Raw genomic sequence first — 230,686 nt, 5'->3', positions numbered from 1 at the left:
GGATGGAAGACAAAGGGTATTACGCCCAATATCTTTACGGAAGAAATTTCTTGACGCCATCCAAACGTTTTGAAGCTTTGGGGGAAGCCTTAGCTGTTTTATTTGATGTTGCCGATGCAAAACAAAGTAAAATGATTTTGTCCCAAAGTCCTATAACGGAATATGGGGTAACTTGTATTTATCCACAAATCCCCGGGATTCCTCCGTATCATAATGATGCTATTTGGCCTTTTGTTCAATCCTATTGGAATTTGGCTGCAGCCAAAGTTGGAAATGAAAAAGCTCTAAATCACGGTTTGGCTTCGGTATATAGAGCAACCGGTTTATTCTTGACCAACTATGAAAATATGGTCGCGGACAATGGTGATTTTAAAGGAACCGAAATCAATTCGCACCGCATGTTGTGGAGTATGGCCGGGAATCTTTCTATGGTGTATCGTGTTTTTATGGGAATGCATTTTGAAGAAGATCGATTGGTTTTCGCTCCGGTAATTCCAAAAAATTATGGAGGAACCAGAAGTTTGAAAAACTTTAAATACCGAAATGCCAATCTGGATATCACGGTTGAAGGATGTGGAAATACGATTGCCTCTGTTACCATTGATGGAAAAGAAGTCGAGAAAGCCATTATTCCGATGGCTTTTATTGGGAAACATACCGTGAACATCAAAATGAGCAATAATGATTTTTCAGGCGATGCTATTAATTTGGTAGAAAATAAATTCACTTTGGCGAATCCTATTGCAACTCTCAGCGGAGATAAAATAACGTGGCAAAATGATATAAAGGCAAAAGCATACAACATTTATAAAAACGGAAAACTGCTAGGAAAAACTACTGCTGCTACATATCAAATCTCAGATAATAATTATGCGGAATATGCGGTTAGTGCGGTTGATGCAGTAGGGCAGGAGTCTTTCCTGAGCGAACCTTTGGTATACAGTAAATCGCAACTGCTTGTTATTGAGGTAGAAGATTTTGTTGCCAAATCCGATTTGAATTATGTGAATTATTCCGGGAAAGGTTTTGTTGCCGTTTCAACGGATACTAACACCAGAATCAGTCTTCCAGTTGTAGTTGCAGAAAGTGGAGAATACTTCATGGATATAAAATATTCTAACGGAAGCGGTCCTTGGAACACCGATAACAAATGTGCCATTCGTTCTTTATATCTCAATAAAGACTATGTTGGTGTAATGGTTTTTCCCCAAAGAGGAACCAATGAATGGTCGGATTGGGGCATGTCAAATTCACATAAAATCAATTTGGTAAAAGGGAAAAACGAATTGGAATTGGTTTTGGAAGCTTGGAACAACAATATGAATGTGGATGTTAATCGTGCTATGATTGATTACATAAGATTGTATAAGGTGCAATAAAAATGAAAAAGGTGTTTTTTATAAAGCCTGTTTTTAAAAGAATAATAAAAGATAAAGGCTATCCGAAAGGGTAGCCTTTATGCTTGAAAATAATAATGAATAATGCCTTTGTTATTTTTGTAATAAATTAGGTTCTTAATGTAATTTTTTTTCGGGATACATTTTTTTATTATATTTAAAATCATTTTATCTTTGGAAATAGGACTCTATATTATTTTAAGATAAATAATGATAAATAGGTAAAAATTTATATAAATATGCAACAGGCTGAAAAGTTATCGAAATTGAATATTTTCTTGGAAGATATAAAAATTAAAGACAAGAATTTTCATTTAAGATTGGGAGCAAATTTTCCAATTATTAGTGATTTATATCAAAAATTATATGCCAATAGTCCTTATAAAGACGAGGCGTTTGATTTATTATTGAAATCTTTGGTCAAGAATTTTGAAGAACGTTCTGCTTTGCAAAAGAAACGCGATATGACACGTGTTTCTAATCCTAATTGGTATTCCAGTGAGAAAATTGTTGGGATGATGTTGTATGTTGATCTTTTTAATACTGATTTTAATGGGTTGAAAGAGAAAATACCTTACTTCAGAGATTTGGGAATTAACACAGTGCATCTAATGCCATTTTTGGATGTGCCGGAATTTGAAAATGATGGAGGTTATGCTGTGCGTAATTATCGTGAAGTGAATCCTAAATTTGGAACAATGAAGGATTTTGAAGCTTTGGTACATGAGTTTCAAAAAAACGACATGAATTTAATTATGGATTTTGTGCTCAATCATTGTGCAGATCAACATCAATGGGCTGTTGAGGCTCGTAAAGGGCATCCGAAGTACAAAGATTTTTTCTATTTTTTTCCAGACAGAAATTTACCGAATGCTTATGAACAAACAATGATTGAAATTTTTCCAGATACTTCTCCTGGGAATTTCACCTATTTGCCAGAGAGTGATCAATGGGTAATGACTTTATTTTATGGGTATCAATGGGATTTGAATTATAAGAATCCAATGGTTCTGGTGGAAATGATAGACACCATGTTGTTCTGGTCTAATAAAGGAATAGATATTTTTCGTTTAGATGCTGTAGCTTTCATGTGGAAGGTAATAGGAAAGTTTAATCAAAATCTGCCGGAAGTTCATTCTTTGTTGCAGCTCTTTAAATTATGTGGTCAGATTGTAGCTCCGGGTGTTGCCTATATTGCTGAAGCGATTGTGGCTCCTGAGGAAATTATAAAGTATTTTGGTGAAGGAGTAGCTCAAGGTGATGAGTGTGACATTGCGTATAATGCTAATTTTATGGCGTTGAGTTGGGAAGCTTTGGCTACACGAAATACTAATTTACTTAAAAAATCAATCAAAGCGGTTCCTAAAAAACCAAGAAATACAACCTGGATAAATTATGCCAGATGTCACGATGATATAGGACTGGGATTTGATGACAAATTAGTTGCTGAACTTGGATTAGACAGTTTGCAACATCGCTTGTATATTTTAAAACATTATTGTGATGGTTTTAATGGCAGTTTTGCATTGGGAGAGCGTTTTATGATTGAGCATGAAACTGGTAATGCTCGTATTTCAGGCTCTATGGCGGCATTATGTGGTTTTGAAAAAGCATTAAAAGAAAATAATCAAGAACAAATTCAACTAGCTATAAAACGAATCAATTTACAACATGCTGTTGTTTTGTCTTTAGGTGGTTTGCCAATGATTTATAGCGGGGATGAGGTTGCTATGTCAAATAATTACGGTTACTTAAATGATGAAAGTAAGAAGTATGATAACCGCTGGTTGCACCGTTCTAAAATGAATTGGAGTTTGGTCGAAAACATAGAAGATTCTGCATCGGCACAAGCTCAGGTTTACAAACAGTTAAAGCAATTAATTGAAATTCGGAAACAGACTCCAGCTTTTGCAGATAATAATGATTTAGAATTTATTGATTATGAAAATACGCATTTGTTAGTATATAAAAAAACGGATAACAAAGGGGAGGAGATATGTGTTATTGTGAATTTTTCTGAATTTGATACTATTTTTGAAAGAAGTTTGTTTGCTGATTTTAGTGGAGATAAAATGCATAATTTGCTAACGGGAACTGATATTGAGATTCATGAAAAAAACTTTATTAGCGCTTATGATGTATTGTGGCTTAGGAAATAACAAGGAGCAATCCTGAAAATTGAGAAAAATATAAGCATAAAAAAACTCCATTATTTCTAATGGAGTTTTTTGTGGAGTGTTAGGGACTGTAATCGAACACTTAATCCCAATTTTGACATTTTTTGAGAATTTGAAATAGGAGATTTAAGTGCTTATGTATAACCTCACTAACATTTATTACGCATTTTTATATTGTTAAATGTTAAGCAGGCGAGCTATTCTGGAATATTTTCAATTAAGCTCAACTTCATTTTTATCTTCAATATTACATATAATTGCAAGGAATTTATCTTTATAAGCCATTCCCCATCTATCCATTTCTAAAGTAATTGGCAACAAGCTCTTACCTTCTTCAGTAAGTGAATATTCGACTTTAGGGGGTAATACCGGAAATATCTTTTTTGAAATTATACCATATTGTTCCAATTCGTTCAGCTGGATGTTTAATGCGCGTCTTGATGCATTAGGTATTGCCTTTTGTAGCTCATTGGGACGTTTTAATCCTGAATGGATATAGTTAATAAGGCAGGGCTTCCATTTACCACCAATAATTTCCATCGTAACTTCCATGCCGCATTTATATTCCTTTATGATTTTGCGATCGTACATAATATGATTATTTTTAATAGGGCAAAAAAATGCCGTATGTTAATAATTATGCCGTAATTGTATTCTTGGCATGTATGGTTTAATTTTGTTAAAAATACAAAATAGTTCTTTATGAAGCTTTTAATATGAACAATTTAGTGGAAGGAAAATTATAACAACAACTAATATAAGGAAATTATGAATATAAGCACAATAGAGAAATTTATTGCAATAGAAGAAATCAAGAATTTGAGAATTAGGTATGCACATTACTTGGATAGTAATAATATAGAAAAGGTAATTTCACTATTTTCTGAAGATGCTATTTGCCAGACAGATCGAAATCCATGGCGAGGCCGTGCTGAGATCAAGGCAGGGTTAGAAAAAGCATTTGCGGACTATGATGAGCAGAATCATGGCAGCTATCCTTTCCTTCATGCCATAACCAATCAATGGGTTGAACTGACAAGTCCTGATACGGCTGAAGGGCGTTGCTATCTGATTGATTTGGTTAGTGAAAGGAATAATGGAGAAAGTCCATTATTGTTATTAGGTTTATATTCGGATGAATATAAATTTTTAGACGGTAAGTGGTATATAAATCGTTCAAGATTAGATATCATATGGCCAGAGCGCAACGTAGAAGGTGGCGAACCTGGCAAAAATTTGGCTCTCCCAAAATCCTGAAAATTGAGAAAAATATAAACATAAAAAAACTCCATTATTTCTAATGGAGTTTTTGTGGGCGATGAGGGGTTCGAACCCCCGACCCCCTCGGTGTAAACGAGGTGCTCTGAACCAGCTGAGCTAATCGCCCTAGTACAATTTAGTGATTTTTCATTCCCTTATTGCGAGTGCAAATATAAGCTTGTTTTTTGCTTATCCAAAATATTTTCGCACAAATTTTAATATTTTTTCGAGTGAATTTATATTTAATTGGTATTTAGTTTATTAGGTTTGATGGAATTTTCAAATAAACTCCGTTTATAGATTGCAAGACGGAGTTTATTTGAAAATTTATAATCTATTTGGATAATGAAGGTTCGTTATGGTAAATGAAATCACCGTGAATACCTGTAAAAGCTTTGTTCAATCCATCAAAAAATACTTTTCGATCATCTTCTTTTGGCCACGTTGTTTTTATTAACTCTGTTTGTTTATCACTGGATTTTTCTAAATCGGATAAGGAATCATAATAATAAGCTTCGAGAAAATCCCTGCTGTCAGATCCCCAAGCATGACGATTTGGGTAATATCCTTTGATGTAAGGGTTATTCATGGTTATTTTTTCATTAAATTCCTTCATGCCTTTTCCTTGACCATTCAGCGACATTTGAGATTTTCGGATATAGACAACCATAGGTTCTTTTGAAGTAGGTTTGAATTCTTTGGATCCTGCAATGGAAGAATAGATTTCATCAGAATGCATAGGGCCATAATACGTATTGTATTTATCAAAAAAGGCCTTTCTGATTTTTTCATCTGGCCAACCTTTTTTAATTAATTCATTAGAAACATCATTAGATTTTTCGATGTCTTCCCAAGTTTTAAAAACAGATACCAGTAAAACCTCAGAACTATTTTCTGTAAAATAATGATTAAGAATTTCGGAGCCAATTATTAAATCGTTCTTACTGGTGACTTTGTCAAAGTATTCTTGTTCGGTTTGTTTCCAGTCTTTCCTATCCGTATCTAAATTTCTGTGTAATGTAGTCACTGTAATAAATACAGGTTTTGGGTCCTCTTGAGCAAACATTCCGATGCTTAACATGAATGTTAAAATTAACAATCTCAATGCTAAATTGTCTTTCTTTTTCATAATAGTTTAAGAATTAAGTGATTAATGAATAAAAATAGTCACATAAATTTAACTAATTATGAGTCAATTAGTTGCGGAAATAAACAATTTATTTTTGAAGATAATTATTATCGAAAGCTAAATCCCTTTATTTAAAGGCAATTCAGCTACTACAAACGTACTGCCGCCAATAAAGATAAAATCATTTTTTGTGGCATTATTCTTAGATGATTCATAAGCGTCTGTTACAGAGGTGTATGTGCTTCCGTTAAGATGATGTGTTTTTGCTTTTTCTTGTAAAATAGCAGCTTCTAAACCACGGGGAATGTTTGGTTTGCAGAAATAATAAATGGCATTCTTTGGGAATAAAGGTAAAACTTCATCTAAATCTTTGTCATTTACCATCCCAAGTACAATATGTAGTTTTTCGAACGTTTCTTTTTTAATTTGGTTCATGACAATTTCTAATCCGTTCTTATTGTGGGCGGTGTCACAAATAACTTTAGGGGATTCACCTAGTTGTTGCCATCTTCCTTGAAGTCCTGTGTTTTTTACAACCAGAATTAAACCAGATTTGATATCATCCTGGAAGACTTTAAATTCTTTTTGGGCATTTAAAATAGCAATTGTTTGTATCGCGGTTTTTTTATTATGCAGCTGATAATTGCCAATTAAATCAGAAGGATAGGTTTCTAAAATCAATTCAGAAGCAAAATAGATTTTGGAGTTGCATTCTTTGGCTTTCGCCAAAAAAACGGGCTTGGTTTCAGTAGTATATTCTCCAATCACTACAGGAATGTTTGGTTTTATGATTCCCGCTTTTTCAAAAGCAACAGATTCAAGTGTGTTGCCAAGAAATTGGGTATGATCCAATCCAATATTCGTAATAACGGATACAAGCGGCGTAATGATATTAGTAGCGTCTAATCTTCCGCCCATTCCAACTTCTATAATGGCAATGTCCACTTTTTCTTTTGCAAAATAATCAAAAGCCAATCCGACGGTCATTTCGAAGAAGCTCATATCGTTTGCTTCAAAAAAAGCTTTGTGCTTATTTGTAAAATCCGTAACAAATGCTTCAGAAATTTCAATTCCATTAATTTTGATGCGCTCCCTGAAATCTTTTAAATGAGGAGAAGTATACAATCCCACTTTATAGCCCGCTTCCTGTAGTATGGAAGCCAGCATGTGCGAAGTAGAACCTTTTCCGTTGGTTCCTGCAACATGGATGCATTTTATTTTTTCTTGAGGATTGTCAAGATGATCTATTAGTAAATGCGTGTTGGTTAAATCTTTTTTATAGGCCGAAGCGCCCTGAAGTTGATACATCGGGAGTTGATTAAACATCCAATTTATAGTTTCCTGATAGTTCATTTTTTGAATAAAATAGTCGTTGTTTAAAATATTTTTCGATTTTTTTAGTTTAATAGTACATCGAAAAGTATCTTTATTGCAAAATTGAAATAATTTTTAGAATTAATGAGTAAAAATCAATAATAATATATGTTTAGTTTTATACAATTACAGGCCGACACTATTGCTAATGCTGCGTCAAACGTAGTAATCGAGAAAATTGCTCCAAATACTGAAATCTCTGTTTTGGAATTTATTTTAAAAGGAGGGTTCTTCTTAATCCCAATTTCAATCTTATTATTCTATACTTTTTATTTGATTATAGAACGTACTTTGTACATTAATAAAGCATCGAAAATGGATCACCGATTGATGTTAGATGTCAGAGATAATCTAAATTCCGGTAATCTGGAATTGGCTCGTTCTATCGCCGAAAGAAGCAACACGTCTTCCGGGAACATTATTAAAGAAGGAATTCTTGTTATTGGCAGACCTATTGCCGAGATTGAATCTAATATGGATCGCGCTGCAGACATTGAAATTGGAGAAATGGAGAAACATTTAGGTCAATTAGGTCTTATTGCAGGGATTGCTCCTACACTAGGATTTATTGGAACTATTTCTGGAGTAATTAAAATATTTTACAGTATTTCAGTTACTGAAAACATTAGTATTGGTAATATTTCTGGAGGTTTATACGAGAAAATGATCAGTAGTGGTTCTGGGTTATTAGTTGGTATTATTGCGTATAGCGCGTACCACTTATTAAACGGAAAAATTGATAATTTTGCTTTAAAAATTCAAAAACAGATACTGGAATTCGTAAATATTATTCAAAGATCGTAACATGTCTATAAAACGAAAAAGAAGATTTCATGCCGAAGTGGCTACTTCGTCATTAAGTGATATTATGTTTTTCTTGTTGTTGTTTTTTCTGATTATATCCACTTTGGCGAATCCTAATGTTATAAAAATGACATTGCCAAAAGCTAAGGCTAATGAGAAAACCAACAAGCAATATATCAGTTTGTCAGTTACAGAAGACAAGAAATTCTACATTGACAAACAGCCTGTAACATTTGAGGAACTAGAGGCGACTTTAATGTCTAAAATGAATAACGAAAAGGATCAAACCGTTGTGGTGAGAATCCCATTTAATTTGCAGGTTCAGGATTTAGTGGATGTTTTACAAATTGGGGTGAAAAATAATTTGAAGTTTGTGATCGCTACCAGTCCAAAGTAAGTGTCGTTGCGATTTTTTAAGAAGCAATCGCATAAATTGAGATCTTTCTTTGGATGATTGTAAATTATAAAAAAATGCCTCGACTTATCGAGGCATTTTTTATGTTTAAATTATTGGAATTGGGATTTAATTCAAATTGAAATTGTAAACAATCTTGCCGACTTGTTTTTCTGGAGCGTCGCTGCTGGCATCCCATTTAGTGTTCATCGCTGCGATTCTTGCTTGATCTAGTAAACATCGCGCTGTGTTAGTTGTTCCTTTTATGCCGGCAATTGCATTTATAGTTCTTCCATTTCTATCTACAGAAACTTCTACAACAACTTTTCCTTCTTCGTTACAGGTGTATTTTGGTGCTGGTTTCGAAACTGCTTTTCTGTTTCCCAGGGAGTAGCCGCTACCGCCGCCAGAACCACTTCCGTTTCCTCCACCGCTACCGGAGCCGTATCCACTGCCAGTTCCTATTCCGGTTCCTGTGCCATTTCCGCCACCTGTTCCTCCTCCGGAACCTCCAGTTCCATAATACCCATTAGAACTTAAACTTCCGTTTGATTTTCCTTTATTCCCGGCTGTTTTGTCATCGCCATCACCACCTTTATTGGAACCTTTTAGAATGCTAGATAACGCGTCATTAGTATTGTTGGAAACTTTAGGTTTTACAACCACTGGTTTCGGTTCCTCTTTTATAACAGTTATTGGTTTTTTAGTTTTTTCTTTTTGGGGAATGACAACGCTTTCTTCGGTGCTGTTTTCTTGCGATAAAATAGCTTCGTCAGGAGTTGTTTTTGTTGGTGTTTGTCGTGTGTGGTTTTTTATTTCCAGCACTTCACTTTTATAATTCGCACCAGAACCTAAATCACTGTCTCCAAAATTCACGGTAACACCTCCGCCACCTCCGCCGCCTGCAAGTTCAGCCAAGTTTGCAGGTGGCCAAAAGCGTATGAAAAATAAAATTAACAACATTGTCGCATACAAAAGAATGGATATGGCTAAAGATTTCTTTTGGTCTGATGAAATGGTGGAACTCATTTGTATTTTAAATTTAAAAAAGTGTATTACTAAAAAACGTTGAAAAGTACTAAAAATTGTCAAGAGTAAAAAGCTACTGAGGGAATATAAATAAGATTGCTTTTATTTAAAATTGAAAATAAGAAAAGGGATTAAATAGATTTTGAATAATCTACTTAATCCCAGTTTCAATATGTTTGATGAATGCTTTTTTTTAAGTAAGCTGTTTCAATGCAATTTCAAAAGCAGTTGCACTAATATTTGTTTTGCTTGGATTCAAATCGTGTGCTTTTTCAATTGCCTTTTTAATGGTTTCCGATGTGTCTTGAAAGATGGCTTCATCCGTCATTTGCACTTTCTTTTCCATGAAGTAAGCAAAAACGCGAGCCATTCCGCAATTAGAAATAAAGTCAGGAATTAAACTCACTTTATGATCTACATCTTCCATAATCGGACCGAAAAATATTTCTTTGTCGGCAAAAGGAACATTGGCACCACATGAAATTACTTCAAGACCATTAGCAATCAAGCTATCAATTTGAGATTGAGCCACTAATCTGGAAGCTGCGCAAGGAGTGAATATTTCAGCACCGATTGTCCAGATTTTTTTATTGATTTCTTCAAAAGGAATCATGTTTTGGGCAACCAGTTTGTTTCCGTCTTTAGCAAGGAATAATGCTTTTATTTCTTCAAAAGTAAAACCCTCTTCATTTATTAATCCGCCATCTCTATCAATAATACCGATAATTTTTGCGCCCATTTCGGCCAGATAAAATGCTGCAGCCGAACCTACATTTCCAAAACCTTGGACAATGGCTTTCTTGCCTTTTACATCTCCGCCATAAATAGTATAATAATTACGAACTGCTTCAGCAACGCCAAAACCGGTAATCATGTCTGCAATGGTATATTTTCGAGAAACGTCTGGTGAGAATTTTGGATTCTCAATTACTTTAACCACACCTTGACGCAATTGGCCAATTCTGTTGATTTTATCCGCTTCGGTAGGTTTGAAATGCCCGTTAAAAACACCTTCCTGCGGATGCCAAACACCACATTCTTCCGTCATGGGGATTACTTCATGAATTTCATCCACATTCAAATCTCCTCCGGTTCCGTAATAACTTTTCAATAAAGGAGAAACCGCTTTGTACCAACGTTGTAAAACGCCTTTTTTTCTTGGATCATTCGGGTCAAAATTAATTCCGGATTTAGCACCGCCAATAGCAGGTCCTGAAACCGAAAATTTCACTTCCATTGTTTTTGCCAAGGACAAAACTTCATTCATATCCAATCCTTTTCTCATACGAGTTCCACCGCCAGCAGCGCCACCACGAAGAGAATTAATCACAGTCCAACCTTCGGCTTCTGTTTCAGCATCTTTCCAATGGAAAACTATCTCAGGTTCTTTATTTTCGAATTTCTTTAATAAATCTTTCATTTATTGCGATATGTTTAATTTTGACAAATATAAAAAATAGAATAATGCGAATTATGTATTTTTAATATTATTTTGAGTAATAAACATTTCCAGAGCTATGATCCATTTTGGCTCCTGTAACACTGCTTAAAACATTGATTTCTCCGCGTAATTTTAATACGCCAAGCAGCGCAAAAATCAGCGCTTCTTTGAATTCCAGAATTTTAGCTGAAGGAATTATGATTTTCATTTCCGGTAAATAAGATTGAATGCGTTCGATAAGAAAATCATTGTATGCGCCACCGCCAGTTATGTAAAGACTTCCATTTTTATTTGGCAAAGCCAAGGCAATCTGTAACGCTACATGTTCGGTGAACGTGTGTAATTTGTCTTCAACTGTAATTCCGAAACTTTCGATTAAAGGCAAAACGGTTTCTTTTACAAATTCAAAACCCAGTGATTTAGGATGTTTTTTTTGGTAAAAATCCAAAGCATTTAACTCTTTCAGCAAATTAGTGTCGGTTTTCCCAGTTCTTGAAATGGTGCCTTTATCATCATAATCCAATCCCAATTGATTGGCGTAAAAATTTAAAACGGTGTTTACCGGTGAAATATCAAAGGCAATTCGTTGCTTGTTTTGTTCAAAAGATACATTGGAAAAACCACCTAAATTCATGCAATAATCGTATTCGGGAAATAATATTCGGTCGCCAATAGGAACCAAAGGAGCGCCTTGGCCACCAAGTTGGACATCTTGTACTCTAAAGTCGCAGACTACCGTTTGGTGAATCAAAGAAGCGATTTCGGGTAAATTGCCAATTTGAAGCGTGAACCCATTCTGTGGTTGATGTAAAATAGTATGTCCATGCGAACAAACGGCGTCCAGGTTTTCGATTTTATGTTTTTCGATAAAATCTGCAATAAGGGAAGCGAGAAGGTGGGTGTAATCCTGATTTAATTTTTCGAGTTGTTCTTTAGAATAATCTACTGCAGATTTTAGACTTTGTATCCAACTCAAACTATAGGCTATAGTTTCGTTTTCAAGTATTTCAAAAGTCCATTTATTATTCTTTATGCTAAAATAAATATGTGCTAAATCGACTCCGTCAAGCGAAGTTCCTGACATTACTCCGATAACGTTATAGTAATCTTCTTTCATTGGATAAATTTTCAAATCTAAATTGATAATTTCATAATAAAAAAGTATCTTTGGATGCTTTTTTTAAACAAAAAGTAATTTAAAAGAAGTAAATCAAAGTAATCATCAATTTTAAAACAAAAAATAAAACACGTAAAAAACTTTCTTGAGCTGTAAATTTAAGAATTGTAATTGAGTAATTTTACTTTTATTTGTAGAGTTGAAATTTTAATAAAATAAACAATATATAGTTATGGATTTTAATCTAACCGAAGAGCAGTTAATGATTCAGCAAGCAGCTAAAGATTTTGCTCAAAACGAATTATTGCCAGGTGTTATTGAAAGAGACGAATTCTCTAAATTTCCAACGGAGCAGGTGAAAAAAATGGCTGAGCTTGGTTTTTTAGGAATGATGGTTGACCCCAAATATGGCGGTTCCGGATTGGACAGCGTTTCTTATGTTTTGGCGATTACTGAAATTGCTAAAGTAGATGCATCTACAGCAGTTGTGATGTCTGTAAATAACTCTTTAGTTTGTGCAGGTTTAGAAAAGTATTGCAATGAAGAACAAAAAATGAAATACTTAGTTCCTCTTGCCAAAGGAGACGTAATTGGTGCTTTCTGTTTATCTGAGCCTGAAGCGGGTTCTGATGCGACTTCGCAAAAAACTACTGCAATCGATAAGGGAGATTATTACTTAATGAATGGAACTAAAAACTGGATTACTAATGGATCTTCAGCATCAACCTATATTGTGATTGCTCAAACGGATGTTGAAAAAGGACATAAAGGAATTAATGCATTTATAGTTGAAAAAGGCTGGGCAGGTTTTGATATTGGTCCAAAAGAGAAAAAAATGGGAATTCGTGGTTCAGATACGCATTCTTTGATGTTTAATGATGTTAAAGTGCCAAAAGAAAACCGAATCGGAGCAGATGGATTTGGGTTTAATTTTGCGATGAGCGTACTAAACGGCGGAAGGATAGGAATTGCTTCACAAGCTTTAGGAATTGCGACTGGAGCTTATGAGTTGGCCTTAAAATATTCACAGGAACGTAAAGCTTTTGGAAAAGAAATTTTCAAACATCAGGCAATTGCTTTTAAATTAGCCGATATGGCAACTCAAATTATGGCTGCCAGAATGTTGTGTTTCAAAGCGGCTTCTGAAAAAGATTTAGGAATGGATATTTCACAATCTGGAGCAATGGCTAAGTTATTTGCTTCACAAACGGCTATGGATACGACTATTGAAGCCGTTCAAATTCATGGTGGAAATGGCTATGTTGCCGAGTATCATGTGGAACGTATGATGCGTGATGCCAAAATTACTCAAATATATGAGGGAACTTCTGAAATTCAGCGTATTGTGATTTCAAGAACACTGATTTCATAAATAAAATTGTATTAAATTTTCAAGCCCTTTCAAGTTTTGATTTGAAAGGGTTTTGTTTTTTAAGTCATTTTTTTAATACATTTACTGAAAGAATTACTTTCATGTATGAAGATTTAAAATATTGGTATTTGCGCGATCACAAACTGTTTCGAACATTGAGTTTTGGACAAATCAAACAATTGTGCATTATTACCGGTTTTAAAAAAGCGAAAAAAGGCGAAATTATTTATTTTTCTTCTTCAGATGTGCCAAGGATTTTTCTGCTGAAAAAAGGGAATATTAAAATCGTAGCAGTTGATGAAGAAGGAAATGAGACAATAAAAGATATTATTCAAAAAGGGGATTTATTCGGGGAGCTGACTTTAGAAACCGATGATCAAACGAATGAATATGCAAAAGTGCTTTCTGATGATGTGGCTATTTGTAGCTTTCTAATGGCCGACTTTGAAGATCTATTGTTACGAAATCCAAGTTTGGCACTTTCTTATACCAAATTTGTGGGTTTGAAAATGAAACGCATCAAGAACAGTTATTCTAATTTGATTTCTAAAGATGCAAAAACCAGATTGTTTCAGTTTCTAAAAGATTGGGCTGAAAAAGAAGGTAAAAGAGTGGATAATAAAGTAGTAATTGAAAATTATCTGACACAAAATGACATTGCGCAGATTATTTGTACTTCAAGACAGACTGCGACTCAATTGCTCAATGAAATGGAAACTAACGGAACGCTGATTTATAACCGAAAAGAAATCGTTATTTCGGATATTTCAAAACTGTAGTTTCAATTATTTCGTACGTATTGTAAACTAGCTGACAATTGGCTTTTTTGATTCTAAATATCTTTGTTTAAGAAATAAACGAAGTCACATTTAAATTAAAATACAATGAAATCCAAAATTCACGAACACAAAAAAAATAGTTTTAAACTTGTAAGTAAAAAACAGATTCTATATCTATTCGTTATTTTTATTTCGTTGACAACAGTTGCACAAACCGAAAATAGTAGATTAACTCATTTCAATTTAGAACATAAAGTTGCCTTACAAGGGTACGATCCTGTAGCATATTTTAAACAAGGGAAAGCCGTAAAGGGAAAAAAAGAACTAACAGCAACTTACGAAGGCGTAACATATAATTTTTCAATGCCTGTAAATAGAGAGTATTTCTTGAAAAATCCTTCGCGATATGAACCGCAATTTGGAGGTTGGTGCGCTTATGCAATGGGGGATTCCGGCGAAAAAGTGGAGATTAACCCACAAACTTTTAAGATTGTTGACGAAAAATTATATTTGTTTTATAACGCTTATTTCAATAATACACTGAAAAGTTGGAATAAAGACCAAGTTAATTTAAAGTCAAAAGCAGAGAGTAATTGGAAAAAAACAATCAAATAAAACAGTAATCATGAAAACAACTATTTTATCTTGGATTTTACGTATTGCAGTTGCGGTAATTTTATCACAAACCTTATATTTTAAATTTACAGGTGCCGAGGAAAGTATTTATATTTTTACTGCTTTGGGAGTGGAACCTTATGGCAGAATTGGTACAGGGATTTTAGAATTGATTACTGTGATTCTAATTTTAATACCAAGAACTACGTTGCTTGGGGCATTATTGGGTTCCGGAATAATGGTAGGAGCCATTCTTTCACACCTGTTTGTTCTGGGAATTGAAGTCGAGGGTGATGGAGGGACGTTATTTGCGTTGGCAAACATAACCTTATTTAGTTGTCTTACTTTAATTTTTTTAAATAGAGATAAACTACCGAATTTGTTAAAATTGAAACTATAATATGCTGATACCTTCTATTACAAATAGTCTAAATGAATTGATTGATTTGCTCAATCAATTATCGAAAAAGGATTACTCAAATCCATGTGTTGAATTGAGTAATGCCAGTATAGGTGAACACACTAGGCATATTATCGAAATGTTTCAATGCCTCGAAAATCAATATGATTTAGGGATTGTGAATTATGATAAAAGAGAACGTAATGTATTAATTCAAACAGATATGAATTATGCGATTCATCATATTCTAGAAATTAAAAATAATCTTGAAAAAGAGAATAGAAATATCGATTTGCAACAAATGATTGACGGTGAAGAAATTCGAATTCAAAGTAATTATTATAGAGAATTGCTTTATAATTTAGAGCATTGTATCCATCATCAAGCGCTGATAAAAGTGGCTATTTTAAAATGTGAAAATATCACGGTCGATGAGAATTTTGGAGTCGCCCGTTCTACAATTGAATACAGGAATCAATGTGCACAGTAAGTTTTGTCCATGTCAATGATACAATTATCATTACCTCAAATCGAGATGAAAAAATAATTAGACCATCGGCAATACCGCCCAGAGATTATACCATAAACGGTAAGAATGTCATTTTTCCAAAAGACCCAAAAGCTGGTGGAACTTGGTTTGTTGTCGATGCAAATGGAACTGTTTTGGTTTTATTAAATGGCGCTGACGAAAAACACAAAGTAGTGTTTCCTTACAGAAAAAGTCGCGGTTTAATTGTACTAGATATTATTAGTAGCCTATCACCGAAGGATTTTTGGGATGAAATTGATTTGGAAAATATAGAACCTTTTACATTGGTTTTATTTCAAAATAAGGAGCTGTTTCAATTGCGATGGAATGGAAATCAGAAAGAAATAACTCGTTTAGATAGTCATAAAAATCACATTTGGTCGTCGTCAACGTTATATCCAGCAGCAATTCGGGAGAAGCGTACCGATTGGTTTTATACTTTTTTGGATGCAAATCCAGAAATATCAGAAACAGAGATGCTTCATTTTCATCGCTATACCGAAGAGAAAAATCAGGAAAACGGATTGGTTATCAATCGAAATGACGAAATGAAAACCTTGAGTATTACCCAATCTGTAATCGAAAAAAATAAAGTCGCTATATTGCATTGCGATTTGATTGCACAAAAAGAGTACAAGACCTCATTTATCACTATTTAAAATTTTCTCAATTGAAATTACTTTTTCATAAGATTACGCATTGGGAATATTGGCCTTTTCAGATTGTTTATATTCCAATTTATTTTCTTTGGGCATTTTATTCGCTTAAAGCAAAATCGATTTTTTTCTTTAACGCAGCTAATCCAACGATAAAAAATGGCGGATTTATGATGGAGTCCAAAAAAGCCATCTATGATTTAATTCCACAGCAGTATTATCCAAAAACGGAACTCATAATCGAAGGAATTTCACTGGAAGAAATTCTAAAAATAATCCAATTTTCAGGAATAAAATATCCATTGATTGCAAAACCTGATATTGGTTTGCGTGGTTCCGGAGTCAAAAAAATAGATACTGTTGCTGACTTAAAAAGATACGCTGAAAAGGCAAATTTTGATTATGTAGTGCAAGATTTAATTCCTTTTGAAAATGAAGTCGGTATTTTTTATGTACGTTATCCACACGAAAAAATGGGTAAAATAACAGGAATAGTTTCGAAGGAATTTCTAATAATCACTGGAGATGGAATTGCAACTGTTGAACAATTAATCAAAAAAAATCCGCGTTACGAATTGCAACTTAAAGTATTGCAACAAGAATACGGTAAGAAATTATTGGAGGTTTTGCCAAAAGGAGAAAAACTAAATTTAGTGCCTTATGGAAATCATGCACGCGGTGCGAAATTTATTGACGGAAGCCATTGGATTACCCCAAAATTAAGCGAAACCATTAATGAAATGTGTTTGCAAATTCCAGGTTTTTATTTCGGAAGATTGGATGTTATGTATACTACTTTGGAAGATTTGGAACAAGGAAAAAATTGCTCTATTGTTGAGTTGAATGGAGCGGCAAGTGAACCCACACATATTTATGATCCGAAACATTCGTTGCTATTTGCGTGGAAAGAACTTGCCCGCCATATTACGTATATGTATGAAATAAGTGTTGAAAATCATAAATCCGGAAATCCGTATTTGCCACACATGGAAGGGATGAAAGAATATCGTTTGCATTTAGAGCAAAGCAATAGAATAGTAAATTTCTAATAAAATGAAAGTTATAAAAAATATTCTCGTTGGTTTCTTGGTGAGTTTTATCGGCTCAGTTCCACTGGGGTATTTAAATTTTATTGGGTTCGAAATTTATTCTGAATTAGGAATTAAGAGTTTTATTTTTTATTTATTGGGCGTTATTTCGGTTGAGGTTTTTGTAATTTACTTCACGTTGATTTTTGCAAATCAATTAGTCAACAATAAAAAATTGATGAAAATCATCGATTTTTTTGCGGTCTTCTTTTTGCTGTTTCTGGGCTATTCTTTTTATGCTCATTCGAATCAAACACTAGAAAATCATAACGATTTAGAGAAATTTATAAAATATTCGCCTTTTCTAATTGGGGTGTTTTTGAATAGCATCAATTTTCTTCAAGTGCCATTCTGGACGGGATGGAATCTCTATTTGATTAATGGAAATTATATTGCTATCGAGAAAAGACTTAAATATTATTACGTTTTTGGGACTTTAGTAGGGACGTTTTTCGGAATGCTGGCTTTAGTAATTATTCTAAATTTATTTCCCCAAAATACGGCCAGTTTTTCAAGATATATAGTACCTGTAATTATTCCGTTATTTTTTGTAGTTTTAGCTCTGATTCAAATGTATAAAGTATACAAAAAGTATTATAAGAAATAAGATTTTGATCCTATCAATTAAAATAAGATTGCTCCTTTTAACCAAAGAATTATTAACTATGAAAAACACATTTTTACTTCTTACGTTCGTTCTATTCGGATGTGTACGAAATTCTCCTATCACGGCGCAAGCTACAAACGATACCCGATTAAAATTAGCAGAAACGGAATATAAAATAAAAGAAAGTGATGTTGCAGAAACATTGAAGTACTTGACTTCGGACGAATTGGAAGGCAGAGAAACCGGGACAAGAGGAATGGTAAAAGCGGCAGATTATTTGGAAAAATTTTTCAAAGAGAATAACGTTAAACCTTATTTTTCCAGTTATCGCGATACATTGTCTAATTTCAAAGAACCAGCTTTTAATATCGTAGGTTTTGTTGAAGGAAACGATCCAGTGCTAAAAAATGAATTCGTTATTATTAGCGGACATTATGACCATATTGGAATCGATAAAAAAAGGGTAAATGGAGATTTTATAAATAATGGAGCCAATGACGATGCTTCGGGAACAACTGCAGTTGCTGAAATGGCGAAATATTTCAGTAGTGTTAAAAACAATAGGAGAAGTATTCTTTTTGTCTTCTTTGCCGGTGAAGAAAAAGGATTGTTAGGGTCTAAACATTTGGCTAAAAAGCTGAAAGCGCAAAACTTTAATTTGTACGCGCAATTCAATATTGAGATGATTGGAGTGCCAATGAAAAGAGATTATCTAGCGTATATTACAGGTTTTGACAAATCGAATATGGCAGATAAAATCAATGAGTATACAGGAAAAAACACGATTGGTTTTTTACCAAAAGAAGCCGAATATCAATTGTTTTACAGATCAGATAATTATTCTTTTTACAATGTTTTCAAGGTTCCTTGCCAGTCTGTGAGTACTTTCGATTTTGAAAATTTCGAATTTTACCATCATGTTTCGGATGAATTCAAAGTCATGGATTTACCTCACATGACTTCGTTTATTCAGGAATTATTACCTGCCGTTACACAAATGGCCAATACACCAACACATGAAATTCACATGAATTAACGAATAGAAGCAGGCTGGTTCATATCATAAGCTAAAATAAAATAGTTATTATTGTTGAATTGAAAATCACCAATAATAGTCCAGTTCAGTTTTTCGGTATGCGCTTTTGTCGATGGAATATTAGTTTTATTGATAAAGGTCAATGCTAATGGATATCTTTTGACAATGTGTTTTCTCATGAATTCAAAAAGGGGAGTTATCAATCCTTTTCCTCTGTATTTTTTATCGATACAAATAGGTCCGTATTGAAAGCTATTGGTTGTAGTGACATCAAAATCTAAAAATTTAAGATCAGGTAATAACGTAATCATGTAATTGAATATAGGCCATTGATTGAAAAAATCCCAGCTTCCAGAAAAGATGTAAGCAATAGTTTTGTTGTTGTCTTTAGCAAGAAACAAGCCTTGTTGCTCTATGACTTCAGTTAATTGGGGAATTGTAAATGGTGTGGTAACAAAACCAAACTCTTTTTCCTCTTCGGATAAATTAGAGACAAGATATAATTCTTGTAATGCTAATACTCCATCAATATCACTCAATTTTGCTACTTCAAATTGTATATTTTCTATCATTTTATGCGAATTCAAATCGTATTTTGTTTCGGCAAAATTAAGCAAAATTATAGAAAACCTTAATTTTATATTCAAAACAATACCTACAGCTAAAATGATGTTTTTTTAGTGTTTTTGTTTATTTTTGCTACATGAAAAATATTATTATTACAGGAACGAGCAGAGGTATAGGATATGAGTTGGCATTGCAATTTGCCAAGGCTGGACATCAAGTTCTGGCTATTTCCAGAAAAATTCCTCAGGCTTTATTAGGGAATGAAAATATAACTTGTCTTTCGGTTGATTTGTCTAATGAGTCTGAATTGGAAAAAGTTCAAGATTTTCTTTCTAAATCTTGGAAACAAATTGATGCTGTCGTTCATAATGCAGGAAGTTTATTGTTGAAACCCTTTTCAGAAACGTCTCAAGAAGACTTTGAAAATATCTATAAAGTCAATGTTTTTGGGGTTGCTAACTTGACACGAATTTGTTTGCCTTATTTACAAAAAGGAAGCCATGTAGTGACGATAAGTTCTATGGGTGGAATTCAAGGAAGTTTGAAATTTGCCGGACTTGCAGCGTATAGTTCCAGTAAAGGTGCTGTTATTACACTGTCAGAGTTATTAGCAGAGGAATATAAAGAGCGAGGCATTGCTTTTAATGTTTTGGCTTTAGGTTCGGTTCAAACAGAAATGTTGGCAGAAGCTTTTCCAGGATATCAAGCGCCTATTTCTGCAAGCGAAATGGCAGATTATATTTTTAATTTTACGTTGACTGGAAATAAATATTTCAACGGAAAAGTGTTGCAAGTGTCTTCTACAAATCCGTAACAAAGAGTTATAAAAATTTAAGTAAGTGGTGAATTATGAGTGAGACATTAGCGCGATACATTCCGGAACATGCCGTAAAGCCAGTCTTTGAACTCATTGTGGACAATCAGGTGCATCTTAAGATTGTAAACGAAAGGCAGACGCGTCATGGGGATTATCGAAAAGGGTTGAATGGAAAGCATGAAATCACGGTAAATTCAAACCTGAATAAATACAAGTTTCTGATTACGCTGATTCATGAAATTTCGCATTTGGTTGCCTTTGAAAAATTTGGACGGAATATTAAACCTCATGGAAATGAGTGGAAGTATTCTTTTCAACGGTTGATGATTCCATACATTCGCCCTGAGATTTTTCCAAATCACTTGTTGCCGTTATTGGCTAGACATTTCAAAAACCCAACAGCCAGTAGCGATACTGATGCGACTTTGGCTTTGGCATTGAAACAATTTGACCAACAAAATGATAAAAATTATGTATTCGAAATTCCGTACGGCAGTGTTTTTCGAATCCAAAACGGGAAGATTTTTAAGAAAATAGCCATTAGAACTAAACGTTTTGAATGCTTAGAGATAAGTTCTGGCAAAACGTATTTATTCAATCCTAATGCAGAAGTAGAGCTGTTGAAAACTAGTTAATTTTTTTAAAAAAATTACTCTTTCAAATACGCTTCTCGTACTTTTTTGAATAAATTCGAAGAATAAACAAAGTCAACTACAGCTTGATTATCAGTCCTGAAAATTTCTTCTTTAGTTCCTTCCCAAGCTTTTACACCATCTTTTAGAAATAAAATTTTCTCCCCAATTTCCATCACTGAGTTCATATCATGAGTGTTTATGACTGTAGTGATATTGTATTCTTCCGTGATTTCTTTAATAAGATTATCTATTAATATAGCTGTGTTTGGGTCTAATCCAGAGTTAGGTTCATCACAAAATAAATATTTGGGATTGTTTACAATAGCGCGAGCAATGGCTACCCTTTTTTGCATTCCTCCTGAAATTTCCGATGGTAATTTTTTATGAGCGTCAGTAAGATTTACTCTTTTTAATACAAAATCTACGCGTTGTTGAATTTTTGATCTATTGTCTTTAGTAAACATTTTTAATGGGAAGCCTACATTTTCAGCGACGGTCATAGAATCAAATAAGGCGCTACCTTGAAATACCATTCCTATTTCAGTTCGTAGTTCACGTTTTTCATCAGCATTAAAATCGCAATATACTCTTCCGTCAAATGATATTGTTCCAGATTCTGGTTGATGAATTCCTAGAAGACTTTTTAGTAAAACAGTTTTACCTGATCCACTTTGTCCTATGATTAGATTTGTTTTTCCAGTTTCAAAAACAGTCGATACGCCTTTAAGAATTTTAATATCGCCAAATGATTTTTCTACGTTTTTTACTTCTATCATTACGTTAAGAGTAATTGTGTTAAAATATAATTCATCAAAATAATGGTCACTGATGTCCATACAAAAGATACTGTACTGGCTTTTCCTACCTCTAGTGCTCCACCTTTCATATAGTATCCGTGAAATGATGGAATCGTTGCTAAAAGCAAAGCAAATATGAAGGTTTTTATAAAAGCATAAGCAATATGAAAAGGAATAAATTCTCTTTGAATTCCATCAACAAAGTCAACGCTGCTTCCAAAACCACCATATACACTGGCTATATAACCACCTAAAATACCAAGAAACATAGCAATCCCAATAAGAAACGGATATAATAATAATGCCATTAGTTTAGGGAAAACTAAATAATTTAATGAATTTACTCCCATAACTTCAAGGGCATCGATTTGTTCCGTTACTCTCATGGTACCAATACTTGAGGTAATAAAAGAACCCATTTTTCCTGCCATTACAACAGAAATAAAAGTAGGTGCAAACTCTAAAATAATAGATTGTCGAGTCGCAAAACCAATAAGATATTTAGGAATCAAAGGGTTCGTTAAATTTAATGCAGTCTGTATAGCAACAACACCTCCTACGAAGAAAGAAATGAAAGCTACAATTCCAAGAGAGCCAATAATTAAATCATCAATTTCTTTGAAAATTAGATTCTTCATCACAGACCATTTCGTCTGTTTATTGAAAATTTCTTTCAGCATTAAGAAGTATCTTCCTATTTGAGATATATAGCGAATGAGCATCATAGTTTTGCGATTATGGGCTAAATTAAGGATTAGTTAGCAGTTTATACTTTGCTGTTTACAATTTTTTGATTGCTGAAGCTAAAAAAGCTTTTCTTTCATTTTCTTTAAACGATACTTTCTAATGAATTTTGCTTGTTCTGCCGTTACCAATAAAGGAGTTTTAGCCGCTTTGGCTTTCCAAAAACCTTTGATGTAATCCAAAAAAAGGAAAGGCTTTTTCTTCATCATTGCCAGTTTTGCTGAAGCAATCGAGGTGATTAAAAATCCGTAACCTAAAGTGTAAAATGCTTCGCCTTGCTTATAACGCGCTGTTTTGTTATAATTAGCACCTGTAGGTTTTAAATGTTTTACGATTAGTGAGGCATCGGTAACTACTTTCCATCCGTAAAATTTCGATAGTAGCTCATCAACAGTATCCCAACCCATAGCCGGTTTTAAATTCCCTATTTGTTGAAAACATGCTTTTCTGTATGCTTTGAATGCGCCACGAATATGGTCCTTATCTGTAAGGTTTTCCAGAATCCAGTCTCCATTTTTTTCGATATAGGCAAATCCGCCAGCCATTCCTATTGTTGCATCTTTTTCGAAAATGTTTAGAATAGTTTCAAAATAGTTGTTGGGTAGAATTAAGTCGGCATCCAGTTTTACGATTACGTCATACGCTTCGTCCAATGTTTCAAATCCTTTGTGAAAAGCCTGAATGACTTTACTTCCCGGAAGATGTATGGCGCTTGAAGTTTTGTTTACCAAAGTGATAAACGGATTTTCTTTGGCGAAAGCCGTTACAATTTCGGCAGTTTTATCAGTAGAATTGTCATTGACTACCACCACTTTTTTTGGCAAAACGGTTTGCGAAATCAAAGATTCCAAAGTTAAAGCAATGAATGCTTCCTCATTATGAGCCGGAATAACAATGTAATAATTCATTTTTCTTGAGGGACTAAGTTTCTAAGATGCTGAGATTTTAAGCTTAAAAATTGTAGCGTCTAGGCTCCCTTCCCTTCGGGGAGGGTTGGGGTGGGGATTTTTTCAGCGTAAACAATATAATATCTGTTGGTGAATTTTCTCAATAAGGGACGAAGACCAAATTTTTTTACTGGATTAGTCCATTTTTCTCTGTCGATTATTTTCCAACCTGTTTTTTCCAATAGCCAGTCCAGTTGCCAATCTTCAAATTCATGGTAATGTCTGTCCCACATATCGGTTTTGCTTCGATATGCCGGTGAAAACCACAAACGCATTGGGATAGATATAAAAAGCTTATCGGATTTTATTTCTTTTAAAATGGTAAACGGATTGAGTAAATGTTCAAAGATTTCAAAAGCAGTTACCACATCCTGTCTTTCATTTGAAAATACAGTTTGGTCGGTATCTAAGTCTTCTCCTGTTGTGTTTTTAACAGCAAATCCTTCTGATTTCATGATTTTAGAAAAAGGGTTTTCTACACCTAAATCTAATATGGTTTCATCCGTGGAGATGTGTTTTTTTAGAAATTCTAAAGTGTGTTTGAATCTTTTATTGGGAAACGTTTTTTCGTACATGTTTTTTTGATTTTGCCGCTAGGGCACGAAGCCACAAATATAGTAATAAATGTGTTTTTGGGCATTGTTTTTTAGCCCGGATGGGAATGAAAATCCCGGAGCTTCAAAATGTAGTTTTTCAAGGCGCAAAAAGCGACTAAAAGAAGCTTTCTTGCACCTTAGAAAAACAAGTTTTGTAGTGAGGAATTGTAATATACAGCCGGATTAGCTCTTGATTACCAAATTCCTTGATGCTTAATATCTGTAAACAAATGCGTTGATATTCATTCCCGCACCAACTGATGCAAAGATAAGAACATCGCCTTTTTGTATGGATTGGTTTTCTATTTCTCCACGAATTAACAGGTCGTAAAGCGTAGGTACAGTTGCTACACTGCTGTTTCCAAGTTCATGGATGCTCATAGGCATGATATCTTTTGGTACAGGTCTGTCGTGTAATTTGTAAAAACGTTGGATTATCGCTTCGTCCATTTTTTCATTGGCTTGATGGATAAGGATTTTTTTCACGTCATCAATGCCTATTCCGCTTTTGTCCAAACAACTTTTCATTGCAGCCGGAACTTGGCTTAATGCAAATTCGTATATTTTTCGACCATACATTTTTATGTAACGAATATCTGGATCTAAATCAGGATTGTATGATTTTCCAAAAAACAAATAATTGGCTTCATCATTCGCATAAGTAGCACTTTCATAAGCCAACATTCCTGTTTCATCATCAGAAGCTTCAATGATAGAGGCACCTGCACCATCCGAATAAATCATGGAATCCCTGTCATGTGCGTCGACTACTCTCGAAAGCGTTTCGGCTCCAATTACAAGGCATCGCTTTGCCATTCCTGATTTGATAAAAGCATTGGCCTGCATAACGCCCTCTATCCAGCCTGGACATCCAAAAAGGATATCATAAGCAACGCATTTTGGGTTCTTTATTTGTAGTTTGTGTTTAACACGTGTGGCTAAACTTGGAATCATATCGGATTGATTTGTTCCGGATTTTACATCACCAAAGTTGTGTGCAAAGATGATATAATCTATTGTTTCTGGATCAATTCCTGCATTTTCTATTGCTTTTTGAGAAGCAAAAAAAGCTAAATCAGATGAGGTGTACTGATCCTCGGCATAACGTCTGTGTTCGATTCCCGTTATTCCTTTAAATTTATTAATGACAACTTCGTTAGGGTAACCAAAGGCGGTTCCATCTTCGTTTAAAAAAACATGTTCGCTAAAGTCTGTATTGCTTACTTTTTTCTCAGGAATATAACTTCCTATTCCAGTTATTTTTATTTTCATCGGGTTATTTTTCCAAAAATTCAGGCTAATTTAATCATAAATAAATTAGTACACTCATAAAATTTACTATGCATGCATATAATTATGAAATAATAATTTATTGGCAAAAATATTGATTATTTTTTTACAAATTACAAAAATCGATGCGATATTTCTTTGCTAATTGTTGTGATTGGTAAAATGGATCTTTTGAGAATTTACATTGTACTATTTTCAAAATTTTGTATAAATTTTGAGGATAAAAAAAATGTCCCGATTTCTCGAGACATTTTATTGAATTAATTTAAAAATTAGCTTTCCATATACGCCTCAATTGGCGCACAAGAACAAACTAAATTTCTATCACCATAAGCATCGTCAGCACGACGAACAGTTGGCCAGAACTTATTTTCAGCAATATAGTCTAATGGGAAAGCTGCTTGTTCACGAGTGTACGGGAAGTCCCAAACATCAGTTGTAAGCATGGCTAACGTATGTGGAGAATTTTTCAAAACATTGTTTTTGTCTTCAATAGTTGAAGCTTCAATTTCTTTACGGATTGAAATCATCGCATCGCAAAAACGGTCTAACTCTTCTAAGTTTTCGCTTTCGGTTGGTTCAATCATTAAGGTACCTGCAACTGGGAAAGAAACAGTAGGAGCGTGGAAACCATAATCCATTAAACGTTTTGCAATATCAGTAACTTCAATTCCTTTTTGTTTGAAAGGACGACATTCTAAAATCATTTCGTGAGCTGCACGACCCATTTCTCCAGAATACAACGTATCATAATGACCGTTTAATTTCTCTTTAATGTAGTTCGCGTTTAAAATGGCATATTGAGTGGATTGTTTTAAACCTTCAGCACCCAACATTGAAATGTAACCGTAAGAAATCAAACAAACTAATGCAGAACCCCAAGGTGCAGCAGAAATAGCTGTAATAGCGTTTTCTCCACCTGTTGGAATTACAGGATTTGATGGTAAAAATGGTACTAATTGCGGAGCAACACATATTGGTCCAACACCTGGTCCGCCGCCACCGTGAGGAATGGCGAACGTTTTGTGTAAGTTCAAGTGACAAACGTCAGCTCCAATAGTTGCAGGATTTGTTAATCCAACTTGTGCATTCATATTGGCACCATCCATATAAACTTGTCCACCGTTATCGTGAATTAATTGTGTAATTTCTTTAATAGCACTTTCAAAAACACCGTGAGTTGACGGATACGTTACCATCAAACAAGAAAGGTTGGCTGCGTGAAGAATTGCTTTTTCACGTAAATCTTCTACGTCGATGTTTCCGTTTTCCAATGTTTTGGTAACAATAACTTTCATTCCTGCCATAGCTGCTGAAGCCGGATTTGTTCCGTGAGCTGATGATGGAATTAAAGCAATATTTCTATGGTGATCTCCTCTTGACTGATGGTATGCACGAATTACCATTAATCCTGCATACTCGCCTTGAGCACCTGAGTTAGGCTGTAAAGTTGTCCCTGCAAAACCAGTAATAACATTTAATTGTTGTTCTAGTTTAGCTAACATTTCTTGGTATCCTTGTGCTTGGTCCAATGGTGCAAATGGGTGAATATTATTCCATTGTGGCATGCTTAAAGGCAACATTTCAGAAGCTGCATTCAGTTTCATGGTACAAGAACCTAATGAAATCATAGAATGATTCAAAGCTAAATCTTTTCGTTCCAACATTTTGATATAACGCATCAAAGCAGTTTCTGAGTGGAATTTGTTGAAAACATCATGTTGTAAGAACGTTGATGTTCTGCTTACACTTGCTGGAAAATGATTGGTTTCTGATAAACTTTCAATTGTAGTTGCCTGAGCATCTTTTGCGGAAGCGAAAACAGCAATAATTTTATTTAAATCGGCAATACTTGTTGTTTCGTTCAAAGAAATTGAAACCGTATTTTCGTCAATGTAATAAAAGTTGATTTCGTTTTGTTCAGCAATAGTTTTCACTTTTTTAGCATCAGCCTTAACAACAATAGTGTCAAAGAAAGCAGTATTCGTTTGTTGTAAACCTAGTTTTTCTAATGCGTTTGCCAATGTAGCTGCCGAAGCATGTACTTTATTAGCGATATATTGCAAGCCTTTTGGTCCGTGATAAACGGCATACATTCCTGCCATAACGGATAATAAAACTTGCGCAGTACAAATATTAGAAGTTGCTTTGTCACGTTTAATGTGTTGTTCACGGGTTTGCAATGCCATACGCAAAGCACGATTACCATTCGTATCAACAGTTACACCGATGATTCTTCCCGGCATACTTCTTTTGTATTCGTCTTTTGTGGCAAAATAAGCAGCGTGTGGGCCACCATAACCTAATGGAATTCCGAAACGTTGTGTTGTTCCAAGGACAACTGCAGCTCCCATTTCTCCAGGAGGAGTTAATTTTGCCAAACTCAAAATGTCAGCAGCAACAGCTACTTTTATTTCGTTTGCGGCAGCTTTAGCTATAAAATCAGAATAGTCATGAACTTGTCCAAATTTTCCTGGATATTGAAGAATAGCTCCAAAATATTCCGTTGAAAAGTCGAAATCTTCATGGTTTCCAATTACTAATTCGACACCAACTGGTGTAGAACGCGTTTGTAAAACTGATAAAGTTTGAGGTAATATTTCTTCTGAAACAAAGAATTTACAAACATTATTTTTCTTTTGGTCACGAGAACGAACATCAAAAAGTAATGCCATTGCTTCAGCAGCAGCAGTTCCTTCGTCTAATAATGAAGCATTAGCGATTTCCATTCCGGTTAATTCGATAACCATAGTTTGGAAATTCAAAATTGCTTCTAAGCGACCTTGTGCAATCTCGGCTTGATAAGGTGTGTAAGCAGTATACCATCCTGGGTTTTCAAAAACGTTTCTTTGAATAACTGCAGGAATAATGGCTGCATTGTAACCCAAACCAATATAAGATTGAAAAACTTTATTTTTATTCCCTAATTTTTGAATGTGATTTGCAAATTCATATTCGGTCATTGCCGGATCTAAATCTAAATCAGCTTTTAGACGAATATCGCTAGGAATTGTCTCGAAAATCAATTGGTCTAGCGTCTCCGCTCCAATGGTTTTCAACATATGTTGTAGGTCGTTTTCTCTTGGACCAATGTGTCTTAAAGCAAAAGCATCTGTTTTCATATAAAAATGTAGGTGTTGTTTTTTTAGTGGTGCAAAATTAAGTATTATTAATAATCTAAAAGGTATTTTGGGTCTCCTTTTTTATCAATTTTTCAACTAAATGATGTATTTGTTCACAATTGATTAATTTTGTCTAATGAGGATTTTTAAACAACTATTCAATTTTTATATCAATAGCAGTATTCACGTGGGATTGTCGTGTTATGCCTTAGTGCGAATGACGCAACACATGTTCCAGATTTCTTCGGATGAACCAATAGCTAATTTTGTTTTTTTTGGAACAATTGTAGGATATAATTTCGTAAAATATGATGCTTTGGCCAGAGCCAAAAAATTAAAGATGCGCAAGGAGTTGAAAATCATCGCCGTATTTAGTTTTTTAGCGCTTCTTTTGGTTGGTTTTTATTTTTTTCAGTTGCAACGGATTACCCAAATCGTAGCAATCGCTTTTTTGAGTATCACATTATTGTACACGCTTCCGTTTTTTCCAAATAAAAAAAATGCCAGAAACTGGGCTGGCGTAAAAATCTACATTGTGGCGTTGTGTTGGGTAGGGGTGACTTTGGCTTTGCCTATTTTGAATGCCGATGTTTCGATAACACTTGATTTCTATTTGAAATGCATTCAGCGATTTATCCTGATTTTTGTGTTGGTACTTGTTTTTGAAATTATTGATTTGGCAAATGATGATCCGCATTTGCAAACCGTGCCACAACAAATAGGGGTGAAGCGAACTAAGATATTGGGATTATTACTGCTGCTTCCGTTTTATTTTCTGGAATTGCTAAAAAGTAATTTTGATACAAATCAATTAATTGTCAACTTGGTATTAGTGATTATGATTGCTTTATTTCTGCTTTTTGCCAATGAAAAACGCTCGAAATACTATACTTCTTTTTGGGTAGAAAGTGTGCCAATTCTTTGGTGGCTGATGGTTTTGTTGTTTTAGAAAAACATCAATTCGGTGAATATATTCACTAAAAATAGTATTAATTTGGTGAACGTATTCACCGAAAATAGTATTAATTTGGTGAATACGATATAATTGTACTATATTTGGTTAAAATTTACGGTTATGATTAGTAGAGATTTAACGCCAATAATAGAGAAGAATTTAGGAAAGGGAAAAATTATTGTATTAATAGGCCCGCGACAAGTTGGTAAAACTACATTGATTAACGCTTTATTAAAGGATATTCCTTTTTTATTTCTTGATGGTGATGATGCGGTTGTGGCTGATACTTTAGCAAAAGCAAATACCGAAACCTTAAAAAATATTATTGGAAATTATAAATACGTTTTTATTGATGAGGTACAGCGTATTCCTGCTATTGGTTTAAAACTAAAGATTATTGTTGATCAAATCAAAGAGGTGCAAGTGATTGTTAGTGGTTCTTCGGCTTTTGATATTAATCATGTCACACAAGAACCATTGACGGGACGCAAATTTGAATACCGTTTGTATCCCATTTCCTGGAATGAATTTGAAGGAAATGTAGGTTATATGAAAGCACAACAGCAATTGGAATTGCGATTGTTATACGGAATGTATCCAGATGTGATCAATAATTTTGGTAATGAATATGAAATTTTAAAAAACCTTGTTTCCAGCTACTTGTATAAAGATGTTTTGAGTTTAGCGGGTATCAGGAAATCGGAAGTTTTAGAAAAAATATTACAAGCTTTAGCTTTTCAGGTTGGGAGTGAGGTAAGTTATAATGAAATAGCACAATTAGTTGGTGTGGATAAAAACACGGTTAATAATTATATTGATTTGTTGGAGAAAGCTTTTGTGATTTTTAGATTGAATAGTTTTAGCAAAAACTTGAGAAATGAAATAAAGGCAAACAGAAAAATCTATTTCTACGACAATGGTGTTCGGAATATGTTAATTGGAAATTTCAATTCATTAGACTTTAGGCAGGATAAAGGGGCATTGTGGGAAAATTTTTTAGTTTCAGAACGATTTAAACAGTTGTCCTATTCTCAAAGTTTGTCAAGACCTTATTTTTGGAGAACTACGCAACAACAGGAAATAGATTATATTGAAACTAATGCTGATGCAGTCAGTGCTTTTGAATTCAAATGGTCTTCCGCTAAAAAAGCGAAGTTGCCTAAATCATTCCAAGAAGCGTATCAACCCAATTTTTTGGTGGTAAGCAAGGATAATTTTAGAGTATTTTTGAAATAAATTTAGAGAGTATCGTCTTTTTGGGTGGAAAGAGTACCAATTGTTTGATGGTTATTATTGCTCGTTTTCAGATAAATTTTTCAATATTTTATTTCTTTCGATAATAAAATTGATTAGATGATTTTTTAAAAATAAAAAGTCAAATAGTTCGCCAAGGAATCCATAGGGCATTTCGTAATATAATTTGTCCTTCATTGTGGTAACGCCATTTTTTTCATAAAAAAAATGTTCATGTCGGAATGATTTGAATTTCCCTTCTTCCATTTCATCTACAAAATATTCATACAGATTCATAGCTGTTATTCGGCTTTTATGAGTCAGATAAAAACCAAAATGTTTGCCGCGCCAAGTCACTGTTTCGTTGTAATTGATCAATCCTGTAGTTATTCCGTCGATAGCAGTTTCATTTGTAGGACTTGCTGATTGTTGGTGTACGTCAATATCTCTTGACACATCAAAAACAGTTTGTATGGGTGCTTTTATTTTTGTTCGAATTTTTATGGTAGTCATCAAAATCTATTTTTTTAGTTTGTCTTCTGTAGTGCTTTTTGAGCCAATGGCAAGAATAAGTTGATTTTAAATCCTTGATAAAAGGAAATTATTGCATTTTAATTTTGATTACTAAATGAAAGTGTATTAAAAAACCCGAAGAAATTAAACTTCGGGTTTTAAATAGTTATTGTTTAAACCAATCCCGCTCTTCTCAATAGTGCTTCTGGTTTTGGTTCTTGTCCTCTAAAGCGTTTGTACAAAATCATCGGATGTTCCGTTCCGCCTTTAGAAAGTACATTTTCCTTGAACTTGGTTGCCACTTCTTTGTTGAAAATACCTTTTTCCTGAAAATATTCGAAAGCATCAGCATCCAGCACTTCGGCCCATTTGTAGCTGTAATATCCAGAAGAATAACCACCTTGAAAAATATGGGAAAAAGAAGTGCTCATCGCATTTTCCTTTACATCAGGATAGAGTTGTGTGGCTGCAAATTGTTCGGTTTCGAAAACTTTAATGTCCTTGATATTGGATGGATCTTGTGCATGCCAGCCCATATCTAACAACCCAAAACTCAATTGGCGCATCGTTGCCATTCCTTCCTGAAAACTTGCGCTTTCTTTAATTTTATGAACTAATTCCATCGGAATCATTTCTCCAGTTTGATAATGGTATGCGAATAATGCCAATGCTTCCGGTTCATAACACCAGTTTTCCAAAATTTGGCTCGGTAATTCGACAAAATCCCAATACACAGAAGTTCCTGATAAACTTGGATAAGTCGTGTTGGCTAACATACCGTGCAACGCATGACCAAATTCATGAAACAAAGTCGTTACTTCGTTAAAAGTTAACAGTGATGGTTTCGTTTCAGTCGGTTTCGTGAAATTGCACACAATGGAAATGTGCGGTCTTTCGTTGATTCCTTTTTTTATGTATTGCGATTTAAAAGAGGTCATCCAGGCTCCGTTGCGTTTGCCTTTTCTTGGAAAGAAATCAGCATAAAAAACGGCAACTAACTGGTCTTCCTCATCTTTTACTTCGTATGTTTTTACTTCCTCATTGTATTTATCCACTTCGAAAATTTCTTCAAAAGTGATTCCATATAATTTTTGCGCTACTGCAAAAGCACCGTCTAAGACTTTTTCTAATTGAAAATACGGTTTTAAAATTTCATCATCCAGATTGAATAATTGCTGCTTCAATTTCTCCGAATAATAAGCACCATCCCATTTTTCCAGTTGTTCGATTCCGTCTAGTTCTTTTGCGAAAGCAGTCAATTGGGCAAATTCTTTCAAAGCAGCCGGTTTAGCTTTTTCTAATAAGTCATTCGAAAATGTTTTTACTTTCTCCGGACTTTCGGCCATTCTTTCTTCAAGTACAAAATGCGCATGAGTAGCGTAACCTAAAACTTGTGCTCTGTCAAAACGCAATTTGGCAATTTTAAGCACGATTTCCTGATTGTCAAATTCGTTATTTTGAAAACCTTTGGCACCAAAAGCGATGGCCATTTTCTTGCGTAATTCGCGATTGTCAGCATAAGTTACAAAAGGAACATAACTTGGGTAATCCAGCGTAAAAATCCATCCTTCTTTTTCTTGGCTTTTAGCCAAAGAACGAGCGGCTTCGATAGTTCCTTCCGGTAAACCAGCTAAATCGGATTCATTTGTAATGTGCAATTGATACGCTTGTGTTTCAGCTAAAACATTTTCGCCAAATTGCAAACTCAATTTCGACAGTTCTTTGTCGATTTCTCGCAATTGATTCTTTTTGTCTTCCGGCAAATTAGCTCCATTTCTGGAGAAGCTTTTGTATTTTTTGTCTAAAAGCGTAGTTTGTTCCGGATTTAGATTCAGTTTTTCTCTTTGCTCGTAAACCGTTTTTACTCGGGAGAATAAATCAGGGTTAAGACGAACATCATTTCCAAATTCAGACAATAAAGGGGAAATTTCTTGAGCAATTTTTTGAATTTCATCATTCGTTTCTGCTGAATTTAAGTTGAAAAAGATACTTGAAATTCGATCCAAAACATCGCCGCTGAATGCTAATGCTTCAATCGTGTTTTCGAAAGTTGGTTTTATAGGATTTCGTACAATGGCATCGATTTCGGCTTTTGCCAATTCGATTCCTTTTTGAAAAGCAGGAAGGAAATCTTCGTTTTTTATTTTCGAAAAAGGGGCAGTGTTATATTTTGTATTGAAATGGTGGGTTAAGATGCTCATTTGTATTTTTTTAATAAAAATAATTCGATGTTTAAAGATAACAAAGGTATGGATTTATTGAAAAAAATGAGGTTGCTAAAGGAATTGATTTATCCTAAAATGCTAGAATGGATTGTGTTATTTAAATGTTATTTATTTCGTTTGGCAGTAATAAAGCCTTAAATTGTAAAAAAAAGATTGGTTTTTGAAGAAACGAATCAAAAAAAGAAATATAATATGAATTATCAAATTATAATAAAAAGAGCCAATACCGTTGATCAAATCGAGGAATATTGGACCAATGAAGATTATGTTAAACTGCTTGAAAAATTCGATTATCCGGATGCTTCAGATGCTGATACAGCCAGTTTAAGAGAGTTGTTATTTATGGCAATTTCTGATTTTGAACCCAAAGATGCTGCCGTAATTGTATTGGAATACAAATTATCAGAAGATTTAAATGAGGGTCAGATTCAGCAAATTTCAAACGATATGTTTTTAGACAAAGTCTGTGAAGAATATCCTGAAATAAGTTTGCATTCGACTTTGTTTCATGTCAATCAATTGCTTTTTAAAGCATATAACGGTAAATTTCCTAATGCAAAAGCCACAATTCTTGAGTGCAGTATGACGGCATCAGAAGGAGCAAATGAATTGACAAAAGAAAATGTTTTAAAATTGTTAAACAACGGTTTGTCAGACAGTACTCTTATCAAACGATTGTTTGATCATGCGATGAATGAAAATGCCCCTTTTCCGGAAGCGGAAGATATTTTATGGGATTTAACAACTTCGGATAACGTAAATTATACTTTAACTACCTCAGAATACTGGTTGAACAAAGAAGATATCATTGCTTCTGAATTTGAAGGAGTCCTGGAAGAATCAGTGAGTGTTGAATAAATGATTCATGATTTGAAATAAAAAAAGCTCCGTATTGGAGCTTTTTTATTATTTATTAAGAGTTTCGGAGGCGATATTTACTGCTTCTTTCAATCCTGTCTTATATAATATTATCCTGTCAAGGACACTTTTGTTGTGACTTCCTATGATTTGAGCTGCAAGAATTCCAGCATTTTTTGCTCCATTTAGTGCAACAGTTGCTACTGGAACGCCACCCGGCATTTGAAGAATAGACAAAATACTATCCCAGCCATCGATAGAATTACTGGATTTCACAGGAACACCAATTACTGGAAGTGGTGACATCGAAGCGACCATTCCGGGTAAATGTGCAGCACCGCCAGCACCGGCAATAATTACCGTAATCCCACGATGATGTGCATTTTTACTAAAATCAAATAATTTTTCTGGTGTTCTGTGTGCAGAAACAATGTCAACTTCTGTTTCTATATCAAATGCTTTTAAGATGTCTATGGCTTCTTGCATAACTGGCATATCAGATATGCTTCCCATTATTACGGCTACTTTCATTATCGTTTTATTTGTTTATTTGCTTATCCGTTTAATCGATTAATCAAAATTTATAATTCTACTTTTAAATAATTTAGGCAATTACTCGAATCGTATTCTTCACGTTTTCAGCAATTATTCGGGCTTCGTTAATGTTTTCATTTACGATGGTAACATGCCCCATTTTTCTAAAGGGACGCGTTTGTTTTTTTCCGTAAATGTGTGGCGTAACACCATTCCAACCTAATATTTTTTCTATATTTTCATAAATTACATTGCCTGAAAAACCTTCTGCACCTACTAAATTTACCATAATTCCGGCCACTTTACTGTCCGTATTTCCTAAAGGTAAATTGAGAATAGCGCGTAAATGATTTTCGAATTGTGAAGTATAACTGGCTTCAATGGAATAATGACCTGAATTGTGCGGGCGAGGAGCAACTTCGTTAACTAGTATTTCATCATTTTCAGTTTGAAACATTTCAACGGCTAATAAACCAACGTGATTGAATTTTTCGGAAACATTCAACGCGATTGCTCTTGCTTTTTCCGCTACTTTATCATCTATCCGAGCAGGACAAATCACATATTCCACTTGGTTGGCTTCTGGATGAAATTCCATTTCAACCACAGGATAGGTTTTTATTTCGCCCGATGGATTGCGACAAACAATAACTGCCAATTCATTTTTGAATGGAATCATTTCTTCAGCAATGCATTCTACATTGGCTAAATTATCTAAATCTGAAATTTGTCGAATGACTTTAACGCCATTTCCGTCGTATCCAAATTCCGTACATTTCCATATAAATGGTAGTTTTAGTTTGGAATCAAGAATGTCAATAATTACACTTTTTAGATTGGGAAATCGCTTGTAATTTGCAGTTGGAATAGTATGTTGTAAGTAAAAATCTTTTTGAATTCCTTTGTTTTGAATAAGCTTCAATGTTTTAGGAGAAGGATATACTTTTAATCCTTCTTCCTCGAGTTTTACTAAAGCTTCAAGATTAACCAATTCGATTTCAAAAGTCAAAACATCAACCAGTTTTCCAAAGTTGTAAACGGTTTCAAAATCCATTAGATCCCCTTTGAAAAATTGGTCGCAGGATATTTTGCATGGCGCTTCATCACTTGGATCAAGTACATAAGTTTGTATGTCGAATTTTCGGGTATCAAACAACAGCATTTTGCCAAGTTGTCCGCCACCTAGAATTCCCAGTTTAAAATCAGAAGAAAAATAATTCATCGTTGTATAGAAATTTATCTGTAAAATTGATTTTACAAAGATACTTTTAAATGATTAATAATAAAAAGATACAAGTTGTAAAATAGTCAGATAGGTATTTCAATATTGAGGATGTTATCTTCTCACAATTACTTTTTTAGAAAAATTCCCGTTGGAGGTCTCGATTTTTAAATTATAAAACCCTGTGGATAGATTTTCAACATTAATTGAAAACTGACTTTCGTTTAAAAGGTTTTTATATTTTCCAATGAATTTCCCGTCTATAGAATAAATGGAAACCGAATAAATCTCATTATTATTTGGGGCATTAATAGTGATGAGTTCTGAGGTAGGATTTGGATAAACGAGAACTTCATAAGTATTTTTGAATTCATTTACGGAAAGTAATTTGTCAGTATAACAGGTAGAATTAACGACGTTTTGAGTTTTTATTAAATCGGCTATTTTATTATTTGAAAATCCAGTATTGGTCGTGTTATTATAAAAAGTCATATCCAATGTTTGGTTGCTCGTTCCAAACCAATCTTGAAGGATTGTACTAAAAACTCTCCTGTAATCATGCTGAACAGTTTTAATCTGATAATTATTAGTCGAAACTGCTTCTGATAAATTAATATTTGTCCCTGATATCCCTGGATTTATTGCATTTCCAAAAACAAACATTGGAGCAATTTCACCATGATCAGTTCCTAAACTTGCATTTTCCCCTGCTTTTCTTCCAAATTCTGAAAAAGTTACTGCCATAACATCATTTCCTATGTTTTGATTGTTCAAATCCGTGATGAAAGTATTAATTGCTTCTGATATTTGAGTTAAAAGAGTTGCATGATTGCCTAAATGTGTCGTGTTGTTTGCAGCCACTTGCATATCGTGAGTGTCAAATCCACCTACTTTAACTAAATAAACCTTGGTTTGAAGACCACCGGAAATAAACCGTGCTACTGTTTTCAACTGATTGGATAAACTCGTATTAGGATAAGTTAATGTATTAGTTCCTGAATTAAAGGAACTCGAAATACTTTGTGCATAAGAATTTGCGGAAGTATCATTGTTAATAATGTATTCAATTAAACTGCCGTATTCTGAATCTGGAATGCTTGATGGTGCTTGTCCGCCTAAACCATTCACAACAGAATAATATCCAGACAAATCTTGCCCACTAATGTTCAAAGACATGCCGTGTTCAATTTCTCCATGAAAACCTAATGAATTATCACTATTTCCAAGTTGAATTCCTAGAGGAAAGTTTGAATTTAAAAAATCAACATAATAATTCTCGATAAAGCGTCCTGCCCATCCGCTATACAAATTGTAATTTGACAATGTACCATCACCTCCGGTTAGCCACAAATCAGTTGATTTAAAATGAGATTTGTCTTGGGAAGGATAACCAACTCCTTGAATAATTCTCATAAACCCTTTGTCATAAAGGTCTTTAAATCCAATGAGGGAAGGATGTAATCCTACTTGATCTGTTAATGCCAAAGTTGAATCCAGATTAATAACGCCATTTGTCATTCCAACATTATTAAGCTTTATGTTCGGTCGTAATGCAGCATAAGTATCATATTGATTGATGGGTACAATAGTGTTTAATCCATCATTAGCTCCTGCTAATTGAATTAAAACTATTTTTTTTGAACTGGAATCAGGGCAATCTGTCATACCTGCTGATTTGAAAAGAGCAAAAACTTCTGTAGGCAACAATGAAAGTGCGCTAGCTGTTGAAGTCAATTTAATAAAATTTCTTCTTCTCATGATATTTGTTGTTTTGTTATTAATTATTGGAAATAATACTAAAACATGCGAGATTTGGGGTCTCTTAATATCTTGGTCGATAAATAAATTTTTGAAAATACCAAACACTTGAGATTTAAGTTCTCTTAAATATTTTGGTTGTTAAATAATTGTTTTGAAATGATACTAAAACATTTGAGATTCGGGAGCCCTTAATATTTTGGTAATTAATAACCTTAATCTAGAATTGACAACAGTATTATTATTGGTACTAATAAAACTATTCCATGCGTCAGTCCAGTAATAATTGGAAAGGCCTTGCAAGAGGAAAGAATTCATAAAATAGTTAATGCGATCAGTATCTGTTTCCTGAGCGAAAAGAGCATTGCATAATTCGGAAGTTAATATGAATGGATCCGATGGATTTGATACAATTTCAGTATTTCTTAATACATCTGATATATATATTTTAGTTACAATATTACCGTTTCCAAGAATTCTATTAACTCCGTCAAGTAAGGACTCTCCTATTCTATATTTAGCAATCAAGGTCGAAGAAGAAATCCAATTTTTATCATAATCAGGAGCTTGATAATAGGCTGCATGACCGGCTACACTTTCAGGGTTAAATAATCCCATATTTGAACTTGTTAAAAATGTATTGTAAGCAAAATTGGACCAAAAAGTACTGTAGAATTCTAATGGATTAGAAACTGGGTCTGGTATGGTGGCTTGTAAATACGTACATATTTCGGAGAGTTGTTGAATTGGGGATTTTATAATTCCTCCAATAGTTTCATCAGTTGCATTACTGTCATCTAAATCATAAAAATGTTGGCTTTCTAATAATTTTCTAATAATTGGAATAATTTCATAACCATTGTCATAGAGTTCTTGTGCTAAAGGAGTTATAATATCATTTTCAGCTTCGGTTGAAATAGTACTTTTTACAAAATAAGAATATATTTTTCTACAAATATTTTTGGCAGTGGCTGGTTGATTAAAAACCATTTCAATATAATTATCTAATTCGATATCCATCGAAAAATAATCACTTGCAGAAGTGATTATTTTACTGTTAAAAGCACTACTAAATGTTTTGGAACTAGTGTTGTGATCAGAAAATTGATTGTATCCTTTGGGAATTCCAGTTTCAGAATCAATTATGGAACGATCTGCTTTTCTTTTAAATCCCGTTAATATTCGCGCTGCTTGGACAATATCTGACTCCGTATAATTCGTATAATTACCAGCGGCAATTTGAACACCTTTACCTATGGTGAATAATTCTAGAAATTCACGTGCATAATTTTCATTTGGAGAGGATTTTATATTTGATGTATTATTTAAAAAATTGAGCATAGAGTTATTTAAAGTCATCTTTTTTGCTAATTTTTTATAATTTCCATAAGAATAAAATAAAAGCAATCGGATGTAGTCATAAAACTCTGTTGCAGATCCTGAACCTACTCTGTTAACAGTAAATCGAGTAGATAAAAAATGAGAAATTTTGAATTTTAGTGTAGGGTTGTTTATTGCATTATACCACCACCATCCACCAATAATTGCAAATTTTCTGCCTTGATCAAGAAATGAAGTAGGAGAATTTGTAGATTCAGTCCAGTAACCATCGGGTGCTGTTAATGGAAGAGGGTCATAAGGTAGATTAATGGTAAGTGGATTGTCTGCTAATAATAAATCCAAAGCTTCGCTTGGAGTTAATTTAGAATATTGGTCTATCAAGACCTTGGTGTAAACAAAAGTTGCTCTTCGCAATAAATGTTTAGCGTTTTTGACACCTAAAACTGCTGTATTTGGATTTAATGAAGCCATAATTTTACGATTTTCAATATCCTACACTTAAATTTAGGAATAAATAAATTTAATACAATATTTTTTCGATTAACAGATTCTAATAATCGTCTAACTGCTTGTTTTTGATTAAATTATATGAATTTTTTAAGATTTTTAATTTAAATTTTATAGTTGTGTTATTAGGATAATTAGGGCATTCAATCACTCGATTACAAATTAATGCCCATTTATCAATTGTCAAATTCGAATTCTGTATCTTTGCGCATTATTTTAAACACGAAAATAATGATACAACTTCACGATAAACAATTTGTTCCGTTTATTTCTGCGAAAGAAATTGACTTTGCAATAGCAAAAATGGTTGCGCAAATAGAAGATGATTTTGCTGATGAAATACCAGTATTTGTGGGTGTCTTGAATGGTTCTTTTATGGTAGTTTCGGATTTTATGAAACTGTATAAAAAACCATGTGAGGTATCTTTCATAAAAATGGCCTCTTACGAAGGAACTTCTTCCACAAACGAAGTAAAACAATTAATAGGACTGAATCAGGATTTGACTGGACGAACCGTTATCATAATAGAAGATATTGTAGATACCGGAAATACTTTAGTGGAACTGAAAGAATTATTCAAAAAACAAAATGTAAAACATTTTAAAATAGCAACACTTTTTTTCAAACCGGAAGCATACACAAAGGAAGTAAAAATAGATTACGTTGGAATTAGAATTCCAAATAAATTTATTGTAGGTTTTGGACTAGATTATGATGGTTTAGGAAGGAATTTACCAGAAGTATATAAATTAAAAGAATAACTACACAACAACATGACTAACATTGTTTTATTTGGAAAACCAGGAGCAGGTAAAGGAACTCAAGCTGAATTTTTAAAAGAAAAATACAAATTAACGCATATCTCCACGGGTGATGTATTTCGTTTTAATTTAAAAAACGATACCGAACTTGGGAAACAAGCAAGAGTATATATGGATGCTGGGGATTTAGTGCCAGATGAATTGACTACTAAAATGCTAATAGATGAGGTAAATAAACACCCGGATACTAATGGAATTTTGTTTGACGGTTACCCAAGAACAATTTCACAAGCCAAAGATTTAGATGTATTTCTTATTTCAATAGGTTCTCAAGTTGCTGCGACAATTGCACTAGAGGCCGATGATGAGATCTTGGTTGCAAGATTGCTTGAAAGAGGAAAAACAAGTGGTAGAATTGATGATCAAGACGAAGAAAAAATCAGAAATCGCTACCAGGAATACAATGAAAAAACAGCTCCTTTAATGAATTATTATCAGGAACAAGGAAAATTTCACGCAGTAAATGGAATAGGTTCCATTGCTGAAATTACCGAAAGAGTAAGCAACGTTATTGATAATTTATAGGAGCAATTCCAGCTGTACATTACAAGTCCTCGTTAAAAAAAATATTTTTCTAAGTCATAAAAGGAGCTTCCTTTGGTCGCTCTTTTTTGACAAGAAAAATTAGCTTTTTAACTCTGGGCTTTCCATTACCATCTGGGCTAAAAATCCGGATTGCAGATTTCAGAAAATAAAAATTCAGGAATCAGAATTTAAATAAAAAACGAATCAACTAAAAAATTGGAAATACTAATAATATTTTTTCTAATACTATTAAATGGGGTTTTCTCTATGTCAGAAATCGCACTGATTTCAGCACGAAAAAACAGATTAGAGACCGCTGCAAAAAAAGGAAATAAAAGCGCTAAAATAGCATTGGATTTAGCCAATTCTCCCAATAAGTTTTTGTCAACAGTACAAATAGGAATAACACTGATAGGGATTCTTACCGGTATTTATAGTGGTGATAAAATAACCAAAGATGTTGAAGCATTTATATTTGGATTTGAAATGATAAGACCTTATACACATTCTGTTGCAGTAGGTATAGTAGTAGTAGTATTGACTTTTTTCTCTTTGGTTCTAGGAGAATTATTACCTAAAAGAATAGGATTGAATCATCCGGAATCGATTGCTAAAGCGGTGGCATTACCCATGAAAGTGGTGTCAATTGTAACGGCTCCATTTATTTGGATGTTGACCACTTCAACCGATTTTTTATTAGATATTTTAAAAATAAAACCAACTGCCGACGGTAAAGTAACCGAAGAAGAAATAAAAGCGATTATCAAAGAAGGTACTGAAGGTGGAGAAGTACAGGAAATTGAACAAGATATTGTGGAGCGTGTTTTTCATATTGGAGATAGAAAAATAAACTCCTTGATGACGCACAGGAAGTCAGTAGTTTTTTTACCTTTGCATTCTGATAAAGAACAGGTTAAGGAATTCATGCTAAAAGAGTTGCATTCTATTTATCCTGTTTATGGTGAAAATTATGATGATATTGTTGGGGTCGTTAATTTAAAAAATATTTTTGCTCATTTTGAAAATGAAAACTTCAATTTAGCGGATATAATGACTGAAGCTCCTTTTATGATGGAGCAAACTACTGCTTATATAGCCTTAGAAAACTTCAAAAAAACAGGCATTCATTATGCATTTGTCTCTGATGAATACGGTGTTTTTCAAGGCGTAATTACTTTGAATGATATTCTGGAAGCCTTGGTAGGAGATGCTTCTGACTTTTATAAAGATGATTTTCAGCTGATTGAAAGAGAAGATGGAAGTTGGCTAGTTGACGGACATTATTCACTGCATGATTTCTTGACGTATTTTGAATTAGATGAGTTAATCAATGATTACGAAGTAACTACGGTGAGTGGATTAATAATGACGGAACTCTCTCATATACCTAAACAAGGGGAGAAATTAATTTGGCAAAAATTTGAGTTGGAAGTCATTGATATGGATGGCGTGAAGATTGATAAAGTGATGGTGAAAGCACTTAAATAATAATAATAATAATAATAGAAATAGAGGACAGGAGACAGATAGCTGATTGAATTTTTTTTCAATCCGAAATCCGAAATTTGAAATCTGAAATTAAAAAAAATGACTGAAGGGAATTTTGTAGATTACGTTAAAATATATGTTTCTTCCGGAAAAGGAGGAAAAGGATCTACGCATTTGCATAGAGAAAAATTTATTGAAAAAGGTGGTCCTGATGGTGGTGATGGTGGTCGTGGTGGTCATGTTTTTTTGGTTGGTAACAAAGGTCTATGGACATTGTTTCACCTTAAATTTGCCCGACATATCAAAGCCGGTAATGGTGGAGATGGTAGTGGTGACAGAAGTACAGGTGCTGATGGTGATGATAAATTCATTGAAGTTCCGCTGGGAACAGTTGTGAAAGATAAAGAAACAGGGGAAATATTATTTGAAATTACCGAAGACGGTGAAAAACAAATACTTTCCCGTGGTGGAAAAGGTGGTTTAGGGAACTGGCATTTTAGAAGTTCAACCAATCAAACGCCTAGATACTCACAGCCAGGTTTGCCAGGTGCAGAAATGGATGTTATTCTTGAACTAAAAGTATTAGCTGATGTAGGTTTAGTGGGTTTTCCTAATGCAGGAAAATCAACATTGTTGTCAGTATTGACTTCAGCTAAACCAAAAATTGCTGATTATCCGTTTACAACTCTAAAACCAAATCTTGGAATCGTAGCATACAGAGATTTTCAGTCTTTTGTAATTGCTGATATTCCAGGAATTATTGAAGGTGCAGCCGAAGGAAAAGGTCTTGGACATTACTTTTTAAGACATATTGAACGTAATTCAACGTTATTGTTCTTAGTTCCAGTGGATACACCAGATATCAAAGCCGAATATGATATTTTGGTAAACGAATTGACAAAGTACAATCCAGAAATGCTTGACAAAGAGCGTTTGTTGGTGATTTCAAAATGCGATATGCTCGATGATGAACTAAAAGCAGAATTGAAAACAGAATTAGACGTTGCTTTCAAAGACATTCCTTATATGTTTATCTCTTCTGTGGCGCAACAAGGTTTGACAGAGTTAAAAGACAAATTATGGAAAATGTTGAATGACTAACATTTTAAAATTTTTATAAAAAAAGGTGTTCTGAAAAGAACGCCTTTTTTGTTTTAGTTACTATTATATGTGTCAAATAAGAATTGCAAAGTGTCAGGAATACTATTGGCTTGTATAGTAGGAATAACTGTTTCGGTATTAAGCCAGTTTTCTATAATTAAATCAAATTTATTGCCTACTTCATAAGCAACGGGAACCCCCATTTTTTTTAATGCTGCGGCATTGCATTCTTGCTCATAATGATTTCGTATTGGAATGCTGAGTATTTTTTTTCTAAGGTATAATGCCTCAGCCGGCGTTTCAAATCCGCCGCCGGTAATGATACCGTGACAGGTAATTAAACTTTCATTGAATTGCTTTTGATTTACTGGATAATAAGTAATGTTGCCAATAGTGTGTTTGAATTTTACATCATTCAAAAACCAATGGAAGTGTTGTTCCGGTAGTTTGTTAAAAGCTCTTTCTAAACAATCTTGCTGAAAAGAAGGGAGATAAATGGTTATGTGTTTTAAGTCTTTTGGCTCGGCTTGCATAATTTCATCTTTAATAATAGGAGGAAGTATAAAAGAGTCGTATTTCTCAAAATGCAATCCAATATGCTTTGGAGAAGGCGCATAGTGTTTCAGGATCATTTCTCCTATAATGCTTTTCTTTTCCGGTCTTGGCGTAGATTCTGAAATAAAACTGGCTTGATGTCCAAATTGTACGGAGTGTACTTTTTGTAATTTACAGGCAAGAGAAGTAATCGAATCAAAATCATTAATTATGACATCATAATTTTTTAAAGGCAATGACTTTGCATCGTTGAACATTTGTATTGGTTTGATATTTTTTGCAATATCCCAATAATTTAAACCGCCGCATTTACTGTAATGCAGGCTGCAACCGTTGCTTTTGAATTTTATGGGCAAATTGACATCCAGACTGGCATTGTTTCCGCTCATAAAAAAATCTACAGTTCCAAACTTTTGTAAATAAGGATGTAATTGAATAGCTCTGCTGATATGTCCATTGCCAGTTGCTTGAATAGCATAAAATATTTTCATGTGAATTTATTTAGATTATATCAAATACAAATTTCTAATTCAAAAAATAACTGAATAACTTGTTTGTTAATGATTTGATTTTGAAAGTAATTGGGTGAAATAGCTAGGATAAAATTTTAGTAATAATATCGGTGGCAATTTTGTCTTCTTTGTTTTCATGGTCTAAATAGTCGGATTTTTTGTATTGATAAATACGCCACTTTTCTTTTTTGTATTCCAATGCGGTAAGGTTTTCTACCCAATCGCCACTGTTTAAATACATAACTTTCCCATGTTCGTTTTCAACTTCCTTCATTTGGGGTTTATGAATATGTCCACAAACGACATAACTGTATTTTTTTTGGATGGCGATTTCTGCTGCGGTAGTTTCAAAATTGGATACAAACGAAACTGCTTTCTTGACACTATCTTTAATCATTTTTGAATAACTTCTTTTCTCTTTTCCTAGAAGAACTAAAACCCAATTAATGAAACTGTTGATTAATATCAATAAATCATATCCTTTTCCACCAAGTTTGGCTAATATTTTAGCATAACCTTTCGTAGAGGAGTCGAATACATCTCCGTGGAAAATCCACGTTTTCTTTCCGTCTAAATCCAGAATTAATTTATCAGCCAATTCAAAATTTCCTAAAATAAAATCAGAATATTTTCTCAAAGCTTCATCATGATTTCCGGTAATGTAAATAACACGGGTTCCTTGATTTGACATTTTTATGATTTGTCTCAATACATTCATATGCGAGGCAGGAAAATAGCTTTTGCTAAAACTCCACATATCAATGATATCTCCATTTAAAACCAACATTTTTGGTTGAATAGATTTTAAGTATTGAAGTAATTCTTTGGCTTGACAGCCATATGTTCCTAAGTGTACATCACTTAATACCACTAAAGGAATTTTTCTCTTTCTTTTCATAATTTGTTTTGACGAAAGTAATTACTCTATGTTATGGTAATGTTTCTTATTTATTATGTTTCCTTTTTTAATTTTGGGTTCTTTTAGCCTAAAAAAAGCTGTTTAATACTTCAAAATTTCCTTATTTTTGAAAGATGAAAAAAATGGTATACTTCTTTTTATTACTTCCTTTAATGATTTGGTCCCAATCCAATTTTGATAAAGCAGAGAAATTTTTCAAAGAAGAAAAATTTGATCAGGCACAGTCCATTTTTGAATCCATTGTAAAGACTAATCCTTCTGATTTGAAAGCCATTGAATATTTAGGAGATATAGCCGGACGAAATAAATCTTGGGATACCGCGATTGGTTATTATAAAAAACTAAAACAATTAAAACCTTCGGAAGCTAATTATTATTTTAAATATGGAGGAGCGCTAGGAATGAAAGCCACGCAGGTCAATAAATTCAAAGCTCTTGGAATGATAGATGAAGTTAAAGAATCTTTTGAAAAAGCAATAGTTTTCAATCCTAAGCATATTGAGGCACGTTGGGCATTGGTAGAATTGTATATTCAGTTACCCGGAATCGTGGGCGGTAGTGAGTCTAAAGCTATAAAGTATTCAAATGAATTGTTACGATTGTCACCCGTTGATGGGTATTTATCTAAAGGACATATTGATGAATATTTTAAAAGATACAAAGTTGCTGAACAACAATATAAAAAAGCAATAGCTTTAGGTGGGTCAAAAGTTAGCTATCAAATGCTGGCTAATTTGTATAAAAACAAAATGAATAATCCTGAAAAGGCCAAATCAATTTTAGAAGAATATAAAAATAAAAAAGGATAAATAAGTAAGATTAATTTCTAACTCAACAACTATAAACTACAAACTTAATGCGTACACATTTTATAGCTATCGGTGGAAGTGCCATGCACAATCTCGCTTTAGCATTACACAACAAAGGGTATCAAGTTACAGGAAGTGACGATGCCATTTTTGAACCATCAAAATCAAGATTAGATAAAAAAGGAATTTTGCCTCCGGAATTAGGTTGGTTTCCTGAAAAAATTACCTCAGATATTGAAGCAGTAATTTTAGGAATGCATGCTAAAGCTGATAATCCTGAATTGTTGAAAGCACAGGATCTAGGTTTGAAAATATATTCTTATCCAGAGTTCTTATATGAACAATCCAAAAATAAAACACGCGTTGTAATTGGTGGTTCTCATGGAAAAACGACCATAACTTCAATGATTCTTCATGTGATGCATTATCATGATATAGCGGTTGATTATATGGTTGGCGCACAACTGGAAGGATTTGACACGATGGTACATCTTACGGAGGAAAATGATTTTATTGTTTTAGAAGGAGATGAATATTTGTCTTCGCCAATAGACAGAAGGCCAAAGTTTCATTTGTACCAACCAAATATTGCTTTGATTTCAGGAATTGCTTGGGATCATATTAATGTTTTTCCAACGTATGAAAATTATGTAGAGCAATTTGAAATTTTTATTGGTAAAATTACCAATGGTGGAATTTTAGTTTACAATGAAGATGATTCCGAAGTAAAACGTGTCGCCGAAGCCGCTACAAATCCAATCCGAAAATTAGCGTATCATACGCCAAAATATACCGTAAACGATGGTGTGACACTTCTGGAAACTCCCGAAGGTGCTATGCCGATAGAAGTTTTTGGAGCTCATAATCTTAATAATTTGGCAGGAGCCAAATGGATTTGCCAAAATATGGGAGTTGATGAAGCTGATTTTTACGAAGCAATTGCAAGTTTTAAAGGTGCTTCAAAACGATTAGAAAAAATCGCTGAAAGTAAAACTAAGGTTGCTTATAAAGATTTTGCCCATTCACCAAGCAAAGTGGCGGCAACTACAAAAGCTGTAAAAGAGCAATATCCAAATAGAGCTTTGGTGGCTTGTTTAGAGTTACATACCTATAGTAGTCTGAATGCTGAATTTTTAAAAGAATATGAAGGTGCATTAGAATATGCCGATAAAGCAGTTGTTTTCTATTCACCTGATGCAGTAAAAATTAAGCAGCTTGAAGAAGTGACTTATGAGCAAATAGCAAATGCATTCAACAGAAAAGATCTAATCATTTATACCAATCCAAAAGATTTCAAAGATTATTTGTTTAATTTAAATCTTGAGAATTCAGCTTTGTTATTGATGAGTTCCGGTAATTATGGAGGACTTAATTTTGATGAGGTTAAAGAGTTGATAAAATAAAGAATAAGATGAATGACAAAATAGTAATTGCTAAAACTACAAGTGAAAATCCAGACTTTGGAATTCTCATAACAGCATTAGATGCCAGTTTATGGGAACGATATCCAGAATTAAAGACAAATTATTGGGGAAATAATGTCATAGAATTAAATCCTAATGTTGTTGTTATTTATCTTGAAAATAAAGCTGTTGCCTGTGGTTGTTTCAAGAAATACGATGAAAATACAATTGAATTAAAGCGTATGTTTGTTTCTCCCGAAGCACGAGGGATGGGGTTCGCCCAAAAAATATTGCAAGAACTGGAACTTTGGGCACATGAGTTAGGGTTTTCTTTCTCTGTACTGGAAACGTTGTATAAACAAAAAGAAGCCATCGGTTTGTATCAAAAAGTAGGCTATACTATTGTTGATAATTATGAACCTTATGTAGGTTTAGAAAATAGTATTTGTATGAAAAAACAAATTTAAGAGAAATATGCCTATGCCTGAAAATTCTTTTTTTCCAATAACCAATTGGTCCGAAGACGACAAACCAAGAGAAAAGTTAATGCTGAAGGGCAAAAGTGCTTTGAGCGATTCGGAGCTGATTGCTATTTTGATTGGTTCAGGAAGCCGTAACGAATCAGCAGTTGATTTGAGTAAACGGATTTTAGGGAGTGTCAATAATAATTTGAATGCGTTAGGGAAATTATCGATTTCTCAATTGACAAATTTTAAAGGAATAGGCGAAGCCAAAGCAATTTCGATTATTGCCGCTTTAGAACTAGGAAGACGAAGAAGGGCAGAGGATGCAGTTGAATTAACAAAAATTACTTCCAGTAAAACAATTTTCGAAATCATGCAACCTATCATTGGTGAATTGCCACACGAGGAATTTTGGATTGTATATTTAAATAATTCAAACAAAGTTATCTCAAAATCACAATTAAGTAAAGGCGGAATAACTGGAACTTTGGTTGATGTTCGATTGGTTTTTAAAACAGCATTTGAAATTGGGGCAACGGGATTAATATTATGTCACAATCATCCTTCGGGAACATTGATTCCAAGCGATGCTGACAAACAAATTACACGGAAACTAAAACTAGCAGGAGATAGTTTAGAAATAAAAGTTTTAGATCATCTTATCGTGACGGAAACCAGTTATTTTAGCTTTGTCGATGAAGGAATATTTTAGAAGTTAAAAATGAAACATACCACTATAAAAGACGTATTCTTTGATTTAGATCATACGCTTTGGGATTTTGATAAAAATTCTGAATTAACGTTTGCGACTATTTTTAATAAAATTCATCCAACAATTGAAACCGCAGCATTCATTGAAAAATATGTTCCAATAAATCAAGCATGCTGGAAATTGTATCAATATGATAAAATTACGCATAGTGAATTGCGCTACAATCGATTAAAACATTCTTTTGATGCATTGAAATACACTATTTCTGATGAAGAGATTGAAATGATAGCTCAAGAATACATTCAACGATTACCTGAAAACAACCATCTTTTTGATGGAACTTTTGAGGTTTTGGATTATTTAAATCAAAAATATAAACTGCACATCATTACCAATGGTTTTGCTGAAGTGCAATTTAAAAAGTTAAACAATTCAAATATTGGAAGTTATTTTCAAACGATTACTAATTCTGAAATGGCAGGTGTAAAAAAGCCAAATCCTATTATTTTCGAATATGCCCTTGATTTGGCCAGAGCCCAAAAAGAAAGCAGTATTATGATAGGAGATAGCTTAGAAGCAGATGTTGAAGGTGCTCTTAATGCAGGTTTTGATGCTATTTATTTTAATGAAAGCAAAGCACAAGTAGAACAAAATATTAAACAAGTCAATCACTTATTAGAATTAAAAAAATATTTATAAATTATGGTATCGCCATGATTCAAGCATACAATTATAAATAAAGAATGGTGATGCCATATTCCATAAAAAAAAACAAATATTATCTACATATGAAAACACGATTCCTATTTCTCGCAGTATTAATTTCAAGTTACTGTTTCTCGCAATCTATAAATGATTATAAAGCGGTACTTATTCCTTTAAAATTTGACTTTGTAAAAAGTGATAATCAATATAGACTCGCTACTTTGTCTAAGTTCAATTTGAATAAAGCGGGCTTTCAGGCCTTTTATACAAATGAGTCTTTACCAAAAGAATACAATGATAGATGTAGTTTGATGTATTTTGATGTTGTAAAAGAAAAGTCTTTTTTAACAACAAAATTATATATCACTTTCAAGGATTGTAATGGGAAAATTATTTTTCAATCAGCCAACGGTATAAGTAAAGAAAAAGATTTTCAATTAGCCTATACTGAGGCTTTGAACAAAGCTTTTATTTCTGTTTATGCATTGGAATATAAATATAATAATGCAGTTGTTCGCAATTCAGATACAAATTTGAACCCAACTAGTCCATCGCCAGTTTCTGAGGTAGTTTCAACACCTCTATATACAAGCGAAACTGTAAAGGCAAATATAGGTGGGGACAATTCGGGAACGCTTTACGCACAACCTACAGCTACAGGTTTTCAATTAATTGATAGTACCCCAAAAGTGATTTTGAAAATATTTAATTCTTCAAGAAAGGATTGTTTCATTGCAATAAAAGGAAATATACAAGGGGTTTTAATTGCAAAAGATAACCAATGGTTTTTTGAATATTACCTAAATGACAAATTGATTTCTGAAAAAGTAGATGTTAAATTTTAGATTTCAAAAGATATAATTTTTTAAACGATGCATAGCATCGCTTTTAATTTTAATACCCATATTTGTTTTTCCAACGATTTTTCAAGAATTCCCGAATGGTATTTTCTCGCGAGTTGTTTCTTGGATTATAAATAGGGGTATTACTTAAATCATTAGGTAGGAATTCTTGTTCCGCAAAGTTATTGGTAAAATCATGAGAATATTTATACTCTTCCCCATAACCTAATTCTTTCATTAATTTAGTGGGTGCGTTGCGCAAATGAATTGGAACTGGCAAATCACCAGTTTGTTTTACTAGTTGTTGTGCTGTTCCAATAGCAAGATACGAAGCATTACTTTTAGGGGAAGTTGCTAAGTAAATGGCGCATTGGCTTAATATAATCCGGCTTTCAGGATAACCAATAGTTGAAACTGCCTGGAATGCATTATTGGCCATAATAAAAGCGGTTGGGTTTGCATTTCCTATATCTTCACTACTTAGAATAAGCATACGTCTGGCTATGAATTTTACATCTTCACCACCTTCAATCATTCTTGCAAGCCAATAAACGGCTCCGTTTGGATCACTTCCTCGAATTGATTTTATAAAAGCCGAAACAATATCATAATGCTGTTCGCCACTTTTGTCATACAAAACGGTATTTTGTTGCACCAATTCAAAAACCCGATCGTTAGTGATTATAATTTCGGCTTCATTAGAGGCGTTTACGACAAGTTCAAAAATATTTAATAGCTTACGTCCATCACCTCCAGAAAGTCGCAATAAAGCTTCTGTTTCTTTTAAAACAATGTTTTTGTTTGCCAAAAAAGCATCCGTTTTCATGGCGCGTTCCAATAAGGCTTCCAAATCGGCCTTTGTAAAAGCATTTAAAACATAAACTTGACAACGGGAGAGCAATGCTGGAATAACTTCAAAACTTGGATTTTCAGTGGTTGCACCTATCAGTGTTATCCAACCTTTTTCAACAGCAGCCAGTAAAGAGTCTTGTTGAGATTTGCTAAAACGATGAATTTCATCAATAAACAGGATAGGATTTTTTGCAGTAAATAAACCGCCACTTTGTTTTGCTTTTTCAATAACATCACGAATATCCTTCACGCCTGAATTGATAGCACTCAAAATGTAAAATGGTCGTTTAGATTCTTGTGCAATAATTTGCGCCAAAGTTGTTTTCCCAGTTCCTGGTGGTCCCCAGAAAATCAACGAAGGAATTATTCCTTTTGTAATTTGTTGAGTCAATGAGCCGCTTGACCCTACCAAATGGGATTGACTGATATAGTCTTCTAATTTTTGTGGTCGAATGCGTTCTGCTAGTGGTGCTTCCATTTGTTTTTTAAATCTGAAATCTAAATTCTTTAATCTTTAATCAAAAATATAACTTTGGTAAAATTACTATTTTTATTTGGAGCTATTTCCAGCTGTCCACTATATCTTTTTATCTCGTTAAAAAACGAGATAAAAAGGATGCCGTTTCCATCTGGGCTAGGGGACTGTATTTAAAATGTTCTTTTAGTTTTAATATGACAAAATAGCATTAAATTGCTTTTGGATAAGTTTTTGAGTTAATTTAAAGGGACACGAAATTAAAACTAATGGATAATCATTTCAAATTTACTAATGCAGTTATTGGACTTCCGCTTTTTTTTGTAGTATTCCTGTGGTTTGTTTTTTGGCTTGAAATCCGATTTGATTTTGATTTTGTTCAAAATGGAATTTACCCAAGAGAGCTTTCGGGTTTACAAGGAATCTTATTTAGCCCTTTTATTCATGCTGATATTGAGCATCTTTATAATAATTCCATTCCATTACTCATTTTATTAGCCACTTTACAATTTTTTTATGCCAATCAGTCTGTAAAAGTTATTGGATTTGGAATTTTGCTTTCAGGAATAATTACTTGGGTTATTGGGAGGGATAATTACCATATTGGTGCTAGTGGTTTGATTTATGTCCTGGTGAGTTTTATTTTCTTTAAGGGCATACAAACACAATATTATCGCTTGGTGGCTTTGTCACTTGCGGTAATTGTTATTTATGGTGGTTTAGTTTGGTATGTTTTTCCAAGTCCCGAGACCTCGGGAGAAAAAGCAATTTCTTGGGAAGGTCATTTGGCCGGACTGATAACTGGTTTTGTTTTATCTTTAATCTACAAAACCCCAGAGTACAAAAAGGTAATCAAATACGATTGGGAAAAACCAGATTACAATCATGAGGAAGATAAATTCATGCAACGTTTCGATGCAAATGGAAATTTTGTAAATCTTCCACAAGATGAAACGGAAGAACTACTGTCGTATTACTCTTCTGATTTCCCGGTAGAATATACAATCGTCTTAAATGAAAAAAATGAACCAAAACCGGAGTCTTAATTCATTTCTTATTTCTTTATTTAGTGTTTTTTCCTTTTAGAAGAGTCGGGGATGGAATTAACTTCTTTGTCTTACCGCTTCATATAAAAAAGCACCACAAGCTACTGAAACATTTAAAGATCCAATAGTTCCAAACATAGGTAGTTTTGCTTTTTCATCTACAATTTTAAGTACAGATGGATTTACTCCACGATCTTCTGATCCCATAATAATGGCTACGGGCTCATTTAAAGAAATATCATAAATATTTTGATCTGTTTTTTCTGTAGCAGCTACTGTTTTTATACCACTGGCCTGTAAAAGAAAAATAGCATCTTTGATGTGTTCTACTTTACATATTGGAATGTTAAAAACGGCTCCAGCAGAAGTTTTTACGGTATCGCCATTTACAGGTGCGGAACCAGCCTTTTGAACAATAATTCCATTTACTCCAGTACATTCTGCAGTTCTTATTATGGCACCAAAATTACGTGCATCAGATATTTGGTCCAAAATTAAAAACAATGGTTTTTTGCCATTTTCTATTACTGATTCTATCAATGATTCTAAATCAAAAAAGGATATAGGAGAAATGGTTGCCACTGCACCTTGATGGTTATTAGGTGTAAGTCTATTAAGCTTTTCAACAGGAACGTAAGAAAAGTTAATATTACCACGTTTCATCACTTTCATTAAGTCTTTCATTAGTTCGCTGCTTGCTTCCTTTTGAATATAGACTTTGTCCACTGTTGCGCCTGCTTGTATGGCTTCAATTATTGCTCTAATCCCGAATATTTGGTGTTCTTTTTCCATGGTGCAAAGATAGGTATAATGTTTTTATAAAAAAAAGCCACTCTGAATGAACTGAGTGGCTTTAGTATTTATTTTGGTATAAAATTAGTGTTTATCCCAGAAAACTTTTGTTGTCAATAAATCACCACCACTGATAAGAGCAGATGCGGCAGTTACATTTTTTGCATTAACTGTTTGTTCACCAGCAGGATATTTATATCTTGTAGGAACTGAAGTAATGTCATTGTAAGTTGAAGCCGGAGCAACTAAAACTGGAAAGTCTAATCTTCTCCATGAAGTCCACGCTTCAAAACCTCTATTATATAAAGCAATCCAAGCTTGTTCACCGATACTTTTTTTCCAGTTTACAGCGTCGAATACTACACTTGGCTGTGCTAAATAAAGAGCAGTGTCAGCATCAGCAACACCCCAACTTTCCATTGAAGCGGTAATTGCAGTAGTGTAATGTGTAGCAGCAGTACCTCCAACAGCTACTCCTCTTGCAGCTGCTTCAGCTAACAAAAATTGTGTTTCTGTATAATCAAATATTGTTCCTGGAAACGTAGGCTCAAGTATTGTTTCGTTAATATGAGAAAAATTGGTGTAGCTATTTGATGCGCCATAGATACCTCCAACGTAATTGGTAGTTTCAGGAGCAAATGTGAAATATTTAGCTCTTCTTGGATCACTTAGCGCATTCAATTTGTTTACAAATGTATCTGCTATTACGAAATCTTTTCTGTTACTAGCTACAATATCAACATATAGCTGATTTGCATTAGGTTCTGCACCTAAGTAATGTAAATCTGCATTATCAGTATTGCTAGCTATAAGCCCACCACTAACGGCTGCATTTATTTGAGTTGTAGCATAAGCAGCGTCCACATCATACATGTTTACAGCAAGTCTTAATCTAAGTGAATTAGCAAATTTTTTCCATTTTGCAACATTTCCACCATAAATTAAATCTGCAGATCCAAAACTAGCAGCAGAAGCGTCTAATGCAGCGCTAGCAGTAGTTAATTTACTGATAAGGTCCTTGTAGATGGTTTGGGCGTCATCATATTTTGGTAAAGGATGACCTTCAATATCTAAAGCTTCAGTATAAGGAACATCACCAAAAGTATCAACCAATACACTGTAAGTATAGGCAGACATGATAGCAACGATAGCTTTTTTGTTATTTAAAACTGTAGTTTCTGCGGCACCTGCAACAACTTGACCGTCCAATGCTGTTTTAGACTCTTTGAAATCTCTTAATACATCTCTGTAAAGAGTTGTAAATTGAAAATCTGGAATCGGTCTTGTTGTTAAATTATACTGACTTTCATCTGGATAGGTTGTTTCTGCCCAGTATTGAGTAAATAATCTGAAAACATTTTTGTTTACAGAAGCATTAACTATCTGATCAACTAGTGCATGTTGAGCATTTGTAAATAAATACTCTGGTTTGGTCGTAGTTGGGTTTTTCGTATCTGCATTTAGTCCTGTAATATCATCAGAGCATGATACTGTTAAGGCTATAAATGAGATGAATAAAAGTATCTTTTTCATAATTTAAAATTTAAATGTTACGTTACAACCAATATTTCTAGTTGTTGGCAATGAACCTATTGAGTAACCTGCAGAATTAGAGTTTGCACTTAGTCCACTTTCTGGATCAGCATAAGGAAGATTTTTGTCAATTATCCATAAATTAGAGCCTACTATGCTGAATTTCATATCGGTAAGTTTCATTTTCGAAACGATTGATGATGGTAAAGTATAAGTAATGTTCACTTCTCTTAATTTTACGAAAGAAGCATCATATATAGCCGCTGCGTTTGGAGCTCTTCTGTATCCTGATACATTTCCGTATTGGTTAGGAGAAGGAGTTCTCGTAGTGTTAGGAGTTCCGTCAGCTTTTACACCTGGCAAGATAACTCCACCGCCATTGGCGATTGTGTTTCTTACTGGATTTCCTAGTTCGTTATTACCTGCAGTAATGTCATATAGACCTGTAGCTAAACCATAAGTTTGGTCAAGAGAAAATATATCTCCTCCTTTTTTCATGTCAATCAAGAAACCAAAAGATATACTCTTGTAAGTAAATTTGTTGCGTATACCACCTAGCCAGTCAGGGTTCACATCTCCAATTACATTGTTTGCTGAAGGATTAATTACATATCTTCCGTTTGCACCTACTACTTTTTGACCATTTAAATAAGTGAAATCTGTACCTCTAAGTACACCGTAAGGCTGACCTACTGCTGCATTAAGAGTAACACCTTGACCAAATGAACTTAATCTAAGGTTGTCAATTCCATCTACTAATTTAGTAACTTTATTTTTATTTGTAGACCAGTTTACAAAAACTTCCCATTGAAAATCTTTAGTTTTAACCGGAGTTACATTAAACTGTATTTCAAGACCTTTGTTTTCTACTGTAGCAGCATTAAGGTATCTGGCACTGTTTCCTGTCGCTGTTGAATAAGGAACTGAAATAGCTTCTCCTTTATTTTCATTTTTGTAAGCACTTACTTCGAAACCAATTCTTCTGTTTAAAAATTGCATTTCTAAACCAATTTCTTGTGTATTGGTTTTAACTGCTTTTAAGTTAGGATTGTTTTTCGTAGAAGCAACTGAATAGGATTGCTCATCACCAAATGGATCATTTTTGATATACGTATCTATTAATGATTGGTTTGGTGTTCCAAGTGGGCTTTCTGAATAACCTGCTCTAATTTTACCAAAACTTAACCATGGTGCGTTAACGTGTTTTGTGAAAACATAAGATCCAGAAGCTGAATAGGTATTAATTGCATTTGCATTTTGTGGTAAACTTGAGAAAGCATCTCTTCTTACTGTTCCATCTAAAAAGGCAAAGTCTTTGTATCCAAAAGAAGCGGAAGCATAGTAGCTGTTTATTCCTTGGTTTACTTCTGATTCAGTTGGGTATGATACTGCTTTTTTAGAATTTGATAAGCTGAAAAGGTCTGGAACGATTAATCCTCCCACTGTTGAATTCAAAGTTGAGATAATTCTGGTTCTAACAACTGTCCCTCCTGCTACTCCACTGAAACTAATGTCTTCAGAGATGTCTTTTTTGAAAGTCAAAATGAAGTCATAATTTTGCTCTGAGAACGTTCTATTGTATTTTTGATATCCTGAAGTTTCTGCTTGTCTGTTGATACCAAAGTCACCTGCAATAGATCCAAATGCTCTTCTTTCTTCACGTAATTCACTATAGGAATCTGTTGAGATTTTACCTGTTGCAGTTAACCAATCGGTTAATTTATAATCTAATTTAGCATATCCTAAGAATCTATTTCTTTCGTCAGTTTGAAAGTTTTTATATCTTATGAAATAGGGATTGTCCCAGTAAATTTGATTTAAATCAGATGGGTCAGCGTAGTTCCAGTTGATGTTTTGACCACCTGATCTTTCAAATACTTGTTTCAATTCCTGAACATCTACGTTAGTCTGCCACCATTGACGGAAGTTAGACATAATGTTTTCATTATAACCAGTTGAATTTCTACCTAGTGTGGATTGTGCATTAAAATTAGCAAATGTACTAAGAGTCAATCGGTCAGAAAACTTATGGCTTATTTTAGCACTTAAGCTATTTTTGTTCATTTCACTATTTGGTAAAATACCATTTTGTTTAGAATTAGAGAAATTAAAAACAAAATTTGTAGTGTCGTTTCCATCTTCTAAAGAGATAGAGTTGTTGAACGTTGTAGCGGTTTGGAAAAATGTAGTTGGGTCATTTTTAGCAGCCATCCATGGAGTCTTTTTTTGATAACTGTCTGACCATGGAGTAAATGCGTTCCAGTTGTATACCATTAATTTAGGATCAAAGGCAGCTCCGTAAGAAGCATCTTCTGAAGTTGGAACTACCAAATCTTTAACGCCATCTCCGTCGATGTCTCTTGATAAGAAGTAACCAGATGCATCTTCATAAAATGGGCCATAACCAGCTCCATATTTAGTTTGATATTTTACAAAAGTAGATTTATCAATTGTACCTGCAACAAGTTCGCTAGATACAGTAATTCCTAATCCTTTTTTAGATTTTCCTTTTTTAGTAGTAATCATTACTACTCCATTTCCTCCTAAGTAACCATATAATGCAGAAGCTGCTGCACCTTTAAGGATATTTACGCTTTCAATGTCGTCTGGATTGATATCCATTGCAGCATTCCCGTAATCATAGGTGTTTCCTGCTCCGGTTGTTTGACTTCCAGTGTTAGAGTTGATGTTGGAGTTGTTGATTGGCATTCCGTCAATAACAATTAGCATTTCGTTATTACCGGTTAAGCTTTTTACACCACGAGATACAATACTAGAAGAACCACCAAAGTTGTTGTTTCTTTTGATGTTAACACCGGCAACTTTACCTGAAAGTTCATTAATGAAATTTCCGCTACCTGCACCTGAATTTAAATCTTCAGCTTTAACCTCTTGGGTTGCATAACCTAGAGATTTTTTTTCTCTTTTAATCCCCAAAGCTGTTACTACAACACCTTCAAGTTCTAATGCACTACTTGCTAATTTTACATTAACAGTTGATGAACTAGCTGCTACTTCTTGGCCTTTCATACCAATGTAGCTAAAAACCAAGACTTGGCTTGGCGTTGCTTTGATAGAATATTTTCCATCAAAATCAGTTTGTGTTCCAGATTTAGTTCCTTTCACTAATACACTCACGCCTGGTAAAGGCAATCCTGCATTATCAGAAACAGTTCCTGAAACAGCTCTCTCTTGCGCAAAAGTTAGTTGCGCCACAAGTACTACTAATAGTACTAAGAATCCATTGAACTTTAGTTTCATTTTTAAATATTTTGAATTAGTGAGACAAAAATCTTAATAATTTGTTAACTTTCCTAACATTTGAAATGATTTTTTATGCGCGCATTCAAAATTTAACATTATAACATATGTGAATAATAGTGTTATAAAAATTTATTTTTTGATTTTTTGTGTTTCCATTTGCTAAAGCTAATTTTAGTAATCCGCTTTTTGTTTGCAGTCCCAGTCCTAGTCCCAGTCCTATAAGTTCGATTTTTTGGTTGTTTTTGTCGGCTAAAGTTTTGTCTTTATAGATGGCGTAATCCATGATGGAGTGTAGGTATAAACTTGGAGAAAGTGTATAGCGATATTCTGTTAAAATTGATGTTAAAAAATGTCCTTGCAAACTGTTTTCTTCAAAACCTCTTATTGAATTAATGCCTCCGAAACGAAATAATTCATTTATTATGTATTTGTCGCTTTGTAAAAAATAATTCTGACTTTTTATGTAGATGTTGTTTTTTTTATTCAAATAGAAAGTATGAGTGGCTTCTAAATTTATAAAAAATTGTTTATTTGGTTCAGTAGTTTCGGATTGATTGTTTATTTGTCTTTTTCCGGTACCAATTGTTATTGATAATGCTGATTTTTTTGAAGATATGGTGTTGTTGTAGTCATTTTTTGTGTATTCAAAATTTGAAGTCAAATAAGAGTTTTTATAGTCGCTTAGTTGTTCGCTGTTTGTGTTTTGTATGTCGCTGGATTCTGTTGATTGATATCCTAGATAAATTCTGGAGTTGTAATTGATTAAATATCCTAAATCAATGCCTGTTTTTGTGTTTTGGAAAGTACTGTCTTGTTTGAAAATTGCAAGATTTGCTTTAATTCCTATTGGACTTTTGAATAAATAGGGTATTTCTATATTTGTTTTAAATGTTTTTTGTTTGTTTCCGTCGCTTTTCCAGTAAATTGAAAACTGCTCTCCAATGTCTAACGTGTTTTCAAGGGCTATGTCTAGATAGCCGTTAAATTTTATTTTTTTGTTATCGTTATTAGAAAAACCTATAAATCCATCAAAAGTATTTGATTTTCTTTTTTCAAGATAAATGTAAATTTTAGTGGTGTCTTTGGTTAGTAAAATTTCTGGATATTTAACTTGGCTTACAAATCTGAATTTCTCAAATTCATTATGGATTTCTTCAAGGATGTTTTTATTGAAAATTTTGTTGTTGTATTTGTGGTTAATTTGCTTAGCGTAATTTTTTGGGAAGTTGTTTTTTTTGTCTTTTTCTGCGTATTTTATTTTGATTGAATTTATTTTCCTTTTTTTATCAGATATGAGTTCTAAATCGGCATAAAGAGCTTTGTTTTTATTTTGGATATTAGTTAGTTTTAATTTTGCTAAAGCAAATCCGTTTTCTTCTAGCTTTTTTAGGGTGTTGTTCAAGAAGGTTTCTATTTCTTCGTATTTGAGGGTTATTGTGTCGGTAGTTTTGTTTGGGTTTAGAATATTGTTTAATTGGTTATTTATACCTATATATATATGTATGTATTTAATTTTGTTTCCTAGACTTAATTTGGATAGATAAGTAGAGTCTTTTGTTTTAAGGGTGGTGATAATTTTGTTTTCTATAAATCCTATTTTGGATAGTCTGTCTGATATTCGAGCTACTTCATCATTAATGGATTTTGTGTTTTTATGATTTGAATTGTAATTTAAAGAATCAACGGTTTTTGTTTCGGAGTCTGAACTTCCAATTATGTGTAACTGAAAATTTTGAGCAAAACAATTTAGCCCGAAAAATAAAAGCAGAAAGGAAATTATATGAGGTTTCAACTGAGTATAAGTTTTAATAAATGTAATGCAAATATCTATGGTTTGTAATAAAAATCAAATGACAAAATAATCTTATTGAAATAGCCACGAGTTGATGAATTTAGTCTCAACAAAATTTTCTCCATGGCTATTCTATATTCCATTAAAAAACAAATGTTTACTTCGTATAAAAATTAATGGTTTAACGTTTGTAGAGTGAAAAATATTTTCTACATTTGCAACCCCGTAAAAAGCGGGAATTTAATATAATAAGAAATTTTTAGTATTAATTATGCCAACAATTCAACAATTAGTAAGAACAGGAAGAACTCAGATAACTAAGAAGAGTAAATCGGTTGCTTTAGATTCTTGTCCTCAAAGAAGAGGGGTTTGTACGCGTGTTTACACTACAACACCAAAAAAACCAAACTCTGCAATGCGTAAAGTAGCGCGTGTACGTTTGACAAATGGTAATGAAGTGAATGCTTACATCCCTGGTGAAGGACACAATTTACAAGAGCACTCGATAGTATTAGTTAGGGGTGGAAGGGTAAAAGATTTACCAGGAGTTAGATATCACATCGTTCGTGGTGCACTTGATACGTCAGGAGTAGCAGGAAGAACGCAAAGAAGATCTAAGTACGGAGCAAAACGCCCAAAAGAAGCAAAAAAGTAATTTAAAAAGTTATTTTCATAGGAATGTGAGTAATCGCAATTGTATGGGTATGACGTTTTATTAAAAAAAAGACATGAGAAAAAGAGCGGCAAAGAAAAGACCACTTTTACCAGATCCAAGGTTTAATGACCAACTGGTAACACGTTTTGTGAACAACTTAATGTGGGATGGAAAAAAATCGACAGCGTTTAAAGTATTTTATGATGCAATTGACATCATTGAGTCTAAAAAACAAGATGCAGAGAAACCATCATTAGAAATTTGGAAAGATGCGTTAACTAATGTTATGCCTCACGTAGAAGTACGTAGTCGTAGAGTTGGTGGGGCAACATTTCAGATTCCAATGCAAATTCGTCCAGATAGAAAAATTTCTATGGCAATGAAGTGGTTGATACTTTATTCTAGAAGAAGAAATGAAAAATCTATGGCTCAGCGTTTGGCTTCAGAATGTTTAGCTGCGGCTAAAGAAGAAGGAGCGGCTGTTAAGAAAAGAATGGATACTCACAAAATGGCAGAAGCTAACAAAGCATTCTCTCACTTTAGATTTTAATTCTTAAGAAATGGCTAGAGATCTTAAATATACAAGAAATATAGGAATTGCTGCTCACATTGATGCTGGTAAAACAACAACAACGGAGCGTATATTATTCTATACAGGAAAATCACACAAAATTGGTGAAGTGCACGATGGTGCTGCAACAATGGACTGGATGGCACAAGAGCAAGAAAGAGGTATTACAATTACTTCGGCAGCTACAACTTGTGAATGGAATTTTCCAACTACACAAGGTAAAGTATTACCTGAAACATTGCCTTATCACTTTAATATTATTGATACCCCAGGACACGTTGACTTTACAGTTGAAGTAAACCGTTCTTTGCGTGTACTTGATGGTTTGGTTTTCTTATTTAGTGCGGTTGATGGTGTTGAGCCGCAATCAGAAACTAACTGGAGATTGGCAGATCAATACCATGTACCGCGTATTGGTTTCGTTAATAAAATGGATAGACAAGGATCTAACTTTTTGATGGTATGTCAACAAGTAAGAGATATGTTAAAATCAAATGCAGTTGCAATCACTTTGCCAATTGGTGAAGAAAATGATTTCAAAGGTGTTGTAGATTTGGTTAAAAATCAAGCTATAGTATGGCATGAAGAAGGATTAGGGGCAACTTATGATATTGTGCCTATTCCAGAAGATATGCTTGAAGAGGTGAAAGAGTATAGATCGATTCTTATTGAAGCGGTAGCTGATTATGATGAGACTTTGCTTGAAAAATTCATGGAAGATGAAAACTCTATTACAGAGGAGGAAATCAATATTGCATTAAGAGCAGCTGTAATGGATATGGCTATCATCCCGATGATCGCTGGTTCTTCTTTTAAAAATAAAGGAGTTCAATTCATGCTTGATGCGGTATGTAAATATTTGCCATCTCCAATGGATAAAGCAGGTATCGAAGGGATTCATCCTGATGATGCTGATTTGTTAGAAGAAGATCAAACTAAAATATTGCGTAAGCCAGATGTTAAAGAGCCATTCGCTGCTTTAGCTTTTAAAATTGCTACTGACCCATTCGTAGGTCGTTTGGCATTTTTCCGTGCTTATTCAGGTCGTTTGGACGCAGGTTCTTACGTTTTGAATACACGTTCTGGAAACAAAGAAAGAATTTCTCGTATCTATCAAATGCACGCTAACAAGCAAAACCCAATCGAGTATATCGAAGCAGGTGATATTGGAGCGGCAGTTGGATTTAAAGATATTAAAACTGGAGATACATTGTGTGATGAAAAACACCCAATTATCCTAGAAAGTATGAAATTCCCAGCGCCAGTAATTGGTATTGCAATTGAGCCTAAAACTAAGGCTGACGTAGATAAAATGGGTATGGCTTTAGCTAAATTAGCTGAAGAGGATCCTACATTTACTGTTAGAACTGATGAGGCTTCGGGTCAAACTATTATCTCAGGTATGGGTGAGCTTCACTTAGATATCTTAGTTGATAGAATGAGACGTGAATTCAAAGTTGAAGTAAACCAAGGTGAGCCTCAAGTTGAATACAAAGAAGCTTTTACTAAGAAAGCACAACATAGAGAGACATACAAAAAACAATCTGGAGGTCGTGGTAAATTCGGTGATATCGTATTTATACTAGAGCCAGCAGATGAAGTTGACGGTAAGGCTCCGGTTGGATTGCAGTTTGTAAATGCAGTAAAAGGGGGTAACGTTCCTAAAGAATATATTCCATCTGTTGAAAAAGGTTTTAGAGAAGCTATGAAAACGGGTCCTTTAGCAGGATACCAAGTAGATAGTTTAAAAGTAACTTTATTAGACGGATCTTTCCATCCTGTGGATTCTGATGCACTTTCTTTTGAGCTTGCGGCAAGAATGGGATATAGAGAGGTAGCTAAAGCAGCTGGTGCTGTTATATTAGAGCCAATCATGAAAATGGAAGTGATTACACCAGAAGAAAACATGGGAGATATCGTAGGTGATATCAACCGTCGTAGAGGTCAGGTGAATGATATGGGTGATAGAGCTGGTGCTAAAACCATTAAGGCTGATGTGCCATTATCTGAAATGTTTGGATACGTAACTACGTTAAGAACACTTTCATCTGGTAGAGCAACATCTACTATGGAATTTTCACACTACTCTGAAACGCCTTCTAATATTTCAGAAGCAGTTATCAAAAAAGCAAAAGGAAACGCATAATCTTTAAGAAAATGAGTCAAAAAATCAGAATAAAATTAAAATCTTACGATCACATGTTGGTAGATAAGTCTGCTGAGAAGATTGTAAAAACGGTAAAAAGTACCGGTGCAGTTGTTACAGGACCAATTCCATTGCCAACTCACAAAAAACTTTTTACAGTTCTACGTTCTCCACACGTTAACAAAAAAGCGAGAGAGCAATTTGAGGTAATGTCATACAAGAGATTGATTGATATTTATTCATCTTCATCTAAAACTATTGATGCTTTAATGAAACTTGAATTGCCAAGTGGAGTTGAAGTTGAAATCAAAGTTTAAGTACTTTTAGAGTAAAAAGGGACGCTGTTTTTAATCGGAAAATATTTTTTTGGTTTGTGTGTAAATAAGTTATACTTTTGCACCACTTTAAAAAAATAGGATTCGGTTAAAAGCTGCGTTCTATATTTATATTTAATAATTAATAATTAATAATTATGTCTGGGTTAATTGGTAAAAAAATCGGCATGACTAGTATTTTCGACGAGAACGGGAAGAATATTCCTTGTACAGTAATCGAAGCTGGACCATGTGTTGTTACCCAAGTCAGAACCAAAGGTGTTGACGGGTACGAAGCGTTGCAACTTGGTTTCGATGACAAAAACGAGAAACATTCCACAAAAGCGGCTTTAGGTCACTTTAAAAAAGCGGGAACTGTTGCTAAGAAAAAAGTCGTTGAATTCCGAGATTTCGCAACTGAACAAAATTTAGGAGATCTTATAGATGTTTCTATTTTTCAAGAAGGAGAATTTGTAGATGTACAAGGTGTATCTAAAGGTAAAGGTTTTCAAGGGGTTGTAAAACGTCACGGTTTTGGTGGTGTTGGTCAAGCAACTCACGGTCAACACAACCGTTTAAGAGCGCCAGGTTCTGTAGGAGCTTCGTCTTATCCATCTAGAGTATTCAAAGGAATGCGTATGGCTGGAAGAATGGGAGGAGACAATGTAAAAGTTCAAAACCTTAGAGTTTTAAAAGTAGTTGCTGAAAAGAACCTACTTGTTATAAAAGGATGTGTTCCTGGATGTAACAACTCTTATGTAATCATTCAGAAGTAATGGAAGCAAAAGTATTAGATTTCAACGGAAAAGATACTGGAAGAAAAGTTCAACTTTCTGATTCAGTATTTGGTATAGAACCAAACAATCACGCAGTATATCTTGATGTAAAGCAATATCTTGCTAATCAAAGACAAGGAACGCACAAAGCTAAAGAAAGAGCTGAAGTTGCGGGAAGTACTCGTAAGATTAAAAAACAAAAAGGAACTGGTACTGCTCGTGCGGGTAGTGCAAAGAATCCATTGTTTAAAGGTGGTGGAACAGTTTTCGGACCAAGACCAAGAAGTTATTCATTCAAATTGAATAAAAGCTTGAAACGTTTGGCAAGAAAATCTGCTTTCTCAATTAAAGCAAAAGAGTCGAACATTATCGTTCTTGAAGACTTTAATTTTGAAACACCAAACACTAAAAATTTCATCAACGTTTTGAAAGCTTTAGAGTTAGAAAATAAAAAGTCCCTGTTTGTCTTGGGTGATACAAATAAAAATGTATATTTGTCGTCACGCAATTTAAAAGGCTCTAGCGTAGTAAGTAGCTTAGAATTAAGTACTTACGCTATATTAAACGCTAATAATTTAGTGCTTTTAGAGAGTTCTTTGGAGATAATTGAAGAAAATTTAAGTAAATAATAGGATATGAGCATCATAATTAAGCCTATAGTAACGGAAAAAGTAACCAAAGAAAGTGAAGTTTTAAACCGCTTCGGATTTGTTGTTGACAAAAAAGCGAACAAAGTACAAATTAAGAAAGCTGTTGAAGCTGCTTATGGAGTAACTGTTTTGAGTGTTAACACAATGAACGTAAGGCCGGATAGAACTACTAAATACACTAAAAGTGGTTTAATCAGTGGAAAGACTAATGCAATTAAAAAAGCAATTGTTCAAGTACAAGAAGGAGAAACAATTGATTTTTACAACAATATCTAAGATAAAATGTCAGTAAGAAAATTAAAACCTATTACCCCAGGTCAGCGATTTAGAGTTGTGAATGGTTATGACGCCATTACAACTGATAAGCCGGAACGCTCTTTGATAGCGCCGATAAAAAACTCTGGTGGTAGAAATAGTCAAGGAAAGATGACCATGCGTTATACGGGTGGTGGTCACAAGCAGAGATATCGTATCATTGATTTTAAACGTACAAAAGAAGGAATTCCTGCGACGGTTAAGTCAATTGAATATGATCCAAATCGTACTGCTTTTATCGCTTTGTTAGCTTATGCTGATGGAGAGAAAACGTATGTTATTGCTCAAAACGGATTGAAAGTTGGTCAAAAATTAGTTTCTGGTCCAGAATCTCAACCTGAAATTGGTAATACTTTACCTTTAAGTAGAGTTCCACTTGGAACTGTAATTTCTTGTATCGAATTGAGACCAGGTCAAGGAGCGGTAATCGCTCGTTCTGCTGGAACATTTGCTCAATTAATGGCAAGAGATGGAAAATATGCTACAATTAAAATGCCTTCTGGTGAAACAAGATTAATCTTGTTGACATGTTCGGCTACAATTGGAGCGGTTTCTAATTCAGATCACCAATTAGTTGTATCAGGAAAAGCTGGTAGAACAAGATGGTTAGGAAGAAGACCTAGAACAAGACCTGTTGCAATGAACCCTGTCGATCACCCAATGGGTGGTGGTGAAGGACGTTCTTCTGGTGGACATCCACGTTCAAGAAATGGAATACCAGCTAAAGGTTATAGAACTCGTTCTAAGAAAAACCCGAGTAACAAGTATATCGTAGAACGTAGAAAGAAATAATAAGATATGGCACGTTCATTAAAAAAAGGACCTTTCGTTCATTATAAGTTAGACAAGAAAGTTCAGGAAAACATTGCAGGTGGAAATAAAGGAGTGGTTAAGACATGGTCTAGAGCTTCTATGATTACTCCAGACTTTGTTGGACAAACTATCGCAGTTCATAACGGTCGTCAATTTGTACCAGTTTACGTAACAGAAAACATGGTAGGTCACAAATTAGGAGAATTTTCACCAACTAGATCTTTTAGAGGTCATGCTGGAGCAAAAAATAAAGGTAAAAAATAAGAAGCAATGGGAGTTCGTAAAAGAGAAACAGCAGACGCAAGAAAAGAGGCTAACAAGTCTTTGGCCTTCGCAAAGTTAAATAACTGCCCTACTTCACCTAGAAAAATGCGCTTAGTAGCAGATCTAGTAAGAGGTCAGAAGGTAGAAAGAGCACTAAACATCTTAAGATTCAGTTCTAAAGAAGCTTCAAGAAAATTAGAAAAATTGGTTTTATCTGTAATTGCCAACTGGCAAGCAAAAAACCCTGAAGCTAATATGGAAGAAGCTGGTTTATTTGTTAAGGAAATCCGTGTAGATGGTGGAATGATGTTGAAAAGACTTCGTCCAGCTCCACAAGGAAGAGCACACAGAATTAGAAAACGTTCTAACCACGTAACAATCGTGCTTGGAGCTATCAATAACACACAAAGCAATTCTTAAGCAGCATGGGACAAAAGACAAATCCAATTGGAAATAGACTTGGTATCATCAGAGGATGGGACTCAAACTGGTATGGTGGAAATGATTACGGTGATAAACTTGCCGAAGATCACAAAATCAGAAAGTATATCCATGCTCGTTTATCAAAAGCTAGTGTATCGAAAGTAATCATCGAGAGAACTTTAAAACTTGTAACCGTTACTATCACTACTGCCAGACCTGGTATCATTATCGGAAAAGGTGGACAAGAGGTAGACAAGTTGAAAGAAGAACTTAAGAAAATTACTGACAAAGAGGTTCAAATCAACATCTTTGAAATTAAAAGACCTGAACTTGACGCGTATCTAGTTGCTACAAGCATCTGTCGTCAAATCGAAAGCAGAATTTCTTACAGACGTGCTATTAAAATGGCAATCGCAGCCTCTATGCGTATGAACGCTGAAGGAATTAAAGTTCTGATTTCTGGTCGTTTGAATGGTGCTGAAATGGCACGTTCAGAAGGTTTCAAAGAAGGTAGAATTCCTCTATCAACTTTCAGAGCTGATATTGATTATGCTTTGGCTGAAGCTCATACTACTTATGGTAGAATGGGAATCAAAGTGTGGATCATGAAAGGTGAAGTTTATGGAAAGAGAGATCTTTCCCCGCTTGCAGGAATGGATAAAAAACAATCCGGAACTGGTGGTGGTAAAGGTGGCGAATCTCCTAGAGGAGACAGAAAGCCTTTTAATAAAGGTGGAAAACCAGACGCTCGTAAAAGAAAGTAAATTTTTAAACTAAAGAAAAATGTTACAGCCTAAAAGAACAAAATACCGTAAGGTACAAAAGGGTAAAATGAAAGGAAATTCTCAAAGAGGACATGAACTTTCTAATGGAATGTTTGGTATTAAATCTGTACATGAAGATGGAATGTTCTTAACCTCTCGTCAAATCGAGGCTGCGCGTATCGCTGCAACTCGTTTTATGAAAAGAGAAGGACAATTATGGATCAAAATATTTCCAGACAAACCAATTACTAAGAAACCTCTTGAGGTACGTATGGGTAAAGGTAAAGGTGCAGTTGAGTATTGGGCTGCCGTTGTTAAACCCGGAAGAATTATGTTTGAAGTTGGAGGAGTACCTTTGTCAGTTGCAAAAGAGGCGTTACGTCTTGCAGCTCAAAAGCTTCCAGTAAAAACTAAATTCGTTGTTGCTAGAGATTTCGAAGCATAATTAATTAGATATTATGAAACAATCAGAAATAAAAGATCTTTCTGCAGCGGAGTTGCAAGAAAAACTTAGCCAGACTAAGAAGGCATATGCCGACCTAAAAATGGCTCACGCTATTTCTCCAATTGAGAACCCACTTCAAATTAGAAGTGTAAGAAGAACAGTTGCAAGATTAGCTACAGAACTTACTAAAAGAGAGTTACAATAACTGTATTCTGCTGAAAGATGGAAGAAAAAAGAAATTTAAGAAAAGAAAGAGTTGGTGTTGTTACTTCGGACAAAATGGATAAATCTATTGTTGTTGCGGAAGTGCGTAAAGTTAAACACCCATTATACGGTAAGTTCGTGTTGAAAACTAAAAAGTATCACGCACACGACGAAAAGAACGACTGCAACATTGGAGATACTGTAAGGATCAGCGAAACGCGTCCTATGAGTAAAACAAAATGTTGGAGGTTAGTTGAAATCCTAGAAAGAGCTAAATAATTATGGTACAACAAGAATCAAGACTAAAAGTAGCAGATAACACTGGAGCAAAGGAAGTTTTAACTATCCGTGTTTTAGGAGGTACCAAAAGAAGGTATGCCTCTGTTGGTGACAAGATTGTAGTTTCTATCAAAGATACTGCTCCTAACGGAAGCGTTAAAAAAGGAGCTGTTTCAACTGCAGTTGTTGTACGTACCAAAAAAGAAGTAAGAAGAGCCGATGGTTCATACATCAGATTCGATGATAACGCATGTGTGTTATTGAATGCTGCTGGTGAAATGAGAGGAACTCGTGTTTTTGGTCCGGTAGCAAGAGAACTTCGTGAAAAACAATTCATGAAAATTGTATCATTAGCACCAGAAGTGCTTTAATTCGTTTTAAGATGATAAAGCTAAAAATAAAATCAGGTGACATCGTAAGAGTAATTGCTGGAGACCATAAAGGTGCTGAAGGTAAAGTATTACGTGTGTACCGTGAGAAAAACAAAGCGATTGTTGAAGGTGTAAACATGGTTTCAAAACATACGAAACCTAGTGCAAAAAGCCCTCAAGGTGGTATCGTAAAGAAAGAAGCTTCTATACAAATATCTAATATTTCTTTAATTGATCCTAAAACTAAGGAAACAACTAGAGTTGGTATTAGAGTAGAAGGAGATAAGAAAGTAAGATTTTCAAAAAAATCTAATCAAGTACTATAGTAATGGCGTATATACCTAGACTAAAAGAAGAATATAAGAGCAGAGTAATTGCTGCTCTTAAAGAGGAATTCGGATACGTAAACGTAATGCAAGTTCCAAAATTGGAAAAAATCGTTTTAAGTAAAGGAGTTGGTGCAGCTGTATCTGATAAAAAACTAATTGACTATGCAGTTGATGAGTTAACAAAGATCACTGGACAGAAAGCAGTATCTACAATTTCAAAGAAAGACGTTGCGTCATTCAAATTGAGAAAAGGGATGCCTATTGGAGCAAAAGTTACTTTGCGTGGAGAAAAAATGTATGAGTTTTTAGATAGACTTATTACTTCAGCTTTGCCACGTGTAAGAGATTTCAGTGGTATTAAAGCTACTGGATTTGACGGAAGAGGAAATTATAACCTTGGAGTTTTGGAGCAAATCATTTTCCCAGAAATTGATATTGATAAAGTAAACAAAATTTCAGGAATGGACATCTCTTTTGTAACTAGTGCAAAAACAGATAAAGAAGCAAAGTCTCTATTGACAGAATTAGGATTACCTTTTAAAAAGAATTAAGACATGGCTAAAGAATCAATGAAAGCCCGCGAGGTTAAGAGAGAAAAAACAGTAGCTAAGTATGCTGAGAAAAGAAAAGCTTTGTTAGAAGCTGGAGATTTCGTAGGTTTGCAAAAGTTACCAAAAAATGCTTCACCAGTTCGTTTGCACAATCGTTGTAAATTAACAGGTAGACCAAGAGGGTATATGCGTCAATTCGGTCTTTCACGTGTTACATTTCGTGAAATGGCAAATAACGGATTGATACCTGGTGTTAAAAAAGCATCTTGGTAAGACGTAATTTATTGCGTCCTGATACAGACTTAACTTACGTTTAGTCTGTATCATAAACATTTATAAATTGGTTTCAGGTTCGGCAAATAGTTTGTTGAAAACCAAAACCGCAAATTAATACACATGTATACAGATCCTATTGCAGATTACTTGACAAGAGTTCGTAACGCTGTGGCTGCAAACCACAAAGTTGTTGAAATTCCTGCATCTAATCTAAAAAAAGAAATAACTAAGATCTTATTTGATCAAGGTTATATCTTGAGTTACAAATTTGAAGACAACGCTGTACAGGGTTCAATCAAAATTGCTTTGAAGTATGATAAAGATACTAAAGAGTCAGTAATTAAAGATATCCAAAGAATTAGTAAACCAGGTTTACGTAAGTATTCAGGTTCTTCATCTATTCCAAGAATCCTTAACGGATTAGGAATTGCTATTGTTTCTACATCAAAAGGTTTGATGACAGGAAAGAAAGCCAGACAGTTAAATGTTGGTGGTGAAGTAATTTGTTACGTTTACTAATCATTAAAATAGTAGAAGATGTCAAGAATAGGTAAAAATCCGGTTGTAATCCCTGCTGGTGTAACTGTTGAAGTTGCAAATGGTATTATTACAGTAAAAGGAAAAAATGGTCAACTAACTCAGGAGTTTTCGGACGTTACTGTTACGGTTGAAGACGGTCAAGTTCAAGTTGATAGATCGTCTGATCACAAAGACCAAAGAGCAAAACATGGTTTATATAGATCTTTAATCAATAACATGATTATTGGTGTGAACGAAGGTTTTACAAAATCTTTAGAATTGGTAGGAGTTGGTTATAGAGCTTCAAATCAAGGACAAAAGTTAGATTTAGCTCTTGGATATTCTCACAATATTGTTTTAGAAATTGCTCCAGAAGTAACTTTAGAAACGATATCTGAAAAGGGTAAAAACCCAATTGTAAAATTAACATCATTTGACAAACAACTTTTAGGTCAGGTAGCTGCGAAAATCAGAGGTTTCCGTAAGCCAGAGCCGTATAAAGGAAAAGGTGTTAAATTTGTAGGTGAAGTATTAAGAAGAAAAGCAGGTAAATCAGCTTAAAAAATAAGATTATGTCATTAACAAAACCTGAAAGAAGACAAAGAATTAGATTCAGAATTAGAAAAACAATTAGTGGTACTGCTACTAATCCAAGACTATCTGTATTTAGAAGTAACAAAGAAATTTACGCTCAACTTATTGATGATGTAAACGGAGTTACTATATTGGCAGCTTCTTCAAGAGAAAAAGAAATAGGTAACGGTACGAACATTGAAGTGGCTACAGCAGTTGGAAAACTAGTTGCTGAGAAAGCTTTAAAAGCTGGGATAGACGTAGTAACTTTCGATAGAGGAGGTTATTTATATCACGGTCGTATTAAATCATTAGCGGAAGGCGCAAGAGCGGCTGGACTTAAATTCTAATATAGTATGTCTAATAGTAAATACAAGAATGTAGAGTTAGTAAAACCAAGTGGTCTTGAATTGAAAGATCGTTTGGTAAGTGTAAATCGTGTTACTAAGGTTACAAAGGGAGGTAGAGCTTTTGGTTTTTCTGCTATTGTAGTCGTAGGTGATGAAAATGGAGTGGTTGGACACGGATTAGGAAAATCTAAAGACGTTTCTGAAGCAATTGCGAAAGCAGTAGAAGATGCTAAGAAAAATTTAGTAAAAATTCCTTTGAATGGTCAATCAGTTCCTCACGAACAAAAAGGTAAATTTGGTGGTGCACGTGTATTCTTAATTCCTGCCTCTCATGGTACAGGAGTTATTGCTGGTGGAGCTGTTCGTTCAGTTCTTGAATCAGTAGGAATTCATGATGTATTATCTAAATCACAAGGATCATCAAATCCTCACAACGTAGTTAAGGCAACTTTTGATGCTTTATTGCAAATGAGAAGTGCTTATACTGTTGCAAAACAAAGAGGCGTTTCTTTAGAAAAAGTTTTTAAAGGTTAATTCAAGGAAATTATGGCTAAATTATTAGTAAAACAAGTTAGAAGCAAAATCAACTGTCCTCTTACTCAAAAGAGAGGATTAGAAGCTTTAGGTCTACGTAAAATGGGACAAGTTGTAGAGCATGATTCAAATCCTACAATCCTTGGGATGATAAATAAAGTTAAACACTTAGTTTCTGTTGAAGAAACTAAATAACAAATACTGTTATGAATTTAAGTAACTTACAACCTGCTGAAGGTTCTACACACAATCAAAATAAAAGATTAGGTAGAGGAGAAGGTTCTGGAAAAGGTGGTACTTCTGCAAGAGGTCACAAAGGAGCAAAATCTCGTTCTGGTTATTCTAAAAAGATTGGTTTTGAAGGTGGTCAAATGCCACTTCAAAGACGTGTGCCTAAGTTTGGTTTCACAAACATCAATCGTAAAGAATACGAAGGTGTTAATCTTGATACACTTCAATTATTAGTAGATAATGGTGTGATAACAGATTCTGTTGATATGACAGTTTATGTTGCTAATCGTTTAGCTACTAAAAATGAAATCGTTAAGATTTTAGGAAGAGGAGAATTGACAGCGAAATTAAAAGTAACCGCTCACAAATTTACTGCTACTGCAAAAGCTGCTATTGAAGCTGCTGGTGGAGAAGCTGTAACAATATAATTTTTCTATTAAGATGAAGAAATTTATTGAATCATTAAGTAATGTTTGGAAAATTGAGGAACTGAAAAATAGAATCCTAATCACCTTAGGTCTTCTTTTAGTTTATCGTTTTGGAGCACACGTTACACTTCCTGGAATTGATGCAACTCAATTAAATAGTTTAGCTGGGCAAACCAAAAATGGTATTGGATCTATTCTAGACATGTTTACAGGAGGTGCTTTCTCTAAAGCTTCAGTTTTTGCTTTAGGTATAATGCCATATATTTCTGCATCTATTGTTGTTCAGTTAATGGGAATTGCGATTCCATATTTACAAAAACTTCAAAATGACGGAGAAAGTGGTAGAAAGAAGATTAATCAAATTACCCGTTGGCTAACAATAGGTATTACTTTGGTTCAGGGTCCAACATACATTTATAATTTGTATAGAACTTTGCCTAGTAGTGCATTTTTGTTAGGATTTAATTCATTTGAATTCTTATTTTCTTCAGTAATAATCTTAGTTACTGGTACAATATTTGCCATGTGGTTAGGAGAAAAAATTACTGACAAAGGTATTGGTAACGGTATATCATTGTTGATTATGGTTGGTATCTTGGCTAGATTGCCTCAGGCATTTATTCAAGAATTTACAACTAGAGTTACTAATAATAACGGTGGACCAATGTTATTGGTTATTGAAATTATCATTTGGTTATTAGTTATTATTGCTTGTGTATTGCTTGTTATGGCTGTTCGTAAAATACCTGTTCAGTATGCTCGTCGTACTTCTTCAGGGGATTATGAACAAGATTTAATGGGTGGTAATAGACAATGGATTCCATTGAAGCTTAATGCTTCTGGAGTTATGCCTATCATCTTTGCTCAAGCAATTATGTTTATTCCTGCAGCAGTGGCAGGTTTATCTAAATCAGATGCATCACAATCAATTGTTGGCGCTTTTAGTAATATGTTTGGATTTTGGTATAATTTTGTTTTTGCAACTTTAATTGTTGTATTTACTTTCTTTTATACTGCAATTACAGTTCCTACTAATAAAATGTCTGATGATTTAAAGAGAAGTGGTGGTTTTATTCCTGGTGTTAGACCTGGAGTAGAAACTTCTGATTTTCTTGACAAAGTGATGTCTTTAATAACTTTTCCAGGATCTTTATTTCTTGCTTTGATAGCTGTGTTCCCAGCAATTGTTGTGAGTCTTATGGATGTTCAACAATCTTGGGCAATGTTTTTTGGAGGTACTTCATTAATAATTATGGTTGGTGTTGCCATAGATACAATTCAACAAATCAATTCATACTTGTTAAACAAACATTATGACGGTTTAATGAAGAGTGGTAAAAATAGAAAAGCAGTAGCTTAACTTATGGCAAAACAATCAGCAATAGAACAAGACGGTTCAATCATTGAAGCATTATCAAATGCTATGTTCCGTGTAGAGTTAGAAAATGGACATATTGTAATCGCCCATATATCTGGAAAAATGCGTATGCATTACATCAAATTATTACCTGGTGATAAAGTGAAACTAGAAATGAGCCCTTACGATTTGTCAAAAGCAAGAATTACTTATAGATATTAAAGGATATTCAAAATGAAAGTTAGAGCTTCAGTAAAAAAGAGAAGTCCCGAGTGCAAAATTGTGCGAAGAAAAGGGAGATTGTACGTAATAAACAAAAAGAATCCTAGATTTAAACAAAGACAAGGATAATTATGGCAAGAATAGCAGGGGTAGATATCCCAAAAAATAAGAGAGGTGTTATAGCACTTACCTATATCTTCGGATTAGGAAGCAGTAGAGCTATTGAGATTTTAGAAAAAGCTCAAGTTAGCCAAGATAAAAAAGTTCAAGACTGGAATGATGATGAGATCGGAGCAATTCGTGAAGCAGTATCAGCTTTCAAAATTGAAGGAGAATTACGTTCTGAAGTTTCTTTAAACATCAAACGTTTAATGGATATTGGATGTTATAGAGGTATCCGTCATAGAACTGGTCTTCCATTAAGAGGACAAAGAACTAAAAACAACTCTAGAACAAGAAAAGGTAAGAGAAAAACTGTTGCCAACAAGAAAAAAGCAACTAAATAATAAGTAATATGGCTAAAGCAACTGCAAAAAAACGTAAAGTTATCGTTGAATCAACGGGAGAAGCTCATATTTCTGCTACTTTTAACAATATCATCATTTCTTTGACTAACAAAAAAGGTGAAGTTATTTCTTGGTCTTCAGCTGGTAAAATGGGTTTTAGAGGTTCTAAAAAGAACACTCCATACGCAGCCCAAATGGCAGCAGAAGATTGTAGTAAAGTAGCTCTTGAAGCTGGACTTAAAAAAGTAAAAGTTTATGTAAAAGGACCAGGGAACGGACGTGAGTCTGCTATCCGTTCTTTGCATAACGGTGGAATCGAAGTGACTGAGATTATCGATGTTACTCCAATGCCTCATAATGGATGTCGTCCTCCTAAAAGACGTAGAGTTTAATACTCAAAAAAATATATTTATAGTATAACATAGGTAGAATATAGATTATCGGAGGATATGACCTGAATTCATAATCTCTACCTTAAATTTTTTAAAATGGCAAGATATACTGGTCCAAAAACCAAAATCGCTCGTAAATTTGGCGAAGCAATTTTCGGAGACGATAAAGCTTTCGAAAAAAGAAATTATCCACCTGGACAACACGGGATGGCTAAAAAAAGAGGAAAAAAATCTGAATATGCTGTCCAGTTAATGGAAAAGCAAAAAGCTAAATATTCTTACGGAATATTAGAAAAACAATTCAGAAACTTATTCGAAAAAGCATCAGCAACTAAAGGTGTTACTGGTGAAGTTCTTTTACAATTATGTGAAGCAAGATTAGACAACGTTGTTTTTAGAATGGGTATTGCTCCTTCTAGACGGGGTGCTCGTCAAATCGTATCACACAGACATGTTACTGTAAACGGAGAAAATGTAAATATTCCTTCTTACCACTTGAAACCAGGTGATGTAGTTGGAGTTCGAGAAAAATCTAAATCATTAGAAGCTATCGAACGTTCTTTATCAAATTCAAGTCATGTTTATGAATGGATTACTTGGAATAACGAAACTAAATCAGGTACTTTTGTTACTGTTCCTGCTAGACTTCAAATTCCAGAAAACATCAAAGAACAATTAATCGTAGAGTTGTACAACAAATAATAATTGACTTAGTCGAAATTTATGGCAATATTTAATTTTCAGAAGCCCGATAAAGTTATCATGATCGATTCAACCGATTTTGAAGGTAAATTTGAATTTAGACCTTTAGAACCTGGTTACGGATTGACTGTTGGTAATGCACTTAGAAGAGTTTTGCTTTCAGCATTAGAAGGTTATGCAATTACATCTGTTCGCATTGAAGGTGTAGATCATGAGTTTTCTACTATTTCAGGAGTTGTTGAGGACGTTACCGAAATTATTCTTAATCTTAAACAAGTACGTTTCAAACGTCAAATTGAAGATATAGATAATGAATCAGTTACTATTTCTGTTTCAGGTAAAGATCAATTGACAGCTGGTGATTTTCAAAAATTTATTTCAGGTTTTCAAGTTTTGAATCCAGAACTAGTTATCTGTAATTTAGATAGTAAAATCAAACTTAATTTCGATTTAACTATCGAAAAAGGTAGAGGATATGTTCCTGCTGAAGAGAACAAAAAACAGAATGCTGCAATTGGAACTATTTTTACAGATTCAATTTTTACTCCGGTAAAAAATGTAAAATATGCGATTGAAAACTTCCGTGTAGAGCAAAAAACAGATTACGAAAAATTAGTTTTTGAAATAAAAACTGATGGATCAATCAATCCAAAAGATGCTCTTACTGAAGCTGCAAAAGTTTTAATTCACCATTTCATGTTGTTCTCTGACGAAAGAATTACACTCGAGGCTGACGAAATTGCACAAACAGAATCTTATGATGAAGAGTCATTACATATGAGACAATTGCTTAAAACTAAGCTTGTTGATATGGATCTTTCTGTTAGAGCATTAAATTGTTTGAAAGCGGCTGAAGTTGATACACTTGGTGATTTAGTATCGTTCAATAAAAATGACCTAATGAAATTCCGTAATTTTGGTAAAAAATCTTTAACTGAACTTGATGAGCTTGTTGCAGTTAAAAATTTAAACTTCGGTATGGATTTAGCAAAATACAAACTAGATAAAGAATAATCTAATCCGCCTTGGCGGATTAAATTTCATAAAGCAATGAGACACGGAAAAAAATTCAATCACTTAAGCAGACAGACTGCGCATAGAAAATCTATGTTAGCTAATATGGCTTGTTCTCTTATCGAGCACAAACGTATTAACACTACTGTTGCTAAAGCAAAAGCGCTTAAACAATTTGTTGAGCCTTTAATAACAAAATCAAAAGAAGATACGACTCACAATCGTCGTATCGTTTTTGCTTACTTACGTAGCAAATACGCTGTAACTGACTTGTTCAGAGACGTAGCTGCTAAAGTAGGAGACCGTCCAGGTGGATACACTCGTATCATTAAAGTTGGAAATCGTTTAGGAGATAATGCTGATATGGCAATGATCGAATTAGTAGATTTCAATGAACTTTACAATGGTGGTAAAAAAGAAGTTAAAAAAGCAAAAAGCCGTCGTGGTGGTAAAGCTAAGAAAGCTGATGAAGCTACTGAAGCTCCAGTTGCTGAAACTGAAACAACTACAGACACTGCTGAATAATTATGAAAATAATCATTCTATAAAAATCAAGGATAAGCTAATACTAGTTTATCCTTTTTTTTTGTTTTTTTTAATTTCAGGAGCACAACATTATATGTTTAGAGGAATTTTTGACCTGCTTTTCGCTATATCGTTTTCTTGTTTTCTTTCTTCGTTCGAATGACAAGAAAAAGGATACCGCTTCAAACGAAGTTCACTGAACTCCTATGAAAAATATAGGCTAAGTGAAGAGACCAGGGCTAATTTGGAACGTTTGTTTTATAAGAAGTTTCAAAAAGATACGATCGAGAGTTCAAAAGCTATATTTTTTAGATGTAATGGTGCTTTATGTTTTAAAATATAAATTTTAAAAAACATTGCATCCATTGTTTTAAAGAATTAAATTTGCACAATATTTAACTACACATGAAACGAGTTTTTTCGAGTTACATGAGACTATTAAAAAAATAATAGAAACTAAAGAATGAAATATACAACACGACAAAAAGCAATTCTTCTATTAAGTGACGGAACCATATTCCATGGTAAATCTATTGGAATCAGTGGAACTACTTTTGGGGAAGTTTGTTTTAACACAGGAATGACAGGTTACCAAGAAATATTTACTGACCCTTCTTATTTTGGTCAATTAATGGTAGCCACTAATGCCCATATTGGGAACTACGGAGTAAATGATTCAGAAGTTGAATCAAAAAGTATTAAAATTGCTGGTTTAGTTTGTAAAAACTTTAGCTTTAATTATTCTCGCGAAGGTGCTTCAGGGAGTTTAGAAGACTATTTTATAAAACAAAACCTTATCTGTATCTCTGATGTAGACACACGTGCTCTGGTAAGCTACATACGTGACAATGGTGCTATGAATGCTGTAATTTGTACAGATGAAACACCAATCGAAGAACTAAAAATCGCATTGGCAAAAGTGCCAGACATGAAAGGCTTAGAACTAGCTTCTAAAGTTTCTACTACAGAGCCTTACTTTTTTGGTGATGAGAATGCTACCTATAAAATTTCTGCGCTTGACTTAGGAATTAAAACGAATATCCTTCGTAACCTTGCTAAAAGAGATTGCTATATCAAAGTATTCCCTTTTAATTCATCTTATCAAGATTTAGCTGCATTTAATCCAGATGGGTATTTTTTATCTAATGGACCTGGAGATCCAGAACCTCTTTCTGGAGCTATTCAAGTTGCAAAAGAAATTCTTGAAAACGACAAACCTTTATTCGGAATCTGTCTTGGGCACCAAGTAATTGGTTTGGCAAATGGAATTTCAACTTATAAAATGTTTAACGGCCACAGAGGAATAAACCATCCAGTGAAAAATATCATTACTGGAAAAGGAGAAATCACTTCTCAAAATCATGGATTTGCCGTTAATAAAGAAGAGTTGGACAATCATCCTGACTTGGAAATCACACATCTTCACTTAAACGATGGAACAGTTGCAGGCATGCGTATGAAAAACAAAAATTGTTTCTCTGTTCAATACCATCCAGAAGCTAGTCCGGGACCGCATGATTCATCTTATTTATTCGATCAATTTATTGAAAACATAAAAGGCTAAAATTGGAATAGCATTCAATATTGCTTTGAGATTTAAAAAAGGGTTTAACTTAATTAAAAGTCAAACCCTTTTTTTGTTGAATGATGTAAACTTACATGCCGAAAGGATAGGTTTCAGGAATTTCGTGTCCGTCCGGTTGAATATGTATTGGATGTAATGTGCTTGTTTCGTCAAGAAAAATAAAGGCATCGTATCTTTCTGGTAGTATTGTTGGAACGTAATTTCCGAATCTTTCATGCTCTGGATTATAAACTACCCCGATTGCACGATGTCCTATATAAGATGAAATACATTTTTCGTTTTTTATTTTATTCAGTAATAGTAATTTATTTTTTCCGTCACCTGCAAGATGAAAAGTATGCTCCCAACTTCCTGCAACAGCTTCCGGAACTGTTATTTTTCGCATCGAATCGCCCCATTCCCGTCCGGCAACCACGCTTCCTTTGTACGATCCGAATCCTACGGCAACCACGCCATCACTCAAATGTTGCTCTCGTAGCAGCTGTCCTACATTTACCATGCCTTGGGATGCCATTTCTGTAGCACGCGCGTCACCAATGTGTGTGTTGTGTTCCCAAACTATTATTTTTGCCTGCTTTCCATGGAATTTCATAAGCCGTTCTATAGTGGAAACCATGTGTTCATCACGAATATTCCAGGATGCACCTCCTCTTTTTATCATGGCACGATAATATTTTTCGGCATTTCTGGCAATGAATGCGTTTTGTTCCGTGCTTAAAACATTTTCCGGATCATGATTGTAGTTGGGGACATTTTTTATTATTTCCGTCAGCAGGTGCAAGATTTCCTTTTCACATAATTCCGGTACGAATGAAGAGGCTCTGGCGTAAGTTTGGCCTTCATCTCTGTTGTAAGGCTCAAAGCATTTCATGGCTGTTTTTGCAACTACCAGTGCTTTAGGATCATTCTTTTCTAAATAGAGAATGATTGAGTTCATTGATTCTCTAAAACTGTATACATCTAAACCATAAAATCCTATTCTCTTATCTGCGGATAGATCTTCGTTATAAATCTTGAGCCAATCTATGAATGCTGCAGTTTCCCAATTTGCCCACATCCATGTAGGCCATCTTTTAAATTCGTTCATGACGCTGTAGATATCTTTTCCGGAATCTAAATATCCTTTTGCATACCGATTCACACGATAGCAATCGGGCCAATCGCCTTCGACTCCTACAAAAGAAAAGCCTTTTTCTTTTATTAGTCGTTGTGTGATTTTAGCTCTCCAGGTATAGTATTCGTGTGTTCCATGTGAGGCTTCGCCCAAAAGGACATATTTAGCGTCTCCGATAGAATCGATTAATGGATCTAAATCTGTTGTATTTTCCAATGGAGAAGATGTTTTGTTCAATAATTCTACAATTTCACTAGAATTGATTAAATTGTTACGGTTTTTTAAAGTTTCCATTACATTTTTACTTTTTTAATTCATAGATTGAATTATCAAAATTTCTAATTAAAAATTTTTCGATATAAAGAGTTTTTTTGGCTTTTTAAAAATGAATATAAAGTTAGGTTATATTGTTGATAATCAGGTGTTTTTTATTAATTTATTCGTTAAAATTAATTTATTTTAGTTTAAAATTTGCATTGCTAATTTTTGGTCAAAGTGATGCAGATTTGTTTGTTTTTATTTTAATGGAATGGAAAAAAATAACAGATAATGTAAAAATAAATTCTTAAAATAGCTTAAATGTTTTGTTTGTGAAAAAATTATAACGTTTTCGTTAATAACATTCATTATTTTCATTAAATCATTACAAAAGATAGAATATATTTGTATTTTAAAATTTAAATTTTAGTATTATGAGTATAATTATCAAAATTCACGCAAGACAAATTTTCGATTCAAGAGGAAATCCTACGATTGAAGTAGATGTAATCACAGACAATGGTGTTTTAGGAAGAGCTGCTGTTCCATCTGGAGCTTCAACTGGAGAGCATGAAGCCGTTGAATTACGTGATGGAGGAAAAGCTTTTCTTGGAAAAGGAGTTTTGAATGCTGTGAAAAATGTTAATACCATTATTTCTGAAGAACTTGTAGGAGTTTCAGTTTTCGAACAAAATGTTATTGATCAAATGATGATTGATTTAGATGGTACTCCAAATAAATCTAACTTAGGGGCAAATGCAATTTTAGGTGTTTCTCTTGCTGTAGCAAAAGCTGCTGCTAATGAATTAGGTTTGCCTTTATACAGATACGTAGGTGGTGTTTCTGCGAATACATTGCCTGTTCCAATGATGAATATCATCAATGGAGGTTCACATTCTGATGCGCCTATCGCATTTCAAGAATTTATGATTTTCCCAGTGAAAGCAACATCTTTTTCACATGCAATGCAAATGGGAACTGAAATTTTTCATAGTTTGAAAAAAGTTTTACACGATAGAGGTCTTTCAACTGCAGTAGGTGATGAAGGTGGTTTTGCACCAAATCTTCCTGGAGGAACTGAAGATGCTTTAGATACGATTAAAAAAGCAGTTGAAACTGCAGGTTATACTTTTGGAGATGAAATCATGATTGCTTTAGATTGTGCTTCTGCTGAGTTTTATGTAAATGGAAAATACGATTATTCTAAGTTTGAAGGTGAAACCGGTAAGATTAGATCTTCTGCTGAACAAGTAGATTATTTAGCTGAACTAGTTTCTAAATATCCAATTATTTCTATAGAAGATGGAATGGATGAGAATGACTGGGATGGATGGAAATTGCTTACGGATAAAATTGGGGATAAAGTGCAATTAGTTGGAGATGATTTATTCGTTACAAATGTGGAGCGTTTGTCAACTGGTATTGAAAAAGGAATTGCAAATTCTATTCTTGTAAAAGTAAACCAAATTGGAACTTTGACTGAGACTATTGCAGCAGTTAACATGGCTAAAAATGCAGGGTATACTTCAGTAATGTCACACCGTTCAGGAGAGACAGAAGACAATACAATTGCAGATTTAGCGGTAGCTTTAAATTGTGGTCAAATTAAAACAGGTTCAGCTTCTCGTTCTGATCGTATGGCTAAATACAACCAATTATTAAGAATTGAGGAAGAATTAGGAAATACAGCTTATTTTCCTGGTTTAAATGCTTTCAAAATAAAATAATTTTAGAATATTTTTTCTAGAAAAGCCATTCATGTAAAATGAATGGCTTTTTTTTTGACTTTTAACAATTTCATTGTCTTATTCATTTTTTAATTAATTTGAAATTCCCTAGATTTGGTAAATTATTTATTTTAAAAGTTTTATTTCCAAATATATTATGTCAAAAACAGCAACATTAGAAATAGATGGCAAAAAGTTTGAACTTCCTATCGTTATAGGAACTGAAAATGAAGTGGCTATCGATATTAACAAATTACGTGATTTGTCGGGTGCAATAACTATTGATCCGGGTTATAAAAATTCAGGTTCTTGTACAAGCGAAATTACTTTCCTTGATGGAGAGCTTGGAATTTTGCGTTATAGAGGATATTCAATAGAAGATTTAGCTGAAAAGGCAGATTTTTTAGAAGTTTCTTATCTTTTAATTTTTGGAGAATTGCCAACTAAAGCCCAGTTGGAGCAATTTGAAAATGATATTAGAAAATATACTTTGGTGAACGAGGAAATGAAAAATATCATTGACGGTTTCCCAAAAACAGCTCATCCAATGGGTGTTTTAGCTGCTTTGACAAGTGCTTTGACAGCATTTAATCCAAAGTCAGTGAATGTAGAAAATGAAAAAGAGATGTATGAAGCAGTTTGCAAAACCATGGGTAAATTCTTGGTAATTGCAACTTGGACTTACAGAAAAAGCATGGGTTATCCTTTGAATTATTATGACAATACAAAAGGATATGTAGAGAATTTCATGCGTTTAATGTTTGAATTGCCGACAGAGCCTTATAAAGCAAGTCCAGTAGTTATTGATGCATTAGATCGATTGTTTATTCTTCATGCGGATCATGAGCAAAATTGTTCTACTTCAACAGTTAGAATGGTAGGTTCTTCTCATGCTGGATTATTTGCTTCAATATCTGCAGGAGTTTCTGCACTTTGGGGGCCATTACATGGTGGAGCTAATCAAGCAGTACTTGAAATGCTGGAAGAAATTCATAAAAATGGTGGTGACGCTGAAAAATACATAGCTAAAGCAAAAGATAAAAATGATCCTTTCCGTTTGATGGGATTTGGTCACAGAGTATATAAAAATTTCGATCCAAGAGCGAAAATTATTAAAAAAGCAGCTAACGAAGTTTTAGCAACTTTAGGAGTTGAAGATCCAATTCTTGCAATTGCTAAGAAACTGGAAGAATCGGCTTTAGTAGACGAGTATTTTGTATCAAGAAAATTATATCCAAATGTAGATTTCTATTCTGGAATTATTTACAGAGCATTAGGAATTCCTACTGATATGTTTACTGTAATGTTTGCTATAGGTCGTTTACCGGGTTGGATTGCACAATGGAAAGAAATGCGAGAAAATAAAGAACCTATTGGAAGACCAAGACAAGTATATACTGGTAGTCCTTTGAGAGACTTTGTGCCATCTGAGAAAAGATAAATTTCAATTCAAAAAGCTTCACTAATTTGTGAAGCTTTTTTTATATTTGCCAAAATTGAAAATAGATGCTAGAATTAAATATAAAGAATGAAACTTCAAGATTAAGAACTGTAGTTTTAGGTTCTGCGATTAATAACGGACCAACTCCAAGACCAGAGGAGGCATATGATCCGAAGTCATTAGAACATATTTTAGCAGGTACTTATCCACTAGAACAGGAAATGGTAAATGAAATGGACGCCTTTAATAAAGTGCTCGAAAAATACAATGTGATTGTTTTTCGTCCAGAAATGATAGCCAATTACAATCAAATTTTCACTAGAGACATTGGTTTTGTTATAGATGATATTTTTATTAAATCTAATATATTACCTGATAGAGAACGAGAGTTAGATGCGATACAATATGTTATTGATCAAATTGATCCAAAAAAAGTCGTTCGCCCTCCAGAAGAAGTGCACATTGAAGGAGGAGATGTAATTTTGTGGAAAGAGTACATATTTATCGGAACTTATAAGGGGAGTGATTACAAGGATTATATTACCGCAAGAACAAACGTACAAGGGGTTAAATATATCAAAGACTTATTTCCAAATAAAATTATTAAAGAGTTTGATTTGGTGAAGTCAAAAATTGAAGCCCGTGATAATGCTTTGCATTTAGACTGTTGTTTTCAACCTGTTGGGGATGATAAAGGAATTATTTACAAAAGCGGATTCCGTGAAGAAGCAGATTATTTATTTCTTGTAAATCTTTTTGGAAAAGAAAACTTGTTTCATATTACAAGAGACGAAATGTATACTATGAATTCTAATGTTTTTTCAATAGATACTAATGTTGTAGTTTCTGAAAAAAACTTTACCAGATTAAACAATTGGTTACGTGCCAATGGGTTTGTTGTTGAAGAAATTCCATATGCAGAAATTGCAAAACAAGAAGGTTTATTGCGATGTTCTACCTTACCTTTAATAAGAGACTAATTTCAATGTAACGTCTCTAGGAAATAAAAAAAATAAAAAAATGAAACAGACAACAAATTCTATATTGATGATTCGTCCGATAGCGTTTCGAATGAATGAACAAACAGCAGTAAACAATTATTACCAAAAAGTATTAGACGGACTTTTGCCGGCAACGGTAAATGCTAAAGCGCAACAAGAATTTGATGCTTTTGTTGCTAAATTAAAAGCTGTTGGTGTAGATGTTACTGTTGTAGATGATACTTTAAATCCGGATACTCCAGATAGCATTTTTCCAAACAATTGGGTTTCTTTTCATGAGAATGGCGATGTTGCGTTATATCCTATGTTTGCTGAAAATCGCCGTCAGGAACGTCGTGAAGATATTTTAGATATTCTGGAAGATAAAGGATTTGTAATCAATAATATAATGGATTATACATCGGCTGAGGAAGATGGGTTTTTCTTGGAAGGAACTGGAAGTTTACTTCTGGACAGAGCTAATGGGAAAGCCTATTGCGCTTTATCTCCTAGAGCAGATGAGGAATTATTTATAGAATTTTGTGAAGATTTTGATTATGCACCAGTAATTTTTGAGGCTTTTCAAACTGTAAATTCGGAGCGAAAGCTGATTTATCATACGAATGTAATGATGTGCTTGGGAGAAACTTTTGCGGTGATTTGTTCTGATTGTATTGATGATAAAAAAGAACGCAAAATGGTTTTGGATAACCTAAAAGAAAACGGAAAAGAAATCATTCTGATAACTGAAGCTCAAGTGAATAATTTTGCGGGTAATATGCTTGAAGTTCGTGGGTCAAATGATAAAAGATATTTGGTGATGAGTGCAGCTGCGCACCAAAGTTTAACTCCAAAACAAATTGAACAGCTAGAAAAACACGCTGAAATTTTAAGTTCAAGTTTAGATACTGTCGAAGCTTGTGGCGGTGGAAGTGCCAGATGTATGATGGCGGAGATTTTCTTGCCTAGAAATTAATTCAAACTAACTCTGATAAGATTAAGGTTCTTAATCTTATCAGAGTTAGTTTGAATTATTTGTTTTAGGTTAGATTTCCTTTAATGATATTGATAATTGCACTTACAATATATTGAATTCCAATTGCTATTACTATAAAACCAATTATTCTCGAAATAGCAACAATCCCAGATGCACCGAGTATTTTTGCTAAATAATGAGCGCTTCTAAGTATGATGAAAATTGCAACAGCTATGGCAAGAATGGCTAATGAAGATATAATAATATCGCTTGTTGAGTTGTGTTCTTGATAGAATGCAATAAGTAAAGAAATAGATCCAGGGCCTGCAAGCATTGGAATCGCAAGAGGAGTTAAGGCAATATCATTTCTTTTTTGAGCATCGGTTTCTATTTTTTTGTTAATCCCTCTTTTCTTGTTGAATTTCCCTGAAAGTAACGAAAATCCAGAGCTAACAATAATTATTCCCCCAGCTATTCGGAGTGCGTCAATGCTAATTCCAAAAAAAATCAAAACATATTGTCCTATAAAAAAGGAAATTATCAAAATGGCAAAAACATTTATTGCCGTCCATAAAGAAATTCTGGAACGTTCTTGTTTGGTGTCATTTTGTGTGAGACCCACAAATATTGGAACAGTTCCTATAGGGTTTAATACTGAAAAAAGGGCAGCAAAGAGATAGATGAAAAGATCCATATTTTTTTAATTTAATGATGCAAAAATACTCTTTTTTTTACGCTATGAAAGGTGTAAATGTTAGGATATTGTTTTGATTTCTTTTGTAACTAAACCTGATAATTACTAAACTCATGAACCTTTTTGATTACTTTTGCAAAATATAATTACAGAAAATGATAAAAAATAAAAAAACGTTGGTTCTTGGAGCGTCAACAAAACCAGCTAGATATTCCTTTTTAGCAATTGAAAAATTGGTTGATAAAGGACATTCTGTTCTTGCGATTGGTCAAAACGCGGGTGAAGTAGCGGGAATAAAAATCCAAACTAAGGCTATTCCTTTAAAAAATATCGATACCGTTACTCTTTATCTGAATCCTTTGCGTCAGCGCGATTACTACAATTATATTGTTGAGGCGCAACCAAAACGTGTTATTTTTAATCCAGGTACTGAGAATCCGGAGTTCTATCAATTGTTGAAATTAAATGATATCAAAGTCGAGATAGGGTGTACATTGGTTATGTTGGCAACGAATCAATATTAGTTTTTTTGGAGCCGTTTTACTTCGTCAGTTCGCTTCGCTCGTGTCAGCTGTTCGCTATATCTTTTCTTATCCCGTTATAAAAAGGGGACAAGAAAAGGATGCCGGTCATCTGGGCTAAAACTAAAATCGTGTTTCAGATGTAGCATTCTTACTAATCAATAACAATCCAAGAAAAGTGATTAGTCCGTTTACGATAATCAGTTCGTTGTCGAAAACATATCCAAAAAACAATGTTTTCGAATTTTCGCTAATTAGGAAAGTTACAGCAGGTGACAAGAAACAAATTATTGGAACAAATTTGTCTTTAACAGTCTTTGATTTTGCAAACAATCCAAAACAATACAGTCCCAAAAGCGGACCGTATGTATAGGAAGCAACCCTAAAAATCATTCCTACTACGGAACTATCATTGATGGCATTAAAGAAAATAATGACCAGAAACATTAAAAACGAGAAGGCAATATGAACAAAGTGCCTTGTTCGAACTACGTTTGGCTTATTTAAATTTTCGGCTTTATCCATGCCTAGAAAATCTACACAAAACGAAGTGGTAAGTGCTGTTAATGCGGAATCAGTTGTGGCAAAGGTTGCAGCTGTTAATCCCAACAAGAAAACAACCGAAGGAATTAATGCCAAATGGTGGAAAGCAATTTCGGGGAAAAGTAAATCGGTTCTGGGTTTTCCAGTAACTAAATCCGTTGGGACTTCAATTCCATTTTTATTGGCATAAATATAAAGCAAAGCGCCTACACTGAGGAAGAATATATTTATAAGTACAAATATCCCCGTAAAGGTGAACATGTTTTTTTGTGCTTCACCAATGTTCTTGCAACTCAGGTTTTTTTGCATTAAATCCTGATCCAAGCCTACCATTGCAATGGTTACGAATATCCCTCCCAGAATTTGTTTCACAAAATGAAACTTATTCGATACAAAATCCTCAAAGAAAAATACTTTAGAATAATTACTGTTTTTCACTTCTTCAAAAGCTTGAAAAATATTGAGATTTAGGCTTCTGCAAATAAAGAAAATTGTTAAAAAGACAGAAGAAACTAAGAAAAATGTTTGTAGTGTGTCAGTTATGATAATTGTTTTTAAACCGCCACGATAGGTGTAAGCAAATATCAAAGTCAGTGAAATCAAAACTGTAACAGCAAAAGGAATTTCATAAAAATCAAAAACATAACGTTGCAAAACAATTACAACCAGATACAATCTAAAGGAAGAACCTATTGTTCGGCTTATAAGGAAAATTGTTGCGGCAGTTTTATAAGAATAAATGCCTAGTCGGTGTTCTATATAACCATAAATCGAAGTCAAATTCATTCGATAATACAAGGGTAATAGTACTTTTGCAATAATGATAAAACCAATGGCATTACCTAATACAAACTGGAAATACTTAAATTGTTCTCCGCTTGGCGCCCCAACTTCTCCTGGAACTGAAATAAAAGTCACTCCGGAAAGTGCTGTTCCAATCATTCCAAAGGCAACTAAATACCATTTTGAATTTTTATTGGCCTTAAAAAAAGCATCGTTTCCACTGTTTTTTTTGCTTACAGTATGTGAGATATAAAATAAAATACCAAAATAAACGATTATCAATAGTAGAATGGTGCTGGGAGTCATTTTGTATAAAGAATTATTTATGCCAAATTACATAAATAATCTTCATATTTTCAAATTATCTATCCTGAACGTTCGGGACAAATTGACTACTTTTGCATTTATGGAATTTTCTTCAAAATTAATAGAGAAAGCAGTTAACGAAATGTCTCAGTTGCCGGGAATTGGTAAACGTACAGCGTTGCGACTAGTCTTGCATTTATTGAAACAACCCAAAGAACAAACGGGTTTTTTGTCTCAAGCTTTGGTAACGATGCGTGAGGATATTAAATATTGTAATAGTTGTCATAACATATCGGATAGTGTTCTGTGTGAAATTTGTGCTAACAAAAACAGAAATCATCAAATCATTTGTATCGTAGAAGATATTCGCGATGTAATGGCTATTGAGAATACGGGGCAATTCAGAGGTATTTACCATGTTCTTGGAGGCAAAATTTCTCCTATTGATGGAGTAGGGCCTAGTCAGTTAAATATTATTACATTAGTAGAAAAGGTGAAATCAGGAAGTGTAAACGAAATTATTTTTGCGTTAAGCCCCACAATGGAGGGAGATACCACTAATTTTTACATTTATAAACAAATTGCCGATTGTGAAATAGTTATTTCAACAATTGCAAGAGGAATTTCAGTTGGCGATGAATTGGAATATGCTGATGAAGTAACCTTGGGTAGAAGTATATTGCATAGAGTTCCTTTTGAAAAGTCTTTTAAAAATAATTAATCCATTTAATGAATAGCCAGACTTTTTAAATCGTAAATGAAAAGCTATATTTGTCGCTAAAAATATTGAAAATGAGCAAACCTGGACTCTATTTATTGCTAATTATTAGTGTGTTGTTTTCTTCTTGTATTTCAACTCAAGATTTAATCTACCTTCAAAAAAAGAATAACTCACAAGAAGATGCTTCTATTGCTGTTGTAGAGTCAAAACCATACAGGTTGCAAACTAATGATGTTTTGAGTGTTACCATAAAAGCAATAGATCCAAAATTGGTAGCTATGTTTAGTCCTTCAAATGATGGGTCTACTGGAGGTAAATCAGAATCAGGATTGTATTTTGATGGTTTTACTGTGGATGATCATGGGAATATTAGAATTCCTGTTTTAGGAGAATTAAATGTTATTGGTTACACTCTGGATGAAATTAGAATTAGAATTGAAAAGCAACTATTAGCGGAATATTTTAATAAAGAAGCGAATATTTTTGTTACCGTTAAATTAGCAGGTTTGCGTTATACTATCAATGGAGAAATTGGAGGACCTGGTACAAAAACATTATTTCAAGATAACGTAACTATTATGGAAGCTATTGCAAATTCTGGGGATATTACTATTACCGGTAATAGAAAAGCAGTTACTATTATGAGAAAAACGCCTACAGGTGTTCAAATGCAGGATTTAGATCTTACCGATATAAATGTGATGAAATCACCATATTATTATTTACAACCGAATGATTATATTTATGTAAAACCACTCAAGCAGAAAACTTGGGGAACTGGAAAAACAGGGATAGAATCGTTAGGTACAATTATTACACTGTTATCATTGGCTACGACTACCTTTTTACTATTAAAAAAATAAAACAGAGTTCAAAAAATGTTAGATATAAAAGATTTTTCGATTTTTGAAAATCAAGTCAGTTTTGACTTCAAGGGATTCTTAATAAAAATCGGAAGTTATTGGAAATGGTTTTTGCTGAGTTTGCTGATTACTTTTACAATTGCCTACCAAGTGAATATTCGTAAAGAAAAAATTTACGGTATGGAAACGCTTATTGCCGTAAAGGAAGAAAGTAATCCTCTTTTTACATCCAATACCAGTTTAGTTTTTAATTGGGGAGGAACTTCGGATCAGGTTCAAACCATTTCAACCACATTACAGTCCAGATCTCATAATGAGTTGGTTGTGGATAAACTACAGTATTATATTAATTACTTAGTTCAGGGTAAATACAATATGGAAGATGCGTATGGTGCTGTTCCTTTTTATGTAAATATTGATAAATCAAAAGGTCAATTAGCTGGAAATCTTATTGGAATTAAATTTTTGAGTGAAAATGTATACGAGGTCAGAATTCCATTTGAAAATCAAAACGTTTCATTAATAACCTATTCTAATAATTCATATAGCAATACTGCAGTTGAAACAGGTGATTTTGTAAAAAAATATAAGGTAGGGGAACAAGTAACGTTGCCTTTTTTGAATTGGAAATTACAAATAAATGATAATCCTGGTTTTTATAAGGGGAAAGAATATTTTGTTCAATTTAATGATTTTAACGGAACAGTGTCTTCGTATAAAGGGATAAACATTAAATCAGATGATAAAGGAGGTTCTATAATTACTTTGGGAATGCAAGGGACTAATAAGGCAAGAATGGTTGAGTATTTAAATGCAACTGTTAAGATGCTTATAAAAAGACAATTAGATAGTAAAAATCAGTTTGCAACGAATACAATAGCTTTTATTGATAGCACATTGATTGCTATGGAATCTCAACTAAAAGAAACCGGAAATGAGTTGAAATCTTTTAGAAAAGATAAAAATATGTATGATGTAGAAGATGGTGGAGCTAAGTTTTCGGAAAAAATTTTAGAATTTGATGTTACGAAAGATGAAGTAACACGTAAAATGGCATACTATAATTCGTTAAAATCATACCTGAAAAATAGTGTAGATTATTCTAAACTTCCGGCACCTTCAGTAGCAGGAATTGAAGATCCAAATATTGTTGCAAATGTTTCAAGATTGATTGCATTGTCTACACAAAGATCAGAAATGGCTTACGCTGTGAAGAGCGATAAAATATTCAAGGATTTTGATAATCAAATGGAAGCGGTAAAAAATGTTTTACTAGAAAATATTGCTACAGCCAAAGCTTCTTTACAATATGATTTAGCTATAGTAAGCAGTAAAATTAATGAAACAGAAAGTACTATAAAAAAACTTCCTGAAGATCAACAAGAGCTTATCAAGATTAAAAGAAAATACGATTTAAGTGATAATATTTACAGCACATTTCTTCAAAAAAGAAGCGAAGCTGATATTGTTAAAGCAGCAAATTTATCGGATATTCATTTTATAGATCCTGCAAAAGATGTTGGAGGAGGTCTTGTTGGTCCAAAAACATCTGTTAATTATGTATTGGCATTATTTCTGGGAATATTATTTCCGTTACTTTTTGTATTTGCTATTTTCTTTGTCAACAATTCCATTCAAAACACCGAGGATATAAGTAAGTCAACACAAATTCCTTTAATAGGGGTCATTGGGGTAAATAAAGAGAATACTAATTTAGCAGTATATGATAAACCTAAATCAGCTTTGTCTGAATCTTTTAGGGCTATTCGTTCATCACTTCAATTTTTGTACAAGCAGCAACATGTAGATGGAGCTAAGACGCTCATGATAACATCATCAGTAAGTGGTGAGGGGAAAACATTTTGTTCAATAAATATTGCTACAGTATTTGCTCTTAGTGAGAAAAAAACGGTAGTTATTGGTCTTGATTTAAGAAAACCGAAATTAGCTACTGAATTTAATTTATCTAATGAGGTGGGGATTGTGAATTATCTAATTAAGCAAAAAACAGTTGATGAAATCATAAATCATACCCATGTCCCCTATCTGGATGTTATTCTTTCGGGGCCAGTTCCTCCTAATCCTGCTGAAATGATTATGAGTGAAGGTATGAAAGAATTAATCGAAGAATTAAAGAAAAAATACGATTATATTATATTAGATACACCTCCAGTTGGTTTAGTATCGGATGCGTTAGAATTAGCTCAATATTGTGATGTTACGTTATATATAGTAAGACAGAATTTTACTAAAAAAGAAATGATTACATTGTTAAACAACAGAGTTAAACGTGGGGAGTTAAATAATACCAGTATTATTTTAAATGGTTTTGAGAATAAAGCTAAATACGGTGCGGGTTATGGCTATGGTTACGGTTACGGTTATGGCTATGGAACGTATTCAAATGGCTATCATGAAGAGGATAAACCAAAATCTATATTAGAAAAAGTATTAGATAAATTTCGTAAAAAAACGACGTAAAAACGGTTTTTTAAAATTAAGAAAAGATGGAAGAAGAAGCAAAAAGCACCATATTAATTACCGGAGGTGCAGGATTTATAGGGTCTAATCTTTGTGAATATTTTTTATCTAAAGGACATGAAGTTGTTTGTTTTGATAATTTTGCGACTGGATACAGACATAATTTAAAAGACTTTATTAATAATGTTAACTTTCGTTTAATAGAGGGAGACATTCGCAATGCAACTGATTGTCAAAATGCAGTAAAAGGAGTAGATTATGTTTTACATCAGGCAGCTTTAGGCTCTGTACCCCGTTCTATAATTGATCCAATTACTACGAATGATGTCAATGTTTCGGGTTTTTTAAATATGCTTGTGGCTTCTCGTGATGCCAAGGTAAAACGATTTATTTATGCCGCAAGTTCTTCCACTTATGGAGATTCAGTAGGATTGCCAAAAGTTGAAGAGGTGATTGGGAAACCGCTCTCTCCTTATGCGATAACAAAGTATGTTAACGAATTGTATGCAGAAATATTCAGCAGAACCTATGGTTTAGAAACAATTGGATTGCGTTATTTTAATGTTTTTGGTCGGAAACAAGATCCTAACGGGGCTTATGCTGCTGTTATTCCAAAATTTGTAATGCAACTCATGCAATTGGAAAGTCCAAAAATAAATGGTGATGGGAACTTTTCTCGTGATTTTACTTATATTGATAATGTGATTCAAATGAATGAGTTAGCTATGCTTGCGAAAAATCCAGATGCGATAAATACCGTTTATAATACTGCTTATGGTGATAGAAATACGTTAAACAACTTAGTTGATTATTTAAAGGAATTTTTATCTGTATATGATCAAAGAATAGCTTCTGTTGCAATAGAATATGGACCAAATAGAGTTGGAGATATTCCACATTCTTTGGCAAGTATTGATAAGGCCAAAGCATTATTAGGGTATAATCCACACTATTCTATGCAGGAAGGCTTAAAAGAAGCAGTTAGCTGGTATTGGGATAATCTTAAATAAATATTTTAGGAAAATTAAATCCATAAAATATATTACAAATTGAAAAAATTATAAAATGAAAATTACAAAAATTTGTTGCATCGGAGCTGGATATGTTGGAGGACCTACAATGGCTGTTATCGCTCAAAAATGTCCGCAAATTCAAGTTACGGTAGTCGATTTGAACGAAGAACGTATAGCAGCTTGGAATGATGAAAATATAGACAATATTCCCATTTATGAACCTGGATTAGATAAAATCGTTGCAGAAGCCAGAGGTAGAAATCTATATTTTTCTACTGATGTTGAAAAAGCAATTGACGAAGCTCAAATCATCTTTATATCCGTAAATACCCCTACTAAAACTTATGGAAAAGGGAAAGGGATGGCTGCTGATTTGAAATATATAGAGTTGTGTGCGAGACAAATAGCCAGAATATCGAAAGACAATAAAATAGTTGTTGAGAAATCAACACTTCCGGTAAGAACAGCTGAAGCGATCAAGAGTATTCTTGATAATACCGGTAATGGTGTTCAGTTTCAAATTCTTTCTAACCCTGAGTTTTTGGCTGAGGGAACTGCGGTTCAAGATTTACTAAATCCAGATAGAATATTAATCGGTGGAGATCCTTCTGCAGAAGGTCAAAAAGCGATACAAGCACTTGTTGATGTTTATTCGAATTGGGTTCCTGCAGATAAAATATTGACCACTAATGTATGGTCATCAGAATTATCAAAATTGACTGCTAATGCATTTCTAGCACAACGAATTTCTTCGATTAATGCCATGTCAGAGCTTTGTGAAAAAACTGGTGCTGATGTGAATGAAGTTGCGAGAGCCATAGGAATGGATAGTAGAATAGGATCAAAATTCTTGAAAGCATCTGTTGGATTTGGCGGCTCTTGTTTCCAAAAAGATATATTGAACTTAGTTTACATCGCAAAATCGTATGGATTGAATGAAGTAGCTGATTATTGGGAGCAAGTAATTATAATGAACGATCATCAAAAAAGACGTTTCTCTAACAATATAGTCCAAACACTTTACAATACGGTTTCTGATAAAAAAATAACCTTTCTGGGTTGGGCTTTCAAAAAAGATACTAACGATACCAGAGAATCAGCAGCCATTTACGTTGCAGATGATTTGATAAATGAACATGCAAAAATTGCGGTTTATGATCCAAAAGTATCCAGAAAAAAAGTTCTATCTGACTTGGATTATTTAGAAACTAGAGCCGCTTCAACGAATGCAACAAGTATCCTTTCGTTTGACAGTCCTTATGAAGCCTGTACCGGAGCACATGCGGTAGCGGTACTTACTGAATGGGATGAGTTTGTACAGTATGACTGGCAAAAGATATATGACTCTATGCAAAAACCAGCATTTGTCTTTGATGGGAGAAACATTCTTGATGGCCCAACTTTAGAGGAGATCGGCTTTGTCTATCAGGCGATTGGTTCTTAAATTAATGCTATATGTTAATTGAGGGTTGGGATTGCGTCATTAGATAGTTGCTCTCGCAAATGCAAATAATATTAAACACGCTCAATTCTTGATTGGTATGCTTAGCTATAAATTAAAAATAGGTAATCATAATTAATAAATGAGTGGCAGTCAAAAAACTAATAAATAAAGAATCGTATTTTATTTCAAAACAAAAACTAAGATGAATTGGTATGTAGTGTATACAAAACCTAAATGGGAGAAAAAAGTAGCGGAACAATTGAGAAATATTGGGATCGAATGCTATTGCCCTTTGATTACACAAGTTCGCCAATGGTCTGATAGAAAAAAAAAGGTAGAAGTACCTCTTTTTAATTCTTATGTTTTCGTTCAATTGCCAGAAGTCGACAGGAATTTAGTGTTTCAATCAGCAGGAGCCGTACGCTATTTATTTTGGTTAGGAAAACCGGCAATAGTGAGAGATGAAGAAATCAATATTATTAAAAAAGGGCTTGATGGTTCTGATAATTGTGAAGTTTCTTTGGTTCCATTTCAAGTTGGTGATAAAATTGAACTGGATTCAGGTCCATTTTCAACTCAAACTGCAATAGTTCAAGAGGTAAATAACACTCACTATATTCTAGTTTTGGAATCATTAGGATGTGTTTTGAAAATGAAATTCAAGTAGAAAGAAGTTCAGTTATCTTTAATACTAAGAAGTGTATTTTTTATGCATTTTTTCGAATCAATTCTGTTTTAATTTTTTTTGAATAATTACATCTAATAATTCAAATTACAAAGAATAGATTTGTTTAAGAGGGATTGTAAATTTGAGAGGGTCAGTTTTTGAAGAATCACTGTAATTTTATAATAAAGTGCTCTAAGTAATTGTATCATTAGAGCACTTTTAATTGGATTTTAAAACCCAGTTTCTATTAGTTAAATTATTTAATAACATATTTTTTCTAACTATATGTTACCTAAAATGGTGTACTATTTGCTTTTAATTGTATGTTGATTTATAGTGTGTTATGTTTTGTATTGTGTAAAAACAATAATTTTACAACATTCAAATATTAAAATGCAATAAAAGTACTGGTCTATATGTCTATATTTGCACACAAAAAATATTTCGATTTCAACTCATTTCTGTGAGTTTGAAACGCGAAGCGGTGCATTAAAATTAACATTAGCGAATTAAATTTTTTAATAAATGAGTTCAAATATAAAAATAGCAGTAATTGGTCTAGGGTATGTAGGGTTGCCATTAGCGAGGTTATTTGCAACAAAATATGCTGTTGTTGGTTTTGATATCAATGCATCCAGAGTTGCGTCATTACAATCGGGTACCGATACTACTTTTGAAGTTTCTGATGCTGTATTGCAAAAAGTACTTCTTCAAGAAAACAGTGATGCTATAGGTTTATATTGCTCTAAGGTTATAGAAGATATTGCAGCTTGTAATTATTATATCGTAACTGTTCCCACTCCGGTGGATAAAAACAATCGTCCAGATTTAACTCCTTTATATAGATCCAGTGAAGCGGTTGGATCCGTTTTAAAAAAGGGAGATATTGTTATTTATGAATCTACGGTATACCCAGGTGTTACTGAAGAGGAATGTGTACCTGTATTAGAAAGAGTTTCGGGATTACAATTTAACGTTGATTTTTTTGCGGGATATTCTCCTGAGCGAATTAATCCCGGTGATAAAGAACATACTGTAGAAAAAATATTAAAAATTACTTCAGGATCTACTCCTGAAATAGGGCAACGCGTGAATGCTTTGTATCAATCTGTTATTACAGCAGGGACACACTTAGCCCCTTCTATTAAAGTGGCTGAGGCCGCTAAAGTAATAGAAAATTCCCAACGGGACATTAATATTGCTTTTGTGAATGAACTGGCTAAAATATTTAATTTAATGAATATTGATACCCAAGCTGTTTTAGAAGCTGCAAAAACCAAATGGAATTTTCTGCCTTTTAAACCAGGATTAGTTGGAGGCCATTGTATTGGTGTTGATCCCTATTATTTAGCACAACGGGCCCAAGAATTTGGGTATCATCCTGAAATCATCTTAGCTGGAAGACGATTGAATGATAGTATGGGTGATTATGTAGCTTCTCAAGTTGTAAAGCTGATGATTAAAAAGGGAATTTCGGTTAATGGAGCCACGCTCTTAATGCTTGGAATCACTTTTAAAGAAAACTGTCCGGATGTACGCAATACAAAAATTGTTGATGTAATTGCTGCTTTGACAGATTATGGAATTACTGTAACAGTATACGATCCTTTAGCGAACCCTATGGAAGTGAAAAGAGAATATGATTTAATAACTACTGATGTATTACCCGATCAAAAATTTGATGCCGTAGTTTTAGGTGTTGCACACCATCAATTTCTGACTATTGATATTTCAAAATTACAAAATAACATCAGCTTATTGTATGATGTAAAAGGTGTTTTAGGAAATGCAGTTGATGGCAAATTATAAATAGTATAGAATTAAAGAAAGCAGATAAAGTAAAAATTTAAAAGTTAAGCATGGAAAAAAAGCATTCAATTACGCATGTCATTCTTACCGGTGGAGTTGGGAGTAGGTTATGGCCTTTATCCAGAAAAAGCCAACCTAAACAATACCTTGATTTGTTTGATGGAAAATCATTATTCGAGATGACTGTGGAACGCAACCGTAATGTGGCAGATAAAATTATGGTAGTGGGTAATATTGATAATTGCCATCTCAGCAGGAAAGTGATGGAGAAATCGAATACTCCCTACGTAGACATCATTGAATCAACTCCCAGAAATACTGCTGCTGCAATTGCTTTTGCTGCTTTTGCTTCTGATCCGGATGATATTTTAATTGTAACGCCATCCGATCATATTATTGATGAAATGAAAAATTATGATTTGGCTATTCAAGAAGCTGTGGATAAAGCATCAAAAGGTTATATTGTCACTTTTGGAATTGTTCCCACTAAGCCTGAAATAGGATATGGATATATTGAAAGGAAAGGTGATGATGTGATTTCTTTTAGAGAAAAGCCCAATCAAGTTACGGCAAAGGATTTTATTGCCAAAGGAAATTTTCTTTGGAACAGTGGGATGTTTTGTTTTAAAGCTGGTGTCTTTCTTGAAGAATTAAAATCGTTTAAACCGGAAGTATATGAAAAATCTAAAATAGCTTGGGCGAATAATACCAATGGAAATTTAGATTTAGAGTTGTCACTTGAAATTCCTTCTATCAGTATTGATTATGCTGTTATGGAAAGAAGTAAAAAAATAAAGGTTGTACCCTCCACATTCATTTGGTCTGATTTAGGTTCTTTTGAATCAGTTTATGATTATTTAATTTCTACAGGACATCCTATTGACAAAAATGGTAATATGGTGATTGGGACCAATAATTATACAGCTTTTGTAGGATTAAAAAATACTATTTTCGTTTATACTGATACAGCTAATTTAATTTTGCATAAAGACAGTTCCCAAGACGTCAAGAATATATATAATGAGTTGGAAAGAGAAAATCCAGATTTATTAAATTAAATAAAAACATGGATAAAGCGACTAAAATTTACATAGCGGGACATAATGGTATGGTAGGAAGCGCCATCTGGAGAGCGCTATCTACTAAAGGGTATTCCAATTTGATTGGGGCTTCTAGTAAGGAATTGGATTTAAGAAACCAACAAGCTGTAAAAGATTTTATGGCTAAAGAAAAACCTGAAGTCATTATTGATGCCGCGGCAAAAGTGGGTGGTATATTAGCTAACAATGATTTTCCGTATCAATTTATTATGGAGAATATGCAAATCCAAAATAATTTAGTCGATACAGCCTTACAGACAGGTGTAGAAAAATTTATTTTTCTGGGAAGTTCTTGCATCTATCCCAAATTGGCTCCACAACCGCTAAAAGAAGAATACCTGCTAACCGATACCTTAGAACCCACCAATGAATGGTATGCTATTGCCAAAATTACCGGAGTAAAAGCGTGTCAGGCTATCCGAAAGCAATTTGGAAAAGACTATGTGAGCCTGATGCCAACTAATTTATATGGCACCCATGATAATTTTGATTTGAATTCATCACATGTTTTACCAGCGATGATACGTAAGTTTCACGAGGCAAAGGAGCATAATAATGCTCCAGTTACGCTTTGGGGTAGTGGTACACCTATGAGAGAATTTCTTTTCGTAGATGATATGGCTCAATCTGTAGTGTTTGCTTTAGAAAATAGACTGCCAGATTATTTGTATAATGTGGGGACAGGAGAAGATTTGACCATCAAGCATTTGGCTGAAACGATTCAAAAGATAACGGGACATCAAGGGGATATCATTTGGGATGCTACCAAACCTGACGGTACACCAAGAAAATTAATGGATATATCCAAAATGCATGCATTGGGTTGGAAACATAGAGTGCAATTGGAAGAGGGAATCCAGAAAACCTATGACTGGTTTTTGGAGAATATTGAAAGCGTAAAAAAAATAAAACTATAAATTGAGTACAGAAGGACTCGATTATTAAACAACAAAGTAAAATCATGGCTGCACAAAAAATAGCATTTATTACTGGAGTAACAGGACAAGACGGGGCATACCTAAGTGAATTTTTATTAAAAAAAGGTTATATTGTTCATGGATTAAAAAGACGTTCTTCTTTATTTAATACGGACAGAATTGACCATTTATACCAAGATCCACATGTTGACCACCGTAATTTTTTCTTACATTATGGTGATATGACAGATGGTACTAATTTAATTCGTTTGATACAAGAAATTCAGCCTGATGAAATTTATAATTTGGCAGCGATGAGCCATGTTGCCGTTTCTTTTGAAACCCCTGAATATACCGGAAATGCAGATGGATTGGGAACTTTGCGTATTCTTGATGCGGTTCGTTTGTTAGGATTAGAAAAAAAAACCCGTATTTATCAAGCTTCTACCTCTGAATTGTATGGTAAAGTACAGGAAGTACCACAATCAGAAACTACCCCTTTTTACCCCCGTTCTCCTTATGCAGTTGCTAAAATGTACGCGTTTTGGATTACAGTAAACTACAGAGAGGCTTATAGCATGTATGCCTGTAATGGTATTTTATTCAACCATGAATCCCCTATTCGTGGAGAAACTTTTGTAACACGTAAAATTACACGAGCGACTTCTAGAATAGCTTTGGGCTTGCAAGATAAATTGTATCTAGGAAATCTAGATGCCAAACGTGACTGGGGTCATGCCAAAGATTATGTACGTATGATGTGGATGATTTTGCAGGCTGATGAAGCAGAAGATTGGGTAATAGCAACTGGAAAAACTACCCCTGTTCGTGATTTTGTACGGATGAGTTTTGCAGAGGCAGGAATTGAATTAGAGTTTAAAGGAGAAGGTATTGATGAAACGGCATGTGTTAAAGCCTGTACTAATCCTGAATTCCAAATCGAAATAGGAAAAGAAGTATTAGCGGTTGATCCTAAATATTTCCGACCAACTGAAGTTGATTTATTGATAGGAGATCCTACTAAAGCAAGAACTAAGTTAGGATGGGAATGTAAATATGATTTGCGAGCCCTTGTTAAAGACATGATGCAAAGTGATTTGAAATTGATGCAGAAAGATCAATATTTAAAAGATGGAGGCTATAATACGTTAAATTATTTCGAGTAGGTACTAATTTTTAACTATTATAATTTTTTTTATTTTTCAAATTAATATATGTCTTTAAAAAAAAATCTATTAAAAAATGGTTTTGCCACTTTAATTAATAAAGGAATTAAAATAGCAGAACAATTATTACTGGTTCCCTTTTTTATTAGTGCTTGGGGAGCTGCTTATTATGGAGAATGGTTGACATTAACAATAATACCTAGTATTATAGGATTTTCGGATTTAGGTTTTGGAACTGCTGCTGCCAACTCTTTTATTTTAAAATATGCAGGAAACGAGAAACAAGAAGCTGCTAATATTTCGAAGAGTGGTTTTCTTTCCGTCAATATAATTGTTGTTTCTGCAATGCTATTATCCTTGTTAATAATTGTAATATTAAATTATTATAATGTGTTTGAAAAATCACTTATTCACAAGGAAGATGCCATATTAGCTGTTATTTTTTTAATGTTTGCAAAAGTATTAGGTTTTTATCAACCTCTTAATGAAGCTTATTTTAGAGCTGCCCGCAAAGCGTCATTAAGTATAAATTTGGGTGGTCTAAATTCAGGGCTAAATCTGGTTGTTGGACTTATTGTTCTCCTATGTAAAGGGAGTGTTGTAATATATGCTTTTTCTAATTTAATTATCGCTGTAGTATTCACTATATTTTACACTATTATGGCTAGGCTTATACTTCCTATTGCCAAAGAGTTTAAAGGAGAGGTCTTACAATCAGATATTAAAACTATTTTTCATAAAGGTTTCGGTTTTTTACTGTCACCTGTTTGGCAAGCGATTTTTTTTCAAGGAACTACTTTTGTGGTTCGTATTGTCCTTGGACCCGTAGCGGTAACTATTTTCAATACCGTTCGCACGTTTACTAGAGCTGTAAATCAAGCTAACTCAATGGTTATAGCTACTGTATTACCCGAATTGCAGTATGAAATGGGCGCAGGTAATTTTGCAAAAGCACGCAAAATATTTCGTTTCGGATTAACCATTATAACCATAATTGCCGTAACTGGTGTCGTATTTTTATATTTAGGAGGACCTTGGTTCTATGAACTTTGGACTCGTAAAGCTTTAAACCCTCCTGCGATGATGTGGAACATCTTTATTATAGGGATTGTATTTAATGCAATCTGGTGGATGTCTTCTGATGTTTTAATAGCAGCTAATAAGCCATACGAATTTACAATAGCAGGAGTTATTGCAGCCCTGCTTGCTGTTTTAATTTCCTATTTTCTATCCATCTCTTTTGGACTGACTGGTGCTGCTATAGGGAGTTTGTTTCTGGATATTTTTCTCTTTGCTTATGTTTTTCCTCGTAGTTGTAAATTATTAGAACAACCAATAACTTCCTTAATTGGTGATTCTATTACAGATTGTAAAGTGTTATTAAAAAATATAAAAAAATAATTAGTAAATTAAGGTAACACAAATTTCAATTGGACGTTTTCATCATTTTCATTTGGCAAGACAAATGGAAAGATTCCATTTGTTAGAGTTTATCTATAGTGGTTACCCGTCATTTAAATTGAAAGAAGAACAAGGAATTGAAAAGACAAAAATAAAAACCTTTCCTTGGATACACCCTATATGAAGCATGAGTCCTTTGTTTGGATGAATCAGTATGGCTAACTAAAGAATGGGAATGGATAGATAAACAAACCTTAGACAAATATGTTGCTTCACAAATAAACCATGCTGCAGTTCTTGTTGAATAAAGCTGATTTGGGGATTACAACTACCCCATTTCTCTTAGCTGAAAAACAGCAATGCAGGAACATGGATTGACAGTACTCTGTGTTTGCATTTCATGTGAAATAAAAGGCTTTTCGGTAGATTACATTCCAAATGGTATTCAGTTATTTGAAGGAGGTGGATTAACTCATTCTTTTTTAGGAGTTGTAAATATTGCCCTTCACGAAGAAGTTATTATTGGCAGAAATGTATGCATTAATGATGGAGTACAGTTGTTAACTGCCTCACATGATGTCTCAGATCTTTAATGGAATCATATAAATGCAAAAATTATTATATATGATTATGCTTGGATAGCTATTAATGTTATTATTTTGTCAGGGGTGCATATAGGTAAGGGTGCAGTTGTTGGTGCAGGATCAGTTGTAAGAAAAGATGTCGCAGCTGGTGTCATTGTAGCCGGTAATCCAGCAAAACCTTTATTAAAGGAGCGTTCCAAAGAATTCAATTATAATCCATGTGAGTTTTTAGCAGGTAACAAGGCATAGTTAGTTGGTTAATGTAAATTTAAATAATGAAAATACTGTTTTCACATCCTACTGGAAATGCAAATGTACGAGCTGCATTAAAAGGAATCTATGAAGCTAAATTATTAGGTTTTTTTTATACCTCTATTGCTTGTTTTTCCGGTAGTCTTTTGGATATTTTAAGTAAGATACCACAGTTAACTGAAATAAGGCGTAGGCAATTTGACCCTGCTTTAGCACCATTTACTAAAATGTATGGGTTTAAAGAGTTTGGTAGACTGGCAGCTTCTAAATTAGGCCTAAATATATTAACGAATCATGTAACCGGTTTCTTTTCTATATATTCTGCATGTCAATATATTGATAATAAGGTTTCCAAAGCTTTGAGCCAATATAAAAATTTGGAGGCTGTTTACGCCTACGAAGATGGTGCATTGCATTCTTTTAGAAAAGCAAAGCGATTAAATATTACTTGTTTGTATGACCTCCCAATTGGCTATTGGCGCACCTCTAGAATATTATTAGAAGAAGAACGCAATCAAAGACCTGATTGGGCAAGTACCTTAACGGGGTTTAAAGACTCTACAAAAAAACTAGAAAGCAAAGATGAGGAATTAGCTTTAGCAGATCATATAATAGTGGCTAGCAGTTTTACAAAACAAACATTGAATGATTATCCAGGTGAGTTGGCAGCAGTTACTGTAATTCCTTATGGTTTTCCGCCAGTTGTATCTGGACGTATTTATGCAGATTTGACAAATAAGCCCTTGAAATTATTATTTGTTGGTGGCTTATCACAGCGTAAAGGGATTGCTAATTTATTGGAAGCTGTGGCTCTATTAGGAGATGCGGTAAGTTTAACAATTGTAGGTCATAAGCCAGTGGAAGATTGCCAACCTCTGAATACTGCTTTAAAGTTACATCACTACATACCGAGTTTGCCACATGATGCTATATTGCAACTTATGCGAGAGCATGATGTGTTTGTTTTCCCTTCGTTGTTTGAAGGATTTGGATTAGTAATAACAGAGGCTATGAGTCAAGGTACTCCTGTAATCACAACCGATAGAACTGCAGGTGCTGATTTGATTGTGGATGGGGAAAATGGTTGGTTGGTTCAAGCAGGTTCCACGGCATCGCTTAAGCAATGTATTGAAAACTTGGTAAACAATACTAGTTTGGTGGCTCAGGCGGGTAAATTAGCTATAGAGACCGCAAGAGAAAGACCCTGGGATAGATACTCAAAAGAATTAAGCTCATTTATAAAGCAACATGCATCAATTAAAAAACATTAAAAAAGGAATTTGGTTGTATTTCATCCTTTTAATTTTTGAAGGAGGATTGCGACGGTGGTTTTTGCCAAGTCTAGCTGCGCCCTTGCTTATTATAAGAGATCCTTTAGCCGTTTATTTATTATTCATTGCGTACCGGTTTAATCTATTTCCAAAGAATAGGTTGATTCCTATCATGTTTTGGATTGGGATTATAAGTGTTTTTACAGCCCTTTTTTTTGGTCATGGTAATCTATTGGTAGCCTTGTTTGGGGCACGTATATTGCTTATTCAATTTCCAATGCTTTTTTTAGTAGGTCGAATTTTTGACCGTACTGATGTTATACAGATGGGTAAAGTAATCTTATGGCTTTCGATTCCAATGGCTATTCTTATTACTGTACAGTTTTACAGTCCGCAAAACGCTTGGGTCAATAAGGGGGTTGGAGATAGCCTTGAGGGTGCTGGATTTTCAGGAGCCAATGGCTATTTTAGACCTCCAGGTACTTTTTCTTTTACTAACGGTACTGTTTCTTTTTTTAGTTTAGTCGTCTGTTTTGTTTTTTATTTTTGGCTACAACCCAAATATGTTAATCGAATTTTATTGATAGCAGCTACTTTTGCTCTCATAGTTGCTATTCCTACTTCCATTAGTCGCACTCTGTTTTTCCAAGTATTACTTTCTTTGCTTTTTTTTATTTGGGCGAAATCAAATGAGTCAGGTTTTCTAAAAAATGCAATGCAATTGTTGGTCGCATTTTTATTCTTATTGATTTTATTTTTAAATGTAAATGCACTGAACACTCAAATTGATACATTTACTAGCAGATTTACAAACGCCAACGATACTGAAGGTGGTTTAAGCGGTGTATTTGTAGATCGTTTTTTAGGAGGTATGGTTGGAGCCATTTCTGATATCGATGACCAGCATGCTATTTTAGGTCAAGGGATAGGAATGGGTACTAATGTGGGAGCACAGTTGCTTTCCGGAAAAACTACTTTTTTAATTGCTGAGGTAGAATGGGGTAGAGTTATTGGTGAAAGTGGGATGATATTTGGGATGTTAATCATTTTAATTCGGATTAATATGACTTATAGTATAACAGTTCGATGTTTTAAACGTTTTAAGAAAGGTGATTTTTTACCATGGATGTTGTTGAGTTTTGGTTTTCTAGTATTATTGCAAGCGCAATGGGCACAGCCTAATAATTTGGGTTTTTATGTGTTAATAGGAGGTTTAGTTTTGGCATCTTTAAATTATCCTAAAAATAAATTAAGTGAAAAACTAAGGTGAAATGGGTAGTAGAGACTCTTTGATTTTTTTCTGTATATAGTAACATTTTATTATAAAATTTAATAAGTAGTATTGTGAAAAATGATTAATAATTCCCAAAAAATTATTTTAATAGGTAATTATTTACCTGATAAGCAGGAAAGTATGAAGCTTTTTATGCGGATGTTTTATGACGCTTATCAATTAAAAGGCCTTGTGGTCGAGGTATGGCATCCAGTAGTTTTTTTTGGTAAAAAAGTAACTACAACGAGTAGTGGGATAGGTAAATGGTTGTCTTATATTGATAAATATTTGTTGTTTCCAATGGTCTTGGTTGGCAAACGAATTCAAGCCAAGATAGAAAAGCAAGATGTTGTTTATCATATATGTGATCATTCCAATGCTCCATATCTTCTTTTTTTACCCAGAGATAAAACGGTTATCAGTTGTCATGATGTCTTAGCCATTCGTGGTGCTTTGGGTTTTAAAGATAGTTATTGCCCAGCAAGCCTGACGGGCAGAATCTTACAGGAATGGATTTTGTATTCTCTTTTGAAAGCTCACAAAATTGCATTTGTTTCAGAGTTTACAAAAAATCAATTTCTTGAATTAAAGCAATTAAAAAATAAGCAGGATATTGGTAGTGTTCCTATGTATAAAATTATATATAATGGTTTTAATGCTAATTTCAGTCAATTGAAAGAAGAAGAGGTTAAAAAAGTATTTGATAGGTATAATATTCATTTCTCTACTCCTTATATTTTTCATGTTGGTTCAGCTCTTTCTAGGAAAAATAGGGGACTCCTAATAGACATGATGTATGAATTAGGCGATTCATGGAATGGTGTAGTTTGTTTTGCTGGACAAGAAATAGATTCAAAGCTTAATGGGATCATCAATAAATATGGTTTAGAAGATAGGGTTGTATCTATTGTAAAACCACCTCATGATTTGTTGGTTGCTTTATATAATGGTTGTCAGGCTTTTGTATTTCCTTCATTTACGGAAGGTTTTGGTTGGCCCTTAATTGAAGGCCAGGCCTGCGGTACGCCAGTAATTACTTCATCAATTAATCCTATGATGGAAGTTTGTGGAATGACAGCCCTATATGCGAATCCGAATGATTCCTCAGCGTTTGCAAATGCGTTTAAATTATTGTGGGATACAACTTTTCGTGCCAGTATGATAGGACAGGGACTTAAAAACTGCGAACGGTTTGAAAAAGAAACAAAAGTAAATGCCTATTTAGATTTTTATGAATAATTATATACATCTAGTTTTAAAATTATTTTGCGTTATATTACCTTGGTCTTTGCGCAGGAGACTACTAATTCTTTTTTTTGGTTACGAATTAGATAAAAGCGCTCGTATTGGATTTTCATGGATTTACCCTTCAAAACTAATAATGAAGTCTAATTCAAGAATAGGAAGTCTAAATGTTGCAGTTCATCTGGATGTTATTGAAATGAATGAATTTGCCACGATAGCAAGATCTAATTGGATTACCGGTTTTTCAACTAAGACTATTTCAAAGCATTTTGTTCATCAACTTAACAGGTCTTCTTCATTAATTATTGGAGCACATTCAGCAATCACAAAGCATCACCATATTGATTGCACAAGTTCTATTACTATTGGTAAATTTGTGACTATAGCAGGATATAATTCTCAACTATTAACTCATAGCATTGATATATTTGAAAATAAGCAGGATAGTCATCCTATTTTAATTGGAGACTATTGTTTTGTGGGGACCGATGTGGTTATACTCGGAGGTTCAATTTTACCCTCCTATAGTGTGCTGGGGGCGAAAGCTTTATTGAATAAGGATTTTAAAGAGGAGTATACTTTGTATGGTGGTGTACCTGCAAAAGCTATTTCAGTTTTGCCCAGACAAGCAAAATATTTTGTTCGTAAGACTGGGTTTGTGCATTAGAGGAATGCTTTTAAAATAGTATTTTTTGATGCTATTATACTTAAATCTATAAAAATTGAAAATTTTACACATTATAACCAGTGCTAATCCAAAAAATGGAGGTCCTATTCAAGGGATAAGAAACTATGAAAGTGCTTTGCATCTTTTAGGGGTGCAAAGAAGTCTACTTTCTTTTGACAGTCCAGAAGCTATTCTTGATTGGAACTTTCCTTCAACCTTAAAGGTTATTGGTCTGGGTCAGTCTAAAACAGGTTGGCAATATAACAAGTTATTGATGCCTTGGTTAGAAAATAACATTGCTAATTATGACAGGGTGGTATTAAATGGTATGTGGACCTATCATACTTATGCTACACTCAAAGCAATTAAAAAGTTAAAAAATTACAATTCATCTTTATCAATACCAAAAGTTTTTTTAATGCCTCACGGTATGCTGGATCCATGGTTTCAAAAAGATGAGACCAGACGGATAAAGGCCGTGCGAAATTATTTTTATTGGTATTTTATCGAAAAGCAAGTGATCAATAATGTGGATGGTTTATTGTTTACCTGTAAAGAGGAATTGTTGTTAGCAAGAACCACCTTTAGCGGCTACAAACCTAAACAAGAACTAAATATTGGCTATGGCATAGTAGAACCCCCAGTTTGTTCCAAAGATTTACTGGAAGGGTTTTACAATCAATTCTATATATCCAGAGATCAGCCCTATTTGTTGTTTTTAAGTCGTATTCATCCCAAAAAAGGGATTGATTTATTATTGAAAGCCTATCATCAAAAGCTAACAGAAATGGAACTTGCTGATGATTTACCCCATCTAATTATTGCGGGACCTGGTATTGAAACAGATTACGGAAAACAACTGTTACGCTATTTAGCAGAAAACCCTATTCTACAAAACAGAATACAGTTTGTAGGTCATTTGTCCGGAGATATAAAATGGGGTGCTATTTATGGTTGTGATGCCTTTATATTACCCAGTCACCAAGAAAATTTTGGTATTGCCGTTGCCGAAGCATTGGCTTGTTCTAAGCCAGTTCTAATCACTACTAAAGTTAATATTTATAGGGAAATCGAGATTGGTGGGGGAGGTATTGTTAATGAAGATACTTTAGAGGGCACTTACAAAAATATAGCGCAATGGATATCCCTAACTGATGAGGAAAAAGAATTAATGTGCAGGAATGCCCAATCTGTTTATAAAAAGTATTTTAACATAGAAAATGCTGCCAAGAAATACTTTAAGGTAATGACAGCATCAAAATAAAGGTTCATGAAAAATCAAGATAATCATTATGTTATTCCTGTGTTTTCAAAAGTCAATAAGCTAAAAAGACTGCTTTGGCAAATTGTGTGGACTTTGTTTTGCCGCTGGACACCGGCTCCGTTCTATTTTTGGCGCACATTTATAGTGCGTATTTTTGGGGGGATTATAGGGAAGCATGTCCATATTTATCCCAGTTGTAAAATATGGGCGCCATGGTTACTTATTATGGATGACTTTAGTTGTCTAGGACCAGGTGTGGAAGTTTATAATCCAGGAGGATGTACTATTGGGCAGTACGCTATTGTCTCACAGAATGCCTACTTATGTGGTGCTACACATGATTTTGATAATGAGAATTTTACTTATGTCAAAAAGAAGATTGTCATTGAAGCTCATGCATGGATTTGTGCAAAAGCATTTGTTTTGCCTGGAGTATGTTGTGGTGAAGGGGCTGTTTTAGGAGCGGGAGCAGTTTCATCCAAAGACCTTGAACCTTGGTCTGTATATGCAGGTAATCCGGCAAAATTTGTAAAACCCAGAAATAATTTTAAAAAACAATAATGAAATTACCTTTAAGTATCACCATCGCTATCCCTATTAAAAATGAAGCTACACTTTTACAGGGTTGTATCGATGCCATTGGAAAAGATTTTGTCGAAAAAATTATTATTCTTGATTCTGGCAGTACGGATGGCTCACTGGAAATTGCTGAAAGAAATAATATTGAAGTGCTTAATTTTGAATGGAATGGTCAATTTCCAAAAAAAAGAAACTGGTTTTTGCAAAATCACACCCCACTAACAAAATGGGTTCTTTTTTTGGATGCGGATGAATATTTAAGTGAGTCATTTAAAACCGAGGTAAGGAATGCAATTGAAAATGAAAATGTGGTTGGTTTTTGGTTGACTTATACCCGTTATTTCCTTGGCGAAAAAATGAAAGGTGGCTATCCCATGCGTAAATTAGCATTGTTTAAAGTAGGTGTCGGAGAATACGAAAGAATAGAAGAAAATAATTGGAGTAAACTGGACATGGAAATCCATGAGCATCCAGTGCTTATTGGAAAAACTGCCGTAATAAAAAGTGAGATCGATCATCTTGATTTTAGGGGGATTTCGCATTACATCATTAAACATAACGAATATGCCAGTTGGGAAGCGGAAAGAATTCTAAAAACAGACAGCAACGCCTCTATTGCCCAACTCTGGACCTGGAAGCAAAAAATCAAATATAAATTAATGTTAACGCCCTTTATTGGCCCAGTCTATTTCTTAGGCAGTTATTTTTTATTGGGTGGTTTTCGCGATGGTGCAAGAGGGCTATCATTTTCTATTTTAAAAGCGTCTTACTTCACTCAGGTGTATTGTAAAATAAAAGAGCGACAACTTAGTGAAAAAAGTAAATAAATTGTATCAACTCATAGTTTATAGTAACTAGAAAAATAAGATTTAGAAGTTACTAATTGCTAATTTAGATTGTTTGGTTTTCATCAATTTGCTGTCAATTATTTAGAAATACATTACTTAAAATACAATTTTATATATTAAAATAATAATGAAAAAGATTCTTATAACGGGAGGAGCAGGATTTGTAGGTTCTCATTTGGCTAAAAGATTATTAAGCGAAGGGAATGAAATCATTTGTTTGGATAATTATTTTACCGGTAACAAAAACAATATCGTTAAACTATTAGATAATCCATTTTTTGAGATGGTACGTCATGATATTACAGAACCGTATTATGCAGAAGTAGATGAAATTTATAACTTAGCTTGTCCTGCATCCCCAGTTCATTATCAATATAATCCTATAAAAACCATGAAAACCTCTGTTATGGGGGCAATTAACACTTTAGGATTGGCAAAGCGTGTTAATGCAAAGATTTTACAAGCCAGTACAAGTGAAGTTTATGGAGACCCTCATGTACATCCACAACCGGAAAGTTATTGGGGTAATGTAAATCCAATAGGAATTCGTTCTTGTTATGATGAAGGAAAACGTTGTGCTGAAACTTTATTTATGGACTATCATAATCAAAACAAGGTTGCCGTAAAAATTATCAGGATTTTTAATACTTATGGACCTAATATGAATCCTTCAGACGGAAGGGTGGTATCTAATTTTATAGTGCAAGCTTTAAAAGGGGAAAATATCACTATTTTTGGGGATGGATTGCAAACACGATCTTTTCAATATGTAGATGATTTAGTAGAAGGAATGATTCGGATGATGAATACCGATGATTCGTTTTTAGGACCTGTAAATATTGGGAACCCTAACGAATTTACAATGTTAGAATTAGCTGAGACTGTTATTGAATTGACAGGATCAAATTCAAAGATTATCCATCTTACATTGCCACAAGATGATCCAAAACAAAGACAGCCGGATATTTCTTTAGCTAAAGAAAAATTGCAAGGATGGGAGCCAAAGGTACAATTACGAGAGGGACTTCAAACTACAATAGCGTACTTTGATTCACTTTTGATGCATGAGAAATAGCAACCTATATTTTCTGTTTTAGGGAAAAGAGATGTTGAAAGGGAATATTAACCCCATTATTAGTAACTCAAAAAAAGAATATATTCTTTTTGTTATTTTTTAAATTAAGTCAATAATTTATGCGTGTTTCCATAATTACGGTTTGTTACAATCGAAAACTTACTATTGAAAAATCTATTGCCAGTGTTTTAGAACAAGATTATCCAACTATTGAGTATATAATCATTGATGGGGATTCTACTGATGGTACTAAGGATGTTATTGAGTCCTATCGTCATAAAATTACAAAGTATATTTCAGAGCCAGATCGAGGAATGTATGATGCTATTAACAAAGGTTTGTCTTTAGCTACTGGCGATATTATTGGATTAATGCATTCAGATGATGTGTTTTATGACCAAACTGTTATTTCCAAAATTGTAACAGCTTTTAAAAAGTCCCCCAATACAGATGGCATTTATGGGAATGGTATTTATATCTCTAATGATGCTACCGAAAGAATTGTAAGAAACAGAATAGGTGGACCATATAATTTTGAAAAATTGAAATCTGGTTGGTTGCCTTTGCATCCAACCGTTTATTTAAAAAAATCAATAATCGAAAGATATGGTTTTTATAACTTAGATTTTAAAATTGCTTCCGATACAGAGTTCTTATTACGCTATTTATTCCAACACAAAATTAAGATGGTTTACCTCAATGAATATGTTGTGAGAATGAGAATGGGCGGATTGAGTACCAGTTATAAAAGAGCTTTTGAGGTATTGTATGAGGACTATCGAATTTATAAACACCATCATATTTCACCAATAAGCGCTGTATTCCTTAAAAAAACAAAAGCATTATTTCAATATATAAATAAAAAGACTGTTTAATAATTCATTTTTATGTTATATCACTACCAACGATATTTCCACTTTAAATGTTTTAATTAAATTAAACTATTTACCCAATAAACTCGTAAATCTTAATATGTCACTTTTACAAGAACTTGCCACTTATCGTTTTTCGCGTTACTTTAAACTTTGCTTCCTTATGTGGGACATCGTTTTATTAAATATAGCAATCATTCTTTCCTTCCTAACACGTTATGCTAGTTTAAATAGATTGGATTTGAAAGAAGTTCAAACTATTTCCTTGTTGTCCAATGTTTTTTGGATTGCTTTATTACTATATAAGGATTCTTATAGAATAATACGAATTGAACGAATCGAAACGATATTGATGCGAACCATTAGAATGATAGGTTTTCATGTTGCATTGATTGTTGCATTTATAGTTATTTTAAAATATTCTGAAATTTCTCGTTTGCGCTTATTGTATTTCTATTTAATATTTTTTGTATTTCTTTTCGTGTCTCGGGTACTTTTTATGAAAGTCTTGAAGTATATTAGAGCAAAAGGATATAATTTTAAGAATGTAATTATAATAGGTGCTAATGATACTGGTGAACACATGCGTAAGATTTTGTCAAAAGATCTTACTTATGGGTATCGTGTATTGGGTTTTTTTGACGATAGAGTAGATCCTTATGCTTTTATATCCTCTCCATTATTAGGGGGATTTGATGCCATTCAAAATTATATCATAAATGAGAATGTAGACGAAATGTATATTGCACTTCATATTGACAATATAAAAATAATTAATCAGTTGACAGACCTTTGCGAACGTTACATGGTACGGATTAAATTTATTCCGGATTTTCAATTGTACACTAAATCCCGTAAGGTTGAGATTAGTTTTTACGAAAACACACCAGTGTTGATGCTAAGGAAGGAACCATTGGAGATTACCTTTAATCTTTTGGCAAAAAAAGTATTTGATATTTGTTTTTCCTCATTAGTAATTGTATTCATTTTTCCTTGGCTTTTTCCTATCTTGATTATACTGATAAAGCTAGATTCTTCTGGTCCCGTTTTTTTCAAACAAGAACGTTCCGGCAGAGATAATAAAGCATTTGGGTGTTTGAAATTTAGAACCATGCGGGTAAATGCAGCAGCGGATAAGTTACAGGCGACATTAGGGGACAAACGTGTAACTAAAATAGGAGCATTCATGCGCAGGACTAATATGGATGAATTACCCCAGTTTTTAAATGTATTTTGGGGTAATATGTCGGTAGTGGGTCCTCGACCACATATGCTCATGCACACAGAACAATATTCGGAATTAATAAATAACTATCTTGTACGTCATTATGCGAAACCTGGAATTACTGGCTGGGCACAAGTAAACGGATTTCGTGGTGAAACGAAAGAGCTTATTGACATGAAGGATCGAGTAGAACATGATATTTGGTATATCGAAAACTGGAGTTTATTGTTGGATTTAAAAATTATTTATCGAACAGTATTGAATGTATTTCGAGGAGAGCAGAATGCGTATTAGTTGTGTTGGTTTAATCGGTTAATTGTTTTTCGATTTATTTATATAAAAACACTAAAGTTGTAACCCGTTGGGTGCGATTATTCAAAACGTCAGTTCGAGTATTTTTTGTCTAGTAAAAACGGAACAAAACTTCTCGATGCGCTTCGCACTCCAAGTGACGTGTATCGAAAATCGTTTTTAATACTAATTTTCTAATTCTCAATATAATTTTCTGTCGAGAATCACTTGAACGGACTAAAATAATCATCAAAAACTAATTACACCTAATAGGTTAAAGTTGTAATGTTAACGGAGAGCATTTCGTTCTTGAGAGTAGAAACTGTTCCTGCTTTTCCATTTATTCGCGGTTAAAACAAATTTCAAATTTTAAAACCAGCTATTTTGCAGCGCTATTCTTTAAAAGTAGATTCCCAGGTAATGTTGTTTTTTAAATCTTAATATAAGTTTAATGCCTATATTTGCAATTTTTTAAAATTTAAATCATATGAAATATTTTTCTTTATTAAAGAGAATAGTCCCTTTGTTTTTTGCAATCCTGTTGTTTTCTTGTGCTTCAAGAAATGACATTGTTTATTATCAGGGTATTGACAGTTTACCCGTTCAAGAAAAATCCAATTTGACGGAAGTTAAAATTCAACGTGATGATTTATTAATGATAATAGTATCTGCTGATGACCCTGAAATTGCATCCCCTTTTAATTTAAAAACTGTTTCTGTCCAAAATTCAAGTAAACTGGATTCACCAATTGGACAACAGACCATGCAATTGTATTTAGTAGATGCTAATGGTTTTATAGAATTTCCAGTTTTAGGGAAATTAAAAGTAAGCGGTTTGTCGCGTTCAGAAATTCTTGAAATCCTGAAGGAAAAGATATCTACATATATTAAAAAGCCAGTTATAAACCTTCGAATTGTGAATTTCAAAGTCTCTTTGCAAGGAGAAGTTAACACACCAGGCACCTATAATGTGACCTCTGAAAGAATCACCTTAATTGAAGCATTATCGATGGCAAAAGACTTAACTATATATGGTAAAAGGAATAATATTTTAATTATACGAGAAATAGATGGTGTTAAATCCTATAATAGAGTTGATATTACCAAATCGGATTTCATCAATTCCCCTTTTTATTATTTAGCGCAAAATGATGTGGTTTATGTTGAGCCTAATAAAAACAGAATAAATGGAGCTGCTGTTGGTCCAAATACAGGTGTAATTATCTCTATTTCGTCTTTGTTAATCACTTTAATTACACTAACTATTTCATTAACAAAATAAATTATCGTATGGATAACAATGATTTCAATGAAGGTCAAGAAAATGATTTTCAATTAAAGGCTGTTTTACATAAGTATTTGGCTCATTGGCAATGGTTTGTATTGTCAATTATTGTATGCTTATTAGTCTCTTTTTTATATTTAAGGTATACTATACCAAAATACCAGTCTACAGCGACCATTTTAGTTAAAGATGAAAATAAAGGGGGGATGCTTTCTGAACTTTCTGTTTTTGCCGATATGGGAATAGGTAGTGGTATGAAGAGTAATGTAGATAACGAAATTGAAATTTTGAAGTCAAGATCTCTAGTGGAAAGTACTGTTAAAAAACTAAATTTAAACGTTTCTTTAATCGTCAGAGGGAAAGTTGTTGATAAGGAAGTTTACTATCAAACTCCAATTGAAGTTTATTTTGTGGATAAAACCAATCAATTTTATGAAAATAAAATTGATCTTAAATTTACAGAGTTGACTATTAATACCTTTGAATTGGAAAATGAATTAGTAAATGAAACTTCAAAGATACTATTAAGTAATAAAAAAGAATTTCGGTATGGGGAATTAATACCTACAAAATATGGTCATTTGATTATTAAGAAATCTAAATTTATAATGGATAAACATAAATCCATCAGTATAATAATAAGTCCTTTAGAGGATGTAGTTGAGGGTTTTAGAAATGGACTTAAGGTAGAACCTATAAGTAAAACCAGCAGTGTTGTTTCCATTTCAATAATTGATCCAGTAGTAAGAAAATCAGAAGCTTTTTTAGATAATCTGATTCAGATTTATAATGAAGATGCTGCTGCGGACAAGAATTTTATTTCTGAAAATACGTCAAAATTTATTGCAAATCGATTGTTATTGATTAGTCAAGAACTGGATGGTGTGGAGCAAGATGTTGAAAGGTTTAAAAAATCAAATAAACTGACTGATATTGAATCAGAAGCAAAACTTTTTATTGAAGGTTCTAATGAGTATGACAAAAAAGGTGTTGATACTGAAATTCAATTGAATGTAGTTTCTTCAATGTTGGACTTTATCAAGAAAAGTACTAATTCAGATTTACTGCCCAGTAATGTAATTTCAGGAGTAGATGCCTCGGAATTGATCAGCTCTTATAATCAATTGATTTTGGATCGAAACAGAATTTTAAAATCAGCTACTCTTGCTAATCCATCTGTGGTCAAAATGGATCAGCAAATTGCCTCTCTGAAATCAACTGTAGTTTCTAGTTTATCAAGACTACAATCGAGTTTAACTATTCAAAAAAGAGATTTAAACAGTAACGAAGGGATTTTGAATGATAAGATTGGAAAAATTCCGGTTCAGGAACGTCAGTTTAGGGTAATTGCCAGACAGCAAAAGGTTAAAGAAGAACTGTATTTGTATTTATTGCAAAAAAGAGAAGAAACGGCTATTTCTTTATCTGCTACGGAACCTAATGCCAGAGTTGTTGATGCGGCCAAGGCTGATAGAATACCCGTTTCTCCTAAGAAAAATGTAATTTATTTAGCCGGTTTGCTATTAGGTCTGTTAGTGCCTTTTGGTATTATATACATGGATGATTTATTAGATACCAAAATTAAAAGCCGATTAGACTTAGATGGTAAAACTAATATTCCTTTTATAGGAGATGTCCCTACTTCAGATACTCCATCTGAAATTATGAAATCAGAAAGCCGAACCAGTTCAGCAGAAGCCTTACGAATTATTCGAACTAATTTGGAATTCATGTTAAGTAAGGTTCCAGATGGTCAGGCAAAAACTATATTCTTGACTTCCACTTTTCCTAAAGAAGGAAAAACTTTTGTGTCTGCTAATCTTGCAGCTACTTTTGCTTTGTCAGGTAAAAAAGTACTATTAATAGGAATGGATATTAGAAATCCAAGACTGGATGAATATCTAACCTTGCCTGACCGAGGATTTACGAATTACTTGTCTTCCAAAGATTTGGTTCTCGAGGATTTGATCGTGAAATATGATGGTTATGAAGATTTTTATGTACTCCCAGCAGGAGTAATTCCTCCTAATCCTGCGGAATTGTTAATGAGTAAAAAAGTAGATTTGGCATTTAAAACTTTAAAAACCCAGTATGATTATATTATAGTAGATACTGCTCCTGTAAGTTTAGTTACTGATACCCTATTGATTGCTAAAAATGCGGATTGCTTCATTTATGTGGCTCGTGCTAATTTTTTAGAAAAACGCATGCTTACTATTGCTGACACCTTATTCAAAGAAAAAAAATTGCCTAATATGTGTCTACTTCTTAACGATACGGATTCGACCAAGGGGTATGGGTATGGGTATGGATATGGTGTGAAAGTAAAAAAAGTACCTTGGTATAAAAAAATATTGAAGGTTTAGTTTTAATAGCTCTTCTGAAAAAGTTTACAAAGTATTTTATTTTGTAAACTTTTTTATTTAAACGTATTTGTGTTTTTTATGTGAAATTTCTGATTTTTAGTATTTTAGTATTGAAAACTTTGCGTCGTTTTAAAAAGAGATAATTTATTCTTTTTTGTTCTCTATTTCCTACTGAAAAATATAGCTTATACTGTATTTTTACTCTAGATTTGTACAGATATTAAAAATGAGTATGCTTACTGTGTGGTTAGCTAGGGCGAAGCCATATTGTGTTTTGAATAATTAGGACTGCTCTTCTATAGCTAATTTTAAATAGAATACGTTTTTTATATAATAAATTTGATAAAAGTTAAAATTTAGATTAAATATGAAAAAAATAATTACAGTTGTTGTGTTGTTTGTTGCACTTTTTCAAACTTCGACTCTTATGGCTCAAGATTTGCTTAAAAGTACAGACTTAAGTACGCTTAAAGTAGATTATTTATCGGATAGCGATGTTGCCAAAATAAAAACACAGTTGCAAACGAATAATGTAACTATTGAGCAAGCTGAGCCTATGGCTTTAGCCAAAGGGATGCCAGCTAGTGAATTTGCTAAATTGAAAGAACGTTTGGCTATGCCTGCAACAAAAAATGAAGTGGTAAAAAAGGAAATTGACAAAACTGACGAAGTGGAAGATGATGTTAGAAAAGCAGATGCTTTTGGAAGAAAGCAAGAAAAAATTGTCAATACTAAAGTAAAGGATTCTCTCAATGCATTGGTTTTTGGTTCGGAATTGTTTGATAATCCCACCTTGAATTTTGAACCTAATTTGAAATTAGCAACCCCAGTTAATTATGTTTTAGGGCCTGGTGATGAATTGCAAATTAGTGTTTATGGAGTACAGGAATTTAATGCCTCTGTTCCAGTGACCATAGAAGGTAAAGTTACAATTCAATATGTAGGACAGATTCCGGTTTCGGGGATGACAATCGAAGCTGCAACCCAGAAAATAAGGGGAGCAATCGCCAGGGTATACAGCACTGTTGCCTCCGGACAATCGCAAGTAGGAATAAGTTTAAGCCGTATCCGAACCATTCGCGTTACAATAATTGGCAGTAAACAACCTGGAAATTACTCTATATCCTCTTTGGCAACTGTTTATAATGCTTTGTTTTTGGGTGGAGGTCCCGGAAAGAATGGAAGTTATAGAAACATTGAGTTGTTAAGAGACAATAAAGTCTATCGGAATATTGATATTTATCATTTTTTGGTCAATGGAGATCAATCTGATAATGTGGGTTTAAAGGACAATGATGTAATTCGGATTCCAGCCTATACGCAACGTGTAACTGTGGAAGGTCAGGTAAAACGACCAGGGATATTTGAAATGAAAAAAGGAGAAACTTTTACTGATTTATTATCTTTTGCCTCAGGATTTAATGAGTTTGCTTACACTGCATCCGTAAATGTATTGCAAAAAACAAGCAAAGAATTTAAAGTTAAAGATGTTAATGCCTCCGAATATAATAGTTACAAACCACTTTCAGGAGATGTATTCAGGGTGGCAAAAATATTGAATCGATTTGAAAATCGTATAAAAATTGAAGGTGCCGTTTTTAGACCGGATACCTACTCTTTTTATGAAGGCATGCGTATTTCAGATTTGATTGCAAAGGCTGATGGTTTAAAAGAAGATGCTTATAGCAATAGAGCGAGAATAATCAGGCTAAAATCCGATTTGACTACTGAAATAGTTAACGTGAATTTGACAAAAGCCATGGAAGGTGACCTTGAAGCTGACGTTGCTTTGAAAAAAGAGGATGTTGTAACAGTATATTCTATTTTAGATTTTGTTGAAGAGTATAAAATAACAATTGATGGCGAAATAAAAAAGCCAGGTATATATGATTATCATGAAAATTTGACTTTGAATGATTTATTGGTTCAAGCAGGAGGGTTAACCGGTTCGGCTTCTAAACGAGTTGAGGTTGCACGAATGATTAAAGCAGAAGAAATAGATGATGCCAATTCTAGTAAAGTTGAACTATTTAATATTGAAATCACTGCCACTAACAATGAACAGTTAAAAAACTTTGCTTTGAAGCCCTTTGATGTAGTGAATATCCGCAAAATGGCTGTGTATGAAAAGCCAGAAATGGTAACTATTAAAGGAGCTGTGAATTATACAGGAAAATATGTTTTGGCAAATAAAAAAGAAAGGGTTTATGATATTGTTGAACGCGCAGGTGGCCTAACTTCATTAGCTAATATAGAAGGGGTTAAAATCAAAAGACCTATCCAAGCGAAGCAAATTGAAGAGGTAGAAAGCATCAATTTGAATTTAGGTAAAAAAGACAGTATTCAAAATAAATTGAAGAAAAAACTAAAAGAAGATTTAAAATTTGCCACCATACCAGTAGATTGGAAGTCGATTGTTAAGAACCCTAACAGCAATACTAACGTAATTTTGTTTCCAGGAGATGAAATCGAAGTCGCAGCCTTTAATGAAGGAGTTAAAGTTACCGGAAATGTATTGTTGACTTCTGAGATTCCTTATGAAAAAGGTAAAGGATTTGGTTATTATATAGGTTCTGTTGGAGGTGTGGATAATAAAGGCTGGAGAAAGAAAGCCTATATTATTTATCCTAACGGAAAAGCTGCTGTTGCCCATACATACTTTTTTATTAAATCGTATCCCAAAGTAAAACCGGGATCCCAAATTATAGTACCAGAAAAACCAGAAGTTAAAAAAATGAGTACTGGAGAATGGGTAAGTATAGGAAGCGTTATAACTAGTATTGCTTTATTAATTGTTACTGCTTTTAAATAATAACTGGATATGAATATGGATAACAAGAAAATAGCCAGCGATGAAATCTCGTTAAAAGAACTACTAGAAAAAGCCAAAGATTGGTTCTCCTATTTAGTTTCGCAATGGAAAATCATTCTGCTTGCAGGTGTTATAGGAGCCGCTTTAGGCTTGGCCTATTCTTTTAGTAAGAAACCCATTTATACTGCTACTTTGTCTTTTGCTTTAGAAGATGAAAAATCCAGTGGCGGATTAGGAGGTGCTTTAGGTTTAGCAAGTTCGTTTGGGATAGACCTTGGAGGAGGGGGTGGTAGTGTTTTTAGCGGATCTAATTTGACCGAGTTGTTTAAGTCCCGAAGTATGGTGGAGCAAACTTTATTAAGTCCTGTTAGCGTTAATAATAAAGTGATTTCGCTTGCTGAAATGTACATTCAAAATCAAGGATGGAGAGAAAAATGGAATGATAGCGCTAAGTTTAAGGATATTCAGTTTTTGCCTAATGTGAAACGGAAATATTTTACCAGAGTGCACGACAGTATCCTGGGGGTGATGTATACGAATTTGTCAAAAAGCGGATTTTCTGTTGCTCAAAAAGATAAAAAAATTGCTATCATTAGTATAGACGTTTCATCGACTAATGAGCTTTTTTCTAAATATTTTACTGAAGCCCTGGCGAAACAAGTTTCTGATTTTTATATCACGACTAAAAGTAAAAAGGCGCGTATGAATATGGATATATTAGAAAGACAGACAGATTCTATTCGAAGAGAACTGAACGGAGCGATTACCGGAGTTGCAGTGGCTAACGATAATACTTTTGGGTTGAATCCCGCGATGAATGTGCGTCGTGCGCCTTCTGCCCGTAGGCAGGTAGATGTACAGGCGAATACGGCCATCTTGACGGAATTGGTCAAACAGACCGAATTGGCTAAAGTTACTTTACGTAAAGAGACCCCACTAATTCAGGTGATTGACCGACCAATTCTACCATTAGCAAAACAAAGATTTGGTAAGCTTTTTGGGATAATATTTGGGTCTGGAATTGCCGTTATTTTAACTGTTTTTGTCTTACTAGTTGATAGAATTTTAAAGTCAATTTTACAATAATATTAAAGCGCAGAAAAGGCTTTTTAAATTAATTCTATTAATAAATAGTTATGCATTCAATAATAAAAGTATTATCAATTAGGTTTAATAATTACTTTGCAAAGGGACACGAAAGAACTGTATTAGCCAAAAAAAATATTATTTTTTCATTGGTTTTAAAAGGTGTTTCTATAGCTATTTCTTTGATTCAAATCCCAATAACAATCTCATATATTAACCCTGCAGAGTATGGAATATGGCTCACTCTTAGTTCTGTTGTTGGTTTGTTTAATTTTTTTGATATTGGTTTGAGTAACGGTTTGAAAAATAAGCTAGCAGAAGCAAATGCCAAAGGACTAACAACCTTATCAAATATATATATAAGTACCACTTATGCAATAATTAGTTTAATATCAATTACTCTATTTTTTTTATTTTTTATTTGTAATTTCTTTTTAGATTGGAATTATATTCTAAATGTTAAGAACGACGTAGGGACAAATTTAAATGTCTTGGCTCTTATTGTATTTAGTTCATTTTGTATTCAGTTAATTCTACAGATATTAAACAGTATATTAACAGCCTTTCATGCTCTAGCCAAGGTGTCTTTAGTATCTTGTATAGGACAAGTATGTACATTAGCAGCTATTTTACTTCTAAAAAGCACCATAAGTTCTTCATTATTTTATCTGGTCATAATTCTAACATTTACCCCGATATTGGTACAGTTATTTGCTACTGGATATTATTTTACTAAAACCTATAAGTTTTTTATTCCTAGTTTTAAAATGATTGAATTTAAATTTGCTAAGGATTTATTAAAAATAGGTGGTTTGTTTTTTTTTATACAACTAGGTTCTCTTTTGTTATTCCAAACAGATAATATAGTAATAACTCAATTGTTTGGTCCTGAAGAAGTAACGGTGTTTAATCTTTGCTATAAGTTGTTTTCTGTAATAGTAATGATTTTTACTATTATAATGAATCCGTTTTGGACCGCATTTACCGATGCCTATGTTAAAGGAGATGTAAAGTGGATAAAAAATATCTTTAATAAGCTTTATAAATATTGGGGACTTTTAATTTTTGTCAGTTTAGTTCTTTTAGTTTTATCACCTTATATCTTTAAAATTTGGATAGGTGACAAGGTACACATTTCACTAGGATTATCATTTGCAATGTTTGTTTATACTATTTCAATTTGTTGGATGATGATTCATAATATTTTTATCAATGGGGTTGGAAAACTAAAACTTCAGTTTTATTTGTACATAATTGCAACAGTAATAAACATTCCTTTGTGCGTTATTTTAGGAAAGTTTTTTGGACTTATTGGTGTAACTGTATCTAATATTATTGTTGTCATTTTTATGGGAAGTGTTTTGTGTTTTCAAGCAAAATTGATACTTAATGGTGAAGCAAAAGGTATATGGAATAAGTAATAAAAATTTCAGACAGAATTAATTTTACCTCAAATTAAAGTAATACAGAATTATAAGGTTAAGAGAAAATAAATTAACGTTCATAATCTGAAAAGCAACAACATGAAAGTTAAAAGACTAAATTATTGGTAATGATAAGATTCATTTATAGAATGTATGACAAAATATGTAAAAAAATATTTTTTCACCTTTCCCATCATCTAACTATTTTTTATTTTAAAAATAATGGAGTGATATGGAAAAATTTCACTTCTATCGGTGTGCCTTTATTTGATATAAAAGAATCGAGTGTTGTTAAATTTGGGTCTGATTTAGTTATGGTAAATAAGGACAAATTTGCTACGTTAGGAAAAAACAATCGTTGTAAATTTGTAGTGGCTGAAAATGCCCGGTTGATAATAGGCGATAAAGTGGCTATGAGTAATTCGACAATTGTTGCGACAAAAGAGATAATCTTAGGTAATAATATTATGATTGGTGGTGGAGTTACAATTGTCGATTCGGATTTTCATTCTTTAAATCCCGATTATTGGCATACTAGTAAAGATGAAGCAAATATGAAGTGTGCGGCTGTTACTATCAGAGATAATGTTTTTATTGGAATGGACTCTATAATTTTAAAAGGAGTAACGATTGGCTCAAATTCAGTAATAGCTGCTGGATCTGTTGTCTCTAGAGATATTCCTTCTAACCAAATTTGGGGAGGTAATCCTGCAAAGTTTATTAGGTTAAATAATTTAATTTAGAATATGGATGTAGTTGTAATATTTAACGGAATTGGCAATCAAATGTCACAATATGCATTCTATTTGCAGAAAAAGAAAATTAATTCCTCTACTTATTTAATTTCTTCTTGTCATGAACATAACGGATTGGAGATTGATTCTGTTTTTGATATTGCATGGAATGAACGTTTTATCGATAAGGCTTTAAATATCTTGTTTAGATTATTAATGACACGACGTTTAAGGATCATTACTAGTCCTCTAAAATACTTGTTGAAATTAACCGGAACTAAAGTAATAGAGGAAAACTTTAACTATAATTTTAATCCGGAGTATCTTAAACCTACTAAGGGGATTACTTTTTATATTGGAGGTTGGCATAATGAGAAATATTTCGTAAATATTAAAAACGATGTATTAAAGAGTTTTAGTTTCAGTAAAGAAATCGATAAGGTAAGTTTAGCCATCGCTAAAGAGATGTCAGAGAAAGAGTCGGTTGCAATACATGTTCGCAGAGGTGACTATTTGAATGAGGCAAATATTAATTTGTTCGGTAAAGTATGTACTAAATCTTATTTTGAAAAAGCAATTAATATAATGAATGATCAAATTAAATTGCCTCATTATTATGTTTTTTCTAATGACATAGCCTGGGTAAAGGAAAATTTAAATCTTGAAAGGGTGACTTATATTACACATAACAGTGGTGAGAATTCTTGGCGAGACATTTTTTTAATGACTAACTGCAAATACAATATCGTAGCTAATAGTAGCTTTAGCTGGTGGGGAGCTTGGCTTAACAAGAATCAATTTAACAAAGTAGTTTCTCCAGCAAAATTCTTAAATAGCGATAAAATTAGTGATATTTATCCAAGTCATTGGATTAAAATTTATGATAATTAAAAATGAAAAATGCTGCATTTACTATTTGTGCTAAAAATTACCTGGCACAGGCTTTTACTTTAAAAAAGTCATTTCAAAAATTAAATCCAAATTGTGATTTTTTTATTTTTTTATCGGATGATCCCAGTGAATTAACTAATGATGTAAAGCATTTTACTTTACTAGATGATAGTTGGTTGCCAGGTTGGAAGAAAATGGCGTTCAAATATAATGTGATTGAATTTTCAACTTCGATAAAACCATTTTGTTTTAAAAAAATGTTTAAAGAAGGTTTTGAAAAAGTTATTTATTTAGATCCAGATATTTATGTTACAAATCCATTAGATGAAATTTATAAATTTTTAGATAAAAAATCTATAGTATTAACACCTCATTATTGTAATATTCAAACCGAGTATACTGGATCTATTACCGAAGAGGAAATCTTATTTGTTGGGATTTATAATTTAGGTTTTACAGCAATAAATAATAATTCAGCTGGTGATAAAATTGTAAATTGGTGGATGAATCGACTAGCGAATAAGTGTTACGCAGATAAATTTGACGCTTTACACGTTGATCAGAAATGGATGGATTTTATTCCTGCTTTTTTTCCCAATGATGTATTAATTACTCATCATATGGGAATTAATCCTGCGATTTGGAATCTTCATGAAAGAGAATTGATGATTGATGAAAATGATGAATACCAGATAAAAAATATACAGACACAAGAATTGTTTCCATTGTTGTTTTTTCATTTTTCTGGATTTGACCCATTTAAACCAAAATTGATTAATCGAAGACATCCTAAGTATAATACAGACGTTTATCCTTCATACATTCCTCTTTTTAAGAGTTATATTAATGATGTTTATGAAAATGGATATGATACTTACTCAAAAATGACTTATTCATTTAATTCATTTAAAAATGGAGAAAATATTATTCCTTTATATAGAAGACTTTTTAGAGCTTTAGAATCTGATTTCCAAGCAGAAAATCCATTTGAAGAGGGAAATGATTTTTTTAAAGCGCTAGCAAAAAATAAACTTTTAACTGGTGTTAAATCTAATGCATTTTCAACATTTAATGAAACTGAAAAATCACGAAGAGGATCGTTAGGTAATATAGTTATTATGGTATTTAAATTTATTAAAGTTGTGATTGGTATTCGTTATTATTCTTCGCTATTAACATTTGTTAATGATATCACAAGACTTGATAAGCAAAATTTTCTAATAAAAAAGAATGACTAAAATTAATAAAAATGTTGTTATAGCTTCTCTAGCTAGAGATTGCGATCAATCATTACCTAAAATGATTGATCTTATCGAAGAATTAAGAGAGAACTTTCTGTGGTCTCAAGTGGTTGTGGTTGAAAATGACAGTAAGGATAATACTAAAAACATTCTGTTTGATTGGGAAAAGAAAGGTGATGGTGTTAAGGTTATTTCTCAAGATTTTGGGATTAAAACCATTCCGGATCAAACTGTAGATATGGCCTCACCAACTATAAGTTTTTATAGAATTGAGAAAATGTCATTTTATAGAAATATTTATTTAGATTATATAGATACATTGCTCCATGAAATTGATTATGTAATAGTAATCGATATTGATGTTAAAAAATTTTCTGTTGATGAACTAGTCAATTCGATAAATCAGGCAAATAAGAATTGGGGAGGTATATTTTCTAATGGGGTTACAATAAATAAGTATTTAGGATTTGAATCTAAAATATATTATGATGTTTTTGCTGTTTATGAGTATCCGTTAAAAGAATTTTTTTCATATACAGATGAATCATTAGAAAGAACATTTAGAACAATTAATAAAAACACTAAGAAATATAAATACTATAATGTTATTTCTGCCTTTGGAGGAATAGGTATATATAAATATTCTGCTATTAAACTACTGAGATATAAGGCGATAAAAAACATCTTTAATGAAAATGAAGGGATTTGTGAACATATTCCATTTAATATGGCTATTGTTGAAGCAGGATATAAAAATTATATATCTAGAGATTTTTTTCTTGAATATGGGACACATAAGTTCGGTCTAATTTTAAAACTTTTTTTACACCCCAAATTTTTTAACTTTATTTATAATTTGCTTAGTAAAAAAAATAGATAGAATTATTTTTTTTAACTACAATTTATGCTTTTTAATTCAAAATTGTGTTTTTAGAATTTTTTTTATGACAAATAAAATACCAGATAAAAAAGCCTTTTATATAGATACATATGCTCAAGGGTCATATCATGAAATGTTTAATTCATCCTTAATTTTAATGTGTTCTCTGGTCTTTGATAAAGTTGAGTGTAGGTTGAGTATGAGTTCATTTGATGCTTTTAAAAATTTGATAAATGAAGATGTACCAAATAATATAAATTTTAAAGAAGTTTTAGTAGTTAAGGGAAAAGGACGTTACGATTTGCTTTTTAGATATTTATTTAGTGCTTTTCAGAATATGCGCTATTTAATATTGGCACCCAAAGATTCAATTTTAATTTATCCTTACAACAATCTTTTTAGCCTTAGAATTTTAAATTTTTTTAATAAAATTTTCAAAAAAAAGATTTTGATTTTTTGTCATGGAGAAATGGAAGGAATTGTTACTGATTTAAATGTGGGAGGGTTTCTTCATCGAGCTTTAATTTGGTTAAGTCACAAATTTTTTCTTAATTCTAATGTTAGGATTTCAGATGGAATTCACTTTTCAATTATGGGTAACAAAATACAGAAAAATTTAGCTGAATTACTCTCAGAGGATAAAATTTCAAAATTTGTAAGTATTGATCATTCTTATATATTTAAAAAAACTGAAGTTATAAACTTTAAAGAAAATGATAATATATTATCTATTGGTACTGTCGGTCTTTTAAATGAAGCTAAAGGTATGTCTGGTTTTATTGAGTTTATAAGCAAAATAAATCCTTTCTATAAACAAAAAATTAATATATCGGTGACGGGTAAGATCGAGAAGAATGCGCAATTGTTATGTACACTTGGAATTGATATAGCGTCGCAAGAGCAAATTATTTCAAGGAATGAATATAATAAACGGATCGAAAATTTAGACCTTTTAATTTTCTTTTACCCAAAAGACAGTTATAAAATTACAGCTAGTGGAGCAATCATGGATGGTATATTTCAAAAAAAAGCAATATTGGCTTTAAATAATGATTATTTTGAATATATTTTTGAGAAATTTGGAAAATTTGGTTATCTCGCCAATAGTATAGATGAGATGAAAAATATTTTGTATCAATTAATTGATACAAAAGAAATTATCAATGTAGATTTTAATAATCTTCAAGAAAAATTTTCTCCCCAAGTAATAAGTTTGCAATTGCTAAATGAATTGAGACGTATTGGTTATATAAATTTCTAATAATGACATTTTATTTTCTAATATTCGGAGTGTTAGCCTTGTTTTCATTTCTAGAAATTTTTGGACTAAAAAAGATTGACAATATAGTTTTATTTAGTTTGTTGTCTTTTTTTTTATTTTCCCTTTCTTTCCTTAGATGGGAGACAGGTACAGATTGGGATGCCTATCTTGATTTTTTTAATGGTAGTACAGAATGGTTTACCATTGGTGAATTTGAATGGGGTTATTCTAGGATTAATGAGTTTGTAAAGATATTTTTTAATAATTATACATTTTTATTATTTGTATTAGCGGTTATTCTTTTTAGTTTTCAAAGCAAGGCTATCTTAAATTTTAGCCCTTATCCTATAACGTCTCTTTTGATTCTTTGGAGCACAACTTATGCGAATGTTTTTTTTGTTCGACAAACAGTAGCCACAGCCATACTTTTTTTTTCAATAAAATATATACAAGAAAAGAAATTCTGGTTTTTTTTGTCAATGATTGGCCTAGCTATGCTTTTTCATAGAACATCCATCGTTTTTATTTTTGCTTGGTGGATTTATAAATTAAAATTAAGGCCATTAACCTTAGTGCTTTATGTGGTGGCAAGTTTTTGTCTTTCGGTAGTGTTAGGTAAAATATTTGAAAGTTTAGGAGAAGTTGCAGGAGGTATAGTTCAGCAAAAAATTGATTATTATTTGAGCGATAGTGAAAATACTTTTGGGGGAAAAACACCAGTTGCAGAAATAATCATGAAAGGATTTGCAAACAAGATTTTTATTTTTGCAATAGTTACAAGTATGTTAAAAAAAATAACGAAAAATGAGCCCGAATTCCAGGGTTATTTTAACCTGTATTGGGCTGGAGTTGTTTTATATTTTAGCACAGTTTCTTTATCAATAGTATTAGTTCGTTTATCTCTGGTGTATGACATGGTTTTGATTATAATAATTCCATTAGTTTTAAAATATACTGAAAACACTTACGGGAGATTTTTATTATATATCATGTTTGTTTTTTATTTGCTGGCTCGTTTTTATACGGTTTTGACAGGGAATTACATTGAATTATTCGTGCCATTTAAAACAATATTTGGATAGCCGTTAATGTCTCTTTATATTTAAATTAGAAGCCAATTAATTATTTTAAAATTAATGAATCGAATTTTATTTTTCACAGCATTTCCTCCAAACAAGCTTACGGCAGGCCAAAATTATTCTCGAGAACTTCTTAGTTCACTGTCAGAAGATTATTCTATAGATTTGATTTTTTTTTCATATCCAAATCATGAAATTGAGGTAAATTCGAAAGTTAATGTTTTAAAAAAAGTTAATGTTTCAACAGTTTCTAAATTTTATAGTTGGACCCATTTTCCTTTTTTGCATCCTTTTTTTTTATTACGATTTAGACTTAGATTATTATTGTTTTTAATTAAGAATGCTAAAAATTACAAGTTTTTATATTTTGATTTTTCTCAAGTATTTATTTATTCTCTTTTTCTAAAGAAATCATTTAAGATATTAATGTGTCATGACGTGATTTATCAGAAACTAAAAAGAAACCGCTTTTTTTATTTAAATCCATTTAACTCATTATTATTTTTTACTGAAAAATATATTTTAAAGTCTGCTGATTTGCTTCTTACTTTCAGTAAAAAAGATCAGCTATTGCTTAAGAATAATTATGACTTGAATTCAAGCACGATTAATTTTTTTATAAATGATAAAATTAAATTTATTGATTATAATAAAGTTAACCTAAGTTTTAAGTTTTGTTTTTTTGGAGCTTGGAATAGACCGGAAAATATGCAGGGATTAATCTGGTTTGTGGACAATGTATTGCCTCATCTTAAAAATGAGATTAAATTTGAAATAATTGGGCCAGGTTTAGATGTAGAATTTACTTCTAAAATTAAGAATAACAAAAACATTAAGTATTTAGGTTTTTTAGAAGATCCATATATAAAAATTGCAGAATGCCAAGCATTAATTGCACCCATTTTTCAAGGAGCTGGCGTCAAAGTTAAAGTTATAGAATCACTTGCTGCCGGAACACCGGTAATAGGAACAGAAGTCGCCTTTGAAGGAATCGATGATTTTTACGAAGGTTCACTTTTATTATGTAAAGAAGCAAAAGATTTTATACATGTAATAAATGCATTGACACCAATTTCAATTGATGTTAAACGAGATATTAAAAATTCTTTTGAAAAATCTTATCAAGAAAATAAAATTAAAGATTTGCTTATTTCTTTGACTGAATAAAAATATATAAATGAAAATTTCTCAATTCCTAAATAAGGATAATAATAATCTAGATTTAGCTCGTATCATACTGGCTTGTCTAGTAATAGTTGGACATAGTGAAGCAATTAATGGATCAGGTATTTATTGGATTGATCCAATTGAGCATTTTTTTAAATTTACTTATTCTGGTGCATTTGCTGTAAAATTGTTTTTTTTTATAAGTGGATTGGTCGTAACTAATAGTTATTTGTCTAAAAAAAGCGCTATTTATTTTGTTATTTCCCGAATTTTCCGAATAATTCCGGCTTTATTATTTGTATTGTTAGTCACTGTCTTTATATTTGGTTTGGCGCTGACTAAATTTGAAGTGCTTGATTATTTGTCCAAATTAGATTATCTGATCTATATAAGGCGTAATTTGGTGTTTTACTCATATTATTTGTTACCTGGTGTTTTTAATGAAAATTTATATCCAAATATCGTAAATGGTTCCTTTTGGAGCTTGCGTTATGAAGTTGCTTGTTATATTGTTTTACTGATTTTATTTATTATTTTAGGTAAGAGAAATAAATATTATATTATTATTATTATTATTCCTATTGTTTTAATATTTATAGATACTCTTTTACCCACAAGATTTCTTTTAAGTTTTATTGATAATAACCCAGAAAAATATTTACTCCCGATATCTTTTGCTTATGGAGCTTTTTTGGCTGTTTTATCAGATAAAGTGATGATAGGTATTTATACAGTCATTTTTTCTATATTGGCATTTATTGCATTTAAAAACACAAGCTTTGCTGATTTTGTATTTCTTTTTGCATCATGTAATATTTTAGTTTATTTATCATCGAGAAGTTTTGTTTTAAAATTAAAACCCAAATATGACATTTCATATGGAATTTATCTTTGGGGATTTTTAATTCAACAAACAATCGTTCATTATTTGGGACATATTTACATTGGTTTTCATTGTGTAATAGCAATTATTATTTCGGTATTATTAGCATTACTTACATTTGTATTTATTGAGAAACCATTTATAAAAAAAGGAAAATTTGTTATTGATTATATTGGGAGAAATATGTTAAAAAACACACTAATTTATGAACAAAAGAGTATAAAAGAATAAAAAACAGTAGATTAGATGAACATAAAAATTACTTCCTGTATCGTTTTATACAGAAACGATATTACAATGTTGCAAAATGCAATAAAATCTATCCTTAAAACAGGACGAATGGACAAACTTTTTTTGTTAGATAATTCCCCCACAGATGAGTTAAAGATATTAGCTACGGATTCAAGAATAGAATATATTCATAATCCTGCGAATCCAGGATTTGGAGCTTCCCATAATTTGGCTATTCAAAAAGCAATGACTTTGGATTCAAAATATCATTTTATTGTTAATCCAGATATTTATTTTGAAGGTGATGTGGTTACGCCAATGGTTGATTATATGGCAAATGATATAACAATTGGAATGATGATGCCTCAGATTTTGAATGAAGACGGAACGATTCAGAATTTACCTAAACTTTTGCCGAATCCGTTTAGTATATTGAAAAGGAAAATTAAAAAACCGGTAAGAGCGTATCAGAAATTCATCAATGAGTATGAGTTGAGAAAGGTGCCGAAAGATATAATTTACAATGCTCCTGTCCTTTCAGGGTGTTTTACTTTACTGAACTTAGATGCGATAAAAAAGGTAGGAATGTATGATGATTCTTTTTTTATGTATTTTGAAGACTGGGATTTGTCGAGAAGAATGCATCAACAGTACAAAACTATTTACTTTCCAAAAGTTTCGGTAGTACACGAATATGAATCGGGAGCTAATATAAATAAAAAATTATTCAAAATATTTGTAAACTCTGCAATAACCTACTTTAATAAATGGGGTTGGTTTTTTGACTCTGAAAGAAAGAAAGTAAATATGGAGGCTTTATCACAATTCAAGTAAATGAAAATCACCATTACAGGAGCGACAGGATTTGTGGGCACGAATCTTCAAAACTATTTAAAGACTTCTCATGAATTAAATTCCATGAGTGTTCGTTATGAACCCAATCAACGATTTGAGATAAAAGACGATGCTATTATTCATCTATCCGGTAAAGCGCATGACTTGAAAAAAGTTTCCAATCCTCAGGATTATTACGAAGCTAATTTTGAATTGACAAAGCAATTGTTTGATACTTTCTTAATATCGGAGGCATCAGTTTTTATATTTATGAGTACAGTAAAAGCAGTGGCAGATGAAGTAAAAGGGATCTTGAACGAAGATGAAATTCCTAATCCAAAAACTCATTATGGAATTGCAAAACATCAGGCAGAGCAATACATCTTAAATAAAAAATTATCAGAGAGAAAACGAGTTTACATCTTAAGACCGTGTATGATTCACGGGCCAGGAAATAAAGGGAATCTGAATTTATTGTACCAGTTGGTTTCAAAAGGATTGCCTTGGCCATTGGGTTCTTTTGATAATGAACGGTCCTTTTTAAGTATTGAAAATCTTTGTTTTGTTGTTAAGGAATTATTAGAAAATACTTCAATACCTTCAGGAGTATATCAAGTTTCGGATGATGATTCTTTGTCAACTAATCAATTAATTCAATTGTTAGGGAATAGTTTAAATAAAAAGAACAAGATTTTAAATATTTCATCCTCTTGGATTAAAGGAGTAGCAAAACTTGGAGATTATTTGCATTTGCCACTCAATTCAGAACGTTTGCAAAAACTGACCGAGAATTATGTGGTAAGTAATCAGAAAATTGTTGCGGCTATCGGTAAGCCTTTGCCCATACAATCAAAAGAAGGTTTGTTGAAAACATTTCAATCATTTAAAAAATAATAATTACAATATGACTATTGAAAAAACATTTATACAGGATTTAGTAATCATTACTCCCAGAGTTTTTGAAGACTCAAGAGGGTATTTTTTCGAAGCCTACAATCAAGCCAAATTTCATGAAAATGGAATTGAATATACCTTTATACAAGACAATCAGTCTTTCTCTAAACGTGGGGTGATTCGCGGATTGCATTTGCAAATTAATCCTTTTGCGCAAGCTAAATTGGTACGGGTCTTGGAAGGAGAAATTCTTGATGTGGCTGTAGATTTACGTAAAAACTCCCCTACTTATGGGCAGCATTTCAGTGTTGTTTTAAGTGCCGAAAATAAAAAACAATTAATGGTTCCTCACGGATTTGCACATGGTTTTTCGGTTTTGAGTGAAACAGCTTCGGTACTTTATAAAGTAGATCAATTGTATCACAAAGAAAGCGAAAGAGGGATTCGTTACGATGATCCTACTTTGGCTATTGATTGGCAAGTGAATCCTGATGAAGTAATTGTTTCTGAAAAGGATTTGATATTGCCAAATTTTGACCAAATTGATTGGACTTTTGAATAATATGAAAAAAATATTAGTAACAGGAGCAACTGGGCAATTGGGTTCGGAATTGAAGATGTTGTCCAATAATTATCCTCAATTTGAATGGATATTGGCGGATAGAACGCAAGTTTCGTTGGATAATTTGTCCGTGTTGAGAAATCAATTAGAGGTGATTCATCCGGATTTTATATTAAATTGTGGCGCTTATACTGCCGTTGATAAAGCAGAAACAGAACATGAATTAGCGGATGTTATTAATCATTTGGCAGTTGGGATTATTGCCCAATATGCTAAAGATCATTCTGTAAAACTAATTCATATTTCTACCGATTATGTTTTTGACGGTACCTCATCTGTTGCATTAACAGAGGAAGCCTTAACGGAACCTGTTAATGTTTACGGTGCCAGTAAAAGGGCAGGTGAATTAGCTTGTTTAAAAGCAAATTCGGATGCTATTATCATTAGAACCTCCTGGGTTTACAGCAGATTTGGAAACAATTTTGTAAAAACCATGCAGCGTTTGTTACAAGAACGCGATAGTATTGGAGTGGTCAACGATCAGATTGGATCCCCAACCTATGCTGCCGATTTAGCTCAGACCATGATGGACATTGTAACAGCCCAAGAGTGGATTCCTGGAATCTATAACTATTCGAATGAAGGTGAAATCAGCTGGTATGAATTTGTTTTGGCTATTCAGGAAATTGGCGGCTATACTTGTGAAGTGAGTGGTATTCCCTCATCAGCTTATCCTACGCCTGCAAGACGCCCTGCCTATTCTTTATTGGATAAAAGTAAAATTAAAAAAGCCTATGGGATTAGTGTCCCTGATTATACCGAAAGTTTAAAAAAATGTTTAAATGATATAATTTTCGATTTACATCGTCTCTAAAGGATGAAATTAAAAAAGGGAACATACAATTTTCGGTTTTCCCCGCCCCTAAAGGGAGCCGAAAATCGAGAACTTCTATTTTATACAAAATAAGCGTCTTTTGTAATTTATTTTTTGCCCCCTTCAGGATTTTGGGGTAAACAAAAAATGAATTTCGGGAAGTTTTGTTACTAAATAAAATAAATCGAATCTAAAAATATATAATAAAATGAAAAAAATATTAATCACAGGTGGTGCCGGTTTTATTGGGTCTCACGTAGTACGACTTTTTGTTAAGAAATATCCTCAGTATCAAATTTTTAATTTGGATGCGCTGACTTATGCCGGGAATCTCGAGAATATTGTTGATATAGAAAAAGAACCAAATTATACTTTTATAAAAGGAGATATCGTTGATGCCTCATTTATCGACCAGTTATTTGCTGAACATCAATTTGAGGGTGTTTTACATCTAGCTGCGGAATCCCATGTGGATCGTTCTATCACGGATCCATTATCTTTTGTGAAGACAAATGTTATTGGAACAATGAATTTATTGAATGCTGCGAAGGCTACTTGGCAAGGAAATTATGAAGGGAAGCGCTTTTACCACATTAGTACCGATGAGGTTTATGGTAGTTTAGGTGCCGAAGGATTATTTACCGAAACCACTGCTTATGATCCTAATTCTCCCTATTCAGCTTCTAAAGCCAGCTCGGATCATTTTGTCAGAGCGTATGGTGAAACGTATGGTTTGCCTTATGTACTGACCAATTGTTCCAATAATTACGGACCATTTCATTTTCCTGAAAAATTGATTCCTTTATTTATCAATAATATCATTCAAAACAAGCCTTTGCCTGTTTATGGTGATGGTAAATATACCCGTGATTGGCTTTTTGTAGAAGACCATGCCGTAGCGATTGATTTGGTTTTTCATGAAGGGAAGAATCATGACACTTATAATATTGGCGGTTTTAATGAATGGCAAAATATCGATTTGGTTAAATTGCTTTGCAAAATAATGGATGAGAAATTAGGAAGAGCTGCTGGAGCATCAGAGCAATTAATTGCATATGTAAAAGACCGTCCCGGGCATGATTTACGCTATGCCATTGATGCCACTAAGATAAATAAAGAGTTGGGATGGAAACCTTCAGTTACTTTTGAGCAAGGATTAGAAAGAACAGTAAATTGGTATTTGGAAAATCAAACCTGGTTGAATAATATCACTTCTGGGGAATATGCTATGTATTATGAGAAACAGTACGCAAATTAACTCGAATTAATCCGAATTTCACTAATGGATGCAACCAATAAAATACTTTACAAAGAAGAAAGCTTTGCTATAATTGGCGCTTGTATGAAAGTGCATCGGACATTAGGAGCAGGATTCTTGGAGGCAGTTTACGAGGAAGCATTGGAAAAAGAATTTCACATTCAGAAAATTCCTTTTAAGAGGCAAGTAAAGTTGTCTTTGTATTACGATAATCAGCTTATGAAAAAACAATATAGAGCAGATTTTGTTTGCTATGATACTATTATTATCGAAATAAAAGCAGTGTCGCAAATATCTGTAACATTTTATTTGCAGTTGACGAATTATTTAAAATGTACAAAAATGGAATTGGGTATGTTGATTAATTTCGGCACACCTTCATTAACTTATAAAAGAATGATTAATTTGAAAAATTCGAATTAATTCGTAAAATTAGTACAATTATGAAAGGAATTATATTAGCCGGAGGTTCCGGAACCCGTTTGCATCCGTTAACGTTAGCGATGAGTAAACAAATGATGCCGGTTTATGATAAGCCTATGATTTATTATCCGTTATCTACTTTGATGATGGCAGGTATAAGCGAAATATTAATTATTTCTACCCCGCATGATTTACCTAATTTCAAGAAATTATTAGGTGATGGCTCTTCTATTGGCTGTAAATTCAGTTATGCGGAACAGGCTATCCCTAACGGATTAGCACAAGCTTTTGTTATAGGAGAGGAATTTATCGGAAAAGATAGTGTAGCACTGGTCTTGGGCGATAATATTTTCTTTGGATCCAATATGGATGAGTTGTTGCAATCCAATACCAATCCGGAAGGAGGGGTAGTATTTGCCTACCATGTTTCTGACCCTGAACGCTATGGTGTTGTTGAATTTGATGCTAATTTTAAAGCACTTTCGATAGAAGAAAAACCATTGGAACCCAAATCGAATTATGCCGTTCCCGGGTTGTATTTTTACGATAATTCAGTCGTAGAAATCGCCAAAAATATTAAGCCAAGTGCTCGGGGGGAATATGAAATCACCGATGTAAATAAAGTATATTTAGAAAAAGGGGCTTTGAAAGTGGGGATTTTAAGCAGAGGAACCGCTTGGTTAGACACCGGAACTTTTAATAGCTTAATGCAAGCCGGACAATTTGTTCAGGTAATTGAAGAACGTCAAGGGTTGAAAGTAGGTTGCATCGAAGAAATTGCCTGGAGACAAGGTTTCATTACTGAACAACAATTGAAAGATCTGGCTGAACCTTTGAAAAAATCGGGTTACGGCGAGTATCTTTTGGGATTGCTGAAGCATAAGTTGTAAGTGTTCAGTAATCAGGTTTCAGTAATCAGTGATTTGTAATTAGATTTCAGACCGCATTAATCAGATAACAGCTCTAGACATAGTTTAAAACATGGTATATATTGCATTACTTATTTTATTGGTTGGTATTGAGCTTTTTTATTTTAAAATAGCGGATAAATACAATATTATCGATAAGCCCAACATCAGATCTTCCCATACTTCTGTTACTTTAAGAGGTGGTGGGATTATTTTTCCAATAGCGATTAGTATTGCTTTTTTCTTGGGATACGTTTCTTGGTCTGTAACGCTTGCTGTGGTATTGGTTGCCGTGGTTAGTTTTATTGACGATATTAAACCTTTGTCTCAGTTACCGCGATTTGTTTCACATGTTCTTGCCGTAGGTTTGGTTTTTTATGATTTACACTTGTTTTATGAACCTTTATGGGTGCTTCCTATTGTATTTGTATTACTGATAGGTTGGGTTAATGCCTTTAATTTCATGGACGGTATTAATGGTATAACCGTTTTGTATGCATTAACGGCTATAATTAGTTTTTCTTTTTTACCGACTAATGAAGCCAGTTTGCCATTATTAATTACAATGGGATTATCTTGTTTTGTTTTTGGACTATTTAATGTTCAAAAAAAGGCTAAAACTTTTGCCGGTGATGTGGGCAGTATTAGCATGGCATTATTTTTAGGCTATTTCATGATAAAAACGATTATTGATTCGGGACAATTAGGGTATATTTTATTCTTTTCTGTTTATGGGATTGATGCCATTATCACCATCGTTAATAGATTACTTAAAAAAGAAAATATTTTTCAACCACACCGCTCCCATTTGTATCAATATTTAGCCAATGAAATGGGGTATTCCCATATTTTAGTAGCCTTTATTTATGCGGTATTTCAGTTGGTAATCAATGCATTGGTTGTTTATATGGATACTAAGGGTTATCTCACTTTGTTTTTTACGGGTGCGTTTTTATTAATACTGACTCTTATTTATCTCTTTGTTCGGAAGCGTGTCATTCGTAAAATGATTCTGAAAAATTCTTAGTTAGTGATTGTCATAAAATCGAGAAGTATTGTTTTTACAAATAGTTCTCGATACAATTTTAAACATTAAAGCTATCGTATTAATGCTTAAAATCACTACCATTGACTTTTTTATTAAAATACGGTTTATAACCACCCCACCCTTTGGGCACCCCTCCAAAGGAGGGGAATTATTAACCTCTTTCTTAAAACGTCATTTTTATATTGCTTTTTTTGTAAATAAATTATGCCTCGAACTGACGAAAATTATCATCAAAAATTCATTACACCCAACGGGTAGTATTACTATAATTTCTGTGTTTTTTTAATTTTTAGAAGATGCGTAAAAACAGAATTTGGCTTTCATCACCCCATATGGGAGGCAGTGAGCAGCGTTACATACAAGAAGCCTTTGATTCTAATTGGATTGCTCCCGTTGGGACTAATATAGCTAATTTTGAGCAGGATTTAGAAACTTATTTGGGTTCCGGTCATGTGGCTGCTTTAAATTCAGGGACTGCTGCCATTCATTTGGGATTAATTCTCTTGGGCGTTCAGGCGGGTGATACAGTCATTTGCCAGAGTATGACTTTTGCTGCTTCAGCCAATCCTATTCTGTATCAAGGGGCAACTCCTATTTTCATTGATAGTGAGCCGGAAACCTGGAATTTATGTCCCATTGCTTTGGAAGAAGCTATTATTACAAGTATTGGTAATGGAAAAAAGCCAAAAGCGATACTAACAGTCCATTTATATGGCGTTCCCTATAAAATTGATGAAGTACGAATAATTGCCGACAAATATTCGATTCCTATTCTTGAAGACAGTGCTGAAGCATTGGGAAGCAGTTATAAAGGACAAAAATGTGGCACTTTTGGCGATGTAGGTGTTTTCTCTTTTAATGGGAGTAAGATTATCACCACATCCGGTGGCGGAGCAATCGTTACAAATTCGAAAAAATTAAAAGACAGGGCTATTTTTTTAGCTACGCAAGCCAAAGATAATGCCCCTTATTATCAGCATAGCGAAATAGGCTACAATTATAGAATGAGTAATATTTGTGCCGGTATTGGCAGGGGACAAATGGAAGTTTTGGAGAATCATATTGTTTTGAGAAGGAAGATGCATGCGTTTTATATTGCATTATTCAAGGATATTGAAGGAGTTACTATTTTTACGGTTCTGAATTCAAATTATTTTTCGAATTATTGGTTGAGCACTATTCTAATCAATCCTTTGGAAACGAATGGAATTACCAGTGAGGATTTAAGATTGGCATTTGCAGAAGAAAATATTGAATCCAGGCCTTTGTGGAAACCGATGCATTTGCAGCCTATTTTTCATAACTATCCTTATTATGGTGCTACAATTGCCGAAACTCTTTTCAATACGGGACTTTGTTTGCCATCCAGTTCTAATCTAACCCAGGAAGATTGTGACGCTATTAAATCGGTTGTTTTAAAATTATTTAAAAAATAAAAATGACCAGAACTAAATGAAATATAAATTCTTACAAAATTAGATTAGCGGAATTTTCATGTTTTATTATGGTTATAATTGAATTGGTTTGATTAGTTTTCTTTTTTCAAATTATTTAATAGTATTTTTGTTTAACTGAAAAGCTATAATCTTATAAAAAATATAAATTTTGAGTACTACTAAAAACTCTGGTTCCACGTCGGTAAACTCTAATTTTTTTTCAAGAGAAAACTTGAAATTCAGCATTCATAACTTGAGCTATCTTCCCAGATGGATTATTGTTATGATGGATTTTTCCGTTTTAGTTTTATCGTTTTTTTTTACTATTCTAATATTCAAAGGGACTGGATTAGATTATATTGTAACGCCACACACTTTTCGGTTTATAGCTGGGTTTTTTGGAGTTAATATTTTCTTTTTTTGGTTGTTTAGAACTTATTCCGGAATTATCAGGCATTCCTCGTATATTGATGCAGTAAAGCTTTTGTTTTCGCAAATGGCGGTGCTTATCATATTTCTTTTTTTTAATTTTTCTTATGAGTTGCTGTATGGACAGAAGGCTTTTTTAAATACGGCTATTTTTATCAATATCGTCCTCTCTTTTTGTGGGCTATTTTTATACCGTGTTATCATAAAACAGACTTTTGAACTTTATTTTTCAGATCAAGGAACAAATAAATTAATACGAACCATTATTTATGGGACTGATGCCAATGCCATATCAGTTGCGAATGCTTTAAAATTTGAAACTCCGTCCCGTTTTAAAATTGTTGGGTTTGTAGATAAAAATAACCAAAACGCCACCAAACGGATGTTGGATTTACCGATTTTGGTTAAAAAGAAAAAATTACCGCCATTAATGCGTTCTGTTAATGCACAGGCCGTTATTATAGCAGATAAGAGTTTGTCTAAAGAGGAACAATTAATTATTGTTGATCAATGTTTAGAATTCAACTATACTGTATACACGGTCCCTTTGATTTCGGATTGGGAAAATCAAAAAGAGATTTCGCAAAAAGTAAAAAGCATCCAAATTGAAGATTTGTTAGAAAGAAAGCCTATTGTTTTGGATAGCAAATTAATCTCTAAGCAATTAAAAGATAAGACAATATTGATTACCGGTGCAGCAGGATCTATTGGCAGCGAAATTGTACGTCAGGTATTGATTTTTAATCCAAAAACAGTAATTATTTTGGATCAAGCTGAAACGCCTTTGCATCATATGTGTTTAGAAATGAAAAGTTTAGGTTCGGATTCTGCGATATATACCGTCATTGCCGATGTAAGAAATAAAGAAGCCATGAATAATGTTTTTAGGTTGCATCAACCTCAAGTTGTTTTTCATGCCGCAGCTTATAAACACGTGCCCTTAATGGAAGAAAATCCTTCTCAGGCCATTTTGACCAATATAGAAGGGACTAAAAATCTTGCCGATCTTTCCTGTTTTTATAATGTGAAAAAATTTGTGATGGTATCTACTGACAAGGCTGTGAACCCAAGTAATGTAATGGGAGCCAGTAAGCGAATCGCTGAAAAATATGTTCAGTCGTTACAATTTAAAAATACGAATACCATAACGAAAAATACCACAAAGTTTATTACCACTCGTTTTGGAAATGTTTTAGGTTCCAATGGATCAGTAGTGCCTTTGTTTACCAAACAAATTGCTAAAGGTGGTCCTGTTACGATTACACACCCTGATATTATTAGGTATTTTATGACCATACCCGAAGCATGTCAACTGGTTTTAGAAGCCGGAGCTATGGGTAATGGTGGAGAGATTTATATTTTTGATATGGGAAAACCCGTTAAAATTATTGATTTGGCTAAAAAGATGATTAAGTTGGCCGGATTTATCCCAGATAGAGAAATTAAAATAGAGATTGTAGGATTAAGACCAGGAGAAAAATTATATGAAGAGCTGCTTAACGATACTTCAAAAACGTTACCTACCCATCACGAAAAAATAATGATTGCAGAAGAAGTTTTAGATGAGTTTGAAGTCTTAAATACGGATATTAATGAGCTTATAGGTATTGCCAATAACTTTGATAATGATGCTATCGTATCTAAAATGAAAAAAATAGTACCGGAGTTTAAAAGTATGAATTCTGCATTTGAGTTGTTAGATAAGTAACAATTTCTTCTATAACGGTTTGCTCAAAAAAAGCTTATAAAGAACTATTCTTTGTAAGCTTTTTTAGTTTAAAATAGTGCTCAATTTGAACTTATTCTAATGGTGAAGGTATAGTTTGTACAACGGTTCTCGATACAATTTTATAAAAACGCTGTCGCTACTTTATAAAATCACTACCATTGACGTTTTTATTAAAATACGATTTATAACCACCCCACCCTTCGGGCACCCCTCCAAAGGAGGGGAATTATTAACCTCTTTCTTAAAACGTCATTTTATATTGCTTTTTTTGGAAAAAATTAAGTCTCGAACTGACGTGATGGTTGTTTCTTGGAAGTTTTTGGTTTTACAACGGTTCTCGATACAATTTTATAAAAACGCTATCGCTACTTTATAAAATCACTCGAACTGACCCTTCGATAAAAACTCAGGGCAGGCTATTGCTGTTTTGAGAAGTTTTATTTCTAAAAAACGAATTATTCAAACTTGAAAAACTGATTGTTGGCAATTATTTCTTTTAGTGGTGCTGTATCTTTTATCTTTATTTTTTGGTTAAAAGAAGCAATGTGGCTGTCATGATGTACATCAGAACCCACATAATTATACATTCCTTTTTGTAGCAGTTGCTCTGCTATTTTAGTGATTTCAGTACCATAATAACCAACAACTGCCAATAAGTTTAACTGAAATAAACAACCTGCTCTTTTTAGTTTTACGTATTCATTAAAATTGTTATGGTAGAATAAATAGCGCTCTGGATGTGCTAATACCGGAATATATCCTGCTACCTGTAAGTCAAACAGTATCGAATACAATTGGATTGGCGCATTGATGTATGACATTTCGACCAATACATAATTGTCTTTCAACGTCAATAAATCGTGAGATTGAAAAAGACGTACAAATTGATCGTCCATCAAGTATTCAGCAGCAGCTTTAAAAGGAACAGTGATTTCCTGTTCTTTTAGTTTGGATGTTGTTGTTTTGGCATTGGATAGAATCTGTTCATGCGTATTCTCCCAAACGTGCTGAATAATATGTGGAGTAGTAATAAACGCTGTAACTCCAAATCCTTGAAGCGCTTTGGTTAGTCTTAAAGTATCCTCAAAAACTCGGGCACCATCATCAATACCCGGCAAGAGATGCGAGTGAATATCGATATGATTGTCCGGAATTAGATCCTTAAGTACGGGGTTTGATTTGAATAGTGAAAACATTTTACAAAGGTAGAAAAAAGTATTCAGATTGCAGATTGCAGTGTTCAAGTTTCAGATTTCAGTAATCCGATTTCAGGATGCGCTTTCGATTTGGCAGTTAGGGGGTGTAACAGGCAATTATGGTTGTGGTGTTGTTTTTCCGGTGTAGGAGTTTGTGTTTTTTTCGTTCTTGTTTTGCAAAGCCAATGAATAGGAATGTGAGATAGAGCTGGTTTCCTATAGGTTTATCATTTTTCAGCGTTATGGTTTGTTGTTTGGATTCTTTATCCAATATTATTTCGTTGCTATAACAAGTATTGAAGGTGTCGTTTTCGAAATCCCAATTGGTAGTGGCTGATGCCAAATGAACATGGGTAGCTTCTTCTGGCCAGTCCAAATGTTCTTTAGCTATGAAATCAGGTATTGATACCGCTTGATTGTCCTGATTGTATTGCTCCTTTATTTTAAGAATTTGGTTCAGGGGTCTTAGCTTATTGCTTTCAAAAGACAATAAGTATTCCTTGCCATCACTGGTTTTTAGTCCTTCTGTCAGTGTTCTTTTTCCCTGTGGTTGGGTTGTGTCTTCTTGGAGAATTTCGTAAAGGAGTTTGTTTGCCCTACCAGCAAAACTTCCGTCTTTTGCCAGTTCATTGAAACGAACTACCAGTTGACGAAATGTTGCTGATTTTTTTGAACAGTGCCCGAATTCTTGTCCCTGATCTCGTATCCTGTCGAAAATAGGATTGCTTTTAAACTCTTTGGCAGTTATGCCTGTTTTTCCTTTCGAGCGTGCATAATTGTTGCCGTCTGCTGTTACCACAAAGTTAATGTCGTCTATGGTTCCTTTGATTAAGAAGGGTGCTACTACTTTTGCCATATTTTTTTCGTTTTTCGTTGCTCCGTGATTCGAATTTCGATCGCCCTAAAGTCATTATTTGAACTGCTTGTTGAACAGGTGTTGCTATCTTAGAAAAGTACATCAGCCGTTTTTAATTGCTTAAAACGCTATCCGATTATACAACGTAAAACATGTTCCATTTGAAGCCCCGAATAGTCACAGAACTCCTCTATTGAGAGTAGTTGATGTGGTTCTTTATTCAAGTTGATTTTGATCTTATGCAGATACAACCTTGCTTGTCTGTATGTTTTACCGGTAATACGTTGTACATCTTTTGGATAAATACATACCCTGATGTTACTTGCAATCACATTTTTTATTTTTAATACGTTGTCAAAATCTATCGACTTTTTTGTTGTTTGTAAAGTTATGAAAATTAATTACTTATGAATTGACTAAAACAGGTAATTGTAGGCGTTTTAGTACCATTATTGACATCTGCTTTTTGAAAAGTGATTTAATTGATTGAACCTTTGTTGAAATCATTCCCGATTTAGTTGCAACGAATATTCAGGATGAACGAGTAGTAAAATTATTTTCAAACTTAAATTTTAGTGATATGGCAAGACAGAAAGGCATAATTAAATTGAAAGGTACTATCGGAGATATTACCTTTTACAAAACTAAAGATGGCCATTTGGCACGTGAAAAAGGCGGCATTGACGCCAGCAGAATTGCAAACGACCCTGCGTTCCAGAGAACCCGTGAAAATGGTTCTGAATTTGGCAGAGCAGGTAAGGCGGGAAAAACTTTGAGAACTGCATTGCGGACTTTACTTTTGAATTCTGCCGACAGTAGAATGGTGAGCCGACTCACTCAAGCTATGGTCAAAGTAATTCAAGCGGATTTAACCAACGAGAGAGGTTTACGTAATGTAATTGATGGTGAGGCAGAGTTGCTTGTGGGATTCGAGTTCAATATCGGTGGAAAACTGGGCACTACTTTATTTGTGCCGTTCGTTGGAGGAATTGATCGAGTTAGTGGTGCTATCACTGTTGATTTGGATTCCTTTATACCTGCTAATATGATTGCAGCTCCAAGAGGAACAACCCATTTCAAAATTATATCGGCCGGGGCTGAAATTGATTTTGAAGCAGAAGTTTTTGTTACTGCCACTTCAGAAACTGCCATTCTTCCTTGGGATATGGTTCCGACTGTTGCTATCACTCATTCGAATGCGGTAACTCCTAACAGTACAAAACCTTTGTTTTTAGCTCTTGGCGTTGAATTTTATCAAGAGGTAAATGGTAGGATGTATCCATTGAAAAATGGCTCCTATAATCCATTGGCATTGGTACAAGTTAGTGGACTTTAAGGTGGTTCTAGTATTGTCCAGAACTTATTTCCCTGAGGGAACTAACGGAAAACTTGCTTGTGATGGCGAGTTGATTTGTTGTACCATTGAATTGCCGTGGAGAGAAAATGAAAAGCGGGTCTCCTGTATTCCGGAAGGCTACTATTTATTGCGAAAGCGATACAGTCGGAAATTTCAATGGCATATTGAAGTGGTTGCTGTAAAAAACAGAAGTTCTATTTTGTTGCATCCTGCTAATAATGCCATGAAGGAATTGAAGGGTTGTATTGCTCCTGTAACGCAACTTTCCGGGGTTGGTTTAGGTTTGCAATCGCGACAGGCTTTTGCGAAAGTGAAAAATTTGGTTTATGAAGCTTTGGAGCAATCTTCAATAGTTTCATTAATTGTTCAATCTTAAAATTTATACTTATGAATATTGTAAAAAGAGCAAAAGCTCGAATTCCTAAATTTTTTAAAGTGCTGCGAAATATCGGATTGGCATTGGCTGCCGTTGGAGGTGTTATTTTGACTGCGCCCATTGCCCTGCCAGTAGTCATCGGTTCGGTCGGAGGGTATTTGGCGGTTGTCGGAGGTGTACTATCGGCAGTAAGCCAGCTTACTACGATCTATGAGGAAAATCCTTATCGAGTAGAGGATGACTACTAGTAATCCTGCCCTGATGGGTACCGCAGGAGGCACTTTTTTGAGTGTTTTACCGAATTTGCATTCGGAAGATGTTTTGAGAACTGTTTTATTGGCCGGTATTGGTGCGATTGTCAGTTTTGGAATATCAATGGCGCTCAAATTTATAATTAAGAAGTACCAAAAATAGTTTGGCTTCGGTTATAGTAACCTAAAGTTAAACAAAGTTAAAGCCCAAACCGAAAGGAATGGGCTTTTTCCGTTTTTCGATTTGGTTTGAGATGACACTCTTTGGATGAGCTATCAGTTATGGGTTTTGTTTTTTCTGTTTTTATCAATTTTTAAGAACCAGTGGGGTTATTTTATCATCTTCTAATAATTTATTAGTTGGTGAATCTTTGATTTCAGAAAGCTAGTCTGTAGTAGTGAGATAGTTTTTTGTTGATGAAGAACATTTTTTCTTTTGTCTTGATGCAAAAGAAACAAAAAATATTCATGGTTTATTATTGTTTTTTGGTATTCATGAATCTTCGATTTCAAGCCTAAATATTTTTATCCCAAAAATCATCGGACACATTTTCCTATCGCGACCCCAGTCGCTCGTGTTGAGCACTCAACTCCGGGGTCACTCCCTGCTGCCAACGCTAAAATCCTTACCGTGATTTGCTGTATGACATCAGGGTAAGTGGAGAACATTATTGTAGGTGTACCGTTGCCAGTACTTTTTTATTGATCAAAAAGATTCTTTTCTTTTGTCTTGATACAAAAGAAACAAAAAATCAAGCCTGAATATTTTTATCCCAAAAATCATTGGACGTATTTTCCTATCGCGACCCCAGCCGTTCGTGCTACGCACTCAACTCCGGGGTCACTCCCTGCTGCCAACGCTAAAATCCTTACCGTGATTTTTTGGTATAAAAATATAAGGGCGACCAGAGGACGATGATTAAGAGTTTTTTATCTTTTGTCTTGATTACTCACGAGTTAATAATTTATTGGAGTTCGTGAATCTTTGATTTCAAAAGAAACAAAAAACTGTTGGTATTGCTATTCTTTTATTTGAAGACAATCTTTACTTTTTTCCTTGATGAAAAAAGTAACAAAAAAATCAAGCCTGAAAATAAAAAGCTAGAAAACTACCTTGAAGTTCCGCTCCGCGCCCCGAGCCCCGAGCCGTTCGTCCTGCGGACTCAACTTGCGGAGCACTGCCGTTTCACTTCTTCGTTGTTTTCATATGCTTTTTATTTAAGGGCGGTCGTGGGTTTGTCATCTCGACGAAGGAGAGACCACACACGAAGCTATATGATTTCGTAAATCTGATTTATTTCTGCTTTAATGAGTATTGATTTTTTGGTGTAAAAATATATGGGCGTCAACTTAGGGCAATATTTCGAATTTATTATTGCTATTGATTTTTTTTTATAGATGAAGAAAATCTTTACTTTTTACTCCTTTATTAACTGGTTTTGATCTTCTGAAAAATTAAATAGAATTACCATGCTGCTTTTGAATGGATTGAATGAGGGCTCGTATTTTATATATCCTTTTTCGTTTAGTTCTCTCATGCATTTGTGATAGGTTGCTTTTGAGCAAATTTTACTAATAAGCATCACTTCATCTCTGGTTATGTTTATTGGATTTTGAAAATGATTTACATTCCAATATTGGAATAATGCAATGTATAAACTGATATGAGTAGGGTTGAGGTTTGGATCTTGTATGATACGGTCAAAGAAACCGGTGAGGTGTTTTATGTGGTTCATGAGAAAGTGTTCCGTTTTAGAATTCAGTTAGATTAACCATAAGAAGAGTGAAGTTGACGAGATTACTTTATCAATTTGGGCAAAGGCCTTAGGTCCTGCTTTGTCGGCAAGTGTTCAGAGAGAAATGTTGAGTTGACTTTAGCCATTTTTTAGGTTTGCTTGTTTTTTCTTTTAGTATTTCTCTAATATCTTCTAAAAGAAATTTACTGAATTCGTAGAGGTCTGTTTTGGTAAGGATTTCGATTGCCATAAGTTTTGTTTTTATATTGTTATGGTGCAAAAATGTTGGTATTGGTTGTTTTTATATCACAAGTGGTTCACAAGTTGTGAAGGAAAAAATGAATTTTTATTTTGAATTGGTTGAGGTTATTGAGTTCTTTTTATTAAAATAACTATTGGGGTTTTATTATATTTTTTCTTTTGTCTTGATACAAAAGAAACAAAAAATCAAGCCTGAATATTTTTATCTCAAAAATCATCGGACGTATTTTCCTATCGCGACCCCAGCCGCTCGTGTTTCACACTCGGCTCCGGGATCACTCCCTTCGGCCAACGCTTAAATTCGTACCGTGATTTTTTTTATAAAAATATAAGGGCGGGTTGAAGTTGAAGCTTAGTTTGATTTTACCTCGTTTTGCATTGTAAAACAGTTTTCAGTTCGCTGTTGGTTCTGGAACCGCTACCGGCGGTCAATGCTTAATTCCTTACCGTGATTTTTTGGTATGGCAACTATAAGGGCGTCTCAGATAATGTCTTGTTATTATGAATGTTGTTGACTTCTTAATTTACTGATGAAGTAGGTGGGAGAGAGGCCTGTTCGGTTATTGAAGGCACGTGTGAAGTTTTGGGTGGAACCGAAGCCGGATTCTTCACCTAATGCCTTGTTGGTGTAGTTGCGGTATTTGTTTTCGTTTTTGAGTAATTCTATAATATGGTCAATCTTTAAATGGCTGATGTAGTCAACAGTTCCTTTATTTCGATATCGTGCTATAATTTTTGAAACGTATTTCATATTGGTGTTTAATATGGAAGCCATTCTTGCCAAGGTCATGTCTTTTTCGAGGTATTTTTTATTGCGTTCAAATTTTTCCAGATTTTTTAGAATTGCAATAACCAGTTCAGGATTGATATCGAGTTCGGTTTCTTTACTGGTATTGTTTGAAACGAATGATTGGGTCGTTTCGGTTTTGCGATTCATCAATTCTTCAAATAATTTTTTATTTTTATAGTGTCTGTGCACTAGTACCGCTATGATTACTGTCATTATGGTAATTATAATGGTCCAGTATTGTTTAATGTTTTTTTGCGTTTGAACTAACTTTTTTGTGTCGTATTCTTTGTGTATCTTTCCTGAAAGGTATTTATAATCCTTAAGCAGCACCTGATCTACTTTTAAGAGGGTGCTGAAGTAGTATAACTCTAATTCCTTATTGTTTTGTTGTTTATAATAATCAATTAATATTTCATAGGCTTCCCGTAAATCAGGACGTATGTACTTTTGTTTTTGGAACGCTTCATCTATCTTTTTTAAGTAGGGTAACGCCTTTTCCCTCAATTTTAGGGCCCAGTAGCTTTTACCGATGTAAAAATAGGCCGTCGTTTCGTTTGTAAAGTCTTTATTCACTTTCATAGGAGGCAGTGCCTTTGTCAATTTCTTTATTGCGTCGGGATAATTGTGTTTGAAATATTGGTTTACGCCTTCGGAATGGATGAAGTAGGACTGCATTTCTAGGTTTTTAAAGCGCTGACCCGCGCTCAGCCCCGTCTGGTTCATCTGGCTACATAATTTATATTTACCTGTACGGTTGTAACAAAGCCCTAAAGAATGAAGTGAATTCAGATAGGCGCGGCTATTTTCTTCCTTGAAGTAACCCAAACATTCTTTGAACAATGCTATTGCCTCATCGTAAAACCCAAGGTAATATTTGATCTGAGCAATGCCATATTTTATTTTGTAAATTTGGTATTGGTTGTTTGTCTTTGAAATGTATTCATCAGCTATCAGGTAGTTATCGAGTGCTTTCATTTGCTCTTTACGGTCATAATACACTGCTCCTCTAGTCATGTAAACTGCTCCGATTAATTCGATGTCGGCTGTTCGTTTAGCTGCTGTCACCATACTATCGGCATATTTAAGCCGTAACTTTTTATCGTTTTTGTAAATGAAAACTTTATAAGCCAACGCCATTTGACCGAAGTTTTTCTCCCTTTTTGCTTTAGCTAACCATGACTGAACATACAGCCGTTCTTTAATGCTGTCCTTTTCCGTATATAGTATGTTTTTGCTAAAATATTCATAGTCTTTAGTTGAAAGACTGTCTGGAATAATAAAATTATTTTGTTGTGCAGATGCATTATTATACAGGCATAGCCATATTATAAGTAAGTATTTTTTTGTCATTTTTCTAAGAGATTGGGGGGCTTACTGATTAGAAGACATAAGATTATTGTCTTTGAGACTCTGTTTTAGTAAAATAAATGTAGCTAAAATAATTTAATTGATTACACGAATTACCCTTATAAAGGATTCTTTCATTTTATCGAGTGTAACTCTCTGGATAGTTACTGTTTATTGGAAAATTTACTGTGTTCAATTCGGGAATTACATATCGTAGATTCCCGAATTGAACAGTTATTGGCTTGCCGGTGGGGAAAGCTCCTATTAGTTTTGCCCTGAATTCAAAGGGTTTTGTTATGAGCAAAACCACCATCAAAATTGTTCAGATTATCCCGGGAGAAATGAACTGATTAAAAATAATCAGTAACATTTAAAACATTATCAAAGATGAAAAAATTCTATTTAGGTTTTAGTACATTAATGTGTTTGTCCGTTCTATTTACACTTGATTCCTGTACCACCGATACACCTGTTGTATCGGGCGATACTATAGGCAAGGCAGATGCAAAGAACGAAATTAATTATTATACTCCCAAAAAAGGAGATACAGTGCTCGCTACGAAAAGTTTATCGGCTAATACCGGTACAACGGAATCACTAATGACTATTGATCCTGACTGGAAAATACTTGTTGGCCATATTATTGATAGCACTGGAAGTACAGACTAAACATGAGAATCATAAACATTGCTACGGTAATTATTATTACAGTATGATTTTTTGCAATCAAAACTAAAAGGCTGCTCATTGAGCAGTCTTTTAGTTTTCATCTGCTTCATCCATGCGGATAATGAGTTTGCTTTTGAGTGTGTTCAGAAACTTTGTCCTCTCGGATTTTCTGTTTCGGATTTCCAGAAAAACCCTGTTGAACTGTCCCAAATCAATATTAAAAGATGACTCGAAAAAGGTTGTTACTTCTTTTAGTCCTGTGGATCCGTTATTAAAAACACCTTCGGTATGGAGTGCATAAATCAACTCAATCAGTTCTACCTTTGATGCTGTCCATTTTGGGACTTTAGGCAGGGGGAAAGGAGCCTGTGTTTTTATTGTCTTTCGCCCTAATTTTTCAATTTGCTCTTCCAGAAAAACTTTTATCTCATCGTTGGCTAGAATGTGAGCCACTTTATAGTCATGGGAGGTAGTGAAACGGTGGTCAGCCTGAAAATAAAAACTGTCAAGCATTAGTTTAAGGTCGTATTTTGCCCGTATAAAATATTTATTATCGAGGTAGTTGTTACCCGTGCGGTAGTAGCGGTAAAACTCCTGATTCTCATTGAAAAAGACTTTTAATTTGAGGAGTTCGACTTTGTAATATTTGCGTATTGTTTTTTGAGAACCCAACGGCCTGTTGGTTTCAATAGTATAGATTTTGTTGAAGTAAATCAATTTGCTGACAAACTTTGGCTTGATGTCCCGAAAGAATTCTATTTCCTCACTTTTGTTTAGCCTTTTGTATTTTATGAAAAAGGTCTTCAATTTCTCTAAGACTGCAATGGTACCCTTTATTGCCAACTCAGCGGATTGTAACTGATTTTCTGTTTCCAGGTGGATTGATTTTAATTGATGTTCTAACTCGGACATCAACGATTCAGCAAACAATTTCATTATGGCTGTTTTAGATTTACATTTGACTGATTCAGTAATTGAATCGAGAGGCAAATCTATTTGATGGTTGGTTGGGTTGCAAATGGTGTGGTGTTCGATTCCCGAATTGAATAGCGAAATTCCCGAATTGCATACTTTGTTTTTTGTGCTACTGCGGTGATTATATTTTATATTTACCGCAAAAATGCGGTGATAACTGTACGTTAATCACCGCATTTATAAATAAAGCGATATTGCAGGCTATAAGTTGTGAACTAGTAGCTTACTAGTAAAAAAGAATAGCATATCTTATAATACTAGTTGTACTCATTTATTTTATTTTTAAAGCGTTAAATCAGTAGTAAAAAGCTTCTGGGTTATTTTTTTTATTTTGTAATTTTTTCAATTTTCTCCATCAACATTACAAACCTTTCTTCTCTTACCAATGGATGGATGTGCATAGCTAAAATTTCGTTTGCTTGCGGATGGTTTTTTATGACGTTTATTTCTTGTTTTATGTATGTTCTAACATCTTCATCGGCAGTTAGTATTTCTTCTACAATTGAGGTTCTGTTGTCTAATAGGTAGATGATGTCTTCGTAATCGTGACTACCGTAGAAATCATTTGCGCCTCTGTCTTTAAATGCTTCTAATTTTGTGGCAAGGAAGTAGGGTGAAGGTAAAATGTTTATATTAACTCCTTCTGGCAATTCAATTTGTTGTAGGTATTTAAAGCCTGGCTTGTACCATATATTAGAAACTCCGATGCTACTGTCTTCTGCGGGCATTATGTCTATTGCTATTTTATCATATTTGTATGAACAAATAGAATGTCCTTCAGGATCTGGATAAAATTTTAATTCTGCCAAGCGTTCTTGCATTTGTACCCATTCGTTATAGTTAGCTAAGTTTATGGTCATGTCTATATCTGAAGTCGGTCTGATTTCTTCTGCAGCTGGGTCATCGGTGTACAAGCTAATCACTGCTCCACCAATGAATACCATTTTTTCTCTCAGTTCTTCCAGGCCTATTGCTACTTGAGCTACTAAAGCTAGATTTATTATTTTATTGTGCATTTAGTATTCTTTTTTCCAGTTCTTTTTTCGCTATTTCTTTTTCTCTTACTCTACCGACTCTCAATGCATCGACCATTGCTAGTAATTCGTATAGTATGTTGTCTTTTAGTACTGCTTCTACTACTGTATTGAATAACGGTTCGATGGCTTGACCTCTATCATTTCCTCTAGCGTAAGGCCAAACATATTTTTCTGAGGCATTTATAATTTTATTTAACGGTTCTGCAGAATGCGCTGTCAGCACACCTCTTACTATTGGTCCAGGGTGTTGTGGAAACGCATAGCTTATGCCATGGATAATAAATTCATTGAATGCTATACGGTTTACTTTTTTTCTTGCGTCATCAATTAAGCCTGCATATTTTGAACGATTGAGAGATTGGCTGACTTCTGATTGGCTCATTCCCAATTCTTCTGCCAGTGTATGGTGAAACCAGTCTTTGTTTCCTAAAGCGATAATCTTTAGGAGGATTACTATGTCTTGTGGCTTTAGATTATTTTTTATTTGTGACATTTTCTTTATATTGCATATTGCGATATGCAATATTACTTAATATTTACTTATAAAACAATAGCTTACGATTTCATATCGCATATCGCGATATGCGATATACCTCGATTGGCTATAACAAATTGAGTTAAGGTTAATTATTTAAATACTATGTGTAAAATATGATTCTAAGTATGTATTGACTTCAGCTAAAACATTCTGATATTCTACAATTAATTCTTTAGTATTTTTTTTCTTAATCTCACCGCTTGAATTCATTATGTCTAATTGAGTTGATATGTTCTCTAAATTCCAAACAAGGTTTCCTTCTTTATTGGTAATAGTTATTGTTGCAGATTTTGCTAATGGCAGGTGCGCAAAAGCATTTCTTGTATTCATTAAAGTTTGAACTTTACTTATCATTTTGTTATCAAATGAATCAATATTTCGTAAGATTTTCATTTTGGCACCCGTGCTTACAATTGAAGAGTTAAGGACAATAGTTTTAAATTCATGTTCTTTTGTAGGAGAAAAATAGCGAGTAATAACTATATTAATTTTCTCTTCTATTTTATTTAGTTCATCTATAGTCCATCCTCTGATTTCTTCGATATTGTAATCTTCAATGTTCTTTTTGTCAGTTTTTTTAATATCGGTATCTTCCGGTCTTATAGTAATTCCTTTTTTGATCATTCTTAATTGAATTTGTTATAAGTTTAATCGAATGTTAATTTTTAGTCAGCCCTGTTTTTTGGACAGTTTTTATTTACTCTAAGCAATGTCGAAATTATGGTTTTTTTTTCTTCAGCAGTTGGTGTTATCACATACCATATAGATGCCATAATAATTTGTTGGAAAAAGCACTACCAAATGCGGAAAATATGTATTTTTGACTATTGGGAAACCTTAAGATCTGGGAGCCCTAACAGAGTTCTTTGAATTTTGGCATTTGAAAGAGGTTTTGATTGTCGTTATTAGTCACTTTATTATTCACCCTAAAAAAACAAACTTTATGGAAATAGCAAAAACTGTAATTGTACATCTTACTACAGGATTTATCCTGACTTTTTTAAGCATAACTTTTATGTGGATTGGCGGAGGCGTTGGCATTGCAGGCGGGTCAGTCAACTAACCAATAATTTATGCCAAGGTTTGAATATTATATGTTAGTGAGCTGGTTCGATGCCAGTGCCCCGCCACATTTGAAAAGCCATCCATCATAGGGTGGCTTTTTAGGTTTATATTTTACTATAGAAATATCAATATTAATTTAGTTGTCTTTATCATCTTAAAGTGGTGTTTCTGAAAATTTCTGACAACCTCAGTTCGTCTAAAAACCTCCAAACGAACTTTATTTTTGTTAATTTGAATGTAAATATATATGATTTAAACTGCAATTATTTTTCTTTTTTAAACTACCTCCGGTTTCGTTCTACACGAGATTGTACATTTCTCATTGACAAATGACGGAATACAATTCCTTACCATTAGGTTTGGGATAAAAGATAACAGTTCGAGGTCGGGAGACCTCGAAGAGCAGAGTTGTACGTTTCTCATTCATAGACACAGAATGCAACTCCGCGCCATTGGGAATAATGATCAAACTGTTTTAGAAATAGATATTAATTGATTTTGATTGTGTGCACGAGCGGGACGCTCGCGCCAGCAGGGGGAAAAGTTATTCCATGTAGCCTTTGAATTCTTTGATTTCGAAAATTTCTTCAATATTTTTAGCATTAATTATTCTATTATTTAAATTTTCGAAATAAATAAATACATCATCTAATTGATTTAGGATAATATTCTCATTTAATTCGTTTGTAATTTGCTCTATCGAAAATAAAAGATAATGTCTCAGATGACTCGCTAATTGATTTAGATCAACACTTGTTTTGCCTTCATGAACTAATTCGTTTCTTATTTTATATATTCTTGTTAAGTGTAGATCTAATCTTTTTTGATGAAGCTCAATGTTTTCCTTAATCTTATGATTTGAATTAAAGTCATTAATATATCGACTTAGTCGTTTTTCTAATAATGGATCTTGATGTTCAAATTTAATTTTTTCCATTAAACCAATTTTAAGATCTTGTAATTCAATTTTAGTATCTTCTTTAGTATATTTTTTACTATCAGCTAAAACTAAAAGATAATTTACTCTTCTTTGCAAATAATAACAGCAACTTAATGCAACATAAAAATTTTTAATTCTTTTTATAGAGTCTTCATTACTATTTATTGCAGAAAATAATTGTTCGAAACCAATCCAGTAGTTTAAAATTTTATGTTCCATTTCTATAGAATCATTTCCGAGTTTATAAAAACGAATAGCTGATCTTAATTTTTCCCTTGCTGTGGTAGATTCAATATTTTTATAATTAAAAATAAATCTTGAGAACTCATCTTCATTATAATCATAATAGCCGTCTAATGAATCTTCTAATTTTTCCATTCGACATCTCTTTGTACTATCATGAAATACAAGTGCTTGATTTTCAAGTGTAATTTTGTTATCTGTCTGGTGTAAAATATTTATTTCAATTGTTTCACATATGATTTTATGCGCTAGTTTTAATGCTGACCAAAAGTCATGAGTGTTAACTTCAATCTTGAGGTAAACTTCATCTTCATCTAAAATTTTAAATTTAGAATTAATTAATTTTGCTCCTTTAAATTCTTGAGGAAGCTCTTCTATTTTAATTAATTCTTGTGATGCAAATTTAAAGTTCAAAATGTTTTCAGATTTTATTTTGAAGATGACACCATATTTTTCTGGTTCTTTCTCAAAAATTTGAGATAATTTTTCAATTGTTTTTTCGGTTGTTTCTCCGCTGTTAATTAGATCATTTGCTTTCCTTACACTATTACTAATGAATTTTCGTGAATATCCTTTATACAATAATTGTGAGATTAACCAACAAGCAAATCTGTCTACTTTGTGATAATTATTTTCTACGTTTTCTAAAAGCAATTCAGTAATTCGGATAAATAATTTTTGGGTAAAACTTTTATTTTCTTCTAGCAATGTTTTGCACATTAAAGAAATTGTTCTGTTGTTTTCTCCTTCTTTTCCTTTTATACATTTGTTTTCGATATTATCTTTTACTTGTTGTTTTGTATAAGTATTAAACTCAAACACTTCAGTTAAAATATCAATATCTAAAAATATTTTTATCTCTTTTCCAATAGAAGTTATTGTTGGGTCGTAGTTTTTTATTCTTTTTTTGTCGTAGTTGCTGAGACTTATCAATAATTCTTCAAAAATTGTATAAGGGTTATGAAGACTGACTCTATATGTGTCAAATGACTTTTTATTAAGTAATTCGAAGCATCTGCTAAAAAAATATTTTGTTAAAATGTTCATTTATTTAAAATAACTTATTTATATTTGTACTATAAAATTTGATTTTTCTTTTTGAAATAATGATAGAAGACGGGAGATAGCGTCTGAAAACAATATCCGTTAGGAGTTATCAGTCCAATTCTCCCTGAAGAAATAAGCTCGGTTTTCATACCGGGCTTTTTTATTTCCAATATTCTTGCTCATATTGAAATGTATTTAAACACATCATTATTTTTACCTACAATTCAAATATAGAAAAAAAACTACAAAATAACGGCTTTGCCACTTTGTAGTTTTAATAATTCTTGAAACACATATAATTCTTAAAAACTTCATAGAATTACGAGATTTTTATTGACTTTAGGTCTTTTAAGAAATATTTAAAATAGCAAAGTCATAAAATACGGAGTGTAATCAACAAATTTATTTTTAGTTTCTTATTTAAAATCATAGAATGAAATTCTAAATTAGATTTGGGATAAAAGCAATAGTTTGGTCAAGGAGCCGCGTTGCAAACGCTTTATTTAATTTTCATAAGTAAGTAGGTACTCGTTGCAAACGAGCACCAGAGGGTTCTTTTAAGAAATATTTAAAATAGCAAAGTCATAAAATACGGAGTGTAATCAACAAATTTATTTTTAGTTTCTTATTTAAAATCATAGAATGAAATTCTAAATTAGATTTGGGATAAAAGCAATAGTTTGGTCAAGGAGCCGCGTTGCAAACGCTTTATTTAATTTTCATAAGTAAGTAGGGCACCAGAGGGTGAGTCGCTATTTTATAGCGGATTATTGTCAAATATATAAATATATTATTACAAATAATAAAAAGGACTTTTGATTTGCTGTACGCTTTTTGTACTTCGCCACGATGTCGTTTGTAACCAATACCTATTTACTTTGAAAAAAGGAACAAAGTGTTTTCAACGCTGCTATTTTAACAAATTATCAATTCTAGTCTTTTTGAGAAGCTTTAATCCTGAATTGATAAGTGTTCTGTTTAGCTATAAAATAGAAAAAGATGCTTCTCAGCATCTACATTTCAATATTCTTCAGTAATCTTGTTTATTATTTAAATACAATTTCAAAGTTGTCATTTAACTCGCCATATTTTTCTTCTATCAATTTAAAAAACTCTGACAATTTTATTCCTTTATAAAAGCATATAGTGGTAAGTGTAGATACCGGTATCTTATATCCGTCTACTTCTTTTATTTTTCTAACAATGCCTTCATGTATACCATGAGATTTTCCAAAAGACCTATTAGATACATCACTATTCATCCACTTCTCGCATATGTAATTACAAACATACCTGTCTATAAGAAAAACCTTTACAAGTTTCTTGTCTTTAGATCTATTACTTTGTGAGTTATCATTGGTCATTAGAACAAAAGAATATAATATCTATGATTATTGTGCACACGATGATGTGCAATTGGAATATTTGCTTTATATTTGTTTTTGAATTTATATATTTGCGTTTCTTCATTTAAAATATTTGAAGCATTCGCTTTGAATTTCGTCTTAGAAAACTGGTAATTTTAAAAGGAACGAAATGATAAGTATGATGCTCACGTCCCATGGCGTGGGCTCACTTATTGTTCCCTGGTATACCAGTACCTCTAAGGCAATAAGCTGAGTTCCATGCCATTTTTTTATTTCTATTGGCACATTTACTCCTCTTATTACATTCTTAGCACCGCTTCATCTTTTTCATAGTCTCGCAGCAGTTTAACCCGCTAACCCAGCATGCCTATGAACTAAAAGAAATATTCACTATAAAACGCCTGCACCAAAAGGTCCTTTGAACACCTAGTTAATTTAATTTGAATTTGTTAATAATAGGTGCAGGTTATTTAGTCGTCCCTAACAACAATTAACTAACTGCAAAACTCCTAACCAATGACAAAATAAAAAAAACATAAAAATCCCCTCTAACCGTCTCGACAACTGCATAGAGGGATCTATAGCAAAACAAAACTAACATTTCACGTAACTAAACCAATATTATGACAATTATTTTATTAAACAAAGGGTTGGGAGCCGATCCTGAAAATCAATCTTCCTTTTTTATACCACCATTATACCCAGATCTCAATGGGTATACAACTAGTTTTATAAGATATAAAAATTGATACCATGAAATACTACAGACTAATGAAAGCTGCATTAATAGTGGCATTAATATTACTTATATGTCTTTGGTTCTATGGTTGTGACCGTTTTACCCAAACGGATCTTCCAAAGCCACAATTGATTAAAACGGCCATTTTTAAAGATGTAAAAATAGTTATAGCAGCAGCCCTTTCCGACTGCTATGCCCAAATATGGGAAGTACAGGTTATTTAGTCATCCCTAACAATCATAAACTAACCGAAAAATCCATCGCCTATGATAGAATAATAACTAAGCCCTTCGACTGTGCTAAGAGTGACAAAAAGTAAGCGCATAAAAAAAGGCCCTCTAACCCATGACCAAACAAGTATAGAGGACCATTGCTAACAAAACTAACGTTTCATTTAACTATACCAATATTATGAATAAATTTTCATTATTTAAGGGTAAATGGTGGATTCCTATTTTTCTATGGGTCTACCTTATTCTTACACCACTATTTTCTTACGGTTCGATATGTGTCGTAAATTCAAAATTCGAAAGTCATAAAGTAATTCCCTCGACTGCGCTCGGGATGACACAATCTATTTTAATTACCGGAACTGTAAGTGACAGTAATGGTGCACTTCCGGGTGTTACAGTATCTGTAGCCGGAAAATCAACAGCCACAATTACTGATTATCAAGGTAAATATAGCATAACGGCCACGGCCACTGATATTCTTGTTTTTTCTTTCGTAGGGTATACCACCTTAAATATTCCTGTAGCGGGACTTACTACAATTAATATACAATTACAAGAAGACATCACCTCTTTACAAGAAGTCCGTGTCAATGCGGGCTACTATTCCGTAAAGGAAAGTGAGCGCACCGGAAGCATTGCAAAAATCACGGCTAAGGACATTGAGAAACAACCCGTGACCAATGTGCTTGCTGCCATGCAGGGCAGGATGGCAGGGGTGCATATTACGCAACAGACTGGAACTGGGGGTGGTGGGTTTAATATCCAGATTCGCGGACAGAACAGCGTGAGAAGAGGGGGCAACTCGCCTTTGTACATTATTGACGGTGTGCCGTATTCCAGTGAGGAAATCGGGAACGGAATGTCTATGTCGGTCATGTCGATGAATACGAATCCGCTAAACAACATTAATCCAACAGATATTGAAAGTTTAGAAGTTCTTAAAGATGCGGATGCAACGGCCATTTATGGATCGCGTGGGGCGAACGGAGTGGTATTGATCACAACCAAAAAAGGAAAGAAAGGCAAGACCCGTTTTAGCGCATCGGTAGCACAAGGAGCCGGAAGCGTTCCGCATTTTATGAAAATGATGAACACGGAACAATACCTTGCTATGCGTGCCGAAGCATTTGCGAACGATGGCATAACGGAATATCCGGAAAGTGCTTATGACATTAATGGAACATGGGACCAAAGCCGTTATACCAACTGGCAGAAAGAATTAATGGGAGGCACTTCAAAAATTACTAATATCAACGGCTCTATCTCTGGAGGTTCTGAACAAACCCAATTTATGGTGTCCGGAACTTATGGTAAGGAGACAACCGTGCTACCTGGTGATTTTGGTTACAACCGTGTTAATGTGAGGACAAGCATTAATCACGCATCTGCTGACCAACGGTTTAAGATTGCTTTTACGGGTGGCTATGGCATACAGGATAACAACCAACCCTCGACTGATCTTACCACGGAGGCTTGGCGACTAGCCCCAAATGCTCCGGCGCTTTATGATGCGGAAGGGAATCTTAATTGGGAAAACAACACTTTTGAAAATCCGCTGCGCTACTTAAAAGGGTTATCGAAATCTAAAACCCATGACCTTGTTGCCAATACAACACTCTCTTATAATTTATTTGACAACATTGAAATAAAAAGCAGTTTTGGGTATACCGACCTAAACCATCACGAGAGTAGTACTTATCCCTCGACGATGTATAACCCATCCTTAGGGATTGGCAGTGAAACTTCCCGTATTTTTTATACCGATACCAACAGGAATTCGTGGATTATCGAACCACAACTGAACTGGAAACCTACATTGGGAGCAGTGAAAACAGAGCTGCTGCTAGGAAGCGCATTCCAACGTCAAAATAATAGATCTCTTTCGGTTCAAAGCAGCGGTTTTTCCAGTAACAGCATGATTTATAATCCTGCTGCGGCTACCAATACTTCGATATTAGGTTTTGACGAATCAGTATACAAGTATCAATCGTTTTTTGGTCGTGCCAATTTTAACCTGAAAGAACGCTATATCATTAACCTTACGGGAAGGCGAGACGGTTCAAGCCGTTTTGGTGCCGGTAAACGTTTTGGATGGTTCGGAGCCGTGGGCGCAGCTTGGCTTTTCTCCCGCGAGAAATTATTGCAGGACAATAAGCTGCTGAGTTTTGGAAAGCTTCGTGCCAGTTATGGGACAACAGGTAATGACCAGATTGGGAATTACCAATTCCTGAATACGTACACATCATCAAATGCCAATTATGACGGAGTAATCGGTCTGCAACCATCGCGTTTGTATAATGCCAGTTTTGGATGGGAAACCAACAAAAAACTAGAAGTAGCGTTAGAGACCGGATTTTTGAAAGAGCGAATCTTCCTGACAGGGGCATGGTACCGCAACAGGTCATCCGACCAATTGGTTGGAATACCGTTGCCGGGCACTACGGGTTTTACTGAAATACAGTCGAACCTGAATGCAGTCATAGAGAATCGCGGTGTTGAACTGACCCTAAACACCGTAAACATAAAAGGCAATGATTTCAACTGGAGTACCACAATCAATTTTTCGGCTTCAAGAAACAAACTGTGCTCGTTCCCAAACCTTGAAAGTTCTACTTACAGTAATTCGTACGTGATTGGACAGCCATTGAATATTGTAAAAGTGTATCATTATACCGGCATTGATCCTGCAACTGGTATTTACACTTTTGAAGATGTAAATGGAGACGGTATATTGACAGAACCCGAAGACAAGCAGACCGTGAAAGACCTAAATCCAGCTTATTTTGGAGGAGTTCAAAACACGTTGCGGTTTCAAAGGTGGCAGTTTGATTTCCTCTTCAATTTTGTAAAGCAGCAGAATTATAATGTACCGCGAACGCTGGGTGTTGCCGGCACGATGAATAACCAAAGCGTCGCTATAGTTGACCGTTGGCAATCTCCAGGAGATTTAGCCTCTTCCCAATTATATACTTCGGGTGCCAATGGCACAGCCGAAAATGCCCTTTATCAATATGCCGCCAGCGACGCAGGGATAACCGATGCTTCGTTTATAAAACTGAAGAATGTTTCCATCAGCTATGAATTTCCGGAGAGGTGGCTTAAAAATGTTAACTGCAAGGCAACAGTTGAAGGGCAAAACGTGTTCACGATTACTGGTTATAAAGGGGCTGATCCTGAATTTGCCGGTTATGGATTTTTGCCACCATTGCGGATTATTACGGTCGGTTTACAATTTAACTTTTAACCTTTAAAGAAAGAGATATGAATACCAACAAATTTTTTAATCCCTATTGTACCGAAAATGCAAGGGTTTACAGGATTCTTTCCGGGATAGCTATTTTATTTATTATGTTCTCGCTTAACAGTTGCGATGACTTTACAGCGATTGATACGCCAGTATCGCAACTAGACACAGCTGCTGTTTTTGAAGAAAAAAATACAGCATATAGTGCGATGGCAAATGTTTTTGCGCAAATGCGAGACAATGGAATGCTGACAGGAAAAACGAGTGGAATGCAGAAAGAAATGGGATTGTATGCCGATGAACTCACGTGGTATGGAAACAGTGCCCAAAGTTCGGCTAATTTCTTCACTAATACGCTTATTCCCACTCATCCCACTTTGGCAACCTGGTGGAATGAGAGCTATAGCCAGATCTATGCCGCCAATGCTATAATTGAGGGTGTAGCAGGATCCAAAGCACTCTTACAGGCTGATAAGGATCAATTGACAGGGGAGGCAAAATTTGCCAGAGCATTTGTTCATTTTTATATTTTGCAGCTTTGGGGAGATGTGCCCTACGTTACCGGAACAGATTATACGTACAATAGTACCGTGAAACGTTTGCCTACTACTGAAGTATATGCAAAGATTATTGAAGACTTAGAATCTGCCATTACGTTGTTACCGGAAGAATATACAAACCCGACACGAGTACGGCCAAATTCGTATGCTGCCCAAGCCTTATTAGCAAGAGTATATCTGTACGCCGGAATGTGGCCTGAGGCAGCCAACAGTGCGTCTACAGTACTGAATAAGACTGACACCTATGTGTGGGTGACTGAACTAAATACTGTATTTTTAAAAGGAAGTACAGCAACCATCTGGCAATATGCCCCAAGAACACCAACAAGAAATACCGATGAAGGAACCACTTTTATATTTAATACGGGTCCGCCAAATTCCGTGGCATTGACTAACTCCTTAGTGAATACATTTGAGGCAGGCGATCAACGCAAGGCTAAATGGATTCGATCAATAAGTAAAGGTAATACCACCTGGTATCATGCTTATAAGTACAAGAAAACAGGCAGTACTACCCCCCAACTTGAATTTTCTGTAGTGTTGCGTCTTGCTGAAATGTATCTTATTCGCGCGGAAGCTCGGGCAAGACAAGGCGAACTTTCCAATGCTAAAGACGACCTTAATGTAATCAGGAATACGGCTGGTCTTGGAAACACAACCGCTGTTACCCAAGATGAAATACTGGATGCCATACTGCATGAAAGACAAGTGGAACTGTTTAGTGAGTTTGGGCACCGCTTCTTTGATTTGAGGCGTTTTGATGCTTTGAACAGCGCATTATCCGGTGTTAAAGCTGATTGGAACAACACTGATAACTTGCTACCACTACCACAGACAGAATTGAACCTGAATCCTAATTTAAGACCTCAAAATCCCGGTTATTAATGAAAACTTATTTATATCGTATTGCCCGTAACTTTTTACGTAAAAGTTATTTTTTTTATTTTTTGTTATTTGTATTAGTTTCCTGTCCCGTAATGGGACAGGTATTACAAAAGAGAACAGTAACACCAGAAGATTATTCTTTGTGGCACTATATGGATGCCGAAGCGATTTCAGATGATGGCAATTGGATTAGCTACCATAATTATTATGATGCTACTGATTCGCTATTCGTTAAACACCGAAGTTCTGGTAAATTATATCGTTTTGCAAAAGGAAAAGACGGGGCTTTTATAGCAAATCATTTTGTTTGCCAAACCCCTGATAGCATCGTTCATATTGTTTCACTGAAGAATGGAGTTGAAAGGAAATTGAGAAACGTTAAAACCTTTATGGTTTCTAAGGCTTTTATCGTTGCAACGGAATACGGTGAAATAGGGGATTTGTTATCCGTTTATACTTTAGATGGCGTTTTGTTGCGCACTGATACAGATGTAGCCTCTTTTTCTGTTAGTCCTGATACTAAATTTATTGCAGTGGCGGTGAAAAGAGAAAATGGCTATCAAGAACTGCTGGTAAATATGGAAGATATTAAAAAGCAAAAAATCATAGCTGAAAGTGAAAAAAGAGGACCTTTCCTAAACCCTAGCTGGTCAGAAGACAGCAAAGCAATTGCTTTTATGAATTACAATGAAAAGGAATCAAATCTTTTTTATTACAATTTAGGAGAAAAAAAACTCCTAACGTTTTGTACCAATGCTATTGAATTCCCCAAAACCATGAATTTAATACCGTCAAGGAAATTAACAATATCGAAGAACAACAAGCGTGTTTTCTTTAAAATAAAGCAACGGAAGGAACTTGACATTGTGCGTAAAGAAAATGACGTACAGATATGGAATGCTGCTGACAAAAATATTTATCCACGTCACATTCTTACAGAGGGTTACTCTAAGAACCCAAAGCAGGTCATGTGGGAACCAGATACAGGTCGCTTCTTGCAGATTACGGATTCAATACAGCCTTATGGTGCATCCCCAGGTGACGAAAGTTTTGCTTTGACATTTAATCCAGAGGACTATGAGCCACAGAGCAAGTCGGTACCTGATAAGGATGTGTATATTAAAAATCTTGATACTGGACAAAGTAAATTAATGCTTCGCAGGCATGTTGGTGGCGAATACAATCTTCTCGTTTCGCGGAATGGAAAATATATCAGTTATTTTAAAGAAGGGCAGTGGTATGTTTATGATGTTGCACAGGGAACTCATACATTAATCAGCAGTAATTTACCTTACAGTTTAAGCGTTCAAAGTCTTACTGAGAAAGAGGAGAATGGCTATGGTAATCCCGGATGGACTACCGAAGGCGAATGTTTATTGTATGATCAATTCGATATCTGGAAAGTTCAATCAGATGGATCCAATCCCGTACGTTTAACACAGGGTCGTGAGCAGGGCATCGTTTTTAGGATTGTAGCACAAAGTAAAGAGCAAACACAAACTATAGCCGACAAGATATTTACTAATGCAGAATTTGACCTTAATAGCTCACTGCTATTAAGTGCGAGGGCTGTTGATTATTCTTATAACGGGTTTTACTTATTGAAGCCAGAGAAGGTATTGAAAAAAATCTGCTATGTAAATAAAAGTGTGACAGGAATAATGAAATCTGAAAGAGGTGATTATGCCTGGGTAGAAGAAGATGTAGACCAGCCCCGACGAATCATGGTTGGGAAAGTTGGCGCTAAATTTACCGCTGTAGTTGAGAGCAATATTCATCATGAAAAATTTAATTGGACAAAATTACAGATGATAACTTATAAAAATTTAAAGGGTGAATCACTACAAGGACTTTTGTTTTATCCATCAGGTTACGATAAAAATAAGCGCTATCCAATGATTGTACACCTTTATGAAAAGCAATCTTACCAGCGGCATTCCTATGTTAATCCTACAATGATTAACGAAGATGGTTTCAACATCAGCAATCTGACTGCTAAAGGTTATTTCGTTTTGCTTCCAGATATTACCTATGAAGTTGGCAATATTGGATTTTCAGCATTAGAATGTGTAGAAGCCGCAGTAAAAGAGGTGAAAAATTTATCTCTAATTGACGATGCAAAAATCGGTTTAATTGGTCACTCTTTTGGAGGCTCTGAAACAGATTTCATTATCACCCAAAGTAATTTATTTGGCTGTGCAGTAGCAGGATCGGCTACCACGAATTATTTAAGTTCCTACTTATCCGTTTCCCAAATTTTACAGATTCCCAACTTTTTCAAGATGGAATATGGACAGGCTAGGATGAAGGTGTCTCCGTACGAGAATATGGAATATTATCTGAAAAATTCGCCAGTGATATATGCTGCGAATGTTAACACTCCGCTGTTATCCTGGACAGGATTGAAAGATCCGCAGGTAGAACCGAGGCAAAGCTTTGAATTTTATATGGCGTTGCGACGATTGGGTAAAACTCATATCATGCTTGCTTACCCTAATGAGGGACATGGGATGGAAAAGAAAGAAAATGCAATAGACCTAACAACAAAAATTGAGCAATGGTTCGATTATTACCTTAAGGGTATGAAGGCTCCGATATGGGAATAGTAACAATGCAGTCCGAAGGGACTGCATTGTTTTTTTAACTACTTATGGTTTGTAACCGGTAAGTACACACTCGCCATTATCGTCCATAATCTTTAATTGCGCTCCGGTACTTACTTGCCCCACTCGACAAACAATACCGTTATTTACGTCACTGCAATTATTTTTTTGTTCGCAGTCCGTACCCTGTGCATTGTGAGGAATAAATCCCGGTACGAGAGCTGAACTTCTTTTTGCTGATGCATCCGTATTGAATGCACTGGTTGCTGCCGCAACAATTACCAGCATTGGTACAATTAATTTTTTCATGATATAAAAATTTGTGGTTATGGCTTACTCTGTTTACAGGTTTTCAGCCTTTTCCCTGATACCGGCCGGGTATATTTTTAGTTATGTTTATTTTGATTTTTTATTCGGTACATCATAAGTATCAGTTATTTTTTTGCTAATTCTATTTACAGAAAGGTACTTTCCGGAAAGCGCATATAATTTATTGCCATTTACACGAAAGCTTGTTATTTCGTGGTTGTCGATATTATAAATATATATACTACCAACGTAGCTTCCATTTGCAAGGTTGTAAACATCTACAATCGATGCTTCTTTTAAAATCCTGTTGTCCTCATATCTGCCAATACGCTGAGATTTAATGAATAGTAAATTACTATATACTGCTGCCGTTTTATTGATAATCAAAGGTGGTTTTGACATTTGCCTTTCACCGTTTGCCATTTGAGAAACCTGAATTTGTGCGACCTGTACTGTGTCAATAGTTTTTCCCTGGGCAGTCAATTTCATTGTCGGACTGATGGATAAGTACTGATTTCTATAATAAAAGATATAGTTTAATTTGCCAAATTGGTTGTTGTAATACAGCATACCGTCAGTATCAAAAATACCATCCACTTGTTTTTTCAATACGTTTGTATTTTCCGCAATTATTCTTTTTTCATTCAAGCCGTACGTCACCAACCTGTTGTTCTTTTTAATATAACTAGTAAGTCTTAATGCTACAGTTATAGAATCCATTGGCTCGGCTACTGTAAAATAGGGTATTTTTCCTGATTGGCTTGTCGCTTTCCAGTCCTTCATTTTTCCTTTAAATATTGAACGGACTGTTCCATCTGTCACGAAAAAGTATGGAGAAACTATCTTTAACTTTATATCCCTAAAAGGAAGTTTGGGTTGATCAAGCTGCACTTTTACACGATTTTTAAATTTTAATGCAGTATCAATTTTTGTAATATACAGCGGTGTACTATAATTCCCCAAGTAGATTGTATCCTTATCAAAACCTGCAAAATAATACGAATTTATTTCGAGGTCATATTTGTTATATGCAGGCTCAGCGTGGGACGGAAAGCGGCGAACAAAATTATTTCGTTTGTGGATAATATCTTCAGAAATTAAAAATAGCACTACTACTGAGGTTATACTTAAAACAGCCACAACAGTTACTGTTATTGAAAATTGTAGGATTTTCATTTTTGTAAGCCAATATCTTTGGTCCGGATAGGTGCGTATAAGCCCTAAAAGAGCTAATAAAATAAATACTATATTGAATATGAGGTGCTCATTCCAACCAAGATCCTGTAAAATTCCACCACAGGAACACGGGATATTCGAACTAAAATTTAAGATGATGAAAATATAAGCTGTAAAGGCAATCATTAGACAGAACGAAGCAAATAACCCAGTAGTCCTCCATCGTGGAAAAATCAACATTAGAACTATTATCAGCTCTAAAATGGGGACACCAATGGCTACATATCCTGCAAAGGCACTTAGTAATGGAGATTGACCAAGTTTAATACTAAAATCATGGTAATCCAGAATTTTACTAATTGCAGCATAGGTAAAAAGGAATGCGTAGCTATAGCTTACAAAAATTACAATGCCATTTTTTATGTTCTCAACGTATTTCATATCAGTTTTCTTTTATTTGGTCTTGTAAAATTCTCTTATTTAAATTTGTATTGTTATGCAAATCAGAACTTTCGTTATCCAAAACAGATGTGAAGCTGTTTAAAAATTAAACAGCTTCATCCGGACCGCGATCTACTTCACTTGGTGTATATTTAAATCTTTTTTTGAAAGCTTTATAAAAGTTGAGGTAGGTATTAAAACCATTTATTATCGCAATTTCCTTGAGCGGAATCTTTGTTTGACGGATCATCAAATGTGCTCTTTTTAATCTTTCTTCATGATAAAAATTATAAATACTGGTTTTGAAAAATTCTCGGAATCCACTTTTTAATTTGTATTCATTCGTGTCAAATAGCACAGCTAATTCTTTAAGGGTTGGGAGTGGTTCTTCCAAGTGATTTAAAATGTAATCATAAAGATTTTGCATCATGATGGCTTCGGAGTGTTTTTCTGGTGCTATTTTTATTGAATGCGTTGCGTCTGACAGCAATTCTTGCAAGATGGTAGTAATTGAGTTTATTATTATTTTGTCACTATAGCGCAGCCGTGAAATAGTGCAAAAAGTAGGCAGTAATTTATTATTACCCGTTATGAAAATTAGCTGAACGGTGCTATGGTAATTATCATCAAGTGAAGCTTCCATCTTTTTTTGATTCCAAATACTGAAGGACTGTGGCGCAATAAATTTGCCAAAGTCTACCTTAAATAATTCTTCTGATTTATAATAAAGTGTCTCTGGGACATGTGCGTTAAAACCGCTGATTATACATTTATTGTCTAAGATAAATGTTGTTTGTATCAAGTTTTGATAATTGTAATGTGGGGTAACATAACCTGATCTTAGTATTATATCATGCATTTCTCCAGCAAGCTTATTGAGCATTTCAGACAGTTTATCGACTTCGTCGTTTTGATTCGTTTTGAAAATTCTAAACGAGAGATTACCGGTCGCCATTTCAAAAAGCATTTGGTAAATCGCCTTTATGCGCTGTGGTGTTTTTTGATTTTCCATTAGGTTATATAGTGAGGAGTTGAATGCGGAATATCAAGACGAATGCTTGGAAAGACAGACAAAACTATATAATGTAATTTTTATTTGCTAAAAGTGTAGTGTTCAATTCGGGAATTGAATAGGTGTTTTTGAGAAAGTATTTGTGGGGAATTTTCGTTTTACCCCGACCCTAAAGAGAGTCAAACGATACTTTGTTTTAAGAAAAGAAGGCCGGTATTTATTTGTACCGGCCTTCTGATAAATCATCAAGTAAATGAATTTATAAGACTACTTTATTTTTAAGGTTTGGATTGGAGTGTTCCAGCCACTAATCTCAATTTCGGCATCTATGTTATTAAGGTTTTCATATTCTAATTCAATGATTTTTTCTTCACCAGGAACCAGAGAAATGTAGTTGTCACTATAGAAAGTAGGCAATACACGTTCGCTGGTTTTAGCGTCTAACAATGAGATTCTGTTGAAAAAAGAAATAGTATTTTTTTCATTGTTTTTTACTGTAAGCGCTATGGTGTTAGTACTTATTTTTTTTGCAGAAGCTTGTAACGGTGCGCTTGCTATGTTTTGTAAACCGCTATAATTCCCTTTTTCATCTGCTAGCCAGTAGAAGTTATCACTTATAATTTCTTGTTTTAAGTTAAGCAACTGAACGGATAAAAACAGGCCTTCTTTTGCAGTTAGAGCTGCTATTTTGTCTTTAAGAGATAGTATCAGTCGTGTACTTGATGGTTCTGTGTATGTGAAAACTTGTGTGAGTAACTGGCTGTTTCCTTTCATGTCATAAGATGTAATTCGCAGCATCACGTCATGCTGAGGTACAAAGGTGTTGTTCACAATCATAATGTCTCCTTTAACAGGATTGTACATGGCGTGTAGTGGTTCGCTTCCTTTTCGAGTACCATATAAACAAGCATTTGGATCCAGGTAGTAATCATACATTTGACCACGAAGTGCTGTCCAAGGGTTTTGCGTTTTCCAAATGATGGTTCCTGTATACCAGTCCCACATATGTGCACTGAATCCTTCCATTAACCCACGGTATTGGTCGTAGTTTACCAACTGTGCTTTGGTAGCAAAGTCATCCATATCCGTTGGTGTTCCGTATGGTTTTAAAGTGTTCCCGTAAGCTATGTATTTATGATAAGTCCAAGCTTCGTCTTCTACTTTTTCGGTACCTTTCATTTCTTGCGGAATCACCTGGTTTTTCTTTGGAAGAAAGCGTTTCAAAGAAACGGCATCGCCTGTGCCTACTGAGCCTATTTCGGAATTAAACGGCCAGGTACGTTCTTCCCAAAATGTAGCAATGTCTTGTATTCCATAAGGTCCATCACCATTGCCTCCTTTAAAGTTAAATGACATTTCATCGGAATTAGAATAGTCTATGAACCAACGCGTACCATCTAATTTTGGTAAAATTTCATCTTTAAGGGAATGTAGAATGTCAGCAGAAGGAGTAATCTCATTGCCACCACACCAAATGGCCAAGGAAGGGTAGTTGCGTATCATTTTGACCATATCTTCTGCAGATTCCGTAAACAATTGATGATCATCTGGATAGTTTCTTCGGGTCCATTGGTCTTCTTTTTTCATTGGATCTACCCATCGACCATTGCAATCTCCAGAAACCCAGAAATCTTGAATAACCAATAAACCGTATTTATCGCAGGCTTCATAGAACTCAGGGCGTTCCGTTAAGGAACCTCCCCAGATTCTAAGCAAGTTCAGATTCATATCTCTGTGGAAACGAATTTCGGTATCGTATCGTTCTTTGGATAAACGCAACATAGCGTCAGACATAATCCAGTTTCCACCTTTTATAAATATTTTTTGTCCGTTTACTGCAATTTGTCTGCTTTGCGTATGTGTATTCCAAGTGGTTTGGATTTCTCGTACGCCAAAATGTACCGGTTCACTATCCAATATTTTTCCGTCAACAATAAATTTAATATCAATAGCATAGGAATCTTGTTTTCCATACCCATTTGGCCACCATAATTTAGGGTTTTTCATGATAAAGTCCGGTAAGCTCACTTCTGTAGTTGTAAGGGCTTTAAGAGTTGCTTTTTGGGTAACAAGGGTTCCGTCTAACGTATATTGAATTGTTCCGCTTACATCAGTAGCCGCGCTGTTTTCTAGTTCGGCCGACACTTTTAACGTTGCAGGTTGTTGCGGTCCTTCAGGCAAGCGAACACCATCTACCAAAGTAATAATATGTGGGTTTTTTACATTTATAGCACCCGTTTTTTCAATAAAAACTTTGTCCCAGATTCCTGTATTTCTGTCTCGTATGGGCTGTATCCAATCCCAACCTGCCACATATTGTGATGATACGTTTTTAGCAATTGTTCCGTCACCACCTTGTCCACCATTAGGATTTCCTACTTCATCTACAGGATGTACTAACACCGCCAGTCTGTTTTTACTGTTGGCATTAAGAAATTTGGTAATGTTAAATGTTTTTCGCAAATACATCCCTTTGTACCGTTCTTTGTTTACTTTGGCACCATTGATAAAGATATCTACACTGTAATTGATACCTCGAAATGTAAGCCAAACCTGTTCGTCTTTTTTTGCAGTTTCGGTAAAATCTTTTGAGAACCAGTAGGTATAATATTCACGTCCGGTTTCGTAAATGTCCTTTATTTTTTCGTTGTTCATTCCGTAAAAAGGATCAGGTACTTCCTTGTTATTTAGTAAGGTTGTTAATACAGTTCCCGGCACCGTTGCGGGCATCCATTTTTTTAAAGAATAGGATGTTTTGGAAATTTCAAATCCGTCTGCTGTTGTTTTTTTAATGGGGTTGCAATACCAGTCAGTATTGAGTTCGTATTTAGTTTGTGCTGTCGTAAATTGATTGATAAACAATAGGGTAGCAATCAAAATAAATGATAGGTTTATTTTTTTCATAAAATATGTTGGTTTTATTTTGGTTGCATAAATTTAGAAAAGAGTGTTTGTAACTAAGAAAGAATTCGACCAATAACATGATTGAAACAATTAAGGGGTGTTTTTTTAGTTTTTGGATGTATAATGAAATCTTAAGATGAGATAATGAAAACAAACATTCCAGTTATAAAATTATAGAGAGATGGTGAATTGTCATTGTTATTTATGCAAGGAATAGTATATTCGCTGAATAACAACTCTTATTATCAAATGGGCTTTGTCTCCATACTGTTAGTTAGAGCCGCGAAGCGTGTCCAGAAGTTTAATTTTTTGTATTAGTTCTGATTCTACACATTGATTAAGCAGCAGATATTACTAGAAAATAAATACGATACGATACCATTTTTAAGGAAATACCAAGTACAAATTATTTATATTTGCTTCGAAATGATACTGTTTAGTTAATATAAGGAAAAGGCTCTCGTTTCTCGTCTCTCGACTGCGCTCGAGATGACACGCTCGAGATGACACGCTCGAAATGACATGCTTGAGATGATAAAATTAACGTTAGGATTTTAGCATAAACCAATGAACCAACCCGACCATACCAATACCACGTGGCTGTTTGAAATAACACCTAAAAATAAATTCTTCTCCCTTAACCTCAAGGAAGTTTGGCAATACCGTGATTTGCTGCTGCTTTTTGTAAAAAGAGATGTGGTGACGGTTTATAAACAAACTGTTTTAGGACCGTTGTGGTATCTGATACAACCATTGTTTACTTCCGTAACTTTTACTATCGTTTTTAATAATCTTGCCGGAATCAGTACGGGTGTTGTACCTTCTTTTTTATTCAATTTAGCTAGTATAACCGTTTGGAATTACTTTACCACTTGTCTTAATGGTACTTCAAATACGTTTGGTAATAATGCCGGGATTTTTGGCAAAGTCTATTTTCCACGTATCATTGCCCCCTTAACCGTTGTGATTTCTAACTTGATTAAGTTTGTTATTCAACTGTTGATCTTTTTGGCTTTTTATATCTATTATTATTCTAAAGGCGCTTCTATTTATTTTACTGGAGCGACCGTATTTTTTCCATTTATTATTGTATTAATGGGAATATTAGGTTTGGGCTTGGGAATGATTATTTCTGCTTTGGTTACTAAATATAGGGATTTGACTTATTTAATAGGTTTTGGAGTGCAGTTATTGATGTATGTTTCTGCGGTAGTTTATCCTATGAATTTAATTCAAGAGAAAATGCCAGACTATGCTTGGATTGTCAAATACAATCCGCTGGCTTATTGCATTGAAACAACACGTTATATGCTGCTAGGTGTAGGGGAATTACCTGTATGGGGAATGTTTTATACCTTTATAAGTACAATAGTTGTTTTATTAATTGGAATTGTGTTATTCAATCATACCGAAAAAAGTTTTATTGATACGGTATAGCAAAAATCAATGGCAATATTAATTTCAAAAATCAATACCATAGAATCCATAACTCACAACCCCAATATGAGTAAAGACATAATATTAAAAGCCGAAAATATTTCTAAGCAATACCGCTTGGGTCAAGTGGGTACCGGAACGCTAAGTCACGATTTAAATCGGTGGTGGCATCAAATGCGTGGTAAAGAAGATCCTTATCTAAAAATTGGCGATACTAATGACCGCAGTACCAAAGGAACTAGCGATTATGTTTGGGCTTTGCAGGATATTAATTTTGAGGTGGAACGTGGTGAGGTGATAGGAATTATTGGGAAAAATGGAGCAGGGAAATCTACTTTATTAAAGATACTATCACGCGTTACGGCACCTACTACAGGAAGTATAAAGTTTGGAGGGCGTGTAGCCTCATTGCTTGAAGTGGGTACCGGATTTAACGGTGAAATGACGGGTAGAGAAAATATTTACCTGAATGGGGCTATCTTGGGAATGACCAAAAAAGAAATCACCTCAAAACTAGATGAAATCATAGATTTCTCCGGTTGTCAGCGCTATATTGATACACCAGTAAAGCGTTACAGTAGTGGGATGTATGTGCGTTTGGCTTTTGCTGTAGCTGCATTTCTAGAGCCTGAAATTTTGATTATCGATGAAGTATTAGCGGTAGGTGATGCCGAGTTCCAGAAGAAAGCTATTGGTAAGATGCAGGATATTTCACGTAGTGGTGGACGAACTGTTTTGTTTGTGAGTCATAATATGGCGGCTATTAAGCAGTTGTGTACCAAAACCATCATGATGGAAAACGGAAATATTGTTTTTGAGGGTAAAACAGATGATGGAATTGATTATTATTTGCAATCCAATCAATATGAAGGCTACAGAGGGAATTATATAAATAAGGATGTAATAGAATCAGGATTTGTTGGTTTATCTTTAGTTGATAAAATGAATGAAAATCGAACTGAGTTTGGTTTTGATGAAGCTATTACTGTAAAAATTAAAGTGAAAGTTGTCAAGAAACATCTGAATTCTCACTTAAGTTTTAGAGTTATAGATAAAAATGATCAAATTGTTTTTACTTCAGAAGTTAAGGTTAAAGATTATTTAAATAAAAATGATTTATTTGATTTCACAACTTTGCTTCCCAAAAGTTTTTTAGTTCCAAATAATTATTCATTAACTTTTGGCTTGCATATTCCTAACATAGAGTTGTTAGATTTTCAAGAAAACTGTTTGTCTTTTCAGATTGTCGAAACTGGAAGTGACTTTCATATTTATGGAACCGCAGATTATGGCTGCGTAATTGTTAACTGTGAATGGGAATTAAATAATTAAAAGATAATGCTCAAAAAAATAATCAAAAAAATACATCGATATTATTTAAATCAAGATATTAAGAAAGAAAAAAAGTATCAAGAATTAAAAAACGAAAATTTTTTTAATAATGGTCAAATTCCTTGGTCTGAAGGGTATTATGAACATAAAATAGAATCGATTACTAAATTTATAAATGATGATTCCGTTTTAAAATCATTTAAAAATAGAACCGTGCCTGATAATTATGGTTTCCGCTTAGATGAAAGAATTGTAGAGTATCCTTGGATTTTTGCAAATATTCAAAAAGACAAAACTATTTTTTTAGATGCGGGTTCAACATTCAATTTTGATTATTTATTGAGTAATGAATTAATCGAAAACAAAGAAAAGTATATTTATACCTTTTATCCAGAAGGCAAGAACTATAACGAAAAAAAAATATCTTATGTCTACGGTGATTTAAGAGAATTACCTTTTAAGAATGATTTTTTTGAAGAAATTGTTTGTCAATCTACGATTGAACATATTGATATGGACAATTCGATATATGGATATGATTTAAAATCAACTTTGGACGTAGTTACAAATAAAAGCTATGAATATCTAAAAGTAATTGATGAATTATTGAGAGTATTAAAAACTAATGGACAATTATTATTGACATTCCCTTACGGTAAGTTTGAAAATCACGGTTTTTTTCAACAGTTTGATAATGAAATGGTAAAAAAAATTATTGAAAAAATGGACCGTTTAGGGGAATATGAATTGACTTTTTTTAAATATTTGTCAGAAGGCTGGGTTATAGCAGCACAAGAGGATTGTAATGATTCGGAATCATTTAATCCTCATACTCAAATTGGGAAAAAAGATGATTTTGCAGCTCATAGTAGAGCAATTTGCTGTGTGAAATTTATTAAAACAAAATGAAAATTTTAATCATAGGTTCCAGAGGATTTATAGGAAGTCATTGTGTAGCATATTTTGAGTCTAAAAAGTTCGAAGTATGGCAAGCCGATGTCAACGAATCATCGGATGAGAATTTTTATAAAATCAATCGTCAGAATTCGGATTATTCCATACTATTTCAAGAACATCAATTTGATGTTTGTATTAATGCTTCGGGTTCTGCTCATGTGGGTTTTTCGTTTGAGAATCCATCCAAAGATTTTGAACTCAATGTGGTTAATGTTCAAAAAATATTAGTAGCTATTCGGGATTATAATCCTGAATGTAAGTTTATCAATTTTTCGAGCGCAGCTGTATATGGCAATCCAAAAATATTACCTATTACTGAAAACACACCTTGTAAACCATTTTCTCCTTATGGTTTTCACAAACTTCAAAGTGAGTTGTTGCTTACGGAGTACCATAAATTCTTTGGTTTAAATACTTGTAGTTTGCGTGTTTTTTCTGCTTATGGACCAGGGTTAAAAAAACAATTGTTTTGGGACTTATACCAGAAATCTCTTCAAAGTGATGTAATTTCACTTTTTGGAACAGGAAATGAAACTAGGGATTTTATTTACATTGATGATTTACTGCAAATTATTGATTTAGTAATTGAACATTCAACTTTTCAAGGTTCTATCTATAATGTTGCCAGTAATGTTGGTACTACAATTGCTGAGGCGGCACAAGTTTTTTTCAAGTTATTTTCTTCCAATAAGGAAATAGTGTTTAATGAAGAAGTCAAAGTAGGAGATCCAAATAATTGGCTTGCTGATATGGAAATTCTAAAAGGGAAAGGGTTTCAACCTCAATTTAATTTACATTTGGGACTAAAAAAATATGTAGCATGGCTCAGGGAAAACGAGTAGGGATTATTTACAGTTACAATGAAGATTGGATTGGTGGTGCCTATTATATCCAGAATTTGATTCGTTCGCTAAACTACCTTCCCAAAAGAGAACAAATTCAATTGCATATTTTAACCAGTGATAAACGAGCTTTCGAGGAATTAAAAAAAGTTACCGGATATCCAAAAATGAAATTTATAAGCGATAGTATTCACTATAATAAAATGGAAACATTTATTAATAGGGTTTCTTTTAGAATTGTAAAAAAGAAACTAATTTTAAAAAAAATGCAATTAGAATGGTTATTTCCACTTTTTGATGTTCCAAATCATTTGAAGCATATAAATGATTTAGTGTTTTGGATACCTGATTTACAAGAAAAATTTCTTCCTGATTTTTTTTCAGAAGAAGAAATGAAAATGCGTCATTGCAGGTATCTTAATATGATTCAGTTAAATCATAAAATTGTTTTTAGTAGCCAATCGGCTTTAAATGATTTTAATACGTTTTACCCCGATTCAAAAAACGAAAAAAAAGTGCTTCAGTTTGCAGTTGTACATCCGGATTTAATGAAGGGAGACCTAAAAATAGTTAAAGAAAAATACGGGATTACAGGAGATTATTTTTTCTCGCCGAATCAGTTTTGGCAACATAAAAATCATATTTCCATAATAGAAGCGGTTAAGATTTTAAAGAATAATGGGGTTGCTGTAAAAGTTGTTTTTACAGGTAAAGAGTATGATTACAGGAATCCTGAATATACTACTAATTTAAAGCAAAAAGTTATAGACTATAAATTAGAAAATGAAATACTGTTTTTAGGTTTTATAGATAGGATAGATCAACTTGTTTTGATGAAAAATGCGCAAGCAGTTATTCAACCTTCTTTGTTTGAAGGGTGGAGTACTGTAGTTGAAGATGCAAAAGCGCTAAATCAAACTTTAATCGTTTCAAATATTGCTGTCCATCAAGAACAGTTAGGCGATAAAGGCTATTTTTTTTCTCCAAACAATTATAACGAATTAGTTCAAAAAATGGTTGAAGTAATAAACAACCCAATATGTAAATTAAAGTATGATTTAGCATATATTGAAAATATAAAACAGTTTGCTTTAAAGTTAAAGATGTTGACAAATAATAATTAGCCTTTAATTAAAAATGAACAAGAAACTCTCGATTATAACCATCAACTACAATAACCTTCTTGGTCTGCAAAAAACCCTAGAAAGTGTCGCGAACCAAACATGGCAAGAATTCGAGTACATTGTTATTGATGGTGGTTCAACAGATAGTAGCAAAGAATATCTGGAAAGTCAAACCAATAAAATTGCGTATTGGGTTAGTGAACCTGATAAAGGGATTTACAATGCGATGAACAAAGGGATTGCAAAGGCTACTGGAGAATATTTACTTTTTTTGAATAGTGGAGATCATTTTATTGATACTTTTTCATTACAAAAAGTCCAAAAGCATCTTATAAATGATGGTGTTATTTATTTTAATATTGATGTTATAGATAACGGAAGCTCATATGTATTAGAGAATCCTGCATCAATGTCGTTTTCTTATTTGCATAACAATTTACCTTGTCATCAATGTACATTTATACACCAATCCGTATTTGAGAGAGTGGGGTATTATGACGAAAGTTTAAAAATAGTGGCTGATTGGAAATTATTGATACAGGCTATACTAAAACACAACGTCACTTACCGAAAGGTAGATGCTGTTTTTTCGACTTTTTACAAAGATGGAATAAGTTCGTTACCAGAAAATCAATCTATTATAGAAGCCGAAAGAACTCAAGTTTTACAAACGGAATTTCCAGTACTTATGAATGATTTGAAAGAGAATTTCGCTTTAAAAAGAATCATCAAAAATCTGCGACAATCACGAAAAATTGATTGGTTAATTAGGTTAGGCTTGTTAGATAAATTTTAAGATTATTATGGAGAACCATTTTAACCTTTCGGTTATTATTCCTGTTTACAATTGCGAGCGCTTTATCGAGAAAACGATAGCCTCCGTAATTGCACAACCTGAAGTGACCGAAATTGTGATAGTAAATGATGGCAGCACTGATGGAACAGGATTGCTTTTGGATCAATTGCAACTACAAAATCCAGTACTCAAAATTTATCATCATCAAAATAAATCGAATAAAGGACGTTCTGCCAGCAGAAATTTAGGAATTCAAAAAGCAACGGGTAATTTTATTGCTTTTCTGGATGCCGATGATTATTTTTTACCTAATCGATTTGCAAATGATATCAAAGTATTTCAAGAAAATAAAAACTGTGATGGGGTTTATAATGCGGTGGGATTTCATTTTTATAGAGTTGGAACAGCTCAGGAATTACAAACGCATCAATTGTACACGGTAAACCAAAAAATAAAACCCGATTTTCTTTTTGAAGCTTTATTGTCTGGGAAATACGGTCATTTTCAAATTGATGGATTAACAGTGAAAAAATCAGTTTTTGATACTATCGGTCTTTTTAATGAATCGTTAGTCGTTGCTGAGGATACCGATGTTTTTTGGAAAATGGCTTTGAAATGTCAATTAGAAACGGGTTTAATAGGTCAACCAGTAGCGATAAGAGGAATTCATGACAACAATGTTTTTGATCAGCAAGATTTATATAAAAAGTACATAATAAAAATGTATGAATCAGTATTATTTTGGAGTAACAAAGTTAAATTACCCATTTCAAAAAATGATCTTTTATTAAAATGGATTTGGCTGTTGCGATTTAAACAAAATAAAACATTAGTTCAGGATATGCAATATTGGTTTTTTTTATTTAAAAATAGTAAAAAATTGATATTCACTTATTTAATTGTGAAATATTTTCCCATTGTTCGACTTAGAAAAAAAATATTTCCATTTATTTTCAGATAGTATAATAGGTATGCTACTTTTATATATTATAGCTTTAAATTAATTTTTCAATGAATCTCTCCAGTAACGTTACCGTAATCATTCCTTGTTATAACGATGGAGCTTATATTGAGCAAGCCATTAACTCCATTGTCAATCAAACGGTAAAGCCTGACAAAATTATTGTAATAGATGACGGTTCAGATGAGGCCACTAAAACTGTTTTAAAAAAAATTGTAGTCGAAAATTTAGAACTAATTTTTCAGAAAAATCAGGGAGTATGCAAAACTCGTAACAATGCGATTCGTTTAACAACGACTGATTATATTTTAAATTTGGATGCCGATGATTATTTTGAACCCAGTTTTATTGAAAAAGCAGTGAATATTTTAAAAAGCAATCCTGATGTGGGGATAGTTGGTTGCTGGTATAAGATTTTTGGAAACAAAGAAAGAAATAATGAATTAATTAAGCCACTAGGAGGAAATATAGAAAACTTTCTTTTCAAAAATAATGGATTAGGTACTTCAATGTATCGAAAGAAATGTTGGGAGGAAGTTTTAGGCTATGATGAAAAAATGACTAAAGGCTATGAAGATTGGGATTTTTGGATTGGGATTTTGAGCAATAAATGGGAAATGCAAATCATTAAAGAAGTACTTTTTAATTACAGAGTTAAAACTATATCAAGAGACATAATTGCATTGAATAATTTTGATTTTGAATTAAGAGAGTACATCTTTTTAAAGCACAAAGAAGTTTTTTATAACAACTACGAATTATTTGCACTCCAATTAATAGAAGAAAATTGTAAATTGAGAAATAAAAATAGAATAATTAAAAACTCATCAAACTACAGGTTAGGAACGGTATTAATGAACCCCTTAAGGGTTTTTAATGTTATTAAAAATAAGTTGACAAAATGAATACACCAAAGGTATCTATTATTGTTCCTTGCTTTAATCAAGCACATTTTTTGAAGAACTCGTTGCAATCTGTTTATGATCAAACTTATCAAAATTGGGAATGTATTATTGTCAATGACGGAAGTCCGGATGATACGGAAATAATAGCTCGTCTATGGTGTGATAAGGATAGTCGATTCAAATATTTGTACAAGGAAAATGGAGGGCCATCAAGTGCTAGAAATGCTGGAATACAAATTAGTGAGGGAGATTTTATCCTTCCATTAGATGCTGATGATTGCATTAGTAGTGTTTTTTTAGAAAAGTTAGTTCCAGAGTTATTAGATGATGAATCTTTGGGAGTTGTTTCCTGTTATACTAAGTTTTTTAGTGAGAACATTAAGGAAACATCATTCAATTTGAAACCAAGAGGGACAAATTGGATATATTTATTATATGTTAATCAATTAATAGCGACTTCATTGTACCGAAAAAAGTGTTGGAAAGAAGTTGGGGGTTATGATGAATCTATGAAAAAAGGCTTTGAAGATTGGGAATTTTGGATAGCAGTTACTAAGCGAGGTTGGAATTATAAAATTATAGAAGAATTTTTGTTTTTCTACAGAAAGGCAAAAAGATCAAGACAGATAGAGACAATAACTAATCACTTTGAAACCTCTAGAGAATATATTCATAAAAAACATAAAGAATTATATATTCAAGATTTTGATAATTGTATGAGCGTTCTTTTTTTTGAGTTAAATGAGCATAGGACTAGTAAAATGGAAATAAAAAACTCATTAGAATATAAAATAGGTAAAATGATCACGAAGCCTTTTAAAATTATTTCAAAACTGTTTTTCTATCCAAAAGTAAAGCCATGATTTCAGTTGTTATCAGAAATAAAAATCAATCTGTAGCCCTTTCTTTTTTATTGAAAAATTTGACAGAAAGGTACGCAAAAGATGTTGCAGAAATTATTGTTGTCGATAATTTGTCAACTGATTCTAGTAAGAAAATTACGGAACAGTTTGAAGCACAGTTTGTTAGTATCGAAAATTTTAGTTTTGGCGGAAGTGCTAACGTATGCGCTAGAGAAGCTCGATTCCCTATAGTAGTTATTTTTAGTGCGCATTCCTATCCAGTGAGCCATGATTTTTTTAAATTAATACAAAAAAAATTTGATGATAATGCTAATTTAGCAGGCTTGCGATGCCTTCATAGTCCTAATGATTATAAAAATTTCATTAATAAAATTCCAGCAACAATTGATCCTAATAAATCGGGATTAATTTTTTCCGGTTCGGCTTTTAGCAAAGAAATTTGGAAAAAATATCCTTTTAGAGAGGATGTGGCTACTTTTGAAGACAAGGAATGGACTACCAGAGTTTTGAAAGAAGGATATGAAATTGATTTTGTGGAATCCATTTTTAGTTATGAAATCAAGAGAACCCGTAAGCAATTGTTTTTTAGATTCAAGAACGATGTGGTGGGTAATTATCAGTTGTGGCATCAGGAGATTAGTTTTGTGAATGCTTTCAAGGGATTGTTATTGGGAATTTTTCACTTAATAAAATATGCTACAGTAGATTTGTGGTATACACTATTACGATTTTTGTATTTACTAAAGTTTATTTCTAATAAGCCAAGTAAGTTTTAAAGAAATCATTATAAATGACTAAAACTAATAATAGTGTCTCTTATGATTTCGATAGTATTTAGTTATTTGCCTTAATATTTAATAGAAAAAGGTGTTACGATATTTAAATAATAAAAAAGATTAATTAGAAATTAGTATTTAACCAGAGCATATTATATTTATTAGAGTATAAAAAAATGAAATTTAAAAAAGCTAGAAAAATATTTAGATTATTATTTCCAAAAAGAATATCAGAAACTCAACTTTTTGAAAATAAATTACGTTCAAATATTTTAATAAAAAATTTTGTCTTAATACAAGATAAATATGAAATAGAGTTACTTAATGGTGTTAAATTGTTTTTGAGAAATCAAAATCATAGTGATTATGAGGTGTTTGTGCAAATTTTTAATTTTGAAGAATATAAATTAATTGTTTCAATATTAAAAAGCAACCCCAAATTTAATAACAGTAACAATATACTTATAGATGCGGGAGCAAATGTTGGATTTACAACTAATTATTTTATAAATGAAGGAGTTTTTTCAGATGTTTATTGCATAGAACCATCTTTAGACAATATAAGTATTTTAAAACAAAATATTCAGTTTATTAAAAATAAATGTTCTATAAAAATATATAGAAGAGCATTAACTGGAAAAGAAAATCTAAGGTATAATTTGCATAATAATTTTAGAAGTAGAAAAGATTGGGCCATTTCAGTTGAAGAAGATCCAAAAGGTTTAGTTGAAGGCATTACTATTAATGAAATTATTCTTCAAAATAATATAAAAACGATAACATTATTAAAAATTGATATAGAAGGTGCGGAAAGATTTATTTTTGATACGAAAAATGACTTGTCTTTTTTAAATAATGTAAAAATAATAGCAATTGAGATTCATGATGAATTTGATGTAAGAGAGTCAATTTATTTAATATTATTGCAGTATGATTTTTTCATATTTGAATCGGGAGAATTAACAATTGGATTAAATAGAAAATACATATAAATACAATTAAACAATAAAAATCAATTTGTATGTCTGTTGTAATTAGTATAATAGTTCCATGTTTTAATTCAGAATCTACTTTGGAAACTACATTAGAGTCTGTCTTTAATCAAGATTTTCAAGAGTGGGAAGCCATAATTGTGAACGATGGTTCGACTGACGCCACTGAACAAATAGCATTAAGATGGGTTAAAAAAGATAGACGTTTTATCTATTACACCAAAGAAAATGAAGGTTTAACTAAAACTAGAAATTTAGGTATATCTAAATCAAATGGAACTTATATTTTACCATTAGATTCAGATAATCAATTGGTACATGATTTTACTCAAGATGCAATTGCAGTTTTTGAGAAAAACCGACAAATAGATGTGGTTCATGGTGATGCAGAATATTTTGGTTTAAAAAAAGGACTTTGGAAAATAGGGGAGTATAATTTTGAGAAAATGTTAGTTGATAATTATATTGATGCTTGTGCCATTTATAAAAAAACCTTGTGGGAAAAAGCTGGTGGATATGATGAAAATTTACCCCATGAAGGTCTTGAAGATTGGGAATTATGGTTAGCTTTTGGGAGATTAAACGTTAATTTTTTTCACTTGCAAAAAATAGCTTTTAGATATTATGTTGTTGAAAATTCAATGATTCGATCTTTTACAAATGAAATGGCTATAGATACTAGGGATTATATTCTAAAAAAGTACAGCAAAGAATATCGATATTATTTTTGTAAACTTTATTCTGAGAACAACGCCTTTGTAGGGAAATTGAGTAATAAAAAATATGTTATCGATATTTTTTGTAAAACATTTTTTGGATTTTCAGTTTTTGATAAATATAATTACTAATCTATTGTTTAATACTGTTTTAATGAGTTCTATTACCGTTAGTGTTTTTATACTTACATACAATCAAGAGGAATTTATAGCTCAAACTATAGAAAGTATATTGATGCAGGAAACAAATTTTCCTTTTCAATTGGTTATCGGTGAAGATTGTAGTACTGATGCTACCCGAGTTATTTGTGAAAAATATGCCAGTGAATATGGTGATAGAATAAAGTTAATGCCCAGTCTTAAAAAAAACATTGGTCTCATAGCTAATTATGTGCGAACTATAGCAGCATGTGATGGTGATTATATAGCCATTTGTGATGGAGATGATTATTGGATTGACGCATACAAATTACAAAAGCAAGTTGATTTTCTAGAAAAAAACCCAGATTATTCGATAGTATATACCGCAGTAAAAAGACTGTATCCTGATGGTAAGTCTGTTGATTATAACTACAACTTAAATAAAAAACATCTGGATTTTGACGATTTGATCTTTGATAATTTTATTCATTCGGTTACAGCCTTATTTAGGAATGTTCAAAGCAAAGAAAATAGTATTCCCTCCTGGATTATTAATTTTCCTTTTGGAGATTGGCAAACTTATTTGTGGGTTATAAAAGATGGAGGTAAAATTCATTTCCTAGATGATATCACGGCAGTATATAGAATAGGTATTGGTGTTTCCTCAGCGTATATGAAAAAAAATAGTACTTTCATCGAAGATCTTATCACCATTTTAGAACAGGTTTATTGGGATGAAAAATTTAAACATAAAAAAGAAATTGTTGCTTTAAGCATTATAAATAGAAGGAAAGATTTGATGACCTGTTATAATAGAGAAAAAACTTATTTTGAAGGGTTTCAATTGTTTCTGCGTATTTTAAAAACAACGAATAAAAAAACCCAATTCATTAAATTTTACTTTTATTCCGTTTTTAAAAGTTTTGCCTAAATTTAATATAAAATTCTTAAGAACATTAAATTGATATGAAAATCCTTATGGTTGCCATACCGAATCATCATTTTTTTCAATGGGTTAACCAGTTGAAGGATTCCGGTTATGAGGTATTTTGGTTTGATATTTCGGATGGAGGTTCAGTAGTAGCTAAAATCAGTTGGGTAAGGCAAATCAAAGGTTGGAAATTAAAATGGGTTTTTCCTTTTCGAAATAGAATAAAATCCAGTGTTCCTAAAATATATTCCTATTTTCAAAAGTATAATGAATTTGATTTGGCTTCCGTTTTTGAACAAAAAATAAATGAAATACAGCCAGATATAGTGCATTGTTTTGAAATGAATCTATCAGGGTTACCTATTTTAAATGTTATGAATAAGCATAAGAAAATAAGCTTTATTTATTCTTCATGGGGCAGTGATATGTTTTATTTTAAAGAGCATGGAATTCAAAAGATACAGGTTGCCCTTTTTTTAGAAAGGGTAGATTATTTAATTACGGATTGTAAAAGGGATTACAGGATTGCTGTTCGAAATGGTTTTAAAAATAAATTTATAGGAGTTTTTCCTGGTAACGGAGGTGTTACATTCTCTCCGGAGTTTATACAAACCGAAAAAAAGAGAAATATAATTCTTGTAAAGGGATATGAGAGTTTTGGTTGTAAAGCATCTAAAGTAATAGAAGCATTGCAATTAGTTCCAATAACTTTGTTGCAAAATTTTGAAATCGTTATTTATAGTGCAGATGAAATTATCATTGAAAAAATAAAAAAGAGTGCTTTTTTTGATAATTTAAAATTAAAAATATACCCTAGAGCAATTTTTATTGCTAATGAAGATTTATTAAAAGTAATGGGGGTAACATGTATTCATATTTCCAATAATATCTCAGATGGTATGCCGAATACTTTATTAGAAAGTATGGGTATGGGCGCTTTTCCAATACAATCTAATCCCGGAAACGCTTCTGAAGAAGTTATTTCACATGGAGTTAATGGGTACTTAATAACTGACCCATTAGATGGCGCCGCAATAGCTGTTTTGATTGAAAAAGCAATAAATAATCCAGAATTAAGAATTAGAGCACAAGAACATAACGTGAATTTTATACAGAAAAAGTATAATAGATCATATCTAAAAAAAGAAATTGTTCAAATCTACCAAGATGTTTTTCTAAACCAATAAAATGGAAATAACAGTACTTATCGTAACTAGAAACAGACCAGAGGAATTAGTAATTACTTTGGATAAATTATATTGTTTACTTGATTTATCGCTACATGAGGTATTGGTTTTTATCGATGGTTGTATACAAACATCATCTTTAGTTGACCAATATCCTTGGGTGCACTGGGAATGTTCTGCAATTAGCTTAGGCGCGTCCCCTGCTAGAAATGCGTTGTATAAAAAAGCGAAAGGAACTGTATTTATAGGCTTAGATGATGACGCTCATCCTTTAAGTCCTGATTTTATTGCTCAAACACAAAGCGTATTCAGTAGAGACAAACAAACAGGAATTATTGCTTTCCAAGAAGTACGGGGTGTTTTTTTAAACGACCAAGAAGCTTTGCAAAAAGCAGCACCTAAAGTAGAGCGCTATTTTACTAATGATTTTGTAGGTTGCGGGTTTGCCGTCAGAAAAGAGGTGTATAATCAAACTAATGGATTTCCAGTTTGGATGGATATTTATGGAGAGGAGTCTTGTTTGGGTATTGAAGTATTAGATTTAGGTTATGAAATTTACTACGATAATACAATTGTTGTTAATCATAGAGTGGACAAAAAGAAACGGTTAGGGCAGGGCAGGAATTACTTTCGATTCGAAAAGCAACTCAAAAATACCATCTATTATTACCTTGTTTATTTTCCGAATCCATTTTTAAAAATTGTCAAATTATTATTTCATAATTTTAAAAAATATGGATTAGCTAATCGAACCTACTTTCAGTTGTTTTGGAAATCCCTTTTTTGTGCCTTAAAAGAGTTTTCTCAAGTCATAAAATATAGAAAACCGGTACAGCAAAGTACATTACAAAAAATGAATAATTTGCGAGGAATAAAGTATTAAATAAAAATATTTAACTATTAATTCATTGTTTAACTGAATCCATTATGTTAATTAAGATTGAGCGCTATTATAACTATCCAGATTTAAAAAGGCAAACACCCAATTGTTCTATGCAGTGGAAGGATTTTACTTTTACTGAAGCCGCTGTTGAGGAATGTGATTATTTAGTGATACTTGATTATCCAAAAGTAGATTTTTCGATTAAGGTAAATCCAAATAATATTTTAAGTGTTTGTTTAGAACCACCAAATGAAGTTTCTAAATACCGTCAATATGCCAATAAAAAAGTTGCCGTAATTTATAATCAATTGGATATTAAAAAAAATAATGTTTTATCTCATGGTGCATTGCCCTGGCATGTTGATAAAGATTATGATTTTTTGATGGATCTAAAACAAGACGATTTAATAAAGGAGGATAAAATAGTTTGGATAACCAGTGACCAACGCAATTCAAAAGGGCACCACATCAGAATGGATTTTTTGGATAGTATCAAAGGATTGCCTTTTGTAGACTTGTATGGAAGAGGAATTAAACCTATTGCAGATAAATGGGAAGTCCTGCAGCATTCAAAATATGCTATAGCCTATGAAAATTTTCAAAATGAGTATTATTGGACCGAGAAAATCATGGATTGTTTTTTGAGTTACACGATGCCAATTTATTTTGGTTGTACTGCAATTGAAAACTATTTTCCTAAAAATTCTTTTATTCAAATCGATCCAAAAGATAAACATATTGCTTTATTTTTAAAAGAAATTGTATCGTCTAAAAAATGGGAAGAGAATATAGAAGCGATAATAACGGCCAGAAATTTGGTTTTGAATAAATATCAATTGTTCCCTTTTTTATACGATAACATAAAGACATTAGAAGCGATTAGAGGGAATAATCTTTTCGCTACTAAAGAGTTTGTTTCTTTTAAATGCAAGAATGATTATTTTGATAACTATCCCGTGTCTGTAAAACTGGAAAAAGAATGGTGTAAGTTAAAAAGGAAGATCAATAGGAAGTTTTAATTAAAGTAACAATTTTTTATAATACATTAAAAAATTTAGAATTGAAAACTGCATTGAATAAGGAAATTAATATAGTAGAAAAATACGATTGGGTTGATGCATTGCGTGGTTATGCAATTTTGCTTGTAATTCTTATCCATAGTTCACAAACTTTTTATGTGGATTCATTTATTAAAAAAATTGCGGATTCCGGATATTTAGGAGTTCAATTATTTTTCATAATGAGTAGTTTTACACTTTTTAAGTCTTATAATAATAGGCTAAATTATAATTCAGCAAATATTATTAGAAATTTTTTTATACGACGAGTATTTAGAATTGCTCCCTATTATTATAGTGCAGGATTAATATATGTGTTTTATAAAATTATTTTAAAAGGTAATAGTGTAAGTTTTATAAATCTGTTAGCGAACTTTACTTTTACCAATGGTATTTATTTACCCGCTATAAACGATATACCTCGTGGAGGATGGTCTGTTGGCATTGAAATGCTATTTTACTTCACACTACCATTGTTGATTAAAATATGTAACTCCTTGAAAAAAACATTTGTTGTTTTTATAATAACATTGCTTTTTTCTATATTTATTAATCAATATCAAATTTCAGTTATAGCAAGTTATATTAATGCTTTTTGGAATGATTTAGATGCTAGTGTATTCTATTATTGGTTACCCAATCAATTACCAATATTTATTCTTGGTATAATTCTATATTACATACATAAAGAAATACAGTTTAATATATTTATCGGCTATTTATTTTTGACTAGTTCGATGTGTTTTTATTTTTTATTTTGCTTTTGGAAACCTGATATTGTAACGAATTGGTTTAAACTAAATAGTGAATATATTGTATCAATTATATTTGTTTTTTTTACAATTGGCATTTATAGTACAAAAAACAAATTAGTTTTAAATAAGATTATATTGAAATTTGGTCAAATAAGCTTTAGCTTGTATTTGAACCATTTCTTAGTGATTAATTTTATTAGTTATTTATTTAATGGTTTCTTAAAATTTTTAAATATTTATTTAGTATTACCAAAAAAGCTAATTAACAACAATTTTGTTTTTATGATAATGTTTGTATTAGTTCTTTTTTTATCGTACTTGGTTTCACAATTTACTTATAAAGCTATTGAATTAAAAGGGCAAAGAGCTGGAGAGTACTTAATAAAGAGATTAAATAATAAAGTAAATATCTAGTTATAACATATTAATGTGAATTAAGGTTATCGTCCATACTATAACAATCAATATTGTTTCTAACTATAGCAACATATCTTGATACATTACTAGTATAAGTTCCTATAAAGTATCTTGAATTAATCAATATTTGGGAATCCAATAAAATACTGATAACTTCATCACTTTTCTTTTTTTTGCTTTGCAAGTTATTATAATTCTTTTGGTCGTAACCTTTTTTCTCTTTATCGCAGAAAGTTAAGAATATAAAGTTAGGATATTCAAGACGCAATTCATCTACCACAGTATAATCATCAGTGCAAATTGTGAATTTAGTGTTGTTTGGATCTATGTTTAATGCTTTATGGATGTAATGATTAATGCCAATAAATTCCGCTTCTTTTCTTTTGTTAAAGACCTTGTCACCTCTTCTTATATGGATGCCACAACTTTTTGAGACAAACTCCTTGTGAGTTTCATAATTATCCTTTATTGTTTTAATGGTAATATCATTATAATTAATAATTATTTCATAAATCTTTTTTTTGGCTTGCAAAATATTTCCTTCTATACCTAATTCTGGAAAATGAAATGTTTTGTTTGTGAAATTTTCATGATGCATTTTATTCCATACATCATTTTGTAATACATTCCTTTTTATTATCCTTTTATGATAATAGAGCCAAATTTTATCTAATCGTGAAATAATAAAAACATCATTTGGTACAGGTATAACGCCAGTATATTCATTAAAAACTGGTTTGAAATAATCAGACCAATTACCACTTACCCAGTTTTTTGAGCATATTTTAAGATTTATTTTTTCTTCTAAACAATAGAGTATTGCTTGTGTGAGATTATTAATTTCAGAAAAAAAGCCTCTTTTGGTAAGAGGATAAATTAGTTCTTTTTCTTTGAATGAATTATTTAATAATGTGTAATTAATTCTTTCAGTTTTAATCATTCCTTTTTGTTTAATTTTTAATAATGTGATATTCGATTTTATATTTTTTTGAAATTGTAGACTGGGAAATATTTGATAAAAATAGTAAACACTACAATAGTTAACATTCCCTTGCCAAAGATATTTAAGTAAAATGCTATATCTTGTATGATTAACAATAATAAGCAGCTTGGATGTAGCTTTAAATTATAAAACATTGACGATATAACAACTAATTTAAATTCAAAAATGTCGCTTAACTAAATCTCCACTTTTTATTTGAATATCCACATACAAACTGTCAAAAAAAGCTATAAATATATTGAAGTTTTTGGGATTGATTTCGGAAATAAAATTATTTTAAAATGGAATAACTAAATTACATTATAGATTCAACAAATAAAACTATTTTTACTAAAGTCTAAAATAGCAACAAGATGAAAATAGGAGTTATTCCACTACGCAAAGATTCTAAAGGAATTCCGGGGAAAAATAAAAAGAAAATGGTGGGTCGGCCACTTTTTTCTTGGGTGCTCACTGAAGCTATTTTTTCTGATTTGGATGCCGTTTATGTATTTACAAACGATACGGAAATCATTCGTTATGTAGAACGGGAATATTCCTGGACCAATAAGGTATTTGCCTTGTTGCGTAACGAAGAAAATGCCAATGATACTGCTTCTACGGAGAGTACCATGATGGAGTTTTCTGAGAAAATTAATCATGAGTATGCTGTTTTATGTTTGCTTCAAGCGACTTCTCCTTTGACATTGGCGGCTGATATCAATAAAGTATTGGATAAAATCACCACAGAAAAATTTGATACAGCACTTAGTGTGGTAAAAACGCATCGTTTTACATGGAACAGTGATGGAACCCCACAAAATTATGATGTGTTCAACAGGCCCAGAAGACAAGATTTTGAAGGATTGTTAATAGAAAATGGAGCAGTATATGCAACTAAAAAAGAACTTTTTTTAAACTCTAAAAATAGAGTCAGCGGTACTATTGGATTGGTAGAAATGCCAGAGGAAACTTTGATGGAGATTGACAGCCTTTCTGACTGGAATATTGTTGAAAATCTATTGATGGAGCGACAAAAAGCTATGAAAACCAATCAAAAAATTCAATATTTAGTGCTGGATGTAGATGGTGTTTTTACAGATGGAGGTGTCTATTATGATGAAGCGGGAGAAATGGCCAAAAAGTTTGATATGCGTGATGGTATGGGATTAGAAATTTTAAGAGAAAATAATGTTGAAGTAATCACATTGACTTCTGAAAATTCTAAACTGGTTGCACAGCGTATGGTAAAACTTCAAATTAAAGAGGCGTTTTTTGGGGTTAAGGATAAATATTCTTTTTTAAAGCAATTTCTTGCCACTAAAAATAGTAGTTTTGGTGCTGTTGCTTATGTAGGGGATGATGTGAATGATCTGACTAATATGTGTAGTTCCAGTTGGTCTTTTGCTCCAGCAAATGCAACTTCCATCGTGAAATTAAATGCTGATTTTGTGCTTGGTACTGCTTCCGGAGCCGGAGCTATCAGAGAAGTTTGTGAAATCGTATTAAAGTATAATAAAAGATATGACTGAGTTTAAAAAACCTTATGTAATTGCTGAAATTGGCTGTAATCACAAAGGAGATATAGCAATTGCAAAAGAATTGATAAAGATTGCCAAGATATTTTGTAATGTTGACGCCGTAAAATTTCAAAAAAGAAACAATACGGAATTATTGACTGAGGCGCAATACAATGCACCCCACCCTAATGCCAGTAACTCATATGGGGATACTTATGGTGCGCACAGGGAATTTTTAGAATTTGATGTAAACCAACATGCCGTACTTAAGCAGTATTGTGAATCGATAGGGATTACCTATTCCACCTCAGTTTGGGATACCACCTCGGCCAAAGAGATAGCTTCACTTCATCCGGAATTTATTAAAATACCCTCAGCCTGTAATAATAATTTTGAAATGTTGGGTTGGTTGTGTGATCATTACCAAGGGGAAATTCATATTTCGACAGGGATGACGACTAAAGACGAAGCAGATACTTTAGTTCATTATTTTGTTGAAAAAGGCAGGAATAAAGACTTAGTTTTATACAATTGTACTTCAGGTTATCCAGTGCCCTTTGAAGATGTGTGTTTATTAGACATTAATTTGCTGAAGCAAAAATATGGTGACACGGTAAAACATATTGGTTTTTCCGGACATCATTTAGGAATTGCGGTAGATGTAGCAGCCTACACGCTGGGTGCCAACATTATTGAAAGGCATTATACGATTGATCGTACTTGGAAAGGGACCGATCATGCTGCGTCATTAGAACCTATGGGATTGCGCAAATTAGCACGAGACTTAAACGCAGTTCATAGCGCATTGACTTTTAAATCAATGGATATTTTGCCTATTGAACAAGTGCAAAGAGATAAGTTGAAGAATAAAAAAGTGTAGGGGAGTAAAGTTTATTGGTCACAGAAATAGTTAAAACTATGTACTTTAGTGCATTTCGCTTTAGCTTCTAAAAAATTTTTTGCCACAGATTAAAAAGATTATCACTGATTAATCTGTGTGAATTTTTTTAATCTGTGGCAAATTAAAAAGATTTAACCTTGCAGACTTTAAGTCTGCCAAACCAAATCTACGGACTTTAAGTCCATAGTGGTTTATTTAAAAGTTGTGTTTCACATTTTTATACATACGTTTCTAAGATAGTTTATGAGTAAAAAGATATTTGTTTTTTTTCCCGATGGAGTGGGGTTGCGTAATTTTGCCTTTACTCAATTTAAAGCGTTAGGAGAGCAAAAAGGACATCAAATTGTCTATTGGAATAATACCGTTTTTTCTTTAAAAGAGGAGTTGGGTTATGATGAGGTTAAAATTGAGAACCATAGAATAAATCGGTTGACTCCAATCTATTCCCGCATTCGAAAACACATCGAATTGAATGTTTCTCAAAAGAAGTTTAAGGATGACGTGTATCCTACCTATAAATTTCCTTTTAGCTACACTGGTTTAAAAAACACTTTGATAACGCTTTATACGAAGTTGTTAATAGGATTGAATTCTTCGGAAAAAGGGATTGTCCGCATCCGAAAACGGATTAATAGTTTAGAGCGTTCGACCGAAAAATACCAGTATTGTAAGGCACAGTTACAAGAACATCAACCGGATTTGGTATTTTGTACCACACAACGGGCCACGCAATCCATAAGTGCTTTATTGGCAGCCCAAGATTTAGGAATTCCTACCGTAGCTTTTGTCTATTCTTGGGACAATGTGCCTAAGGCGATGCAGGTGGTGGAAACGGATTATTATTTTGTTTGGAGTGATTTAATGAAATGGGAAGTTTTAAAGTACTATCCATTCATACAGGAATCTCAAGTTATTGTAACGGGTACCCCACAATTTGAACCGCATTACGATAGCCGATTGTTGCAAGAAAGAGACGTGTTTTTTGCCCAAAATAATTTAGATACCGCCAAGAAATACATTTGTTATTCCGGCGATGATGAGACCACTTCCCCTTTGGATCAATATTATTTAGAAGATTTAGCTCATGCGGTACGCAGTTTAAATACTAAAGGCAAAAATCTAGGAATTATCTACAGAAAATGCCCCGTTGACACGACCAATCGATACGATGCCGTTCTGGAGGCTAATGCAGATATTATAGCCGTTTTAGACCCTATCTGGAAACCGATGGGAAAACAATGGAATGAAATTTTGCCCACTAAAGAAGATTTAGCCCTATTGTATAATGTTTGTGCCCATTCTGAGTTTGTGACCAATGTGTGTTCCTCAACTGTTTTTGATTTTGTGGCACATGAAAAGCCTTGTATTTATTTCAATTACGAGCAGCCCCAATTAAAAAAAGGCATTCGAGACATCGGACAAAATTATAACTATGTTCATTTTAGAAGTATGCCCAGTCCAGAAGCAGCAGTATTTTGTACCGATAAAAAAGAGTTGGAATATTTGGTAAGCCAAATAATAGAAGGAAAATTATCAAATGTTCCTGAAGGAAAAAAATGGTATGAAATTGTGGCTGGTACCACTCCAACACAAGCTTCAGATAATATATGGAAAAGTATTGATGCTATCTTAAAAAGATAAAAATTTGAGTCTTTACTTTTAGTCTACTATGAAAAAATTTATAATTCAGATTGTAGGGATTTTATCTATAATTCTAATACTACTATTGGTATTCGATTTGACCTACACCACTGTTTATAAAAATGCGAATCCAAGGACTAAATTTCAGTATTTAAGAAGCCTGAAAAACACAAAAGTTAATTATATTTTTTTAGGTTCTTCAAGAGTTGAAAATGGAATTGATCCATTCATTATGGAAAATAAAACTCAAAAAAAATGTGTTAATTTAGGGTATGAGGCCGCTAAACTTGGGGATATTTATTACGTATTACAACTTTTGAAATGGTATAATATTGCCTCTGATACCGTATTTATTCAAGTAGATTATATCTTTGACATTAAGGGTCATTCTATTAATTTACCCTATGAAATGACCCCATTTATTAAGGAGAGTCAAGTAACAAAAAACTATTTGATTGATTATATAGGAGAAGACCCCAGTATGTATTATGTTCCTTTTATCAGGTATTGCGGGAGCGATCAAAAGATTGGATTTAGAGATGTTTTTGCCAATCTCATTGGAAAGAAAACTGCGGTAGTAGAAAGTAAGGGATATAGCCCTTTACGAGTACAAGGTAATAGTGGTAAACACAACAGTCATTTCTCCTTGCCTGCTTCTATTGCATCATATAGTCCCTATTATGAAAAAATAAAAAAATACGGAACAGCGAATCATATAAAAATAGTCTTCTTTTGTGCTCCCTTTTGTAAGCACACCAAAAATTTAGATTATATAAAAAAATTAAAAACTAAAATTCCAGATTTATATGATTTTTCTAATGCCATAAAAGAGGATTCGATGTTTGTTAATTGTTTTCATTTGAATGAAAAGGGGGCAAGTAAATTCACTGAAATTTTAGTGGAAAAAATAATAAATAATAAAAATAAAATTTAGCATGTTTTTCAATTCTCTATCCTTCGCTATTTTTCTGCCCATCGTATTCGTGTTGTATTGGTTTGTTTTTCATAAAACCAAAAGCACTCAAAATGCAGTACTCATTATAGCCAGTTATTATTTTTATTCCTGTTGGGATTGGCGTTTTTTGTTTTTGTTGGTTTTCTCTACGTTTTTGGATTATTATACCGGTATTCAAATTGAAAAAGCAAAAACAGATGGTTTTCGAAAATTTTGGTTTTGGTTGAGTATCAGCATCAACCTTGGGTTTTTAGGTATTTTCAAATACTATAATTTTTTTGCCAGTTCTTTTTCCGAATTATTAAATGGGTTTGGCTTGCATTCCAGTCCTTTATTGCTGAATGTAGTTTTGCCTGTGGGAATATCCTTTTATACTTTTCATGGCTTATCTTACGTCATTGATATCTATTTAAAAAGGATAAAAGCCGAATATAATTTTGTTGATTATTCGTTGTTTGTCAGTTATTTTCCGCTTTTAGTGGCTGGTCCTATTGAAAGAGCCACCCATTTATTGCCTCAAGTAAAAATAAAAAGAACCTTTGATTATGAAAAAGCAAAAGAAGGTGTGTATCAGATTATCTGGGGATTAGTAAAGAAAGTAGTTATTGCTGATACTTGTGCTACGTATGCCAATGCGATTTTTGATCATTATACTTCCATGAATTCCTTATCCTTACTTCTTGGCGCCTTTTATTTTGCGTTCCAAATTTATGGCGATTTTTCCGGTTATTCGGATATGGCTTTGGGAATGTCTAAGTTATTTGGAATTGATTTATTGCGCAACTTTAACTACCCGTATTTCTCCAGAGATATAGCTGAATTTTGGCGTCGTTGGCACATATCCCTGTCGTCATGGTTTCGGGATTATGTGTATATCCCGTTGGGAGGAAGCAAAGGGAGTAAATTCAAACAAGTGCGAAATGTATTTGTTATTTTTTTATTAAGTGGTTTTTGGCATGGCGCTAATTGGACTTTTATAGCCTGGGGCTTTATTAATGCGTTGTACTTTTTACCTTTATTATTACTCCATAAAAACCGTTCTAATATCGAAACCGTTCAGCTGCAATGGAATTTAGGCTCCTTAAAAGTACTGTGGAATATAGTAGCTACTTTTGGATTAAGTTGTTTGGCCTGGATATTTTTTAGAGCAAAGTCTATTGAAATCGCTTTCGATTATATTGCCCGTATTTTTTCTAATCGAAGTTTTATACCACAATATCTAGAAAATGAAAGATACAGTTATGAAATGGTATTGTTGGTTTTGATTTTTATTCTTGTGGAATGGAATGCCAGAACCAAAATTGAACCTATTTCAGGAAAATACAGTATCCTAAAATTAGTGCTTTGTCTAGCGGCTCTTTTGGCGTTAGGAACGTATTCTGATTATAAAGAATTTATTTATTTTCAGTTTTAATATAAGTAGGGGGAATCGACTGTACTGAGCGTCTCGACTGTACTTCGTCTCCGCTCAGTATAAACTTTCGACGTGACAGCTAAGTGGTGTTATGATGTTTTTGTCAAATCGAGCCCTTCGGCTTCGCTCAGGACGGGCTAAAGTCGAGATTGAGGTGAAGTACAGTCCACATTTATACTACATTAAAAATTAAATTAGTACTATGAAATTCTATTATGTATATATTCTTCTTTGTAATGATGATTCGCTCTATGTTGGAGTAACTTCTGATATTGATAGGAGAGTTATGGAACATAATACAGGTAAATATCCAGAAGCCTATACGCATAGTAGAAGACCGGTTACGTTAGTTTTTTATCAGGATTTTATAGATCCTAACCAAGCTATTGAGTTTGAAAAGAAATTAAAAAAATGGAGTAGGGTTAAAAAGCAAGCGTTAATTGATGGAAATTTCGACAAATTACAAGATTTATCGGAATGCAGAAATGCAACGCATCATAAATACAGACCAAATAGTGAAGATACAGAAGGGTAGTGCGTCTCGATGCGCTCGACTTGACAAAACAGAGAGCCTGATGTAATACTTTTGTCAAATCGAGCGCAGTCGAGATTCATTCGAGAGCCATAAAAAGAAGCGTCTCGACTTTAGCCTGTCCTGAGCAAGACGGAGGACTCGACGTGACGAAGGGTTATTGAGTTGTCAAATCGATAAGTTTTACCGAGCGAAGCCTAAAGTTCAGATTAGTATTTAAAAGTGAGAGCGTCTCGACTGCGCTCGACGTGACAAATAACTCATGTCAAATCGGACGCAGTCAGATTGCTAAATGAACAACAACAACAACAACAACAACAACAACAACAACAACAACAACAACAATAATAAAAATTAAGTATGAAACGGTTTTTAATTTTTACAATCAAAATACTTTTGCTGACCTTTTTTGTGTTGGTTGTATTAGATTTGGTATACACAAAAGTGTATTTAGAATCTTCCAATAGGGGAAAAATAGGCTATGTTTATAACTCAAAAGCCAGAATTTACGATGTGGTAATTTTAGGATCCTCCAGAGCCAATAACCATTTTGTGGCACCCATGTTTGAAAACAAAGGATTAAAGGCTTTTAATTATGGTATGAGCGGAGGGCATTTATTTGAAGCTTCTTTGTTGTTGAAACTAATGATAGAACGAAAGTATGAAATAAAAAACGTCATACTGGAGGCTGATTTAAACTTGTCCAATGAGAAGGAATCCGAGAGTGTAGCGTCTAAATTTTTGCCTTATATTCACAATTCTGAAGTGATTGCTTCGCATTTTGCCCAGCAACCTGATTTTTGGGCATTATATTACATCCCATTTTATAGGTACATCGCTTTTGAACCCGGAATTGGTTTTAGAGAAATGTATGATGCTGCCAGAGAAAAACCAACTAATTTGTTGGATCATTTAGGCTATTATCCATTGGGTAAAAATCCAAATGCCAACATGAAAAATGATCTGACACATCTAAAACCTTTGCATAATAAATATTACGAAGAAATAAAGCATCTTTGCAAAGTGAATCATATTAACCTGATTGCCGTGATGACACCTATGTGTTCTAATACCAAAGGATTGGATTATTTTGAGAAGGTACATCAAATGTATCCTGAAATTCACAATTATGAAAAAGCTGTTGAAGGGGATCAGTATTTCTCTTCCTGTGGACATATGAATGATGCCGGAGCAAGAAAATTTACGGCAACAATTTTAAAAGATTTTTTTAATGAAGCTAAGGGTATATATAAGGTAAAGTAATCCTATTAAGAATTTTATAAAATAGGTAACTTGGAGAAGAACCTTTTAAATGCTCTGAGACAATTTTAAAAAATATGTAATAACAATTAAAAAAAAATAATAAAGCTATGAAAGTCAAGAATTTAATGAAAAATGTATTTGGTATGAATAATATAAAATTTATTAAGTCTTGGTTTCGAAGTTCAAGTGAGAAGGTTCTTATTGAGCAAAGGCGTGAATTTTATGCTCAATTCCTTAAACCAGATAGCGTTTTTTTTGATATTGGTGCAAATTATGGTAACAGAATTGAGCCTTTGATACATGATAAAATAAAAATTATTGCGATTGAACCACAGATAGAGTGTGTTAGATATTTAAGGAAAAAATATGGAAAAAAAATAACAATACTTCAAAATGGTGTTGGTAAAGAGATTGAAACCAAATTAATGTATATTTCAACTAATGCTAATATTTTATCTTCATTCTCAAGGGAATGGATTGATTCAACTAAAAATAGTGGAAGATTTAAAAAAATTAAGTGGGATAAAACTCGAAAAATAGAAATGATTACCTTAGATTACTTAATAGCAACCTACGGGAATCCAGATTTTATTAAAATTGATGTTGAGGGTTTTGAATTGGAAGTGTTAAAAGGACTTTCTCAAAATGTAAATGTACTATCATTGGAATATACAGTTCCTGAGCGTAAAGAGGCATTAATAGATTGTTTGTCTTATTTAAATAACTTATCAAATTCAAATGTTTTGTTCAATTATTGTATAACAGAAAATACAGTATTTTCTTTGCCTCATTGGGTTGATTATAACGAAATAATTAAGTTAGTTAATACTAATGCGTTTTTAAATACTCAATTTGGAGATGTTTATGTAAAATTCAATCAATAATTGTAATAAATAAACTATGCATATCGCTTTTCTTACTCCTGAATATCCTCATGAAAGAGTAGCTCATGCTGCAGGTATTGGTACCAGTATCAAGAATTTAGTAGTTGCTTTGGCCCAAAAAAAAATCACAGTTTCTGTGTTTGTTTATGGACAGCAAGAAGATGCTGTATTTGCTGAGGATGGAATTACAATTCATTTGATCAAAAATAGAAAATACAAATTCATGGGTTGGTATTGGCATCGAAAACACCTCCAGAATTACCTTAATACGCAAATACTTACTGAAAAAATTGATGCTTTTGAAGCACCTGATTGGACTGGAATTACGGCTTTTATGCGTTTGAAAGCGCCATTGGTAATTCGGTTTCATGGTAGTGACACCTATTTTTGTCATCTTGAAAAACGCCATCAAAAGGCAAAGAATTTTTGGTTCGAAAAATTGGCTGTTCAAAAGGCTAAAGCCTTTATAGCGCCAACCACTTATGCTGGAGCTGTTTCAAAGCGATTGTTTGGCATCAACAATAAAGTCATACAAACCATTCATTATGGTTTAGCATTGGATCAATTTCAAAACAAAAACCCTGAAGTTTTTGAACACGGTTTGATTTTATATATTGGTACCATAATTAGGAAAAAAGGGGTGTTTGAACTTCCTGAAATTCTAAAAAAAGTAAGAATCCAACATCCCGAAGCGCAACTTGTTTTAATTGGGGGTGATTCAGCTGATATACAAACCGGGAGTCCCTCTACTTGGCAATTATTAGAACAGCAATTTGATGTGGCCGATTTAAAAAAAGTGACCTATCTTAACAAAATACCTTATCAACACGTTCAAGAGTATATCAAAAAAGCACAACTTTGTGTGTTTCCCAGTTTTGCAGAAACTTTAGGAATGGTGACCATAGAATCGATGGCTTTGCAAAAACCGGTGGTGAACACTACTATTGGTTGGGCACAAGAATTAATTACAGATGGCGAAAGTGGTTTTCTGGTCCATCCACAAGATCATTCCGTTTATGCCAATAGAATAATAGCGCTATTGAAGGATACAAACCTTTGTTTGACTATGGGAAAAAATGCAAGAAAACGGGTGGAGGATGTTTTTGACATAGAAAAAATTGCGCAACAAAATATCGTTTTTTATGAATCTATAACAGGCAAATCGTGATTGTTGTTTATCATCAAAATAACCGAATAACTAAAGTTATTTCGGCTACTAATGAATCTATTATTGTTAAGATAAATGAGAGTATTGCTGTAGGATTAATGGCTTTGGCCCATCAGTTTCCTAAGGCTAAAATCATTTGGTGTAACGAATTGCTTGAAAATAGTTTGAATCTTGATGGGATTGACATGCTTTTTCATCATGATAAAATGATGCTTTCTTATACTGCAACTGAGATTGGTTTTTTAGGAAATGGAATAGGGTTTGTGGAAGAATCCCCTTTTATCAAAGTGAATAAAAAGTGCAGGTATCCCACTTGGTTAATGAGTAGTGAAGTTGGGGTAATTCATGCCTCTGTATTAAAATTGATTGGTGGTAAAATAAAAACCGACTCTAGTTTTGATTATTTTTTAAACTCAGTGGCAAAAGTTGGGATGATTTTGGGTTTACTGTGTTATTCAGAACCTCAATTGCTGTTGAATAATTCGCAAGATGCTACCCTTCAAAAAGCTAATCTATTCGTTTTATTTCGTTTTGTAAAACAACATTATAAAAAACGCTGGATTGTATTGTTGTTTTTAAATTTAGTCGTTTTTGAAAAACGATTCCCAATATTTCCTTTTTTATATTCTTTATTTTTTAAAAATCGAAAAAAAACAGTACTTAATTTAGACTCGATTCCAGTGCAATCCACTTTAGCTTTAGTTGACAAAAAAACCATTGATGTCATCATTCCGACTATTGGCCGCAAACCGTATTTGTATGCTGTTTTACAAGATTTAGCCCAGCAAACCCATTTGCCGATTCATGTAATTATTATAGAACAAAATCCGCAGCCAGGTAGTGTTTCTGAATTGGATTTTCTGACCAATGAAACTTGGCCTTTTATTATAAAACATACTTTTACGCATCAGGCAGGTGCGTGCAATGCCCGTAATTTAGCTTTAAACCAAGTTGAAAGTGAATGGGTGTTTTTGAATGATGATGATAATCGTTTTGAAGAAACGTTGTTAGAAACTGTTTTATGTAAAATACAACAATTTGGGGTTTCAGTAATTACTACTGCTTACCTTCAGCAAAATGAGCCCCAATGCTACAGTATTACCAATCAATCGGGGATATTTGGATCGGGCAATAGTTTTGTTAAAGCCAGTTGTTTGGCTGCCGTAGCTTTTGATATGGCTTTAGAGTTTGGCTACGGAGAGGATATTGATTTTGGGATGCAATTGCGGAATAAAGGGTTTGATATTATTTATTTTCCAGAAATACGTGTTTTGCATCTCAAAGCTCCTATGGGAGGGTTTAGAATCAAAGTGAAACAGTTGTGGGATAATGAAACTGTACAACCTAAACCATCGCCTACGATCATGTATGTTTTTTTAAAACATTACACACAACAACAACTTTTATGTTATAAATTAGTCTCCTTTTTTAAATTGCTAAAAAAAGAATCCATTTTCAATGGTTTCTCCTTTTTTAAAGAACATCAAAAAAAATGGGAGCAGAGTCTCTATTGGGTCAATAAAATATAATTAATGGAAATAAGTAAAAAGAAAATCAGTTTTCTCATCACACATTACAATAGGCCCATAGATTTATTGAAATGTTTAGCCGCAATAAGAAGCCTTAACGTTTTAGATTCTGAAATTGTGGTGTGTGATGACGCCAGTCAAGAGGAACATTTAGAAACAATACAAGATTACCAAATTGATCAATTGCTTGTTTCTAAAATAAATCAAGGACTTGCTGCCAATATTAATAAAGGTATTGAAGCTTGTCAAGGAGAGTATATTGTTTATTGTCAGGAAGATTTTGTTTTAGATCCCCAAATTAGCAGTCTTTTACCAGAATGTTTGGATTTATTAAAAAAGGAAAAGGTGGATATGATTCGGTTTACATCAAATTTCCCATTCAATAAATTAATTCCTTTGACCGCTACAGTTTCTTTGATTCCAAAATTTTCATTTCAAAATTTTTTGCAGAATTACTATCAATACAGCGACCATCCCTTTGTTACAAGAAAAAGTTTTTACCATAAATATGGGACCTATTTTGAGAATACATCAGGTCGGTATGGAGAAACTGAATATGCCATTCGAATACTTAAGTCCAATGCTAAAATAGGCATAACAAATAGGATATTAGCTTCAACAATAATAGGAAGTCAATCTGTTTTAGTAAACGAGAGTATCCTTGAAAACAAAGAGTATAAAATGAATAAATCATTGGTTAAGGTAGCTCGCGCTTTCCGATTGTATTTAGAATTAATTTTATATAATAAATCCAAAAGAGGATTGATGTCCTATAAAAACTTTAGAAAATAAAAAGTAGAAATAAATGCTTAAAATTTATACAGATCAACACTTTATTAAAGCGGAAAATCGAAGATGTATTTTTCCGTTGTTGTTTGATTTGTGTTATACTAAAAATGAGCCTCTTTTAAAGCAGTATGCGTTGATGGATCAAATGGAGGAGGCTGATGTGGTGATTGTTCCTGTAGATATCAGTGAATTTTTTCAAAAACAACAACAAGATTGGCTTTTTGACTATATAGACAAAGCCCTCGCATTAGATAAAAAAGTATGGGTATATACCGCTGGGGATTATGGATTTAGTATTGGAAAATCAGTTTATACCTTTAGATTGAGCGGTTTTGATTCTAAATTTGATGCGAATACCTTCATACTACCCTCATTTATAGAGGATCCTTATATAAATATTCAAAATTTTTTTCACCCCATTGCTAAACAACCAGCTCCAAAAATAGGTTTTGTGGGGCACGCCAGTAATTCATGGTCTAAATGGACAAAAGAAGCATTGGTTTTTTTATTACACAATTACAAACGCTTTGTCAGAGTGTTATTTACAGATTTTCAACCTTTTTATCCATCAAGTATAAAGCGTTATAAGTTCTTATCATTATTGCAAAAAAATGATCAAATTAATACCGATTTCATTTTTAGAAACCATTACCGCGCCGGCGTAAAAACGGAAGGAGATAAAAAGAAAACGACACTGGATTTTTTTAAAAATATAGAAGTCAATCCTTATACTTTTTGTCTTAGAGGTGCGGGAAATTACTCAGTTCGATTTTATGAAACCCTTGCTATGGGAAGGATTCCTTTTGTGATTGATACTGATTTTAGATTACCTTTGGATGGAATTATCAATTGGGAACAGCATTGTATTATTGCGTCTGATAAAAATATATGTAAGGCATTAATTGATTTTCATCAAAAAATAAGTGAGGAAGATTTTCAAAAAATGCAAGTTAATAATCGTAATTTGTGGCTTCAATTTTTGAATAGAGAAGCTTATTTTACAACTCTTTCTACTCTTTTTAAAGAAAAATATAAATGAAATTTGCTCTAATTATCTGTACGTATATGCGTCCGAAACCTGTTTTGCAATTATTGCAATCTGTTGAAGAACAAACTATTTATCCTGATGAAATTATAATTGTGGATGGTTCCCTAAATTCAGATACAGCAACTGTTTTAAATCAAAATTCTTTTAAAAAAGTGCACTATCATTTAGTCACGCCTGAGCATAGAGGTCTTACGAAACAACGTAATTACGGTGTAGAAAAAGTAAGTGATGCTATCGATATTGTTTGTTTTTTAGATGATGATACGGTATTAGAAAAAGGATATTTTGAGCAAATTCTAAAAACATATATCGATTTTCCACACGCTTTGGGTGTAGGAGGTTCTATTTGCAATGAGAATAAATTTCAATTTGTTGGGTATGATTATCAACCAACTATTAAAGAATTTTATTTTGACGGATGGAAGCAAAATGACGGGAGTCGTTTTGTCCTGCGTAAAAAATTAGGATTGGATAGTGATTGTCCACCGGGTTATTCGTCTCTATATTCCCACGGCCGTAGTGTGGGGTTTTTACCTCCAAGTGGGAAAACCTATGAAGTAGAAATGTTGATGGGCGGCGTCTCCTCTTTTAGAAAAAAAGTATTTGAACGTTTCCATTTTTCAACTTATTTTGAAGGATATGGGTTGTATGAAGACGCTGATTTTACCTTGAGAGTAGCTAAAACTGGTAAGTTATACTTGAATACCGCTGCTCAACTCCACCATTACCACGACGCTTCCGGAAGGCCAAATCAATATAAATATGGTAAAATGGTGGTGCGTAATGGATGGTATGTGTGGCGTACAAAAAACCCCAATCCTGAATTCAATGACTATTATAAATGGCATGCTATCACTTTAATTTTAACGGGAATACGATACAGTAATGTTCTTACTACCAGCAAGAAAAAAGAAGCTCTGACCGAGGCATTAGGAAGAACGGTAGGTTGGTGGAGTTTATGGTTTAACAAACCTAAATAATTTTTTAATAAATGGAATGCATTTAATTCTGTTTCCAATGGGTAAAGACTATACTAGATTATGAAAACAATACAATTATTGAATATCCCTAATTTTTATTCTTCCTACTATTTGTTAGGATTGAATCAAGCGTATAAGGTCAAATTCAAAATGGACAGTAATTTTACTAAGTTCAATAACAAGCCCATACTGATTTTTAAGGTTAATGGTACAATTGCAGTAATTGACAACGATGATCCTACCGGAGTACATCAAGAATTATATGAATTAGCCAGTGTTTATTTTGTTACCAATAAGCTTATCGATCATGATTCTTATAGTCAGCCAAAAGTTAAACCGCTTTATCCTCATTATCCTGTTAATACTGTTCTGCTTTATTTTCGTATTTTTGGACTGGGACTATTTCGTTATTTGAAATTTGAAGATTTAATCAGACAAATTTATATTCTTTTAAGAAGGCCTTTATATACATCCTATAAAAAGAGTTTTAAAAAAGACAATTTTATTTTCTTTTCTTCTAATATTTGGAAAAAAGAACCTGAAACCAATCAAATTCGGGCTGAGTTTATTCGTTTCTGCAAAGCAGATAACAGAATAGTTTTTAAAGGTGGATTTATACCTCGCTCTGATGGTACCAATTATGGATTCGACAATGAGCTTAATGATGAAAAATATTCTCCCAAAATGTTTTCAAAGTTAAGTGCTAAATCTAAAATTGCTTTAAATAATCCTGCAGTTTGCGGAGCGGTGAGTTGGAGATTAGCGGAATATTTAAATCAAGGTTTATTTGTATTGTCATTTCCTTTTAAAATTGAATTGCCTCAAAATTTCGCACAAGCTTCTGAAGTTTATTTTATTGAAAAAACAACAGAATATAAACCCGTTTTGAATAAAATAGTAGATAATCCTGACTTTCATGAAGCAGTTGCCAGAAAAGGTAAACTTTATTTTGACACCTATTGTACACCATTGGCACAAGCAAAATATATATATGATTCAATTTTGAAAAGCTAAATAAAATTTAATAACGGTTAGAAATGGCCAAGACTTGCAATATGAAGTTGACAATTTTTACCCATGTTCCACATTGTAAAGCCGATAATCTATATTATGCTTATGCTCCTTATGTTCGAGAAATGAATATTTGGGGAAAAAATGTGGATGAATTAGTGGTTGTTGCTCCCTTTTCTTTAGGTAATAAAACAGCAATAGACAGTTCGTATTCCCATCAAAAAATAGAATTTATATCTGTATCAAATTTTGATATCCTATCGGTTAAATCCATTTTGTTTACTATTTTGGAACTTCCGGGATTAATTTGGACAATTTTCAAAGCCATGCAATCTGCCGATCACATCCATTTGCGTTGTCCCGGTAATATTGGTTTGTTAGCCTGTATCGTACAAATTGTATTTCCGAATAAGTCTAAAACAGCAAAATACGCAGGAAATTGGGATCCTGAATCAAATAAACCTTGGACGTATCAAATGCAACAATGGATCTTGAGGAATACTTTTTTGACTCGTAATATGCACGTTTTAGTCTATGGTGAATGGGAAGGAATGACTAGTAATATCAAACCTTTTTTTACGGCTTCTTATACTGAAAAAGAGGTGACTCCGGTAGTTCAAAAAGAGTTAAAAGGTCTTGTTGATTTCATTTTTGTTGGGACTTTAGTAAAAGGAAAGCATCCGCTATATGCTGTTCAATTAGTAGAAAATTTACACCTTAAAGGATATTCAGTACGTTTGAGTATCTATGGTGAAGGTGTGGAACGAGAACTGCTGGAGGATTATATTGTAGCTCATGCATTAGAAAAGATAGTTTCATTAGAAGGGAATCAAGCGCAGGATATTGTTAAGAAAGCCTATCGAGACAGCCATTTTGTGGTTTTACCTTCTGAGAGTGAAGGCTGGCCAAAAGCGATTGCAGAAGGTATGTTTTGGGGCTGTGTCCCTGTTGCTACCTCTGTCTCTTGTGTCCCTTTTATGTTGGATTATGGGAAAAGAGGGGTTTTATTAGAAATGAATTTAGAAAAAGATAGTGCCCAAATAGCGGCTGTTTTACAAGATCAAACCGATTTTGATGCTAAACGAAATAAAGCTGCGGAATGGTCTAGAGGTTATACTTTAGATGTTTTTGAGGAGGAAATTAGGAAATTGTTAAACGGTTCTCGATGCGATTTTTAAAGCTTAGATTTTTTATTTTAATGAGCGTAATAGCCGTAGCTTTAAAAATAACTCGAACTGACGCGAATTGGGGCTTTAGAGGATTATTTATTATTATGTGGAATGGTATTTTAAGGATGACACGGTTGTAATTATGGTAAATTATGATGCGATTCCTCCTTCGTCGAAATGACAATTTTATGGAGCTAACAAATTAAAAGAAGATAAAAAAACAAAAAATGCGGATTATTCAAATTATAGATTCACTTGAAGCTGGAGGGGCAGAGCGTATGGCAGTCAATTATGCCAATGCTTTAGGAACAATAATTGAATTTTCAGGACTGGTTGCCACTAGGAAGGAAGGGATTTTGCTTCATCAAATCGAGCCGAGTGTTTCATATTTGTTTTTGAATAAAAAAAAGTTGATTGATTTTAGAGCGCTTTTTAAATTACATTCTTTTGTTTTAAAAAATAAGGTGACTCATATTCATGCCCATAGTACTTCTTTTTTTTTAGCTTTTTTATTAAAATTAATTCATCCTTCGCTACAATTAATTTGGCATGACCATTATGGGGATAGTGAGTTTTTAAATAAAAGACCCATGGGTGCTTTAAAAATGACTTTGCCTTTTTTTAATGGCATTATAGCTGTAAACCAAAAATTAAAAATTTGGGCTGAGCAGAAAATCAATTTCAAGAATACTGTTTATTTACCCAATTTTCCATCTGAAAAAAAGAATTGTACAGTGCACACAGTATTGAAAGGGGTTACTGGAAAGCGGATTGTCTGCTTGGCTAATCTGAGGGTACAGAAAAATCATTTTTTATTACTGGAAGTGGCCAGAAAGCTGCAACAATCCCATCCTGAATGGACCTTTCATTTGATTGGAAAAGATTTTGACGATACCTATTCTAAAAAAATTAAGGATTTAATAGGTGCTTTTACTTTAGAAAAAAATGTGTTTCTTTACGGCACCAAACAAGATATTGAAAATATTTTGCAACAATCTACCATTGGGGTTTTAACGTCGCAATCAGAGGGTTTACCCGTAGCTCTTTTAGAATATGGATGGTTGAAAAAACCTGTTGTAGTGACGGATGTAGGTGAAATATCTTCTTTGGTAGCCAATGGTAAAAATGGTTTTCTTATTGCTACTCAACAAGAGTATTTGTTTTATCAAGCGTTGGTCGAATTAATAAAAAGTGAAGTTCTGCAACTGGAGTTTGGCAATGCACTTTACAAAACGATAATTGGTACTTATTCAAAAAAAGCTGTGATGGCACAGTATTTAAATTGGCTAAAAAATAGTTGTAAATGAAAAAAGAGGATCAAACTTATCTCTATTTAATTCTTTTTCATGTTGTTCTGGGGGCAATGGTTTACACAGTTCCCTTCATTTCCAAAATATATGGGTATTTCATTTTTATTTTTGGAATTTATTATGTCATTAAAAAACAAAATAGGAATAATGAAGCGCTTATTGCTGCTGCCTATGTAGTAGGGAGTGAAGTTTTTTTGAGGATGACGGATGGGAATCCCTTATATGAAATTTCTAAATATGGGGTAATGATTTTCATCTTTATTGGAATGTATTTTAGCGGGTTCTCCAAAGGAGCAGCACCTTACTGGCTGTTTTTGGTGTTATTGGTTCCCAGTATAGTCATTTCTACTTTTGCATTGGATTTAGATACTGATATCAGAAAAGCCATCGCTTTTAATATATCTGGCCCCGTTTGTTTAGGGATCGCTTCCCTGTATACTTATAGACGAAGAATTTCTTTAGAAGAAACGAATAGTATTTTGTTGAGTATGGGTTTGCCTATCGTCACTTGTATGACGTATTTGACTCTTTATACGCCAAATGTTCGTGATATTGTCACCAGTACGCAATCTAATTATGAAACTTCCGGGGGATATGGGCCTAATCAGGTAGCAACAATTTTGGGATTGGGCATGTTTATTTTTTTCTCTCGAATCATACTAGATTCTAAATCAAAATTTCAAATTTTAATTAACGCCTTTATTGCCTTAAATATTACCTATCGGGGTATGATTACTTTTTCTCGTGGTGGAATGATTACCGGATTTTTGATGATTGCCTTGCTGTTATTCTTTTTGTATTTTAAATCTAATTTTGCAGGAAGAGTAAAATTAAATTATATCATAGTTTTGTTAGTAGCCGCACTAATTGCCACATGGTCCTATACCTCTTTCCAAACGGGAGGGTTAATTGACAAGCGATACGCTAATCAAGACGCTGCAGGAAGGGTCAAAAAAAGTCAATTGACCGGAAGAGAAGAAATAGCAGAGGATGAAATCAAAATTTTCTTTGAGAACCCTATTTTTGGTGTGGGTGTTGGAAAAGGTGTGGAAGTGAGAAAATTAGACAGTCCGGGTGCAGCTTTATCTCATGATGAAATTACCCGTATGTTGGCAGAGCACGGTTCACTTGGAGCATTAGCATTACTAATCTTATTCTTTACCCCGCTTGTTTTGTATTTAGAAAATAAGTTCAATATGTTCTTATTGTGTTTTGTTGTGTTCTGGTTGTTGACGATTAACCATGCTGCCATGCGAACCGCAGCGCCTGCTTTTGTATATTCGTTGTCCTTGCTTAATGTGCAGTTGGGTTCGGGAAGTAAAAAAGTTAAAAAAGAAGAGGGGTTTTAAGTAGCAAGTATCAGGTATTAAGTATTAAGTTGGCATATCAAAAAATGAAGTTTCAGATTAATTAAACGTGTTATGCGTAAAAATAAGTGTAGGCAATTTTCGTTTTACCCCAACCCTAAAGGGAGCCGAAAATTTAGGACTTGAGTTTTAAGTGAGAAATTTTTCGTTTTACCTCAATTCTAATTTTCGTTTTACCCCAACCCTAAAGGGAGTCTGAAAATTTAGGATTTGAGTTTTAAGTGAGAAACTTTTCGTTTTACCTCAATTCTAATTTTCGTTTTATACCAGCCCTAAAGGGAGTCTGAAATTTTGAAAGAATGTTGGTTTGTAACTGGGATTTTGTATTTCTTTTTTGCTCCCTTTAGGGTTAGGGGCAAACAAAAAAGAAATATGCAACTTGACGGAAGTAGTTTTAAGAAGCGGTTTTCAATATGATTTTGCGTCCTTTTTTAATTGTCTTGGAGTGTGTTATTAAATAAATCTGTTAAAAAGAAAATTTTGTTAAAAAAATTAACATATCTTAAATTTAGTTTGCTGCAAAAGCCCTAAATTGCGGCAATAATACTAAATACCACCCATGTTTTCAGTAGACAAAATGCATTTTGAAATCTCAGAGCGAAAGATGATTCTTCGTTTTTTTGATGTGTTTTTTGTTTTGAGTGCCTTGTTTATGGTAGGTAAGATTTTCGATTTTGATTATTTTACTTTTTCCACCACTAATTTTTATTGGACTATCGTTTTGGCCATTTATCTTAATCTTTTTGGAACTATTTTTGAAATGTATAACCTTCAGGTGGCCAGTAATCAATTTCAGGTTTTGCGAAGTGCGATTCTTACTGTTTCAACGACCGTTTTGGTGTATTTATTGACTCCTATTTTTTCTCCGCAATTGCCTTCCAAAAGAATTGAAATCCTATTGTTCTATTTTGTTGTTTTTCTTTCTTTGGTTTTATGGCGCTTGTTTTATGTTACTTTTTTGGCTTCCAATCGGTTTTTTCAAAATGCCATTTTGATCTGTGATAAAGAACAGGTGGAGGAATTGATTTTAGGATTAGAAAATATAGATCCCCATTATAAAATAATAGGCTTTGTCCATGCTGATGCCGTTGAAGACGAAATATCGGAATATCACTATATACCCAACATAAAAAGAGTAGAATTGTTTTCTTTTGTCAAAGAAAATTCCATATCTGAAATTGTGATAGCTTCCCAAAAGACAGAAGGAATTACTGCGGAATTGTATCAGCAATTGCTTCATTTATTAGAGTCTGGAAGTATTATTAGGGAGTATACACAAGTGTACGAAAGTAAAACGCAACGCATTCCGGTTCATTATATCGCCAGAGATTTTTATCGGTTCTTCCCTTTTAGTCGCAGCAATCATAATAAGTTGTATTTATTGGGTGTTCGATTTTTAGAAATAGCTACTTCAGTTCTTGGATTGTTTATTGGTCTGATTTTATTTCCATTGATACTCATTGGAAATGCTATAGGTAACAGAGGGAAACTGTTTTATACTCAAGAACGTGTAGGCAAAGATGGAGTCATTTTTGAAATCTTAAAATTCAGGACTATGATTACCAATGCCGAATCCAATGGAGCTGTTTTTGCCGCTACACAAGATTCCAGAGTAACAGCATTTGGAAAATTTTTGAGAAAAACCAGAATCGATGAATTTCCTCAATTTATAAATATTCTAAAAGGCGACATGGCTGTTATAGGTCCACGACCAGAACGTCCTTTTTTTGTTAAAGAAATAGCTGAAATAATGCCTTTTTACGAAACACGGCATATCATTAAACCTGGCTTGACGGGTTGGGCACAAGTCAATTATTCCTATGGTGCCACAATTGAAGATAGTTTGATAAAACTACAATATGACCTGTATTATATCAAACATAGAAGTATATTCCTAGATTTAAATATTGCTTTTAAAACAATTACCACTGTGTTGTTTTATAGAGGGCAGTAGGGATTATTATCATTATTATTAAAAACGGTTCTTGATACATTTTTTGTTTCGTTTTACTACACAAAAAACACTCGAACTGACGTTTTGAATAATTGCACCCAACGGGTTATTATTATTAATTTCTAATGTAGAGTTGTATTTTAAATAATTATTGGAATGCGTTTTTTATTCTGAATTGCCAGTTTTACTAAAATTATCATACTTGTAATTACCAAAGGGAGTACAATTAATAAATGTGCTTTGTTGACTAGAATGACTAAGTAGATAAGCAACGAAAAGATGTTGAATATAGCCAGATTGTAAATTCCCTTTTTGTTTTTTGTTGCGTAAAAATAAAGCAATCCCAATAAAGTAGGATTAAATAGCAAAATATTATAATTGTATCCTAATTCTAAGTGGTATGAATAAAATCCCACAAATACGAAGAATAATCCTAATAGAGCCATCATAGTGAGGTAAAATAGATTGATGCTTTTCTTGTTTATTAGTGTAATGAATCCAAGGAGTATTACATAAGTGTACCAATTGTTCCACCAAGACCCAGGAATTTCTTCATCGAATTCGATTATGGTTTTGTTTTCGGGAGCAAGCGGATGGTTCTGGAAAGAAACTTTTTTCAGGCTTTTTTGTAATTCAAAAGGTAAAAAAATCTGGGTACCCAAGCCATCTACTTTTTTGCCAAATATAATACTGGTTCCTAATTTTTCATAAAAGTGATTGTCAAAATATGGATACAATATGGTTCTATAGGTAATATCAGTATCTGCATTCTTTACAATTGCGACAGTGTCCAGTGTTTTATTGATAATGTCAACTACCATTGACGTACAGTTTTTATCAATAAATTTATACGTATAATGGCTGTCTCCTGAAGCTAAGGAAGTATTCAGGTTATCAAATAATTTTTGTTTGAGATTCTCCGGAATATTCAATTCCTGTTCGTAAACTGATCTTTTTTCATAATTGTATTCATTGATGAAATCAGCATAGGAATGCGCTACTGCAAAATACTGTAAGTCACCTTTTATGAATTTCAAAACAAAATTAGGCGTGTTGAAGTCGAAAGCTCCATAGTTATACACTACGTCAATGTTGTTGTAGGGGTCATTGATGCGAATAGCAGTATGTCCAAACAAAGAATACGATTCGTTTCCCGTTCCGCAAGTAAGTACGCTCACTTTCGCCTCTTTTGACAACAAAAGGTTTTGGCTGAAACAATGGTTTATAGACGAAAATAGGAGCGTGAAAAAAACTATTTTTTTAAAAAAAGATATATTCATTTTGAGGATACTATTAAAAATGGAACACGGATGACACAGATTGGACAAATTTACACGGATTTTTCAGTTCAGCATATAAAAGTTAACGCGAATTTCACTAATTGTTTTGTGTAATACATTGCTGCATCTCGACTGCGCTCGATGTGACAAAAAAATGATTGGATTAACCGATTGGTCTAATATAATTAATTTCGAAACAAACCTAAATCTACTTTCACTGAAAAAATATTCGAATACAGCGCGGTACTTTGATTGCCTAAATCGGTTAGTGCATAATCAATTTGGATGCCTTTGTATTTAAAGCCCAATCCAATATTGGGTTGGAATCCTACTTTTTCTGTGCTGTCCAGTTGTTGTACCTTTTGGAAATTCCCAACACCCGCACGCAAGAAAACCAAATCTGTATAACCAAATTCTAGTCCTACAGCCGGATCAATACTTATAAAATCAGTTGAAAAAGCATCGTTGGTTTTGGCAAACCGCATATTCATATTGGCTGCAGCCATAATACTGTAATCGTAATGAATGATGAACTTTTTTGCTATTCCCAGTTGTGCTTTTGGAGCGGTAATCTCTGTACTTTCTGGTAATTCCTGATTTTCTCCAGGAATGGCATTGGCAATTTTTTTATACTCGGCTTCATCAATATTCCATACGTTATAGGTGGTAGTTATGTCACGGACGATGAGCCCAAATTGCCAGTCATTTTTTTCGAATTGCAATCCAACATCAAATCCAAATCCCCAAGAACTGGCAAATTTTCCGATAATGCGACGGATTACTTTGGCATTTACGCCATACTGAAATCCGGGAACAGGAAGCTTTCTGGCATACGAAAAAGTAAAACCATAATCGGCCGTAGAAAAAAGACTGATTCGGTTGTAGTCAATGTTGCCCTGACTGTCTATTAATTCAGTAGTATTTAAAATATCATCCACACCAAAACGAATTAAAGAAATCCCCCAAGCGCTGCGGTCATCTATAGGACTGGCATAAGCTGCATAATCATATTGTGCAATATTGGCAAAATAGTTGGCATGCATCAGGGATACCTGATGGTCTTCCAGATGAATAAGTCCTGCAGGATTCCAATACCCTGAATTGACATCGCTGGTAGAAGCTACTACGGTATTTGACATGCCTAAAGCTGCCGCATCCACGCCGATATTCATAAACTCATTCGAGTATTTCCTGACGGCCTGACTGTGATTTACGGTACAAACCAAAAGCAAAAGCAATACGAAGCCTTTTTTCAATAGTATTATTTTTACAAACCGAAAGTTTGTTTAATTTTTATCAAAAATATAATTTTTTACTGAGGTTATTTCTTCCTTTTTATAAATATATACAAACAAGAAACAGTTGTTGAAAAATCTCTATTAAAAAACGTACTTCTCCGTCACTTATTATACTAAATTTGCCAACTTTGAATCACTAAACTTTAGCACTATGAATATTAAAAAGCATATCCCGAATCTCATTACATTACTCAACCTTTTTTGTGGCTGTATTGCTTTGGTTTTTGCATTTCATCGTAATTTTGAAATGGCTTTTTATTTTGTATGCCTTGGTATATTTTTAGATTTTTTTGATGGTTTTTTTGCCCGTTTATTTAAAGTTTCCAGTCCGTTAGGTTTGCAGTTGGACTCTTTAGCGGATATGGTTACTAGTGGTGTTGTTCCCGGTTTAGTGATGTATCAGATGCTGATTAACACTTCGACAACTATGTCAGAGAGTTATATGCAAATTTTCCCTTATCTAGGTTTTATTATCACTTTGGGTTCTTGTTATCGCTTGGCCAATTTTAACATTGACACGCGTCAAACGGATTCTTTCATAGGTTTACCAACGCCTGCTAATGCTTTGTTTGTTTTGAGTTTGCCTTTAGTTTTAAAATACTCTGATTCTCTATTTCTTCTCGAAATTTTGACGAATCAATGGGTTTTATTGGTTGTAACTTTATTAAGTGCTTATATGCTGAACGCTGAAATTCCATTATTTTCATTAAAAATTAAAAAGTTTAGTTTCAAAGACAATGCACTTCAGATTGTCTTTTTATTACTGTCGCTTTTGCTATTGGTTTTCTTTCAGTATTTAGGAATTCCTTTGCTTATTATTTTTTATATTTTGCTTTCTGTAGTGAATAATAAAGTTTTGAAAAAGTAATTTTTTGAATGAGAAAAAAGCTGGTCCGACGACAAACGACAAGAATTCGTAAATCCAAAAAGAAAATCTCAATTTTCTCTGGAAAGCTCGTGCGTTTTTCTGTTATTGCTTTTTTTATGGTGCTTGTTCTTGGGGTTGGGTATCATTATCGGAATGGTTTAGCCTATTATTTTAGTTTTAAATCGAATAAAATACTAAGCAAAGAAGCCGAGGGTAAGCGTATTTCCGATGTTCGAAATTTTCAGGTTTTAGAAAAAAACGAAGAGAAAAGCATCGGTTTAGACGTTTCTGAATATCAGGGAAAAATCAGTTGGTCTTATGTAGACACTTTAGAAAAAAAATACCCCTTACATTTTGTATTTATTCGAGCCACAGTAGGAAAGGATCGGAAAGATCGTCAGTACAATCGGAATTGGCTTGGTGCCAAAGAAAATAAAATGATTCGGGGCGCTTATCATTATTACCGCCCTAACGAAAATTCACTTGAGCAGGCAGCGCTTTTCATAAAAACAGTGAGACTTCAAAAAGGGGATTTACCGCCTATATTGGATATTGAAAAACTGCCGAAAAATCAGTCTCTCGATAGCCTGAAAACTGGATTGAAGCGATGGTTAAAAGCGGTGGAATTGCATTATGGGGTAAAACCTATTATTTATACCGGGGAAAAATATTACGATGATTTTTTGAAAGATGAATTCAGTAATTATCTTTTTTGGATTGCTAATTATAATTTTTACAGGGAAGAAATGGATGACGATTGGTTGTTCTGGCAATTCACAGAGAAAGCATCGATTCCAGGTATAAAAGGAAATGTTGATGTCAATATTTACAATGGTGATGTAGAACAGTTGCGGTATATTACTGTGGAGTAGTATTTAGTGTTCAGTCGCAGTTTACAGTGTTCAGTTTACAGTAATTAGGCTTCGAAATGTTGCCAATTTAAGGCTTTTAGTTGCCTTTTAATAATTTATCGATTTCGATTTTTAACTTTGGTAAATGATTAGTGATTATTGCCCAAATAGTTTCATCTGATATGTTATCATAAGCATGAATAACTTGGTTTCTTAATCCAACAATTGCAATAGCATCAGTAATTTTTGAAGTATAAGAATTATCAGTTTTTAATATTCTATTTATGGCTTCTCCAATTATTTCAAGATTTCTTTCTACAGCTCTTTTTCGCATTAAGTTTTTTCTGTATTCAAAAAAATCCATTCTTTCGTCAATAAAATAACTGTTTATCTCATCAATTGATACTTTAACATCATAAAGCCATTTTAGGATTTTTTTATCCATAAATTAATTCTTTATTTTCTTCAATGGAACTAATTAAATAGGGGTTTTTTAAAGTTTGCTCTTCCACTAAATCAATTTCTCTGTGCAGTAAATTTTTGAGTTTATTTTTAAGATCAATATAATTTATAAAGTATAGTTTAAGATCAAAAGATTTAAATTTTACTAAAAAATCTATATCACTTTCTTCATTAAATTTTGTTGTAGTAGCTGAGCCAAAAAGATATAATTTTTCAACATTATGTGTTTCACATAATTTTTTGATTATTTCTTTATTTTGGGTTATTAAATACATAAAAACAAAGATATAGATTTTTTGCGATGTAAGTTTCTGAAAATGATTGTTTCTCAATATCTGTCATCTGCTATCTGTTAACTGAATACTGTGACTGAATACTTTTTTAAAACTCCAATTTCTTCTTTCTTAACTCGAAATTTTGACCCAAATACACTCTTCGTACCATTTCATCTTCCACTAATTCTTCCGGAATACCAGCTTTTAGGATTCCACCTTCAAACATCAGATAGGTCTTGTCCGTAATAGCTAATGTTTCCTGTACATTATGGTCGGTGATAAGAATACCAATATTTTTATTTTTTAATTGCGCGACAATTCTTTGAATGTCCTCAACTGCAACCGGATCGACACCAGCAAAAGGTTCATCCAGTAATATGAATTTTGGGTCGGTAGCAAGACAACGTGCAATTTCAGTACGGCGGCGTTCTCCACCAGAAAGTAAATCACCGCGATTGGTTCGAATGTGTTCTAAGCTAAATTCCTCAATTAAACTTTCCATTTTAGCTTCTTGTTCGGCTTTGGATAGTTTTGTTAATTGAAGGACGCTCAGTATATTGTCTTCGATACTTAGTTTTCTAAAAACGGAAGCTTCTTGTGCTAAATAACCAATTCCCTGTTGTGCTCTTTTGTACATAGGATAATCGGTGATATTCAAATCATCCAGAAATATATTGCCTGAATTTGGTTTAACCAATCCTACAATCATATAAAACGAAGTTGTTTTTCCGGCACCATTAGGCCCCAAAAGCCCTACGATTTCACCTTGATTCACCTCTACCGAAATGCCTTTTACCACACTACGACCTTTATAGGTTTTTATAAGATTTTCGGCTCTTAATTTCATTTTTTTTAGTTTAATCGTTTGATTGTTTAACTGTTTAATCGTTCAAATAAACGAATAAACAATTAAACGATTTTGCTTCTTAACAATTATTTCACAGCGTTTTCTTCCAATGCTTCCCAGAATTCGTATGCTCTGCGCAAATGAGGTACAACAATAGTTCCACCAACAAGCGTAGCAATTCCCATTGCTTCCATCATTTCTTCTTTGGTTACACCTTCTTTATAGCTGGTTTCCAAATGGTATTTTACGCAATCATCACAACGTAAAACTGCCGAAGCCACTAATCCCAGTAACTCTTTTGTTTTAACATCTAAGGCTCCTGCGGCATACGCATTGGTGTCCAAATTGAAAATACGTTTTACAATTTTGTTATTGTCAGCCAATAATTTTTCGTTCATTTTAGAACGGTATTCGTTGAATTCTTGTATTATATCAGCCATTTGCTTTTTTTTGATTTCTTACTACTAGTTTTGAAATTAAGATGCTTAATTCGTAGATTAATAACATAGGGATAGCAACAATGGTTTGACTAACCACGTCAGGCGGGGTAACTATTGCGGCAACAATAAGTATTATGATTACGGCATATTTCCAGTATTTTCTTAAAAATGTGGGTGTTACCAGACCTAGTTTTGTTAAGAAATAGATGATTATTGGCATTTCAAAAAATATTCCACTTGCTAATACTGATGTTTTTACCATGCCTAAATAGGAATCCAAAGTAAATTGGTTCTTTACAATATCACTTACCGTAAATGTCGCCAAGAAATTGACTGACATTGGAATCACTACATAATAGCCAAATAAAACCCCTAAAAAGAAAAGTAGTGAGGAAATGAATATAAATATTTTAGCATTTTTTCTTTCTTTTTCATACAAAGCAGGACTTATAAATTTCCATATTTCAAATAAAATATAAGGAAAACTTAAGATGAAACCGGCCAAAAGACACATCCAGACAAACATATTTACCTGGCCTTCCATTTCCGTATTTTGAATGATAAAAGGCATTTCAGTGATGCAAATACTATCTGCAAAACCTAAAGCGTGCGATAAATCACAAAAAAAAGTATAGGTTATAAAGGTTGGTCTTGTAGGTCCAAATATGATGATGTCAAATAGGTAATCACTTATGAAATACGTAAGAAAAGCCATTATTATTACTGCCATTGTACTTCGAACCAATAACCATCTTAATTCTTCAAGATGATCTAAAAACGACATTTCGTTTAAGTCTTTCTTTGCCATTATACTATTCCTTCTTTTAAAATATCGTGTAAATGTAATACGCCTTTGTACTCGCCATTGTCTACCACCACTAATTGTGTAATGGAAAAGTCTTCCAGAATATTCAATGCATCAGCAACCATTGCCGTAGATGCTATTAGTTTTGGGTTTTTAGTCATAATGTCTTTGGCGGTCAAATCAGCAAATGAATCACGGTCATTTAGCATTCTTCGAATGTCGCCGTCAGTAATAATTCCAATTACTTTATCTTGATCCACAACGGCTGTTACACCAAGTCGTTTCTCTGAAATTTCGAAAATTACTTTCTTTATAGAGGCATCAGGAGTGACCATTGGTTTCAAAGTATGTTCCAACATGTCTTTCACGCGCAACAATAATTTTTTACCTAAAGCACCACCCGGATGGTACACCGCAAAATCTTCTGGTTTGAAATCGCGCATTTCCATAAGGCAAACCGCAATTGCATCGCCCATGACTAATTGTGCTGTTGTACTATTAGTAGGAGCCAGATTGTTAGGACAAGCCTCTGTATTTACAGTAGTGTTCAAAACAAAATCAGAGCCTTTGGACAGAAAAGAGGTCATGTTTCCCGTGATTGCGATCAGGGTATTGCCGAAACGTTTTAAAAGCGGTACTAAAACTTTTATTTCAGGGCTGTTGCCACTTTTTGAAATGCAAATAATTATATCTTCGTTTTGAACCATTCCTAAATCGCCATGAATTGCTTCTGAGGCATGAAGGAATAGCGAAGGTGTTCCGGTAGAATTAAAAGTGGCTACCATTTTTTGGGCAATAATGGCGCTTTTTCCAATGCCTGTGACCACTAATCTCCCTTTGGAATTGTAGATACTTTGAGTAGCTTCGATGAAGTTTTCATCAAGATATTCAGTTAGTTTGGCAATTGCTTCACTTTCAGATAGAATAGTTTTTTTGGCACTTGCCAATATATTTTCTTTTGTTATCAAAACAGAATGGTTAAAATTTGTATGTTTAAAAGAATTTAGTATCTTTATGTGATGCAAATTTATACAAAATACCATATAATCAAGAATGAATTTAAACGAAATTGATATCCACAAAGAATTAAAAAAATATTTTGGCTTCAGCCAATTTAAGGGATTGCAAGAACAAGTTATTAAAAGCCTGCTCAATAAGCAAAACACATTTGTGATTATGCCTACAGGAGGTGGGAAGTCACTCTGTTACCAATTGCCCGCTTTAATTCAAGAAGGAACTGCCATAGTGGTTTCGCCTTTAATCGCTTTGATGAAAAATCAAGTGGACGCCATTCGAAGTTTATCTTCGGAAAATGGTGTTGCCCACGTTTTAAACTCTTCCCTCACCAAAACCGAAATTGCTCAAGTTAAAAAGGATATTACTTCCGGTTTAACCAAATTATTATATGTTGCTCCAGAATCTTTGACCAAAGAAGAGTATGTTGCTTTTCTTCAAACGGTTCCCATTTCTTTTGTGGCTATCGATGAAGCGCATTGCATTTCAGAATGGGGTCATGATTTTAGACCGGAATACAGAAACTTAAAACACATCATTAAGCAATTAGGAGATGTGCCTATCATTGGCTTGACCGCTACGGCTACGCCAAAAGTGCAGGAAGATATTCTGAAAAATTTAGATATGACAGATGCGACTACTTTTAAAGCATCTTTCAACAGACCTAATTTATATTATGAAGTACGTACCAAAACTAAAAATATTGAATCGGATATTATTCGGTTTATAAAACAACATAAAGGCAAATCAGGAATTATTTATTGCTTAAGTCGCAAAAAAGTGGAGGCTATTGCCGAAGTTTTGCAGGTAAACGGAATAAGTGCAGTTCCTTACCATGCGGGATTAGATGCTAAAACCCGAGCCAAGCATCAGGATATGTTCCTCATGGAAGATGTTGATGTGGTGGTGGCAACCATCGCTTTTGGAATGGGAATTGATAAACCGGATGTTCGTTTTGTCATTCACCACGATATTCCTAAATCATTGGAAAGTTATTATCAGGAAACCGGTCGTGCCGGTCGTGACGGTGGCGAAGGGCATTGTTTAGCCTATTATTCCTATAAGGATGTGGAGAAATTAGAAAAATTCATGTCTGGGAAACCCGTTGCCGAGCAGGAAATAGGGTTTGCTTTATTACAAGAAGTGGTGGCTTATGCCGAAACTTCGATGTCCAGAAGGAGATTTCTACTGCATTATTTCGGAGAAGAATTTGATGATGTTAATGGAGAAGGGGCTGATATGGATGACAATATCAGAAACCCGAAAACAAAAGTGGAAGCCATAGATCAAGTGGTGAAACTATTGGAAGTAGTGCGGGATACGAAGCATTTATATAAATCAAAAGAAGTTGTTTTTACGTTGATTGGTCGTGTCAATGCAGTTATAAAAGCACATAGAACAGATTCTCAATCTTTCTTTGGTTCTGGGGCTGATCATGACGAGAAATATTGGATGGCATTGCTTAGACAAGTTCTTGTGGCAGGATTTTTATCGAAAGACATAGAGACCTATGGAATCGTAAAAATTACTGAGAAAGGATTGGATTTTATTAAAAACCGAGAATCCTTCATGATGTCTGAAGATCATGAATACAATGAATCTGAGGATGAAGCTATTGTAACAGCTGCAAAATCTACCGGAACTGCCGATGAATTATTGATGGGTATGTTGCGGGATTTACGTAAAAAAGTAGCCAAGAAATTGGGTGTTCCTCCCTTTGTGGTTTTTCAAGATCCATCCCTCGAAGACATGGCTTTGAAATACCCGGTCTCCCAAGAAGAATTGATTAATATCCATGGCGTTGGGGAAGGGAAGGCAAAAAAATACGGAAAGGAATTCTTAGAATTAATTAGCCGATATGTAGAAGATAACGATATTATTCGTCCGGAGGATTTAGTGGTTAAATCCACCGGAGTCAATTCAGTAAATAAACTCTACATCATTCAGAATATCGACAGGAAATTATCCCTTGATGATATTGCTTCCGCAAAAGGGTTAAAGATGGATGATTTAATAAAAGAAATGGAGCAAATTGTTTATTCCGGAACCAAGCTGAACATAAAATATTGGATTGACGACATGCTTGACGATGATCAACAAGAAGAAATTCATGATTATTTTATGGAATCCGAGTCGGATAATATAGAAGCCGCACTCAAAGAATTTGAAGGCGATTATGATATTGATGAATTGCGACTGATGCGTATAAAATTTATCAGCGAAGTGGCGAATTAAAGTTTTCAGTTTGCAGTCGCAGTTTTCAGGCTTCATACTGTCAACTGCGCTGAAAATTGTGATAAACAGCAGTAACTGAAACCTGTTACTGAGGTTGAAATTTGCTGCTGGATTACAAACGGAGACTGAATACTGTAAGTTGAACACTAATCACTGTGACTGCAAACTGAGACTGTCAACTATTCAAAAAGTTCTCCTCGATGGGGTTTCAATGCATCCCGTACCTGAATCATGTTTTCATCGGTTACTACCATAAAAGCGATGGCTTGCATTTCGCCTTGAATTTCAAAACCAGTGATATTTAATGGCAATTTTTCAATAGCGATATATTCTCTCAAATGAATTTCGTGATGCTCCGCCGTTTTTGCAGCAGCAGGTCCACGGAAATCCCAAATCAGTTTTATTTTTCTAGACATTTTGTAGGAGGTATAAAAGGTTCTAAGTGGCAAAGTTACAAAGTTTAAGTTAATAAGCTTTGTATATATTGTATATATAATATATATTTGTATAAAATATATATCTAATGAGAAAATTAATTGATTTAGACCAGACTACATTGACCAAATTAAAAATGCTTTCCGTTTTTGAGCATCTAAGCGTAAAGGCATTAATAGAAAATGCGGTGCATACTTATGTTAAAAGCAAAGAAAAAGAGCGTTTCAATAATTTGACAGATGAAGAAAAAGAAGATCTGGGATTAATGATGATGATGCAAGAAGTAGATAGAGAGGATTTAGTTTCAAGAGAAGAAATTATGAAAATTTTAAAATCTTGATAGTTCTATTTAGTAAATTATTTTCTAAAGATTTACAGAAAATTACGGATGCAACTTTGAAAAAAGAGCTTATTCAGGTAATAGTAGATTTTGAGAATGCTGAAAATCTAAATGGATTTTCCAACATCAAAAAAATGCGGGGATTTTCAGAAGCATATAGATTAAGAATCGGTAAATATAGGCTTGGTTTTTACTATGATGGTGAAGTTTTAAGTTTAGGAAGATTTGCAAAAAGAGATGATATTTACAAACTATTTCCATAAATTTTCAAAATAAAAAATGCCTCAAGAACTATTATTACAAGTAACACCGGAAATTGCTGCGAATGAATCGTTGCTAAAAGACCATTTGTCGAAACAAATTAAAGTTTCTGCAAATGAAATTCAGCATGTTTCTATTTTAAAACGTTCGATTGATGCGCGTCAAAAAGCGATAAAAATCAATTTGAAAGTGGCTATTTATTTGAAAGGAGAACCTTTTCAAGAACATAAATTCCAACTTCCCGATTATAAATATGTGGCTGCAGCTCCCGAAGTAATCGTAGTAGGTGCCGGACCTGCCGGGCTTTTTGCTGCTTTGCAATTGATAGAATTGGGTTTGAAGCCTATCGTTATTGAGCGTGGAAAAGAGGTACGTGGCAGACGTAGGGATTTGAAAGCCATCAATGTAGACCATCTTGTGAACGAGGATTCTAATTATTGTTTTGGCGAAGGCGGTGCAGGAACCTATTCGGACGGAAAATTATACACCCGTTCTAAAAAACGTGGTGATGTAACTAGAATTCTGGAGTTATTTGTCGCTTTTGGAGCTTCAGAGGATATTTTGATTGAAGCGCATCCGCATATTGGAACGAATAAATTGCCTCAAATTATTCAGGATATTCGGGAGAAAATCATTGAATGCGGTGGACAGGTTTTGTTTGAAACCCGATTGACTGATATTTTAGTAAAAAACAATGAAGTGCAAGGTATCGTTACTCAAAAAGGAGATACGATTCTTGCTAACAAACTCATTTTGGCCACAGGACATTCTGCCCGTGATATTTTTGAATTATTGGACAGAAAGGAAATTTTTATTGAAGCCAAATCTTTTGCCTTGGGCGTAAGAGCTGAGCATCCACAATCCTTAATTGACAGTATTCAATACAGTTGTGATTTTCGTGGCGAACATTTACCTCCAGCACCTTATTCTATTGTAAAACAAGTAGGAGGTAGGGGAATGTATTCGTTTTGTATGTGCCCCGGTGGTGTGATTGCGCCTTGTGCGACGAGTCCGGGTGAAGTGGTTACGAATGGTTGGTCTCCATCTAAACGTGATCAGGCTACTGCCAATTCAGGAATAGTAATCGAATTAAAACTCGAAGATTTCAAACCTTTTGCTAAATTTGGTCCTTTGGCCGGAATGGAATTTCAAAAAAGCATTGAACAAAAAGCTTGGCATTTGGCGGGGGAAACCCAAAAAGTTCCTGCACAACGCATGATTGATTTTACCCAAAATAAAGTTTCATCGGATATTCCGAAAACGTCTTATGTTCCCGGAACGACTTCAGTAGAAATGGGGCAGGTTTTTCCTGGATTTTTAACACAAATATTGCGAGAAGGGTTCTCTGAATTTGGGAAATCCATGCGCGGTTATTTGACTAATGAAGCCGTACTTCATGCGCCAGAAAGCCGTACTTCATCACCAGTGCGTATTCCCAGAGATCCATTGACTTATGAGCACCTTCAAATAAAAGGGTTGTATCCATGTGGAGAAGGAGCGGGTTATGCCGGCGGAATTATTTCTGCCGCTATTGATGGTGAGAAATGCGCGTTGATGATTGGGGCGATTTTGAACAAATAAAAAACCTCGAAAAATTAATCGAGGTCTAGATGGTATGTCGTTTTCTTACTAAAAAAGTAGTAATGGTGCTTCATCGAGTGTAGTCGAGATAAAGTATTGACTGTATTCGACTGTACAAAATGCGTTAAGGAATCAATATGATTTTTCCAGTACTTTTTCTACTTTCCAGATAATCATGGGCTTTCTTGCCTTCTGAAAGTTTGAAAACAGTTGGTTCGGCAATAGTAATTTGATTGCTATTAATCCAATTAAATAATTGATGCGCTCTTTCGATGCGCTCTTCTTTAGAAGTTAAATAACTCCATAAGTCGCCACCGGTCAATGTTTTGGATGTATCCATCAACATTCTTGGATTGACAAAATCAGGATCACCGCCTGCCATACCAAAAAAGACTACTTGGCCACAATTTTTAGTCACTTCAAAACTATCACTTAGAGTACTGCCGATACTGTCATAAACTACATCTACTCCGTTTGGACAAAAAGATAAAACTTGTGATTTCCAATCTTCGGAATATAAGAATACTTTATCAGCACCATTTTGTAGCGCAATCTCCGCTTTTTCTTTTGATGAGGTTAAACCAATTACTTTGGCTCCTAGTAATTTACTTATTTGTGTCAAAAATTGCCCAACTCCCCCTGCCGAAGCATGAATAAGGACCATTTCTCCAATTTTAGTTTTGTGACTGTCTGTGGCTAAATAATGTGCTGTTAATCCTTGTAACAATATTGTCGCAGCTGTTTCAAAAGAAATGGTTTCCGGTAACGGTATCGCATTCGAAACGGGAATAGCCACAAACTCAGCATTTGCAAAAGGAACATCGGCAAATGCAACTCGGTCTCCAATTTTAAAATCAGGGTTGTTGTTTGTATCTACAACCACTCCGGAACCTTCATAGCCTGCAACAAAGGGAGGGTTTCCTTTTAGATGATAATTTCCTTTTCGTCTGTAAACATCTGCAAAATTTAAACCGATGGCTCTCATTTCGATCAGTATTTCATCTTGTTTTAATGTTGGAGTTGGGATTTCAATATATTCTAAAACATCTGAATTGCCAAATGTTGAAAAAGTAAGTGCTTTCATTTTTTAAGTTTTATGTACTCATTAGAGTATGCAAAGAACGTGAATTATAATTTTTTTAGCATAGCTATATAGATATACTTAACCAGTTGGGTGTAATTATTCAAAACGTTGGTTCGAGTGATTTTTGATAGAAAATTATATCGAGAACTAGAAAATTATTATCAAAAACGTATTGCAGCTAGTGGGTTTGTATAATAATTCCTTTTATATTTTAAAGTAAAGATGCCTCCACTTGAAGTTTCTTATTTTTTCTGTCTTTCGGAAAAATAAGTTTGTAGGGTTTGAAAGCCTTTTTTTGTTTAATTTTTTGTTACAAAAGCTAGCCAAATGAAATACAGCGTGTAGCTTTTTGATTGCTAGTTTGAGTGTGTGGAAAGTATCTGGGTAAAAGATTGTTGTTAATTCTGATCAAGAAATTTCTTTTTTTCGTCGAATTCTTCTTGCGTAATTTCTCCTTTGGCAAATCTTTTTTTTAGAATATCCAATGGAGTGTCGTTTTTTGTTCGCTGACCTGGGATGCTATAAGGAGTTACAAATACCCATATTAAAATGACGATCCAGAATACCCACCATAACATATGCATTCCCCAAAAATGATGTCCGTTAAACATGATAGATTATTTATAATTGTTTAATAATCAGTATAAATATATGAAATTTAGAACAAAAAATCAAGTTGTTATGCAAGATTATTATAAAAAAACCGCCTCTTTATAAGGAGACGGTTTTGTCATAATTTCTATTTTTTCTTTTTCAATCGATCTTTAAATAGCTTTTCAAATTTTTCTATTTTGGGTTGAATCACCATTTGACAATACGGTTGGCTTTTATTATTTGCATAATAATTTTGATGGTAATCTTCAGCTTTGTAAAACTTGGTCAGCGGTTCCAATGTTGTTACTATAGGGCTGTCATATATTTTAGCTTTTTTCAAAGCATTAATGATAGCTTGTGCCGCTGTTTTTTGTTCTTCATTTTTATAGAAAATAGCAGAACGGTATTGTGTCCCGGCATCAGCGCCTTGACGGTTTAAGGTTGTAGGGTCATGAACCGTAAAAAAGACTTTAAAAATTTCGTCTAGATTCGTTACATTTTTATCGTAGGTAATTTGTACCGCTTCGGCATAGCCTGTTCTTCCAGTAGAAACATCCTCATATGATGGATTCATCATCTTACCGCCTGCAAATCCAGATATTGCTGATTTTACTCCGTTCAGATTCTCATAAACGGCTTCTACACACCAGTAACAACCGCCCGCTAAAGTGATGGTTTCGAAATTGGATTGTTTTGGGGCTTTTCCGGTACTGTTATTTTGTCCCAACATACTTAATGATGTCAGTAAACAAATCAAAAATAGATTTTTCATATTATTTAGTATCAGGTATAAAGTCAAGTGCTATAGAATTCATGCAATATCTTTTTCCGGTAGGTGCCGGTCCATCATCAAAAAGATGTCCTAAATGACCACCACATCTGCCACAAAGGGCTTCAATTCTTTCCATTCCAAGTGAATTGTCGGTTTTATAAACGACACTGTTTTTATTGTCTTGTTCAAAAAAACTGGGCCAACCACAACTGCTGGCAAATTTTGCACCGGAACGAAATAATTTATTCCCACAAGCAGCACAATAATAAGTTCCTTTTTCATCCGTGTTCCAGTATTTTCCTGTAAATGGTCTTTCAGTATCGGCATGTCGCATTACTTCATAAACATCTTCAGGTAGTACTTTTTTCCATTCGGCATCTGTAAGGTTCAGTTTTGTCGTATCCGTATTGGAATAATACGGATTTCCAGGTTTATTGATTGGATTTTCCATACTAGTAGTTTTTTTAGTATTGTTTAGTTTACTTGTATTTTGCCCACAGGCTGTAAACATGAATAGTGGGAGTAAAAATAATACGCTTAAAAAACGGGTTGTTGTTTTCATATGTAGATAATATTTGTTTTTTATAGGAATATGGTATCGCCATTCTCCGTTATTAATTGTGATTTTTGAATCATGGCGATTTCATAATTTTGTTTTTATACTACAAATGTAAAGCGGTTCTGAATCATTATATGTCGCCTACTTTACAAATTAATAGCGATTTAAGTAAGTTTTAACTATTGTTATTTACGAAAAAAAATCACTTTTGGATTTGTAATTAATAAAAGTGTAATGCTACAAACCCATTCTCATATTTATCAAGTGTTTTTTGAATCCTACTTTTTCATAGGCTTTAATTGCCGAAGCATTGTCATTATAAACATCTAATCGGAGTTCGAATATATCCTTAGAACGACACCAATCTTTGAGTGCTTCGATAATTCTGGAATTCACCCCTTTCCCTCTGTGATTAGGATCCGTGTACATGAACCCTAAATAGGCATAGGTTTCATAATTCAAATAAGGCTTCGCAGCTTCTAATCGTGCATATCCGGAACCAATTATTTCCGAATCGCTTTCGGCTACCAATACTTCAATATGAGATGCCGAAATCATTTTCTCAATGTCATAATAATGAATTTTTCCTTCTTTTAAAGTGAGGTCAAAAGGACGTTCGGCAGTAATAATTCCTTGTTCAAATTCAAGGAGTTTCTTTAAATCGTTAGGATGTGCTTTTCGGATTGTGATGTTGTGCATTATGATATTTGTATTTGAATATAAAAATACAAAAGAATATTTAAATCGATGACTTTGTGTTTTATTTGGATTACTCCAAAGTAATTCCGCTTCAACAAATCGAAACAGAACGTTAAAGCCCTATTCGATAATTTTCTTTTTTGTATTTTTGTAATGCTAAAAATACCCATGAAAGAAGAAAACGTAATATTAGTTAACGAAAATGATGAGCAAATAGGGCTGATGCCTAAGTTAGAAGCACATGAAAAAGCAGTTTTACATCGTGCGTTTTCTGTTTTTATTTTAAACAGTAAAAACGAATTGATGTTGCAACAACGAGCCCATCAAAAATATCATTCTCCTTTGTTATGGACGAATACCTGCTGCAGTCATCAACGAGAAGGAGAATCCAATATTCAAGCTGGAAGTCGTAGATTATTTGAAGAAATGGGTTTTAAAACAGAACTCAAAGAGCTTTTTCATTTTATATACAAAGCCCCTTTTGACAATGGATTGACCGAGCATGAATTAGATCATGTTATGATAGGATATTATAATGATAATCCAGAAATAAATAGAGAGGAAGTTGAAGATTGGAAATGGATGACTATTGAAGATGTAAGAGTTGACATGGAAATTAATCCCGAACTATATACCGTTTGGTTCAAAATAATCTTCGATGAGTTTTATCACTTTCTGGAAGAACATAAAGTATAAGGTTGCAGTTGTAAAATTTCAGACTACGGTATCTGAAATAGATTAAAATTTAATTGTAATTCTGAGCGTAGCTGAAGATAAATACCCTAAACTAATATGAAAGTAACGATATCCAGAAAAGCCCATTTCAATGCGGCACATAGATTGTATAGAAAAGACTGGACTTTCGAACAAAATGATGCAGTTTTTGGCAAATGTAATAACCCTAATTATCACGGACACAATTATGAATTGATTGTTAGTGTAACCGGAAAAATTGACCCTGAAACTGGATTTGTCATGGATGTGAAATTCTTGAGCGAAATCATTAAAGAAGAAGTTGAAGATCAGTTTGATCATAAAAATCTTAATCTTGATGTTGCAGAGTTTCATGATTTAAATCCTACTGCCGAAAATATTGTAGTAGTTATTTGGAATAAAATCAGAAAAAAAATCAAACCAGAATTTGAATTGGAAGTTGTTCTTTATGAAACACCTCGTAATTTTGTAACCTATAAAGGGGAATAATGGACTTAAAAGTGGGAGATAAAATCCCGAATTTTGAAGCAAAAGATACCGACGGCAATGATTTTGATAGCAAAAAAGTAGTTGGATTAAAGCCTCTTGTCATATACTTTTATCCAAAAGACAATACCCCGGGCTGTACTGCCCAAGCCTGTAGCTTTAGAGATCAATACGAAGATTTCAAGAATTTAGGCGCTGAAGTAATCGGTGTCAGCAACGATAGTGTAGCTTCCCATCAAGAATTTACCAAACATTATAAATTGCCTTTTCTTCTTTTGTCAGACCCTGATAAAAAAATCAAAAAACTTTTTGGTGTTCACTCTCGAATGTTTGGATTACTTCCTGGAAGAGTGACCTATGTAGTTGATAAAAATGGAATTATTCAAATGGTTTTTGATAGTGTCTTGGCCACTAAGCACATGCCTAAAGCACTTGAAACTATTAAAAGATTAGTATCATAGATTGTAAAATTGTATTACAAGCGTTTTCTATTTTATGGCTGTCCTTATTTTACGACTAATTTTATTCCGCTACAAGATGAAATTACTGTATCTAAATCCGGAAAAACGTTTACTGTATATATGTGTGTGGAGGGAACATTTGAAATTGAGTATGACAATTCAAAATTACAATATAAAAAAGGAGATACTATTTTGATTTCTGCTATGATGAATGCATTCATTCTCAATGGAAAAGCTTCAATTTTAGAAATTTACATTTCATAGTCGGTAATAGAAAGATTATGTGTACTTTTGCAGACGCAAATTAAAATTCAAATTTTAAAAAAATAAAAATGGCAAACGTTAAGAATTTAAAGAAAGACATCAACTACGTTTTAGGAGATATTATTGAAGCAGTTTACTTGTTCGAAATTTCTACAACAGGAAAACCAACAACAGAAACTAATGATTTAATTGATGAAGCTATCGCTGCTTTTGATGCATTAATCACTAAAGTGAACGCAAAAAAGGTAGAAGATAAAAAAGCACACTTCAAACAAATCAATGTTGAATTGGAACAAACTGCTAATCAATTGATTGCTAAAATCAACGAATTGTAGTAAAAAAAAATGCAAAAAAAGTTTGAATTTGTTTTGGAAAATAGAAATTCAGACTTATATTTGCACCCGTAATGAGTCGCCAGCGTAGCTCAGTTGGCTAGAGCAGCTGATTTGTAATCAGCAGGTCGTGGGTTCGAGTCCCTCCGCCGGCTCTTTAATAAAACCATCTAATACTTTTAGATGGTTTTTTGTTTTTATTAAAAAAAAGGCAATATTAAATTTAATTCAAGGTTAAAAAAACCGTCTCGATGTATCGAGACGGTTTTTTTGTTTTGGATGTTCCGTGCTGAAATAGGGGATCAATCCTAAAACCTGTGGAGAAGCAAAAATTAAGCATAAATATTGGTTAGCCTGAAAAGGAAGAATTCTACATTTCTAACGCCTCTAAATCTTGATCTGAATGCTTTTATTTT

General features: G+C 33.5%; 226 protein-coding genes and 2 tRNA genes (1 of these 228 cut by a window edge). 170 read left to right on the top strand and 58 right to left on the bottom strand.

Going from position 1 to position 230,686, the window contains the following annotated elements; genetic code table 11:
• Together ACM55H_RS10790 and ACM55H_RS10785 are read left to right on the top strand one after the other, a co-directional pair.
• Window positions 1-1,379, top strand: partial view of an alpha-L-rhamnosidase-related protein gene (locus tag ACM55H_RS10790; RefSeq protein WP_416836488.1) — the 3' portion only. Its footprint begins 1,285 nt before the window's first position; the window shows 1,379 of its 2,664 coding nt (coding positions 1,286-2,664); its start codon lies beyond the left edge, outside the window; its stop codon occupies window positions 1,377-1,379.
• A gap of 257 nt (window positions 1,380-1,636) precedes the next feature.
• A complete protein-coding gene (locus ACM55H_RS10785; RefSeq protein WP_416836487.1) occupies window positions 1,637-3,556 on the top strand; it encodes an alpha-amylase family protein in 1,920 nt (639 codons plus the stop codon).
• 231 nt (window positions 3,557-3,787) lie between these two features.
• On the opposite strand, the gene ACM55H_RS10780 is transcribed toward ACM55H_RS10785, so the two are convergent.
• Window positions 3,788-4,165, bottom strand: a complete 378-nt coding sequence (locus ACM55H_RS10780) for a winged helix-turn-helix transcriptional regulator (protein ID WP_416836486.1) — start codon at window positions 4,163-4,165, stop codon at window positions 3,788-3,790.
• 177 nt (window positions 4,166-4,342) lie between these two features.
• Here ACM55H_RS10780 and ACM55H_RS10775 point away from each other — a divergent pair, with 177 nt between their 5' ends.
• A complete protein-coding gene (locus ACM55H_RS10775; protein ID WP_416836485.1) occupies window positions 4,343-4,831 on the top strand; it encodes a nuclear transport factor 2 family protein in 489 nt (162 codons plus the stop codon).
• Window positions 4,832-4,886: 55 nt separating this feature from the next.
• Here ACM55H_RS10775 and ACM55H_RS10770 read toward each other — a convergent pair.
• The 3 genes from ACM55H_RS10770 to ACM55H_RS10760 all read right to left on the bottom strand — a co-directional run bounded on the left by ACM55H_RS10770 (window position 4,887) and on the right by ACM55H_RS10760 (window position 7,316).
• A tRNA-Val gene (locus ACM55H_RS10770) sits at window positions 4,887-4,961 on the bottom strand.
• A gap of 207 nt (window positions 4,962-5,168) precedes the next feature.
• The gene (locus ACM55H_RS10765; RefSeq protein WP_416836483.1) at window positions 5,169-5,963 is read right to left on the bottom strand and encodes a hypothetical protein; all 795 of its coding nucleotides are present in this window, start codon (window positions 5,961-5,963) and stop codon (window positions 5,169-5,171) included.
• Between the two features lie 117 nt (window positions 5,964-6,080).
• Window positions 6,081-7,316, bottom strand: a complete 1,236-nt coding sequence (locus ACM55H_RS10760) for a bifunctional folylpolyglutamate synthase/dihydrofolate synthase (RefSeq protein ID WP_416836482.1) — start codon at window positions 7,314-7,316, stop codon at window positions 6,081-6,083.
• A 129-nt stretch (window positions 7,317-7,445) separates the two neighbouring features.
• Here ACM55H_RS10760 and ACM55H_RS10755 point away from each other — a divergent pair, with 129 nt between their 5' ends.
• Together ACM55H_RS10755 and ACM55H_RS10750 are read left to right on the top strand one after the other, a co-directional pair.
• Entirely contained in the window at window positions 7,446-8,141 is a 696-nt protein-coding gene (locus ACM55H_RS10755) for a MotA/TolQ/ExbB proton channel family protein (protein ID WP_416836481.1), read from the top strand.
• A gap of 1 nt (window position 8,142) precedes the next feature.
• On the top strand, window positions 8,143-8,538 hold the full coding sequence (locus tag ACM55H_RS10750) for an ExbD/TolR family protein (RefSeq protein WP_416836480.1): 396 nt from the start codon (window positions 8,143-8,145) through the stop codon (window positions 8,536-8,538).
• 126 nt (window positions 8,539-8,664) lie between these two features.
• On the opposite strand, the gene ACM55H_RS10745 is transcribed toward ACM55H_RS10750, so the two are convergent.
• From ACM55H_RS10745 to ACM55H_RS10735, 3 genes are all read right to left on the bottom strand, one after another.
• On the bottom strand, window positions 8,665-9,564 hold the full coding sequence (locus tag ACM55H_RS10745) for an energy transducer TonB (protein ID WP_416836479.1): 900 nt from the start codon (window positions 9,562-9,564) through the stop codon (window positions 8,665-8,667).
• Between the two features lie 193 nt (window positions 9,565-9,757).
• Window positions 9,758-10,984, bottom strand: coding sequence for a Glu/Leu/Phe/Val dehydrogenase dimerization domain-containing protein (locus ACM55H_RS10740; protein WP_416836478.1), 1,227 nt, complete (start codon window positions 10,982-10,984; stop codon window positions 9,758-9,760).
• Window positions 10,985-11,051: 67 nt separating this feature from the next.
• Entirely contained in the window at window positions 11,052-12,122 is a 1,071-nt protein-coding gene (locus ACM55H_RS10735; RefSeq protein WP_416836477.1) for an anhydro-N-acetylmuramic acid kinase, read from the bottom strand.
• 232 nt (window positions 12,123-12,354) lie between these two features.
• On the opposite strand from ACM55H_RS10735, the gene ACM55H_RS10730 reads away from it, so the two are divergent.
• From ACM55H_RS10730 to ACM55H_RS10690, 9 genes are all read left to right on the top strand, one after another.
• Window positions 12,355-13,494, top strand: a complete 1,140-nt coding sequence (locus ACM55H_RS10730) for an acyl-CoA dehydrogenase family protein (RefSeq protein WP_416836476.1) — start codon at window positions 12,355-12,357, stop codon at window positions 13,492-13,494.
• A gap of 101 nt (window positions 13,495-13,595) precedes the next feature.
• Window positions 13,596-14,273 carry a Crp/Fnr family transcriptional regulator gene (locus tag ACM55H_RS10725; RefSeq protein ID WP_416836475.1) on the top strand — a complete coding sequence of 226 codons (678 nt, stop codon included), beginning with the start codon at window positions 13,596-13,598 and terminating at the stop codon, window positions 14,271-14,273.
• 105 nt (window positions 14,274-14,378) lie between these two features.
• Window positions 14,379-14,888, top strand: coding sequence for a YHS domain-containing (seleno)protein (locus ACM55H_RS10720; protein ID WP_416836474.1), 510 nt, complete (start codon window positions 14,379-14,381; stop codon window positions 14,886-14,888).
• A gap of 10 nt (window positions 14,889-14,898) precedes the next feature.
• Window positions 14,899-15,288 (top strand): DoxX family protein, encoded by a 390-nt coding sequence (locus tag ACM55H_RS10715; protein ID WP_416836473.1) that lies wholly within the window; start codon window positions 14,899-14,901, stop codon window positions 15,286-15,288.
• Between the two features lies 1 nt (window position 15,289).
• Complete coding sequence (locus tag ACM55H_RS10710; protein ID WP_416836472.1) at window positions 15,290-15,778, top strand: DinB family protein; 489 nt, start codon at window positions 15,290-15,292, stop codon at window positions 15,776-15,778.
• Window positions 15,766-16,476, top strand: a complete 711-nt coding sequence (locus tag ACM55H_RS10705; RefSeq protein WP_416836471.1) for an NRDE family protein — start codon at window positions 15,766-15,768, stop codon at window positions 16,474-16,476. The genes ACM55H_RS10710 and ACM55H_RS10705 overlap by 13 nt, the downstream gene beginning before the upstream one ends.
• Window positions 16,477-16,487: 11 nt before the next feature.
• Window positions 16,488-17,522: an ATP-grasp domain-containing protein gene (locus ACM55H_RS10700; protein WP_416836470.1), complete on the top strand. Its 1,035-nt coding sequence runs from the start codon at window positions 16,488-16,490 to the stop codon at window positions 17,520-17,522.
• A gap of 4 nt (window positions 17,523-17,526) precedes the next feature.
• Window positions 17,527-18,168: a LysE family transporter gene (locus ACM55H_RS10695; RefSeq protein WP_416836469.1), complete on the top strand. Its 642-nt coding sequence runs from the start codon at window positions 17,527-17,529 to the stop codon at window positions 18,166-18,168.
• Window positions 18,169-18,226: 58 nt separating this feature from the next.
• Window positions 18,227-19,204 (top strand): M28 family peptidase, encoded by a 978-nt coding sequence (locus tag ACM55H_RS10690; RefSeq protein ID WP_416836467.1) that lies wholly within the window; start codon window positions 18,227-18,229, stop codon window positions 19,202-19,204.
• On the opposite strand, the gene ACM55H_RS10685 is transcribed toward ACM55H_RS10690, so the two are convergent.
• Window positions 19,201-19,776 carry a GNAT family acetyltransferase gene (locus tag ACM55H_RS10685; RefSeq protein ID WP_416836466.1) on the bottom strand — a complete coding sequence of 192 codons (576 nt, stop codon included), beginning with the start codon at window positions 19,774-19,776 and terminating at the stop codon, window positions 19,201-19,203. The genes ACM55H_RS10690 and ACM55H_RS10685 overlap by 4 nt on opposite strands.
• Before the next feature lie 131 nt (window positions 19,777-19,907).
• Between ACM55H_RS10685 and ACM55H_RS10680 the strand changes: the two genes are divergently transcribed.
• Together ACM55H_RS10680 and ACM55H_RS10675 are read left to right on the top strand one after the other, a co-directional pair.
• Window positions 19,908-20,585: an SDR family NAD(P)-dependent oxidoreductase gene (locus ACM55H_RS10680; RefSeq protein WP_416836465.1), complete on the top strand. Its 678-nt coding sequence runs from the start codon at window positions 19,908-19,910 to the stop codon at window positions 20,583-20,585.
• Window positions 20,586-20,620: 35 nt separating this feature from the next.
• Window positions 20,621-21,223 (top strand): SprT-like domain-containing protein, encoded by a 603-nt coding sequence (locus ACM55H_RS10675; protein WP_416836463.1) that lies wholly within the window; start codon window positions 20,621-20,623, stop codon window positions 21,221-21,223.
• A gap of 14 nt (window positions 21,224-21,237) precedes the next feature.
• Here the strand turns inward: ACM55H_RS10675 and ACM55H_RS10670 are convergent, their stop codons facing one another.
• From ACM55H_RS10670 to gcvP, 6 genes are all read right to left on the bottom strand, one after another.
• Complete coding sequence (locus ACM55H_RS10670; RefSeq protein ID WP_416836462.1) at window positions 21,238-21,999, bottom strand: ABC transporter ATP-binding protein; 762 nt, start codon at window positions 21,997-21,999, stop codon at window positions 21,238-21,240.
• Complete coding sequence (locus ACM55H_RS10665; protein ID WP_039110255.1) at window positions 21,999-22,745, bottom strand: MlaE family ABC transporter permease; 747 nt, start codon at window positions 22,743-22,745, stop codon at window positions 21,999-22,001. The genes ACM55H_RS10670 and ACM55H_RS10665 overlap by 1 nt, the downstream gene beginning before the upstream one ends.
• 78 nt (window positions 22,746-22,823) lie before the next feature.
• Window positions 22,824-23,672 carry a glycosyltransferase family 2 protein gene (locus ACM55H_RS10660; protein WP_416836461.1) on the bottom strand — a complete coding sequence of 283 codons (849 nt, stop codon included), beginning with the start codon at window positions 23,670-23,672 and terminating at the stop codon, window positions 22,824-22,826.
• Between the two features lie 59 nt (window positions 23,673-23,731).
• Window positions 23,732-24,286, bottom strand: coding sequence for a methyltransferase domain-containing protein (locus ACM55H_RS10655; protein WP_416836460.1), 555 nt, complete (start codon window positions 24,284-24,286; stop codon window positions 23,732-23,734).
• Between the two features lie 234 nt (window positions 24,287-24,520).
• Complete coding sequence (locus tag ACM55H_RS10650) at window positions 24,521-25,579, bottom strand: 3-oxoacyl-ACP synthase III family protein (protein ID WP_416836459.1); 1,059 nt, start codon at window positions 25,577-25,579, stop codon at window positions 24,521-24,523.
• Between the two features lie 290 nt (window positions 25,580-25,869).
• The gene (gene gcvP / locus ACM55H_RS10645; protein ID WP_416836458.1) at window positions 25,870-28,719 is read right to left on the bottom strand and encodes an aminomethyl-transferring glycine dehydrogenase; all 2,850 of its coding nucleotides are present in this window, start codon (window positions 28,717-28,719) and stop codon (window positions 25,870-25,872) included.
• A gap of 136 nt (window positions 28,720-28,855) precedes the next feature.
• On the opposite strand from gcvP, the gene ACM55H_RS10640 reads away from it, so the two are divergent.
• Window positions 28,856-29,668, top strand: coding sequence for a UbiA prenyltransferase family protein (locus ACM55H_RS10640; RefSeq protein WP_416836457.1), 813 nt, complete (start codon window positions 28,856-28,858; stop codon window positions 29,666-29,668).
• 126 nt (window positions 29,669-29,794) lie between these two features.
• Window positions 29,795-30,910, top strand: coding sequence for an ATP-binding protein (locus ACM55H_RS10635; RefSeq protein ID WP_416836456.1), 1,116 nt, complete (start codon window positions 29,795-29,797; stop codon window positions 30,908-30,910).
• 54 nt (window positions 30,911-30,964) lie between these two features.
• Here ACM55H_RS10635 and ACM55H_RS10630 read toward each other — a convergent pair whose 3' ends face one another.
• Together ACM55H_RS10630 and ACM55H_RS10625 are read right to left on the bottom strand one after the other, a co-directional pair.
• The gene (locus ACM55H_RS10630) at window positions 30,965-31,420 is read right to left on the bottom strand and encodes an SRPBCC family protein (RefSeq protein ID WP_416836455.1); all 456 of its coding nucleotides are present in this window, start codon (window positions 31,418-31,420) and stop codon (window positions 30,965-30,967) included.
• A 173-nt stretch (window positions 31,421-31,593) separates the two neighbouring features.
• Window positions 31,594-33,621, bottom strand: coding sequence for a M3 family metallopeptidase (locus tag ACM55H_RS10625; protein WP_416836454.1), 2,028 nt, complete (start codon window positions 33,619-33,621; stop codon window positions 31,594-31,596).
• A gap of 216 nt (window positions 33,622-33,837) precedes the next feature.
• On the opposite strand from ACM55H_RS10625, the gene ACM55H_RS10620 reads away from it, so the two are divergent.
• Complete coding sequence (locus tag ACM55H_RS10620) at window positions 33,838-34,503, top strand: hypothetical protein (RefSeq protein WP_416836453.1); 666 nt, start codon at window positions 33,838-33,840, stop codon at window positions 34,501-34,503.
• A 48-nt stretch (window positions 34,504-34,551) separates the two neighbouring features.
• Here the strand turns inward: ACM55H_RS10620 and purE are convergent, their stop codons facing one another.
• The 4 genes from purE to ACM55H_RS10600 form a co-directional block, all read right to left on the bottom strand.
• Window positions 34,552-35,037: a 5-(carboxyamino)imidazole ribonucleotide mutase gene (gene purE / locus ACM55H_RS10615; protein WP_039110246.1), complete on the bottom strand. Its 486-nt coding sequence runs from the start codon at window positions 35,035-35,037 to the stop codon at window positions 34,552-34,554.
• 70 nt (window positions 35,038-35,107) lie between these two features.
• The gene (locus ACM55H_RS10610; protein ID WP_416836452.1) at window positions 35,108-36,259 is read right to left on the bottom strand and encodes a 5-(carboxyamino)imidazole ribonucleotide synthase; all 1,152 of its coding nucleotides are present in this window, start codon (window positions 36,257-36,259) and stop codon (window positions 35,108-35,110) included.
• A gap of 114 nt (window positions 36,260-36,373) precedes the next feature.
• The gene (locus ACM55H_RS10605; RefSeq protein ID WP_416836451.1) at window positions 36,374-38,017 is read right to left on the bottom strand and encodes a DUF1501 domain-containing protein; all 1,644 of its coding nucleotides are present in this window, start codon (window positions 38,015-38,017) and stop codon (window positions 36,374-36,376) included.
• 165 nt (window positions 38,018-38,182) lie between these two features.
• On the bottom strand, window positions 38,183-39,829 hold the full coding sequence (locus tag ACM55H_RS10600) for a DUF1800 family protein (RefSeq protein ID WP_416836450.1): 1,647 nt from the start codon (window positions 39,827-39,829) through the stop codon (window positions 38,183-38,185).
• A gap of 267 nt (window positions 39,830-40,096) precedes the next feature.
• Between ACM55H_RS10600 and hpt the strand changes: the two genes are divergently transcribed.
• The 4 genes from hpt to obgE all read left to right on the top strand — a co-directional run bounded on the left by hpt (window position 40,097) and on the right by obgE (window position 43,801).
• Window positions 40,097-40,627, top strand: a complete 531-nt coding sequence (gene hpt / locus ACM55H_RS10595; protein ID WP_039110242.1) for a hypoxanthine phosphoribosyltransferase — start codon at window positions 40,097-40,099, stop codon at window positions 40,625-40,627.
• A gap of 12 nt (window positions 40,628-40,639) precedes the next feature.
• Window positions 40,640-41,212, top strand: a complete 573-nt coding sequence (locus ACM55H_RS10590; protein WP_416836449.1) for an adenylate kinase — start codon at window positions 40,640-40,642, stop codon at window positions 41,210-41,212.
• Between the two features lie 216 nt (window positions 41,213-41,428).
• Window positions 41,429-42,700, top strand: coding sequence for a hemolysin family protein (locus ACM55H_RS10585; protein WP_416836448.1), 1,272 nt, complete (start codon window positions 41,429-41,431; stop codon window positions 42,698-42,700).
• A 99-nt stretch (window positions 42,701-42,799) separates the two neighbouring features.
• A complete protein-coding gene (gene obgE / locus ACM55H_RS10580) occupies window positions 42,800-43,801 on the top strand; it encodes a GTPase ObgE (protein WP_039110239.1) in 1,002 nt (333 codons plus the stop codon).
• Between the two features lie 53 nt (window positions 43,802-43,854).
• Here the strand turns inward: obgE and ACM55H_RS10575 are convergent, their stop codons facing one another.
• Together ACM55H_RS10575 and ACM55H_RS10570 are read right to left on the bottom strand one after the other, a co-directional pair.
• Window positions 43,855-44,847 carry a glycosyltransferase family protein gene (locus tag ACM55H_RS10575; RefSeq protein WP_416836447.1) on the bottom strand — a complete coding sequence of 331 codons (993 nt, stop codon included), beginning with the start codon at window positions 44,845-44,847 and terminating at the stop codon, window positions 43,855-43,857.
• 103 nt (window positions 44,848-44,950) lie between these two features.
• Window positions 44,951-45,766, bottom strand: coding sequence for a UDP-2,3-diacylglucosamine diphosphatase (locus tag ACM55H_RS10570; protein ID WP_416836446.1), 816 nt, complete (start codon window positions 45,764-45,766; stop codon window positions 44,951-44,953).
• A gap of 134 nt (window positions 45,767-45,900) precedes the next feature.
• Here ACM55H_RS10570 and ACM55H_RS10565 point away from each other — a divergent pair, with 134 nt between their 5' ends.
• The 6 genes from ACM55H_RS10565 (at window position 45,901) to ACM55H_RS10540 (ending at window position 50,725) form a co-directional block, all read left to right on the top strand.
• Window positions 45,901-46,596 (top strand): tetratricopeptide repeat protein, encoded by a 696-nt coding sequence (locus tag ACM55H_RS10565; RefSeq protein ID WP_416836445.1) that lies wholly within the window; start codon window positions 45,901-45,903, stop codon window positions 46,594-46,596.
• Between the two features lie 47 nt (window positions 46,597-46,643).
• Complete coding sequence (locus ACM55H_RS10560) at window positions 46,644-47,999, top strand: UDP-N-acetylmuramate--L-alanine ligase (protein WP_416836444.1); 1,356 nt, start codon at window positions 46,644-46,646, stop codon at window positions 47,997-47,999.
• Window positions 48,000-48,007: 8 nt separating this feature from the next.
• Complete coding sequence (locus ACM55H_RS10555; RefSeq protein WP_416836443.1) at window positions 48,008-48,466, top strand: GNAT family N-acetyltransferase; 459 nt, start codon at window positions 48,008-48,010, stop codon at window positions 48,464-48,466.
• A 13-nt stretch (window positions 48,467-48,479) separates the two neighbouring features.
• A complete protein-coding gene (gene radC, locus ACM55H_RS10550; RefSeq protein ID WP_416836442.1) occupies window positions 48,480-49,175 on the top strand; it encodes a RadC family protein in 696 nt (231 codons plus the stop codon).
• A 9-nt stretch (window positions 49,176-49,184) separates the two neighbouring features.
• Window positions 49,185-49,874 carry a YjjG family noncanonical pyrimidine nucleotidase gene (locus ACM55H_RS10545; protein ID WP_416836440.1) on the top strand — a complete coding sequence of 230 codons (690 nt, stop codon included), beginning with the start codon at window positions 49,185-49,187 and terminating at the stop codon, window positions 49,872-49,874.
• A gap of 89 nt (window positions 49,875-49,963) precedes the next feature.
• The gene (locus ACM55H_RS10540; RefSeq protein WP_416836438.1) at window positions 49,964-50,725 is read left to right on the top strand and encodes a hypothetical protein; all 762 of its coding nucleotides are present in this window, start codon (window positions 49,964-49,966) and stop codon (window positions 50,723-50,725) included.
• Between the two features lie 49 nt (window positions 50,726-50,774).
• Here the strand turns inward: ACM55H_RS10540 and ACM55H_RS10535 are convergent, their stop codons facing one another.
• Entirely contained in the window at window positions 50,775-52,052 is a 1,278-nt protein-coding gene (locus ACM55H_RS10535; RefSeq protein WP_416836437.1) for a replication-associated recombination protein A, read from the bottom strand.
• Window positions 52,053-52,318: 266 nt separating this feature from the next.
• On the opposite strand from ACM55H_RS10535, the gene ACM55H_RS10530 reads away from it, so the two are divergent.
• Entirely contained in the window at window positions 52,319-53,095 is a 777-nt protein-coding gene (locus ACM55H_RS10530; RefSeq protein WP_416836436.1) for a rhomboid family intramembrane serine protease, read from the top strand.
• A gap of 57 nt (window positions 53,096-53,152) precedes the next feature.
• Here ACM55H_RS10530 and rlmB read toward each other — a convergent pair whose 3' ends face one another.
• The 4 genes from rlmB to ACM55H_RS10510 all read right to left on the bottom strand — a co-directional run bounded on the left by rlmB (window position 53,153) and on the right by ACM55H_RS10510 (window position 60,476).
• Window positions 53,153-53,887, bottom strand: a complete 735-nt coding sequence (rlmB, locus tag ACM55H_RS10525) for a 23S rRNA (guanosine(2251)-2'-O)-methyltransferase RlmB (protein WP_035668140.1) — start codon at window positions 53,885-53,887, stop codon at window positions 53,153-53,155.
• Between the two features lie 84 nt (window positions 53,888-53,971).
• Complete coding sequence (locus ACM55H_RS10520; RefSeq protein ID WP_416836435.1) at window positions 53,972-55,420, bottom strand: SusD/RagB family nutrient-binding outer membrane lipoprotein; 1,449 nt, start codon at window positions 55,418-55,420, stop codon at window positions 53,972-53,974.
• Between the two features lie 3 nt (window positions 55,421-55,423).
• The gene (locus ACM55H_RS10515) at window positions 55,424-58,681 is read right to left on the bottom strand and encodes a SusC/RagA family TonB-linked outer membrane protein (RefSeq protein WP_416836434.1); all 3,258 of its coding nucleotides are present in this window, start codon (window positions 58,679-58,681) and stop codon (window positions 55,424-55,426) included.
• Between the two features lie 85 nt (window positions 58,682-58,766).
• Complete coding sequence (locus tag ACM55H_RS10510; RefSeq protein WP_416836433.1) at window positions 58,767-60,476, bottom strand: BamA/TamA family outer membrane protein; 1,710 nt, start codon at window positions 60,474-60,476, stop codon at window positions 58,767-58,769.
• A 271-nt stretch (window positions 60,477-60,747) separates the two neighbouring features.
• Here ACM55H_RS10510 and rpsL point away from each other — a divergent pair, with 271 nt between their 5' ends.
• The 33 genes from rpsL (at window position 60,748) to carA (ending at window position 79,539) form a co-directional block, all read left to right on the top strand.
• A complete protein-coding gene (gene rpsL / locus ACM55H_RS10505; protein WP_007136570.1) occupies window positions 60,748-61,131 on the top strand; it encodes a 30S ribosomal protein S12 in 384 nt (127 codons plus the stop codon).
• Between the two features lie 73 nt (window positions 61,132-61,204).
• Window positions 61,205-61,681 (top strand): 30S ribosomal protein S7, encoded by a 477-nt coding sequence (gene rpsG, locus ACM55H_RS10500; RefSeq protein WP_035668130.1) that lies wholly within the window; start codon window positions 61,205-61,207, stop codon window positions 61,679-61,681.
• A gap of 10 nt (window positions 61,682-61,691) precedes the next feature.
• Window positions 61,692-63,848 (top strand): elongation factor G, encoded by a 2,157-nt coding sequence (fusA, locus tag ACM55H_RS10495; protein WP_039110225.1) that lies wholly within the window; start codon window positions 61,692-61,694, stop codon window positions 63,846-63,848.
• An 11-nt stretch (window positions 63,849-63,859) separates the two neighbouring features.
• Window positions 63,860-64,165, top strand: coding sequence for a 30S ribosomal protein S10 (rpsJ, locus tag ACM55H_RS10490; protein WP_011963470.1), 306 nt, complete (start codon window positions 63,860-63,862; stop codon window positions 64,163-64,165).
• A 155-nt stretch (window positions 64,166-64,320) separates the two neighbouring features.
• Window positions 64,321-64,938: a 50S ribosomal protein L3 gene (rplC, locus tag ACM55H_RS10485; protein WP_039110224.1), complete on the top strand. Its 618-nt coding sequence runs from the start codon at window positions 64,321-64,323 to the stop codon at window positions 64,936-64,938.
• A complete protein-coding gene (gene rplD / locus ACM55H_RS10480; protein WP_035668126.1) occupies window positions 64,938-65,567 on the top strand; it encodes a 50S ribosomal protein L4 in 630 nt (209 codons plus the stop codon). The genes rplC and rplD overlap by 1 nt, the downstream gene beginning before the upstream one ends.
• Window positions 65,568-65,573: 6 nt before the next feature.
• On the top strand, window positions 65,574-65,864 hold the full coding sequence (gene rplW / locus ACM55H_RS10475; RefSeq protein WP_104000023.1) for a 50S ribosomal protein L23: 291 nt from the start codon (window positions 65,574-65,576) through the stop codon (window positions 65,862-65,864).
• Between the two features lie 6 nt (window positions 65,865-65,870).
• Window positions 65,871-66,695 (top strand): 50S ribosomal protein L2, encoded by an 825-nt coding sequence (gene rplB / locus ACM55H_RS10470; protein WP_035668122.1) that lies wholly within the window; start codon window positions 65,871-65,873, stop codon window positions 66,693-66,695.
• A gap of 6 nt (window positions 66,696-66,701) precedes the next feature.
• Window positions 66,702-66,980, top strand: a complete 279-nt coding sequence (gene rpsS, locus ACM55H_RS10465; RefSeq protein WP_007136562.1) for a 30S ribosomal protein S19 — start codon at window positions 66,702-66,704, stop codon at window positions 66,978-66,980.
• A gap of 6 nt (window positions 66,981-66,986) precedes the next feature.
• Window positions 66,987-67,400, top strand: a complete 414-nt coding sequence (gene rplV, locus ACM55H_RS10460) for a 50S ribosomal protein L22 (RefSeq protein ID WP_035668120.1) — start codon at window positions 66,987-66,989, stop codon at window positions 67,398-67,400.
• 5 nt (window positions 67,401-67,405) lie between these two features.
• The gene (gene rpsC, locus ACM55H_RS10455; protein ID WP_416836432.1) at window positions 67,406-68,167 is read left to right on the top strand and encodes a 30S ribosomal protein S3; all 762 of its coding nucleotides are present in this window, start codon (window positions 67,406-67,408) and stop codon (window positions 68,165-68,167) included.
• A 19-nt stretch (window positions 68,168-68,186) separates the two neighbouring features.
• Window positions 68,187-68,612: a 50S ribosomal protein L16 gene (gene rplP / locus ACM55H_RS10450; RefSeq protein WP_007803637.1), complete on the top strand. Its 426-nt coding sequence runs from the start codon at window positions 68,187-68,189 to the stop codon at window positions 68,610-68,612.
• 13 nt (window positions 68,613-68,625) lie between these two features.
• On the top strand, window positions 68,626-68,817 hold the full coding sequence (rpmC, locus tag ACM55H_RS10445; RefSeq protein WP_035668115.1) for a 50S ribosomal protein L29: 192 nt from the start codon (window positions 68,626-68,628) through the stop codon (window positions 68,815-68,817).
• A 17-nt stretch (window positions 68,818-68,834) separates the two neighbouring features.
• Window positions 68,835-69,095, top strand: a complete 261-nt coding sequence (rpsQ, locus tag ACM55H_RS10440; RefSeq protein ID WP_039110222.1) for a 30S ribosomal protein S17 — start codon at window positions 68,835-68,837, stop codon at window positions 69,093-69,095.
• A gap of 2 nt (window positions 69,096-69,097) precedes the next feature.
• Window positions 69,098-69,466 carry a 50S ribosomal protein L14 gene (gene rplN / locus ACM55H_RS10435; protein ID WP_026717863.1) on the top strand — a complete coding sequence of 123 codons (369 nt, stop codon included), beginning with the start codon at window positions 69,098-69,100 and terminating at the stop codon, window positions 69,464-69,466.
• A gap of 11 nt (window positions 69,467-69,477) precedes the next feature.
• Window positions 69,478-69,792 (top strand): 50S ribosomal protein L24, encoded by a 315-nt coding sequence (gene rplX, locus ACM55H_RS10430; protein ID WP_035668111.1) that lies wholly within the window; start codon window positions 69,478-69,480, stop codon window positions 69,790-69,792.
• A 2-nt stretch (window positions 69,793-69,794) separates the two neighbouring features.
• Window positions 69,795-70,346 carry a 50S ribosomal protein L5 gene (rplE, locus tag ACM55H_RS10425; RefSeq protein ID WP_035668110.1) on the top strand — a complete coding sequence of 184 codons (552 nt, stop codon included), beginning with the start codon at window positions 69,795-69,797 and terminating at the stop codon, window positions 70,344-70,346.
• 3 nt (window positions 70,347-70,349) lie between these two features.
• Window positions 70,350-70,619: a 30S ribosomal protein S14 gene (gene rpsN / locus ACM55H_RS10420; RefSeq protein ID WP_007136553.1), complete on the top strand. Its 270-nt coding sequence runs from the start codon at window positions 70,350-70,352 to the stop codon at window positions 70,617-70,619.
• A 123-nt stretch (window positions 70,620-70,742) separates the two neighbouring features.
• A complete protein-coding gene (rpsH, locus tag ACM55H_RS10415) occupies window positions 70,743-71,141 on the top strand; it encodes a 30S ribosomal protein S8 (RefSeq protein WP_039110221.1) in 399 nt (132 codons plus the stop codon).
• A gap of 18 nt (window positions 71,142-71,159) precedes the next feature.
• A complete protein-coding gene (rplF, locus tag ACM55H_RS10410) occupies window positions 71,160-71,702 on the top strand; it encodes a 50S ribosomal protein L6 (protein WP_099713441.1) in 543 nt (180 codons plus the stop codon).
• Window positions 71,703-71,713: 11 nt separating this feature from the next.
• On the top strand, window positions 71,714-72,064 hold the full coding sequence (rplR, locus tag ACM55H_RS10405) for a 50S ribosomal protein L18 (RefSeq protein WP_113636694.1): 351 nt from the start codon (window positions 71,714-71,716) through the stop codon (window positions 72,062-72,064).
• 6 nt (window positions 72,065-72,070) lie between these two features.
• Entirely contained in the window at window positions 72,071-72,598 is a 528-nt protein-coding gene (gene rpsE, locus ACM55H_RS10400; protein WP_035668102.1) for a 30S ribosomal protein S5, read from the top strand.
• 12 nt (window positions 72,599-72,610) lie between these two features.
• Window positions 72,611-72,793: a 50S ribosomal protein L30 gene (rpmD, locus tag ACM55H_RS10395; protein ID WP_035668100.1), complete on the top strand. Its 183-nt coding sequence runs from the start codon at window positions 72,611-72,613 to the stop codon at window positions 72,791-72,793.
• An 11-nt stretch (window positions 72,794-72,804) separates the two neighbouring features.
• Window positions 72,805-73,257 (top strand): 50S ribosomal protein L15, encoded by a 453-nt coding sequence (rplO, locus tag ACM55H_RS10390; protein ID WP_039110218.1) that lies wholly within the window; start codon window positions 72,805-72,807, stop codon window positions 73,255-73,257.
• Window positions 73,258-73,270: 13 nt separating this feature from the next.
• Entirely contained in the window at window positions 73,271-74,617 is a 1,347-nt protein-coding gene (secY, locus tag ACM55H_RS10385; RefSeq protein ID WP_039110217.1) for a preprotein translocase subunit SecY, read from the top strand.
• Window positions 74,618-74,620: 3 nt separating this feature from the next.
• On the top strand, window positions 74,621-74,836 hold the full coding sequence (gene infA / locus ACM55H_RS10380; RefSeq protein WP_007136545.1) for a translation initiation factor IF-1: 216 nt from the start codon (window positions 74,621-74,623) through the stop codon (window positions 74,834-74,836).
• A 12-nt stretch (window positions 74,837-74,848) separates the two neighbouring features.
• Window positions 74,849-74,965, top strand: a complete 117-nt coding sequence (gene ykgO, locus ACM55H_RS10375; RefSeq protein ID WP_008992256.1) for a type B 50S ribosomal protein L36 — start codon at window positions 74,849-74,851, stop codon at window positions 74,963-74,965.
• A gap of 2 nt (window positions 74,966-74,967) precedes the next feature.
• Window positions 74,968-75,342, top strand: a complete 375-nt coding sequence (gene rpsM / locus ACM55H_RS10370; RefSeq protein ID WP_039110216.1) for a 30S ribosomal protein S13 — start codon at window positions 74,968-74,970, stop codon at window positions 75,340-75,342.
• Between the two features lie 8 nt (window positions 75,343-75,350).
• Complete coding sequence (gene rpsK, locus ACM55H_RS10365; protein ID WP_024981527.1) at window positions 75,351-75,734, top strand: 30S ribosomal protein S11; 384 nt, start codon at window positions 75,351-75,353, stop codon at window positions 75,732-75,734.
• A 96-nt stretch (window positions 75,735-75,830) separates the two neighbouring features.
• Window positions 75,831-76,436: a 30S ribosomal protein S4 gene (gene rpsD, locus ACM55H_RS10360; RefSeq protein ID WP_039110215.1), complete on the top strand. Its 606-nt coding sequence runs from the start codon at window positions 75,831-75,833 to the stop codon at window positions 76,434-76,436.
• Between the two features lie 21 nt (window positions 76,437-76,457).
• Window positions 76,458-77,450 (top strand): DNA-directed RNA polymerase subunit alpha, encoded by a 993-nt coding sequence (locus tag ACM55H_RS10355; protein WP_039110214.1) that lies wholly within the window; start codon window positions 76,458-76,460, stop codon window positions 77,448-77,450.
• A 36-nt stretch (window positions 77,451-77,486) separates the two neighbouring features.
• Window positions 77,487-77,975, top strand: coding sequence for a 50S ribosomal protein L17 (rplQ, locus tag ACM55H_RS10350; protein ID WP_035668085.1), 489 nt, complete (start codon window positions 77,487-77,489; stop codon window positions 77,973-77,975).
• Between the two features lie 463 nt (window positions 77,976-78,438).
• Complete coding sequence (gene carA / locus ACM55H_RS10345; protein WP_416836431.1) at window positions 78,439-79,539, top strand: glutamine-hydrolyzing carbamoyl-phosphate synthase small subunit; 1,101 nt, start codon at window positions 78,439-78,441, stop codon at window positions 79,537-79,539.
• Window positions 79,540-79,630: 91 nt separating this feature from the next.
• Here carA and ACM55H_RS10340 read toward each other — a convergent pair whose 3' ends face one another.
• Window positions 79,631-80,968, bottom strand: coding sequence for an erythromycin esterase family protein (locus tag ACM55H_RS10340; RefSeq protein ID WP_416836430.1), 1,338 nt, complete (start codon window positions 80,966-80,968; stop codon window positions 79,631-79,633).
• A 398-nt stretch (window positions 80,969-81,366) separates the two neighbouring features.
• On the opposite strand from ACM55H_RS10340, the gene eno reads away from it, so the two are divergent.
• The 4 genes from eno (at window position 81,367) to ctlX (ending at window position 86,056) form a co-directional block, all read left to right on the top strand.
• Window positions 81,367-82,659 carry a phosphopyruvate hydratase gene (eno, locus tag ACM55H_RS10335; RefSeq protein WP_039110212.1) on the top strand — a complete coding sequence of 431 codons (1,293 nt, stop codon included), beginning with the start codon at window positions 81,367-81,369 and terminating at the stop codon, window positions 82,657-82,659.
• Between the two features lie 157 nt (window positions 82,660-82,816).
• Window positions 82,817-84,100 (top strand): citrate synthase, encoded by a 1,284-nt coding sequence (locus ACM55H_RS10330; protein ID WP_416836429.1) that lies wholly within the window; start codon window positions 82,817-82,819, stop codon window positions 84,098-84,100.
• Between the two features lie 65 nt (window positions 84,101-84,165).
• Window positions 84,166-85,080, top strand: coding sequence for a dimethylarginine dimethylaminohydrolase family protein (locus ACM55H_RS10325; RefSeq protein ID WP_416836428.1), 915 nt, complete (start codon window positions 84,166-84,168; stop codon window positions 85,078-85,080).
• Window positions 85,081-85,120: 40 nt separating this feature from the next.
• On the top strand, window positions 85,121-86,056 hold the full coding sequence (gene ctlX, locus ACM55H_RS10320; RefSeq protein WP_416836427.1) for a citrulline utilization hydrolase CtlX: 936 nt from the start codon (window positions 85,121-85,123) through the stop codon (window positions 86,054-86,056).
• A gap of 64 nt (window positions 86,057-86,120) precedes the next feature.
• Here the strand turns inward: ctlX and ACM55H_RS10315 are convergent, their stop codons facing one another.
• On the bottom strand, window positions 86,121-86,750 hold the full coding sequence (locus tag ACM55H_RS10315; RefSeq protein WP_039110208.1) for a MarC family NAAT transporter: 630 nt from the start codon (window positions 86,748-86,750) through the stop codon (window positions 86,121-86,123).
• Between the two features lie 158 nt (window positions 86,751-86,908).
• On the opposite strand from ACM55H_RS10315, the gene ACM55H_RS10310 reads away from it, so the two are divergent.
• Window positions 86,909-87,274, top strand: a complete 366-nt coding sequence (locus ACM55H_RS10310; RefSeq protein WP_416836523.1) for a CoA-binding protein — start codon at window positions 86,909-86,911, stop codon at window positions 87,272-87,274.
• Window positions 87,275-87,394: 120 nt separating this feature from the next.
• Here the strand turns inward: ACM55H_RS10310 and ACM55H_RS10305 are convergent, their stop codons facing one another.
• Window positions 87,395-88,903 (bottom strand): sodium:solute symporter, encoded by a 1,509-nt coding sequence (locus ACM55H_RS10305; protein WP_416836426.1) that lies wholly within the window; start codon window positions 88,901-88,903, stop codon window positions 87,395-87,397.
• 100 nt (window positions 88,904-89,003) lie between these two features.
• Here ACM55H_RS10305 and recR point away from each other — a divergent pair, with 100 nt between their 5' ends.
• From recR to ACM55H_RS10075, 46 genes are all read left to right on the top strand, one after another.
• Window positions 89,004-89,624, top strand: coding sequence for a recombination mediator RecR (gene recR, locus ACM55H_RS10300; protein ID WP_416836522.1), 621 nt, complete (start codon window positions 89,004-89,006; stop codon window positions 89,622-89,624).
• A 71-nt stretch (window positions 89,625-89,695) separates the two neighbouring features.
• Window positions 89,696-90,487, top strand: a complete 792-nt coding sequence (locus ACM55H_RS10295) for a polysaccharide biosynthesis/export family protein (RefSeq protein WP_416836425.1) — start codon at window positions 89,696-89,698, stop codon at window positions 90,485-90,487.
• Between the two features lie 15 nt (window positions 90,488-90,502).
• Window positions 90,503-92,968, top strand: a complete 2,466-nt coding sequence (locus ACM55H_RS10290; protein ID WP_416836424.1) for a polysaccharide biosynthesis tyrosine autokinase — start codon at window positions 90,503-90,505, stop codon at window positions 92,966-92,968.
• Window positions 92,969-92,994: 26 nt separating this feature from the next.
• Window positions 92,995-93,978, top strand: coding sequence for an SDR family oxidoreductase (locus ACM55H_RS10285; protein ID WP_416836423.1), 984 nt, complete (start codon window positions 92,995-92,997; stop codon window positions 93,976-93,978).
• 55 nt (window positions 93,979-94,033) lie between these two features.
• Window positions 94,034-95,425: a UDP-glucose 6-dehydrogenase gene (locus tag ACM55H_RS10280; protein ID WP_416836422.1), complete on the top strand. Its 1,392-nt coding sequence runs from the start codon at window positions 94,034-94,036 to the stop codon at window positions 95,423-95,425.
• Between the two features lie 202 nt (window positions 95,426-95,627).
• A complete protein-coding gene (locus tag ACM55H_RS10275; protein ID WP_416836421.1) occupies window positions 95,628-96,092 on the top strand; it encodes a UpxY family transcription antiterminator in 465 nt (154 codons plus the stop codon).
• A 525-nt stretch (window positions 96,093-96,617) separates the two neighbouring features.
• Entirely contained in the window at window positions 96,618-97,901 is a 1,284-nt protein-coding gene (locus ACM55H_RS10270; protein WP_416836420.1) for a nucleotide sugar dehydrogenase, read from the top strand.
• A 50-nt stretch (window positions 97,902-97,951) separates the two neighbouring features.
• Window positions 97,952-98,959 (top strand): mannose-1-phosphate guanylyltransferase, encoded by a 1,008-nt coding sequence (locus ACM55H_RS10265; protein WP_416836419.1) that lies wholly within the window; start codon window positions 97,952-97,954, stop codon window positions 98,957-98,959.
• A gap of 8 nt (window positions 98,960-98,967) precedes the next feature.
• Window positions 98,968-99,918 (top strand): GDP-L-fucose synthase family protein, encoded by a 951-nt coding sequence (locus tag ACM55H_RS10260; RefSeq protein WP_416836418.1) that lies wholly within the window; start codon window positions 98,968-98,970, stop codon window positions 99,916-99,918.
• A gap of 44 nt (window positions 99,919-99,962) precedes the next feature.
• On the top strand, window positions 99,963-101,084 hold the full coding sequence (gene gmd, locus ACM55H_RS10255) for a GDP-mannose 4,6-dehydratase (RefSeq protein ID WP_416836417.1): 1,122 nt from the start codon (window positions 99,963-99,965) through the stop codon (window positions 101,082-101,084).
• Window positions 101,085-101,132: 48 nt separating this feature from the next.
• Entirely contained in the window at window positions 101,133-102,485 is a 1,353-nt protein-coding gene (locus tag ACM55H_RS10250; protein WP_416836416.1) for a lipopolysaccharide biosynthesis protein, read from the top strand.
• Window positions 102,486-102,844: 359 nt separating this feature from the next.
• Window positions 102,845-103,078 carry a hypothetical protein gene (locus tag ACM55H_RS10245; protein WP_416836415.1) on the top strand — a complete coding sequence of 78 codons (234 nt, stop codon included), beginning with the start codon at window positions 102,845-102,847 and terminating at the stop codon, window positions 103,076-103,078.
• A 9-nt stretch (window positions 103,079-103,087) separates the two neighbouring features.
• Window positions 103,088-103,318, top strand: a complete 231-nt coding sequence (locus ACM55H_RS10240; RefSeq protein ID WP_416836521.1) for an acyltransferase — start codon at window positions 103,088-103,090, stop codon at window positions 103,316-103,318.
• Between the two features lie 26 nt (window positions 103,319-103,344).
• A complete protein-coding gene (locus tag ACM55H_RS10235; RefSeq protein WP_416836414.1) occupies window positions 103,345-104,592 on the top strand; it encodes a glycosyltransferase family 4 protein in 1,248 nt (415 codons plus the stop codon).
• On the top strand, window positions 104,570-105,862 hold the full coding sequence (locus tag ACM55H_RS10230; protein WP_416836413.1) for a hypothetical protein: 1,293 nt from the start codon (window positions 104,570-104,572) through the stop codon (window positions 105,860-105,862). The genes ACM55H_RS10235 and ACM55H_RS10230 overlap by 23 nt, the downstream gene beginning before the upstream one ends.
• A 144-nt stretch (window positions 105,863-106,006) precedes the next feature.
• Window positions 106,007-107,104: a glycosyltransferase family 4 protein gene (locus tag ACM55H_RS10225; RefSeq protein WP_416836412.1), complete on the top strand. Its 1,098-nt coding sequence runs from the start codon at window positions 106,007-106,009 to the stop codon at window positions 107,102-107,104.
• Window positions 107,097-107,777: an acyltransferase gene (locus tag ACM55H_RS10220; protein ID WP_416836411.1), complete on the top strand. Its 681-nt coding sequence runs from the start codon at window positions 107,097-107,099 to the stop codon at window positions 107,775-107,777. Before ACM55H_RS10225 ends, ACM55H_RS10220 begins: the two co-directional genes overlap by 8 nt.
• A gap of 55 nt (window positions 107,778-107,832) precedes the next feature.
• The gene (locus ACM55H_RS10215) at window positions 107,833-109,041 is read left to right on the top strand and encodes a glycosyltransferase (RefSeq protein ID WP_416836410.1); all 1,209 of its coding nucleotides are present in this window, start codon (window positions 107,833-107,835) and stop codon (window positions 109,039-109,041) included.
• 6 nt (window positions 109,042-109,047) lie between these two features.
• Complete coding sequence (locus ACM55H_RS10210; RefSeq protein WP_416836409.1) at window positions 109,048-109,602, top strand: LbetaH domain-containing protein; 555 nt, start codon at window positions 109,048-109,050, stop codon at window positions 109,600-109,602.
• Window positions 109,602-110,447, top strand: a complete 846-nt coding sequence (locus tag ACM55H_RS10205; RefSeq protein WP_416836408.1) for a glycosyltransferase family 2 protein — start codon at window positions 109,602-109,604, stop codon at window positions 110,445-110,447. The genes ACM55H_RS10210 and ACM55H_RS10205 overlap by 1 nt, the downstream gene beginning before the upstream one ends.
• Before the next feature lie 148 nt (window positions 110,448-110,595).
• The gene (locus ACM55H_RS10200) at window positions 110,596-111,543 is read left to right on the top strand and encodes a UDP-glucuronic acid decarboxylase family protein (RefSeq protein WP_416836407.1); all 948 of its coding nucleotides are present in this window, start codon (window positions 110,596-110,598) and stop codon (window positions 111,541-111,543) included.
• Between the two features lie 119 nt (window positions 111,544-111,662).
• A complete protein-coding gene (locus ACM55H_RS10195) occupies window positions 111,663-112,418 on the top strand; it encodes a glycosyltransferase family 2 protein (protein WP_416836406.1) in 756 nt (251 codons plus the stop codon).
• A 97-nt stretch (window positions 112,419-112,515) separates the two neighbouring features.
• Entirely contained in the window at window positions 112,516-113,934 is a 1,419-nt protein-coding gene (locus tag ACM55H_RS10190) for an undecaprenyl-phosphate glucose phosphotransferase (RefSeq protein ID WP_416836405.1), read from the top strand.
• A 484-nt stretch (window positions 113,935-114,418) separates the two neighbouring features.
• Window positions 114,419-115,213 (top strand): polysaccharide biosynthesis/export family protein, encoded by a 795-nt coding sequence (locus ACM55H_RS10185; RefSeq protein ID WP_416836404.1) that lies wholly within the window; start codon window positions 114,419-114,421, stop codon window positions 115,211-115,213.
• Window positions 115,214-115,221: 8 nt separating this feature from the next.
• Window positions 115,222-117,582: a GumC family protein gene (locus ACM55H_RS10180; RefSeq protein ID WP_416836403.1), complete on the top strand. Its 2,361-nt coding sequence runs from the start codon at window positions 115,222-115,224 to the stop codon at window positions 117,580-117,582.
• Between the two features lie 367 nt (window positions 117,583-117,949).
• Window positions 117,950-120,394, top strand: coding sequence for an SLBB domain-containing protein (locus ACM55H_RS10175; RefSeq protein ID WP_416836402.1), 2,445 nt, complete (start codon window positions 117,950-117,952; stop codon window positions 120,392-120,394).
• 15 nt (window positions 120,395-120,409) lie between these two features.
• Window positions 120,410-121,480 carry a Wzz/FepE/Etk N-terminal domain-containing protein gene (locus ACM55H_RS10170; protein WP_416836401.1) on the top strand — a complete coding sequence of 357 codons (1,071 nt, stop codon included), beginning with the start codon at window positions 120,410-120,412 and terminating at the stop codon, window positions 121,478-121,480.
• A 50-nt stretch (window positions 121,481-121,530) separates the two neighbouring features.
• Window positions 121,531-122,901 carry a lipopolysaccharide biosynthesis protein gene (locus ACM55H_RS10165; RefSeq protein ID WP_416836400.1) on the top strand — a complete coding sequence of 457 codons (1,371 nt, stop codon included), beginning with the start codon at window positions 121,531-121,533 and terminating at the stop codon, window positions 122,899-122,901.
• A gap of 131 nt (window positions 122,902-123,032) precedes the next feature.
• The gene (locus ACM55H_RS10160) at window positions 123,033-123,647 is read left to right on the top strand and encodes an acyltransferase (RefSeq protein WP_416836399.1); all 615 of its coding nucleotides are present in this window, start codon (window positions 123,033-123,035) and stop codon (window positions 123,645-123,647) included.
• A gap of 3 nt (window positions 123,648-123,650) precedes the next feature.
• Window positions 123,651-124,529 (top strand): alpha-1,2-fucosyltransferase, encoded by an 879-nt coding sequence (locus ACM55H_RS10155; protein WP_416836398.1) that lies wholly within the window; start codon window positions 123,651-123,653, stop codon window positions 124,527-124,529.
• A 2-nt stretch (window positions 124,530-124,531) separates the two neighbouring features.
• Window positions 124,532-125,767 (top strand): hypothetical protein, encoded by a 1,236-nt coding sequence (locus tag ACM55H_RS10150; RefSeq protein WP_416836397.1) that lies wholly within the window; start codon window positions 124,532-124,534, stop codon window positions 125,765-125,767.
• Entirely contained in the window at window positions 125,760-126,650 is an 891-nt protein-coding gene (locus tag ACM55H_RS10145; RefSeq protein WP_416836396.1) for a hypothetical protein, read from the top strand. Before ACM55H_RS10150 ends, ACM55H_RS10145 begins: the two co-directional genes overlap by 8 nt.
• Window positions 126,651-126,714: 64 nt before the next feature.
• The gene (locus ACM55H_RS10140) at window positions 126,715-127,911 is read left to right on the top strand and encodes a glycosyltransferase family protein (RefSeq protein WP_416836395.1); all 1,197 of its coding nucleotides are present in this window, start codon (window positions 126,715-126,717) and stop codon (window positions 127,909-127,911) included.
• A 2-nt stretch (window positions 127,912-127,913) separates the two neighbouring features.
• Window positions 127,914-128,993 (top strand): EpsG family protein, encoded by a 1,080-nt coding sequence (locus tag ACM55H_RS10135; protein ID WP_416836394.1) that lies wholly within the window; start codon window positions 127,914-127,916, stop codon window positions 128,991-128,993.
• Window positions 128,994-129,047: 54 nt separating this feature from the next.
• Window positions 129,048-130,157, top strand: a complete 1,110-nt coding sequence (locus tag ACM55H_RS10130; RefSeq protein ID WP_416836393.1) for a glycosyltransferase — start codon at window positions 129,048-129,050, stop codon at window positions 130,155-130,157.
• 10 nt (window positions 130,158-130,167) lie between these two features.
• Window positions 130,168-131,271, top strand: coding sequence for an acyltransferase family protein (locus tag ACM55H_RS10125; protein ID WP_416836392.1), 1,104 nt, complete (start codon window positions 130,168-130,170; stop codon window positions 131,269-131,271).
• 15 nt (window positions 131,272-131,286) lie between these two features.
• Window positions 131,287-132,105, top strand: coding sequence for a glycosyltransferase (locus ACM55H_RS10120; RefSeq protein ID WP_416836391.1), 819 nt, complete (start codon window positions 131,287-131,289; stop codon window positions 132,103-132,105).
• The gene (locus ACM55H_RS10115; RefSeq protein WP_416836390.1) at window positions 132,106-132,999 is read left to right on the top strand and encodes an NAD-dependent epimerase/dehydratase family protein; all 894 of its coding nucleotides are present in this window, start codon (window positions 132,106-132,108) and stop codon (window positions 132,997-132,999) included.
• Between the two features lie 10 nt (window positions 133,000-133,009).
• Window positions 133,010-133,561: a dTDP-4-dehydrorhamnose 3,5-epimerase gene (rfbC, locus tag ACM55H_RS10110; protein WP_416836389.1), complete on the top strand. Its 552-nt coding sequence runs from the start codon at window positions 133,010-133,012 to the stop codon at window positions 133,559-133,561.
• A 1-nt stretch (window position 133,562) separates the two neighbouring features.
• Window positions 133,563-134,435, top strand: a complete 873-nt coding sequence (gene rfbD, locus ACM55H_RS10105) for a dTDP-4-dehydrorhamnose reductase (RefSeq protein WP_416836388.1) — start codon at window positions 133,563-133,565, stop codon at window positions 134,433-134,435.
• A 208-nt stretch (window positions 134,436-134,643) separates the two neighbouring features.
• Complete coding sequence (rfbB, locus tag ACM55H_RS10100; RefSeq protein WP_416836387.1) at window positions 134,644-135,693, top strand: dTDP-glucose 4,6-dehydratase; 1,050 nt, start codon at window positions 134,644-134,646, stop codon at window positions 135,691-135,693.
• Between the two features lie 24 nt (window positions 135,694-135,717).
• Window positions 135,718-136,116 carry a GxxExxY protein gene (locus ACM55H_RS10095; RefSeq protein WP_416836386.1) on the top strand — a complete coding sequence of 133 codons (399 nt, stop codon included), beginning with the start codon at window positions 135,718-135,720 and terminating at the stop codon, window positions 136,114-136,116.
• Between the two features lie 20 nt (window positions 136,117-136,136).
• On the top strand, window positions 136,137-137,006 hold the full coding sequence (gene rfbA / locus ACM55H_RS10090; protein WP_416836385.1) for a glucose-1-phosphate thymidylyltransferase RfbA: 870 nt from the start codon (window positions 136,137-136,139) through the stop codon (window positions 137,004-137,006).
• Window positions 137,007-137,097: 91 nt separating this feature from the next.
• Complete coding sequence (locus tag ACM55H_RS10085; RefSeq protein WP_416836384.1) at window positions 137,098-138,051, top strand: MraY family glycosyltransferase; 954 nt, start codon at window positions 137,098-137,100, stop codon at window positions 138,049-138,051.
• A gap of 317 nt (window positions 138,052-138,368) precedes the next feature.
• Window positions 138,369-139,508: a DegT/DnrJ/EryC1/StrS family aminotransferase gene (locus tag ACM55H_RS10080; RefSeq protein WP_416836383.1), complete on the top strand. Its 1,140-nt coding sequence runs from the start codon at window positions 138,369-138,371 to the stop codon at window positions 139,506-139,508.
• 169 nt (window positions 139,509-139,677) lie between these two features.
• On the top strand, window positions 139,678-141,645 hold the full coding sequence (locus ACM55H_RS10075; protein WP_416836382.1) for a polysaccharide biosynthesis protein: 1,968 nt from the start codon (window positions 139,678-139,680) through the stop codon (window positions 141,643-141,645).
• A gap of 476 nt (window positions 141,646-142,121) precedes the next feature.
• Here the strand turns inward: ACM55H_RS10075 and ACM55H_RS10070 are convergent, their stop codons facing one another.
• Together ACM55H_RS10070 and ACM55H_RS10065 are read right to left on the bottom strand one after the other, a co-directional pair.
• The gene (locus ACM55H_RS10070) at window positions 142,122-142,862 is read right to left on the bottom strand and encodes a tyrosine-protein phosphatase (RefSeq protein WP_416836381.1); all 741 of its coding nucleotides are present in this window, start codon (window positions 142,860-142,862) and stop codon (window positions 142,122-142,124) included.
• Window positions 142,863-142,959: 97 nt separating this feature from the next.
• Window positions 142,960-143,718 carry a hypothetical protein gene (locus ACM55H_RS10065; RefSeq protein WP_416836380.1) on the bottom strand — a complete coding sequence of 253 codons (759 nt, stop codon included), beginning with the start codon at window positions 143,716-143,718 and terminating at the stop codon, window positions 142,960-142,962.
• Between the two features lie 580 nt (window positions 143,719-144,298).
• On the opposite strand from ACM55H_RS10065, the gene ACM55H_RS10060 reads away from it, so the two are divergent.
• The 4 genes from ACM55H_RS10060 to ACM55H_RS10045 are packed head-to-tail and all read left to right on the top strand — an operon-like array spanning window position 144,299 to window position 145,865.
• Entirely contained in the window at window positions 144,299-145,054 is a 756-nt protein-coding gene (locus ACM55H_RS10060; protein WP_416836379.1) for a hypothetical protein, read from the top strand.
• Between the two features lies 1 nt (window position 145,055).
• A complete protein-coding gene (locus tag ACM55H_RS10055) occupies window positions 145,056-145,451 on the top strand; it encodes a DUF5675 family protein (RefSeq protein ID WP_416836520.1) in 396 nt (131 codons plus the stop codon).
• An 11-nt stretch (window positions 145,452-145,462) separates the two neighbouring features.
• Entirely contained in the window at window positions 145,463-145,699 is a 237-nt protein-coding gene (locus ACM55H_RS10050) for a hypothetical protein (RefSeq protein WP_416836378.1), read from the top strand.
• Window positions 145,689-145,865 carry a hypothetical protein gene (locus ACM55H_RS10045; RefSeq protein WP_416836377.1) on the top strand — a complete coding sequence of 59 codons (177 nt, stop codon included), beginning with the start codon at window positions 145,689-145,691 and terminating at the stop codon, window positions 145,863-145,865. The genes ACM55H_RS10050 and ACM55H_RS10045 overlap by 11 nt, the downstream gene beginning before the upstream one ends.
• Before the next feature lie 1,255 nt (window positions 145,866-147,120).
• Here ACM55H_RS10045 and ACM55H_RS10040 read toward each other — a convergent pair.
• Both ACM55H_RS10040 and ACM55H_RS10035 read right to left on the bottom strand, forming a co-directional pair.
• Window positions 147,121-147,438: a hypothetical protein gene (locus tag ACM55H_RS10040; RefSeq protein WP_416836376.1), complete on the bottom strand. Its 318-nt coding sequence runs from the start codon at window positions 147,436-147,438 to the stop codon at window positions 147,121-147,123.
• Between the two features lie 760 nt (window positions 147,439-148,198).
• On the bottom strand, window positions 148,199-149,839 hold the full coding sequence (locus tag ACM55H_RS10035; protein WP_416836375.1) for a tetratricopeptide repeat protein: 1,641 nt from the start codon (window positions 149,837-149,839) through the stop codon (window positions 148,199-148,201).
• 423 nt (window positions 149,840-150,262) lie between these two features.
• Here ACM55H_RS10035 and ACM55H_RS10030 point away from each other — a divergent pair, with 423 nt between their 5' ends.
• Window positions 150,263-150,505: a hypothetical protein gene (locus ACM55H_RS10030; protein WP_416836374.1), complete on the top strand. Its 243-nt coding sequence runs from the start codon at window positions 150,263-150,265 to the stop codon at window positions 150,503-150,505.
• 90 nt (window positions 150,506-150,595) lie between these two features.
• On the opposite strand, the gene ACM55H_RS10025 is transcribed toward ACM55H_RS10030, so the two are convergent.
• The 5 genes from ACM55H_RS10025 to ACM55H_RS10005 form a co-directional block, all read right to left on the bottom strand.
• Window positions 150,596-151,441, bottom strand: coding sequence for an RteC domain-containing protein (locus tag ACM55H_RS10025; protein WP_416836373.1), 846 nt, complete (start codon window positions 151,439-151,441; stop codon window positions 150,596-150,598).
• Between the two features lie 365 nt (window positions 151,442-151,806).
• Window positions 151,807-152,496 carry a nucleotidyl transferase AbiEii/AbiGii toxin family protein gene (locus tag ACM55H_RS10020; protein WP_416836372.1) on the bottom strand — a complete coding sequence of 230 codons (690 nt, stop codon included), beginning with the start codon at window positions 152,494-152,496 and terminating at the stop codon, window positions 151,807-151,809.
• Window positions 152,486-153,010, bottom strand: a complete 525-nt coding sequence (locus ACM55H_RS10015; RefSeq protein WP_416836371.1) for a hypothetical protein — start codon at window positions 153,008-153,010, stop codon at window positions 152,486-152,488. Before ACM55H_RS10015 ends, ACM55H_RS10020 begins: the two co-directional genes overlap by 11 nt.
• A 138-nt stretch (window positions 153,011-153,148) precedes the next feature.
• Window positions 153,149-153,679, bottom strand: a complete 531-nt coding sequence (locus ACM55H_RS10010; protein WP_416836370.1) for a hypothetical protein — start codon at window positions 153,677-153,679, stop codon at window positions 153,149-153,151.
• 985 nt (window positions 153,680-154,664) lie between these two features.
• Complete coding sequence (locus tag ACM55H_RS10005; protein WP_126576302.1) at window positions 154,665-156,350, bottom strand: hypothetical protein; 1,686 nt, start codon at window positions 156,348-156,350, stop codon at window positions 154,665-154,667.
• Between the two features lie 2,120 nt (window positions 156,351-158,470).
• On the opposite strand from ACM55H_RS10005, the gene ACM55H_RS10000 reads away from it, so the two are divergent.
• From ACM55H_RS10000 to ACM55H_RS09985, 4 genes are all read left to right on the top strand, one after another.
• Window positions 158,471-158,680 carry a hypothetical protein gene (locus tag ACM55H_RS10000; RefSeq protein WP_416836369.1) on the top strand — a complete coding sequence of 70 codons (210 nt, stop codon included), beginning with the start codon at window positions 158,471-158,473 and terminating at the stop codon, window positions 158,678-158,680.
• 340 nt (window positions 158,681-159,020) lie between these two features.
• Entirely contained in the window at window positions 159,021-161,933 is a 2,913-nt protein-coding gene (locus ACM55H_RS09995) for a SusC/RagA family TonB-linked outer membrane protein (protein ID WP_416836368.1), read from the top strand.
• Window positions 161,934-162,037: 104 nt separating this feature from the next.
• Window positions 162,038-163,378, top strand: a complete 1,341-nt coding sequence (locus ACM55H_RS09990; protein WP_416836367.1) for a RagB/SusD family nutrient uptake outer membrane protein — start codon at window positions 162,038-162,040, stop codon at window positions 163,376-163,378.
• Window positions 163,378-165,984, top strand: a complete 2,607-nt coding sequence (locus ACM55H_RS09985; RefSeq protein WP_416836366.1) for a S9 family peptidase — start codon at window positions 163,378-163,380, stop codon at window positions 165,982-165,984. Before ACM55H_RS09990 ends, ACM55H_RS09985 begins: the two co-directional genes overlap by 1 nt.
• 42 nt (window positions 165,985-166,026) lie before the next feature.
• Here the strand turns inward: ACM55H_RS09985 and ACM55H_RS09980 are convergent, their stop codons facing one another.
• From ACM55H_RS09980 to ACM55H_RS09965, 4 genes are all read right to left on the bottom strand, one after another.
• Complete coding sequence (locus ACM55H_RS09980) at window positions 166,027-166,290, bottom strand: DUF6520 family protein (RefSeq protein WP_416836365.1); 264 nt, start codon at window positions 166,288-166,290, stop codon at window positions 166,027-166,029.
• An 87-nt stretch (window positions 166,291-166,377) separates the two neighbouring features.
• Window positions 166,378-167,907 carry a DoxX family protein gene (locus ACM55H_RS09975; RefSeq protein WP_416836364.1) on the bottom strand — a complete coding sequence of 510 codons (1,530 nt, stop codon included), beginning with the start codon at window positions 167,905-167,907 and terminating at the stop codon, window positions 166,378-166,380.
• Between the two features lie 106 nt (window positions 167,908-168,013).
• On the bottom strand, window positions 168,014-168,919 hold the full coding sequence (locus ACM55H_RS09970; RefSeq protein ID WP_416836363.1) for a helix-turn-helix transcriptional regulator: 906 nt from the start codon (window positions 168,917-168,919) through the stop codon (window positions 168,014-168,016).
• 267 nt (window positions 168,920-169,186) lie between these two features.
• Window positions 169,187-171,823, bottom strand: a complete 2,637-nt coding sequence (locus tag ACM55H_RS09965) for a glycoside hydrolase family 2 protein (protein WP_416836361.1) — start codon at window positions 171,821-171,823, stop codon at window positions 169,187-169,189.
• A 567-nt stretch (window positions 171,824-172,390) separates the two neighbouring features.
• Between ACM55H_RS09965 and ACM55H_RS09960 the strand changes: the two genes are divergently transcribed.
• The 17 genes from ACM55H_RS09960 to ACM55H_RS09880 all read left to right on the top strand — a co-directional run bounded on the left by ACM55H_RS09960 (window position 172,391) and on the right by ACM55H_RS09880 (window position 188,893).
• Window positions 172,391-173,260, top strand: coding sequence for an ABC transporter permease (locus tag ACM55H_RS09960; RefSeq protein ID WP_416836360.1), 870 nt, complete (start codon window positions 172,391-172,393; stop codon window positions 173,258-173,260).
• Window positions 173,261-173,326: 66 nt separating this feature from the next.
• Window positions 173,327-174,592: an ABC transporter ATP-binding protein gene (locus ACM55H_RS09955; RefSeq protein ID WP_416836519.1), complete on the top strand. Its 1,266-nt coding sequence runs from the start codon at window positions 173,327-173,329 to the stop codon at window positions 174,590-174,592.
• A gap of 6 nt (window positions 174,593-174,598) precedes the next feature.
• Window positions 174,599-175,501 (top strand): class I SAM-dependent methyltransferase, encoded by a 903-nt coding sequence (locus ACM55H_RS09950; RefSeq protein WP_416836359.1) that lies wholly within the window; start codon window positions 174,599-174,601, stop codon window positions 175,499-175,501.
• Complete coding sequence (locus ACM55H_RS09945) at window positions 175,498-176,391, top strand: NAD-dependent epimerase/dehydratase family protein (protein ID WP_416836358.1); 894 nt, start codon at window positions 175,498-175,500, stop codon at window positions 176,389-176,391. The genes ACM55H_RS09950 and ACM55H_RS09945 overlap by 4 nt, the downstream gene beginning before the upstream one ends.
• Complete coding sequence (locus ACM55H_RS09940) at window positions 176,370-177,515, top strand: glycosyltransferase family 4 protein (RefSeq protein ID WP_416836357.1); 1,146 nt, start codon at window positions 176,370-176,372, stop codon at window positions 177,513-177,515. The genes ACM55H_RS09945 and ACM55H_RS09940 overlap by 22 nt, the downstream gene beginning before the upstream one ends.
• Window positions 177,516-177,528: 13 nt before the next feature.
• Window positions 177,529-178,311 carry a glycosyltransferase family 2 protein gene (locus ACM55H_RS09935; protein ID WP_416836356.1) on the top strand — a complete coding sequence of 261 codons (783 nt, stop codon included), beginning with the start codon at window positions 177,529-177,531 and terminating at the stop codon, window positions 178,309-178,311.
• Between the two features lie 7 nt (window positions 178,312-178,318).
• Complete coding sequence (locus tag ACM55H_RS09930; protein ID WP_416836355.1) at window positions 178,319-179,272, top strand: glycosyltransferase family 2 protein; 954 nt, start codon at window positions 178,319-178,321, stop codon at window positions 179,270-179,272.
• A 50-nt stretch (window positions 179,273-179,322) separates the two neighbouring features.
• Window positions 179,323-180,177 carry a glycosyltransferase family A protein gene (locus tag ACM55H_RS09925; RefSeq protein ID WP_416836354.1) on the top strand — a complete coding sequence of 285 codons (855 nt, stop codon included), beginning with the start codon at window positions 179,323-179,325 and terminating at the stop codon, window positions 180,175-180,177.
• Window positions 180,174-181,040 (top strand): glycosyltransferase family 2 protein, encoded by an 867-nt coding sequence (locus tag ACM55H_RS09920; RefSeq protein ID WP_416836353.1) that lies wholly within the window; start codon window positions 180,174-180,176, stop codon window positions 181,038-181,040. Before ACM55H_RS09925 ends, ACM55H_RS09920 begins: the two co-directional genes overlap by 4 nt.
• Window positions 181,037-181,816, top strand: coding sequence for a glycosyltransferase family 2 protein (locus tag ACM55H_RS09915; RefSeq protein WP_416836352.1), 780 nt, complete (start codon window positions 181,037-181,039; stop codon window positions 181,814-181,816). The genes ACM55H_RS09920 and ACM55H_RS09915 overlap by 4 nt, the downstream gene beginning before the upstream one ends.
• Window positions 181,817-181,992: 176 nt before the next feature.
• Window positions 181,993-182,808: an FkbM family methyltransferase gene (locus ACM55H_RS09910; RefSeq protein ID WP_416836351.1), complete on the top strand. Its 816-nt coding sequence runs from the start codon at window positions 181,993-181,995 to the stop codon at window positions 182,806-182,808.
• Window positions 182,809-182,837: 29 nt separating this feature from the next.
• Window positions 182,838-183,656, top strand: coding sequence for a glycosyltransferase family 2 protein (locus ACM55H_RS09905; RefSeq protein ID WP_416836350.1), 819 nt, complete (start codon window positions 182,838-182,840; stop codon window positions 183,654-183,656).
• 22 nt (window positions 183,657-183,678) lie between these two features.
• Window positions 183,679-184,596 (top strand): glycosyltransferase, encoded by a 918-nt coding sequence (locus ACM55H_RS09900; RefSeq protein ID WP_416836349.1) that lies wholly within the window; start codon window positions 183,679-183,681, stop codon window positions 184,594-184,596.
• A 35-nt stretch (window positions 184,597-184,631) separates the two neighbouring features.
• Complete coding sequence (locus tag ACM55H_RS09895) at window positions 184,632-185,783, top strand: glycosyltransferase (RefSeq protein ID WP_416836348.1); 1,152 nt, start codon at window positions 184,632-184,634, stop codon at window positions 185,781-185,783.
• Window position 185,784: 1 nt separating this feature from the next.
• Complete coding sequence (locus ACM55H_RS09890) at window positions 185,785-186,666, top strand: glycosyltransferase family 2 protein (RefSeq protein ID WP_416836347.1); 882 nt, start codon at window positions 185,785-185,787, stop codon at window positions 186,664-186,666.
• Window positions 186,667-186,710: 44 nt separating this feature from the next.
• A complete protein-coding gene (locus ACM55H_RS09885; protein WP_416836346.1) occupies window positions 186,711-187,685 on the top strand; it encodes a glycosyltransferase family 10 domain-containing protein in 975 nt (324 codons plus the stop codon).
• 41 nt (window positions 187,686-187,726) lie between these two features.
• A complete protein-coding gene (locus tag ACM55H_RS09880) occupies window positions 187,727-188,893 on the top strand; it encodes an acyltransferase family protein (RefSeq protein ID WP_416836345.1) in 1,167 nt (388 codons plus the stop codon).
• A 10-nt stretch (window positions 188,894-188,903) separates the two neighbouring features.
• On the opposite strand, the gene ACM55H_RS09875 is transcribed toward ACM55H_RS09880, so the two are convergent.
• On the bottom strand, window positions 188,904-189,836 hold the full coding sequence (locus tag ACM55H_RS09875; protein ID WP_416836344.1) for an O-fucosyltransferase family protein: 933 nt from the start codon (window positions 189,834-189,836) through the stop codon (window positions 188,904-188,906).
• 416 nt (window positions 189,837-190,252) lie between these two features.
• Between ACM55H_RS09875 and ACM55H_RS09870 the strand changes: the two genes are divergently transcribed.
• The 18 genes from ACM55H_RS09870 (at window position 190,253) to ACM55H_RS09785 (ending at window position 211,313) form a co-directional block, all read left to right on the top strand.
• The gene (locus tag ACM55H_RS09870) at window positions 190,253-191,410 is read left to right on the top strand and encodes a cytidylyltransferase domain-containing protein (protein ID WP_416836343.1); all 1,158 of its coding nucleotides are present in this window, start codon (window positions 190,253-190,255) and stop codon (window positions 191,408-191,410) included.
• Entirely contained in the window at window positions 191,403-192,278 is an 876-nt protein-coding gene (locus ACM55H_RS09865) for an N-acetylneuraminate synthase family protein (protein ID WP_416836342.1), read from the top strand. The genes ACM55H_RS09870 and ACM55H_RS09865 overlap by 8 nt, the downstream gene beginning before the upstream one ends.
• Window positions 192,279-192,542: 264 nt before the next feature.
• Window positions 192,543-193,940 (top strand): glycosyltransferase family protein, encoded by a 1,398-nt coding sequence (locus tag ACM55H_RS09860; protein ID WP_416836341.1) that lies wholly within the window; start codon window positions 192,543-192,545, stop codon window positions 193,938-193,940.
• A 28-nt stretch (window positions 193,941-193,968) separates the two neighbouring features.
• Complete coding sequence (locus tag ACM55H_RS09855; protein WP_416836340.1) at window positions 193,969-194,874, top strand: hypothetical protein; 906 nt, start codon at window positions 193,969-193,971, stop codon at window positions 194,872-194,874.
• 1 nt (window position 194,875) lies between these two features.
• Entirely contained in the window at window positions 194,876-196,309 is a 1,434-nt protein-coding gene (locus ACM55H_RS09850; protein WP_416836339.1) for an MBOAT family O-acyltransferase, read from the top strand.
• Window positions 196,310-196,511: 202 nt separating this feature from the next.
• Window positions 196,512-196,844: a GIY-YIG nuclease family protein gene (locus ACM55H_RS09845; protein WP_416836338.1), complete on the top strand. Its 333-nt coding sequence runs from the start codon at window positions 196,512-196,514 to the stop codon at window positions 196,842-196,844.
• 357 nt (window positions 196,845-197,201) lie between these two features.
• Window positions 197,202-198,104 carry a hypothetical protein gene (locus ACM55H_RS09840; protein ID WP_416836337.1) on the top strand — a complete coding sequence of 301 codons (903 nt, stop codon included), beginning with the start codon at window positions 197,202-197,204 and terminating at the stop codon, window positions 198,102-198,104.
• A gap of 107 nt (window positions 198,105-198,211) precedes the next feature.
• Window positions 198,212-198,988, top strand: a complete 777-nt coding sequence (locus ACM55H_RS09835) for an FkbM family methyltransferase (protein ID WP_416836336.1) — start codon at window positions 198,212-198,214, stop codon at window positions 198,986-198,988.
• A gap of 16 nt (window positions 198,989-199,004) precedes the next feature.
• Window positions 199,005-200,156: a glycosyltransferase family 4 protein gene (locus tag ACM55H_RS09830; RefSeq protein WP_416836335.1), complete on the top strand. Its 1,152-nt coding sequence runs from the start codon at window positions 199,005-199,007 to the stop codon at window positions 200,154-200,156.
• On the top strand, window positions 200,153-201,685 hold the full coding sequence (locus tag ACM55H_RS09825; RefSeq protein WP_416836334.1) for a glycosyltransferase family 2 protein: 1,533 nt from the start codon (window positions 200,153-200,155) through the stop codon (window positions 201,683-201,685). The genes ACM55H_RS09830 and ACM55H_RS09825 overlap by 4 nt, the downstream gene beginning before the upstream one ends.
• Before the next feature lie 3 nt (window positions 201,686-201,688).
• A complete protein-coding gene (locus ACM55H_RS09820; RefSeq protein WP_416836333.1) occupies window positions 201,689-202,477 on the top strand; it encodes a glycosyltransferase family 2 protein in 789 nt (262 codons plus the stop codon).
• A gap of 13 nt (window positions 202,478-202,490) precedes the next feature.
• Window positions 202,491-203,513: a hypothetical protein gene (locus ACM55H_RS09815; RefSeq protein WP_416836332.1), complete on the top strand. Its 1,023-nt coding sequence runs from the start codon at window positions 202,491-202,493 to the stop codon at window positions 203,511-203,513.
• Window positions 203,510-204,502, top strand: coding sequence for a glycosyltransferase family 2 protein (locus ACM55H_RS09810; RefSeq protein ID WP_416836331.1), 993 nt, complete (start codon window positions 203,510-203,512; stop codon window positions 204,500-204,502). The genes ACM55H_RS09815 and ACM55H_RS09810 overlap by 4 nt, the downstream gene beginning before the upstream one ends.
• A 60-nt stretch (window positions 204,503-204,562) precedes the next feature.
• Window positions 204,563-205,516 carry a hypothetical protein gene (locus tag ACM55H_RS09805; protein ID WP_416836330.1) on the top strand — a complete coding sequence of 318 codons (954 nt, stop codon included), beginning with the start codon at window positions 204,563-204,565 and terminating at the stop codon, window positions 205,514-205,516.
• Between the two features lie 41 nt (window positions 205,517-205,557).
• Entirely contained in the window at window positions 205,558-206,691 is a 1,134-nt protein-coding gene (locus tag ACM55H_RS09800) for a glycosyltransferase (RefSeq protein ID WP_416836329.1), read from the top strand.
• A gap of 218 nt (window positions 206,692-206,909) precedes the next feature.
• The gene (locus ACM55H_RS09795) at window positions 206,910-207,989 is read left to right on the top strand and encodes a glycosyltransferase (protein ID WP_416836328.1); all 1,080 of its coding nucleotides are present in this window, start codon (window positions 206,910-206,912) and stop codon (window positions 207,987-207,989) included.
• Window positions 207,986-209,341 carry an O-antigen ligase family protein gene (locus ACM55H_RS09790; protein ID WP_416836327.1) on the top strand — a complete coding sequence of 452 codons (1,356 nt, stop codon included), beginning with the start codon at window positions 207,986-207,988 and terminating at the stop codon, window positions 209,339-209,341. The genes ACM55H_RS09795 and ACM55H_RS09790 overlap by 4 nt, the downstream gene beginning before the upstream one ends.
• Window positions 209,342-209,918: 577 nt before the next feature.
• On the top strand, window positions 209,919-211,313 hold the full coding sequence (locus ACM55H_RS09785) for an exopolysaccharide biosynthesis polyprenyl glycosylphosphotransferase (RefSeq protein ID WP_416836326.1): 1,395 nt from the start codon (window positions 209,919-209,921) through the stop codon (window positions 211,311-211,313).
• Between the two features lie 140 nt (window positions 211,314-211,453).
• Here ACM55H_RS09785 and ACM55H_RS09780 read toward each other — a convergent pair whose 3' ends face one another.
• Together ACM55H_RS09780 and ACM55H_RS09775 are read right to left on the bottom strand one after the other, a co-directional pair.
• Entirely contained in the window at window positions 211,454-212,491 is a 1,038-nt protein-coding gene (locus ACM55H_RS09780) for a lipoprotein N-acyltransferase Lnb domain-containing protein (RefSeq protein ID WP_416836325.1), read from the bottom strand.
• A gap of 287 nt (window positions 212,492-212,778) precedes the next feature.
• Window positions 212,779-213,849, bottom strand: a complete 1,071-nt coding sequence (locus ACM55H_RS09775; protein WP_465245412.1) for a putative type IX sorting system protein PorV2 — start codon at window positions 213,847-213,849, stop codon at window positions 212,779-212,781.
• A 193-nt stretch (window positions 213,850-214,042) separates the two neighbouring features.
• Here ACM55H_RS09775 and ACM55H_RS09770 point away from each other — a divergent pair, with 193 nt between their 5' ends.
• Together ACM55H_RS09770 and ACM55H_RS09765 are read left to right on the top strand one after the other, a co-directional pair.
• The gene (locus ACM55H_RS09770; protein WP_416836324.1) at window positions 214,043-214,759 is read left to right on the top strand and encodes a CDP-alcohol phosphatidyltransferase family protein; all 717 of its coding nucleotides are present in this window, start codon (window positions 214,043-214,045) and stop codon (window positions 214,757-214,759) included.
• An 8-nt stretch (window positions 214,760-214,767) separates the two neighbouring features.
• Entirely contained in the window at window positions 214,768-215,631 is an 864-nt protein-coding gene (locus ACM55H_RS09765; RefSeq protein WP_416836323.1) for a glycoside hydrolase family 25 protein, read from the top strand.
• Window positions 215,632-215,707: 76 nt separating this feature from the next.
• On the opposite strand, the gene ACM55H_RS09760 is transcribed toward ACM55H_RS09765, so the two are convergent.
• From ACM55H_RS09760 to ACM55H_RS09735, 6 genes are all read right to left on the bottom strand, one after another.
• Window positions 215,708-216,055: a HepT-like ribonuclease domain-containing protein gene (locus ACM55H_RS09760; protein WP_416836322.1), complete on the bottom strand. Its 348-nt coding sequence runs from the start codon at window positions 216,053-216,055 to the stop codon at window positions 215,708-215,710.
• Window positions 216,048-216,347 (bottom strand): nucleotidyltransferase family protein, encoded by a 300-nt coding sequence (locus ACM55H_RS09755; protein ID WP_416836321.1) that lies wholly within the window; start codon window positions 216,345-216,347, stop codon window positions 216,048-216,050. Before ACM55H_RS09755 ends, ACM55H_RS09760 begins: the two co-directional genes overlap by 8 nt.
• A 106-nt stretch (window positions 216,348-216,453) precedes the next feature.
• The gene (gene lptB / locus ACM55H_RS09750) at window positions 216,454-217,194 is read right to left on the bottom strand and encodes an LPS export ABC transporter ATP-binding protein (protein ID WP_035667905.1); all 741 of its coding nucleotides are present in this window, start codon (window positions 217,192-217,194) and stop codon (window positions 216,454-216,456) included.
• A gap of 86 nt (window positions 217,195-217,280) precedes the next feature.
• Window positions 217,281-217,634 carry a carboxymuconolactone decarboxylase family protein gene (locus tag ACM55H_RS09745; protein WP_416836320.1) on the bottom strand — a complete coding sequence of 118 codons (354 nt, stop codon included), beginning with the start codon at window positions 217,632-217,634 and terminating at the stop codon, window positions 217,281-217,283.
• Window positions 217,627-218,442, bottom strand: coding sequence for a twin-arginine translocase subunit TatC (gene tatC / locus ACM55H_RS09740; protein WP_416836319.1), 816 nt, complete (start codon window positions 218,440-218,442; stop codon window positions 217,627-217,629). The genes ACM55H_RS09745 and tatC overlap by 8 nt, the downstream gene beginning before the upstream one ends.
• Window positions 218,442-219,407 carry a KpsF/GutQ family sugar-phosphate isomerase gene (locus tag ACM55H_RS09735; protein WP_416836318.1) on the bottom strand — a complete coding sequence of 322 codons (966 nt, stop codon included), beginning with the start codon at window positions 219,405-219,407 and terminating at the stop codon, window positions 218,442-218,444. Before ACM55H_RS09735 ends, tatC begins: the two co-directional genes overlap by 1 nt.
• Window positions 219,408-219,492: 85 nt before the next feature.
• Here ACM55H_RS09735 and recQ point away from each other — a divergent pair, with 85 nt between their 5' ends.
• The gene (gene recQ, locus ACM55H_RS09730) at window positions 219,493-221,688 is read left to right on the top strand and encodes a DNA helicase RecQ (protein ID WP_416836317.1); all 2,196 of its coding nucleotides are present in this window, start codon (window positions 219,493-219,495) and stop codon (window positions 221,686-221,688) included.
• Window positions 221,689-221,867: 179 nt separating this feature from the next.
• Here recQ and ACM55H_RS09725 read toward each other — a convergent pair whose 3' ends face one another.
• The gene (locus ACM55H_RS09725) at window positions 221,868-222,104 is read right to left on the bottom strand and encodes a hypothetical protein (protein WP_416836316.1); all 237 of its coding nucleotides are present in this window, start codon (window positions 222,102-222,104) and stop codon (window positions 221,868-221,870) included.
• A gap of 107 nt (window positions 222,105-222,211) precedes the next feature.
• On the opposite strand from ACM55H_RS09725, the gene ACM55H_RS09720 reads away from it, so the two are divergent.
• The 3 genes from ACM55H_RS09720 to ACM55H_RS09710 are packed head-to-tail and all read left to right on the top strand — an operon-like array spanning window position 222,212 to window position 224,305.
• On the top strand, window positions 222,212-222,463 hold the full coding sequence (locus ACM55H_RS09720; RefSeq protein ID WP_416836315.1) for a hypothetical protein: 252 nt from the start codon (window positions 222,212-222,214) through the stop codon (window positions 222,461-222,463).
• Window positions 222,460-222,726, top strand: coding sequence for a type II toxin-antitoxin system RelE family toxin (locus tag ACM55H_RS09715; RefSeq protein WP_416836313.1), 267 nt, complete (start codon window positions 222,460-222,462; stop codon window positions 222,724-222,726). The genes ACM55H_RS09720 and ACM55H_RS09715 overlap by 4 nt, the downstream gene beginning before the upstream one ends.
• A gap of 16 nt (window positions 222,727-222,742) precedes the next feature.
• The gene (locus ACM55H_RS09710; RefSeq protein WP_416836312.1) at window positions 222,743-224,305 is read left to right on the top strand and encodes an NAD(P)/FAD-dependent oxidoreductase; all 1,563 of its coding nucleotides are present in this window, start codon (window positions 222,743-222,745) and stop codon (window positions 224,303-224,305) included.
• 124 nt (window positions 224,306-224,429) lie between these two features.
• Here the strand turns inward: ACM55H_RS09710 and ACM55H_RS09705 are convergent, their stop codons facing one another.
• The 5 genes from ACM55H_RS09705 to ACM55H_RS09685 all read right to left on the bottom strand — a co-directional run bounded on the left by ACM55H_RS09705 (window position 224,430) and on the right by ACM55H_RS09685 (window position 228,013).
• Window positions 224,430-225,389: a quinone oxidoreductase family protein gene (locus ACM55H_RS09705; RefSeq protein ID WP_416836311.1), complete on the bottom strand. Its 960-nt coding sequence runs from the start codon at window positions 225,387-225,389 to the stop codon at window positions 224,430-224,432.
• A 398-nt stretch (window positions 225,390-225,787) separates the two neighbouring features.
• Window positions 225,788-226,000 (bottom strand): SHOCT domain-containing protein, encoded by a 213-nt coding sequence (locus ACM55H_RS09700; protein WP_416836310.1) that lies wholly within the window; start codon window positions 225,998-226,000, stop codon window positions 225,788-225,790.
• A gap of 128 nt (window positions 226,001-226,128) precedes the next feature.
• Window positions 226,129-226,755, bottom strand: a complete 627-nt coding sequence (gene msrA / locus ACM55H_RS09695) for a peptide-methionine (S)-S-oxide reductase MsrA (RefSeq protein ID WP_416836309.1) — start codon at window positions 226,753-226,755, stop codon at window positions 226,129-226,131.
• A gap of 1 nt (window position 226,756) precedes the next feature.
• Entirely contained in the window at window positions 226,757-227,206 is a 450-nt protein-coding gene (gene msrB / locus ACM55H_RS09690) for a peptide-methionine (R)-S-oxide reductase MsrB (RefSeq protein WP_416836308.1), read from the bottom strand.
• A gap of 345 nt (window positions 227,207-227,551) precedes the next feature.
• Window positions 227,552-228,013: a GNAT family N-acetyltransferase gene (locus ACM55H_RS09685; RefSeq protein WP_416836307.1), complete on the bottom strand. Its 462-nt coding sequence runs from the start codon at window positions 228,011-228,013 to the stop codon at window positions 227,552-227,554.
• 168 nt (window positions 228,014-228,181) lie between these two features.
• Here ACM55H_RS09685 and idi point away from each other — a divergent pair, with 168 nt between their 5' ends.
• The 6 genes from idi (at window position 228,182) to ACM55H_RS09655 (ending at window position 230,425) form a co-directional block, all read left to right on the top strand.
• Window positions 228,182-228,709 carry an isopentenyl-diphosphate Delta-isomerase gene (gene idi, locus ACM55H_RS09680; protein WP_416836306.1) on the top strand — a complete coding sequence of 176 codons (528 nt, stop codon included), beginning with the start codon at window positions 228,182-228,184 and terminating at the stop codon, window positions 228,707-228,709.
• Between the two features lie 96 nt (window positions 228,710-228,805).
• Window positions 228,806-229,216 (top strand): 6-pyruvoyl trahydropterin synthase family protein, encoded by a 411-nt coding sequence (locus ACM55H_RS09675; protein ID WP_416836305.1) that lies wholly within the window; start codon window positions 228,806-228,808, stop codon window positions 229,214-229,216.
• On the top strand, window positions 229,216-229,674 hold the full coding sequence (locus ACM55H_RS09670; RefSeq protein ID WP_416836304.1) for a peroxiredoxin: 459 nt from the start codon (window positions 229,216-229,218) through the stop codon (window positions 229,672-229,674). The genes ACM55H_RS09675 and ACM55H_RS09670 overlap by 1 nt, the downstream gene beginning before the upstream one ends.
• 9 nt (window positions 229,675-229,683) lie before the next feature.
• A complete protein-coding gene (locus tag ACM55H_RS09665; RefSeq protein ID WP_416836303.1) occupies window positions 229,684-229,938 on the top strand; it encodes a hypothetical protein in 255 nt (84 codons plus the stop codon).
• 68 nt (window positions 229,939-230,006) lie between these two features.
• Window positions 230,007-230,273, top strand: coding sequence for a hypothetical protein (locus tag ACM55H_RS09660; protein ID WP_029286506.1), 267 nt, complete (start codon window positions 230,007-230,009; stop codon window positions 230,271-230,273).
• A 78-nt stretch (window positions 230,274-230,351) separates the two neighbouring features.
• Window positions 230,352-230,425, top strand: a tRNA-Thr gene (locus ACM55H_RS09655).
• The last annotated feature ends 261 nt before the right edge of the window (window positions 230,426-230,686 follow it).

The organism is Flavobacterium cryoconiti, from assembly GCF_048158645.1.
GTDB lineage: Bacteria > Bacteroidota > Bacteroidia > Flavobacteriales > Flavobacteriaceae > Flavobacterium > Flavobacterium cryoconiti.
Note: the sequence above shows the minus strand (reverse complement) of the source record. Positions and strands in the feature narration are given on the sequence as shown.

Excerpts from the sequence above, each read along its gene's own strand:
- ACM55H_RS10325 (WP_416836428.1), top strand. The coding sequence starts at position 84,166 with ATGCTAGAATTAAATATAAAGAATGAAACTTCAAGATTAAGAACTGTA.
- ACM55H_RS10060 (WP_416836379.1), top strand. The coding sequence starts at position 144,299 with ATGGCAAGACAGAAAGGCATAATTAAATTGAAAGGTACTATCGGAGAT.
- ACM55H_RS09785 (WP_416836326.1), top strand. The coding sequence starts at position 209,919 with ATGTTTTCAGTAGACAAAATGCATTTTGAAATCTCAGAGCGAAAGATG.
- ACM55H_RS09745 (WP_416836320.1), bottom strand. The coding sequence starts at position 217,634 with ATGGCTGATATAATACAAGAATTCAACGAATACCGTTCTAAAATGAAC.
- ACM55H_RS10045 (WP_416836377.1), top strand. The coding sequence starts at position 145,689 with ATGACTACTAGTAATCCTGCCCTGATGGGTACCGCAGGAGGCACTTTT.
- rplE (WP_035668110.1), top strand. The coding sequence starts at position 69,795 with ATGGCGTATATACCTAGACTAAAAGAAGAATATAAGAGCAGAGTAATT.
- ACM55H_RS09925 (WP_416836354.1), top strand. The coding sequence starts at position 179,323 with ATGAATCTCTCCAGTAACGTTACCGTAATCATTCCTTGTTATAACGAT.
- ACM55H_RS10230 (WP_416836413.1), top strand. The coding sequence starts at position 104,570 with ATGCATCAATTAAAAAACATTAAAAAAGGAATTTGGTTGTATTTCATC.
- ACM55H_RS09865 (WP_416836342.1), top strand. The coding sequence starts at position 191,403 with ATGACTGAGTTTAAAAAACCTTATGTAATTGCTGAAATTGGCTGTAAT.
- ACM55H_RS10235 (WP_416836414.1), top strand. The coding sequence starts at position 103,345 with ATGAAAATACTGTTTTCACATCCTACTGGAAATGCAAATGTACGAGCT.
- ACM55H_RS09755 (WP_416836321.1), bottom strand. The coding sequence starts at position 216,347 with ATGTATTTAATAACCCAAAATAAAGAAATAATCAAAAAATTATGTGAA.
- ACM55H_RS10270 (WP_416836420.1), top strand. The coding sequence starts at position 96,618 with ATGAGTTCAAATATAAAAATAGCAGTAATTGGTCTAGGGTATGTAGGG.
- ACM55H_RS09970 (WP_416836363.1), bottom strand. The coding sequence starts at position 168,919 with ATGGAAAATCAAAAAACACCACAGCGCATAAAGGCGATTTACCAAATG.
- ACM55H_RS10155 (WP_416836398.1), top strand. The coding sequence starts at position 123,651 with ATGGATGTAGTTGTAATATTTAACGGAATTGGCAATCAAATGTCACAA.
- ACM55H_RS10120 (WP_416836391.1), top strand. The coding sequence starts at position 131,287 with ATGAACATAAAAATTACTTCCTGTATCGTTTTATACAGAAACGATATT.
- ACM55H_RS09915 (WP_416836352.1), top strand. The coding sequence starts at position 181,037 with ATGATTTCAGTTGTTATCAGAAATAAAAATCAATCTGTAGCCCTTTCT.
- ACM55H_RS10655 (WP_416836460.1), bottom strand. The coding sequence starts at position 24,286 with ATGTACGAAAAAACGTTTCCCAATAAAAGATTCAAACACACTTTAGAA.
- ACM55H_RS09875 (WP_416836344.1), bottom strand. The coding sequence starts at position 189,836 with ATGATTAAAACTGAAAGAATTAATTACACATTATTAAATAATTCATTC.
- rplQ (WP_035668085.1), top strand. The coding sequence starts at position 77,487 with ATGAGACACGGAAAAAAATTCAATCACTTAAGCAGACAGACTGCGCAT.
- ACM55H_RS10785 (WP_416836487.1), top strand. The coding sequence starts at position 1,637 with ATGCAACAGGCTGAAAAGTTATCGAAATTGAATATTTTCTTGGAAGAT.
- ACM55H_RS10575 (WP_416836447.1), bottom strand. The coding sequence starts at position 44,847 with ATGAAAATATTTTATGCTATTCAAGCAACTGGCAATGGACATATCAGC.
- ACM55H_RS10050 (WP_416836378.1), top strand. The coding sequence starts at position 145,463 with ATGAATATTGTAAAAAGAGCAAAAGCTCGAATTCCTAAATTTTTTAAA.
- ACM55H_RS09770 (WP_416836324.1), top strand. The coding sequence starts at position 214,043 with ATGAATATTAAAAAGCATATCCCGAATCTCATTACATTACTCAACCTT.
- rpmD (WP_035668100.1), top strand. The coding sequence starts at position 72,611 with ATGGCTAAATTATTAGTAAAACAAGTTAGAAGCAAAATCAACTGTCCT.
- ACM55H_RS10095 (WP_416836386.1), top strand. The coding sequence starts at position 135,718 with ATGGATGCAACCAATAAAATACTTTACAAAGAAGAAAGCTTTGCTATA.
- carA (WP_416836431.1), top strand. The coding sequence starts at position 78,439 with ATGAAATATACAACACGACAAAAAGCAATTCTTCTATTAAGTGACGGA.
- ACM55H_RS10355 (WP_039110214.1), top strand. The coding sequence starts at position 76,458 with ATGGCAATATTTAATTTTCAGAAGCCCGATAAAGTTATCATGATCGAT.
- ACM55H_RS10680 (WP_416836465.1), top strand. The coding sequence starts at position 19,908 with ATGAAAAATATTATTATTACAGGAACGAGCAGAGGTATAGGATATGAG.
- ACM55H_RS09830 (WP_416836335.1), top strand. The coding sequence starts at position 199,005 with ATGCATATCGCTTTTCTTACTCCTGAATATCCTCATGAAAGAGTAGCT.
- rfbC (WP_416836389.1), top strand. The coding sequence starts at position 133,010 with ATGACTATTGAAAAAACATTTATACAGGATTTAGTAATCATTACTCCC.
- ACM55H_RS09760 (WP_416836322.1), bottom strand. The coding sequence starts at position 216,055 with ATGGATAAAAAAATCCTAAAATGGCTTTATGATGTTAAAGTATCAATT.
- ACM55H_RS10670 (WP_416836462.1), bottom strand. The coding sequence starts at position 21,999 with ATGATAGAAGTAAAAAACGTAGAAAAATCATTTGGCGATATTAAAATT.
- ACM55H_RS10010 (WP_416836370.1), bottom strand. The coding sequence starts at position 153,679 with ATGATCAAAAAAGGAATTACTATAAGACCGGAAGATACCGATATTAAA.
- ACM55H_RS10150 (WP_416836397.1), top strand. The coding sequence starts at position 124,532 with ATGAAAAATGCTGCATTTACTATTTGTGCTAAAAATTACCTGGCACAG.
- ACM55H_RS09930 (WP_416836355.1), top strand. The coding sequence starts at position 178,319 with ATGGAGAACCATTTTAACCTTTCGGTTATTATTCCTGTTTACAATTGC.
- rpsG (WP_035668130.1), top strand. The coding sequence starts at position 61,205 with ATGAGAAAAAGAGCGGCAAAGAAAAGACCACTTTTACCAGATCCAAGG.
- rpsK (WP_024981527.1), top strand. The coding sequence starts at position 75,351 with ATGGCTAAAGCAACTGCAAAAAAACGTAAAGTTATCGTTGAATCAACG.
- rfbD (WP_416836388.1), top strand. The coding sequence starts at position 133,563 with ATGAAAAAAATATTAGTAACAGGAGCAACTGGGCAATTGGGTTCGGAA.
- rplO (WP_039110218.1), top strand. The coding sequence starts at position 72,805 with ATGAATTTAAGTAACTTACAACCTGCTGAAGGTTCTACACACAATCAA.
- ACM55H_RS10305 (WP_416836426.1), bottom strand. The coding sequence starts at position 88,903 with ATGACTCCCAGCACCATTCTACTATTGATAATCGTTTATTTTGGTATT.
- ACM55H_RS10290 (WP_416836424.1), top strand. The coding sequence starts at position 90,503 with ATGTTAGATATAAAAGATTTTTCGATTTTTGAAAATCAAGTCAGTTTT.
- ACM55H_RS09675 (WP_416836305.1), top strand. The coding sequence starts at position 228,806 with ATGAAAGTAACGATATCCAGAAAAGCCCATTTCAATGCGGCACATAGA.
- ACM55H_RS10730 (WP_416836476.1), top strand. The coding sequence starts at position 12,355 with ATGGATTTTAATCTAACCGAAGAGCAGTTAATGATTCAGCAAGCAGCT.
- ACM55H_RS10685 (WP_416836466.1), bottom strand. The coding sequence starts at position 19,776 with ATGATAGAAAATATACAATTTGAAGTAGCAAAATTGAGTGATATTGAT.
- ACM55H_RS09955 (WP_416836519.1), top strand. The coding sequence starts at position 173,327 with ATGAGTAAAGACATAATATTAAAAGCCGAAAATATTTCTAAGCAATAC.
- ACM55H_RS09910 (WP_416836351.1), top strand. The coding sequence starts at position 181,993 with ATGAAATTTAAAAAAGCTAGAAAAATATTTAGATTATTATTTCCAAAA.
- ACM55H_RS10720 (WP_416836474.1), top strand. The coding sequence starts at position 14,379 with ATGAAATCCAAAATTCACGAACACAAAAAAAATAGTTTTAAACTTGTA.
- ACM55H_RS10135 (WP_416836394.1), top strand. The coding sequence starts at position 127,914 with ATGACATTTTATTTTCTAATATTCGGAGTGTTAGCCTTGTTTTCATTT.
- ACM55H_RS10000 (WP_416836369.1), top strand. The coding sequence starts at position 158,471 with ATGAAATACTACAGACTAATGAAAGCTGCATTAATAGTGGCATTAATA.
- ACM55H_RS09795 (WP_416836328.1), top strand. The coding sequence starts at position 206,910 with ATGCGGATTATTCAAATTATAGATTCACTTGAAGCTGGAGGGGCAGAG.
- ACM55H_RS10125 (WP_416836392.1), top strand. The coding sequence starts at position 130,168 with ATGAAAATTTCTCAATTCCTAAATAAGGATAATAATAATCTAGATTTA.
- ACM55H_RS10225 (WP_416836412.1), top strand. The coding sequence starts at position 106,007 with ATGAAGCTTTTTATGCGGATGTTTTATGACGCTTATCAATTAAAAGGC.
- ACM55H_RS09850 (WP_416836339.1), top strand. The coding sequence starts at position 194,876 with ATGTTTTTCAATTCTCTATCCTTCGCTATTTTTCTGCCCATCGTATTC.
- ACM55H_RS10565 (WP_416836445.1), top strand. The coding sequence starts at position 45,901 with ATGAAAAAAATGGTATACTTCTTTTTATTACTTCCTTTAATGATTTGG.
- idi (WP_416836306.1), top strand. The coding sequence starts at position 228,182 with ATGAAAGAAGAAAACGTAATATTAGTTAACGAAAATGATGAGCAAATA.
- ACM55H_RS10765 (WP_416836483.1), bottom strand. The coding sequence starts at position 5,963 with ATGAAAAAGAAAGACAATTTAGCATTGAGATTGTTAATTTTAACATTC.
- ACM55H_RS10625 (WP_416836454.1), bottom strand. The coding sequence starts at position 33,621 with ATGAGCATCTTAACCCACCATTTCAATACAAAATATAACACTGCCCCT.
- ACM55H_RS09935 (WP_416836356.1), top strand. The coding sequence starts at position 177,529 with ATGAACAAGAAACTCTCGATTATAACCATCAACTACAATAACCTTCTT.
- rpsQ (WP_039110222.1), top strand. The coding sequence starts at position 68,835 with ATGGAAGAAAAAAGAAATTTAAGAAAAGAAAGAGTTGGTGTTGTTACT.
- ACM55H_RS09840 (WP_416836337.1), top strand. The coding sequence starts at position 197,202 with ATGAAACGGTTTTTAATTTTTACAATCAAAATACTTTTGCTGACCTTT.
- rplD (WP_035668126.1), top strand. The coding sequence starts at position 64,938 with ATGGAAGCAAAAGTATTAGATTTCAACGGAAAAGATACTGGAAGAAAA.
- obgE (WP_039110239.1), top strand. The coding sequence starts at position 42,800 with ATGACTGAAGGGAATTTTGTAGATTACGTTAAAATATATGTTTCTTCC.
- recR (WP_416836522.1), top strand. The coding sequence starts at position 89,004 with ATGGAATTTTCTTCAAAATTAATAGAGAAAGCAGTTAACGAAATGTCT.
- rpsE (WP_035668102.1), top strand. The coding sequence starts at position 72,071 with ATGTCTAATAGTAAATACAAGAATGTAGAGTTAGTAAAACCAAGTGGT.
- ACM55H_RS10250 (WP_416836416.1), top strand. The coding sequence starts at position 101,133 with ATGTCTTTAAAAAAAAATCTATTAAAAAATGGTTTTGCCACTTTAATT.
- ACM55H_RS10755 (WP_416836481.1), top strand. The coding sequence starts at position 7,446 with ATGTTTAGTTTTATACAATTACAGGCCGACACTATTGCTAATGCTGCG.
- ACM55H_RS10205 (WP_416836408.1), top strand. The coding sequence starts at position 109,602 with ATGAAATTACCTTTAAGTATCACCATCGCTATCCCTATTAAAAATGAA.
- ACM55H_RS09720 (WP_416836315.1), top strand. The coding sequence starts at position 222,212 with ATGAGAAAATTAATTGATTTAGACCAGACTACATTGACCAAATTAAAA.
- ACM55H_RS10190 (WP_416836405.1), top strand. The coding sequence starts at position 112,516 with ATGTCACTTTTACAAGAACTTGCCACTTATCGTTTTTCGCGTTACTTT.
- ACM55H_RS09670 (WP_416836304.1), top strand. The coding sequence starts at position 229,216 with ATGGACTTAAAAGTGGGAGATAAAATCCCGAATTTTGAAGCAAAAGAT.
- ACM55H_RS09860 (WP_416836341.1), top strand. The coding sequence starts at position 192,543 with ATGAGTAAAAAGATATTTGTTTTTTTTCCCGATGGAGTGGGGTTGCGT.
- ACM55H_RS10745 (WP_416836479.1), bottom strand. The coding sequence starts at position 9,564 with ATGAGTTCCACCATTTCATCAGACCAAAAGAAATCTTTAGCCATATCC.
- ACM55H_RS10675 (WP_416836463.1), top strand. The coding sequence starts at position 20,621 with ATGAGTGAGACATTAGCGCGATACATTCCGGAACATGCCGTAAAGCCA.
- ACM55H_RS10165 (WP_416836400.1), top strand. The coding sequence starts at position 121,531 with ATGCATTCAATAATAAAAGTATTATCAATTAGGTTTAATAATTACTTT.
- ACM55H_RS10760 (WP_416836482.1), bottom strand. The coding sequence starts at position 7,316 with ATGAACTATCAGGAAACTATAAATTGGATGTTTAATCAACTCCCGATG.
- rpsJ (WP_011963470.1), top strand. The coding sequence starts at position 63,860 with ATGAGTCAAAAAATCAGAATAAAATTAAAATCTTACGATCACATGTTG.
- ACM55H_RS10260 (WP_416836418.1), top strand. The coding sequence starts at position 98,968 with ATGGATAAAGCGACTAAAATTTACATAGCGGGACATAATGGTATGGTA.
- ACM55H_RS09965 (WP_416836361.1), bottom strand. The coding sequence starts at position 171,823 with ATGAAAAAAATAAACCTATCATTTATTTTGATTGCTACCCTATTGTTT.
- ACM55H_RS09960 (WP_416836360.1), top strand. The coding sequence starts at position 172,391 with ATGAACCAACCCGACCATACCAATACCACGTGGCTGTTTGAAATAACA.
- ACM55H_RS09725 (WP_416836316.1), bottom strand. The coding sequence starts at position 222,104 with ATGTCTAGAAAAATAAAACTGATTTGGGATTTCCGTGGACCTGCTGCT.
- ACM55H_RS09985 (WP_416836366.1), top strand. The coding sequence starts at position 163,378 with ATGAAAACTTATTTATATCGTATTGCCCGTAACTTTTTACGTAAAAGT.
- ACM55H_RS10620 (WP_416836453.1), top strand. The coding sequence starts at position 33,838 with ATGAATTATCAAATTATAATAAAAAGAGCCAATACCGTTGATCAAATC.
- ACM55H_RS10315 (WP_039110208.1), bottom strand. The coding sequence starts at position 86,750 with ATGGATCTTTTCATCTATCTCTTTGCTGCCCTTTTTTCAGTATTAAAC.
- ACM55H_RS09855 (WP_416836340.1), top strand. The coding sequence starts at position 193,969 with ATGAAAAAATTTATAATTCAGATTGTAGGGATTTTATCTATAATTCTA.
- ACM55H_RS09660 (WP_029286506.1), top strand. The coding sequence starts at position 230,007 with ATGGCAAACGTTAAGAATTTAAAGAAAGACATCAACTACGTTTTAGGA.
- eno (WP_039110212.1), top strand. The coding sequence starts at position 81,367 with ATGAGTATAATTATCAAAATTCACGCAAGACAAATTTTCGATTCAAGA.
- ACM55H_RS10085 (WP_416836384.1), top strand. The coding sequence starts at position 137,098 with ATGGTATATATTGCATTACTTATTTTATTGGTTGGTATTGAGCTTTTT.
- lptB (WP_035667905.1), bottom strand. The coding sequence starts at position 217,194 with ATGAAATTAAGAGCCGAAAATCTTATAAAAACCTATAAAGGTCGTAGT.
- rplX (WP_035668111.1), top strand. The coding sequence starts at position 69,478 with ATGATAAAGCTAAAAATAAAATCAGGTGACATCGTAAGAGTAATTGCT.
- fusA (WP_039110225.1), top strand. The coding sequence starts at position 61,692 with ATGGCTAGAGATCTTAAATATACAAGAAATATAGGAATTGCTGCTCAC.
- gcvP (WP_416836458.1), bottom strand. The coding sequence starts at position 28,719 with ATGAAAACAGATGCTTTTGCTTTAAGACACATTGGTCCAAGAGAAAAC.
- ACM55H_RS09885 (WP_416836346.1), top strand. The coding sequence starts at position 186,711 with ATGTTAATTAAGATTGAGCGCTATTATAACTATCCAGATTTAAAAAGG.
- ACM55H_RS09800 (WP_416836329.1), top strand. The coding sequence starts at position 205,558 with ATGAAGTTGACAATTTTTACCCATGTTCCACATTGTAAAGCCGATAAT.
- ACM55H_RS09990 (WP_416836367.1), top strand. The coding sequence starts at position 162,038 with ATGTTCTCGCTTAACAGTTGCGATGACTTTACAGCGATTGATACGCCA.
- ACM55H_RS10115 (WP_416836390.1), top strand. The coding sequence starts at position 132,106 with ATGAAAATCACCATTACAGGAGCGACAGGATTTGTGGGCACGAATCTT.
- ACM55H_RS10265 (WP_416836419.1), top strand. The coding sequence starts at position 97,952 with ATGGAAAAAAAGCATTCAATTACGCATGTCATTCTTACCGGTGGAGTT.
- rpsC (WP_416836432.1), top strand. The coding sequence starts at position 67,406 with ATGGGACAAAAGACAAATCCAATTGGAAATAGACTTGGTATCATCAGA.
- ACM55H_RS10545 (WP_416836440.1), top strand. The coding sequence starts at position 49,185 with ATGAAACATACCACTATAAAAGACGTATTCTTTGATTTAGATCATACG.
- rpsM (WP_039110216.1), top strand. The coding sequence starts at position 74,968 with ATGGCAAGAATAGCAGGGGTAGATATCCCAAAAAATAAGAGAGGTGTT.
- ACM55H_RS10145 (WP_416836396.1), top strand. The coding sequence starts at position 125,760 with ATGACTAAAATTAATAAAAATGTTGTTATAGCTTCTCTAGCTAGAGAT.
- ACM55H_RS09980 (WP_416836365.1), bottom strand. The coding sequence starts at position 166,290 with ATGAAAAAATTAATTGTACCAATGCTGGTAATTGTTGCGGCAGCAACC.
- ACM55H_RS10690 (WP_416836467.1), top strand. The coding sequence starts at position 18,227 with ATGAAAAACACATTTTTACTTCTTACGTTCGTTCTATTCGGATGTGTA.
- ACM55H_RS09870 (WP_416836343.1), top strand. The coding sequence starts at position 190,253 with ATGAAAATAGGAGTTATTCCACTACGCAAAGATTCTAAAGGAATTCCG.
- ACM55H_RS10515 (WP_416836434.1), bottom strand. The coding sequence starts at position 58,681 with ATGAAACTAAAGTTCAATGGATTCTTAGTACTATTAGTAGTACTTGTG.
- ACM55H_RS09905 (WP_416836350.1), top strand. The coding sequence starts at position 182,838 with ATGTCTGTTGTAATTAGTATAATAGTTCCATGTTTTAATTCAGAATCT.
- ACM55H_RS10200 (WP_416836407.1), top strand. The coding sequence starts at position 110,596 with ATGAAAAAGATTCTTATAACGGGAGGAGCAGGATTTGTAGGTTCTCAT.
- rplP (WP_007803637.1), top strand. The coding sequence starts at position 68,187 with ATGTTACAGCCTAAAAGAACAAAATACCGTAAGGTACAAAAGGGTAAA.
- ACM55H_RS10005 (WP_126576302.1), bottom strand. The coding sequence starts at position 156,350 with ATGAACATTTTAACAAAATATTTTTTTAGCAGATGCTTCGAATTACTT.
- ACM55H_RS10340 (WP_416836430.1), bottom strand. The coding sequence starts at position 80,968 with ATGGAAACTTTAAAAAACCGTAACAATTTAATCAATTCTAGTGAAATT.
- ACM55H_RS10775 (WP_416836485.1), top strand. The coding sequence starts at position 4,343 with ATGAATATAAGCACAATAGAGAAATTTATTGCAATAGAAGAAATCAAG.
- ACM55H_RS09765 (WP_416836323.1), top strand. The coding sequence starts at position 214,768 with ATGAGAAAAAAGCTGGTCCGACGACAAACGACAAGAATTCGTAAATCC.
- ACM55H_RS09710 (WP_416836312.1), top strand. The coding sequence starts at position 222,743 with ATGCCTCAAGAACTATTATTACAAGTAACACCGGAAATTGCTGCGAAT.
- ACM55H_RS10610 (WP_416836452.1), bottom strand. The coding sequence starts at position 36,259 with ATGAATTATTTTTCTTCTGATTTTAAACTGGGAATTCTAGGTGGCGGA.
- ACM55H_RS10520 (WP_416836435.1), bottom strand. The coding sequence starts at position 55,420 with ATGAAAAAGATACTTTTATTCATCTCATTTATAGCCTTAACAGTATCA.
- rpsS (WP_007136562.1), top strand. The coding sequence starts at position 66,702 with ATGGCACGTTCATTAAAAAAAGGACCTTTCGTTCATTATAAGTTAGAC.
- rplR (WP_113636694.1), top strand. The coding sequence starts at position 71,714 with ATGTCATTAACAAAACCTGAAAGAAGACAAAGAATTAGATTCAGAATT.
- rplC (WP_039110224.1), top strand. The coding sequence starts at position 64,321 with ATGTCTGGGTTAATTGGTAAAAAAATCGGCATGACTAGTATTTTCGAC.
- ACM55H_RS09790 (WP_416836327.1), top strand. The coding sequence starts at position 207,986 with ATGAAAAAAGAGGATCAAACTTATCTCTATTTAATTCTTTTTCATGTT.
- ACM55H_RS10035 (WP_416836375.1), bottom strand. The coding sequence starts at position 149,839 with ATGACAAAAAAATACTTACTTATAATATGGCTATGCCTGTATAATAAT.
- rplN (WP_026717863.1), top strand. The coding sequence starts at position 69,098 with ATGGTACAACAAGAATCAAGACTAAAAGTAGCAGATAACACTGGAGCA.
- ACM55H_RS10640 (WP_416836457.1), top strand. The coding sequence starts at position 28,856 with ATGAGGATTTTTAAACAACTATTCAATTTTTATATCAATAGCAGTATT.
- ACM55H_RS09820 (WP_416836333.1), top strand. The coding sequence starts at position 201,689 with ATGGAAATAAGTAAAAAGAAAATCAGTTTTCTCATCACACATTACAAT.
- ACM55H_RS09810 (WP_416836331.1), top strand. The coding sequence starts at position 203,510 with ATGAAATTTGCTCTAATTATCTGTACGTATATGCGTCCGAAACCTGTT.
- ACM55H_RS10605 (WP_416836451.1), bottom strand. The coding sequence starts at position 38,017 with ATGAGAAGAAGAAATTTTATTAAATTGACTTCAACAGCTAGCGCACTT.
- ACM55H_RS10715 (WP_416836473.1), top strand. The coding sequence starts at position 14,899 with ATGAAAACAACTATTTTATCTTGGATTTTACGTATTGCAGTTGCGGTA.
- ACM55H_RS10780 (WP_416836486.1), bottom strand. The coding sequence starts at position 4,165 with ATGTACGATCGCAAAATCATAAAGGAATATAAATGCGGCATGGAAGTT.
- ACM55H_RS09700 (WP_416836310.1), bottom strand. The coding sequence starts at position 226,000 with ATGTTTAACGGACATCATTTTTGGGGAATGCATATGTTATGGTGGGTA.
- ACM55H_RS09890 (WP_416836347.1), top strand. The coding sequence starts at position 185,785 with ATGGAAATAACAGTACTTATCGTAACTAGAAACAGACCAGAGGAATTA.
- rpsH (WP_039110221.1), top strand. The coding sequence starts at position 70,743 with ATGTATACAGATCCTATTGCAGATTACTTGACAAGAGTTCGTAACGCT.
- recQ (WP_416836317.1), top strand. The coding sequence starts at position 219,493 with ATGAATTTAAACGAAATTGATATCCACAAAGAATTAAAAAAATATTTT.
- ACM55H_RS10750 (WP_416836480.1), top strand. The coding sequence starts at position 8,143 with ATGTCTATAAAACGAAAAAGAAGATTTCATGCCGAAGTGGCTACTTCG.
- ACM55H_RS10275 (WP_416836421.1), top strand. The coding sequence starts at position 95,628 with ATGAATTGGTATGTAGTGTATACAAAACCTAAATGGGAGAAAAAAGTA.
- ACM55H_RS09920 (WP_416836353.1), top strand. The coding sequence starts at position 180,174 with ATGAATACACCAAAGGTATCTATTATTGTTCCTTGCTTTAATCAAGCA.
- ACM55H_RS10665 (WP_039110255.1), bottom strand. The coding sequence starts at position 22,745 with ATGATGCTCATTCGCTATATATCTCAAATAGGAAGATACTTCTTAATG.
- ACM55H_RS10630 (WP_416836455.1), bottom strand. The coding sequence starts at position 31,420 with ATGACTACCATAAAAATTCGAACAAAAATAAAAGCACCCATACAAACT.
- msrA (WP_416836309.1), bottom strand. The coding sequence starts at position 226,755 with ATGAAAAATCTATTTTTGATTTGTTTACTGACATCATTAAGTATGTTG.
- infA (WP_007136545.1), top strand. The coding sequence starts at position 74,621 with ATGGCAAAACAATCAGCAATAGAACAAGACGGTTCAATCATTGAAGCA.
- msrB (WP_416836308.1), bottom strand. The coding sequence starts at position 227,206 with ATGGAAAATCCAATCAATAAACCTGGAAATCCGTATTATTCCAATACG.
- ACM55H_RS09975 (WP_416836364.1), bottom strand. The coding sequence starts at position 167,907 with ATGAAATACGTTGAGAACATAAAAAATGGCATTGTAATTTTTGTAAGC.
- rpmC (WP_035668115.1), top strand. The coding sequence starts at position 68,626 with ATGAAACAATCAGAAATAAAAGATCTTTCTGCAGCGGAGTTGCAAGAA.
- ACM55H_RS10185 (WP_416836404.1), top strand. The coding sequence starts at position 114,419 with ATGAAATATTTTTCTTTATTAAAGAGAATAGTCCCTTTGTTTTTTGCA.
- ACM55H_RS10210 (WP_416836409.1), top strand. The coding sequence starts at position 109,048 with ATGAAAAATCAAGATAATCATTATGTTATTCCTGTGTTTTCAAAAGTC.
- rlmB (WP_035668140.1), bottom strand. The coding sequence starts at position 53,887 with ATGGAAAAAGAACACCAAATATTCGGGATTAGAGCAATAATTGAAGCC.
- ACM55H_RS10285 (WP_416836423.1), top strand. The coding sequence starts at position 92,995 with ATGGAAGAAGAAGCAAAAAGCACCATATTAATTACCGGAGGTGCAGGA.
- ACM55H_RS09945 (WP_416836358.1), top strand. The coding sequence starts at position 175,498 with ATGAAAATTTTAATCATAGGTTCCAGAGGATTTATAGGAAGTCATTGT.
- ACM55H_RS10590 (WP_416836449.1), top strand. The coding sequence starts at position 40,640 with ATGACTAACATTGTTTTATTTGGAAAACCAGGAGCAGGTAAAGGAACT.
- ACM55H_RS09805 (WP_416836330.1), top strand. The coding sequence starts at position 204,563 with ATGAAAACAATACAATTATTGAATATCCCTAATTTTTATTCTTCCTAC.
- ACM55H_RS10015 (WP_416836371.1), bottom strand. The coding sequence starts at position 153,010 with ATGTCACAAATAAAAAATAATCTAAAGCCACAAGACATAGTAATCCTC.
- ACM55H_RS10535 (WP_416836437.1), bottom strand. The coding sequence starts at position 52,052 with ATGGAAGCACCACTAGCAGAACGCATTCGACCACAAAAATTAGAAGAC.
- rpsN (WP_007136553.1), top strand. The coding sequence starts at position 70,350 with ATGGCTAAAGAATCAATGAAAGCCCGCGAGGTTAAGAGAGAAAAAACA.
- rfbB (WP_416836387.1), top strand. The coding sequence starts at position 134,644 with ATGAAAAAAATATTAATCACAGGTGGTGCCGGTTTTATTGGGTCTCAC.
- ACM55H_RS10080 (WP_416836383.1), top strand. The coding sequence starts at position 138,369 with ATGCGTAAAAACAGAATTTGGCTTTCATCACCCCATATGGGAGGCAGT.
- ACM55H_RS10530 (WP_416836436.1), top strand. The coding sequence starts at position 52,319 with ATGGATAATCATTTCAAATTTACTAATGCAGTTATTGGACTTCCGCTT.
- radC (WP_416836442.1), top strand. The coding sequence starts at position 48,480 with ATGCCTGAAAATTCTTTTTTTCCAATAACCAATTGGTCCGAAGACGAC.
- ACM55H_RS10170 (WP_416836401.1), top strand. The coding sequence starts at position 120,410 with ATGGATAACAAGAAAATAGCCAGCGATGAAATCTCGTTAAAAGAACTA.
- ACM55H_RS09940 (WP_416836357.1), top strand. The coding sequence starts at position 176,370 with ATGGCTCAGGGAAAACGAGTAGGGATTATTTACAGTTACAATGAAGAT.
- rplF (WP_099713441.1), top strand. The coding sequence starts at position 71,160 with ATGTCAAGAATAGGTAAAAATCCGGTTGTAATCCCTGCTGGTGTAACT.
- ACM55H_RS10740 (WP_416836478.1), bottom strand. The coding sequence starts at position 10,984 with ATGAAAGATTTATTAAAGAAATTCGAAAATAAAGAACCTGAGATAGTT.
- ACM55H_RS09950 (WP_416836359.1), top strand. The coding sequence starts at position 174,599 with ATGCTCAAAAAAATAATCAAAAAAATACATCGATATTATTTAAATCAA.
- ACM55H_RS10660 (WP_416836461.1), bottom strand. The coding sequence starts at position 23,672 with ATGAATTATTACATTGTTATTCCGGCTCATAATGAGGAAGCATTCATT.
- rfbA (WP_416836385.1), top strand. The coding sequence starts at position 136,137 with ATGAAAGGAATTATATTAGCCGGAGGTTCCGGAACCCGTTTGCATCCG.
- ACM55H_RS09900 (WP_416836349.1), top strand. The coding sequence starts at position 183,679 with ATGAGTTCTATTACCGTTAGTGTTTTTATACTTACATACAATCAAGAG.
- ACM55H_RS09815 (WP_416836332.1), top strand. The coding sequence starts at position 202,491 with ATGCTTAAAATTTATACAGATCAACACTTTATTAAAGCGGAAAATCGA.
- ACM55H_RS09845 (WP_416836338.1), top strand. The coding sequence starts at position 196,512 with ATGAAATTCTATTATGTATATATTCTTCTTTGTAATGATGATTCGCTC.
- ACM55H_RS10725 (WP_416836475.1), top strand. The coding sequence starts at position 13,596 with ATGTATGAAGATTTAAAATATTGGTATTTGCGCGATCACAAACTGTTT.
- ACM55H_RS10600 (WP_416836450.1), bottom strand. The coding sequence starts at position 39,829 with ATGGCTTCATTAAATCCAAATACAGCAGTTTTAGGTGTCAAAAACGCT.
- ctlX (WP_416836427.1), top strand. The coding sequence starts at position 85,121 with ATGAAACAGACAACAAATTCTATATTGATGATTCGTCCGATAGCGTTT.
- hpt (WP_039110242.1), top strand. The coding sequence starts at position 40,097 with ATGATACAACTTCACGATAAACAATTTGTTCCGTTTATTTCTGCGAAA.
- ACM55H_RS09685 (WP_416836307.1), bottom strand. The coding sequence starts at position 228,013 with ATGCACAACATCACAATCCGAAAAGCACATCCTAACGATTTAAAGAAA.
- rplW (WP_104000023.1), top strand. The coding sequence starts at position 65,574 with ATGAGCATCATAATTAAGCCTATAGTAACGGAAAAAGTAACCAAAGAA.
- ACM55H_RS10160 (WP_416836399.1), top strand. The coding sequence starts at position 123,033 with ATGATAAGATTCATTTATAGAATGTATGACAAAATATGTAAAAAAATA.
- ACM55H_RS10295 (WP_416836425.1), top strand. The coding sequence starts at position 89,696 with ATGAGCAAACCTGGACTCTATTTATTGCTAATTATTAGTGTGTTGTTT.
- ACM55H_RS09705 (WP_416836311.1), bottom strand. The coding sequence starts at position 225,389 with ATGAAAGCACTTACTTTTTCAACATTTGGCAATTCAGATGTTTTAGAA.
- rpsL (WP_007136570.1), top strand. The coding sequence starts at position 60,748 with ATGCCAACAATTCAACAATTAGTAAGAACAGGAAGAACTCAGATAACT.
- ACM55H_RS10195 (WP_416836406.1), top strand. The coding sequence starts at position 111,663 with ATGCGTGTTTCCATAATTACGGTTTGTTACAATCGAAAACTTACTATT.
- ACM55H_RS10560 (WP_416836444.1), top strand. The coding sequence starts at position 46,644 with ATGCGTACACATTTTATAGCTATCGGTGGAAGTGCCATGCACAATCTC.
- ACM55H_RS10070 (WP_416836381.1), bottom strand. The coding sequence starts at position 142,862 with ATGTTTTCACTATTCAAATCAAACCCCGTACTTAAGGATCTAATTCCG.
- ACM55H_RS10705 (WP_416836471.1), top strand. The coding sequence starts at position 15,766 with ATGTGCACAGTAAGTTTTGTCCATGTCAATGATACAATTATCATTACC.
- ACM55H_RS10140 (WP_416836395.1), top strand. The coding sequence starts at position 126,715 with ATGACAAATAAAATACCAGATAAAAAAGCCTTTTATATAGATACATAT.
- ACM55H_RS10330 (WP_416836429.1), top strand. The coding sequence starts at position 82,817 with ATGTCAAAAACAGCAACATTAGAAATAGATGGCAAAAAGTTTGAACTT.
- ACM55H_RS10130 (WP_416836393.1), top strand. The coding sequence starts at position 129,048 with ATGAATCGAATTTTATTTTTCACAGCATTTCCTCCAAACAAGCTTACG.
- ACM55H_RS10695 (WP_416836469.1), top strand. The coding sequence starts at position 17,527 with ATGAAAGTTATAAAAAATATTCTCGTTGGTTTCTTGGTGAGTTTTATC.
- ACM55H_RS09835 (WP_416836336.1), top strand. The coding sequence starts at position 198,212 with ATGAAAGTCAAGAATTTAATGAAAAATGTATTTGGTATGAATAATATA.
- ACM55H_RS10175 (WP_416836402.1), top strand. The coding sequence starts at position 117,950 with ATGAAAAAAATAATTACAGTTGTTGTGTTGTTTGTTGCACTTTTTCAA.
- ACM55H_RS10220 (WP_416836411.1), top strand. The coding sequence starts at position 107,097 with ATGAATAATTATATACATCTAGTTTTAAAATTATTTTGCGTTATATTA.
- ACM55H_RS09895 (WP_416836348.1), top strand. The coding sequence starts at position 184,632 with ATGAAAATCCTTATGGTTGCCATACCGAATCATCATTTTTTTCAATGG.
- ACM55H_RS10735 (WP_416836477.1), bottom strand. The coding sequence starts at position 12,122 with ATGAAAGAAGATTACTATAACGTTATCGGAGTAATGTCAGGAACTTCG.
- ACM55H_RS10040 (WP_416836376.1), bottom strand. The coding sequence starts at position 147,438 with ATGAACCACATAAAACACCTCACCGGTTTCTTTGACCGTATCATACAA.
- ACM55H_RS09995 (WP_416836368.1), top strand. The coding sequence starts at position 159,021 with ATGACACAATCTATTTTAATTACCGGAACTGTAAGTGACAGTAATGGT.
- tatC (WP_416836319.1), bottom strand. The coding sequence starts at position 218,442 with ATGGCAAAGAAAGACTTAAACGAAATGTCGTTTTTAGATCATCTTGAA.
- ACM55H_RS10635 (WP_416836456.1), top strand. The coding sequence starts at position 29,795 with ATGATTAGTAGAGATTTAACGCCAATAATAGAGAAGAATTTAGGAAAG.
- ACM55H_RS10650 (WP_416836459.1), bottom strand. The coding sequence starts at position 25,579 with ATGAAAATAAAAATAACTGGAATAGGAAGTTATATTCCTGAGAAAAAA.
- secY (WP_039110217.1), top strand. The coding sequence starts at position 73,271 with ATGAAGAAATTTATTGAATCATTAAGTAATGTTTGGAAAATTGAGGAA.
- ACM55H_RS10570 (WP_416836446.1), bottom strand. The coding sequence starts at position 45,766 with ATGAAAAGAAAGAGAAAAATTCCTTTAGTGGTATTAAGTGATGTACAC.
- ACM55H_RS10180 (WP_416836403.1), top strand. The coding sequence starts at position 115,222 with ATGGATAACAATGATTTCAATGAAGGTCAAGAAAATGATTTTCAATTA.
- ACM55H_RS10245 (WP_416836415.1), top strand. The coding sequence starts at position 102,845 with ATGCAGGAACATGGATTGACAGTACTCTGTGTTTGCATTTCATGTGAA.
- ACM55H_RS10025 (WP_416836373.1), bottom strand. The coding sequence starts at position 151,441 with ATGAAATTGTTTGCTGAATCGTTGATGTCCGAGTTAGAACATCAATTA.
- ACM55H_RS10065 (WP_416836380.1), bottom strand. The coding sequence starts at position 143,718 with ATGGCAAAAGTAGTAGCACCCTTCTTAATCAAAGGAACCATAGACGAC.
- ACM55H_RS10280 (WP_416836422.1), top strand. The coding sequence starts at position 94,034 with ATGAAAATTACAAAAATTTGTTGCATCGGAGCTGGATATGTTGGAGGA.
- rpsD (WP_039110215.1), top strand. The coding sequence starts at position 75,831 with ATGGCAAGATATACTGGTCCAAAAACCAAAATCGCTCGTAAATTTGGC.
- ACM55H_RS10710 (WP_416836472.1), top strand. The coding sequence starts at position 15,290 with ATGCTGATACCTTCTATTACAAATAGTCTAAATGAATTGATTGATTTG.
- rplV (WP_035668120.1), top strand. The coding sequence starts at position 66,987 with ATGGGAGTTCGTAAAAGAGAAACAGCAGACGCAAGAAAAGAGGCTAAC.
- rplB (WP_035668122.1), top strand. The coding sequence starts at position 65,871 with ATGTCAGTAAGAAAATTAAAACCTATTACCCCAGGTCAGCGATTTAGA.
- ACM55H_RS10540 (WP_416836438.1), top strand. The coding sequence starts at position 49,964 with ATGAAAACACGATTCCTATTTCTCGCAGTATTAATTTCAAGTTACTGT.
- gmd (WP_416836417.1), top strand. The coding sequence starts at position 99,963 with ATGGCTGCACAAAAAATAGCATTTATTACTGGAGTAACAGGACAAGAC.
- ACM55H_RS10020 (WP_416836372.1), bottom strand. The coding sequence starts at position 152,496 with ATGCACAATAAAATAATAAATCTAGCTTTAGTAGCTCAAGTAGCAATA.
- ACM55H_RS10555 (WP_416836443.1), top strand. The coding sequence starts at position 48,008 with ATGAATGACAAAATAGTAATTGCTAAAACTACAAGTGAAAATCCAGAC.
- ykgO (WP_008992256.1), top strand. The coding sequence starts at position 74,849 with ATGAAAGTTAGAGCTTCAGTAAAAAAGAGAAGTCCCGAGTGCAAAATT.